Raw genomic sequence first — 230686 nt, 5'->3', positions numbered from 1 at the left:
TCTATAACTTCACCGCAATACGGGCAGCTAATTGATTCCTCAGTTAATTGGTTCATCTAACACCGGGTAAATTACATCATCAATGAATTAACCTTAATCAACACGGTTAAACTTTTCAACTGCGTTTTTAGTGGAATACATAGTATTAAAATATAAATTAGACACTTTTGACCAAAACCAAATTTGTTAGATAAAAATATGAAATACCTTTTGTACTTGATAGGTCTAATTAAACGTATAGTTAAATTAATTATAAAGGTGGATATTTTTATGAAAAAAACACTCTCATTAACGTTAGCGTCTACCCTCGTTTTATTTAGCACACTCTCTTACGCAGAAGAGACAAAAAAAGCAGTGCTTGCAGGTGGTTGCTTTTGGTGTATGGAATCAGACTTTGAGAAACTTGAAGGCGTAACCGACGTAATATCTGGCTTTACGGGGGGTAAAATTAAAAACCCTACATATAATGGTAATCATAAAGGACACTATGAAGCGGTTAAAATTACCTATAAACCTAGCATTGTAAGCTATCAAGACATACTCAATCATTATTGGGTTAATATTGACCCTTTTGATCCGAAAGGCCAATTTTGCGACAAAGGCCCCAGTTATCGCAGTGCTATATTTGTTGCTAATGAAGAAGAACGTAAATTAGCAGAGCAATCCAAACAAAGTGTTATTAAAGAGTTTCCTAGTCAAACCGTTGTTACGCCAATTTTAAATACAACGGTGTTCTACCCTATCAAAGGAAAAGAAAGTTACCATCAAGATTACTACAAAAATAATCCTATCCGTTATAACACTTATCGCTGGCGATGCGGACGAGACAGTCGCCTAGAAGATATTTGGGGCGACAGAGTTACGCATTAAAATTAAAGGCTGCATTTAATGCAGCCTTTTTAACGCTTAAAAAGGCATTAAACGATGCTATTATTAATTTTTTATTAATACTGTTTATTTTATTGTCCAGTTTATTAATATTTAACTCTACAATAAACTTAACTCCTAGATTGTTAAACCTGTATTAAATAACTGGAGTTACATCGTATGAAAACCAAACAATTACAATTAGCCCGTGCTCTAGATTTACCAACACGCCAAGAAATGTTAAACCGTGATCACTCGGTACAGCAGTTTTGGGCAAGCAACGACGACCTAATTTCAGACGCGTGGAAAGAATGGGAAGCAAGCGAAGTTGACGCGTCTACCTTTACGCTAGACGATTCGTTACTCGATAAAAATTTACGCGAAGCCATACAACAAGCATGGGAAAATCCATCTAAAGAGCATTTAGTAAAAGTGCTTTTAGAGGAAGTGGCACCTGATGTGTTTCAGTTTCAATTTTTTGATCCTGAGCGCCTAACCGTTTTACGTGGCTACCTTGATCAAGTATGGGACTCTAACATCCCAATGCGCCCACCGTACGGTATTGTATTAAACCGCCGCGGCGTTATGCTCGATAAACGATCAGAAGGCTATTTAGCAGCCCCTAGTTTTCAAACATTTTATAACGAAATGCTAAACACCTATATGCGCCCTATAGCGCGTTTATTATTTCCTGAAATTACAGGTTACGACACGCAAACATTTGGTTTTTCTATTTACTACGACCCAAGTACAGATGCGTCTATTCGCCCACATACTGATGCATCAGCGGTAACGTTAAATATTAATTTAAATTTACCGGGTGAGGAGTTTATCGGTTCTGAGCTTGATTTTTACGACCTAGTTACAGGTAAAGTAACTCAACTTAGTTTTAAGCCAGGTATCGCGATGATCCACAGAGGAAGTGTGGCACATGCTGCTAAACCCATAACGAGTGGCGATAGAACCAACTTTGTACTGTGGTTGTTTGGCGACCGCGGGCGTTTACCAGCTCAAGGCGCACAACGCCCAGTAATAGATGCTACAAAGCGCTGGACTACGCCAGTAACAACACCCGATGGCTACGCACCATTTTAAATACCCCTGTATAAAACTGATATCAATCAGCCCATTAAAGCTAATTAATAATTAGTTTAATGGGCTTTTTACTTGTTGCTTTACACGTTAATAACTATCTTTTAAACATTAATAGTTAATTTATTGCAGTAGAAATGACGTTAAACAGCATTTTAATAGCCGCATTGTTATTATCACCCATCGTTAATGCATCAATCACTGAGCAAACGCTCGTAGTAGGTTTTGGTGAAAAACTTCCCCCTTTCGTATTCCCTGATTCAAATAGTGGTCTAACAGTAGATATTATTACAGCGGCTTTAACACCTTTAGGCTACACAATTGAGTCTCGATATTATCCTTACACTCGGCGTGTAAAAGAGTATAAAAAAGGAAATATCGATGTAGTAGCAGATATTAATTTAAATACTGCAAACGGAAACATCCTAAAAGGTTATTTATCATATGCGTCTTATACATACGAAAATCTTGCTTTTGCTTTAAGTAAAAACAACTTTAAATTGAGTGAAATAGCCGATTTGAAAAATTATAGTCTATTGTCATGGCCAAGTGCTGCCATTCACTTAGGAGATGAGTATGCAAATATGGCTAAAGCTAATCCATTGTATAACGAAATACACGACCAATCGCTTCAAGTTAAATTTTTGTACTTAGACAAGGTAGATGTTATACAAATGGATAAACAAAGCTTTGACTACTTTAGCGCAAATATAAAAGATATTGATACAACACAAAAAATTGATAGGTTCCCTTTATTTGGAAAAAGCCCTAATGGATATTTATTTAAGTCTAAAAAAGTACGCAATGACTTTAATTTACAACTGCAAAAACTCAAAGAATCCGGCAAGTACAAGCAAATTTTTGATGGATACTTAAAATAATTAATTTAAAAACAAATAGGCTGCCTATATAAGCAGCCTATTTTTTTATATCGTTTTAATGGATACGTTTAAAACTTATAGGATGCAGAAAACTTAACGTTTCTTGGTGTACCAGGTTGTACCCATGCATCGGCAAACGAGTTTGTGTAATACGTTTCATCAAACAGGTTATTTACCTCAGCCGTAATTCCAATCGCGTCTGTTACATCGTAATTTACAAAAGCACGGGCTGTTGTGTAGCTTGGTAACTCAAAGTCGGTACCAAAAAAGCCGTTACGCTTGCCCACATGTAATAAACCACCACCAAACTTAATGGCTTTACCGTATAGAACTGTTGATTGTACTAATTGTAAGCTAAGCTGTTGCTCTGGCACGTTTAATAGTGACGCGCCCGCTTCTACTGTGTAACCAAAGTTGGCATCAAAAAATGAGTTTTCGATTGTTGCATCAACGTACGCATACGACGCCCAAACTTCAAGCGTATCGGTAAGCTCACCCGTTAGGTCTATCTCTATCCCTTTACTTTGTGCTTCACCAATGGCTGCAAAAGTAAACGCTGTTGCATCGTCTACAACAAGCATATTGTCTTGCTCTACTTTAAACACGGCAACAGTACCAAATAAGGCACCATCGTTTAATGTAAATTTAACACCAACCTCTGCAGATGTAGATTGGTTTGGCTCAAAACCTTCGCCATTGGCATCGGCACCCGAAAGCGGACGGAAGTTCTCACCGTAAGCACCATAAACAGATACATAATCGCTTGCTTCATAAACTACACCAAACTGCGGGCTCACGCGTGACTCAGTTTGTTTAGTTTTGATGTTAGCTAAGCGGTTATTTAAGCGCTGCTCGTAATCATCAAAACGTGCACCAATACGTATATCTAACTTATCGGTTAGGCTTATTTGATCTTGAATGAATACCCCTACCGACTCTTGAATCTCTACGCGGTCAGTATTTGATGTTGGCGTTGGTAATTCATACGCGCCGTAAACAGGGTTAAATACATTAATGTATTGATCGCCACGTACACGTAAAATGACTTGGTCGTTTTCAAATTTATCGGCATCAACACCCATAATTAAACGGTGCTCAAACCCGCCAAGCTCAAGATTACCACTTAACTCAGTTCTAAATACTTGGTATTTCGCATCAAAGTCGCGGTAGCGTCTAAAGCGATTTACTTCGCCATCAATTACGCCACCAAAACCGGTTTCGGTTGCAAAGCCTTCCATAGAGGTATCACGGTAGTTTGCACCAAATAAAATGCTCCAGTTATCATCAAAGTCATGAATATACTCTAACTGGTGCCCTAGTACATCGGCTTCAATTGGGCCATCGCCCGGCTCACCTAAAAAGCGGCTTTCAGGTATAAGGCCAAGCTCGCCATCTATGGCTAATACACCTCTATCAAACGGTACTTCTTGGTCGCTATATTCAAGCTCGTATATTAGTTGGCTGTTATTATTAATATTCCACACGATTGACGGGCTAAAGCCTTGTTTAGTGGTTTCTATCGTATCTCTAAAGCTTTCGGCGTCTTCATAAAAACCAACCAGTCTAATTGCTACGTCGTCGTTAAGCGCTGTGGTGTAATCAACATCGGCGCGGTAAGTATCAAAACTACCTACAGAGAGCTTAATTTCACCTGCGGTATCAAACGTTGGGCGTTTAGTAACTAAGTTTACTGTGCCACCTGGTTCACCACGGCCAAATAAAGCCGCTCGCGGACCTTTTAAAACCTCTACCGACTCAATACCCGACAAATCACGTGAGCCACCAAAGCCACGTCCTGCATTAAAGCCATTTACTAAGTAATTACTTGGCAGGTTTTCATCGCCTACAAAGCCACGCAACGAAAAGCTATTCCACAGCCCACCAAAGTTGTTTTGGCGTGCAACCGAGGCTGATAAATCAAGCGCTTGATCAAGACTTACTGCGCCTGCGTTTTCAAGGGCTTCTAAATCAATTTTAAGCTCTGACTGAGGTGTTTCTAAAGGGCTAAAGTTACCTTGATAAGCCTGGCGAGATGCAACAACGGTTACTTTTTCAATTGCGTCATCCTTTACGCTTTTACTTAGCTGGTTTTGCTCAGCGGCCATAACGTGGCTGCTAAATAAGCTTACTAAGCAAGTACTTAAATAGGTGAGCTTAAGCCCTTTTGTATTGGTTTTCATTGTGAACCTTGTGAGTAATGTAAGTATTTTATAGTTATGTAGTAATTTTAATAGCGCTAAACAGGTACGTTTAGCGCTGTATTCTTAGTTGCTGCTTTGCGTGGTGTTTTCAAAGCGTGGCATGCTTTCAAGGGCAGCTTTAGTTGGGTCGCCTTTGTAAAATAACCACGGGTAATAAAACTCGCGTAATTGTTGATGATAATCTCTAATTTGCTGCTCATAAGCATACGCGGCAATTGAATCGGTATTGGCTGCACGGGTTAAGCTGCGCTGCAATAACAGCGGTGGCGAAACCCAAGATACAAAACCGGCTAACTCGTATTTTTTAGCGGCTGCGTCGCGATAGGCCTTTGAAAGCTCTGCCGCTTTTAAATCGCCCATTTGTTGAAATGCGTAATACCACTTCCATTCAAATTCGCTTTTCATATCAATATATGGTGCAAGCGCTGGGTACTCTTTAATGAAAGGCTGCAAAGTGGCAGATTTTGGTAAATCCCACGCATCATTTACGGCCTCGCGTTGAGTAAGCATAATGTCGCCACCTTTAGGCGAATGCACTGACTTGTTTATAGCAAGGTCGCCTAAAATAGGAATAATAAAAGCAAACAACACCCACAAACCAATTAAGCTAGAGGCAACACGTGGCGCACTGGTTGCATTTTTACCCCACCACACGCTTAGTGCAGTCCAAAATGCAAGGTAGGCAATACAGAGCAGCGATACATACGCCACTTCATACGCGCTTGCCCCAGCTATAAATCCGCCTACAAAAACTGGCAGCATTAAACACACTATTATTGCTACAAACCTTACGGTTATACGAGCGCCCCACAAAGCAAAGTAAGACTTAGCTGTAGTGACTAATAAATCGTGCCTACCGCTGGTACGCTCGCTTGCAAATAAATCATGAAACAACAAAATAATAACCAGTGGCGCTAGCGCACTAATTACAAACACAAAATCTATTTTGCCGGCTTGAGCCAGCTCAGCATTTTGTGCATCGCTTTCGTAAATTTGCCCCTCAAGCGCTAATAAATTAATGCGGTGTTTCCACGGGAATATATCGCGCTCGCCTAAAGCAGCAAATGCCAGGTTAGATGGCTGCGAGTACGTTAAATGAAAGCTGTAATAAGCCAACATGCCTGCATCGCTTTGCTTTTTCTGTACTTTGGCGCGGTCGCTTTGATCTGATGCTTTTAAGCGCTCTATTGTTTGCTGCTGTGCGCTTACTTCGCTTAACCCGCTGTAAATAGCAAAACCCGATAAAACAAGGCTACACAGTAGTAATACCACTACGTATTTTTGGCGCAGTAAAAAGCCCCATTCACGCATAAGTTGTGTAATTAAATAGCTCATAACAAACGTTTTCCTACAAATTTAATACCGCCCACAAGTACTACAATCCACAGTAATAACTGTAAAAACGCAGGTACACTTCTTTGTGCTCGAACATCTGCACTGTCTACATTAAAATTAAAGTCTTGTAGTATTTGCCAGTTTTGGGCGCTTACACGTGCTTTTTTAGTGGCTGAGGCATCAGCATTGCGGTTCATATCATCTATGTAATCAAGCTCTTCAATATGAATTTTGTTAAGCCCTTGCACAAAATCAAAACGCAGCTGTTCGGTTTCACGTAAAAAACGATGATGCGTTTCAATACTTGTACCCACCACAATCATAGAGAGCGAGCGAATAGCCACCATAGGGGATACCCAACCAAAATAACGCGATACCTGCGTTTGCTTAAGTTCACTTTGCATACGTTGCTCAGCAAATTGATTTAGTACTTTGGCTTGTTTAGCCTCTGATTCACTGGCTACTAAACCTCTAAAGTTTACCGGCAGCTCATCAATGCTATTTACGTTGTACTTTTTAAGGAGTGATTGTTTAAATTGCTTAAATGCAGGGTCGTTCGTGTTATGGCCATCGCCTAGTTTTCTAAGCTCGGCTTTAACAGCAAAATCGGTTTCTATTTTACCGGCAGATGGCACAGCCGTTGAGGCCGTAGTACTTGCTACGCGCGGCATAACAATACACAGTAAAATCCATACAAACGCAAGCGCCGTAAAACTACCACTGTTTTTACTAAACACGCTCGATGCGAGTAAAATCAGTAATACCCACACAGTTAAATATAAAGCGTAACCTACAACAAAACTGGCAACTGCTAATAAGCTTTCACCCGCAGATACCGTAAACAAAGCCGATACAGCCAGTGGCGCAATAACCAAGCCCACTACCGAAAGCAGTGCTAAACCTTTACCGGCAATAAGCGTAATACCCGACGTGCCTTGCGCTAATAAGTACGACAGCGTTTGTGATTCACGCTCACGACTAATAGAGCTGTAGCCAATTAATATAAGCAGTAACGGCGCTAATGTTTGCACTATAAAAGCAGGCGTTAAGCTACCTAATTTAGTAAGCGCTGTACCTTGGCGTTGATCGGCAAACATTGCACTATTTTGCCTATGCCCTTCTAAAAATATTGAGTTACCTGTGTATGCGTCAATACCTGGGTCGAGGGTGCTCAGTGGTGAAGGTGTCTTAAAGGCATAGTGCCCATAGTGCACCATTCTGTGTGGGTGACGATCGGGCTGCTCAACAAAACTTTGCTCGGCATTTGATTGAAGTTCATGGCGATCATGGCTTAGTTCAAGCATAGTAATTGCGGTCACCACAACCGATGAAAGCGTAAGCAGTAAGCCAATGGCTAAAACGGTCATTGCTAGTTTTGAGCGAAGCCAATAGCGCCATTCATCTTTGGCAACTATAACCACCTTTGAAAAGTTATTTATACTCATTACGCGCCTCTTTGCGCAAAGGCTGCATGCACTTGTTCGGTATCAATGCGGCCGTTTTCTGGCGCGTCAAATTCGCCCACCAGCTCGCCCGCTCTTAGTAACCCTATACGGTTAGCTACTTGGCAGGCTCCGTATACATCATGCGTAACCATTAAAATAGTGGCACCCGTTAATGCAAGCTCACGCACCAAATGGTTAAACTCATCTATGGCAACAGGGTCAAGGCCCGATGTAGGTTCATCAAGGAAAAATATCGGGGCTTCACGTAAAATAGCCAAAGCAATTGCGGTTTTTTGCCTCATGCCTTTAGAATACGTTTGCATAGGACGCTCCCATGCAGCTTGTTGCAGCGCTACACGGTTAAACGCGGCATTAATTTGCTCATCTGTTTTATTAATATCAGCAAGTGATAAAAAGTATTTTACGTTTTCGCGTGCTGTTAAATGCGGGTATAACGTTGCAGACTCAGGTAAGTACGCCGTTTTAGTACGAACAGAGTCAAGTGCTTTGCTCACCTCTTTACCCGCTACTTTTACCGACCCTTGCGTTGGTTTATTAAAACCTAGTAACGTTTTTAACGTGGTTGATTTACCCGCACCGTTACCGCCAAGTAGTGCATAAATTTCGCCTGAGCCCACAGTAAAATTTAAGTTTTTTAAAATGGCGTTATTTTTAATACTAAAACTTAGCGAGTCCACTTCAATAATGGCTTCACCTTTATTTTTATGAGTACTATTTAATAAAGAATTGCTATTATTTTCAGTTGGTTGAGGTTTTATCTGTGATGTTTTATTAATTGCAGTAGGTGTTGTCACATTCACACTCTATTTAAGAAATATTCAATGCGAAGAATGTTATACTATAACAACCATTAATTGCAACAATATAACATTGTATTTTTAATCAATATTTCATGCAGCTGAGCGTGTAAAATAATATGGCACTGAAAGGGTGATCACAGTCCGTCAACCCTAGCATTCTGGCGAGTTGGTAATTTAAGATATTGTGCTATCTTTTTATTATGTTTAATTAAATAAATACCGGATAACATGCGGATCATAGGCTTCATTATCATCGTATTAATGGCAATATCTGCAACTGATAGAAGCTATGCAAATGACATTGATGTTCAATTTAGCGGATTTGCATCTTTTGCCCTTAGTTACACTGACGACTCAGATATTGGCTTTGCATCTAATTATTCAAATGTAAACAAGTCTGGTTTTTCAGCTACGCGTGATTCAATTTTAGGTGGCCAGGCAAATATATATTTGTCAAATAACTGGGATTCTGTAGTTCAAATAGTGATACAAGATCATGCCTTCAAAAGCTTTGATAATTTTTTAGAACTTGCATTTGTACGTTACCGGCCATCACGTAACTGGGCCATCCGCGCAGGTAGGTTAAACAGCGACCTTTACTTACTCTCTGAGTACCCTTACGTTGGATACGCTTACTTGTGGGTGCGCCCGCCTCATTCGTATTACTCGTTTGCAAACATTGCAGGTAATTTTGATGGAATAGACGTTGAATACAGTAAAGCCATTAACGATGGCTTCTTACGCTTAAAACTCGCTTATGGTGGCTCTACAGCAAAAATAAAGGCCTATAATGACGATTTTTTTATTGATTTTGATAACTTAACAACCCTTAGTGCAACATACTCTTTAGATGCATGGACAATGCGTTTTTCATTATCAAGGTCCGGTTTTGGCGATTGCAAACTAACCGCATTGGATGAGTTTATATCTTCACTAGACTCTGTGCCGCAAAGTATATGGCCACAAGCGCAAACAATATCGAACAAATTTAATACCGAGGGAAATAGTATAAGGTACGCTGCATTTGGGCTTACTTACGATTATGATAATTGGCTTATTCAATCTGAAATGGGTATTTCAGAGTCCGATTGGATAATTGCACCATCAGTACTCAACAGTTACATTAGCGCAGGTTACCGAGTAAACAATGCAATATTTTACACTAGCTTTTCTGCAGCAAAAAACCGCCAAAATGTAATTAAAGTAATTGACCCTGTTTTTTCACCCGGTACACCCGAACAAATATCAAGACCAATACAACAACTTGCTCTAGCTGCTCAAGCTTCAATTAAGATTCCCTATGTACATCAGCATTCGATAAACATAGGTGTAAAATGGCAACTATCAGAGCGATTAGCTCTAAAAGCTCAACTAGATCGCTTTGATATAAAACCAGTTGGTGCGGGATTATGGAGCTTAAGTAATCCTGCAGATGTCGATAAAGGTCACAAAGTACATGTACTCAGCTTAAATGCTAGCATGGTTTTTTAGTTATGATAATCGCTCGTAACCTTTGCTTTAATTTAATACTTTCCATGTTTCTGCTAGTTGTTAGCATGTATGCTGAATCTACTGAATCTACTGAATCTACTGAATCTACTGAATTTGTTGTAGTGGTAAACAAAAATAATACTATTAATGCCTTATCGAAACGAGAAGTAATAGATATTTATATGGGCCGATATTCAACTTTCCCTGATGGTGAAATATCAAAGCCACTCGATCTGCCCGCGAAATCAGCATTCAAAAACGATTTTTACTTAAAATTGGTTAATAAAGATGAGCAGCAAATAAATGCGTATTGGGCCAGGTTATTATTTTCGGGCAGAGGAAAGCCCCCCACACCATCAGCCTCTTTGGAAGATGCATTAAAAACAATTGCATCATCGCAATATGCAATTGGCTATATCCCCTTGTCGCACGTTACAGATACAGTAAAAGTGGTATACACGTTTGATTAAAATTATTAGCCAAAAACTCTACTTACGAGTCGCTTTATCTATTGCCTTAGTTGCTATTGTTGTATCAATAGTGTCGTCAATGCTGTCGTATTACTCAGACCTTAAAGAAAAGAAAAACACCAACTATCTACTTGTCCAGCAGTTAGCCCATACCGTTGAAAAAGCAGCGACTATAGCTGCTTATCTAAACGATCAGGAATTAAGCCAAGAAATAATTAATGGCTTGCTAAGTAACGATATTGTGCAAGGCGCAAGCATAGAGGGTAAATCAAACACAAAAGGAGAAATGGAATTATTTGTTGCAAATGGAACTATTAATAAACAAAAAGAAGCAGTATTAGTTAAGCTTGTTCACCCTTTTCTAGATGACACTTTTATAGGCGTTTTATCAATATACCCCGACGATAAATTTATACAGCAACAAGCACAAGCCGCACTAAAAAAAGAATTCATATTAATGCTAATACAATCTATCGTCATTGCTTTTTTTGTGTCGCTTGTTGTACAAAGGTGGCTTACGAAACCTATTCAAAACCTTACTGATAGCTTTGCTAAAATTAATCCATCTAAACCTGAAACCCTTAAAATGTTAAGCTTTAAACAGGGTAAACGAGATGAAATAAGTCGATTAACACAAAATATAAATGCTTTAATGCACGAGCTGCATTTAACTATTAGCAATGAACAAACCCTACGAAAAAAAACACAAGAACTGGAAGCAAAATTTAGACTTATATTTGAACAAGCCAGTGCTGGCATTTGTTTACTGAATGATAAAAATACTATCACTACCTTTAACCCTGCGTTTAAACATTACTTTACCCTACCCGGTGAAGAAAAGTTATCAACCTTGCACTTCCCTGAATTATTAAATAACGTTGAAAAATTACAAAGTCTACTGTTAGATATTCGCAGTGATATAAATCCACCTCAAACAACATTAGATGTTAAATGTAAAATAGGCTACAAAACGGTTTGGTTTCACTGCTTATTTGTAAGGTTAACAGACCAAAGACAAAACAACCGAAGTCCCCATCAAGAACAATTAGTAGAAGTGATTTTACATGACGTGACCGAACGAGCAGAACGTGAATTTCAAACCCAATTTGAAGCCGATCACGATCCACTCACTGACCTATTTAATCGCCGTGCCGGCGAAAAGCGCCTAAAAAAAGCACTGCGTGAATGCGCTAAACACGGCCAACATCTTGTGCTTATGATGATTGATTTAGACAAATTTAAACCCATTAATGATACCTATGGTCACGAAGCCGGTGATAAAGTATTAATAGAGATAGCAAACCGCTTTAAAAAGCGATTTAATAACAATACTGACATATGTATCCGCCTAGGCGGTGACGAATTCATTATTGCGCAGCAAATTAATACTTACGATAAAACCGCAACACAGAACCAAGCCATAGCTCTTATCGATGAGCTACAGCAGGACATTAGTATTTCTCAAACTAAAAAATGCGCAGTAGGAGCAAGCATAGGTATTGCAGTGGCCCCTAACGATGGCAATGAACTAGTTGAATTAATGTTCAACGCAGATCAAATGCTCTACCAGGTAAAAGAAACAGGCCGCGGAAATGTTGCCTTTTATGACGAGTTAAAAAAATAAGATCCTCTTAAGTATATTGAATAATTAAGTTTTCAATTGCTAAAATGCAAACCTATTTTCCTATCAAGATATACAATGGCAAACTTCAATACTCATCTAAATACTGCTGTTATCATCACCGGCTTAAGCTCAGCCACATTATTATCTGCAGATCACATTGATTTAAACGGCGCACTTTGGTTGTGGTTTTTAGGCTCCATTGGCGGCTTATTACCAGACATAGACTCTGATAACTCCACATCACTCGATACTATTTTTAACTTATTTGCGCTAAGTACTGTATTAATAGTAATGCATTACATTACCACAGAGCTAACTATTCAAATTAGTTTTGTCGAGTTAATTGTAGTGCCTTTGTTAGTGTATGGATTTATGAAATATATTGTCAGGCCCATTTTTGAATGGATCACAGTACATAGAGGCAGTTGCCACTCTTTATTATTTATACTGCTTTGCGCGTTGTTAACAACTCAAGTAACATGGCAATTGAATGACCAATCAACCCTTTATTCGGCAACTTTTGCCTGGTTAACAGGTGGGTTTATTTTACTCGGCGGCTTCATTCATTTATTGCTTGATGAAATTTACAGCGTAGATTTAAGTAATGTGGAAATAAAACGGTCATTTGGATCGGCTCTAAAAGTGGCTGAATTTGATAATAAATTAATTACATTGGCTTCGATTATAGCTATTACATGTTTAATCTATGTTGCCCCTCCTACAGCGCAAACTATATCGGCCTTGAGTGACTGGTCTCATTTTAGGCTTTTATCTAGTTAGTTTAGTATTAGGGCAGTTTGCAATGTTACTAACTTTAACTAGTTATAACATTGCTAAATTAGTTGCCACTATTTGATACAAAATATTTTTATAATTTTAAACGAAATTATTAAATAGTTTCACCTGTCTTATACCTGCAAGTTCGAAAGCTTTTGCATCATTTAAAGCGTCAAATATAAATTATAAGAGGTCCTTAATGGAATTTACGAATAAACGCACCACCCTAATTGCAGCATCTTTATTGTTGGCGTTAGCGATAACACAGGCTATTTTTACAGCGCTTTATAGTGGCGGAATTAGCTTTTCAAGGCAGTATGCATGGGGTCTAGAAGCGGTGCTGTTCACAGTACTTGTTGCATTTTCAGGTGCAGCTATGCTGCAAGCAAAAAAATCTCAACTAGGCTGGTCGGCAATCACATTTAGCGCTGTTCTTAACATAATACAAGTAAGTATTGGCCTAACTTTATTTTCAACATTTGGAAAAGTAGCGGGCGCAGTAGAAGGCGCACAACCATTAATTGGTGGTGTAGTGTCTTTATCATTCATGATTTACTACGCAGCTAAATTATTATTAGGCTTAGCAGCCCTTGTATTTGGCCTATCTTTTATTGCTAAAGGTGGCAAAGCCATTGGTAGCCTTACAGCCCTTGCAGGCGGTGTTGCAATGCTTGCCAATGCTATATTAATTATTTTTGGCCGTGATGGATTTCTACCATCAGGCGTTGCTGGTGCTTCAGGCATGGTTGCAACATTACTTTTATCAATATGCTTAATAAGCCTTTACCGCAAAGCAGACTAAGGCCTAATACCTTACAAGCAAGGTATATAATTTATAGGTTATAAACATCGGCTAATATTTTATATGGGCCGATGTTTTACATTTGACCCATTCGCCCAACGTATTCCAAATTGTTTATCTCTAAACCTATTTATCCAATTGACTAAAAAAATATAACTGCATTCATGTTTATTTAAATCGCCTGTAAAAGAGACCCTGAATCTATTAAATAAAATATAAACGTAAACAAAGCTATATTTCTGTAGGCTTTAAATTGGTAGCACTATTTATTATTTATAACATTGCTTTTTTACCCACCTCATTAGTATGCTAAAGTGCCAATACAAGCTAAATTTAATTATTTAGCATCCCCTACTTCGCTAATAGATTAATAATAAAGAGAAAAAATGACAAAATCTAACACCGGTGTTGTTGTATTAAGTGCCGTAAGAACAGCAATTGGCAGCTTTGGCGGAACCCTTAAAAACTTTACCCCTGCAGAGCTTGGTACGCTTTGCGCTAAAGAAGCCATTAAAAGAGCACATATTCCCTTAAACCAAATAGGTTCATCCGTGATTGGTAAGGTAATACACAATGGCCCAAAAGATGCCTACCTATCTCGTGTTATCGGCTTAAATGCCGGGCTACCTATCAGCAGCCATGCAGTTACACTTAATCGCTTATGTGGGTCAGGCCTAGAGGCAATAATACAAGCAGCACAACAAATTCAATTAGGTGATGTGGATGCAGCCCTTGCTGGTGGTTCAGAAAGTATGAGCACATCAGCTTATACACTTCAAAGTAACCGCTGGGGACAAAAAGTGGGCAACAGCGTAATGTTAGACGAGCTTACAACAACATTACAAGATCCGTGGGATAACAATCCTATGGGGATCACCGCAGAAAATGTCGCAGAAAAATATAAAATCAGCCGCGAAGAACAAGATAATTACGCAGCGCAAAGTCACGTTAAAGCAGCTAAAGCAATTGAAAAAGGTCTTTTTAAGTCTCAAATAGTGCCAATCGAAATTAAATCGCGTAAAGGGAGCCAAATATTTGATACAGATGAACATGTTCGTGCAGACACATCAACTGACAAACTTGCCACACTTAAGCCCTACTTTAAAGAAAATGGCACAGTAACAGCTGCTTCATCTTCAGGTATAAACGATGGCGCAGCTATGCTTGTACTTATGTCTGAACAAAAAGCCCACGAACAAGGGCTTCAACCTATTGGACGACTTATTGGCTATTCTCGTGCTGGTGTTGAACCCTCATTAATGGGAACTGGACCTATTCCAGCTGTACAGCAAGTATTTGAAAAAACGGGCTTAACAATCGACGACATTGATATAATTGAGTCTAATGAGGCCTTTGCAGCGCAAGCCTTATGCGTAGCGAACGAGTTAAACTTTCCTTCGCATAAATTAAATCCGAATGGCGGCGCCATTGCCTTAGGCCACCCGGTTGGCGCAACAGGCGCTATTTTATCAACAAAATGCTTATACGAACTAAAACGCATTAACGGTAAATATGGGCTAGTTACTATGTGTATTGGCGGCGGACAAGGCATAGCAGCCATTTTTGAAGCGATTTAATTTTAGGCCTCGTTAGTTCAATAAAAAGCTGTATTCACATAGAGCAAAAGACACTTTGCTTTGAGAGGAATTAAAAACGTGTAAGGCTATATGTTTCGCGAACTTCCTCTTGAGTCTTTATTTGCGAAAATTAATTATTTAAAAACTCTTTAAACAGAAAAATAAGAGCTACCTCATCTTATAGTTTAACTATTATCGTTGGCAAAACTCGGTTTATAAACCGTGTTTACAAGTTAACTTTCTTACCCCCAAAAAAGCACCACCAAATGATATTAAAAATAAAACCGGTAAAAACAGTAATGTATTGTTGTTACCAATGTTTATAGCTGGGCTGCCAATAACTGCCAGCGTATTAATTAGTAGCAATATTAAACTTGATTGAAGGTAGCCTTTGTACCCTATAGCCCCTGCAAACAACAACATAAAAAATGAACCTAAAATCGCAGGCGTAAATGGTGCAACGGCGAGTAACATGCAAACGAATGAAAATATAACAGCACATCCAATTATTATTTTAAACATAATAACCTCAATGATAAGTGGCGTTTAATCCAAGTAATTAAAAGAGGATTAAACCAAATTAACTTTGCCGGGTCTGCTTAACATCCGCAATTTCTAATGTTAACGAACTCATGTTGTAAAAAAGCGTATTTTGGCTTCTTTTATTGTGGTTAAAAATATAGAAAATGCACAAATTCCACCAGCCATAAACACAATTTGAAAGCTAGATAACGAAGAAAGGCTATATTGAGGCGAATACACATACTCCCCTAATAATTGTGCAAAAGTCGCTACACCTAAAATTATTAATAATGGGCACACAACTAGCGTAAACCAAAACCAAATACGTTTAATGTCTTTCATAAAAATTTCCTTTGTATTCCTTTAAATTTAACTTAAAAATAAATTAGCTTGTAGGCTGTCTGTATTTTAAAAGGCTACTCGTTTTTGAGCACGAACAAAGTCTCTAACTTATTAATATACAATAAGCAGTAATAACAATAGCTTTAAAAAAATCTTAATATGTGTTCCTTACTAAGCTTTTATTAGGTCCCTAAACATTTACATGTACTCTGTTTTTAACAACCCAAAGCATTTAAGATCGTGAAATTGTTTTTTCCAATAGCCACTTTGGCGCCTTATACCCTCTTCTTTAAAACCTACTTTTAATAATACCGCCTCAGACGCGGCATTACCTAAAACAGTATCGGCTTGTATTCGGTGTATGCTACACGGTAATTTACCTTCAAAAGCTGTTTTTACAATACAATTTACTGCGTCTGTTACATACCCTTTCCCCCAATAATCGGGGTGTAAATCATAACCAATAACAGCACTTTGCATTTTGGCATTCCATGAGTTAAACCCACAAGTACCAATCAGTTTATTAGATTTTTTTAACCGAATAGCCCAGCGTATTCCTAAATTTTCATTAAAACGATCATTAAATAACGTGATTAAATTGCTCGCTTGGGTTAATTCAGTCATTGCTTCTAAATCGTAATATTTTATAACAGACTGGTTTGAAAAAAGCTCAAACAGGGCCATAGAATCTGCTGCTGTGACTTGGTCAAGCACAATGCGTGAGGTGTTTAATATTGGAAAATCCATTTCATTCCTATTCAATGCTTATAATTGTGCGTTTGTTAATACAAACCTAAATTTGAATTCGTAATATGCCAAAATACACACAAACACAGCTTCTAATATAATAAACATAACGCCAATTAAACTTGCTGTTTGTACATAATATAAAGCAATAAAAATGCATATACATACCCATACCGCGTTAGCTATTGCCAATACAGTGATTGTGTAAACAGGCTTAGTGACTAAAAAAGCAAGGGTTAAAGCGTAAATCCCATAGATAACATTGGCACTGGCAAGTAAAATTACAATATTTACAGGTAGATTATATAAAACCGAAACCCACTCTAATAAAGCAAATAACAATACACCCACGCTAAAACCAGCCGCGCCATCTACATGTAATATGTTTATAGCTACACCCTCTATTTAGTAGTTAACGACGAGTAATCAAACATAAGCTAAAGCACATACTATTATATCTAGCAGTAAACTTTATATAATCACTAAGCCTTTAACTTATACAGTAAGTTTAAGTTTCACATTCATTAAAAAAACAACCTCAATGCAAAACCAAATGCGCATAGCAATACACCTGAGAACATAATCCATTGCTGTACTTTGGGAATACCTATAGTTGGTGTTTCTTTTGATTTAAAAATATCAGCAAAAGGTAAGAAAAATATTTTCGGCATTAACGCTAAACTAAGCAGCATTAAAAATGCCCCAATACTCATTAATAAATCTTGTGCTTTAAATTCGATAATCCAAAAATCGTAAATACCGCTAATTAATAATAAAAAAGCAAAACTAACACACAACGTGAACGCTACTTTTTCTCTCGTAGATGAATTACTCATAAAAATCCTTTTTACATAAAACTATAATCAATAAACTAAATGACTTACGGTAATAAAACCAACTTTAATTTGTAACTATTTATTAGTTAATATTAATATTTGGCTTAAAGCAAATGACTCATTTGCTCTTTTTTGGCTGGCTTACATTTATTGTAAACAGAATGACGTGATTTGCTTTCCTGTATTTGTTTTGAAGAGTGCGTGTCTAAAAGAATATAAAAAGTCGTACTCGTTCTAATTAAGTAAATTTTGAAAATCATTAGCACAATTATAGTTTTTACTATGCTTAGCGAGTTCCAGCATTTCCTCGTTAAAAATACGTGAATAAGCTATGGCGTGTTTTTCCAGCTCAATTTGTGCAGAACAATTACTGCTGTCTGCACCAACCCACAAAACATCCCATCTAGTTTTCAATATAATACATGCTGTCATTTGAATATGCTCAAACCCAGGGCGAGCAGGAACTAAACCATTAGCGATGGCGATAAAAGACACTCCTTTAGTCTCAAAACTTTGTTTTGCATCAATCTCTGCACTTTCAGTAATAAAGTCATTACGTAGGTGTTCAAAAGAGCAATCATCTGCAAAAAAAGAAGGGGGAAAAAGAAAAATAAAAAGTATAACTATCTTCATGGGACCCCTTAATAATTACCGCACTAAAACGGGTGAGGAACATTGTCCTGCTCTAATGATTGTTATATGCCAATTAGCACAATTGGTTCTTCGTTATCCATGAGCAAGTTTAGTTCTTCGATTTTCCAGATACCTGCAGATTTGTACATTACAACATATGCGAGTCCTGATTTTTCATTACCTATTATTTTGATAGCAAAATTTGCTTCACCCTTAACTCCACTATCGGAAATTTCAAATCCATTTGCGTAATCAAATGAAAAACCTGGGGATTTACCAAAGTTAGCTTGAACAATAGGATTAGTAGAAAGTTTACTTACTGCCATCTTGAATGCGCGGCTGTCAGTAAAGTTAACTATTACGGAAGCCATTATTATTGTAAATATGATGATAAAAGCACAAAAGAACATTACTCGTTTATGGAATTTACTTTTACTATTCCACCATGCGAATCCTACATCAATAAATGACATTTAACTCTATACTCCCTTGGCACATAAAGGCCCAATATCCCGACGAAACGAGCTCAGAGAATTGAGGTCGGAATAATTGGATTGTTATGTGATTACAATTTAAAGCCCAGTGCTTTTATTTTTAGACTTAAACAGACCTTTACCAGTTAATAGCGACAAATAAACACCCACGACAATTATCATTAACATTGAGCCAATAAAAAGCTCTCTTTGAATTACAAAAGTAACTGCAATTACAGAGGCTATAAATAACATAAAAGTGGATGAGATATTCTTCTTAGTAATATAACTCGCATTTTTAATTGTAAATAATTTCATTATTAAACTCCTTTTTAGTTTTCAGCAAAAATCACATTACGTTGCTTAATAATTCCACTAAACAACTTTAATGTAAACAGGTAATTACGTAGGCTTTAAAACACCCGTTATTAAAATCCACCAAAACGACTTTTAATAATGTTATGGGATAAAACACAAGAACTGTGTAAATACACAGTACCGGTAAATATTTCATTCCTCGGTTATAAAACACTCAACTCACTGCCTGGTAATTTAGCTAAGTGGTTTTAATTTTTGCCGCTGTTTATTATGATGAGCTTACACCCTGCCTTTTTAAATCCATTAAGGTTTTTTCAGTCATTTTATTAAGGATTAGCGTATGACTCACTATAACGAATCTCCAGAGCAAATTGCACAAGCCACCGAGGGCTATGTGATGCAGCAAACTATGTTGCGTATTAAAGATCCAAAACCGTCGCTTGCATTTTATGAAAACGTACTGGGCATGAAACTATTAGGAAAATACGACTTTCCTGATATGGAGTTTACTTTGTACTTTTTAGGCTACGAGCAAGACATGCCAAAGGGCGATGATAAAGAAAAAACACAATGGGTGTTTCGACGCCCTGCGCTGATTGAGCTTACCCATAACTGGGGTACTGAAAACGACGACAGCTTTACCGGTTATCACAGTGGTAATGAGGACCCAAAAGGCTTTGGCCATATTGGGATTAGCGTACCCGATGTATACGCTGCCTGTGAGCGCTTTGCTAAATACGATGTAGAGTTTGTTAAAAAGCCAGATGGTGGTTCAATGAAAGGTCTTGCCTTTATTAAAGACCCTGACGGTTACTGGATTGAAATACTCTCGCCGGAGGGTATTACTGACATTATTCAATCGCAATAAAAAACATTAAACATAAAAAAGCCTGCAAATGCAGGCTTTTTGTTTACAAGTACTGTGAAAATCTTGAATTTTTTAACGACGTAGAGCGTCTATACGCGAGTCAAGCGGCGGGTGAGATGAGAACAGCTCAGCCATGCTTTTACCACCCGCAATACCAAATGCCATCATTGAACCTTGCAATTGTGAAGGATGGTTTTGCTTTAACCTTTCTAGAGCTGAACGCATTTTATCTGCACCAACTAATTTAGCAGCACCGCTGTCGGCTGCAAATTCACGCTGTCTGCTGTAATGCGCTACAACTATACTTGCCAACACACCAAACAGGACTTGGAATAACATATCGAACAAAATGTAGGTCCAGCTTATTCCGCCCTCTTCTTCATCGCCATTAAGAAAATTATCTACAATATTTGCCAACACTTTTGCAGCAAATATAACAAAGGTATTTACCACACCTTGAATAAGCGTAAGCGTTACCATATCGCCACTAGCAATATGTGACACCTCATGAGCAAGCACTGCTTCGGCTTGATCTTGGGTCATACTTTGCATTAAGCCTGTACTTACAGCAACTAGTGAATTGTTTTTACTTGGGCCTGTTGCAAATGCATTCATTTCAGGGCTGTCGTAAATTGCCACTTCAGGCATTGCAATGCCAGCTTTTTTAGCTTGTACTGCCACCGTGTTTACAAGCCATTGTTCGGTTTGGTTACTTGGTTGAGTAATAACCTGCGCACCCGTTGATTTTTTAGCAATCCATTTAGACATATAAAGTGAAATAAACGACCCACCAAAACCAAATACGGCCGCAATAAGTAATATACCACCTAGGCTACGATGACTTAAGCCTAGCGCGCTCATTATAATTGAAAGCACCACACCTAATACCAACATAACCGCAAGGTTAGTTAATAAAAACAAAAATACACGTTTCATTCGCGTTCTCCAAAAATAACATTTATTGCTGAGCGATTTACTAAAATTTGATCGGCTGTAAGCAACACTATCGCAATGACACACTATGTCATTGCGATAGTGTTATTCTGTGACAAACTATGTCACAGCGCAAGTACTATTTATGGATTTATTGATAAATTTTCAAGAAGTGTTTTATAAATTTGTAATTTTGGTGTTTGTTCGCTGTACGGGCTAATAGCAAGAATGGGAAACGGTAAGCGTGCCTTTAAACTATCAAGGTTTGCTTGGTATTCATCCATGTGTTCATCAACTTGGTTGGCTATCCAACCTATACAGTTAATACCTAAGCTTTGTATGTGTGCTGCGGTTAAAAGTGCATGATTTAAGCAGCCCAACTTCATACCAACCACTAATATAACCGGTAGTTTCTCAGCTTTTACCCAATCGTATAAATACTCGGTATTATTTATAGGCAAAGCCCAACCACCAGCACCTTCTGTAAGCAGGTAGTCAGCGCCTTGCTGTTTTACCGTTTTATAGGCCGCAGTAAGTTTGTTTACATTAATAGTTACACCCGCCTGCTCTGCGGCTATGTGGGGGGCTATGGGTGGTGCAAAAGTAAAGGGGTTTACCACGTCATACTTTGCGCTTACTGTTGCACTTTCCATTAGCATAAGTGCATCAGCATTAACAAGTTGGTCAAACGCCATTTCAGACCCAGCAGCTAGTGGTTTATACCCTATTGCCTTTTTTTTATGTTGAGCAAGCAGTTTTAACAATAAACTGGTTACATGTGTTTTTCCCGCATCGGTGTCGGTACCAGTAATAAAAAATTCTTTCATAGCTTTGCCTTGTAACAAACGATATTTACGCTTTAGTTAATGATAACAATACTACATGATAAGAAACACAGGCTTTTTGCTTTATTAGCGGATACGCTGCACACGCCGTTTTAAGCGCCGATTTTGTTAATAACCCTGGGCGTGTTTTTCCTGTATTCTGAGTGGTAGCGCCAATTGCTTTTATTGAGCGAATTGCTTGCAGCGGTGTCGAGTATTTATCTGTATAGATCATACTTATAGTGTTTGTAACATTAAAACCAGAACTTTGGACCGATTGGTTTATATAATCAACCGAATTAAATGTATTAATATGGCTGTGGCTATCAACCGCAGCAAACGCTGTTTTTATTTCGTTTAGTGAGCCTTCAACTACAGTGCTAATAAAAGCTTGCCCGCCCGGTTTTAATACCTCATAAAGTGACTTTAAAAGCATGTTAAAGTTAGCTGACCATTGCACCGCAAAGTTACTAAAAATAATATCTACACTGTTTGATTGTAATGGTAAATTGTCCATATCTGCGCATACTTTGTAATCGCCTTTATTACAACTATTGAGCATATTAAAACTTAAATCCATGTAAAGCACATTACCGTAAAGGCTTTTAAGCTGATGAGTGTTTACAAGTGGGCCTGCACCTAAATCAACGCACACCTTATTTTTATTACATGCTGAAGGCGTTATTAATTTGAACAAATCATCCGCTGCTTTTTTTTGAACATGTGCATGCGTATTGTAATCACCCGCCGCTTTTGAAAAGTTAACCTGTGCTCCTTTTTTAAGTGCTGGGTTAAACCTTTTTAAATGGCACAGTGTTGCGGGCTTTGTAACCGGCTTACTATCAAGTGCATGGGCTATCATAATAGTGCCTCGGCTAAATGTTTAACTAGATAAGTAATATCATCAAAGGTGTGCGCTGCCGTTAACGTCACTCTTAAACGTGCAGTATTGTAAGCAACCGTAGGTGGGCGAATCGCGGTTAGCCAAATTCCTTGCTGCTTGAGTTTATTAGCCGCTTTTAATGTTTGCTCTGCACACCCTAATACAATAGGTTGAATAGCCGTATCGGATTCCATTACTGCTATGTTGTGCTGTTGTGCAAGGTGCTTAAAAGTAGCAATGTTTTTATTTAACATTGCTCGTTGTGTGTTAGCTTTTTTAATGTGCCTTAAGCGCACTAATGTATTATCTGCCAATAATGGCGACATAGCCGTTGAGTATGTGTAATCGCGGTTATATTGCAGCATGTAGTCTATAAATGCGTGTGAACCCAATACACACGCGCCACTACTAGCAACAGCTTTACCAAATGTGATGACGAGTATGTCGGGTAAAATATCGCCAATAAATGTTTCGCAACTACCCAGCCCTGTATTACCTAACGCGCCAAAGCCATGTGCGTCGTCTATCATCAGCCATGCATTGTTTTTTTTTGCAAGGCGCAGTAGGTCTTTGATAGGGGCCGTATCGCCTTCCATCGAAAAAACACCTTCGCTAATAATTAACTTATTTTGTGCTTTTGACTTTTCGAGCCGAGATCGTAAGTGATTTAAATCGTTGTGGTTAAACCGTATTAAAGCTGCATTTGAATGAAGTGCCCCATCTATTAAGCTAGCGTGGTTTAACTTATCTTGAAAAATAGCGCTGTTTTGCGCTGCTGCTTTATCCTGAAACAACGCTTTAATTACACTGCTATTAGCACTAAACCCAGAATTAAACAGCAACCCAGCTTGATAACCTAACTGAGTGCATAAGTACTGCTCTAACGCTTGTTGCTGTAATTGATACCCTGTTACTAATGCAGAGCTATGGCTACCTAACGTATTAATATTTTCGCTCTCAATAGTTAAATCACCAAAGCCCAAGTAATCATTACTGGCAAAATTTAGGTAGGTTTTATCATTTACCATAATGGTTCGTGCTGTGGCGCTTTGTACCACGTGGCGTTTGCGTAAAAGCAATTGCTCTGCCCGTTCATTAAGGTGTGTGCTAATAAATTCAAATGGCATGAGTAACGCTTAATTAGGCTTCGTAAAATAATTCAGACGTTGCTTTATCTGCAACTTGTGATGAAAGCGACGCTGCTACAGCTTCATCTGAATAATCTTCACGCGTTTCTGGGTTCATTCCTAGCTTTTTAATTAGGTTCATATCGGCATCCGCTTCTGGATTTTCGGTGGTAAGCAGCTTGTCGCCATAAAATATAGAGTTAGCACCTGCAAAAAAACACATTGATTGCATTTGCTCGTTCATGGCGTTACGCCCTGCCGACAAACGTACATAGCTGTGTGGCATCATTATTCGTGCAGTAGCAATAGTGCGTATAAACTCAAAATGGTCTAAATCGTCAACGTTTTCAAGTGGGGTACCTTTTACTTTAACTAGCATATTAATAGGTACACTTTCTGGCTGTTGTGGCAAGTTAGCCAATTGCATAAGTAACCCATAACGGTCGGCTGCTTGCTCGCCCATACCGACTATACCGCCTGAACATACTTTCATACCGGCATCGCGTACATGATCTATGGTGTTTAATCGATCTTCAAAGGTACGGGTTGATATAATTTGCTCGTAGTATTCAGGTGATGTATCTAGATTATGGTTGTAGTAATCTAAACCTGCACTGCTGAGTTCGTGTGCTTTTTCGTTTGTGAGTTTGCCTAGCGTCATGCAGGTTTCAAGGCCAAGCTCTTTTACTTCTTTTACCATTTTCGAAATGTAAGGCATGTCTCTGTCTTTTGGATCTGACCATGCAGCGCCCATACAAAAACGTGTTGCGCCTTTTTGTTTAGCTAAACGCGCTTGCTCTACTACTTTTTCTACTTCAATAAGTCGCTCGCGCTCTAGATCGGTTTTATAGTGCCCTGACTGTGGGCAATACTTGCAATCTTCTGGGCATGCCCCAGTTTTAATTGATAACAGGGTAGAAATTTGCACTTCATTTGGGTTGAAGTTAGCACGGTGAACCGACGCCGCCTTAAAAAGTAAATCGTTAAACGGCATTTCAAATAATGCTTTAACTTCGCTATGGGTCCAATTGTGGCGAACAGGTGCAAGTTCCATAATTCTCTCTTTATTTTTTTCATATCGGTGATGTTGGATTAGTCTAAAACTTCAAGTACCATTGTCAACGAAGCCCACCCAGTTAAAGTTTACATATGAACAATAAACACTCAATTGATTTAAATTTTGATCGTGAACACATTTGGCATCCATACACATCAATGACAAAGCCTATTCCCGTTTATCCTGTAACCCATGCTAAACACAATATAATTTACCTCGAAACAGGCGAGCAACTTATAGATGGCATGGCATCGTGGTGGAGCGCTATTCATGGTTACAACCACCCTGCTATTAACAAAGCAATGGTTAATCAAATTAATCACATGAGCCACATTATGTTTGGAGGTATCACACATTCAAGTGCAGTTGAGCTGTGTAAAAAACTTGTAGATATCACCCCCTCAAGCTTAACTAAAGTATTTTTAGCTGACAGTGGCTCAGTAAGTGTTGAAGTAGCGATTAAAATGGCTCTGCAATACTGGTTAAGCCAAGGTATTAAAACAAAACAAAAATTAATGACTCCTTATAAGGGTTATCATGGCGATACGTTTGCTGCAATGAGCGTATGCGATCCTGTGAACTCTATGCATAGCCTATATAAAGGTTTTTTGCCTGAGCACGTATTTGTACCAGCCCCTACCAGTAAGTTTTCAAGCACTTTTGAGCAAAGTGAAGCGCTTGAACTTGAACAGTATTTTAAAAATAACCACCAACACGTAGCTGCTTTTATTATTGAACCCATTGTACAAAATGCGGGAGGTATGAATTTTTATCATCCCGATTATTTAGCCTGCGTAAGGCAGCTATGCAATCAATATAATGTACTTTTAATTTGCGACGAAATAGCCACAGGCTTTGGCCGTACGGGTAAGTTATTTGCGGTTGAACACGCTAATATCCAACCCGATATTTTATGTATAGGTAAAGCACTTACCGGTGGCTCAATGACTTTATCGGCAACACTTACGAGCGATAAAATTGCCACAGGCATTAGTGAAGGTGAAGCCGGAGTTTTGATGCACGGACCTACCTTTATGGGTAATCCGCTAGCATGCGCAGCTGCATGTGCCAGCATAGACTTATTACTTGAGCAAAACTGGCAACAACGCGTAAAAAAAATAAATAATCAACTTCAGCAATTACACAAATGTATGGAGCTTGAAGACGTTGCTGATGTAAGAGTGCTCGGCGCGATAGGTGTTGTAGAGCTTAATAAAGAGGTTAGTAATATCGATGTTGCGACTATTCAGGCCTTTTTTGTAAAACAAGGTGTATGGATCCGCCCTTTCGGTAAACTAATTTACCTTATGCCACCGTATATAAGTGACGAAAACAGCATTAAAACGCTTTGCGATGCAATTTATAGTGCAATTAAAGGCAAACATTACGCTAAAGCATAGTGATTTTTTAAAGTTTAATTGTGGTATTAATTAGTTAGTAGCTTCATTAATTTTAAGCAAAAAGCGGTTTTAACTTGATATAGATCATTTGTATTAATTAAATTCGTCCTCATGCCTTCAAATACGTGTTTAGCGGTTTTAGTATATTGCTCTTCGTAATATTTACGGATATGATAATACCTATCATTTACAATTACCCTTTTGGACTTCTTTCATGAACTTATTTTTTAAACCAGCCAAAACATTAGGTGCCTCTTTATTAATAGCGTCTGCGTTTATTGCGCAACCTGTACTTGCTAACGGCCCTATTGGTGAACATGTAAATCACCTTCAAGCTAACCTTAAAAGTTATAACGAAGAAGTTGAGTGGATGGTAGGCAAAGTAGACACACTTGTTAGCACCTACGAAAATAAAGGCGCTAAGGCCGTAAATACCGACGATTTAATTGAATATTGGGAATCTGTAAAATTTCACAGTGCAATTGAAACTAATCTAGTGCCTGTTTATGCCTCTATTTGGCAGGGTTTGTACGGTGTAAAAATGGCAATTGACGGTGGTAAAACAGCCGCTGAGGTTCGTGTGCAACAAACCGCAATGAATAATGCTTTATGGCAAGGTTTAGGTGCTGTTAAATTAGCAGCTAAATTTCAACAAAAAGGCTTGTTAGAGTCTGTTACAGCTACAGCAAGTGAAGAAATGACGCAAAGTGCAACAATAGACGAAATAAAGCACAAACTAGACCGCGTCATCGCAAAACTTGCTGAGCGCCTTCAAGACGAAGCCACTGAAATTGTTCACGATACTTACCTACACTTATTCGAAGGCGTTGAAGGAACACTCATAGAGCAAGATGCAAATTTAGTCGAGGCACTTGAAAAAGATTTTAACGTAACGCTTCCAAAAGCAATCGCAGATAACAAAAGTGTTGATGAAGTACGCGATGTAGTTACCAGCATGCAAACAAAATTAGACCGCGCCAAACGTTTAATTGAAAAAGCAGAAAAAAACCGTAAGGACGTTTTTTAGTGGAACGCAGAACCTTTATACAAGGGTTAGCAGCATTAGGGGTAATTGGCTCATTGCCATTACCTTTATCGCAAGCTTTTGCTAATACAGTAACCAACCCTGTCTCGGTTGACGATTTACCTAAACTTAAAGGTGATTTAACCTTATATTTAGGCCGAGGTGAAGGTGGTTTATACGAAAACGTATTACAAGCTATCCAAAAAAATAACCCTGATTTTAATTTAGCTATTCGCCGTGGACCAACAGCTGCACTTGCCAACACAATTGTTGCAGAAGCCAAAGCGGGTGTTAAGCGTGCTGATTTATTTTGGGCTGTGGACTCAGGTGCAATTGGTTTAGTGACCGATGCAGGCCTTGCAAAACCACTGCCAGACGATTTATCGGCTCAACTGCAGCCGCAATTTAAATATAAAGACTGGGCGCCAGTAACGGGACGTATTCGTACATTGCCTTTTAATACGTCGCGTTTAACTAAAGAGCAAATTCCAACCAGCATTATGGAAATTGCTGACAGCGACTTGAGTATTGGTTGGGCCCCTGCTTATGCGTCTTTTCAATCGTTTGTTACAGCAATGCGTATTTTACAAGGCGATGATAAAACGGCTAAATGGCTCAAAAAAGTTAAAAAACGTGCAAAAACATACGCAGGTGAATTAGGCGTTGTAATGGGTGTGGAACGGGGTGAAGTTGATATTGGCTTTGCTAATCATTATTACACTTTACGTTTAAAATCAGGCAAGCCGGATGCAAATCTTGATTTAGCCTTTACCCAAAACGATGCAGGCTGTTTAGTAAACGCCTCGGGTATATTAACGCTTAACAGTGACCCGCTTGCAACTAACTTTATGCGCTATTTACTCAGCAAAGAAGTACAAGGCTATTTAGCACGTGAAGCCTACGAAATTCCCCTTGTAAACGGTATTGCTCAGCCTGATGGTTTACCTTCGCTTTCGAGTGTTTCACCACCTAAAATTGATTTAACACAGCTTGCAGATTTGCGACCCACTATTGACTTAATGCGCAGCAACGGCGTTTTATAATGCGATTACCCCCATCTTACCCAATGGCGCTGCTCGCAGCGCTCATTACGCTTACCCCTATTTGTATATTAATGGTACTTGCTAGTGACTCAAGTTCCTATTTTGATAGCCATAATTTAACCATATTAGGTAATACACTGGCTTTAATGGGCTTAACTGTTTTAGGCTCAATTTTAATTGGCGTACCACTTGCGTTTATAAGCGCCTATGTACACTTACCATTTAAAAAAGCATGGCTTGTATTATTTGCCGCTCCCCTTGCTATACCCAGTTATATTGGTGCGTTTACGCTTTATGCTGCATTTGGCCCTGGGGGTGAAATAAATAATTTACTCGGATTTGAAACACCGTCTATGTATGGGCTATCCGGCGCTGCAATAGTTATGACCCTGTATACATTTCCATTTGTGATGATGACTACCCGATCATCTTTACTCAGTTTAGACGCCAGTATGGTAAACGCAGCTCGCACATTGGGTATGTCGATGACGCAAAGTGTATTCAAAGTTATTCTACCCCGCGTGGTAAATGGTATTGCTGCTGGGTCGTTATTAGTAGCACTTTATACTTTATCTGACTTTGGCACCCCAGCCATGATGAGACTTGATACATTCACCCGTGTTATTTATGTTGAATACAATGCGTTTGAACTGGGTCGCGCAGCGATGCTGTCGCTTCAGTTAATGGTTATTGTTGGCTTTTTATTACTTATAGAGTCTCAAATAAAAACAGCGAGTGAGCGTCATGGCCGCCCCCTTATTTTATTCCCAAGTAAGCTTCAATTAAGTGCGTTATTTACTCTGTTCGCCCCTGTGCTGCTGCTAGCAATCGGCTTACCTTTGGCAATATTTTTTATATGGCTTGCACGAGATGGCTTAAGTAATTTTGATTTTACCATTGCGTGGCATTCTACCTATGCGTCTGCACTTGCTGCTATTGTTGCAGTAATAGTAGCGGTCCCTGTTGCGCACGCGGCTCTCAGTGGCAAAGCAGGCAGAATTATGGAGCGCGTTACTTACTTTGGCTTTGGCATACCCGGTATTGTAATGGGCACAGCGCTGGTTTATGGCGGGTTGCAATTACCATTTTTGTATCAAACTTTGGGGTTACTTATTATTGCCTACATGCTACGTTTTTTGCCTCTCGCGGTCGGTTCAATTCGTACTAGCACCGAACATTTAGATCCTAGCTTGGTAAAATCTGCGCGAGTGCTTGGTGCAAGCCCGCGCGAAGCCTTTACACGTATTACTTTGCCTTTAACCATGCGTGGTATCGTCGCTGGTGGTGCATTGGTGTTTTTAGAGTCAATGCGTGAACTTGAAGCCACTTTATTGCTAGGCCCTACTGGGTTTGAAACCCTGTCTACTTATTTATGGCGTGTTTACGAAGCTGGCTATTTTGGCCGTGCCGCTATACCTGGGCTTTTATTAGTGGTGATCTCTGCTTGTGGTTTAGCTATTATGATGTCTGGCGAAAAACGTAACCAGTTTGAACATTAAGGATTTGAAGTAAATGCTATCTGTAAGTCAGTTGTCTATAGATTATGGCAGTAATCGCGTTGTGAGCGATTTGAATTTAACGCTTGGTGAAAACGAAATCCTAATGCTTGTTGGCCCCACAGGTTGCGGTAAAAGTACAATATTACAAGCACTCGCAGGCTTAATACCTATTTCTGAAGGTGAAATAAACGCAGATAAATGGCGTGCAACCCCTAATAAATCAGTGCCTCCTGAGAAGCGAAGTGTCGGTATGGTTTTTCAAGATTTTGCGTTATTTCCGCATTTAACGGTTGAGCAAAATATTTGTTTTAAATTAAAAGATCACAGCGTGGCAGATCATTGGATTAACCTACTTGGTCTTGAAGAGTTTAGGGCTAAGAAACCTGCGACCCTGTCTGGTGGTCAAAAGCAACGTGTTGCATTAGCACGTACTCTTGCTCATCAGCCTGACTTTGTATTACTTGATGAGCCGCTATCGAATCTAGATGCCGCGTTAAAAGACATGCTGCGTTGGGATATCCGAAACGCACTAAAAAATGCAGGTGTACCTGCTATTTGGGTTACCCACGACCAAGAAGAGGCACTATCGGTTGGGGATCGTGTTGGTGTTTTAAAAGGTGGGCAAATACAACAAATTGACACTCCCGAAAAATGCTTTAGCACCCCAGAAAACCGCTTTGTTGCACGTTTTTTAGGTGAAGCTAGCTTTATAAAAGGTACATTAAATAACGGCCAAGCACTTACCGATATTGGTAATGTGCCCGCGCATGGTGTTGACTGTACTCAAGGCAATGTTGATGTATTGCTTCGCCCCGACGATGTTTTATTAGTACAAAGCAGTATAGGTAATAATGGTGAGGTTATTTGGGTCCGCTTTGAAGGCGGTAGTCGATTATGCGCAATAAAACTTGCCTGTGGTACAGTAGTTACTAGCCGCGTGAGTCATGAACTGGTTGTACACCCTGGTGACAACGTACATGTTTCGCTAAGTACCTCTCATCCACTGGCTGCATTTAGAAACTAGCACATTAAATATTTTACTTTAGAGGAAACCATGAACGGACCAAATCCAAATAACCCATCTCCAATGCAAAGGTTTCCTCAAGTAGGTTATTTAAAAAATTTTATTACGTCGCCTAATATAGAAGTCGGTGATTATACGTATTACGACGACCCTGATGGGCCTGAACACTTCGAAAAAAACGTACTTTATCATTTCGATTTTATTGGTGACAAACTTATTATTGGGAAGTTTTGCGCCATAGCAAAAGATGTAACGTTTATAATGAATGGGGCTAATCATCAAAGTGCTGGTTTTTCTACCTACCCATTTTTTATATTTGGTAACGGATGGGAAAAGTCTGCACCTCAACCAGGTGACTTACCATTTAAAGGAAATACAGAAATTGGCAATGATGTGTGGATTGGCTATAACGCCACTATTATGCCAGGGGTAAAAATAGGAAGTGGTGCAATCATTGCCAGTAAATCGGTAGTGACCTACGATGTGCCTGCTTATGCTGTCGTTGGTGGTAATCCAGCAAAAATAATCAAACAGCGTTTTGACGATAAAACGATTGATGCACTGCTATCTATTGCATGGTGGGATTGGAGCAATGACAAAATCACTGCTCATTTAGATGCTATAACTCAAAATAATTTAGACTTACTGTCTAAACTATAACACTACCATTCAAACATATACGCCATTTTACTTATGGTTTTAAGCGGCACGTTATGCGAATTGCGTTTAGCGTATAAGTGCTGCATGGATTTATCTTTTACTTCACCCACTATCACTTCTTTAACTTGGTAACCTAATGCAACAGCTGCTTGAGTGTATGCAACAAACTCCCATTTTTTTATATTGGTGTTGTCTACAATCACGAGCGGAATATCTTGTGCGAGCGCTTGTATAAAACGCGCTAAATTTAAATTATGGTATTGCGGTAATTTAAATTTATCAAAATGATATTCGCCCTGCTCATTTAAAAAATAATCGTCTGTTGAGCAAATTAAGTATTGGCTTTCATCTGCAGTCGCTAATTCGTCTGCTAAATTTTGTGCATAATACGACTTACCGCTTCCAGGTAGTCCACGTAAAATAAAAACTTGTTTCATAGCATCCATTTCTAAAGTAATGGTCAGTATTGAGTAATCAAAGAATATATAATGCCACAAAATCGCTAAATTTCAGAGAAGCAAATTACAAACTTAGTCATTTGTGCCTAAAAATCGACTAAAAATAAACCGCATTGATAAAAACTTATAAAGAGTTGCCCGCAATAGTTTTTTTATTTTACTTTACTAGGTAAGATACAGGGTTCTAGTACAGCACCATCTATCAATAAATTATGGTTTATATACTGTACATATTTAAATAAATAAAGTTAGGCAACTTATATCATTGGAGTGAAGATGAGCCATTTAGCGATTTCAGAGCTATTAAAAGGCAATGTTGCGGTAGACAGCCAAGTAACAATTAAAGGCTGGATCCGTACTCGCCGCGATTCAAAAGCAGGAATATCATTTTTAGCCGTTCATGACGGTTCGTGTTTTGATCCTATTCAAGCGGTAGTTCCTAATTCACTAAATAATTATGATGAAGTTACTAGCTTAACAGCCGGTTGTTCTGTATCGGTTACTGGTGTTTTAGTTCAATCTGCGGGCAAAGGCCAATCGTTTGAAATTCAAGCGAATACGGTCACTGTATTAGGTTGGGTAGAAAACCCAGATTCATACCCAATGTCGGCAAAACGCCACAGCATTGAATACTTACGTGAACACGCTCACCTTCGCCCACGTACTAACATGATTGGTGCAGTAACACGTGTACGTAACTGTTTAGCACAAGCCATTCACCGTTTTTATCACGAGCAAGGGTACTACTGGATCAGCACACCTATTATCACAGCAAGTGACTGTGAAGGCGCTGGCGAAATGTTCCGTGTATCTACACTTGATATGCAAAACTTACCGCGTACAGATAAAGGCGATGTTGATTACAGTGAAGACTTTTTTGGAAAAGAAGCATTCTTAACTGTATCTGGCCAGTTAAACGGCGAAACTTACGCGTCTGCAATGTCAAAAATTTATACGTTTGGCCCTACTTTCCGTGCAGAAAACTCAAATACTTCACGTCACTTGGCTGAGTTTTGGATGGTTGAACCTGAAGTAGCGTTTGCAGATTTAGAAGATATTGCAAAGCTTGCTGAAAACATGCTTAAGTACGTATTTAAAGCGGTACTTGAAGAGCGCCGTGACGACATGGAGTTTTTTGCTCAACGTATCGAAAAAACTGCTATTAGCCGTTTAGAAGAATTTGTTGAAAAAGACTTTGCACAAGTTGATTACACAGACGCAGTAGAAATTCTTAAAAACTGCGGTAAGAAATTTGAGTTTGATGTTGAATGGGGTGTAGATTTACAGTCTGAGCACGAACGTTACCTAGCAGAAGAACACTTTAAAGCACCGGTAGTAATTAAAAACTACCCACGTGATATTAAAGCATTTTACATGCGCCAAAACGAAGACGGCAAAACCGTTGCTGCTATGGACGTAGTTGCACCGGGTATTGGTGAAATCATTGGTGGTTCTCAACGTGAAGAGCGCCTTGACGTACTTGATGCGCGCCTTGAAGAAATGGGCTTAAACAAAGAAGATTACAGCTGGTACCGCGACCTACGTAAATACGGTAGTGTGCCACATTCAGGCTTTGGTTTAGGTTTTGAACGCTTAGTTGCTTATGTAACAGGTATGGGTAATGTACGTGACGTAATCGCCTTCCCTCGAACGAAAGGCAGCGCAACTTACTAAACAATTACTTAGTAAATTGTTTACATATCAAAAACCAGCCAATTGGCTGGTTTTTTTGTGGCTAAAACTTAGCGTATAAAAAAAGCCGCAGCACCCATCAGGCACCACGGCTTTCAACCAGAATAAGGTTTAATAAATAGTTATAGTGCGCTTTCTAATTGCGGTAACACATCAAATAAATCGGCTACGAGTCCGTAATCTGCAACTTGAAAAATAGGTGCATCGGGGTCTTTGTTAATTGCAACAATCACTTTTGAGTCTTTCATACCCGCTAAGTGTTGAATGGCACCGCTAATACCCACTGCGATGTATAAGTTAGGCGCTACAATTTTACCCGTTTGCCCTACTTGCATATCATTAGGAACAAAGCCTGCGTCTACCGCAGCGCGCGATGCACCAATAGCGGCACCTAGTTTATCGGCAATGCCATTTAATAACGCAAAATTTTCGCCATTTTGCATACCACGACCGCCAGATATAACCACCTCAGCAGCGGTAAGTTCTGGGCGCTCTGACTCAGTTTGCTCAACGCTTACAAACGTACTTAACTGTGAGTCCGATACTGTATCTAAAGTATTAATACTTACAACGGCTTGCTCGCCTTGTAAATCAAAACTACTTGCGCGTACGGTAATCACCTTTTTAGCATCAAGTGATTTTACAGTCGCAATAGCGTTACCGGCATAAATTGGGCGTTTAAACGTATCAGCATCTATTACATCAATAATTTCAGATATTTGTGCTACATCTAAAAGGGCCGCAACACGTGGCATAAAATTTTTGCCTGTGGTAGTTGCACTTGCCACAATATGACTGTAGTTGTCAGTTAACGACATAACTAAATCGGTCATGCTTTCTGCTAGTTGGTGTGCATAAGCTGCATTATCTGCAACAAGCACACTCGAAACGCCTTCTATACTTGAAATAGTCTCGCTCATATTGGCGATGTTTTCACCGGCCACTAATACATCAACAGGAAAACCCATTTGAATAGCCGCATTAATTGTTTTTGAGGTTTCTGGTTTTAAGGCACCGTTGTCGTGCTCTGCAATTACAAGTGTTTTCATTTAAATCACCTTTGCCTCTGTTTTTAATTTTTCTACAAGTTGTGCAACGTCTTCTACAATAATGCCACCACTACGTTTAGCCGGTTCTTCTACGCTAACAAGCTGAATACGAGGTGTTAAATCTACACCTAAAGAGTCTGCAGCTATTACAGCAAGCGGCTTGCGTTTTGCTTTCATAATATTGGGTAGTGATGCATAACGTGGTTCGTTCAAACGTAAATCTGTAGTGATAATGGCTGGCAATGAAAGCGCGACCGTTTGCAAACCGCCGTCTACTTCACGCGTAACATTTACTTTTCCATCAGCGACGACCACTTTAGACGCAAACGTACCTTGCCCACGATTAGTTAATGCTGCAAGCATTTGACCCGTTTGGTTATTGTCTGAATCAATCGACTGCTTTCCTAAAATAACAAGCTCTGGCGCTTCTTGCTCAACAATTTTTGCGAGTAATTTTGCAATGTGTAATGACTCTAATTTTTCATCGGTTTCGATGTGGATTGCTTTATCTGCACCCAGTGCAAGCGCTGTGCGTAGTTGTTCTTGCGATGTTTTAGCGCCAATAGTAACAGCTACAACTTCAGTGGCTGTACCGGCTTCTTTTAAGCGAATAGCTTCTTCAATTGCAATTTCACAAAATGGGTTCATCGCCATTTTAACGTTCGTTAAATCTACATCGCTGTTGTCACTTTTGACACGCGCTTTTACGTTGTAATCAATAACGCGTTTTATTGGTACAAGAACTTTCATAGGAACTCCATAATTATTTAAACCTACAACCTAACGTGTACGTCAACCTATTTATTTTATGAAATCAGACTACTTCCTGTTGACGTAAACGTCAACCTAAAATAACCTTTAACTATTCACAGCCTGTAACGAAAAATTGGCATTGTAATAAATAGGCTGAATACCTTATTCAAATACTGAGGCAGTATTGAGTGAGTCCGTCATAAATAAAGAGGTTATTATGGTCGAACGTGAAACCATGGAATTTGATGTAGTTGTTGTAGGCGCTGGACCTGCGGGACTTGCTAGTGCAATAAAACTCGCACAACTTGCACAAGAAAAACAACAAGAGTGCATGATTTGTGTTGTAGAAAAAGGCTCAGAAGTTGGCGCGCATGTTCTATCGGGCGCTGTATTTGAAACAAAAGCGTTAGATGAATTACTACCAAATTGGCAAGAGCAAGGTGCGCCAGTAACTACGAAAGTTACAAATGATGAAATTTATTGGTTTAATAACGAAGAAAAAGCAACATCAATCCCCCACTTTGCTACGCCTAAAACATTTCATAATAATGGTAACTATATTGTTTCAATGGGTAACGTATGCCGCTGGCTTGCAGAGCAAGCTGAAAGTTTAGACGTAGAAATATTTCCAGGTTTTAGCGCACATTCACTTATTATTGAAGACGACACGGTAAAAGGTATTGTTACGGGTGACATGGGTGTTGATAAAGAGGGTAATGAAAAAGATGGTTACATGCCAGGCATGGAGCTAAGAGCTAAATATACTATTTTTGCTGAGGGCTGCCGAGGCCATTTAGGCAAACAACTTATAAACCAGTTTGCACTTGATGCTGACTCATCTCCTCAACATTATGGCTTAGGCTTTAAAGAAATATGGCAAGTAAATGAGTCTAAGCATCAACAAGGTAAAGTAGTTCATGGCACAGGTTGGCCGTTAAGTGGTGATACCAGCGGTGGTGCATTTATGTATCATAGCGAAAATAATCAGGTCGTTGTTGGCTTAATTGTTGATTTAAATTACACAAACCCGCATTTAAGCCCGTTTGATGAATTCCAGCGAATGAAACATCATCCTGTTTTTAAACACGTACTTGAAGGCGGTGAGCGTATTGCTTATGGCGCGCGTGCTATTGCAAAAGGTGGATTACACTCTTTACCTAAAATGCATTTTCCTGGCGGATTATTAGTAGGCTGTGATGCAGGCACATTAAATTTTGCAAAAATTAAGGGAAATCACACAGCAATGAAATCGGGCATGATAGCCGCTGAAGTCATTTTTGAAGCATTAGAAAATGAACAAGCTAATACTGATTTAGTAAATTACCACACGCAGTTTGAACAATCTTGGGCTTATAAAGAGCTTTATCAGTCTCGTAATTTTGGTCCGGTGATGCATAAGCTAGGTAAATTTTTAGGGGGTGCATATAACACGCTCGATCAAAATGTATTCAACGGTGCGTTACCATTTACCTTTAAAGATGATGTACCAGATTACTCTACGCTGGTTGATGCTAACATTGCTGAAAAAATAGCTTACCCTAAGCCTGATGGTTCACTTAGTTTTGATAAACTTTCAAGTGTGTTTTTATCAAACACTAACCATGAAGAGTCTCAACCTTGTCACCTAAAACTTAAAAACACAGCAATACCAATAAAAGTTAATCTTGTGAAATTTGATGAACCTGCGCAGCGCTATTGCCCAGCAGGTGTTTATGAGGTGCAAGAAATAGAAGGTAACAACGAGTTTGTAATAAATGCACAAAACTGTGTTCACTGTAAAACCTGTGACATTAAAGATCCGAGCCAAAACATCACGTGGGTTACCCCAGAGGGCGCCGGCGGCCCTAATTACCCCAATATGTAATATCTTTTACATATAAATTATAAACATATCCTAAATTGCAGGGGCTTCGGCCCCTTTTTTGCGCTATGCTGATTGTATAATTAATAAAAAGAGTAAAGCTTATGCCGTCGTCAAATGTTGTTTTTCGTTTTTTAGCAGAACCTACCGACGTTAATTTTGGTGGGAAGGTGCATGGTGGTGTGGTTATGAAGTGGATTGACCAAGCTGGCTATGCCTGTGCTGCAGGCTGGAGTGGTCATTATTGTGTAACCGTATCGGTGGCAGGTGTTAAATTTAGACGCCCTATTCTGGTTGGTCAAATAGTAGAAGTGGAAGCTAAAATTGCACATACTGGTAAAACAAGTATGCAAATATTTATACAAGTTCGGTGTGGCGACCCTAAAACGCAGAACATGGTTGAAACAAATCACTGTGTAATAAGCTTTGTTGCCATGGATGAAACAGGTTACCCCGTTGCAGTGCCAGAGTTTAAAGCGGTCACCAATGAAGATGTAAAATTAGAAAACTACGCAATTAAAATGAAAGAAATTGCGATTGAAACCGAAAATTTACTTCATCAAGTGTAATTACGCATTAGCTAATTTTTGTACTGTAAAAATCACCTAATGCTTTGTAAAAAATACAATTTATTTAAAATCGCTAAATCTTAGCAGTTAGCGATTTGTTTAATAAAAAACCTAAACAACCCAAATAACTAATCCAAAAATACTAGTTCAGCTGTTTTAGTAATCAATTTAATCATTGGCATGTTCACTGCAAATAAGTAATTGAAGTTTGAACAATCAAACCATTTTATTTTTTAAAGGAGCTATTTAATGATTAAATCACTTTCACTTTCAGCACTAGCGCTAGCAACACTTGGTTTTAACTCTGCGGCGCAGGCAGATATTTCCGATTTTGATTCTCCACGTATTTATACCGGTATAGGTTACGGACAGTACTCTTTTGAGTTTGAAGACAGTGAAAACGATACTGATTTTGATGATGACGCACAAATGCTCAAAGGATATGTTGGTACGCAATTTAATGAATATTTAAGTGTAGAGCTGGCTTATCAAAACTTTGATGAAGTTAGCGATATTGATAGCAAAGCTGAAATTGACGGCGTGTCATTGGCCGCGCGATTAGGTATCCCATTAACTGAGAGCTTTTCGGTTTATGCCAAAGGTGGTTGGTTAGAATGGGATGCAGATATAAAACAAGAACTCCCTGTTGGAAGCGTATCTACTTCACAAGACGGCGGTGACGCATTTTATGGTGCTGGTTTAGAATTTGCTTTTTCTAGCAATGTGCAAATGCGTTTGGAGTACGAGCGTTATAAACTAGACGACGATATTGATCCTGATATGGATGTAGCATCAGTGTCACTGCAATACATGTTTTAAACTATAAACAGGTTGTTTAACAAAGGTAAGCTTAGGCTTACCTTTTTCTGTTTTATATAAACCACTCAGTCCAAAAGCCTTTTTAAACCAATCAGTCTAATTAAATAAATTGCTATGCTGTGATGCGATGGTCTGCAAATAAAGGTAGAATGCCCGCCTATTCTATTTGTACTTGAGTGACATGAGCGACTTCAACATTTCGGCCGTTGGCCATATACAATCTCCTTATAAACAAAAGTTTGCCATACCAAGACAACCTCGTTTAGTACCTGAAGCCAAAGCAAAACTTATTTTTGCGCCTGATTTTAACCGCGAAGAATTTGTACGCGGTATTGATGAATTTACCCACATTTGGTTATTGTTTCGCTTTCATGAAACCGCAGATAAAGGCTACTCGGCCATGGTGCGCCCTCCTCGCTTAGGCGGTAATGAACGCAAAGGTGTATTTGCTACTCGTGCTACTTTTAGACCAAATGCCATTGGTATGAGTGCAGTGAAGCTTGAGGGTATAGAATATAAAAATGGCCAACTCAGTTTATTACTTGCCGGAATAGACCTGCTTGATGGCACGCCCATCATTGATATAAAACCCTACTTGCCTTATTCAGATGCTATGCTTGACGCAAGTGCTGGCTTTGCAGATACACGCCCAGAAACACAAATGAGTGTAGAGTTTACCCCCGAGGTGACTTTATTCATTGAGCAGCAAACTCAATACCCTGATTTATTAAACTTTATTAGTAATGTTTTAAAACAAGATCCACGCCCTGCTTACAAAAAACAAAAAGACGGCGAGCAGAGCTATGGAATGACATTGTATGATTACAATATACGCTGGCAAGTTAATGGCGAGCACAACCTAGTAACAAGTATAGAAAAAAGCTAAATAACTCACTTAGCGCTTTTGTGTAAAAGCAACCGCTGGTAAACTTAAGCTCTATTAAAAGAACATATTACTCTATTTCGGAAAAATAATGCGTACCAGTCAATATATACTCGCAACACTTAAAGAAACGCCTTCAGATGCTGAAATTGTATCGCATCAGTTAATGCTTAGAGCCGGTATGATCCGTCGCGTCGCTTCGGGTTTATACACTTGGTTACCCTCTGGTTTACGCGTTTTGCGTAAAGTTGAAAACATTGTTCGTGAAGAAATGGACAAAGCAGGCGCAATAGAAATGCTGATGCCTGTGATACAGCCTGCTGATTTATGGGAAGAGTCAGGCCGTTGGAGCGAGTTTGGTCCAGAGCTAATGCGCTTTACAGACCGTCATAATCGTGAATTTGCACTTGGTCCAACACATGAAGAAGTAATCACCGATTTTGTTCGCAAAGAAGTGAATAGCTATAAACAGTTACCACTTACTTTATATCAAGTACAAACTAAAGTACGTGACGAACGACGCCCTCGTTTTGGTGTTATGCGCGCCCGTGAATTCACCATGAAAGACGCTTATTCATTTCATTTGAGTGAAGAATGTTTAAATAATACGTATCAAGCAATGCACAAAGCATACTGTAATATTTTCGAACGTTTAGGCCTAAATTATCGCCCAGTAATTGCCGATACAGGCTCTATTGGTGGTAGCGTGTCTCATGAATTCCATGTTTTAGCCGAATCAGGTGAAGACGCTATCGCATTTAGCGATGGTAGTGATTACGCCGCTAATATTGAAAAAGCCGAAGCCCTTGCCCCAACAGAGCCTCGTGCTGATGCTACAAAAGAATTAAAAGCGTTCCCGACTCCAGATGCTAAAACAATTGAAGAGCTTAAAAAGCATTACGGTGTTAAACCACACCGTAGTGTTAAAACGTTAATCGTTTATGGTGCCCCAGATGAAAACGAACAACGTGGTTTAGTTGCCCTTGTTATTCGTGGCGATCACGAATTAAACGAATTGAAAGCGGAAAAGCACCCTCTCGTTGACTCACCGCTTGAAATGGCAAAAGAAGCAGACATCATTGCTGCAATCGGCGCAAAACCTGGCTCACTAGGTCCTGTAGGATTAACAATGCCAATTATTGTTGACCGCACAGCCAACGTAATGGCTGACTTTGTAGCCGGTGCTAATAAAGACGACGAACACTTTAGCGGCATAAACTGGGACCGTGATGTAACTAACTACGACGTTGCTGATATTCGTAACATTGTAGAAGGCGATCCTAGCCCTTGCGGCCAAGGCAAATTACAAATTAAACGTGGTGTTGAAGTAGGACATATATTCCAACTTGGCACAAAATACTCAGAAGCCATGAAAGCAGGCGTATTAAACGAAGATGGCAAAAACCAAGTAATGACCATGGGTTGTTACGGTGTAGGTGTATCGCGTATTGTGGCTGCTGCTATTGAGCAAAACAACGATAAATACGGTATTATTTGGCCACAATCTATTGCGCCGTTCGACCTTGCTATTGTACCAATGAACATGCACAAGTCGCATCGCATTCCAGATATTGCAAACAGCCTTTACCAAGGTTTAAAAGATGCAGGTGTGGATGTGTTATTTGACGATAGAAAAGAGCGCCCTGGTGTCATGTTTAATGATATGGAGCTTGTAGGTGTGCCTTTCACACTTGTAATTGGCGAACGTAACCTAGACGAAAATAAAGTAGAACTTAAAAATCGTCGCACAGGTGAAAAGCTAATGATTGACATAGATACCGCTATTGAAAGCATTAAAGCAGCTATGCAAGCCTAAACACTTATTCGTTATTCAATAACGTGGATGCAAAAACCGCTTTTTTAAGCGGTTTTTTTATGCCTAAATTTTGTGTCATATAGCTTTACTAAAAATGTCGTATCACTGTCATTTTTTCTCTCTAAAGTAATTTATAGCTAACAAAACTAACGAGGGACAATATGAAAAGTGCTGAACAAAAGGCTAAATACCCTGCTATATGGATATCAGATGTTCACCTAGGCTATAAAGATTGCAGAGCTGATTATTTACTCGATTTTCTAAGCGCTGTTGAGACGGACGTTTTATATTTAGTTGGCGACATTATTGATTTATGGTCTATGAAGCGCCAATTTTATTGGCACCCCTCTCACTATCAAGTACTTAATTGCATTCAACAAAAAGCGGCCAACGGAACACGCGTAATTTATATACCAGGAAACCATGACGAAACCTTTAGAAACTATATAAATCAAACCCTGTTTGGCATAGAGGTCCACCAGCAGTATATTCATGTAACTCAAGCCGATAAACGCTTTTTGCTCGTTCACGGCGATGACTTTGATAGCGCAACTCGTTATAACAAAATTATTAGCATTGCAGGCGATGCGGGCTACGATTTGCTTTTATTTTTAAATCGTTGGAGCAATAAAATAAGAAAGTTGTTTGGGGGTAATTACTGGTCGTTAGCGTCGTGGATAAAAGCACGAGTTCATAAGGCACGCGAAGCAATAAATGCATTTGAAGACGCAGCTATTCATGAGGCAAAAAAACAAAAAGTAGATGGGATTATTTGTGGGCATATACACCACCCTAAAATAAAAGTGTGCGACGGCATAGTGTATTGTAACGACGGCGATTGGATAGAAAACTGCACCGCCTTAGTGGAACAAGCCGATGGAAAAATAGAACTGCTTCACTGGTCAGATACACACACAGTTTTAGACAGCGCCGACATATCTAACATTTCATCGCCACTAATGAGTAATGACGATGCGAAACCTAAAAAGTCGGCAGCCTAATTGCTGACTTTAAACCAAGTCATAAATTTTAATCCTTGTTGACGGTCTTAAACAAAAAAGCATCACTTAAGTGATGCTTTTTAAAGATGAGTAGCACACTATCTAAATAGTACATCTTCTCGGTTAAACCATTTAACACAAAATGCGAGTAGCGCACCTGCAATAAGAGCGGTTGCTAAAAATATGAGCCCTACAAACGTGTAATCTACAGTGCCTTTAATTATGTCTTTAATGGCTAATGCAACGTTGGTTACCGGAATAAACGCGGTTTTAGCAGTCAATTCCATATTTGGCATTATTGAAATAATAATAGGGAAAAACACCCCCATACTTAAAGGAGCCATGTAGTTTTGTGCTTCTTTAAACGTACGCGCATAAATAGATATAGCTAACGCTAAAGAAGAAAATATGGCAGCCAATGGCAGTAATAATACAAAAATCATCAGCAAATCGGTAACCGCCAAAGTACTAAATGCCGTTTTTATAAAGTCTAAGTCTGCGAACGCCAGTGCAACAGCAACCCAACACCCCATACTCACAACCGTAATAGTGGTTGATGCAATAGAGGTGGTCAGTAATGTTATAAATTTACCTAATACCAGCTCTGTGCGTGTTATGGGTGTAAGTAAGAGTGTTTCTAGTGTGCCGCGCTCTTTTTCACCGGCCCCTAAGTCAATTGCAGGATATGTAGCGCCCATTAACACCAATGGAATAAGTAAATATGGTAAAAAGCCACCTATTTTTTCACCTAAGTTTTCACGTTTATCGGCCGTATCTACTTTAACAACTTCAATAGGGGTAAGGATAGCTTTGTGCGCAGACTCTTCTATCCCAAAGCTTTTTAATTTTTTGGCTTGCAATACGTCGCTGTATTCTTGAGCTAGTTCTTTGACCCGATCAAATAAAAAATTTATTGATTTTGCGTCGTTAAATACCACTTCCCATTTGCTTTGTTCACCACTGTCGAGTGTATCTTCTGCGTTACTTGGCAAATAAATACCCATATCTATATCGCCGGCAGTAACACCTGCTTTGAGCTCTTCTATTGTATTAAAGGTTTTACTGCCCTTATAAAGTTCAAAGCTTTTGTGGTAAAACACTTTGTTGGTAAATTCTGGTGCGTATTCACCATTAATAATTACGTAAGTATTAACTTTTTGGTCAGCTTCAAGTGCCGCTTGCGAACTAATAAAAGCCATAACGGCAAAAATTATTGGGAAAATAAGTACTGGCAGCGCCACAACAAACATAAGCGTTTTTTTGTCGCGAAGGAGCTCTTTTAATTCCTTTTTATATACTTCAAACATTATGCTTCTCCGTTAATATGTTCATAAACGCTTGGTTTAACTCTTCACTGTTTCCGGCTTGTTTAAACTCTTCAACTGTGCCATCAAAGCAGCTTATGCCTTCGTTAATTACCGCTACACGGTCACATAACAATGCGACTTCATCTAAATGATGGGTAGAAAAAATAACCGGTGTGCCTTGTGCTTTTAAACCTTTGATAAATTCGATCACAGTTTGTGTGGTCATGATATCAAGGCCTGTTGTAGGCTCATCGAGCACAACTACTTTTGGGCGATGTACAACTGCACGGGCTATATTTGCTTTTTGCTTCATACCTGTTGATAAATTTTCAGCGCGTTTATCTATAAATTTATGCATATCAAGTAATGTGAAAAGCTCGTCACAACGTGATGCTATATCGCTTTTTTTCATCCCGTGAAGTTTTGCAAAGTACTCTATGTTTTCTTTAACGGTCAGACGACCATACAAGCCAGTAGAGCCTGATAAAAACCCAATCGACTTTCGCCCTAAAAGAGGTTTTTTAACAATGTCGTTGCCAGCAATTGTAATAGAGCCTTCATCAGGCTTTAAGGCTGTTGAGATCATTCTTAAGGTGGTTGTTTTACCTGCGCCATTTGGGCCTAACAACCCTAATACTTCGCCTTCAGCGCAGCGAAAACTGACATCTCGTACTGAATGAAAGTAGTCTTTATCTTCACGCGGGTCGATATCGTCTACTTTATTTTTTTTATGGTCTTTCGTCAGCTTAAAACGTTTTTTAAGCCCGGCAACTTCTATCATGCGCATGTCCTTCGTTTGGGTCTAAAGTAATCCGTATTATTGTAAAATGTGTCGTTTTTATTATCTTCATGCCAGCCAGGCACACCTAATAATGGTAAAGGCGAAAGGTGTGAGTTATCGGCTAAGCAATGTTCTATTTTAATCTTCTCATAAAGTACTTGATCAAGGTACTGGTATTGCATTGCTAAATCTTTACAAAATATTTCGTCGGGCACATTTATAAATAATGCTTTTCCTGTGAGCCCTATATAAGGGCGAGTCAACATTTCGTAATTGGCATGACCAAACATAAAAGCCTGAATTGACTCTCCCCACTCATGGCGGTGCTCTACAAATGCTTTGTGCCATTGATGATCACGCAGCCAGGTTTGCCATTTACTGTCACTAATGGCAAGTACAACACCACATTCATCAAATAGTGTGAGTGCGTTTCTGTGTTTGGTACGCTTAGTTAAACCATATTCGGCAATGTCCTGAACATGCCGATGATTTATAAGTGATTTTGTTTTAGGAAATAAGCACCAAATAAAACCACCGAATAGATCGTGCCAATTTTCTATCCGTGTGGGTACTTCACCCGTTTCAAAAATTACTTGTTCGTAATAGCGCTCAGCAAAGTCTATTTGTGCATCGTCAACAAACTGTATCGGTAAATTATTCTCGTTCGTTGCATTTAAATAAGGAGTAAACCATTTTGGTGAAGGCCATTGAGTTTGCTCATTAAGTTTAAACAAGCTGTTTAGGTGATTAAATGCACCCGTTTTTAGGCAATTGGGTTGCCATTGTTCAGGAGGAGTAAAACGCTTCATTATTATAAATTTCTAACTTGTATAGGCCTTTAATTTTGTAACAGTTTACCGCAAAAGCTAGCCCTACTTAATAGAAGTTAATATACTTATTTAATCTTAAAACAATAATCGAGTTAATATGAAACGCAATTTATCTCTCACACTTCTTGCCAGCGCTGTTTTAGCTGGCTGTGCAGCAACAAGCATAACTCCTTCAGATGTAACTAATGGCTATAACAGTATTAAAGCCGATGAGTTAGCAAAACACATAAAAGTATTGGCATCTGACGAATTTGGTGGCCGAGCGCCTTCGTCACCTGGCGAAAAGCTAACATTAGATTATTTAACAACCCAATTTAAAGCATTGGGTTTTGAGCCTGGCAATGGTGATAGCTTTTTACAAGAAGTCCCCCTTGTATCACTAGAAGCTGATTCAAACATGGTTTTATCAATTGGTGGCAAAGATTACCAATACAAAAAAGACATGGTTATGGGCAGTAGCCGCATTAGTGAAAAAGAAGGCATTGAAAACTCTGAGCTCGTATTTGTAGGCTACGGCGTTAATGCACCAGAGTATAACTGGAACGACTACGAAGGAATTGATGTTAAAGGTAAAACTGTGGTCATGCTTGTGAACGATCCTGGTTTTGCAACTAAAGATCCTGCTTTATTTACTGGCGACGCAATGACTTATTACGGTCGTTGGACCTACAAATATGAAGAGGCAAGTCGCCAAGGTGCTGCAGGCGCTATTATTATTCACGAAACAGCGCCCGCTTCGTATCCTTGGTCGGTTGTTGAAAATTCGTGGAGTGGCGAGCAATTTGGTTTTCAAAAAGAAAACAACAATATGGACCGTGTTGCTGTAGAAGGCTGGGTTACTAGTGATGTGGCTAAAGAGCTTTTCAGTAAAGCTGGTTTAGATTTCGATACCGTTAAAGAAAATGCCGCAAAAGGTGCTTATCATGTCGATATGGGTGATTTAACCGCCTCTGTTAATGTGACTAATACAATCAAAACGTCAGTGTCTTACAACTTTATTGCGACATTACCGGGCAGCGAATCGCCAGACGAACATGTAGTATATTCAGCGCATTGGGATCACTTAGGCACAGATACAAGCCGCAAAGGTGACCAAATTTATAACGGTGCTCACGATAACGCAACGGGTACTGCAGGCTTAATAGAAGTTGCAGAGGCATTTACTAAATTGCCAAAGCACCCTAGCCGCTCAATGACATTTTTAGCAGTAACCGCTGAAGAGCAAGGGTTACTTGGCTCTAAGTATTACGCCGCAAACCCTGTTATTGCAGCTAACAAGACGGTTGCTAATATCAACATGGATAGCTTAAATTTATTAGGCAAAGTAAAAGATATGAGTGTGGTAGGCATTGGTAAATCTCAAATGGATGAGTTTTTAGCTAATGCAGCAAAAGATCAAGGTAGAACTTTATCAGGCGATCCTAAACCATCGTCGGGTGGTTATTACCGTTCTGATCATTTTGCGTTTGCCAATATGGGCATACCTGCAATGTACGCTGGTGGTGGTACTCAAGCAGCGGATGAAGAAACAGCCAATTATCGCAAGCGAATGAGCTTAGTATTACGCGGTTGTTACCACCAGCCTTGTGACCGTTACCGCGATGAGTGGGATTTATCGGGTGCTGTTCAAGACTTACAATTATTTTATAAAGTAGGTTTTGATATTTCTGAGCAAGAGCAATGGCCTACTTGGAATGCAAATTCAGAATTTCAACGCAAATAGCCTAGAATTTAATATCGAAAATCTCAATGTGAGTAATCGATTTAAACACAATTAAATGATATTGATTATCATTTACTAAAATTATACAGTGTTACCCTGTTTTTTAATTTGGTAACACTGTATGAACTCAATTACACAAATAGGACTAATTACGCCCGCTTCACAACGCTTTGTTAGCCAAAATAAACGCTTATTACTCCCTCTTTTTTTGTTGGTATGCTTTGCTGTGCCATCACTTCGTGATATTGCAGTTACCGCACTAAGCGACGCGTTTTTTCAAGTCAGTGTATTTGTTGCTGCTACGTTACTGATTTATTACTACGCTATTGAGCGTTTACCTCAGTTGGAGCTTAGTTATCTAAGTGCCAAGTCACCGGCTTTAGAGGTCTTTTTTGCGGCTTTACTAGGTGCCTTACCCGGCTGCGGGGGCGCTATAATAGTGGTTACACAATTTACCAAAGGCCAAGCAAGCTTTGGTGCTATTGTTGCCGTACTGACAGCAACAATGGGCGATGCTGCATTTTTACTTTTAGCTACACGCCCTACTGAGGGAGCTGTAATAATGACTATAGGATTAGTTGTTGGAACTATATGTGGTGCTTTTGTAAATACAGTTCATAAACACGACTTTTTACGCCCTTCTTTAAAAGAACAAACGCACCAAGTTAAAATATTGCCTACCCGCATTATTAGAGTCAGTAAACCTGTTTGGATGTTAGCGATTTTTCCAAGTTTAATTATCGCGTTTTTAATCGCATTTAACGTGGACTTTAACCAATTTGGAGAGTACACAAACACTGGAATACATTTATTTGGTGCGGGCATGGCTCTATTTATCGTAACGGTATGGGCTTACTCGTCTAAGGGCGAAACATATAAGCAAATTACCAGTGAAGAGGATAAATGCAATCCACCCTCTAAAGTAATTAAAGTGCTCCAAGACACACACTTTGTGACTGCATGGGTAGTGGCGTCGTTTATGTTATTTGAAATACTCGTGAATGTAGCCGGACTTGATTTAAAAACATGGTTTGCCCACTACGCTTATTTAGCACCGCTGATTGCTGTGATCATTGGTTTTTTACCCGGTTGTGGACCGCAAATAATAGCGACTTTATATACCGCACTTCCTGCACTCGGAGTTGGCTATGGCTTGTATTTTATTTCGTATTGAATTTTAGACATAAAAAAGCTCAGTGAACACTGAGCTTTTTTAGGTTAAAACTTTACTTTATACAGCAGCAGGTTCTGCTGCTAACTCTTTTGGATTAGGACCAAAATCGTTTTCGCCTTCATGCGAGTCTTGTGCAAGGAATACAATTAAAACAATCCAACCAATAATTGGCACTAACCAAAGAAGCTGCCACCAGCCTGAGCGGCCTGTGTCGTGTAAACGACGTGCGCCAGCGCTTAATTGAGGGATCAATAAAGCCAAGCTATATATTGTGCTTACAAACATCGTGTTTGTAATACCATCTACAACACTTGTTAATAGTGAAAAAATAATATTAATTAGCATAAACATCCAAAATGCTTTGCGGCGATTACGTCCTGAAAAATCTGCGTAGCTACGCAGTGCGTTCATATAATGTTCCATAATATTTCCTTAGTGTTATTTTTTATATTCCCTAACGGGGTCTTTAAATTACTTATTAGTAACATTTGTATCTTAATTAAAAACGGTTTGCTTTAAAACAAAAAACCAGCAAATTGCTGGTTATTTATTAGGGCGTGTTGACCTTTGCGGATTGAAATTTGTTCAATCTAGGGTCGATTAAATCGCGGCGCGAGGTTTGTAACCTAGTGGGCTAAGTAAAAACCGAGTGACAAAGAGTTTATCGCCCCTAGGCAGAACCCGAAGGGCAGCGCATGTTTGGCATTTATGCTGCGTTATCGCCTATTTATGGGGAATAACAACACTTCATAGGCTCTGCCTTGCCTAAAAACCAAACATACTGCTGCAAATTCAACCATCAAAGATCAACACGCCCTAGGTTTAAACAATTATATTTTTAACTCATTGCCATCATCATTGCCGATGGATTTTCTAAGTACGATTTCCATAGGTTATTAAAGCGAGCAATTGTTCCGCCATCAATAACACGGTGATCACCAGACCAACTGACTTGCATAATGGCCTTACTTACAACATGACCGTTTTCATCAAAGCGGGGGAGATATTGCAACTTACCTAGCGCAACAATAGCTACTTCTGGTTTATTAATAATTGGTGTGGCAATTGTGCCGCCAATTGCACCAATATTCGAAATGCTAATTGTACCGCCTTTTAAGTCTTCAGGTAGTACTCGCCCTTCGCGAGCAGACTCAGTAAGCCGGGTAAGTTCATTAGCCACATCAACAATATTTTTACTTTGGCACGACTTAATATTAGGCACCAATAAGCCAATTTTAGAATCGACTGCTATACCAATATTATGATCGTCAAAATAAGTAAGCTCAGAACAATCTTCATTTACTTTAGAATTAAGAACCGGGAATTCTTTCATCGCAAGCGACAGTGCTTTAACAAAGAAAGGCATCATAGTGAGCTTAACGCCTTGTGCTTTGTATTGCTCTTTCATTGAAGCTCTTAGGGCAATGAGGTCTGTTAAATCTATTTCATCACAAAATGTAAAATGTGGAATGGTTGAAACAGAAGCAACCATTTGTTTTGCCATCGCCGCTTTTATGCCTTTAATTGGCTCTACACGCACGCCACAGCTCTGCGTATTAGTTTGTGTGTTGGCTACATTGCTATTAAGCGGTGATGTATCAATACTGTTAGGTACTTCACCTTTAATAAACTCTTCTATATCTTGTTTATAGATACGTCCATTTTTACCACTACCCGGCACTTGTGTTAAATCAACATCAAGCTCACGTGCTTTACGTCTAACAGCCGGTGATGCAACGGCTTTTGTGTTAACCACTTTTGCTGTTTGATTAACTTTTACTGGTGCTGCTTGCTCTGCTGCATTTGTTTGCGCTTTTACTACGGCTTGATTTACATCTATGTTTTGTTTAGGTGCACTTCCAGCAATAGTCATTTGAAACAGTGGGCTATGTACTTTAGCTATTTCGCCTTTCTGATAATACAGCTTTTGTACGGTACCGGTGTACTTGGCCGGTATTTGCACAAGGGCTTTATCAGTCATTACATCACAAACAGCTTGATCTTCTTCAATTTCATCGCCTTCGGCGACTAACCAGTCGACTATTTCGCACTCAACAATCCCTTCGCCAATATCTGGTAAAATAAAATCTTCTAATTGTTCAGCTGTATTGTTGTTTTGGGGTGCACTGTTATGCTCTTGCGTTTCAACGTCAGCCGCTTCGCCTGCTACATCCATTGCAAACAAGGGTGCATGCACTTTAGCTATTTCGCCTTTTTGATGGTAGAGCTTTGTAATTACTCCATCGTGCACAGCAGGTATTTGTACTAGGGCTTTATCGGTCATCACGTCACAGATGGGTTGATCTTCACAAACGCTATCACCTTCTTTTACTAGCCATTCAACCACTTCGCACTCAACAATGCCTTCACCAATATCGGGTAATATAAAATCTTTAGCCATGGGACCCCCTAAAAATCCATTGATTGTTTAATTGCAGCTAATACTTTGAGTGCATCAGGCACGTACTCTTTCTCAAGCGCCAGTGGGTAAGGTGTATCTAAACCACACACACGTAAAATAGGTGATTCTAAATGGAGGAAACACGCTTGTTGAATTGAGGCAGCAATTTCTGCACCAAATCCATTTGTAATAGGTGCTTCATGGCTTATTACTAAACGGCCTGTTTTAGTGACTGATTTAGCAATTGTGTCTATATCCCACGGCAAAATACTACGTAAATCTATAACCTCACAATGTATGCCTTGCTCACTTGCTTGTTTTGCAGCATCTTCAATAATTTCCATTTGAGCGCCCCAAGCAAGCACTGTAATGTCATTACCTTCTTGTACGACTTCAGCTTTACCTAACTCTATTGAATAATCTTCTTCAGGTACTTCACCCGTCGATGCGCGGTACAAACGTTTGGGCTCAAAAAATATAACAGGATTGTCATCTTTAATACTTGCACGCAGTAAGCCTTTAGCTTGATATGGGTTACGTGGCACCACTATTTTTAAACCTGGCGTATGTGCAAAGTAAGCTTCTGGTGATTGCGAATGATATAAACCACCAGCAATACCACCACCATATGGTGTACGTACAGTTAAGTTACCTACATTAAACTCATTACCACTACGGTATCTGAATTTTGCTGATTCATTTATTATTTGGTCAAAGGCCGGGAATATATAATCTGCAAATTGAATTTCAGCTAACGCGGGTGCACCAAATGCCGCTAAACCATTTGCAAAACCTAAAATACCTTGCTCAGTTAAAGGCGTATTAAATACACGGTGTATTCCGTATTTTTCTTGTAAACCTGAGGTCGCTCTAAATACACCACCAAAATACCCAACATCTTCGCCAAATATACACGCTTGCGGGTGTTCATTCATGGTTATATCTAGAGCAGAATTAATTGCATGTAGCATGTTCATTTTAGCCATTACTTAATTCTCCCTGCAGTAACTGGGTAAGCATCTGGGTGCTTTTGTATATGTTCTTTTAGTTCATTGTATTGACGAACAAGTGAAGGGATTGGCGTATCGTAAACATCTGATACTAATTCTTCTAAAGCAGGCTTTTGCACTACTTCTGCACGCTTTAATGCCGCTAATATATCTTCACGTATAGACTCTTTTGCTTTTAAATCGTCTTCTTCGTTGAGCCATTGCTGTTTTACTAGCCACTTTTTAAATTTTTCTATTGGGCATGTTTTGTAATTAGCCTCTTCGTCTTTTGAACGGTAACCACTTGGGTCATCAGAAGTAGAGTGAGCGCCTAAGCGGTAAGCTATTGATTCAATTAAAACAGGTTCGCCTTGTGTTGAGGCAATTTCACGTGCTTTTTGCGTTGCCGCAAACACAGCAAGTGCGTCTGTGCCATCGACCCTAATTGTTTTAATGCCATAACCCACACCACGTGAAGCAATACCATCACCTTTAAATTGCTCATCTGCCGGGGTCGAAATCGCATAGCCGTTATTACGTGCAAAAAATATTACGGGTGCTTTATGCACTGCAGCCATGTTTAATCCTGCATGAAAGTCACCTTCAGATGCAGCGCCTTCGCCAAAGTAACAAATAGTAACGTTATCAATAGTGCTTGCAAGCTCGCCTGTTTTCGCATCTATATGCTTTACTTTTTGTCCATATGCATACCCTGTAGCTTGTGGTATTTGTGTGCCAAGAGGAGAAGAAATAGTCATATAGTTTAATTCGTTCGAACCATAATGAATTGGCATTTGACGACCTTTGCCTAAATCTAATTCATTTGAAAACATTTGGTTCATAAATTGGTCTAGCGTAAAACCACGGTAATGCAGTGCAGCTTGCTCACGATATTGCGCCATTATCATGTCTTCTTGGTCAAGCGCAGCAGCGGATGCCGTAACGGCAGCTTCTTCACCTAAACATTGCATGTAAAAGCTTACTCGGCCTTGGCGCTGAGCACCTTGCATACGTTCATCTAATAAACGTATAAAACGCATAGTCTCATAAAGTTTAATTGCGGTATGTTTTGAAATAGCGGGTGCTGTCGCACTTGGGTGAATGTCGCCATCCTCAGTTAAAATACTAAGGGTTGGAATATTAAGCGCATTGCCGTCAATAAATTCTAGCGCATGGTTAATATTCAGCGATACGTTATTTGGATTACTCATAACCTACCTTCTGTTGTTGTCAGTAACATAGTGCCCCTTTTACATTATTATTATGGGTGATCATTGCTGAATAAACTTTGCAATATCTGCACTATATTTAATTAAAGCTGCCAACACTTTACGTTAACGTAAAGTGTTATTCAACAAATCTGTGACGAAACAAAAGTAAATATTGGTTAAATAAGTGGCAAGTTAACAATACAGCTACTTAAATTATTAGTAATCAGTTAGTTAACTTGCAGGACAAAGAGGTCTAATGAGTTGAATTATACAAAGTTACTGTCTATAGCCATTGGAACAACGGTGAGTAATGCACGTTGCCCTAAGGCTACTTTTGCATTTGGGAATATGATTGCTTCTCCTTCAACGTCCGCATAATAAGGAGTATTACCATCGGTTGCGAGCAGTTCTCCTTTTGCAAAGCCAGTAAAGTTCTCTGCATCATCAGAAAATGGAAAACTAAAATCCTCTTGAGTACGATTAATTGTACGGTGAACAGCGAACAGCTCAAAGTCGCTTGCATTAAATTGTGGGTATTCAACTTCTTTTTGACTAATTAATGCAGTTAACGTTTGTTTTGTTTTTTCAAAACGTGTCATATCGTTTTGGCCAAATGGTTTTACTTGCCCAAGCTCAACTGTAAACGAATCTGCACCATGAACAAAGGATGAGTAATAACTAAACGTTGTCGCTGGCGACTTCATCATTAATACAGTATTTACACCACAACTTAGTAAAAATTGTAGCTGTGATTTTTTCCATGGTTTACCGTGCAAAAATGGATACACAGCAAATTTTTCATTTTTTGAACCACGAATAGCCGTGTGCAAATCGTAATGACTGCGCTCACTGCCCTTTTCCCCTCTGGCAAAAAAGTCAGTTACGTAGCGTTCAAGTTTTGCCGCTCGAACGCGCTCGTCATTCATTTCAACACCATCAACCGTGTGGTGTCCATTAAATAAACGATTAAGATTTTCTTCAACAAAGCGCAAACCAATATTAATTGATTTAGGGTTACCGTATATAAAAAGGACTCGCTGATTGAGCTCAAGGTTTTGGGAAATAATTTGCTTTATTAGCTCATCACAAATTTCAATAGGCGCCGTTTCGTTACCGTGTACAGCACTTGATAACACAATATCTTTTGAGGTAGTAACCGCTGGCTGAAACTCAATAACCCCAGTATCGTGTACATTAACTTGGGTTCCATTGTTGAGCGTAAACTGGCTCGGTGCTAGGTGCCATTCATTATCTCGGCTAATGGTTAGAAAATCACCGGTTGATTGCAATAAATTTAAATAATCGGGTGTGGCTGACATAATAAAAGCCCTTTATAGTGTGAGAGATACAAAAAAACGGCTGAATAATTCAGCCGTTTTTAAATAGTTTAAGCAGGTTTAGCTAATAACTGAATCAACTAATTGTTTAGCTTCTTTTTCTAAAAGAGCTAAATGTGCATCGCCTTTAAATGATTCTAGGTATATTTTATAAATATCTTCAGTACCTGATGGGCGAGCAGCAAACCAGCCATTTTCTGTAACAACTTTTAAGCCGCCAATCGCTGCATTGTTACCAGGAGCATGAGTTAATTTTTGTAAAATAGGCTCTCCAGCTAACGTTTCGGCTTTCACGTCGTCTGCACTTAAAGCTTTTAAACGCGATTTTTGTGCACTACTTGCTGGCGCATCTAGACGCTTATAAAGTGGCGATCCGAATTCTTGTTCGAGCTCTTTATAAAGCGCTGATGGTGTTTTACCCGTTACTGCAAGTATTTCAGCTGCAAGTAAACCCATAATAAAGCCGTCTTTGTCAGTACACCATACGCTGCCATCGAAGCGTAAAAACGCAGCGCCTGCACTTTCTTCGCCACCAAAAGCAAGATTACCTTTGTTTAGGCCTTCAACAAACCATTTAAAGCCTACCGGTACTTCTTTTACCTTTCGCTCAGTACGCGCAACAACACGATCAATCATCGAACTCGAAACAAGCGTTTTACCAATCTCTACGCTACTATTCCACTCGCGGTGGTTTAATAGGTAATCAATAGCAACAGCTAAAAAATGATTCGGATTCATTAGGCCATCGGGTGTAACAATGCCGTGACGGTCGTAATCAGGGTCGTTACCAATCGCTATATCAAAATCGTCTTTTAATTTAATTAAATTAGCCATCGAGTAAGGCGATGAACAATCCATACGTATTTTGCCATCTTTATCAAGTGGCATAAATGCAAAACGCGGATCAACACTGTCGTTTACTACGGTTAGATCTAAATTATATTTTTGCGCAATAACTGGCCAAAAATTTATACCTGAACCACCTAATGGATCAATGCCTATTTTAACGCCCGCATCACTAATTGCTTTTAAGTTAACGATATTCTCTAAATCGTTAATATACGGAGTCATTAAATCTTCGTAGCGGATAAACCCTGAGCGAGAAGCTTTAGCGAATGGGAAAAGCTCAACCTCGACTAAATCTTCAAGTAATAACTTGTTAGCCCTGTCTTCAATCCAGTTAGTTACGTCTGTATCAGCAGGCCCCCCGTTAGGTGGGTTATATTTAAAGCCGCCATCTTCAGGAGGGTTATGTGAAGGCGTAACAACAATGCCATCTGCAAGCTCATTAGGATTGCGTTTATTGTGACAAACAATTGCATGGCTAATAACAGGAGTTGGAGTAAAGTCGCCATCTTGCTGAGTAATTACTTGCACTTCGTTAGCGACAAGCACTTCTATAGCAGAGTTAAAAGCAGCTTCACTAAGCGCATGAGTATCTTTACCTAAAAATAATGGCCCAAAAATATCGTTTTGTTTACGGTAATCACAAATGGCTTGTGTAATTGCTAAAATATGGGATTCATTAAATTTTACATCATAAGAGCAGCCGCGGTGTCCAGATGTACCAAAGGCAACGCCATGCTCTGGGTTTTGCTCTAAGTCTGGCTCATTTAAATAATAAGCCGAAACTAATTTAGGAACATTAACAAGTGCTGATTGTGGAGCAGTTTTGCCTGCGCCTGAGTGAATAGCCATTATATTTCCTTACAGGTAATCGCGAATTTTTTCAGCTTGCTCTGCACTGTAACCTAGGCAAAGAGCTACTTCATGAAGCATCATTTTTTTACGTGTTGTATTAGAGTTAGTCATCACCCAATATTCACTGTCGGTGATATTTTTAGGGTTCATGCTACTTCCACTATTTACTAAATCTTCTTTGCTCGTTGCGAAATAAACACGGTCACGGCCTTTAATATCCAACACAGCAGAAAAATCAGATTTATGAGTGCGATAAAAAGCACTTAAAATAAATAAGAAGCGACCCACCACGCCTTTTTGCATTGCTAGTTCTTCTTTATTTAATACATTAAAAACGTTAGCATTTTTTTGCTTCACTGGTGTGACAGTTTTTGTAACTTCAGCTTCTGCTACAGCGTGCTTTAATTCTGGCGCAGTAAATGGCGCAGGTGTAGTTGTTGTTTGTTGATTTTGTGTTATTTCTACGTCAGCGGTTAATTGTTTTTCGCCGCTCATGTTTAATAAACGACGCAAAATTGTGGATGCACTTTCACCAATACTTTGCGTGTTGCTGGCAATGTATTGATATAACTCGTCGTCTATGTCGATTTGTTTCATGGTCTTCCTGTCATTACGGGTCACATTTTTTTCTCACGCCTGATTATACCCAATCCAATAATAAATGCGAGTTACAACAAGCACTCGCAGGCATTTCGAAAATCTATAACTAGTTAGGTAAATTTTTAGTCAATCAATTTCTCTAATTTTCGAATATCATTTAATAAAATGGTTAATTAGACACTATTTTTTGCTTTTTTAAGTATTGCTCGGCAAACTAAGGCGAAATTTTTAGGAGCAACGTATGCAGCTAAATTATAAGCAACTGGGACAAGGTCCTGATGTTATTTTAATACATGGACTATTTGGTTCATTAGAAAACCTGAACGTAATTGCTAAGCCGTTAAGTGAGCATTTTACAGTTACCAATGTAGATTTGCGAAACCATGGCCTCTCCCCTCACAGTGATGAGATGAGTTATCCTGCTATGGCAAAAGACATTGTTGAGTTACTTCGACACTTGAATATAAAAAAAGCACATATAATTGGTCATTCTATGGGTGGCAAGGTTGCTATGGAGCTTGCATTAACTCAACCCGAGTTAATTGAAAAATTAATTGTGCTTGATATAGCACCCGTTACCTACCCACCGCGGCATACTAAAATATTGCAGGCGCTTAACGCAGTTGCATCTGAGCATATAGAAGACAGAAAGCATGCTGATGATTTAATGCAGCCTTATGTTGACGAACTTGGCGTTCGTCAGTTTTTATTAAAAAGCCTAGCTAAAAATGAAGCAGGAAAATTGACGTGGCGATTCAACTTACCTGTTCTAGATAAGAAATATTCAAACATACTCTCAAACGTTAATGAAAACAATTCTTGTTTGTGCGATGCTCTTTTTATCAAAGGTAACGATTCAGATTATATTTTACCCGAGTACCGCACTGCAATTGTCACGCGTTTCAAGAATACGAAAGCAAAAATCATTCACGGTGCTGGTCATTGGTTACATGCGCAAAAACCTATAGCTGTAAATAAGGCAATAAGTGACTTTTTAATTCAAAATTAAAGTAATTTTAATCGCTTGTTTTTGATTGCACGTACTAAATATATGAATATTTTTGTGCTATAGTACGCGCCGTTTAATTTAAAGGTTATACGTTGATGGTCAGTCAGTTAATTAACGAATTTGATACCCTAGGGTTGTATTTTGGCTTAGCCGGTATTTTGATATTCATCGGCTTGGCAATTAAAGACGTACTTAAAAGTGGTAATGTGCCTAAGTTTGGTCGCTATATAGTATGGACTGTACTCTTTTTAGGCTGTTCAGGCTTTATTGCTAAAGGACTTATTCAAGTATTTTGGCAAGGCGCAGGTGTAGGTTAGGCATGGCGAAGTCAGAAACAGATAGAACAACACTCGATTTATTTGAATACGAAAAGCGTCCAGGCCGACCTAAGACCAATCCTCTTTCGCGGGATATGCAGTTAAAGGTTAATAAACGTAATCAAATAAAAAGAGACAAAGCACGTGGTTTAAAACGTGTTGAATTTAAAGTTTCATCGCAGTTGTATCAAGCGTTAAGTGATATGGCAGATGCACAAAATATTAGCCGCAGTGCGCTGATTGAAACGATTTTACAAGAAAGATTGGCTATTGATACATAAAAGGTTATAAATCCATGGCAAGTGTAGGCATTTTTTTCGGAAGTGACACAGGTAACACAGAACACGTAGCAAAAATGATCCAAAAAGAATTGGGTAAAAAGCTTGTGGCTGTGCATGATATTGCAAAAAGCTCTAAAGAAGAGATTGCAGATTTTGATTTAATCTTATTTGGTATTCCAACGTGGTACTACGGCGAAGCACAATGTGATTGGGATGATTTTTTCCCAGAGCTTGAAGAAGTGGACTTTGAAGGCAAACTTGTTGCTATTTTTGGTTGTGGTGATCAAGAAGATTATGCTGAATACTTCTTAGACGCTATGGGCATGATCAACGATATTGTTACTGAACGTGGTGCTATTGTTGTAGGTCACTGGCCTACTGAAGGCTACGATTTCGAAGCCTCAAAAGGTATGGCAGACGATAATCACTTTGTCGGTTTAGGTATTGATGAAGATCGTCAACCAGAACTCACAGAGCAACGCGTAAAAGCATGGTCTGCTCAAGTATTTGATGAAATGTGTTTAAGCGAGCTTGCTGACTAATCCATCCGATATACCGCTAACTGTTTAAATAGTTATCAAACAGTTAGCGTTTTCTTTATTTACTGCAATATAAATCATTTCTTCTTTGCACTTGAGGCCTAGGCACGTTATCCTATTTGTTGCTTATGTATCGTGAGCATCTTTGCAAGATGTCTAGTATAACCAAATAAAATTGAGACAGATTTAATGACTGATCATAACTTGGAACTTAAAAAAGCCGGTTTAAAAGTGACTTTACCGCGTATTAAAATTTTAGAGATTTTACAGTCTCCAGATAACCAACACATCAGTGCTGAAGATGTTTACAAAATTCTTTTGGATTTAGGTGAAGAAATTGGCCTTGCAACTGTATATCGCGTACTCAACCAATTTGATGATGCAGGCATTGTAAGCCGTCATCACTTTGAAGGCGGGAAATCAGTATTTGAATTATCGGGCAGTACTCACCACGATCACTTAGTATGTTTAAAGTGCGGAAAAGTTGTTGAGTTTGAAGATGAGATGATTGAACGTCGCCAGCTTGAAATAGCTCAAGAAAACGGTATTACTTTAACAAACCACTCTTTATACCTTTACGGAGAGTGTGATGATAAAGCTGCATGTAAAGCGTTTAGTGATGCAAATAGTTAGTATATCCTAGCTATAAAAAAACCTGCTATTTGCAGGTTTTTTTGTGCCTATTATTTAAAGTATTACTACACCCACAAGTGAGCGGGCGTAGTAAAAATAAGCTTATTGTGTTTTAGACCATGAGTCACGAAGACCTACTGTTTGGTTAAACACAACATTTTCTGACTTAGAATCTCTTGAAAAGTAACCGGTACGTTCAAACTGAAACCCCTGCTCTGCTTGTGAATTAGCAAGCGAAGGCTCAAGTTTAGCATTAGTCAAAACAACTAATGATTCTGGATTTAATGTTGTTTCAAACTCATCAGCTGCTGCTGGGTTTGGCACATTAAATAAACGATCGTACAAACGAACTTCAGCTGAAATAGCCTCAGAAGCTGATACCCAATGAATAACGCCTTTAACTTTACGACCATCACTTGGGTTTTTGCCTAGTGTTTCATTATCATAAGTACAATAAATAGTGGTTATTTCACCGTTTTCGTCTTTTTCTACACGATTAGCTTTAATAACATAAGCGCCACGTAAACGAACCTCTTTATCGAGCACTAAACGTTTAAACTTATTATTTGCTTGCTCTTTAAAGTCTTCTCGTTCAATGAATATTTCACGCGTAAATGGCACATCGCGGCGACCCATTTCTTCCTTATTAGGATGATTAGCCACCGATAACGTTTCTGTGGTGTCTGCATCGTAGTTTTCGATGATCACTTTAACCGGATCCAGTACAGCCATCGCGCGAGGAGCATTTTCATTTAAGTCATCACGAATACACGCTTCTAGCATACCCATTTCAACCATATTCTCTTGCTTTGTAACCCCTATTCGTAAACAAAATTCACGAATTGAAGCCGGTGTATAACCACGGCGACGTAAACCTGCAATCGTAGGCATACGTGGATCATCCCAACCTTCGACGTAGTTATTTACAACAAGGTCATTTAACTTACGTTTAGACATAATTGTGTATTCAAGATTTAAACGAGAAAACTCAATTTGCTGTGGATGACATTCAATGCTGATGTTATCAAGTACCCAGTCGTATAAACGGCGATTATCTTGGAACTCTAATGTACATAGTGAGTGCGTAATACCCTCGATTGCATCAGAAATACAATGCGTGAAATCGTACATTGGGTAAATACACCATTTATCGGCAGTTTGATGGTGATGAGCAAAACGAACACGATAAATAATTGGATCGCGAAGCACCATAAACGAGCTTGCCATATCAATTTTTGCACGAAGAACACATTCGCCTTCTTTGAAACCACCCGCACGCATTTTTTCAAATAATGCTAAGTTTTCTTCAGGAGATGTATCTCTGTATGGGCTATTTTTACCTGGCTCCGTTAAAGTTCCGCGGTATTCACGAGCTTGGTCTGCTGTTAAAAAACAAACATAAGCTAACCCTTTGTTTATAAGCTCAACAGCATAGCCGTATAAAATATCAAAATAATTAGAAGAATACTTTATATCACCATCCCAGTTAAAACCTAACCATTGAACATCTTCTTTTATAGAATTAACGTAGTTAATGTCTTCTTTTTCTGGGTTTGTATCGTCAAATCGTAAGTTACATAAACCGTTATAATCTTTTGCAATACCGAAATTTAAGCAAATTGATTTTGCATGGCCTATGTGTAAAAAACCATTGGGCTCAGGTGGAAAGCGCGTGTGCGTTGCTGCATGCTTTTTACTTGCTAAGTCTTCATCAATTCGGGTTCTAATAAAGTTACTTGGGCGATTCTCAATTTCCGCCATAGGAGTACGATCCTCTAAATATTACTTAATTACAAAACTAATGCATTATTACAAAAACAGTCACTAACATACAGCAATAGATTACGCTTTATCTTACTTATTGATTAACTTTAATTCATCTAATCTGTTTTTAACGAATAAAGTTTGTTTTAGCGCAATATTTAATTCATAGAAGCGCTTTATAGTGCGTCAATACCGTACTTTATAAGGATTAAGAGATGGCTACACTTAACCAGCACCGTGTATATATACCCAGTAATGCACGTGCTAATCATTACTTACTTGCAGAAATTACCCCTAACGATAGTTTTTACTCAAGCTTCAACTCAATAAACTGTTGTTACGAAAGAATAGCACGTCAATTATTTGCAGCATGCGATGAATATGAGCTCCATAATGTGCATATTTTAGCAAACGACAAACTTCCTGTTGTCAGATTCCATGATGAGTCTTATCAGTTAGAAACTAATAAGCAAATGCTCATATTTTATAACCCACGTTATCACGAAGCGCATAAACTCTATTATTCAACGGACACGCAAAGTAAAAAGGTACGCTTACTCTTTTTAGCTACGGGCGAAGATATACGAGCTAACTCCGCTGTATTTCACAAAAAAGTCCAAAAAGTATTAACTGTAATGCAAGAACAATTATTTATTGATCAACCCCAATTTAAAGTGCGTGATCATCAACATTTAACTTACGACTTATTTGCTAAAAATAAAGGAAACAAAGAAACCTACGGCTACAAATTAAGAAGTTTGTACCCAAGGTATCAAAATCGCCAATGTGAAATACCTAAAGAACATGCAGAGATGACATACACGACATTTTCTATCCCTGTATCAAGGGCTATTAAAACTCAATTTCAAACTTTAATTAATAATGGCGATTTTAAACAATTTTATAATTACTTTTTAGATAGCTTCAAACGGTGCTGCGAGCTTAATAAGCTAACATATGGGGCATTAATAGCTAATGGTGCCAAACCTATTGTTAGAAATAGTAAAGTGGATATTAACGAAGGAAACGAAGAGCTTCAAAAGCTGAGCTTTGACATAGACTCAGATAAAACACAGCTAAAGTGCTTTTACGATGAACAAAGATTAGTTGAAACAATTCATTTTGTTATTGCAGCTGCCAATCATAACAAGCAAGAAATTGGTTATGGTAAATTTATGAATCAGGTTGAAAAAACGATTTTTCAACTTTGTGATGAGCTAGATATAAATAAAGAAAGACAAGATCTAACCGTCAGGTTTTTTCAACATATCAGTTACCCGTTTTAATTAAGTGCTCAAAACAAAAAGGCTCGCAAATGCGAGCCTTTTCAAAGATTAAATAAACTGATTACCAGCCTGTTTTCTCTTTAAGTGCTTTACCGATATCAGCAAGTGAACGCACAGTTTGTACGCCAGCAGCTTCTAATGCAGCAAATTTCTCATCTGCAGTACCTTTACCGCCTGCGATGATTGCGCCAGCGTGACCCATACGCTTACCTTCTGGTGCAGTAACACCAGCAATGTAAGATACAACAGGTTTAGTTACGTTAGCCTTGATGTACTCTGCAGCTTCTTCTTCTGCAGTACCACCAATTTCACCAATCATTACGATTGCTTCAGTTTGTGGATCTTTTTCGAACATTTCTAAAACGTCGATAAAGTTAGTACCTGGGATTGGATCACCACCAATACCAACACACGTAGACTGACCAAAACCAGCATCTGTAGTTTGCTTAACCGCTTCGTACGTTAAAGTACCAGAGCGAGAAACAATACCTACTTTACCAGGCTTGTGGATGTGACCAGGCATGATACCAATCTTAGTCTCACCAGGAGTGATAACACCTGGACAGTTAGGACCGATCATACGAGTACCTGTTTGATCTAGTTTAACTTTAACGTCAACCATATCAAGTGTAGGGATACCTTCAGTGATACAAACAATTAGCTCGATGCCAGCATCGATTGCTTCTAAGATTGCATCTTTACAGAAAGGTGCTGGTACGTAGATAACTGAAGCAGTTGCGCCAGTTTCTTGTACTGCATCACGTACTGTGTTGAATACAGGAAGACCAAGGTGCGTTTGACCGCCTTTACCTGGGCTAACACCACCAACCATTTGTGTACCGTACTCAAGCGCTTGCTCTGAGTGGAAAGTACCTTGGCCACCAGTGAAACCCTGACAGATAACTTTTGTATCTTTATTGATTAATACAGACATTATTTGCCCTCCGCAGCAGCAACAACTTTTTCAGCAGCGTCTGTTAATGATTCAGCAGCGATGATGTCTAAGTCAGAGCTCTTAAGAACTTCACGACCTAATTCAGCATTAGTACCTTCTAAACGTACAACTACAGGTACGTTTACGCCAACTTCTTTAACTGCGCCAATGATACCTTCAGCAATCATGTCACAACGAACGATACCGCCAAAGATGTTAACTAAAACAGCTTTAACATTGTCGTCAGAAAGGATGATTTTGAATGCTTCAGAAACACGTTCTTTAGTCGCGCCGCCACCAACATCTAGGAAGTTAGCTGGCTTGCCACCGTGTAGGTTTACGATGTCCATAGTACCCATTGCTAGGCCTGCACCGTTAACCATACAACCTACGTTGCCATCTAGTGCTACGTAGTTAAGCTCAAAGCTTGCTGCATGTGCTTCACGCGCATCTTCTTGAGATGGATCGTGGAACTCACGGATTTTTGGTTGACGGTAAAGTGCATTACCATCGATACCGATTTTGCCGTCAAGACAGTGAAGGTTACCTTCGTCTGTGATTACTAACGGGTTGATTTCAAGTAATGCGAAATCGAAATCGTTAAACATTTTACCAAGACCCATGAAGATCTTAACGAACTGTTTCATTTGTGTTGGGTTAAGACCCAATTTGAAACCAAGTTCACGTGCTTGGTAAGCTTGAGGACCTACTAGTGGATCGATCTCAGCTTTGTGGATAAGTTCTGGTGTTTCTTCAGCAACAGTTTCAATTTCAACACCGCCTTCAGTAGACGCCATGAAAACAACTTTGCGAGAAGCACGATCAACTACTGCACCTAAGTACAATTCGTTGGCGATATCTGTACAGCTTTCTACTAAAATTTTAGCAACTGGCTGACCATTTTCGTCTGTTTGGTAAGTAACTAGGTTTTTACCTAACCAGTTAGCTGCAAACGCTTTAACTTCATCGATAGTTTTAACTAGCTTTACACCGCCAGCTTTACCACGTCCACCTGCGTGAACCTGAGTTTTAACAACCCACATATCACCGCCGATTTTTTCAGCAGCTGCTGCAGCTTCTTCAGGTGTATCGCAAGCGAAACCTTGAGAAACTGGTAAACCATATTCGGCAAAAAGTTGTTTTGCCTGATACTCATGCAAATTCATGATGCTTTATCCAATTTTTTATACTAAAAGAGCTGAATATTTATTCAATAAACAACTATCCCAAATTGCGCACCTAGTATAGTTGCCAAGGCTTAACATGAAAACCCCAGTACGACCAAAGGCGCAAAAAAAAAGCTGTGAATTGTGGTTCACAGCTTATATTTCATACTACTTGATTAAACATCCAGTAATAAGCGAGTTGGATCTTCAAGTAACTCTTTAATAGTTACTAAGAAACCAACAGATTCTTTACCATCTATTTGGCGGTGATCGTAAGAAAGTGCCAAATACATCATAGGAAGAATTTCAACTTTACCATTTACTGCCATTGGACGGTCTTGAATTTTGTGCATTCCCAAAATTGAAGACTGTGGCAAGTTAATGATAGGTGTAGATAGTAATGAACCGAATACACCACCATTTGTAATAGTGAAGTTACCACCTGTCATGTCGTCAAGCGTTAGCTTTCCGTCACGGCCTTTAAGTGCTAATTCACGAATGCCTTTTTCAATTTCAGCAACTGATAACTTATCACAGTCTTTAAGAACTGGTGTTACTAGACCACGAGGTGTAGAAACAGCAATGCTGATATCAAAGTAATTGTGGTAGACAATGTCGTCCCCATCAATTGACGCATTTACATCAGGGAAACGTTTAAGTGCTTCAGTAACTGCTTTCACGTAGAAAGACATAAAGCCTAAGCGAATACCGTGACGTTTTTCGAATACTTCTTGGTACTGCTTGCGAAGGTCCATGATTGGCTTCATGTTAACTTCGTTAAACGTAGTTAACATTGCAGTAGAGTTTTTAGCTTCTAGAAGACGGTTAGCAATCGTTTTACGTAAACGTGTCATAGGAACACGCTTTTGAGTACGATCACCCATTGGCGCAACTGGAGCAGCAGCTTCTACTTTCTTGGCTGATGGTGCCGGTGCTTTCAAGAACGTATCAACGTCTTCTTTAGTTACACGACCATTTTTGCCAGTTCCTTTGATTTTAGAAGCATCTAGTCCTTTTTCAGCAATTAAACGACGAACAGATGGAGTTAATACATCTGAGCTGTCAGTTGAATCTGCAGCAGGAGCCGCCTCTTCTTTAGCAGCAGGAGCTGCAGGTGCACCACCTGCTTTTACTGAACCGATTACTTGCTCACCAAGAACAGTATCACCTTCAGCGTTAATGATGTCGCCCATGATACCGTCTTCTTGAGCTACTACTTCAAGAACAACTTTATCTGTTTCGATATCTACCAGGTTTTGATCGCGCGTTACTGCGTCTCCTGGTTGAACATGCCATGTAGCAATTGTTGCGTCTGCAACTGATTCTGGGAGTACAGGTACTTTGATGTCCACTTCTTTACCTTCTGATGCTGGTGCTGATGGCGCCGATGGCGCGTCTTCTGATTTTTCTGCTTCACTTGAAGATGTGCTTTCGCTTGAAGGCGCTGCATCAGCATCGCCAAGTAAACCCATAACTTGGTCACCAAGTACGGTAGCACCCTCTTCTTGAGAGATTTCTGTAATTACACCGTCATGTTGTGCAACTACTTCTAACACTACTTTGTCTGTCTCAATATCTACTAAGTTCTGATCACGAGTTACCTTGTCGCCAACACTTACATGCCATGTAGCAACGGTAGCATCTGCAACCGACTCAGGAAGAACAGGAACTTTAATTTCTGTGCTCATCGCTTATCCTTTATTTTCTATAGTAAGCGCGTCAGCAACGAGCGCTTGTTGTTCTTTAGTATGTACTGACATGTAACCACACGCTGGTGATGCAGATGCTTTACGCCCAGCGTATTTCAACTTAGCACCTTGTGGAATTGCGTCAACAAAATGGTGTTGAGAACAGTACCATGCACCTTGGTTTTGTGGCTCTTCTTGACACCATACAAAATCAGTAACGTGTTGGTAACGTTCCATAATAGTTTTCATTTCGTCATGTGGGAACGGGTATAATTGCTCTACACGAACGATGGCAATATTATTTTGTTCCAGCTTACGACGCTCTTGTAGTAACTCGTAATAAACTTTACCACTACAGAAAACAACGCGTTCAACGTTCTCAGGTTTAATATCATCAACTTCGTCGATCATATTATGGAATACACCGTTTGAAAGTTCTTCAAGTGATGAAACTGCAAGAGGATGACGTAGTAACGATTTAGGCGTCATAACAATCAATGGACGACGTAGAGGTCTTACTGACTGACGTCGTAACATTGCATATACTTGCGCAGGTGTAGACGGAACACAAACTTGCATGTTGTGATCAGCACAAAGCTGTAAAAAACGCTCCAAACGAGCAGAGCTATGCTCTGGACCTTGGCCTTCATAACCGTGTGGTAACAAAATAGTAAGACCACATAAGCGACCCCACTTTTGCTCACCTGAACTCAAAAATTGGTCAAATACAACTTGCGCACCATTTGCAAAGTCACCAAACTGAGCTTCCCAAAGTACAAGAGAAGTTGGTTCGGCAGTCGCATAACCATACTCAAATGCAACTACTGCTTCTTCAGACAGTACAGAGTCGAAAACTTGGAAAGCGCCTTGATCTTCACTTAAGTGTTGTAAAGGAAGATAAGTCGCACCATCTTTTTGACTGTGAACAACGGCATGTCTATGGAAGAAAGTACCGCGACCAGAATCTTGGCCTGTCATTCTAATGTCAGTGCCTTCGGTTGCGATAGTTGCATAAGCAAGTGTTTCTGCCATTCCCCAATCAAGCGGTTTTTCACCAGTGGCCATTAACTTACGATCATCGTAAATCTTTTTAACGCGCGACTGAGCTTTATATTCTTCAGGGTAGCTCGCTACCTTTTCGCCAAGTTCTTTGAGCTTTTCAACCGAAACACTTGCGTCGTAATCAACATCCCAATCGTGGCCCACGTATTTAGCCCAATCTGAAGAATGAGAGGTTTCTGGTTGAATTTCAGATACAACGCAATTACCGTCATCTAACCCATTACGGTATTCATCGGCAAGTGCTTTAATTTCTTGTTCTGTAAAAGAGCCTTCAGCGATTAGTTGATCTGCATAAATAAGTCGCGGAACTGGGTGTTTTTTGATTTTTTGGTACATCAAAGGCTGAGTAGCATTTGGCTCATCAGCTTCATTGTGGCCATGTCGACGATAACAAACTAAGTCAATAACTACGTCACGCTTAAATTTGTTTCTAAAATCAAGTGCTATTTGTGTAACAAATGCAACCGCTTCAGGATCATCAGAGTTAACGTGGAAAATTGGTGACTGAACCATTTTGGCGATATCAGTACAGTAATCTGTAGAACGAACATCGTCTTGTTTAGAGGTAGTAAAACCAACTTGGTTATTAACAACAATTCGAATACTGCCACCACAACTAAACGCATTAGTTTGAGACAAGTTAAACGTTTCTTGTACTACACCTTGACCTGTTACAGCAGAATCACCATGAATTGTGATCGGTAATGCTTTTATTCCCGTAGTGTCACCTAAACGATCTAAACGAGCGCGTACAGAACCCATAACTACAGGGTTAACTATCTCAAGGTGAGAAGGATTAAAAGCAAGTGCCATATGAACGTTGCCGCCTTTAGTGGCAAAGTCCGATGAATAACCCATGTGGTACTTAACATCACCAGAACTTAATGTATCTTTATGCTTGCCAGCGAATTCATCAAAAAGCTCTGATGGATTTTTACCTAAAACGTTCACTAAAACGTTCAAGCGTCCGCGGTGAGCCATACCAATTACGGCTTCTTGTTGGCCACTTTCACCAGCTCGGTGAATTAGCTCTTTAAGCATAGGTACTAATGCATCCCCACCTTCTAGTGAGAACCGTTTTGCACCAGGGAACTTAGCACCCAAATATTTTTCAAGACCATCAGCTGCAGTTAACCCCTTGAGGATACGTAGCTTTTCTTCTTTTTCGAATTTAGGCCTAGATTGCACAGATTCTAAACGTTGTTGTAACCAACGCTTTTCTTCTGTAGATGTGATGTGCATATACTCTGCACCGATAGAACCACAATATGTAGTTTTAAGTGCTTGGTATAATTCACCTAAAGGCATAGAGTCTGAACCAACTGCAAAAGACCCTACATTAAACTCTCGCTCAAAATCAGCTTCTGACAAGTCGTGGTAATCTAGCTCTAAATCTCGAACACGCTCTCGTTCCCAAATACCTAATGGATCTAGGTTTGCATTTTGGTGTCCACGAAAACGGAAAGCATTAATAAGTTGCAGAACTTTAACCTGTTTAAGGTCACCGCCGCTACCCTCTGCTACCACTACTTCTCTATGCTTGTTTTTTGCAAGCTGTGCAAACTGTGCACGAACTTCTGAATGCTTAACTTCAACATCCACACCATTAACTTTTGGTAATTGTTCGAACACTTCTCGCCATTCATCTGGCACAGAAGTCGCATCATCTAAATACGCTTCATAAAGCTCTTCTACATAAGCAACGTTACCGCCGTTTAAATGTGAAGATTCTAACCATGCCTTCATCACACCTTCGTGCATTTATAAGCCCTTTTCTTTAGCGCAGAAATTAATAGTTATAATAACAAGATGGCTAGTAATGAAAACTAGCCATCTTACGTTTCTATGTAGTTAAACCGAACGGTTTAATAACATAGATTTGATTTGCCCAATCGCTTTGGTCGGATTAAGACCTTTAGGACAAACGCTAACACAGTTCATGATACTGTGACAACGGAACACACTGAACGCATCGTCTAGGTCTGCTAAACGCTCTTCTGTTGCTGTATCTCGGCTATCAGCTAAGAAACGGTAAGCATGAAGAAGGCCTGCTGGACCAATGAACTTGTCTGGATTCCACCAGAACGAAGGACACGATGTTGAACAACATGCACATAAAATACACTCATATAAGCCATCTAATTTATCACGTTCTTCAATAGACTGAAGACGTTCACCTGCAGCAGGTGTGTCATTAATTAGATAAGGTTTAACTTTTTCGTATTGAGTGTAGAACTGACTCATGTCAATAACAAGGTCACGTACCACTGGTAATCCTGGAAGAGGACGAACTACTATTGTACCTTTACCGTTATTTTGTAATGTAGATAAAGGAGTAATACATGCTAAACCATTCTTACCATTCATGTTAACACCGTCAGAACCACACACGCCTTCACGGCATGAACGACGGAATGAAAGTGAAGGATCTTGCTCTTTTAATAATAAAAGTGCATCCAGAACCATCATGTCGTGACCATCGTCAATTTGCAAGGTGTAATCTTGCATACGCGGTGCGTTGTCAACATCTGGATTGTAACGATAAACTGAAAATTGTACTTGTGCCATCGTCTCGCTCCTAGTATGTACGTGCTTTAGGTGGAAATGCTTCACGCGTCTTAGGCGCGTAGTTTACGTCACGCTTACTCATTTCATCCGTAACAGGATTGTATACTGAGTGACATAACCAGTTCGTGTCATCACGATCTGGGAAGTCGAAACGAGAGTGTGCACCACGGCTTTCTGTACGGAAGTTTGCAGCTACTGCTGTTGAGTAAGCTGTTTCCATTAAGTTATCAAGTTCAAGACATTCGATACGCTGCGTGTTGAAGTCTGACGATTTATCGTCAAGACGAGCATGTTGTAAACGCTCGCGAATTTCTTTAAGTTCTTGAAGACCAGTCGCCATTGAATCACCTTCACGGAATACCGAGAAGTTAAGCTGCATACATTGTTGAAGATCTTTCTTAATTTGAACAGGATCTTCACCTTGACCAGCTGTTGAGTTTTCCCAACGGTTATAACGTGCAAGAGACGCTTCTAAGTCTGATTCAGAGGCAGCTTTTGATACTTCAACATCTCTGAGGTATGTACCTAAGAAATTACCTGCAGCACGACCAAACACTACTAAATCAAGTAATGAGTTACCACCAAGACGGTTTGCACCGTGCACAGATACACATGCAATTTCGCCTACAGCAAATAAACCTTCAACTACTTTTTCATCGCCTTGAGCGTTGATTTGAAGCACTTGACCATTCACGTTAGTAGGTACACCACCCATCATATAATGACATGTTGGTATAACTGGAATTGGTTCTTTAGCTGGGTCTACGTGAGCAAATGTTTTTGCAAGGTCACAAACACCAGGAAGGCGTAGGTTAAGTGTCTCTTCACCTAAGTGGTCAAGCTTAAGCTTGATATGAGGACCCCAAGGACCATCACAACCACGGCCTTCACGAATTTCTGTCATCATTGAACGTGCAACAACATCTCGAGAAGCTAAGTCTTTTGCGTTAGGTGCATAACGTTCCATGAAACGCTCGCCATCTTTATTTAAAAGATAACCACCTTCACCACGACAACCTTCAGTTACAAGTGTACCTGCTCCTGCAATACCTGTCGGGTGGAACTGCCACATTTCCATGTCTTGCATAGAAATACCAGCACGTGTAGCCATACCAACACCGTCACCAGTGTTAATGTGAGCATTTGTGGTTGAAGCGTATATACGACCAGCACCACCAGTAGCTAGTACAACCGCCTTTGATTTGAAGTAAGTGATTTCACCTGTTTCAATCTCAATTGCAGTACAACCAACAACATCGCCGTTATCATTTTTAACTAAATCAAGTGCATACCACTCAGAGAATACATTTGTTTTATTTTTAACGTTTTGTTGATAAAGAAGATGTAATAAAGCATGGCCAGTACGGTCAGCTGCTGCTGCAGTACGTGCTGCTTGTTCGCCACCAAAATTCTTTGATTGGCCACCAAAAGGACGCTGGTATACACGGCCATTTTCAAAACGTGAAAATGGTAAACCCATGTTTTCTAATTCAGTAATTGCTTCTGGCCCGGTTTGACACATATACTCGATAGCGTCTTGGTCACCGATAAAATCGGAACCTTTAACGGTATCGTACATATGCCATTCCCAGTTATCTTCGTGTGAATTACCAAGCGCTACTGTAATACCACCTTGAGCGGATACGGTATGTGAACGCGTTGGGAATACTTTCGATATTAATGCACACGTTTTGCCAGATTCAGTAATAGCCAAGGCAGCGCGCATACCTGCACCACCTGCACCGATTACTACGGCGTCAAATTCACGAACAGAATATTTCACTTAAACACCCCATAATACAATTAGACCAATAGCTACGTAAGCAACGGCCATTAGGTTTAGAACAAACCCTAAAAATGCGCGTAACTTTGAGTTTTTAACATAGTCTGTTAAAACCTGCCAAAGGCCAATGCGGGTATGAACCATAATGCATACTAGGGTTACTAGCGTAAACCCTTTCATAGCTAGGTTAGAGAAGAGGCCTGTCCAGGCTTCGAAAGTGACTTCCGGCGTCGCTAAAAAATAGCCGATAATAAAAATAGCATATGCGCTAATTATTAATGCCGTGGTACGTAAAGATACGTAATCTTGTACACCATCACGTTTAAGAGTTGCTTGATTTAAGACCATATCCACACTCCCGCTAATACAGCGAATACAACGCCAAGAGCCATTGCAATTTTAGCGCTTAGGTTACCTGATTCAAGTTCTTCCCAGTGTCCCATATCCATTACCATGTGACGGATACCACCAATAAGGTGATAGCCTAGTACTGAAATAGTGCCCCAAGCTATAAATTTGGCAATGAATCCGTTAAACAGACCCTTGACGAATTCAAAACTTTCAGCTGACGAGAGAGACTCAGACCAAGCCCAAATGACAAACGTTAAAGCAAAAAATAATGCAACACCGGTGACGCGGTGAAAAATTGATGCTTTAGCCGTTGCCGGCATAGATATAGTTGTTAGATCTAGATTTACAGGTCTTTGCTTTTTCACAGTTACTTGCCCATCTTGCTCACATTGGAGCTCATCTACTTGCTTTTCTAAAAACCCACCAAATGTTTCTGGTGGAACTATCAAGATAAACGAATTAAAACATTAAAAGTTCACATTAATGTAAATTTTTTGAATGTAAAAATATCTTTACCCAAATACAATACGGTTTTAAAACCTCCGTTAGTATATATACCCATAAGGCTTTTTACAATTCTTGTTTATTTAGAGATGTTTGCGAATTAGCCAATAGTATAATACATATATGATACAGAATATTTATTATACAAATGTGCATAATGTTTATAAAAATTGACTTTAACCCCCTCTTTCACGTTAAAATGCGTAGATGTGCTTAAAACAGATTTCAGAACTTTAAAAATCTAAAAATCAGAATAGATATCTTAATAGGAGATACATAGCGATGGCAGATAAAAAAGCCACAGTTCATATTGATGGACTTGATCCAATCGAACTTCCAATTTATCAAGGCACTGCTGGCCAAGATGTAATCGACGTACGTACGTTAGGTTCACATGGCCACTTTACCTATGACCCAGGTTTCATGTCGACTGGTTCTTGTGAATCTGCAATCACCTACATTGATGGTGGTAAAGGTGTTTTACTTCACCGCGGTTACCCAATTGAGCAACTTGCTGAAGAATCAGACTATATTGAGCTTTGCTACTTACTTCTTAACGGTGAGTTACCATCTAAAGAGCAATACGATGCATTTGCAGAGAAAATCACTCGCAGCACAATGCTAGATCAAAAAATTGCAAATTTCTTCCAAGGTTTCCGCTTTGATGCACATCCAATGGCAATGCTTTGTGGTGTTGTGGGTGCTCTATCTTCTTTTTATCATGAAGATTTAGATATTACTGATGCTGAACAACGCAAAACAAGTGCTATTAGATTAGTTGCTAAATTACCTACAATTGCTGCAATGGCTTATAAAACAAACATTGGCCAGCCTTTTGTTTACCCACGAAATGACCTAAGCTATGCAGAAAACTTCTTACACATGATGTTCTCTGTTCCAGCTGAAGAGTACAAAGTAAACCCAATTACTGCTAAAGCAATGGACAAAATATTCATGCTTCACGCAGACCACGAACAAAATGCTTCTACATCTACAGTTCGCCTTGCTGGTTCTTCAGGTGCGAACCCATATGCATGTATTTCAGCTGGTATCGCTTCTTTATGGGGCCCTGCTCACGGCGGTGCTAACGAAGCATGTTTAAACATGTTAGAAGAAATTGGCTCAGTTGATCGTATCGATGAATACGTAGCCAAAGCAAAAGATAAGTCAGACCCGTTCCGTCTAATGGGCTTTGGACACCGTGTTTACAAGAACTTTGACCCACGAGCAACAGTAATGCGTCAAACGTGTCACGAAGTATTAGAAGAGCTAAACATTCAAGATCCTCTTCTTGATATTGCAATGAAGCTTGAGCAAATTGCCCTTGAAGACCCATACTTTGTTGAGAAGAAACTATACCCTAACGTAGATTTCTACTCAGGTATTATCTTAAAAGCGATTGGTATTCCAACAAGCATGTTCACTGTAATTTTTGCAATGGCACGTACTGTTGGTTGGATCACTCACTGGGACGAAATGCTTTCTCAGCCTGGTCATAAAATCAGCCGCCCTCGTCAAATGTATACTGGTTACACTGCCCGTGACTACGTATCTACCGACAAGCGCTAATATTATTTAGCTTAAAAAGGCCGCTTTTGCGGCCTTTTTTCTGTTCAATACTTGAGAATTATTATAAACCCATTACAATTTGCGCCTCAAAATGACCATGTTGAAGAGCTATGCCTGCTTTAGAATTTGATATTAATAAAATTAGAAATGACTTTCCTACTTTAAAGCAGCAGATAAATGCTAACCCACTTGTTTATTTAGACTCTGCAGCAACCACTCAAAAACCCCAATCAGTCATAGACGCTATAAATGAATTTTATACTAGCCAAAATGCAAATGTACATCGCGGCCGTCACACATTGAGCGAGCGTGCAACAAGCTTATACGAGCAAGCTCGTGACAAAACAGCCAAGTATTTTAATGTATCAAGTAAAGAAATTGTTTGGACTAAGGGTGCTACAGAGGCAATAAATTTAGTAAATAATGGTTTACGAAGCCGATTTAACCAAAACGATACTATTATTATCTCAGTATTAGAACATCATGCTAACATTGTGCCTTGGCAAGTACTTAGTGAGCAAACAGGCGCAAAATTATTAGCACTCCCAGTTAATGATGATGGAACATTAAATATTAAACAATGCTGTGATTTTATTAAGCAGTCTAAACCTAGTTTGTTTGCAATTACACAAGCATCTAACATGCTTGGTAATATCACAAATTTAAAGCCCCTTATTACTGCTGCAAAAGAAGTAAATTCACTCGTTTTAATAGATGGCGCTCAAGGCGCAATGCATTTAAAGCCTGATTTACATAACTTAAACTGTGATTTTTACGTGTGCTCAAGCCACAAGATGCTTGGCCCCACAGGTTTAGGTGTACTTTATGGCAAATATCAAGAACTTAATTCTTTAGATGTGTATCAAACTGGCGGGGAAATGATAGATAAGGTGTACCTTACGCATAGTACTTATCGCCCTGCACCTGCAAAATTTGAAACAGGTACTCCTAATATTTCTGGCGTATTAGGTTTTTCTGCGGCTTTGGATTATTTAAACGCCTTACAAAACGAACAATTACAAAAGTATGAGCAAAAACTATTTAATTATGCGGCTGAAAAACTGGTAACCATCAAAGGTATTACAATTTACAGCAATCTATCTGACAATATTGGCACTCTAAGTTTTAATTTTAAAGATGAGCATCCTTACGATTTGGCAACATTACTTGACGGTTATGGCGTTGCAGTCAGAGCAGGCCACCATTGTACGCAACCGCTTATGACTCATTTAGGAATAAATGGCACCTTAAGAGCCAGCTTTTGTTTTTACAATACCTATGAAGATGTTGACATATTCATCAACTCACTCAAAGAATGTATCGCCTTATTAGATTAAACGTCGCTTTTATATATTTTATTAGGATAACTCATGACAAATACGTTTAAAAAAACCACTGAGTCAATTGAAAAAGCGTCTTCTTGGCAGCAAAAGTATCGTGAAATAATGCTTTTAGGCAAAACTTTACCCGCTTTACCTGATGCTTTAAAAACAGAAGCTTCACTAGTTCCCGGCTGTGAAAGCAAGGTATGGATGTTTGTTGAATTTGATTTAAAAGAAAATACGTTAGTAGTCATTGGTGATTCAGATACACGTATCGTAAAAGGTTTGCTAGCAATTATTTTATCTTTATATAACGGACTGACACCAGAGCAAGTAGTGAAAATAGATGCGTATGAGGAGTTTGATAAGCTAGGTCTTATTAGCCACTTAAGTACATCACGTGGTAACGGAATTAAAGCCATGGTTGATAGAATCCAAACCATGGCACAGCAAAAAATAAGCTAAGTAGTGCTAAACCTGCAAACGCTGTTTTTTATCTAGGTATTTGCGAATAGCTTTGGCTGCTACAAAAAAGCCGAAACTTCCTGTAATCATCGTTACAGAGCCAAAACCGTTATTGCAATCCATATTCATGCTGCCATCTGCACTTTGCTTTGCATGGCAAACACTACCATCACTCCCTGGATAAACTAATTGCTCTGTTGAGTAAACGCAATCAACATTAAATTTTCGTTTAGGGTTATTACTAAAGTTATACTGTTTACGTAATATGTAGCGCACCTTTGCAAGTAAAGGATCTTGCGTTGTTTTAGCTACATCACCGAATGTAATTTGACTAGGATCGGTTTGACCACCAGCACCACCAGTGGTAATAATAGGCATTTTATTTCGCTTGCAATGGGCAATGAGTGCTGCTTTTTCTTTGACTGCATCAATGCAATCGATTACATAGTCAAAGCCGTGAATGTGCTCTTTAATATTTTCAAGTGTTATAAAGTCATCAATGACATCAATGTTGCATTCTGGATTTATAAGTTCACAACGCGCTTTCATTGCGTCGACTTTAGCATGACCAATCGTTCCAGATAAGGCATGGATTTGACGGTTTACATTGGTCGCACAAATATCATCAAGATCTATGAGCGTTATTCTACCTAAACCGGTGCGCGCAAGCGCCTCAGCTGCCCAACTTCCCACTCCACCAATGCCAACAACACAAAAGTGAGCCTCTTGAAGCCAATCAAATTGCTGATGACCATATAAACGTTTAATGCCACCAAAGCGGATGTCAGTTATTTTTTCACTCATTTACCAGTCCAGTTCCCATGGCGAACGCCATGCTTGAAAATTATCATGTTGTAACAAGGTTAAAAACGCATCACCGTTACTAGGTAAAAGCGTAAATTGTAAGTTCTCACCCTGCCAAGTAAAGCTCAATGCATAAGCATGCAAATATGTTCTATCTGAAGCCGTGCCTGAGTAAGCAATATCACCCAATATTGGGGATCCTATACTTTTTAAGGCAACTCTTAGCTGGTGTGTTTTACCCGAGAAAGGTTTTAAAATAAACGCTCTAAAACCCGCTTTAAAACTAATTGAATAAAAACGGGTAATTGCAGGATTTAAATTAGATGCCAATAGCTTATAGGTACCACGGCGCGACTTGGCCATGTCTCCTTTAACCCAACCTTGCTTTTTTTTAGGTCTAGAGTCTGTAATAGCAAGATAAAACTTATCAATAGTATGCTGTGCGAAAAGCTCAGTAAAAATTGCTGCAGCGCTTTTATTTCTTGCTAAAATAATTAGACCCGAAGTTACTTTATCTAGTCTATGAACTGCGTAAAGTTTCTCATTAAATTGTCGCTCAGCTAGCACAACAAAGCCAGGTCCATCTTCTGAATGAAAGCTGAGTTGTGCTGGTTTTTCGACAACATAAAAATCAGTATGCTCATATACCACGTTTAATATTAAGTTCATTAAAAGGTCACGCGTTTTTATTTTGTAAAAACGCGATTACTTTTGCTAAATCTTCAGCGGTATCAACACCTGCATGCGGAGCTACTTTTGCCTGCTCTATTTTAATACTATAACCGTGATATAAAACACGCAGCTGCTCTAATGACTCTAATAACTCTAAAGGTGAAACACTAAGTGCAATATATTGATTAATAAACCCTGCTCTGTAAGCGTAAATACCCACGTGACGTTGAAATGATGAAAGTTCTAAATCTCTTTTTTCGTCTAACATCGCAAGTCGATCAAACGGAATGCTTGCACGTGAAAAGTACAACGCGTTTTTATTTATATCGCTAACAACCTTGACTGCATTAGGATTAAATATTTCGTCTTTATGTTCAATGGCAACACTTAATGTGGCCATGGGTGCTGATGATTCATTTAGCAACTTAGCTACTTGCAAAACGTTATCGGGAGCTAGTAATGGTTCATCACCTTGAACATTTACAACTATGGTATTGCTATCTAAATTTAATAAAGCAACTACCTCCGCTAAGCGCTCGGTGCCTGACTGGTGATCTTCACGCGTCATTACAACATCATTAGTAAACGTACTAACCTCATCAAATACTTTTTGATGATCGGTTGCAATTATCACTTGGCTTGCACCTGATAAACATGCTTTCTCATAAACATGTTGAATCATAGGTTTACCACAAATGTCTGCTAGCGGTTTTCCTGGTAATCTTGTTGAAGCATAGCGCGCAGGTATAACAACTACGAATTCCACTTTTCAACCTCTTCTAACGATAACTCTCTTGCTTCATTTTCAAGTAATACCGGAATATCATCTTTAACAGGGTATGCAAGTTTTGCAGCAGTGCTAATTAGTTCACTGTTGTCTTTATCAAAACGTAATTTCCCTTTACATACAGGGCATGCAATTATTTCGAGTAATTTAGTATCAAAGGCCATTTAGGATCCCTTTTTCTTTTAATATTAAAGTTAATTTATTTATTACAGCCTGTGTTGGCTTTGCATTTACTGGTAAATAATACCAATTATCTTTGGCAAACTCGCTGCATTTTACGGCGTCTTTTTCGGTCATTAGAATATTGTCGTTACCAAATCGGGTAAAATCTTCGGCTGTGTATGGATGATGATCCCTAAAGTGATTTGAAGATAATAAAGTTATCCCCTGTTTTTTTAAGGTATTTTCAAAACGCTTAGGATTACCTATTGCGCTTACTGCATGGCCATTTTTAATCGATTCACTAATAGGAAAAGAACTTTTTACTGACCTGAGCGCTGCGGGCTCTAATGTGTAGTTATTACTATTCTGCCCTCCGTTTTCAACAATCAAATCAACCGACTTCAAACGTGCAGGTGTTTCTCGTAATGGCCCTGCAGGCATTAGCAACCCATTTCCAAATTGGCGTTCACTATCGACGATACAGCATTCAATAGTGCGTGCCATTTTGTAATGCTGCATACCATCGTCAGAGATAATGATATCTAAATTATAATCACGGGCTAGTAACTCAATATTGCGTTGTCGGTTTGGCCCTATAGCAATTGGGCATTTTAGACGATGAAACAGAAGTTTAGGCTCATCACCCGCCTCAGCAGCTGGCGTATTATCTTTAACAATTAAAGGATAATTACTCGCCTTACCACCATAACCTCGGCTAATGATTCCAACTGACAACCCTTGTTTTGTTAAAAAGTCATAAAGCCATAATACAAATGGTGTTTTACCATTTCCACCCACACTAATGTTACCAACAACAATAATAGGTATGTCGCTTTTAAATTGCTTAAATATTCCAAAACGATACATCTGCTTTCTGGTAATCGAAATTAGCCAAAATAAAGCTGACAATGGCAAAAAAAGTAATGTAATAAGTCCAACTGGTTCATACCAGCTTTTTTCGATTTTATTCACGGTTACTCGCCAAACTGCATTTTACACAACGCTGAATAAGTTCCATCGTTTGAAAGTAAGCTGGTGTGATCGCCACTTTCAATAACACGACCATTATCGATAACGTAAATTTTATCGCTATTTTCAATTGTAGATAATCGATGTGCAATGACAATTGATGTTTTATCTTTCATTAAGTCATCAAGCGCATGTTGAATCAGTTTTTCGGACTCTGTATCTAATGCGGATGTTGCCTCATCTAATATTAAAATAGGGGCATCTTTTAAAATAGCTCTGGCTATAGCGATGCGTTGACGTTGACCACCAGAGAGCATCACTCCGTTTTCACCTACCATCGTATTTAGCTTTTCAGGTAAGTCTTTTACAAACTCCCACACGTGGGCCTGCTTAGCTACCTGTAATAACTCAGCATCTGTAATATCTCGCTGAATTCCATAACATATATTGTTAGCTATAGTGTCGTTAAACAGCACAACCTGTTGCGATACTAGCGCAAATTGGCGTCGCAGATCTGTAAGCTTATAATCATTTAAAGGAATACCATCTAACAGTATTTGACTTGGTAAGTCTAAATCATAGTAACGTGGTAATAAATTAGAAATTGTTGATTTACCTGAACCCGAACGCCCAACTAACGCAATACTTTCGCCGGCTTGAATTGTAAGCGTTAAGTTATTTAATACAGGTTCATCTTTTGTGGGATATTTGAAAGTCACATTTTTGACCTCAATTAAACCTTTGGCTTTTGTTACAGATACTGTGCCTGTATCTTTTTCTATATTTTCGTCAAGTATTAAAAATATACTTTGCGCTGCAGAAATACCGCGCTGCATATCACTATTAACGTTAGCTAACTGTTTTAGCGGACGTAGTAACATCATCATCGATGAAATAAGCACAACAAAGTCGCCTGAGCTAATGCTGTCTATCATTGAGGGCATTGATACCACCCACAAAATAACGGCCATAGCACTCGCTGCAAGTATTTGAATAACTGAAACACTTAATGCCTTTGTAGCATCCATTTTTATACGTTGTTGTCGGTTATGATTGTTAATTTTAGAAAATTGATTAATTTCTCTCTCTTGACCGCCAAAACCATGAATCACTTTATGGCCACTGAGCATTTGCTCTGAGCTTCTTGTTACTTGCCCCATAGCTGATTGTATATTTTTAGAAATATGACGAAAACGCTTAGATACTATTGCAACGATCAGCGCAACTAAAGGAATAATAACTAAAAATATCAGAGATAATTGCCAGCTTGTATAAAACATTACACCAAGCAGAAAGACAACAAATGCCCCTTCTCGCACTACAATCAGTAATGCTTTGGTTATTGCTTGTTGAACTTGTTCTGTATCAAACGTGATTTTAGAAATTAGGTCACCTGTTGAGTTTTTATCGTGAAATGAAACAGGTAGATGTAAAATATGTTCAAATAATTCCTGACGGAGTGAACGAACAACTTGCGAGCCTACATAGCTTAGGCAATAAGATGACATAAAATTAAAAATACCACGACCAATAACCAAAGCTATCACTACAAAAGGAGCGTATTTTAATACTTCGTTATTTCGTTGATTTAAACCTTCATCAATAAAAGGCTTCATTAATTGAATAAATAAAGCATCCATACCGGAATAGCCAATCATGCCAACAATAGCAACTATTGCCACGCTTTTGTAAGCACCTACGTAAGAAATTAAACGCTTGTAAATTTGTGTAGTACTTTGATCCATAATACTCTCTTTATTCAATTACAGACCCTATTGTATCCTTGCTAGAACTAAAACAAAACGTCAATCTTTTATAAACCAGTAGCTTTGATAGTCTCGTGCTGTAATAACAGTCACAGTCTCTTCGTAAAACTCCACCGTAATTTGCCCGTGTTGCCCAGTAACATACTGCAAGGCATTAATGTTTCTATAACGCTCAACAACTTCTGTTTTAGGAAATTGCCACTGCCCTTTGTAAGCACTTGAGTGAATAACAATCTGTGGCATAACTGCAGTAATAAATTTCTTACTTGATGACGTACTACTACCGTGATGAGGGCTAAGTAACACTGTACTTTTTAAACTATCGCTAGAGTTTATCAGTTGCAACTCTCTATTTTTTGAAATATCGCCTGTAAATAGAACGCTGTGCTCTTTATCTGAAACCTTTATTACGCACGATTCATCATTTTCATTACCATACCAGGGAGTTGGGAAACTTTTAATTATTAGCCCAGCCATGTTTACTTCGTTTGGAATACACCCCTTTGAAGGTCCATCAGGGTGAAATTCATTAAATGAAAACTTTAAACCTGCGCCGATAAAATGAGATAAACCACCGGAATGGTCATTATCAAGGTGACTAACTACTGAATGAGTCACTGCAATATTATTTATATCAATAAAAGGTAACAAAATACTTTTAGCACGGCTAAAACGATTAAAGTAACTAGGTCCAAAATCATAAATAAATCCTTTATCATCTTTTTCAATAAGAGCCATAAGACCGTGACCAACATCGAAGACATGTAATTTCCATGTAGGCTTATCAGCAAGTAAATAATCAATATAGAGCATGACTAAAGGTAAAAAAGCGAGCCGCCTATATGGCGAAAAATAAAAAATTAAAAAAGTAAGATAAGCATAAATAATGACACTTAGACCAATAATTCCTATGTTTAGCCAACCAAAACCTGCCGGTAATTTATTTAAACAGGTAAAAATAAAAGCTAAACCGCTATCGATAAAAATAATCACCGTACTAATATCAAATACGGCACTTATAGCCGTTAATAAAAATAAACAAGGCATTAAAATCAATGAAAGAAATGGAATTGCGACTAAGTTTATGACTAACCCAGCAATACTCACGCCATTAAAAAAGTAAAAAGACAGAGGCAGTAAACCAATAAATAGTGCAGCCTGAATAGTAATTAATGCAAAAAGTACCTTTAGCAATGAATTGGTAAAGTGAGGTACATTTTTAATAACTAAAAAAATAACCACGACTGCAAAAAATGAAAAATATAATCCAGGATTAAGGGTATTGAACGGATTAACAACGAGTACAATAACAAACGCAAACAAAATACTGCGCCATCTCATTGGCTGCCTTTGAAAGTAATATAGAAGTAAATAACAGCCAAGCATTATTAGTGCACGAGTCGCTGAAACCAAAAAGTTACTTAAATAGACATAAACAAACGCTGATACAAAACCAATCGCACTGTAAGCAATTGAAAAATTGATCGTTTGATTATTAAACAACTTAACGTGGATAAATACCCACTTTGTAATGAAGAAACCAAAACCGAACACCAACCCAATGTGTAAGCCTGAAATAGCAAGTAAATGGCTTAAACCCAGTGATTGCATCAGCTGCTTATCACTCGGTGTCATTAACCTCTTATCCCCTGTTAATAAAGCATAATAAAGCCAATTTAGTGTTGTATTTTCGTATGTATTTTTAATGAAGCTTTTATAACTTTGAACACTATTTTGTTCTGAAGTGCTTTTGATTTTTAATTCTTTATTAAGAACTTTTCCTTTAAAGAAAATTCGCTGCTTAAATGCATACAGTTCGTTATCAAATACATTAAAGTTCTTATTACTTCTAAATTTTTTTAAATTAACACTTGCCACAAAACGATCATTAGCACGCAATGGGTGATCTAAATTAACGCTTAACATCGCGCTAGGTGCACTCAAATTAGAATAGTATTTTCCATTAATACGCACTAATTTTGCTTTGACATATTGGGGAGTTTTGTTTGAGATGACTTCTTGTATTACAACTTCAACTGGATATGCGTACTTTTCATCATTAATTATGTGCTCAAAGTTATAAAAAATATGATAATGCGCTATAACGATACAAATTCCACAAATAAAGCCTAACAATAAAGACAAAAACGGCTTAAAATAAGCGCCTATTATTACAATGGACACTGTAATAATAATAAATTCGAGAGTTTCGTAATAAAACACGGTTGAAATACAGCCAATTACAAAACCAAGACTGATCCACACTGATGTAAATGGTTGCTTTAAATGGCTAAGAAAACTATCCAAAGATTTTTACCCGATCCGAATAAAATTAGACATCATAAATCGTTAAAAATTTTTGGTAAGCTTTTGCAAGATGCAAATCTTTGGCACTTAAACAGACGTTCTGCTCGAGGAGCCTTTGCAGTTGGTTTATTTTTTGCTTTCATCCCTGTTCCCTTTCAAATGGTTTTAGCCGCAGCGACTGCTATTTTATTTAGAGTTAACTTACCTATCTCAGCAACACTTGTTTGGCTTACTAATCCTTTAACCATGCCACCTATTTTTTATGGGTCTTACCTCGTTGGCACTCTTGTTTTAAATCAACCAGAACAACACTTCGCTTTTGAGCTTAACTGGGCTTGGTTTGAGCAGAGTATCGAAACCATTGGCCCTGCATTCTTAGTTGGCTCGCTTGTATGCGCCTCTATAGCATCAATCATAGGCTATTTTGGCATTGATATTTTATGGCGCCGCTCTGTTGTAAAGGCAAGAGCTGCACGCAAATAATATCGATCCTTTGAATAGTATAGACGAAAAAAAACCCAGCTAGAAAGCTGGGTTTTTTATTCAAAAATATTTAAAAACGAAATACGCGTCGAATACCAATTAATGGTAAAAGAAATAACGCTAACCAAGAGGTACTGGCTGAACTTCTTTCAAAAAATTCGGCCTCTGGCGGTGCGCAATCTTCAATTTCACCATTATCCAGAGGAGTTAATTTAACTGCAACAGCGACAGTTTCAAATTCAATATTACCGTTGATATCAGTCACTATACCACCAAGTGTGTCACGCTTTTCTACTGTTTTGGTGGCTACACCAAACACTTCGTTATTCTCATTAATAATATTAGCTTCAACAACTGTGTATGGGTAATCAGTTTCACCATCTGATTCATAACATGGTAAAAAGTCATTAATGTTAGTTATTTTATCTTCACCAATTTTATAAATAAATGCGGCTTTATCTCGTGAACTGTCCGATCCACCTAATTCACTCTCACCAACAATATAACCTTGATTATTGATATCGTTAGCAGTCGAGTTTGCTGCTAAAAAGAAGTTTGTAGGGTAAACAGTGTTACCAGTAGCGATATCATGATAAAAGAATTTTCTTACCCGAGTGTTTTCAACTATTCGAGTTACATAACCAGCAATAATATTTTCATCATTTATTGCTGAAGAAATCCCTGTCTGATTAGAGTCATTTTCTTGGTCAATATAAGTAACAACTTCGCCATCTTTGAAGTACACAGGCATTGTAACAAATGTATTATCATTATTTTTATAACGTGTATGTGATGAGCCTACTGCAACACCATTTGCATTTACTGCAAAAGCAGTACTGGTAAATGTGTCTTCTTCCACTTCATCTTCATCTGGAGTTAAAGCTAACCCAAGTTCTTCTACAGAAGTAATATTAAGGGAGTCATCCAACTGCCACTTGACAGCTCGCTTGTTAAAAATTCCGCCAAGAAAATTGCTATTTAATAGATTAATACAAGAAGAAACGGGTTCATCTTCGCCATCGCAATTTTCATCAATATCTTCTAATCTTTCAAAGTTAATATCCGTTGACACATTGCCTACAACAATATAACCATTATTAGTTTTAACAATATCATTGGCACGGCTTGTACCCCCGTATTCATTGAACTCAGGAACAAGAGGTACTTCTGTGCCATCAGCACCTATTACAATTCCTCGTTCGATAAAGTCATGAGTAAACCAAGTTTCAGCCTCATCTTCATCCTCTGGTGTGAAAGAAACTTTGTCATAGGGTGCACTCCCCCAACCAACTGAGACTCCGTCTTCGCTCACGGCGTTGTAAACGTTAAAAGTAGAACGAGTTAAACCATCATAGTCTACTGAAGAAATATCAAAAAGAGACTGTTCAACAACTTCATTTTCGTTAAATCTAATACCGGTAAACGAATTTAGTTTTTGATATTCAAAATTAGTCGATAAACCTGATAAAAATCTAACCATAAAGTCATGCGCATCAGGATTAGTCAAAGCTGCATCATTATTCTCTATATCATCAAGTGTAAAAGTAATTACCTTATCACTTAGTTCGAAAATTGAAACTTCTCTGTCGTAAGCACTCTCAATTGTATTATCTGTAAAATCAATATAACTGGTATCTATGGGTAAGTTATATAACTCATTTGCTAAACCAATTATGTGCCCGCTTTCACTTGCATCAGTAACGTAAGAAAATTTTGCATTATCGAGTGTGCCTAATTCACTTAATTGGTATGTTGCACTAATAGCTGATGTACTCAATGTCGCTAAGATACTGGCAGCGAGTAATTTATATTTCATTTTAGTCCTTACTACTGATTCTGTAATTCTTCAAGTTCTTCCCATCGCTCAAAAGCGGCTTCAAGGTCAGACTCAAGTTGTGCTAAATGGTTCAATGCTTTGGTTGTTATGTCACTGTCTTGTTTAAAAAAGTCAGGATCGCCTACCACATTTTGCTGGGCTTCTACGTCAGCTTCAAGTTGCTCCATTTTATTAGGCAACTGCTCTAATTCAAGTTTTAATTTGTAAGAAAGCTTATTCGTTTTAGCGACTGGCTTTGCAGCAGGGGTCGGTTGCTTCTCTACTTTTTTTGCAGCTGGTTGAACAGCTTGTTTTTCTTGTTCTGCTAAATAACTTACATAAGCTTCATAGTCACTATAACCGCCGACTATATCTGTCACTTTTCCGTTACCTTCAAATGCCCATACACTAGAGCATGTATTATCGATAAATTCACGGTCATGGCTTACAATAATAACGGTACCTTGATACTGATTAATAATGTCTTCTAACAGCTCAAGTGTTTCAATGTCTAAATCATTGGTTGGCTCATCCAATACCAGGATATTCGATGGTTTTAAAAATAGCTTAGCAAGTAATAATCGGTTTTTTTCGCCGCCAGATAAGGCCTTAACGGGTGTTCTAGCGCGCGCAGGTGGAAACAAAAAGTCTTGTAAATAACCTAATACATGACGAGAGCGCCCCCCCATCATGACTTCTTGCTTACCTTCTGCAACATTGTCTTGTACTGTTGCTTCTTCGTCTAACTTTTCACGGTATTGATCAAAGTAAGCAAATTCTAGATTAACACCCTGCTTAGTTTCACCGCTGTCAGGTGCTAAGTCACCAAACATTAGTTTTAATAGTGTTGTTTTACCTACACCATTAGGACCGACTAAACCGATACGGTCGCCACGCATAACTAAAGTAGAAAAGTCGCTTACAATCGTTTTCTCTTTAAAAGCATGAGATAAATGCTTAGCTTCAAAAACTAATTTACCTGAGCGGTCTGCGGTTTCAATATTGAAATCTGTTTTACCAACTTGATCAACTCGTTGCTTACGCTCATTACGCAATTGTTTTAATTCACGAACACGGCCTTCATTACGAGTTCTTCGGGCTTTTACGCCCTGACGGATCCACGCTTCCTCTTCAGCTAATCGTTTATCAAAGAGTGCATTTTGACTTTCTTCTACTTTTAAGTCATGCGCTTTTTGTTCTAGATAAGTGGCGTAGTCACCTGGATATGAAATAAGTTTGCCGCGGTCTAAATCCAAAATACGCGTAGCAATTGCACGAATAAACGCACGATCGTGAGATATAAATACAATCCCACCTTTAAAGTCTTTTAAGAACTGCTCTAACCACATCACACTTGTCATATCTAAGTGGTTTGTTGGTTCGTCTAATAGCAACAAGTCTGGCTCACTAACTAATGCACGTGCCAGTGCAACTTTACGTAACCATCCACCTGAAAGCGATTCAAGTTTCGCATCAGGTGTCAGCTCAAGCTTAGTTAACACTAATTGAATACGGCTATCGAAGCGCCAGCCATCAGCGGCTTCTAGCTTATTAGATAAGCGCTCAAGTTTATTTAATAATTGATCGGTACATTCAGTTTGCAGTTCATTACTCACATGGTGATAATCGATAAGTAAATTAGCTATTTCTGGCATACCTTGGGCAACATAATCAAATACGGTACCGCTAGCCCCTTTAGGTGGATCTTGTTCAAGACGAGAGATTTTTAAACCACCGAGCTGGTTTATTTCACCATCATCCAATATGACTTGGCCGTCTAATACTTTTAACAGCGTTGATTTACCTGCGCCGTTACGCCCCACAATACAAACTCGCTCACCACTTTCAATAACAGCATCTGCGTTGTTAAGTAACGCATGTGTACCAAAGGCAAGCTGTGCTTTCGAAATTCTTATTAAATCCATAATTCTACAATGCTCTTAATCTGCCAGTGCTAAAAATATTTGCACTTGTTCTGCAGTAAAAGGCCAAAACAATTGTTGGCCATGTTCATTTTTTAAAACAGGAATACTTACCTGATATTGCGCAATAAGCTGTTTGTCAGTCATTATGTCTGTTAACAATAAACTGCCCTCGCTCATTAATAACGGTGTTATTAATGCGTGGGCTTGTTCACATAAATGACACCCTTCCGTATGGTATAAAGTCCACTTAGCCATGGGTAATTAACCAGCTGTTATGAATTTTTTTATTACGCTTAAAGTCTGGTGAGAGTGTTTTCTCAGAAATATTAACGGCTTTTAAACCTAAACCAATCAATCCAACTTCATCCATAACAAAGCCACGTTTGTTGTTAGAAAAAATCAATGTTCCAGACGGGCTAAGAATTTTTTTAACCCAAGTAAGTAACTTAATGTGATCGCTCTGCACATCAAACGCATCTTTCATTCGCTTTGAATTTGAAAATGTTGGAGGGTCAAGAAAGATTAAATCATATTGCGCAGTCGCATGCTCTAGCCATTTAAGGCAATCTGCTTGCTCAAAACGGTAACGCGTGTTGCTAATATTATTTAAATCAAAATTATCTTGGCCCCATTTTAAATAGGTTTTGGATAAATCAACTGTGGTTATAGCCTTTGCCCCACCAATGGCTGCATGAACTGATGCACTTCCTGTGTAGGCAAATAAATTTAAAAAACGTTTGTCCTTGGCGTTTTCTTGAATGTAGCGACGAACTAAACGATGATCTAAAAATAACCCCGTGTCTAGATAATCAAATAAATTGACTTTAAACTTAGCACCAAACTCTTCAACAACCATCGTTCTATTTTGCTTAGCCATAGGGGTGTATTGCTCTTCACCTTTTTGCTTTTTGCGAACTTTTACGGCTATGTTTTCAGGTGCTATGTTTAGTTGTTGCGCTGTTAAGCTAATGACGTCCTGAAGGCGCTTATCAGACACCTTTTCATCTATTTCTTTCGGTGCCGCGTACTCAAAAATTACAGCGCTGTCGTTATATACATCAACCGCTACATTGTATTCTGGAATATCAGCATCATAAACGCGATACGCGTCAACTTTGTTTTGCTTTAACCAATTTTTAAGGCCTTGTTTATTTTTTTTAAGACGGTTAGCAAACGACATTGAACCTTCATAATTAAGGGCTTTTTTGTCATCAGTCGTCAAGCTAACTTGCTTGTCATCTAGTTGATATAAGTTAAGCTCTACATCTAATGGACCATTTTTAAATTTATAACGTTTTAATTTAACAAGCTTTAAAAGTTTAAATAAACTCTCATCCATGCCCAATAACGCCAGTTTCCAATGGTTAAAATGCTTTTTAAAGCCGACACCTAAATTACGGTGTAAATCAACTAACTCAGCCATAGAGCCAATACGTTCACCATAAGGCAAATTTGAAATAACCACACCTGGTAATTTAGCTACTGCGGTTAACTTTGTTGCGTCGCTTTGCTTAAATTTAATTATGTCATCAAGCTCGGCACGCTTTGCATTATCAATGGCTTTACTTAATACCTGAGCATCGTAGTCGTGGCCTATTAACCAAAGTTTCGGGTCGGTTATATTTGCAAGTAGTTCTTCTTTTAACGCTTTAAATTTTGCCACTCTAAAACTAGGTAAACGCTCAAAAGCAAAGCCTTCACGAAACAAACCTGGCGCTTCATTACGTGCTATACCTGCGGCTTCTATTAAAATAGTACCCGCACCACAACATGGGTCAAACAGAGGTTGTTTAACGTTATCTAGCCATCCGCTGCGTTTAATAATTGCTGCCGCTAAATGCTCTTTTATCGGCGCTTTACCTTGTCCCTGTCGGTACCCACGTTCAGATAGTCTTGGTCCTGAGTAGTCAATATATAAAGAAACACCGTGGCGATTTAAACGTGCAACAACACGAACATTGGCATCCTGTTTATCAACATTAGGGCGTTGCTCATACAAATCATTAAAGTAGTCAACAATAGCATCTTTAATTACTAAACCTGAAAACTGTGTATTCTTTAACGAATCATTAGTACCGTTAAAATCTACAGCAAATGTTTGCGTTGGGCCAAACCATTCTTGCCAAGGTTGAAAACGAGCAAATTTATACAAGCTATCTTTATCATCAACGCCTTCTTTTTCTTCGATAAGCATAAGCACACGCGTTGCAAAACGGCTTGATAAACAAACCTTTTGCGCTAGTAATGAGTCAGCCTCAAAACGAACAGAACCAACAGTTTGCTTAGACACAGCAGCGCCAAGTTCTGTTAACTCATCAACCAATAAATTTTCGATTCCGATAGAAGTAAGTGCGATAAATTGCAAAGTAGTAACCCTTAATAGCTAATTGCGCAGGATTATACCATAGGTTGAGGGACAAACACGCCATAACACATGCTTAATAGCGTAAATTACTTAGGCAGTTTTAAATTTAAGTTGCTGAGTTAAGATAGGATGAACGCGATTATTTAGAATTTTGATAGCTTCAAATTGAGCAAGAGATAAATTTTCGTCTAATTGAAAATTCTCGCTTAAATTTAAGCAAACCGAGGCATCATGACAGTGATCAACAATCAAAAAGTCGCCCGTTTGCGCCTTAGAAACTAATTTAACGACTGCTTCAACACTTGGTTGGCTGCCAGTATATTCATTAAAAAACCAGCTTTTTGCTAGCACAGGTTTTAAATGAAACTTAACCGCTGTAGCATTTAACGCTATTTGACATATTTGTGCACCAGACCAGATTTCAAACCCGTCCAGATAATTATAAACTTGTTCGTAAAATGCAGCATCTTCTAAGCTAAAGTTAGGATTTTTGATAACTAAATCTGTTAACTGCCTTATTTTATAAGGGGTGCAAAGCTGCATTTCATCGTTCAAATCAAGTAATAAACGATTTTTATTAGGACAAGCAATCCACTGCCATTGCTTTGATGCTTGTAACATTTGCTCCTCCTTGTGGGCTATATTAAAAATAGTATCAGTTCAAAGTATAACTGCTTTTGACCATTTTATACATAAATGCTTAGAACATTTATCGAACGATCAAAAGCTTAGATAACTGATCCTTATAAGCCGTTTACGATCGATTTTACCAATTCAGGGCCTTTATAAATAAAACCTGTATAAACCTGTACTAAACTAGCACCCGCATTAAGCTTCTCTTTAGCTGAATTAGCATCATCAATTCCGCCAACACCAATAATAGGTAACTGGCCTTTTGTTAATCGTCTTAATTCACTTACTACTTCTGTAGAGCGTGTTCTTACAGGGTGTCCTGATAAACCACCGGCCTCATCAGCATACTGCTGACCAATCACATCACTTCGTTCTAGTGTAGTATTAGTTGCAATTACCCCGTCAATTTTGTTGTTTAGCAGTGATTCACTTACCTGTTCAATTTGAATAGGATCAAGATCCGGCGCAATTTTAACAAGCATAGGAACTTGCTTATTATGTTTTGAAATTAAATCTAGCTGCTCATTTTTAAGACTTTGCAATAAATCATCAAGTGCAGCACCGTATTGTAAATCTCTCAGGCCGGGTGTGTTTGGTGAAGAAATATTCACGGTAATATAAGAGGCATGCTCAAAAACTTTTCTCATACAGTGTATGTAATCGTCTTTACCTTGCTCATTAGGGGTATCTTTATTTTTACCTATATTAATACCTAATATGCCGTTGTACTTTGCTGCTTTTACATTACTAATTAAATTATCAACACCTTTATTATTAAAACCCATACGATTAATAATAGCGTTTGATTCTGGCAATCTAAATATACGGGGTTTATCGTTACCTGCTTGCGGGCGAGGTGTAACAGTACCCACCTCTATAAAACCAAAACCCATTTGACTAAATGCATCTATGCACTCTGCATTTTTATCTAAACCTGCAGCTAAGCCAACCGGATTTTTAAATTCAAGACCTAAAAAGTTAACGGGCTTATTTGCTACAGATTGCGACCATGCGGCACTCAAAGGCGTATTAGCAAAGCGGCTTAAATTATTAAGAGCAAATTCATGTGCCCACTCCGCATCACGGGTAAACATAAAACGGCGAGCTAAATCGTAAAACATGAATATATTCCTCTTTAAATTACAGACAAAAAAATACCTCAGTCAAGGCTGAGGTATTATATAACATTTTTAATAATTAGCTTATTACTTAGTTAATAAATAATAATGCGCAAAATTATTTTATTTTGCTGGTGTATCACAATTGTGACTCAATAGCATTAGTTCACGCAATGCCACTGAGAACTTGGCAAAATCATGACTTTGCGACGTTTTAAATTCAGCCAGCATTTGCTTCCAACGAGTAAGTAATAATTCCTGCTTATCCATCCACTCATCAATTTGGTAATCAACGTCTTTTTCATCTGCTTCAAAGCTATTTAAAACAACCTGAGCCAATGTTCGTTGCTGCCAATCTAACTCTTCACGATAAGATGAACGGGCCAACGCTTGCCAATGGTTAGCAACAGGTTGGTTAGTTATTTGATCTAAGAACCAATGTAAGCCCATTCTTGCACCAAGCTTAAAGTAAGTATTAGACACCATAGCAATGCCTCTACGCGAATTATTAGCAATTTCTGCTAAGTCCATCACCGAGAACAAGCTAGATAATGAAACGATGCGCTTAGCTATATCTAATGGTACTCCACTATCTGTTAACTTAGTTGCAGCTTCATCTATGCGAGCACTTTCCTTTTCAACAATATAAGTGTTCAAGTTATCACTCAAATCACTAAATGTTGGTGAGAAGTACTCAATACCTTGCTCAATCGTTTGTGATTTATTGCGATGACGCAAGAACCAACGAGTTGCTCTGCGAACAGTTCTACGGAGCTGATAAAGCATTTCTGTTTGTACAGCAGCAGGAATTTTATTATCTAAAGCGCTGATTGATGACCACGTATCACGCATTTCAAAAATTTCACTGGCAATTGAGTAACACATTGCAATTTCTGCTTCGCTTGCACCTGTTTCTTCGTGCATACGAACCATGAAATTTAAGCCCATGTCATTAACAATATTATTAGCAAGTTTAGTCGCTATAATTTCTTTACGAAGTGGGTGATTGTTCATTGCATCATTAAATTTCTCACGTAGTGGACGTGGGAATGATTTAACTAGTAACTGACGATAATATGGATTCTCAGTAATATCATCCGTTACAAGCGAATCTTTTAACACCATTTTAGCGTATGAAACTAACACTGAAAGCTCAGGACGCGTTAGATCTTTGCCTGATGCTGCTCGCTCTGCTAACTCTTCATCACTCGGAATAAACTCTATAGCACGGTCTAATTTGCCATCTTTCTCAAGGGCATGAATAAAGCGAATTTTTTCCTTAAGTGTCGATGTACCACGAGATTGCGTGATTGAAATTGTATGTGTTTGACGATAACAGTCTTTCAATACCAGCTCTGACACTTCATCAGTCATAGAATAAAGCAGTTCATCACGTTGTTTAAGCGTTAAGTCACCTTCAGCAACTAACCCATTAAGTAAAATTTTAATGTTTACTTCATTATCTGAACAAGCAACGCCGCCAACGTTATCAATAAAGTCAGTATTTACGCGTCCGCCTTGTTCAGCAAATTCTATGCGTCCAAGTTGCGTAGCACCTAAGTTACCACCCTCACCTAGCACTTTAGCACCCAATTCTTTACCGTTTATACGTAGCGCGTCGTTTGCACGGTCGCCAACGTCAGCATCGGTCTCTTTTGTGTGCTTGATGTATGTACCAATACCACCATTCCAGAGCAAATCAAACTCCATCATTAATGATGCTTTCATTAACTCGTTAGGTGTCATGCTTGCTTTTTTTGTACCCAGCATTTTTTTCATTTCTGGGCTAAGGGTAATCGATTTTGCAGCTCGAGAGAAAATACCACCGCCGGCTGAAATAAGATCTTTGTTGTAGTCTTCCCACGAAGAACGAGGCATATTAAATAAACGTTCACGCTCTACATACGATTTTGAGGCATCAGGATTAGGGTCTACAAATATATGCATATGGTTAAATGCAACTTGTAAACGAATGTGCTTAGACAGCAACATGCCATTACCAAATACGTCTCCAGCCATATCGCCAATTGCAACTACTGTAAAATCAGTAGTTTGACAGTCAATATCCATCTCACGGAAGTGACGCTTAACAGACTCCCATGCACCTTTAGCGGTTATGCCCATTTTTTTATGGTCGTAACCTACAGAACCACCCGATGCAAAGGCATCACCAAGCCAAAAGTTGTACTCATTTGCAATACCGTTAGCTATATCAGAAAACGTTGCTGTTCCTTTATCAGCAGCCACTACTAAATACGCATCATCTTCATCATGACGAACAACATTACTTGCTGGCACTATTTCACCACGTGCAATATTGTCAGTGATATCTAATAAACCTCTAATAAAGATTTTATAACACTCTTGGCCTTCTTTAATAAAAGCATCGCGCTCTGATGGTAGCTGCTTACATACAAATCCACCTTTAGAGCCAACAGGTACAATTACAGTGTTTTTAACTTGTTGCGCTTTAACTAAGCCCAAAACTTCTGTTCGAAAATCTTCACGACGGTCTGACCAACGTAGTCCACCGCGAGCTACCTTACCAAAGCGTAAATGTACGCCTTCAACACGAGGCGAATAAACAAATATTTCAAAAGCAGGTAACGGTAGCGGTACGTCAGGGATCAAACTAGGCTGTATTTTAAATGATACGTATGATTTAAATTGGTTCTTAGCATCTTTTTGGTAGTAGTTAGTGCGCAGCGTAGCCACAATCATATCTACATATAAACGTATAATGCGGTCATCATCAAGGTTGGCTACGTTTTCAAGCTCAAGGTAAATTTGTGCTATTAACTTGTCCAGTGTTTTAGAGCTCGCAGGGCTCTTAACAGAAAAGCGTTTAGCGAATAAGTTAACGATTTGAGACGCTATATGTGGGTAGTTAGCAAACGTACTTTCAATATATGTTTGAGAAAAAGTAACACCAATTTGGCGCATGTATTTAGCATAAGCACGCAAAATAGAGGCTTCACGACCCGTTAAGCCACCCATTAACACTAAACGGTTGAAACCGTCATTTTCTAGACGGTTATTCCATACATTGGTTAAAGCCGCACGAAAACGAGCAGACACTTTATCAAAATCATCCATCCCTTTACTGTCAATCAGCATAGAGAAATCCATGATCCAATTAATTCGGCCATCACTAGTTTTAACCGAATAAGGTGTTTCACCTATTACACGTAAACCAAAGTTTTCTAGCATTGGCATTACATCTGACAAATGAATTGGCTCATCTTTATGAAATAAGCTCAAGCGCACAATATTAGTATTCGCCTCTTCTTGAGGGCGATAAAAAAGCATCTCAAGTTTATTTTCTTCACTTAATAGCTCAAGTTTTTCAATATCAACTACTGCGGCACTCGGTAACACTTCATCTTTGTATGAACGGGCGAACGCGTTACAATATTTACGATTTAAATCATTTCCACGCGCTTCACCTGCAGACTCTAAAAGCGCAGATTGTAGTTTGTCTTCCCAAGTACGGGCAGCTTCTATTAAATTATTTTCGATGTCTTTCACATTAAATTCGATATTGTTGTCAGTCACACGAACAGTGTAATGAGTACGTGCTAGTGTTGACTCGGAGAAGTAAGTGGTAAATTCGACTTTTTCGTCAGAATTAAATGCATTGCCTAAAATATCTTGAGTTTCCCTGCGCAGGGCTGTGTTGTAGCGCTCGCGAGGAACATAAACCATACAAGAGAAAAAACGACCATAAGCATCTTTTCGCACAAATAAGCGACACATATCACGCTCTTGCACTTGTAATACACCGGTTGCAACTTCAAGTAACTCATTTTCGCGTGCTTGTACTAACTCATCACGCGGGTAGGTTTCTAAAATATTTAATACCGCTTTGTAAGCGTGTGTGCCTTTTGCAAAATCACACATATCCATTATGCGAGTAATTTTGCTTTTTAAAACAGGAACATCAGCAGCACTATTATTATAAAAATTAGATGAAAATAAACCAATAAAACGGTCTTCACCAATAACATTCCCTTCATCATCAAAACGTTTTACACCAACGTAATCAATATAAGCGGGACGATGAACACGAGACTGTGAATTAGTTTTAGTTAATATCAATAAATTACTGCTGCGCGCTTCCTGACGAGCTACCTCAGGTAACTCAGAAAGCAAGCGAGTATGCTCTTCAGTAGAGTTTTTTAACAACCCTAAACTTGTATCCATTTTACCTTTAAGCTGATAATCCCCCTGAACAGGACTTAACTCGTATTCACGATAGCCCATAAGGGTGAAATTATCGCTAACTAGCCAATCTAAAAATTCAACGGTTTCTGCCACTTCACTTTTATTTTTGCCGTGGCGGCGCTTAGGTAGCTCTTTACTTACTTCAATTAGTTTTTTTCTTATTGGCTGCCAGTCTTCAACAGCAACAGACACATCAACAAGTACGGATTCTAATTCTTTTTTGAAAGACTCAATGGCAGACGAATCTGTTTGGCGGTCAATTTCTATGAAAAAAACTGTTTTTGTAGATGTAGATTCTTGCTCTGCTTTTAAATTAGATAAGCCTGAGATTTTAGCGTTGTCATCGCGTTGAATTTTAAGTGGGCTATGAAGTAATAAGTGAGAGGCGATATTTTCACGAGTCATGGCCATACGAACAGAATCAACTAAAAACGGCATATCTTTAGCAATAATTTCTACTATGGTATGTGATGACTGCCAGCCATCTTTTGCCACTTCGGGGTTGAAAACGCGAATAACGGCGTCGTCAGTAGTATTTTTTTCTAGCGAATTCCAAAGGCTGAGTGCAGCACCGTATAAGTCACTGTCGTTTCGATTTGCCAAATCCTCTTTAGACATATTGCTGTACAAGGCTTTGGCGAATTTCTCAACGAGTAACACATTATCAGCGTGAACTTTTTTCTGGATAAGCTTACAGACATTATCTAGGATAACCGAGGCTTGGCCTTCATTTCGTGTCATTGTATGTTCCTTAATCTATTACTGCTCAAGAGCAGGAATTTGTACAGCCATTTATTAGTGTGGAGTCAGATAAATTCTAACCCTTTTACAGCTAATAAACAGCTTTTTCGATGAAAACATTTCAAGCTTTTCAGCTATTTGGTCATCTATTCACAAATTATAGATATAAATGGCCAATAGTGGCCATTTAGGAGCAATATTATTCACATTATTTTTTCTGGTCGGTCCACAGAAGACTTCCAATTGCAGGTAATAACAGCACTGCACCTAACATATTCACTAAAAACATGAAGGTTAGAAGTATTCCCATATCAACTTGGAATTTCAAATCTGAAAAAATCCATGTGCTTACACCAATAGCGAGAGTAATACCGGTAAATAGTACCGCACTACCGCGTTCAATGAGTGCATTACGATAAGCAATCGACAATGGTACATTTTGTTTAAGCTGCCCCATCATCGACGAAAGTATATAAATACCGTAATCCACACCAATACCTACACCTAGGGCAATAACTGGTAAGGTTGATACTGTTAGGCCAATTTCTAGCTGTACCATTAACGCTTGTGCAAGCGTTGATACTATATAAAGCGGTAACACCACAGCAATAGTCGCTTTTACGCTTCTAAAACTCAGTAAGCATAATGCAATAACAGCACCGTATACATATAGCATCATTGGTATTTGAGCCTCAGACACTGACTCGTTTGTAGCGGCCATTACGCCGACAGGACCAGACGCTAATTTAAAGGCAAGCTTTTCTGTCCCTTCTTCATTTGCAAACTGTTTTACGCTTGCAATAACGCGGTCGATAGTCTGCGCTTTGTGATCATCTAAAAAGATAATAACAGGCATCACAGAACAATCACCGTTAAGTAAACCCGTGCTTGTTTCAACACGTGCAGTTGACTGCACTAATGAAGCCGAATTACGCGGCAAGCTCTGCCATTTTAAATTACCTTCGTTGTAACCCGCATTAACAGACTGAGCAACCGAACTTAAACTAACTGCAGATTGAACACCTGCAACATTTTCAACTTTGTATTGAAAACGGCTAATGCGCTCCATTACATCATACTCTGTACATGCTGCTGGGTAAGCTTCAACTATCACTTTTAAAATATCTGACGAAATAGTGTATCTGTCCGATATTAAAAAAGTATCCTGATTATAGCGAGCATCTTGATGAAGTGACGGCGCGCCTGCATGCAAATCACCTATCCGCATTTTATCAGCTTGCCAGTAACCCAAAGCAAATAAAACAAGCGTAAAGCCAATAATGATTTTAGCTACTTTAGGGTCGGTTGCTTTTACCAATAAATCCCTAATTTTATCAAGCATATTTGGCTTGTTAGCATCACCTGATTGAATATGAATGCTATTTTCAAATTGCATGTATGAAGCCCAAACAGGCAATAGAATTAAGTTAGTAAATATAATAACCGCAACACCTAAGCTAGCAGTAATTGCAAGCTCACGGATAATACCTATATCAATCGTCAACAAAGTTAAAAAGCCAACAGTGTCTGATAAAAGAGCAATACCACCTGGAATTAAAAGCGCTCTAAAACTTGATTGACAGCAAACTCGCGTACTTTTCCCTTCGCTTACTTTTTTACCTATCGCGTTTATCATTTGTACGCCATGGCTAACACCAATAGCAAATACTAAAAATGGAACTAATATCGACATTGGATCAAGTCCAAAGCCAAGGCTTGAAAGCAACCCTAACTGCCATGCAACCGCAATGATCGAGCATGCAATGGGTAAGATTGTAAGCTTTAAGCTTCCACAGAACAGCCAAACCATAATAAATGTGAAGGCTATGGCAATTGCAAAAAATAAAACAACGCCTTTAGCCCCTTCTGCAATATCACCAGCCATCTTTGCAAAACCGATAATATGAATACTTACTTTATCGGTACTCAGAGGCTCTCTTAACTCTGATTCGAGCTTTTCTGCAAAGGCTAACGTGTCTAACTTTTCTTGCGTTTGTGGGTCAGTTTCTAATAATTGCGCTGTTACCATTGCACACGAATAGTCGCTTGCAATCATACGACCAACAACTTTTGCTTTTTCTATATTTTCTTTAACAACGGCTAAGCCACGTTCGTTTGCCTTAAAGTTTGCAGGAATAATTGGGCCACCGGCAAAACCATCCTCAACCACTTCGACAAATCGGGCGCTAGGAGCAAATATAGAGTTTACGAGCGGTCTGTTTACACCGGGTATAAAATAAAGCTGATCATGAACAGCTTTTAACTGAGTAAAAAATTCTGGATTGAATATGTTACCACTGTCATCACACACTGAAATTAAAATACTATTCGCACCACCAAACTGCTTTTCATGCTTGGTATACACTTTCATGTATTCGTGATTTAAAGGGATATTTTTGTTAAACGAAGCATCTAGTTGAATGTGCGTGGCTTTGAAAATAAGCAAACAAGTAATAATTGCAAAACTTATAAGCACAACTAAGCGATGTCTAAAAATCGCTTTTTCTATAAAATCTAAAATAGTATGCATTAAGGGGTCAACTCCTTCACTTTAATGCCATCTTCAGTAGCCATTACCAATTTATTATTTTTAATCACACCATCAAGTATCGCTTTACCATCGGCAAGTTGCTCATGAGTTAATAAACCATCCTGTAAGTGAAAAATCACCCCGCTATTTGCTAGCATTAACCACTGTTTGTTATTGTAATTAATAATGCTGTTTACAGTAGCAGCTTTAGTACTTTCAAGGTGAAGCCACTCTTCTTCATCACGCTGCTTGCTGAATACATTACCTCTAAGCCCTGCGACTACTTCTTGAGAATTATCTGAATTAAAAGCGAAGAAAGAACCTGGGTATATTTCTTCAAGACGCAGCCAAGTTTTACCGTTATCTGTGCTTCTCGCTAGTAAGCCCATCTCACCAACAAGCATTAAGCCTTCAGAAGTTTGTTCAATTCGATTAAAATGTGGCAGGATTGATGCTGTTTCGGCCTCGTATCCTTCAGGATCATTGTCTTTTAAGTCGTTTAAATAATCTCTGTCTTCACTGAACAATAGAGAATCTAAAAATCGTTTTTCCCATTGTTTACCACCATCAGTAGTATGGTAAAACATGCCATACGCACCCACGGCAAAGCCTTCTAATTTATCTTTAAATAATATATCTAAACACGGCTTATCTAAAGAAGGCTTAGCCTGTTGTAATTGCCAATTATTACCACCATCAACAGTATTAATAATTGTGGCATCGTGCCCACATGCCCAACCGTTGTTTTCATCACTAAAATCAACAGCGGTTAATAACACTTGCGTAGGCACTAATTCTGCTTGTTGCCACATTTCACCATTTGTACTTTTTATAACTGTGCCATGTTTACCTACAGCAACTAATTCATTGCCTGTATTGATAATGTCAGTTAATAGTGTTTTTTGTGCATTAGGCGCACTAATTGCGTTTTTTGGTGTATCTTGAGCAAAACTCGCACCGCTTATAATCAGGCTGGCACATACCAAATACTTCATAAATTTTAATCGCCTTGAACTGAAAGGAGTGTTTGTCTTTGTAAACGAGGAAAGTTTTTGCGTTTAAAGACAAACGCGATGAGAAAGGAAAAAGGCACCTAACTTAAAATTAGGTGCCTAGTTTTAATTTATCTACCTGCGCGACGTAAGGCGCTAGATGTAAATTCATTATCATTAAATGATTTTGAAAAATCGTACATTTTTTCTTGGTTATCTAAACCAATTGCTAAATAACGACGTGAATTCAAATCATGATAAACTTCTAACGTACTCCACTGAGTGGGTACTTCGTAGTAGTTAAGACCGTAAGCCATTGCTACACGGTAAAGCTGATCACGGTTATCGTAAATGTCTGTTACCGTTACTTGCCAGCTATCTTCATCTATATAAAACACACGTTTTTTATAAATGTGACGCGTATCATCTTTAAGGTTAGCCTCTACTACCCAAACACGGTGCTTTTCATAACGAGTATGCTCAGGATTGATGTGGCCAGGCTTTAAAATGTCATCATACTCTAGCTTGTCACTGTGAAGCTTGTAGCTATTATATGGAACATAAAGCTCTTGCTTACCTTTAAGCGTCCAGTTGTAACGGTTTGGTGAGCCATTGAACATATCAAAGTCATCAGTAGTACGTAAGCTATCTGCTGCAGTACCCGGTGCGTCATAAGCAACGTTTGGTGCACGGCGAACACGACGCTGACCAGAATTATATGTCCATGCTTGGCGTGGCGTTAATATTTGGTCCATTGTTTCATGTACTAGTAATGCAGTACCCGCAAGACGTGCCGGTTGAGTAACACTCTGTTTAAACTTAAACAATATGTTTGAGTCTTGCAGCTCGGCAGGTGTAGCACTTGGATCAGAATATTTAACAAGTAGCTGTTCATCGAAACCAACATAGTTGTAAGAACCTGATGCTGTAGGTGCAGCTTGTCCACCAAAACGTTCGATTGACTCACCTCTAAAACGTAATAAATGGTTCCAAATTGCTTCTAAACCTGTTTTAGGGATGGGAAATGGAATACCAATAGCCGTATTTTTAATTCCGTTTCCGCCTTCAATCAATTCGGCAGTAGGCGCAAACTCTTTAGTTGCATCATAAACAAACTGAGGGTATGAGGCCGAACGGCGTGTCTCATACACTGGCATTTTGAATGTGTCTGGATACGCTTCAAACAAAGCAATTTGGCCTGGGCTCAAGTTAGCTTTATATTTATCGATGTTTGATTTATCAATAGTGAAAAGCACTTTATCACTTGAAAAAGGGTCTAGGTGATGCATGCCAACTTCGTACCCTGCAGGAGCTGCAGTAATACCATTGTTCCATGCTGGAATTGAGCCGTCAGCGTTACCTGCTTTTTCGGCGCCCATTGGCGTTAAATCTTGACCTAAACGCGCTACTTCTTCAGCTGATAGTTTTGCTAAAGTAGCATTACTTGCAAACAAGCTAGCAAAAGCTGCTGCAATGAGGGTAGGTTTTTTAAGCATAATAATGTTACCCCTAAATAGAATATTTTAAATTGAAAGAAACGTAATCGCGGTCTGAGAAGGTGTTTACACCACCACCGCCCCAAAATGAGTTGTAGCTCACGTCAAGTGACCACGCATTTTGGTAGTTAAAGTTCATAGTAGCACCTAATGACTTACGATCTTCAATGAACAAGAACATCGGATCAGGTGTGTTACCATTTACGTCATGTGAAAATACAAAGCGAGGTGAAAAGTTGATACCGTTGTAAAGGTTAAAATAGTCACCCTTAGCAATTAGTCGGTAACCCCACGATGAACCCGTTGCAAACGACTTTTCTTCAGGACCATTTGAAAGACCTAAATGCAACGTTGAGTAATCTGTTGTACCTGGGCCAGTGATAACACCACTTCGACCAGTACCTGACACATTTAAACGCATTTCATCGTAATCTGGCATATCGTGAATTTTAACGGCGCCCACTTCACCTACCACAGCCCAGCTATCAGCACCTAGAGATGGGCCAAATAAATGCGTTGCAGTAAACTGAATTTGTGAGGTATCACGTTCAATATAACCTTTTGCAACTTCACCTGGACCTACAGAACTGATTGCATCACCAATACTCATTTGCGAAATACCGGCAAAATCAGGACGAATACCAGCAACAGCTAGCTGTTCAGGCATTGCTGTGTAAAGTAATTCTACATCATCAATTTGCAGAGGCTCGTCTTGTCTAAAAGCAAATTCACCTGCAAACGCAGTCTCGCCAATAGTCGTATTAAAGCTCACACCATAAAGTTTTATATCTTCAGGGTATTCATTCTCAGCTTTAGAAAATGCAACTAAGTCAGCAACATTATCATCAGTGATTTCTGTTGTAGAAAGCATTGCTAAATCTTGTGCAATGGCAGCTTGAGAAAAATTAGATACACGCCCTGAAATAAGAGGACGACGGCTGTGGTAATTTACGTGGTAAAGCGCAATTTCAGTGTCATTCCACTCGGGTAAAAATATGCCTAATCGTAAACCATATTGACCACCATCATCTGGTTCAGTTTTACCGTTACTACCTTTACCTTTAAGTGCAACCTTGGTTGGGTGCGCTAGGTACATATTAGCTAGTAGAGCTTGGCCTTCTGCACTTGTAGGATCAATACCCTGAGCCGCAGCTACTTGAGCATAGGTTGCAGTTAAGTTATTTAAACTTTCAGTTAAAAATGCAACATCTATATCAGGGTTAGACGTAAAGCCTAGCTGAACGTTTTGTTGGTAACCATTTTCTGCTGCAAAGTCATTGGTAGAAAAATAAGTACCTGCAGCTGGCAAGCGAGTCTCATGCCATTGGTACTGATAAAAACCTTCTAGGGTGATGTTATCAGTAATACCCAATGATGCCCAAAGCATACCAACAGGAATAAATGCTTCTTTAAGCTCAGCGCCTGGCGCTTTCAATCTATCGATATCTACAGGGTTAACATTTATACCATGAGATATAAGCGTGCTTTCACCCCAGTTAACAACTTGTTGACCAAGACGAACTGAAAGTGGGTTTTTGCCGTCGTTTAAATCAAAGTCAGCCCACACAAACGCATCTAATAAGCGAATATCTGCACAGCTTTGTTCTTTTGTATCTTCATCATCACATGGATCTACGCTTTGACCTGATGTAGGGTTTGCATAGGCAAAGTCACCATCCATCAAAGCAAAGTCATAAAAGTACATAAAACGAGTAAATAGACCGTAGTTATCTTTGTTTATTGAAAGGTCATGTGTTCCCTTTAACAGTTTGGAAAATGAATCACCGCTGTCAAAGTTAAGATTACCTGCGTCACCATTATTTGAATACGATCCAGGCTGTGCCCAAACATCTTGTGAAGAATAAATAGTATTTAAGGCTGGGTTGTAACCAGTCCAATCAAAAGCAGGGTTATTACTTTTACCTATTAAGCTAAAGTCTCTATCTTCTACGCGAATACTTTGGCCGTAAGAAAAAGTTGAATCGAAGGTTATATCAAACCCTCCGGCGTCGAATGTTACAGCCTGTGAACTTGCTGTAGTTAAAGCTAAACTAGCGGCTGCTAAACCTATAGCGATTTTGTTTTTAACAAAAAGCGATCTTCTTATCATTGTGGTTCCCCCCTGTCGCGGGTCATATTGTGTGATCAAGTTATTGTTTTTAGTGTAATCGTAACGATAGAAGCGAATTGTATAAATTACAAATAGTCGCATTCAATCTGTCATATATATAGTGTGTCAGCTGACGTTTACGTATTGGTAAGACGTCATACCAGATAATTTATACACGTTATTTAACAATAGAACAAATTGAAATTAACAAAAAGACAATATTTTTATGGTTTTATAACATAAAAATAGCGCTCTAAGCCACTCGTTCAATACGAATAAATTTATTTTCAGGGGTGAGTAACATTCTAAAACGCCCTCTGACACCTAAACTTGTAACAAACGGTCTTAAATGATCGGCAGAAAACCGAATTGACTTCCCACCCTCTTCAACCACTTGCACAGAACTATATCGACCGTGGTAGTAATCCATACAGTCGTTATAGCTCAATCTTAAATTAAAGTAATATTCAAGCATTTAATTAAGCGCTTTTTCAACCTTCTCGAATAAGTCGTCACTTAGTCCATCTAAATTAGATAAACGTTCTAATTGCGTTCTCATAAGTGCTGAACGTGTTTTATCATAACGTTTCCAAGACATAAACGGTGTTAGCATTCTTGACGCATTTTGTGGATTTATTGCATTCAGCTTAACAAGTAAATCACCAAGCAATTCATATCCTTGCCCGTCAGCACGGTGAAATTGCTGAGTGTTAAAGTAGCTAAAACTCCCCACTAAAGCACGGACTCTATTGGGATTGGAAAAATCAAAACTTGGGTGCTCGTATAATGACTTAATATTAATAATAGCATCTTCACCTGTTTGCATTGCTTGAAGCGCAAACCATTTATCCATAACAAGTACATCATGTCGCCATTGACTATCAAAGTGCGACAATAGGTCATCACAAAGTGGATGAGAAGCTTTTACCACCGCGCTAAGTGCGCCCAACACATTGGTCATATTTGACGAGCTAGCGGCTAGTTTAATAAATTTATCTGTTTGTGTGCTTGGCATCTTTGCAAGATAATGCAGGCATATTTGCTGTAGTGCCCGCACAGCAACCGCTTCGGCATTTATGCTACCATCGTCATGTAATGAACCAAAACATGCGATAAGCTCATCATTAAGGCTTGTGGCAATTTGTATTTCGAACTGTGCTACAACACGAATAATTTCATCAACAGGAATAATTTCAAATTCTGCGGCTAAAGTGTCAAAGCTAGGTAATTTTAATAACTCAGCAATTAACGCTAAATCGCCTTGTTTTGAAACAATTAAAACACGCAAGGCTTCAATTATCTCGTCACTTAATTGAAATTGTGTATCTGAGTTAAATGCTTCTTTTACCGCTTTTATAAACAATTGTTGCTGTGCATCCCAACGTGAAAAATCACTTCGTGCAAAACGCATAATATGCAAAAGCTCAAGCTCAGTTGTTTGTTGAGTTAGGATACACGGAGCAGAAAAGTCTTCTAACAACACAGCAACGGGTTTGCAAGTCACATTCTCAAAAGTATAACTCTGCTTTTTATCAGTAACATCAAGCACATTACTAACTTTTAAACCTTTGTACTGTAATTCGATACTATTGCCAGATTCGTCCAACAACTCTATGGCAAACGGGATGTGCAACGGTTTGTTATCGGGCTGATTAATCGGTGCATTTTGCTCTATTGTTAGTGTGTAGGTATTTGCGGCACTATCGTAATGTTCTACAGCATTTAAGCGAGGCGTACCCGCCTGACTATACCAACGCTTAAATTGCTCTAAATTAACACCCGATGCGTCACTCATAGCACTGACAAAGTCGTCACACGTAACTGCTTGACCGTCATGGCGTTTAAAGTAAAGCGCCATCCCTTTTTGAAAGTTAACCTCACCAAGCAAGGTATGCATCATTCTTATTACTTCAGCACCCTTGTCGTATACTGTTACGGTATAAAAGTTATTCATTTCAATAACTTTTTCAGGTCGAATAGGATGTGCCATAGGCCCTGCGTCTTCACTGAACTGATGCGTACGCATCACCTTAACAGCATCAATGCGGTTGAGTGCACGCGATCCAAGATCACTACTAAATTCTTGGTCTCTAAATACAGTTAGCCCCTCTTTAAGTGATAACTGAAACCAATCTCTGCACGTAACACGATTACCAGTCCAATTGTGAAAGTATTCATGACCAACTATGGACTCAATAGTATGGTAATCTTTATCCGTTGCTGTTTCTTGATTGGCCAAAACACATTTACTGTTAAATATATTTAAGCCTTTGTTTTCCATTGCACCCATATTAAAGAAATCTACGGCTACAATCATGTATATATCAAGGTCATATTCTAAATTAAAACGCTCCTCATCCCATTGCATAGATTTTTTAAGTGATTGCATCGCATGCGGTGTTTTAGGCAAATTACCCTTATCTACAAATAATGCTAAATCAATTTTTCGGCCACTTTTAGTTGTATAGGTATCGTTTAATACATCAAAATCACCAGCAACTAATGCAAATAAATAGCTTGGTTTTTTAAATGGGTCTTGCCATTTAGAAAAATGACGGCCGTCAGGTGTCTCACCTTTGTCAATTTGGTTACCATTAGACAATAAATGCGTGTATCTTGAATCAGCAATAATAGTTACATCAAACGTTGACAACACATCAGGACGATCCATGTAATATGTTATCTTTCTGAAGCCCTGCGCCTCACACTGTGTACAATACGCTCCACCAGATAAGTAAAGACCTTCTAAAGATGTATTTGTCTCAGGAGATATCTCAGTCACAATACGTAATTTACAACGCTCTGGTAAGTTATTAATAATTAGCTGCTCATCAACAACGCTATAATCTGTTATCTCAATCGCATCTATCGATAAGGACGTTAAACGTAAATTTATGCCATCTAGAATCAGAGGTGATTGATTATCACCAACACGCGTTAACGTCAGTACGCTTGTTACCGTTGTATTTGTAGGCTGAAGATCAAACGTTAAGTCTGTGTGGTCTATTAAAAAATTTGGTGCTTTATAGTCTTTGAGATATTGAGCTTGAGGGGTTTTTGAGTCGGTCATGATTACTCCAAAAAAAGCGCCTCTATATGAAGAGGCGCTACTAAATTTAGGCTGATTGTTTCGGCTTAATACGTAAAATTTTAATACCGAGATACGCATATATAACAGCTAAAACGGGATTAATTAAGTTAAAGAAAGCGTAAAGTGCGTAATCGAAAGGGTTTATTAAAAGTACACTTTGCATGAAAGCACCACATGTATTCCAAGGAATAAGTGGACTGGTAATCGTACCGCCATCTTCTAAGGTACGAGATAAATTAACTGGCTTTAAACCGCGCTTTTCATATTCATCTTTAAACATACGTCCAGGAACCACAATAGCAATATATTGATCGGCTGCAATGAGGTTAGTACCAATACACGTCGCAATTGTCGAGGCAATTAAAGACCCTGTACTTTTCGCTATTTTTAAAATACTTTTTACAAAAATGTCTAACAAGCCTGTTTTTTCCATAATAGCGCCAAACATAAGCGCAGTCATAATTAACCACGTCGTTGTTAACATTCCCGCCATACCACCACCGCTAAGTAGTGAGTCCATTTTGTCATCACCGGTATCGATGCTAAAACCGTCAAAAAATGTCGTCCATACTAATTTGAAATACCCAACCACTTCGCCCTGAGAAGTATCAATTTGAGAACCAATTAAGTCAGACTGAAATAGCATAGCCCAAACAGCACCAACCACAGCACCAATAGAAATAGCAGGAAAAGCAGGCATTTTTTTAATTGCTAGCACTAAGAGCACAATTAAAGGAATGAGCATCTCAAAACCAATATTGAAGTTTTGCTCCAAAATTAGCGTAATTTCGTCTAAACGCCCAGCCTCATTAGAAGCCGTTGCGTTAAAGCCCATAAATATAAATATAATAAGCGCAATCACAAAGCTAGGAACTGTTGTCCATAGCATATGCTGAATATGTTCAAATAAGTCAGAGCCAACCACTGCGGGCGCTAAGTTAGTTGTTTCAGAGAGTGGGCTTAGTTTGTCACCAAAATACGCACCAGATATAACAGCACCAGCTGTAACTGTCTGATCTAAACCAAGACCCGTAGCAACACCTAATAAAGCAACACCAATTGTAGCTGCAGTGGTCCACGAGCTACCGATGCTCATAGCCACAATGCCACAAATTAAACAACTTGCTGCATAAAACCAACTAGGGTTAATTACTTGCAGGCCATAATATATTAGCGTTGGTACTGTGCCCGATAACAACCAAGTACCTATCAAAGCACCTACCATTAATAAGATGAGTATAGCGCCAAGAGACAGCGTTATACCCTCAATCATAGCTTGCTCAAGCTTTCTCCACGTGTAGCCGTTTTTTAGGCCAATTAGAGCAGCTGCGAAGGTTGCAAATAAAAGTGCAATTTGGTTTGGTCCAGATGACGAGTTGTCACCAAATAAGTAAACCGCAGCCCCTAACAAACAAATTAAAACTGAAATAGGAATTAATGCATCAAGAAATGAGGCGGGTTTTACTGGTTTATCATCCAATGGGTTCAAAGTTGAGACTCCTACACACATACAGCGTGTTTAATTATTATTTTTAGCACTTAGTGCGTATTAACTGAGCATTTCTAAGCCGGCTCAATTTTTAATAGTTAGAGATTATAACAATTTAGGCTGTGATAGGTAGCAAAAAAGGCGCACAAGCGCCTTTTTTGTAGTGGTAAAACCAGTTTTTACTTTTTGGCGATGCGACCAAAGTTAATGTAGTCCTGAGTAATTAAAGCCGCTTCTTCAAGAAACGGGTCAAGCTCATCAATTACATCAGGTACATCATCTAGGTTTTCAACCGGATCTTTACCTAATCGTTTCAAGCGCTCATTTGTACGAACTAATGCACGCGCTTCACCTTCTTCTTTTTCTTTAATACGCGTAGCTTCAACTAAAGAAATCGTTTTACGATCTTTTTCTTCGTTGTACAACGCTATATCATCAAACACGTAGCCGAACTCAGGCTCAGATTTAATACGATCTTTATGTTGCTTTTCCAGGTAAGGAATAACTGGAGTTAAATTTCCTAACTTTTTATATTTTGCTTTAACAATGCTATCCCAAGGAAGTGCATTATCTTGTTTACTTTCACCCCACTCGGCAGGATCTATAGCCGATGGAAATGAAATGTCAGGAATAACACCTTTGTGCTGAGTACTGCCGCCATTAATACGGTAAAATTTAGCTATGGTGTATTGCACGCTACCTAATGGGTTATCGTAAAGATCATACGCTCTTGCAAGACCTTTATGTTGCTGCACAGTGCCTTTACCAAATGTTTGTTCGCCAATAATAACAGCGCGACCATAATCTTGCATTGCAGCGGCAAAAATCTCAGATGCAGACGCACTGTAACGATCAACTAAAACCGTTAATGGCCCGTCGTAATAAGTAACTCCATCACGATCTCTTTGCTCTTCAATTCGGTTATTTAGAGTATGTATTTGTACAACAGGACCTTGATCGAAAAATAAGCCAGAAAGCTGGGTCGCTTCGTATAACGAACCACCACCATTTTGACGTAAGTCGATAATAATACCGTCTACTTTAGCCTCTTTTAATTTAGCTAACTCAACTTTTACGTCTTTAGACAAATTATTGTAAAAACCTGGGATTTCAATAACCCCAATCTTACTTGATAAATCAGAATATTTAGCTTCGAACACTTCTGACTTTGCAGCTCTGTCTTCAAGACGGATTTTGTCACGAGTAATTTCGACCACTTTAGGTGTGCCGTGAGCATCTGCACCTTTCAAATATTGTAAACGTACTTTAGTGCCTTTAGGGCCTTTTATTAAATCTACAACATCGTCTAAACGCCAGCCAATCACATCGGTAAAATCTTCACCGTCTTGTGCTACGCCAATAATACGGTCATCTGCTTTAATTTGTTCGGTTTTGTCTGCGGGACCACCTGGTACAAGACTACGAATTACGGTGTAATCTTCGTCAGGAGTTAGTACAGCGCCAATGCCTTCAAGTTCTAGGTCCATATCCATTTTAAATTGTTCAGCGCGTCTTGGTGATAAGTAAGACGTATGCGCCTCAATCGTGCGAGCTAAAGAATTTAAAACAATTTGAAATGCATCTTCTGAGTTAGATTGAACTAGACGCTTTTCAGCGTTTTTGTATCGCTTGGTAAGAACCTCTTTGATTCCTTCCCAATCTTTACCAGTCATTTTTAATCGCAGTGCATCGTACTTAACACGCTCTCGCCAGATCTCGTCTAGCTCTGCTTGCGATGTTGGCCACGTTGCATCTTCACGATCAAAAAAGTATTCATCTTGTTTTTCGAACGTCATTTCGTTTTCTAATAAAGAAAGTGAATATTCGTAACGTTCAAAACGGCGCTTTAGGCTTAAATTAAAAATATCAAACGTAAAGCCTAGCTTGCCGGTAGTTAAAGCGTTGTCAAAGCTATCGCGATATTGCTCAAAGGATGCAATATCACTGGCTAAAAAAACGCTTTTATTAAAATCAAGGGATTCGATGTAACGATCGTACACTTTACTAGAAAGTTCATCGTTAAATCGAACCGGGATATAGTGTGAACGAGTAAATAAGCTTGCCACGCGCTTACTGGCAGTGCCATGTTGACTTTCTTGCTTGAGTAGAGGTAAATCATCAATGGTGACAGGCTCTACAGCAGCAAATAATGAACCTGAAAACAGGGCTGCAACTACCGGAATGAGCGTAAACTTTTTACTCATACAAACTCCTTAATTTATGTACAACTTAAACAGTGTATAAGCTGTCTGCTTTGGTTTTAACTTGCATACCAGTCACTAATTCAACATGAACGTCGTCTTTATTTACTTCAGTGATTACTGCATTTACAAGTGCTTGGCCTAGTTTAACTTTAACCTTGTTATTAACCTTGACCTCTGTTGCTGGTAAAGGTTCAATTTTACCTGAACGTTTAGCGGGTGCAGATTTAGTTGCTTTGCTAGCTGACGCATTTTTATCAGCGCCCTTGTTTGCATGTGCAGGCTTCTTCTTAAAGTTTTTAGAATCTGAGTCTTGACGTGGACGCTGTTGTTTCTTGCGCTTCGCCATTTTTGCACGGCTTTCTTCTAGTGCTTTTTGAGCATGATCAATATGCTCTTGCTCAACTTTTTCACCTTCATTGCCATCAAGGTCAATACGAAACTCCGACTTTGTCACAGCTTCTAAATAACGCCAGTTAGACGTGTATTTTCTTAATGCTTGACGTACTTGAGTCTTACTTACTTTTTCAGACCCTTCAATACGCTCAGCAATATCTTTAAAAATACCGACTTTAAGCGGTTTAATGCCGTCTTTTTGTTTAAAACATTGTGGAAATTCTTGGTACAAGAACTCCAATACTTCATTAATATCTTTTAGCTTGTTTGTGGTTTCCATTTTAGAACCTATTTTTCACATCTTTTCATCAAGGGACGAATCAACATAGTGCATAACCCAGTCGACCAGTTCTTCGAAATCGGCTTCAAGTACAGCCATATCACCTCGAAGGTGTTCCCAAATACCATTTATTATTTCATCGATTGATTCACAATCTAAATCATCTGGGAGTTTGTCCCAAGCAATGTGAATCAAATCATTGAGCGTTTCCGCTACATGTTCTTCTTCGCCTTCCCAGTCGCCTACATCTTGTAAAGCAAATAGGTAGTCTTGAACATTTAGCAAATCTTTCATTACAAGCTAGCCTCAAAGCATTTAACCAATGCTTCTAATCCCGCTTTGTCATCAGTGTCAAATCTAGAAATACTAGGACTATCAATATCTAGCACTGCAAATATTTTACCATGTTTCATGATAGGTACAACAATCTCAGAGTTTGATGCCGCGTCGCAGGCAATGTGCCCGTCGAATGCATGAACATCTTCAATTAGTTGTGTTTGCAACGTAGCCGCAGCAGTCCCACATACACCCTTTCCTACTGGAATACGAATACATGCTGGATTACCCTGAAATGGGCCTAGTACTAATTCTGACGGCGAATCAATAAAGTAAAAGCCCGCCCAATTTACATCATCTAAAGAGGTAAATAACAGCGCGCTTATATTTGCCATATTAGCAATTACATTCGACTCACCGGCAATCAGCGATTCAGTTTGTTTAACTAATGACTGGTAAAAATCGTGCTTTTGCATACCAAACTACTTCTTATTAAACATACAGTAGTTAAAGGTACTCTTTGTGGTGAAAAATTGGAACCTTTTGCAGGTAAAAAAAAGGAATTTCCGTAGTTTAAGTACGCCCTTGGTTAATAAAAAAGCGATTATGATTTTGAAGTTTTACGAAGACCAAATAAAAACAGCCCTGCCGCTATTGCTGACATAACACTATTTATTAAAAATATTTCGCCTGTGGAGGCACTTAAAAGAAAGCTAAAAATAGCACCACCAAGTAAACCAAGCGTTAAAACACCGGAATAGTTTACTTTTGAATATTTAAACATTAATAAATAGCCTGGGACAACAAATGCAGCCATTGTTAAGCCAACAATATGCGCATTAGATATGGCCGTCATCAATAATGAAAAAAATATAGAGACAAATTCACCTTGTAGCGTTATTGAATAATAAATACCTAATAGGCTACCCACAATCACAGGAGAAAGTAATGAAAGCGCAACGCTTTTTGCTAATTGGTGTTTCATTTAATAATCCTTAACAACACACTTAAACTCTATTTATAAGCATGCACCAAGAACCCAAAGTTAGAAACAGAGACTATGGTCGTAAATTACGAACAAAAATAAAACACATTAAACTACAAACGACCTACCGTTTTCGGCTAATAATTTTAATAAAGGTAAAGTTATTGCTTTTGAGTAACAAGACAGGTGATTCATTTTCAGATGTTAAACAGGAGAGTTATTTGATGTCATCAGCTTCATGCTTAATTTTAAAATTGATCAAACATGAATGCCAATTGCAATTGATAGTCAAATTCAAAAAACAAAAAAGCCCGCTAGATTGCGGGCTTTAATATAATGGTGGAGAGATAGGGATTTGAACCCTAGATAGGCTACAAACCTATGCCGGTTTTCAAGACCGGTGCATTCGACCACTCTGCCATCTCTCCTAAAGTGCTATAAACTACAAGTAAGAGTGTACTCATAGTTATTGTAATAAGTGGTGGAGAGATAGGGATTTGAACCCTAGATAGGCTACAAACCTATGCCGGTTTTCAAGACCGGTGCATTCGACCACTCTGCCATCTCTCCGCACGGCCTGCATAATAGGGAAACCCGTTGGCTTTGTGAAGCTTTTTTTTAAAAAAATTGCTTAAGTGCTTAAAAAACAATTAATTTGTTCAAAGATAAAACAAAAACTTTCTTTTTGGTGGTTAAATGAACTTTAATTAAAAAATTAATGTCTATTGATCCACAAAGGTTTGCCCAAACATATAAGAGTTGGTAATCTAATTTTAGTTAAATTATCGAAACACACGTTTCACTTAAAGGAGCTCTACAATGGCGTTTAATCAATCGTACAATACCGCTAAACCGGTAATGTCTACCATTGAAACAAACAAGGTACTTAAAAACACCTACTTTTTACTTGCGATGACACTTGCATTTAGTGCAGTGACTGCCGGTATCTCAATGGCACTACAATTACCTTACTTTATGGGAATTGTGTTCACACTGGTTTCGTTTGGTTTATTATTTGTTGTAAACAAAAAAGCTGACACCGCATCTGGTGTATTTTGGGTATTTGCTTTCACAGGTTTAATGGGGGCTGGTTTAGGTCCAATGTTAAACCATTACGCTGCCATGCCTAATGGCCCAATGCTTATAATGCAAGCTCTTGGTTCAACAGCACTTATTTTCTTTGGTCTATCTGCATATGCGCTCAACACCAAAAAAGACTTCTCTTTTATGGGCGGCTTTTTAACGGTTGGCCTAATTGTGGTTATTGTTGCAAGCATTGTTAACATATTCATCGGTAGTTCTTTAATGTTTATGGTGCTTAACGCTGCGGTTGTATTAATTATGTCTGGCTTAATTTTATTTGATACAAGCCGCATTATTAACGGCGGTGAGACTAACTACATTCGCGCTACGGTATCTTTATACTTAAACGTTTATAATCTATTTACCTCTTTACTGCACCTACTTGGCGCAAGTGATGACTAATTAAATAGTTCTGTTAAAATAGCCCCTTTATTGGGGCTTTTTTATTGGAATTGTTTTGGCACGATTTGTTCTTTCATTACACACACCACCATCAGATCACGACACCAGCCAACGCATAATTAAGTTTGCTAATGCGTGTTTATCTCAAGGGCACACCATAGACGCAATATTTTTGTATCAGCAAGGCGTTTATCATGCATCAACACATTTTGACTTAGCCTCTGACGAGCTTCAAATTAGCGCATTATGGCAGACGCTATCAAGTCAAAATATTAATCTTATGCTGTGTGTAACCGCGGCAGAAAAAAGAGGCTTAGATACGTCAAACACAGGCGTATTTTCTGTTGCAGGTTTAGCGGAGTTTGCAATGCTTGTAAGCGACGCTGATAAGTGGGTGCAATTTAAATGATTAATGTATTAGTAATGAGTCAAAGTAGCCCATTTGATGATCTTAACCTGCGAGATGCCCTCGATATGACGTTAATTTTTGCAGCTGTCGATCAAAACATAAGCTGGTTATTTAGTGGCCCCGCTGTTTTAGCATTAAAAAAGAATCAAACCCCTTCCACCATAGGTATTAAAGATTTTTTTAAAAACATAAAAACGCTAGAAATTTATGACGTAGAAAACATCTATGTATGTGAAAAATCGCTCCTTGATTATGGCCTAAGTAAAACTGATTTACTCATAGACGCGCACGCGGTTACATTTGGTGAACAACAAACACTTATCAAAAAACAACATCACGTGGTGACCTTATGAGCACACTACATATTTTTTCAAAACCATTAAATTACTATTCTGCTAACCAGCTAGAAAACTTAATTTGTGCTGATGACCGTATATTGCTTTTAGGTGACGCATGCTTTGCTAATAAACAATTTAAACAATTTTCAGACACCCTCTTAGTACTTGAAGAGGACGCACTCGTTCGTGCAATTAAGCTATCAAATAACGACACTGCCATTAACTATGACGAGTTTGTGTCTCTTACTTTAACCTCTACGCAATTAATTACTTGGTAACCCATGCTTGAATTTAACCAACAAACAATAGACACAGATAAACAAGGTTATTTACTCGACCATACACAATGGTCTAAGCAACTAGCCCCCATTATTGCAGAGCAAGAAAACATATCGCTTAGCGAACAACACTGGGAAGTGATTAACTTCGTCCGCGAATTTTATCTTGAATACAACACAAGTCCAGCCATCCGCATGCTAGTAAAAGCCATGGCCAAAGCACTCGGAGAAGATAAAGGTAATAGTATTTACCTTTATAAATTGTTTCCAAGAGGCCCAGCTAAACAAGCCACAAAAATTGCTGGATTACCAAAACCAGCAAGGTGTATTTAATGAGAAGTAAATCGAGTAACAAGCAACCCCCCGCTTCCTCAACCAAGCGTAATACGGGTCGCACGTATTCTAGAAGTGCAATTAAAAAGCCTACAAACAAAAGAGAAATAAAACCTCAAATAGACGCTAAAGACAAAAAAATTGTACTTTTTAACAAGCCATTTGATGTGCTTTGTCAATTTACAGACGATGCAGACAGAAAGACGCTAGCTGAATTTATTCCTATCAAGGATGTATATGCTGCAGGACGGTTAGACCGCGATAGCGAAGGTTTATTGCTGCTCACAAACTGCGGGAAACTACAAAATACATTAACAGCACCTAATAAAAAAACCAATAAAACGTACTGGGTTCAAGTAGAAGGTGAGCCTTCGACTGAGTCAATACAAGCTTTGTGTAAAGGCGTTGAGCTTAAAGATGGGCTCACACTGCCTGCTAATGTAAAAATGATAGAAGAGCCTAACATTTGGCAACGAACTCCCCCTGTACGTGAACGAAAGTCTATACCTACCTCATGGCTCAGTATTACCATCAATGAGGGTAAAAATAGACAAGTTCGCCGAATGACAGCTCACATTGGCCATCCTACTCTTAGGCTAATTCGTTACAGCATAGGTAATTACACTTTAGACGACATTAATACTGGTGAATATAAAATCATTAAAGGTAGCATTAATGCATAAACCAAATGTAACAGTAGCCGCAATAGTTAAAAACCATAACGAATACTTATTAGTAAAAGAACGCGATAAATTTACTAAGCAAATTTGCTATAATCAACCGGCTGGTCATTTAGAAAAGAACGAAACACTAGCTCAAGCAGCAAGCCGCGAATTATATGAAGAAACAGGTTTATCGCTCACCCCTACAGGCTTTTTAGGTGTTTATAACTTGTACGCTGACAACGGCGTTCATTACCTAAGGTTTTGTTTTTTATTTGATGCTAGTGGCACCAACCAACAACTCAACCCTATTGATGATGATATTATAAGTGCCCATTGGTTTAACCTAGAGAAAGTTAAATCTTTACCACTGCGAAGTCCGCTCGTTCAAAAGTGCATTGATGACGCGGTGACGCGTCCGCTATTAAGCTTAGATACTATTTACAACTAATAAAAAATTAAGGCATATTCATGGTGTGTTTTAAAGTTTACTCTGCCTAGAGGGATTACTTAGTGACGTGGGGTGCGTAATTGCTCCAGCCTATTCTTCTGACTTGCATCCATGTAAGGATAAGTAAACATAGAGCAAAACTTTCACGCCATCGCTACCCCCTCACCTAAACCTTTGTAATAAAAATTTAATCTAACTTTCAGAGTGTAATGCAATACAGTTTCGGCCTTGGTCTTTTGCATAATACAGTGCGTTGTCGGCTCCTTTAACAAAGCTTACCTTATCGTCTTGGGAACTAGCCGTTGAGTTAACGCCCATGCTCACTGACAAAAAGCCACTGTAGGTATCCTCATGCACAATTGCTAAAGCTTCAACGGCCTTTTGTATTTGCTCAGCAATAAATAATGCACCTTCCTTATCAGTATCTGGGAGCAATACAACAAACTCTTCGCCACCATATCTGGCAACAAAGTCTTCAGGACGATTTACTGTCGATGCAATAGTTTGAGCCACTTCATATAAGCAAGAATCCCCAGCCAAATGTCCGTAACGGTCGTTAAACTGTTTAAAAAAATCAACATCAATAATTATTAACGATATTGCCCCTTCACACTCCTTAGCTTTATCAAATTCATGAGCCAGTTTTTCATCAAATCGACGCCTGTTGGCAATTTTGGTTAATGAGTCCAAAAACGCCATATCCCTTAAAATATCCTCAGCCTCTATTCGCTCGGTTGCATCTTTAAATACGGCTAAAAATTCTTCGCCTATCTTTATGCCCGATACCTCCATAACCACTTGAGTGCCATCACTACGTGCAACTGTGTAGTTATTGGCAGGTATATCGTCATTACTACTTTTCGCTTTTTTTAAAGCTTCAGACCATAAATTTTGAGCTTGCACTCTGTAGTGCGGATCTGGGTAGGCCTTTTTCCACCATGCATGTAGGTTAGGCACATCCTCAACAGTATAACCAAACACATCTACAAACCGTTGGTTTACTCTAAGAATATCACCGGTTTTGCTACACACATTACACACTGGCATAGGGAGCACTGAAAATAATTTAGCATAGTGACTTATCTCATGTTTTCGCATTGGGTTTAAGGTACTGCGTGATAAAAAGCTCATCGGCATTTCTTTACTTTCAGCGCTCAATTGTTCATGCATTTGTAAAGCAAAATACCATTCTAGCCACCAGTGTTCTAATTTATCTAAAAGCTTCATTTCGAGGCTAAGCACTTCTGTAGTGTTTTTAATTAAATTAAACAAATCACTGATTTGGTGATGGGATTGAGCTTGCTGAGCATGCTTGAGTTTTATTAGTTCATAAAAAAGATGGTAGGCTGACTTTTTTAATTCTTGCAGGTTTATGATTAAAAGCTTATTCGAAATGAGATTTACTTGGTGTTTGTTTTGTTCTACAAACGATCTAATTTTATTAATTTTGTATGCGTGATTCATATATTCATTCCATTGATTATATTTTACAGCTTATTGAATGGGCTAACCCATCAAACTTTATTATTAATGAGTGTATATATACTCTAATCACTTTTAAAGAACTTATTATTAATTTTTAACATATGGCTCGTATTTTGTTCTGTACGTTAAGCGTAGAATTAGAATCAACTTTTATCAAAAAAATGTTATGTAAGCGCCTTAGGTATCTTAGCTATTTATTATATTAATAAATTACTCACTAATTGTAAGGTTTGCCTTGTTAGTCTCTTTAAGCGCAAACAAAATACATGCTATAATCGCGGCCTTTCCAAGTTAACAGTAATCTGTATAAGCGAAATTATTCATGAGCGAAAATAGTCACATTAAAGTCATCGTTGGTATGTCCGGCGGTGTTGATTCTTCAGTATCTGCATATTTGTTACAACAACAAGGCTACCAAGTAGAAGGCCTGTTTATGAAGAACTGGGAAGAAGACGACAATGACGAGTACTGTGCCGCTGCAGAAGACCTGAAAGATGCGCAAGCAGTGTGTGACAAGTTAGGTATCGAACTTCATACTGTTAACTTTGCAGCTGAATATTGGGATAACGTATTTGAATACTTTTTAGAAGAGTACAAAGCAGGCCGCACGCCTAACCCCGATATTATGTGTAATAAGGAAATCAAATTTAAAGCCTTCTTGGAATTTGCTGCACAAGCACTCGGAGCTGACTTTATTGCGACAGGCCATTATGTGCGTCGTGAGCTTCGGGACGACAAATATGTGATGTGCCGTGGTTTAGATAACAACAAAGACCAGAGTTACTTTTTATACACGTTAAGTCATGAACACATTGCTCAAACGCTTTTCCCTGTAGGCGATATCGCCAAGCCAGAAGTGCGCCGTATTGCTGAAGAGCAAGATTTAATCACACATGATAAAAAAGACAGCACTGGTATTTGTTTTATTGGTGAACGTAAGTTTAAAGACTTTTTACAAAAGTTTTTACCTGCACAACCAGGTGTTATTGAAGACACTGAAGGTAATAACGTTGGCGAGCACGAAGGCTTAATGTACCACACACTTGGCCAACGAAAAGGCTTACTAATTGGCGGTATGAAAGAAGGCTCAGGCGAACCTTGGTACGTTGTAGACAAAGATGTCGAGCGTAACGTACTTATTGTTGGCCAGGGTAAAGACCACCCTCGCCTATATAGTAATGGTTTAAACGCTAACCAACTTCACTGGGTAGACCGTGTAGGTCCAAAAGGAACAACGCGTTGCACAGTTAAAACACGTTACCGTCAAGAAGATATAAACTGTACTTTGCTTGTTGGTGATGACGGTATGGCCCGTGTGTTATTTGATGAACCTCAAAAAGCGGTTACACCAGGTCAGTCTGCAGTATTTTATGCGCAAGAAGTTTGTTTAGGCGGCGGTATTATTGACTCGGTGATCAAGTAATGAATGAACACCAAGTTATGGCGCTTGCCGCTATGTGCCAAGCCGCTAAACAAGTACAAAAAATAGCGCAATACGGCAGTAACAATGAACACGATTTAGACATATTACTTTCTAGTATTGTACAAACATCGCCAGCATCACCAGAAGATGTATATCAAGGCACTCACAATTTACGAGATGGCTACAAAACGCTGATGGAACAGCTATCAGCGGGCGCTCAGAAAGACGTTGAGATTGTAAAATACGTGGGTGGCTTAATGCAGCTTGAGCGAGCACTTAGCGCAAACGACAAAAGCTTAAACGAATTAGGTAAACGTATTGATGATATTCATCGTCGTTTAGACCATTTTGCTATAACCGATGACACCGTTGTTGCCGGTTTGGCAGATATATACTCGTCGGTGCTAAGCCCCCTTGGGCACCGAATACAGGTTTATGGTAAACCCGAGTTATTAAAACAGCAACTCACTCAAAATAAAATCCGCGCATTACTACTTGCCGGCATCAGAAGTGCAGTATTGTGGCGACAAATGGGCGGTAAACGCCGTCATTTTTTCTTTGCAAAAAGAAAAATAATCGCCATTGCTAAAGCAAAAATTTAATTATCGTTCAAACAAAAATTTAGGAGTTATTATGGAGCTTTCAGCGTTAACGGCTATCTCGCCAGTTGATGGTCGCTACGGCAGCAAAACCACTGAACTACGCAGTATTTTCAGCGAATTTGGATTAATTAAATACCGTGTAATTGTTGAAGTGCGTTGGTTGCAAGCGTTAGCTGCAGCAAGCGACATTAAAGAAGTGCCCGCATTTAGCGACCAAGCAAATGCACTTTTAAACGCTATTGTTGATAACTTCAGTGAAGCCGACGCGCAGCGCGTTAAGGATATTGAACGAACAACTAACCACGACGTTAAAGCTGTTGAATACCTTTTAAAGGAAAAAGTAGCTGATAACGCAGAGCTACATGCTATTAACGAATTTATTCACTTTGCATGTACCTCAGAAGACATTAACAACCTATCACATGGTTTAATGTTAACTGAAGCACGTGACAGCGTATTATTGCCATACTGTGACCAATTACTTAACGCCATCAAAGAAAAAGCAATTGAGTACAAAGCAGTGCCAATGATGACTCGTACGCACGGACAACCTGCTACACCATCAACTATGGGTAAAGAGTTTGCAAACGTATACATGCGTTTAAAGCGTCAACGCGATCAAATTGCGCAAGTAGAAATGCTTGGTAAAGTAAATGGCGCTGTTGGTAACTATAATGCTCACCTTAGCGCTTATCCAGATTACGACTGGCATACTCATGCAGATAAGTTTGTATCTAGCCTAGGTTTAACATTGAACCCGTTTACCACACAAATTGAACCACATGACTACATTGCAGAATTATTTGATGCAATTGCACGTTTTAATACTATTTTGCTTGATTTTGACCGTGATGTTTGGGGTTACATTGCCCTTAACCACTTTAAGCAAAAAACCATTGCTGGCGAAATTGGCTCATCAACTATGCCACACAAAGTTAACCCTATTGATTTTGAAAACTCAGAAGGTAACTTAGGTTTAGCAAATGCAATTTTTTCACACCTTGCACAAAAACTGCCTGTATCGCGCTGGCAGCGTGACCTTACCGATTCGACAGTGCTACGTAACCTTGGTGTGGGTATGGGTTATGCGCTTATTGCATATCAATCAACGCTTAAAGGTGTTAGCAAGCTTGAAGTTAACGAACCACGTTTACTTGAAGAGCTAGACCAGAACTGGGAATTGCTCGCAGAGCCTATTCAAACAGTTATGCGTAAATACGGCATTGAAAAGCCATACGAAAAACTTAAAGATTTAACCCGTGGAAAGCGCGTAAACCAAGAAATAATGGCTGACTTCATCGATGGTTTAGACCTTCCAGAAGATGCTAAAGTAGAAATGAAAAAACTAACACCGGCTAATTACATTGGCCGTGCAGTTGAATTTATTGATGATTTAGTTTAACTATTAATCACCACTATCAAAAAGCGAAAGGGTTATCCTTTCGCTTTTTTTGTATAAAAAGCAAAGCAATTACCGGCAGGCAAACGTATGTATCAATTAAAAATAAACGATTTATCTGAACAAGAATTTTTAACCCACTTTTGGCAAAAAAAACCACTTTTGATCAAACAAGGGTTTAGTCACTTTGAAGATCCACTTGATGCAAACGAACTTGCTGGCTTAGCAATGGAAGATTCTATTGAATCGCGTATTGTTACAAATCACAATAACGACTGGCAAACCAATCAAGGGCCATTCGAGGACTTTGATTTACTCACAGAGGAAAATTCAACGTTATTAGTGCAAGCAGTCGACCACTGGCATCCAGAGGCAGCCCAGCTGCTAGAACCGTTCAGATTTATCCCTAACTGGCGCATTGACGATTTAATGATCAGCTTTTCTACCCCTAATGGTGGTGTTGGCCCGCATTTAGATCAATACGATGTTTTCATTATTCAAGGTGAAGGAAAGCGTCATTGGCGAGTTGGCCTACCCGACCCAACTCTTAAGCAATTTGCTCAAAATAAAAAATTATTGCAAGTTGAAGCCTTTGAAGCAGTCATAGACTGCATTTTAGAGCCCGGTGATATTTTATATATTCCACCAGGCTGCCCGCATGAAGGCTACGCGGTTGAAAATGCACTTAATTACTCTGTTGGATTTAGAGCACCAAATCAGCAAGATTTACTATCAAGCTTTGCCGATCATGTTATTGACACTGAAAGCGGTCAAAAACGCTACACAGACCACAACTTAGTTACAAGAGCCTCAAAAGGTGAACTTACAAATAATGAAGCTGGGAAGGTTAAGCATCTTATCGCCTCAATGCTAGAAGATGATGCTCTATTCAAGCAATGGCTTGGCAAAACTTTAAGCCAACCCAAACATGAAATGGACTTGGCACCAGTAGAACCTGCTTTTTCCCAAGAGCAAATAGCAAACGAATTGGCAGAGCCAGATACTATTTTTGAACGTGTAGGTGGAACACGAGCAATTTATCAGCAGTGTGAAAATGAGCTTTTAGTAAGTATTAATGGTGATAATTTCACTCTTCCTATCGGGGACATAGCAGCAGTAAAATTACTAACGGACGAAACCGAGTTTAATACAAATGAGTTAGCTAACGCTCAAAATAGTCTAGTTTTTGTTCAAATGTTTACTATACTTGTTAATGAAGGCATTTGGTTTAACGCAAACCAAGAGTAACAAGTAGGAGGCAATTGTGGGTTATCGTATAAACAAAGTTGAATGGGATCGACAAAAAAATGAGTTACAACAAATAAGGGAGCGTGTATTTGTTTACGAATTACATATCCCTAAACGCGTTGAATTCGATAACCTCGATAAATTAGCTTTGCATGTGCTTGTTACAGACGACAGCTTTTGTCCCGTCGCAACAGCCCGCCTGTGTAATGACGGCTTAATTGGACGCTTAGCTGTACTGCCTGATCACAGAAACCGAAATGTTTACTGCTCGTTACTTAATTATATTTTTGACATAGCAGTAGAACAAGGTATTGAATCAATTAGCGTTAATTGTGTTCTACACGAAGTTGAACGATTTAAACGTAACGGCTTTATAAAACAGGGTAATGTGTTTATGGAGGCAGGTATACCTAGGCAAAGAATGAAATGCCCGGTTAGGTATGCTGATACAGCACCTTTCACACTAGTTCATTAATTAAGTTGTAAGGGTAATCAAAAATTGATTACCCTTTTCGGATTATTTTGTTTCGTGAGCCCACAGTTTATCGTTATCGTATAACTCGTAAAGACCATGTGCTCTTTTCACCAATAGATTAGCAAAGTCTGCCTGCGTTTTATCGCGTGTGCCCGCACTCATTATCTGGTCTGCTTTTAACTGCCATTGCAATGAAAAATAACGCATGGCATCACGCGCATCTGACGCTGCACCCACTTCAGCATGGTCTGTTGGTAATTGCCCTGTAACAACCCAATACGTTTTTCCGTTTTGCGCTTTAAATTTCCACATGGCGCAAATAGGGGCTAAAAAGCGGCTGTCTTGCTCAACTACAGATTTAGGCATAATGCCTTTTTCTGCTAAATACTTTTGTGCTGTTTGAAAACATCCACGTTGCCATGCAACACGTTGTTGCTCAGCTAGTGCTTGCTCTTCAGGTGTTAATTGTTTTTGTTGTTGTTCCATTGTAATGACCTTATTACTTCTTTTTAAACACTGTAAGGTCTTAGTAAATAAGGTGCAAGCATAAAACAGGCTGCTTGCACTTTAAAAACTCTGACTGCTTTGTTTTTATACAAATTGCTATTTTATATTATGGTCAAACGAACCAACATCCCCAGGGAACACAACGGGCGACTCAAAACCATCATGACTAACAGATGAAATACCAAAGTAATAATTGTCTATTACTACATTCTCAAGTGTGAAATCAGAAACATTACCAACGTATTTACTAAACTGCCATTGCGGCTCGCTTGTGTAACGCCAATATATTTTATAACCGGCAATTGTGTCATCGTTACTTTTTTGCCACGAAAACGAAGTACTAGCCTTTACTGCGCCAGTAATTTTAACGTCTTTAGGAGGGGCTGGAGCCCAAGCCATAGATGCCATAGTTACCGCATTGAGTGACGTTAGTTTAGCTGCATAATCAAAATCAACCCCGTCAATCGTATCGCCATATGTAATGCCATTTTCTGTTCGTAGGTCTTGGTGTTGACGATCATAATGCTCGTTTGTTTCCATTATGCGCACTGCTGCAAACCCAGCATCGTTAAATGGACGATGGTGCCCGCCTCGTGCAAACCTGTCTAGCCTGTAAACAAGCATTGTATCAAGGTTGGGGATGTACCTATCTGCAACAGTGTCAATATAACGGGCTAAATTTCTACTTGCAGAATCAACCTCACCACCCGTAAATCGACGAGTACGAGCCTGTGCTTTTGTTTCAACAACACGTGTACCCTCTGAAAAAATACGTGCGGTTGTATTGTCGGTCACTCCATTTATACCGGTAATATTGCCAATCATGTCATTATTTAAAACACCATGTACTTGCCAGTTATTCTTTTGAGCGTGCGCGGTTAAAATTTTACCACCAAATAACCCCTGCTCTTCCCCTGATAACGCAGCGTAAACCACAGAGCCATTAAATTTATATTTACTCAGTACGCGTGCCGCTTCAATAACACCAGCAACACCCGATGCATTATCATTAGCGCCAGGAGAGTCACTAGTAAAATCCATTACATCGCTTACACGTGAGTCTATATCACCCGACATCATCACCATTCTATTTGGTTCAGTACTGCCGCGCTGAATAGCAACAATATTTACCACCTCAACAGGATCAGGTATGCGTTTTTCGCCTGAAATAGTGTCTGATACCTCAATAACCTCTAAGCAACCACCACATTGTGCGGATATTTTTTCAAACTCAGCTTTAATCCAACGTCGAGCAGCACCAATACCTCGAGTGTCAGATTTAGTCTCTGAAAGTGTATGGCGTGTACCAAAGTCCACCAGCGTTTGAATATCGCTGCCAATTCGCTCTGCTGACACACTTGCCGCAATATCATGCAGATTTTGTTGATCTTTATATTGCATATCAGCCGCAATAACGCCACTTGATGCTGAGCAAGCAAACGCAAGCATGCTTAGCTTTAATAATTTAATTGATGGTTTAAGCATTTATGTAGCTCCTTATTTTTATTGGTTTACAATTACCTATGTATTTGTATATCGCAATTAATTTGAGGTAGATACGAAAATAAGCACGCTAAAGCGCAGAAAAGAATTGTACTAATTCGAGTTCAATATAAAAATAGTTACCAAAGTTATAAAGTAAGGTATCAGACCAAATATCCAAAGTTTTAACCCAAGCGTGTAATGCCTAAGTACTGTTGTATTCAACCTTGCACGAACTCTGCTTTTATAATCCACAGCGTTACCCAACGCTAAATGCATACCCCCTAAAATTAACGCTAAATAAAGTGTACTGAACACGATTAAATTATTTCTAACGGAATCAGTAAGTAATTTTACATAATCAAAACAAAAGAAAAGAGCAAATAAACCAATATAAATAGATAGCACCATACCGATTAGGACACTCGCCTTGTACCCCGTTTGCTTATTATTTGGGTCAACTTTTTTCAACCATTGAGCACACACAAAATGTAAAGCGCAAATAAACGATCTCATCTTCTACCCTAGAATTAATGAGTAAGTTGGATATTGTTATAACCTATAAAACGGTCATGTAACCCCACACTTAATAACACTGCCGCAGAAAACATAAACAAAAGTATAAACACCACACAGTTAACGGCTGCTCTTGTTTGCACGCTAGTAGAAAAAAAATGTAAACATAAAGCCAAAACAACAGTGAATATTGCAAACTTGTTGAATACAAAATAGCTGGGTATTTCAAATGCCCACAATGACGTTTCATTTATAAATTGCCTGTAACCATAAAATACAAAGGCAATAGCACCAACTAAAGCAACGGTGAAAGTAATTAGCGTGATGTCTAAAGCCATATTTTTATAAATAAGCAAATAACCGAGTCGAATTGAGTAAATAAAAATAGCCAGCCAAATTAACAGCACAGGGCCTAAAATTAATCCCATTTTTCTCTCCTTGAATATCTTAAATGATTTAATTTAAACCAAAATACTACACGGTAAAGCAAATCAATAAACTTATAACCAAATAACTTAAGTAAACTTTTTATTTTCGTGCCAAACTAAGAAACTTAGACTCTGGATAATAGAGCGATCCCAAGCATCTATTGCCCGTAAATTCGCCTTGTTTTTATTAAAAGTCCCAGACTAGTAAAATTTAATTATCATCATGATTTAACACGTTAGTAAATAACTTAATCAGAGTTCCGGTTAAGTAGTCAATTTAAAAAGTAAGAGTATGCGCCAGTTAAAAAATGAAACGTTAAAATGTAACCTTGTACAATTTAAGCAAACCACGCTTGGTCCTATCTATGTTTATGAAAACGCGCAATACCGTTGGTTAACACTTGACGAAAAACGTGAACAAGATGCTGTTATTCAGGGCGTAATGAGCAAAAGCAACGCAGAGCAAGTTTTGGTACCTGTAAATCAGAGCATGATCCTGTTTTTATTAAAACCGGTAACCAATCTTAAAATGCTAAATTTAGGGTTGGGAACCGCGGGCGTAGAGCGAGTTATCTATTATCTATTCAATAAAACAAAATTTTTAAATACTCTACACACCTTTAACACCGTTGAAATTAACCCTGATGTGGTTGAAATTGCACAAACACATTTTTATTTGCCAAAACCACACTCTGTATTTTTACAGTCAGCAGAGCAATTTATTCAGCAATGTAAAATTAAATACGATGTGATCACCATCGACATATTCAGTGGAGAGTACCACCAACCATTTTTAAACAGCGCTCTTTTTTGGCAAAACATGACGCGCTGTTGCAATTCAAGCAGTCAAATAACACTCAACTTAAACCCTAAAACAGGTCAAGAGTTACAGCTGTTGTTGGCCTTGTTAAGAAAGTACTTTAAAGCAATCGCACTTGTTGAATTTAATGAGTATAAAAACATTGTTATTGTTTTAAGCCCTAGCTCACTAAAACACATTAGCGTCGACAATATTCAAGATTCTGACGTTTTTAAACATCTTGCTCCCAATTTATATCAAGATATTAATCATATTTACCACATTGAATCTTTTTAATTAGCGACCGGGTTCATGCTTTTCATAGCAAGGCAAACTGGTTTCTAACTGTTCCCAATTCGCTTTTGATGTAACAAAATTATGAGATATAGGTTTTTCTGCAATATCTGAATCCAGTAAACCTAATCGAATACGAATACGGCTTTTATCACTGGTATTTTCGCTATAAATAGGCGAACCACAGCAGGCACAAAAATACCGTGCTCTACCGGGTTTAAACGCGTATCCACTTAATGAGTCTTGCCCTTGAGTGATTAAAAACTCATCAGCGTTTACAAAACCATTTGTAGCAAACGCTGTTCCGCTATTTTTTCTACACAAAGAACAGTGACAGTGAATAATACTGGTAATATTGCCTGTAATTTTCACATTTACTTTTCCACACAAACAAGAGCCTAAATACATAACACTTCCTTATTAATTTCAAAAATAAGCACAGGCGTATGTTAACTATAAAGTTATTTGATATGAATAAGTTTTAGTTATTTACTGAGCGCGACTACAAAATTTATATAGCTTTTGCTTAAACTTAAGCGCGTTAAATTTTTTTGGTTTACAATAAATCAGTTATTGGTTATAAATAAACCGTAATTTGGTAATGTGCAACTTAAGTCATTCAACAAAAAATTATTACCAATAACCATTTTTTCCTGTTTATGCTAGCAATAACAATTAAATAAAGAGCAAACAATGCGCCATAAAAACGTTCTTCTGCCAATGTGGTTAATCACGTTAGTAGCATGCAGCCAAAATCACCAACATCCTTCCACAAATCAATGGCTGTTAATCGATAATTTTGAAACGCAAACGCTAACATGGCAAAAAGCTGATACAGACAATCAAACCAATCCATACATAGCCAACCCACAAGTGACAAAAATTTCACAAGAGGCTGAATCCTCAAATCATTACTTATTAAAAAAACCAGCCGCCGAAGGCATTATTGGTAATCGAAAAGCACTCAGTTTTACTAAGCTACCAAAAGTAGTTGAAGTGGGAGAAACTTATACATTTTTTACGCGCATAAATGTAGAAGCGTTTCCTAACAATCACGCTTTTGGCTTAAGTAACTTACAACCCAATGAAATTAAAAAGCATGGTTACAATGCGTTTGAACCTACCTTACGTGTAACAGACAAAGCCGAGTCGAATGGATTTAAAAACGATGGCGCTTTAATGGTCAAAACAGATAAAGGTTACAGCAACATTCAAAACTACAACGCCGCCCAATCAGCAAAGCCCCTTAACACAAATCAATGGTACAGCATCTGGTATGTAGTGAATAACGCGCCAACAAAAATGCAAGGCCAACAATATAATGTGTATGTTCAAGGCGGTGAGTTTTCAACGCAGACACTCGTGTATAAAAATGCAAAATTTAGAATGAAGCGTGAACAACCACTTATTTACTTTTTAGCAAACGCAAATACTGGTCCGGCTAAAAAGCCCTATGGTAACGGCGGTTTAAAATACGACGACTTATATATGAGCCGAGGCATCAACCTTTCAAACCCTGTTAGATAAAAAACCTGTATAAGTAATAACTAACCTGAATTTTAGATATAGAATCTCTCAACTAAAGCTCATGTTAGTTAATACAAAACTGCATTTAAAAATACTTAAATGGTATGATACTTCACATTATTTGCTATTTAAGTTTTTAAAATGTATCGACTCTTTGAAAGAATGACCAACGCATTTCCTGAGGAAAAACCCACTCAGCCGCCTTCTACTTTATTTGCGTTTTGCCGCCATTACACTAAGGGTATGGAGCTCTCGTTAGTGCTTATGTCGATAAGTGCTGCGCTGTTAGCTATTTTAGAAGTATCGTTGTTTAGTTATATGGGCCAATTAGTTGATTGGCTAAGTACTCATACACCACAAACCCTATTTGTAGAGCAAAAAACTGAACTGATAAAAATGGCTGTTATGCTGTTAGTCGTTTTGCCTATTGTGGTGTTTTTTCATGCCGCTATTTTGCATCAAGCCTTATTAGGTAATTACCCTATGTCGATTCGCTGGTCAGCGCATCGGTATTTACTTCGCCAAAGTGTAAGTTTTTACCAAAATGAATTTGCAGGGCGTATTGCTACCAAAGTAATGCAAACGTCTTTAGCTGTTCGCGAGGCGGTAATGAAACTGCTTGATGTACTTATGTACATAGTGGTTTATTTTGGCGCTATGGTGTTTTTAGTGGCTGAAGCTGACTGGCGCTTGATGATCCCTTTGCTTGTATGGCTTGCCTTGTATGCTTCAATACAGGTTTACTTTGTGCCTAAACTTAAAAAAATTGCCAGCTCACAAGCCGATGCGCGATCAGAAATGACGGGCCGTATTGTTGATAGCTACACTAACATTTCAACTATTAAACTTTTTTCGTACACACAACGCGAAGAGCAGTACGCTAAGCAAAGCATGGATGTATTTTTACAACCCGTGTATAAACAAATGCGCTTAGTGACCAGCCTTAACTTTGCTATTAATACGCTTAACTATTTGTTGGTATTTAGTGTTGCCGCATTATCGCTTTATTTATGGTCTATGAGTGCAATTAGTGCTGGCGCTATAGCCGTTGCAGTTAGTTTATCGCTTAGGTTAAACGGTATGGCGCAGTGGATCATGTGGGAAATAAGCAGCCTGTTTGAAAATATTGGCACCGCCACCGATGGTATGAAAACATTATCAAACCCAATAAAAGTAGACGATAAACCAAACGCAAACACCCTTGAAGTAACCCAAGGCAGTATTGAGTTTAAAGATATACATTTTAATTATGGCAAAGCCGCCAACGAAACTAACCGTGGCCCGGTAATGAATGGGTTAAATCTTAATATTAAACCCGGTGAAAAAATAGGTTTAGTTGGCCGCTCTGGCGCGGGTAAATCAACGCTTGTTAACCTACTACTGCGCTTTTACGATACCGACTCTGGCACAATTAAGATTGACGGGCAAAATATTACTGACGTAAGCCAAGAAAGTCTTCGCCGCTATATTGCTATGGTAACGCAAGACACTTCCCTGCTTCACCGCTCTGTTAAAGATAATATTTTATACGGTCGCCCCGACGCGACCGAGGCAGAAATGTTAAACGCCGCAAAACAAGCTAAAGCGCTCGATTTTATTAGCGATTTAGAAGACTCAAAAGGCAATAAAGGGTTTGATGCACAAGTTGGCGAACGTGGTGTAACTTTATCGGGCGGTCAACGCCAACGTATTGCCATTGCACGTGTGTTACTTAAAAATGCCCCTATTCTTATTTTAGACGAAGCGACCAGTGCACTTGATTCAGAAGTTGAAGCGGCTATTCAAGCAAGCCTTGATGATTTAATGACAGGAAAAACGGTTATCGCAATCGCACATAGGCTTTCAACCATTGCACAAATGGATAGGTTGATTGTACTCGATAATGGTGGCGTCGTTGAGCAAGGCTCACACGATGAACTCATTGCACAAGGGGGCATATATGCAGGCCTTTGGGCTCATCAAACAGGTGGATTTATTGGGGTAGAATAACACTCAATACAAAAAACCGACGTAGTAGTACTAACACTAAAACGTCGGTTTTTATTTATTAAGCTACTAAACGAAAACCTATTAGTACCAACATCACAATGTTGGCAATAAAGCTAATTAAAAAGAAATACGTACGCGGGCTTGGGTTTTTCTCTGTTGCAATCACATAGTATAAAATCATGTGAATTAAACGGGCAACGACATACACCCAAACACACATTGCAAAAATTGCGCTTTGGTAATTAATTACAAATGCAAATAACACTGTGCCTATAAATAATGCGCTGTTTTCTAATGTATTTTGAAACGTACGGTGCGCTCTAAATATAAAGCTATCGTGCGATAAATCGTCGCTAATTTTACCCGGCACTGCACCGGGCTCCTTGGCCTTGCTAAAGGTCGCAACACCCCACTGCACCACCAGCATAATTAAGTAAAAATAAAATCCCAAATAAGAAGATAAAGACACGTCATTCATTGTTAAATCCTTTATTTTAAAACTAAGTAATTAAAGCTGCATTACTTTTGCAAAATAAATACCAAATAAAAACTCTATATATTCAGTAGCTTGTAATATATTAAAAATAACTTTTGTAATAACTACATATTACTAAGTGCCATTTTACAATGGCTTTTTAAGTTCTGAGGTTTAAAGTAATACACACAACGCCATGGTCAGTGGTTAAGTCGTCTCGCTCATATTCGGGGTTAATTAAATGCCTGTCGTACGTATTATGGTTACTTACTTCAAAAAAACTATCATCGTAGCTTGGGTCAAACTCGCACGACAGTAAAATATAATCAAGCACTGAGCTGCTTGTACCAAAGTAGTGAGTTGCTTTACGCATTAGTGGTGCTGTTTGAGCAGTGTTTTCACCATCACTGTTATTTGCTTGCTGAGCATCATCAGCAGTAATTACTAGTTTTTCAAATAATGCCCACGAGTCATACAAACAGTACTTAGCTAGGTAGGCTTTGGCATCCATTGCGGGTGCAAACCTTAATGTATTGGTTAACAGGTGGTTAAGTACACCATCAGCAAGGTCGTTGTTAAAATCGCCCATTAGTACCATGGGGTTTTGAGTCACTTCTCGTCGGGTGATCATTTGTATCATAAGTAAAGTCGCTTCGCTGCCGCGTTGAATTGTTGAGCCCCAACTCCCTGCTACATTCGCTTTTAAAATATCGACAATGTTTTGCTCGGCTGTGACCGCTTTATTGTGTTCGTCTACCTCAAGCATGCCCCGCTTAGATTTAAAGTGTACAACATAGCAATCTGTATCTCCTAAGTGAGGTAACGTAACTGTGGCCCTGAGTACCTTACGACTAAATGAAAACGCCTGTGTTAAACCAAGTGAGCATGCTAGTTCCTCATCATGCTCTACGGCTATTACATCAACAATCGGGTATTTAGAGGCAATACCAACAACAGGGTGCTTAAAAATAAAATCATCTATAACATGGGGTTTATCAACTACAGCAAAATGGTTATAACCTTGGTTCAGCATTAATTCTTTAAGTGACTCAATACTAAATATTTCCTGAAAACCAATTACATCGGGCTGCTGCTCGTTTATGTATTCGGTGATCCAGCGTTGTTTTCTTGCCCATTGCTCAGCGGTGTATATACGTTCAAATTCGTAATAGGCGTTAGGTGGTTCAAGGTAGTTAAACAGATTAAAGGTAGCTATTTTAAGCTCGGTATTATTAATTACAGGCTCTGTGGGCAAGTTGACTGGGTCGTCGTTTATTTTATTTGGGTTATTGATAACTAAACACCTACATTTAATACTGCAACGATTATAACGCAGGAAGGCCATATGTATAAGTCGTGAATTATTCTCATCTATAAATTTACTCCGTTTTTTTACGTTATACTCTTTGCCTAATTTATTAAATGTATTAGGTTTTATGAACTATTCACACTTTGGCAGCAAATTTACTCAACCCAATGGCATTACACAGCTAATGGAAGATCTGGGTAATGCTAAAAACAGTAATAACCCTAATTTAGTGATGCTTGGCGGAGGCAACCCCGCCTCTGTGCCACAAGTAAACACAGCGTTCATTAACGAGCTAAATCATTTAGTAAAAAATAATAAAATAGCGCAAATAATGGGCCTTTACGATGGCCCAACGGGTAACGATGAGTTTAGAGCAGCCCTTGCCAATCAGTTAACACAAGAATATGCGTGGAATTTAACAGCGAGCAATATTGCATTAGGAAATGGTAGCCAAGCTAACTTTTTTATTTTATTTAACCTATTTGCAGGCAAAATGGCTGATGGCAGCCATAAAAAAGTACTTTTTCCACTTGCGCCAGAATACGTAGGCTATGCCGACCAAGGTTTAACTGACGATATGTTTGTGGCCATTAAACCCGAAATAGAAATACTAAATACACCAAACGGCTCTAAACAGTTTAAATATTTAATTGATTTTGATGCGGTTAAGGCTGTACTTGCCAACGACAACAGCATAAGCGCATTATGTGTGTCGCGCCCTACCAACCCAACGGGTAACGTAATCACCGACGATGAAGTTCATCAACTAGACTTACTCGCAAAGCAATACACTATCCCCCTTATCATTGATAACGCCTATGGCGACCCATTCCCTGGCTGTATTTATACCGATGCAAACCTAACCTGGAACTCAAACATTATATTATGTATGTCACTTTCAAAACTGGGCTTGCCAGGCCTGCGCACCGGTATAGTGGTTGCCAATAACGAGATTGTTAAAGCAATTAGCCGCGTTAATGGCGCTATGGTGTTATCACCTAATAGTTTTGGGCCAAGCTTAGTCACTCGCTTAATCAAAGATAATGAACTACTGCCTCTGTGTAAAAATACCATTTTGCCTTTTTATAAAAATAAAGCACAGGTCGCTGTTAGCCTATTTGATGAAATATTTGATGACTTACCTGTTTATTTACATAAGGTAGAAGGCGCATTTTTTATGTGGCTATGGTTTAAAGATTCAAAAATAACCAGCGAACAGCTTTACCAAAAACTTAAAAAACAAGATGTGTATATAATTCCTGGCCACAACTTTTTTATAGGTATTGAAGATAGCTGGGAGCACAAACATCAATGCGTGCGTATTAATTACGCCACCGATGAAGCAACGCTCAAAAAAGGCCTAGAAGCAATTAAAGCACTCATAATGTAAATATTCATACAGTGTCATTATAAGTTTAATTGATGGCCTCATACTCGTTTAAAGTTTATGCAAACGCGTTCTATCCCCTTTAAATTTATATATAAATTGGTATCCTACTCGACCTTTTTTAGCATATGCTTACATAAAAGCACCCGTAAATAAGCGTCTATAGCTGCACCGTATTTATTTTAAGTGACGGCAATACACAACAGGCATCGCGTATAATTATTGGTTTTAAACGTTAGGTGTAACTTTAAATAGCAACATGCAATAACACTATTAAGGTAAATTATGCGATTAGGTCCAGGATTACTCGTCACTGCTGCCTTCATTGGGCCAGGTACAATCACCACAGCCAGTGTGGCAGGCGCAAACTTTGGTTTTACGCTTATTTGGACATTACTATTTTCAGTTATTGCCACTATATTACTGCAATCAATGGCGGCACGCCTTGGCGTTGCAACAGGCCAAGACTTAGCGCAAGCACTTAGGGCACATATTCAAAGCCCGCTATTTAAATCGTTAGCCATATTTTTAGTGATCAGCGCCATAGGTGTTGGTAGTGCAGCATACGAAGCGGGTAATTTAAGTGGTGCGAGTATGGGATTAATTGGCATATTTCCAAACGTTAATCCACAGATATGGACCCCTCTAATTGCTTTTTTAAGTGCCGGGTTACTTTATAGCGGCAAACATAAAGTGGTAGAAAACGCACTTATAGTATTAGTGATTTTAATGAGCTTGGTGTTTATATCTACATTGATCATGGCTTCACCATCACTGGGTGATATATTGTCAGGCTTTACGCCAAGCTTGCCTGAAGGCTCAATAACAACTGTTTTAGCGTTGGTTGGTACAACCATAGTGCCGTACAACCTATTTTTGCACTCTGGTGTTTTAGCAGCTAAGCACGACAGCAAAAGTGACTTACAAAAAGTAATTAAGCAAACCAATGTTGATACTGGCCTTTCAATTACTTTGGGCGGTGTAATCACATTAGCTATTTTATCTACCGCGTCGGTCGCTTTTTATGGAACAAACGCAGGGCAAATTAGCGCAGCAAACATGGCAGTACAACTAGAGCCCTTGCTCGGTGATGCAGCCCATTACTTTTTTGCTATAGGGTTGTTTGCCGCAGGTTTAACTAGCGCAATAACCGCGCCGCTTGCTGGGGCTTATGCCGTTTGTGGTATGTTAGGTTGGTCAAATGATATGGCAAGCACTCGATTTAAAAGCGTTGCTATTATCATCTTATTATTTGGTGCTGCGGTAGCGTCTCTTGGGTTAGACCCTGTCGCGGTTATAATATTTGCCCAAGCGGCTAATGGTTTATTACTTCCTGTTATCACTATTTACTTAGTGTGGTTAGTAAATCAAAAATCGGTCATGGGAAAATTTACCAACTCGTTTATTTTAAACCTAGTTACTCTACCTGTGTTAATGCTTATTTTTGGCTTAAGTAGTTACAAACTCATTGGTTTAATTTTTTAATAAAGTATAAAAAGCGTTTTAAAAAGCCGCTGTTTACATTAAACAGCGGCTTTTGCTAAGTAACTAACCTTAAAAAACACTTAGTTTAACTTTGTGTTTTCAACTACTTTAATTAGTTGTGCAAACGCGTAACCGCCAACAGCGCCTGCAACCAATTGTAAATAAAAGCCCCACCCTCTTGCGCCAGCGATAATGGTTATATTCATAATAGACTCAATCGCAATGAGCGCCATCGCAAAAGCGGCTATACCCGCTATAACAAACAGCCCAGTACTATGTGCTTTTAATTTTTTATTAATAAACCAAGTCACTAAAAAAGCAATAGTGAGTGCAAGGGCAATAATAGCGCCATACGTAGGAAGTAACCCAAACCAATCGTCGAGTGTTAAATTAACACGGTCAGCAAACCCTACCACTACACCTACATTAACTAATTGATTGACAACGTATTGGCTATGAAACAAGCTAGCAAGCGTAAACGTTAGTAACCAAGCAACTAAAAATGAAGGGAGTATGCGTGTTAAAAACAACATGGTTATCTCAATTTAAACTAAATAATTTTTTATACAGTAGCAAAGGCTTGCGCGGTAAACAATGCATCTCGCTTTTTATACTATTCGCACTCTTCTCATTTAACGTCAATGCAAACAATGCATTACCTAAAAAACAATATACAACGCAAACACTCGCTACACAGCTAAACTCGCCTTGGAGTATGGTGCAACTGCCCGATGGTACATGGTTAATAACCGAACGCGACGGCCACGTAGTGGTTACTAAAAATAACGAGCAAAGTAGAGTAAAATTACCACTTGAAGGTTTATACGTTGCAGGTCAAGGTGGTTTACTTGATATAGTACTCACGCCTAATTTTGCTAAGTCCAAAGAAGTTATTTTTACCTACGCCCAAGGCAATCTTGATGCAAACAGGCTCGTAATAGCTAAAGCTACCTTCAACGGTGCACGTTTTACAACGCCAACTATCATTTACAACGTAGCCACAGATAAAGACACACCACAACATTACTCTGGTCGCGCCCTTATTCTCCCTGATAACACTTTACTGTTTTCAAGTGGCGATGGTTTTGACTACCGAGAGCAAGCACAAGTAGTAACCAGCCAGCTTGGCAAAACACTGCGCATTACAGCAAATGGCAAAACACCCAAAAATAATCCTTTTATTGACCACAAAAACTCAACAGCTCATGCAGTGTATTCATATGGGCACCGTAACCTTCAAGGTTTAGTGTACGACTATGACACGCAACAAATTGTAAGCCACGAACATGGCCCCGCAGGTGGCGACGAGCTAAATTATTTAACGGCTGGAAATAATTACGGTTGGCCAGTCATTACAAACGGTGACGATTACTCGCAAGCGCGCATATCTCCATTTAGAGACTACCCGGGCATGCAAAAACCAAGCGTAGATTGGACGCCATCAATCGCTCCATCGGGTATGGCGTATTATGGCTCTAAACACGCCGCATTCCCTTCGCTTCAAAAACATGTGCTCATTACCACGCTTGTAGATAAAAAACTCTACAGCGTTAATTTAGCGAATGGTAAATTCACCCAGTCGCATGTATTTCCAGAAGCAACAGGACGATTAAGAGATGTATTTGTAACTTCGCAAGGTAATGTAGCCATATTAACCGATGGAAAAAATGCTAAGCTGATGTTATTTAAAGCCAATTAATTTATAGAGAAATGTTAGAGGCGCTTTGCTCTAGAATTAAGGAGCGCCTTTGAGTAAGCCGCTATTATCAATCAAAATCAGACAATGGCTCTCTAATTGTCAGTGTATTAGTACCAAAATCTAATATGGCTTGGTATTTTCTAAAAAATGGCGAGCCTAATAACCCATGTATTGAATTGCCACCACCAGCGGCTTGAACATGGTCTAGGTCTAGTGATACAAACTGTGTACTTTTATACAATTGGCCTGCCAGTTTAAATTTTACAACGTCTATTAAGCCCATTTCGTGTTCGGCTGTACCTAAACCTGCGGCATTTTCTTCGCTTAGTGCCTCTTGTATTCCAAGCTTTTTAATACATGCTCTATCTAAAACAGATGCACCCGCCGCTGTATCTAAAATTAAACATACTGTATGCCCATTTATTTTAGCCTGAATAATTTGATGGCCTGTTTCTGTTACTTCAAATTTCAAACTTGTAGTTGAATGACTTTATTCGATAAAGAGCTTTATTCACAAAGAGAGTAAGAGACGCTGCGCTTTGGGAGGATCATAGCGGCTTAAATTAAGCCACTATGAAGAATTTAAGTTCTGATGTCTGAAGTCAAGATTTGACCCCATTTAGTTTCAGATACTTGGATATAAAACCACTGTAATTTAGAAAGTTGATTACTAAGATCTCGTAAACACAAAGATACGGCTTTCTCGGCTGTTTTAGATGAACTTTTGACCAAGGCATTAGATGGAAGGTGAATTACACTCCCAATAAAATTTCCTGATTTTTCCTCGACACCTATTTCTAACACTGAACTTTCCTGTACTGCTAACACCAAACTAAGGGGCAATTACTCGTTGGCGAAAATGGCGGAGCCGCCAACGAGTAATTGTCCCAGTGAGCGGAGCGAACGATCTTTAGTGCTTTGTTATGTGGCATTGTTTCTACTTCCTCTGTTTTTAAAGAGCAGTACCATTATATAAGTGAATGCAGACAAACCCCAAAAAGGAATAACGATGTTCAATGCGCCTTTGACTTGGCCAAAACATTCGTATATCGGTCCTGAAAGTTCGCCAATAAGTAAGATTGGAAAAGGCACAAGTGAAGCTGCCCCACACGCGAAAAAAGTTGGGGAAAACAAAAAAGCAATGAAAAAAGTTCGGACAAAGAGCCGTCTGGTATTCTTGAAGCTTGTGGAATATTTCCATATAAATCGAATTACAAACGTGCAAATAATTCCATACACAAGTAACACCATTAAGTACGTCAGAATCGGCGCTAATTCTTCCATATTAATCAACGGATATTCTCCCTGCCACATAACGCCCCATTAAGAGGCTTTTAATTGTTGGTTAAAATGTGTAGCGAAGCGGAACCTAACCAACTGTTAAAAGTCCTGCTTGAATGGCTTGTTATGTTTTTTTAGCCAAAATAATTGCTGTTTGTTTACTTAAAATTCCAGCAACAATTTTCATCAACTTCTTACCTCGGCCACGCTCATCATCTTTACTTTTTTGAATAAAACATACCTTTACTTGAAATTTAGTAATGGACTCGTCTGCTGACAATTGTATTACATTAGATTCAAGTTTATTCCCCCATCCATTCTCATTCTCATACTCATTTGGATAGAGAATATTTAGATTATTGATAAGCCAATCTAGAGAAGCTTTTGCTATTTCCTCGCCAATTTTTTTATTAAACTTAGGATGAGATATATTTGCACACTGTTTATATCTTAGCTCTTGAGCATCAACAAACAGCGATAAAAATAATATAAATAAACAAATTACCCTCATAGTTCCCCAAAAACATAACGCCTAATTAACAGGCTAAAAATTGTGGGCTAAACTTGAGCGAAGCGAAAAAGCCCGCTGTTTTTAGTCCTTGTTGAATTACTTGTTATATTTACTAAAAAAGATACTCGATTTTACCCTTAAAGTAATCAACACCTAAAACTACACACTGTTTAGACAAAGAAACTTCTATACTTTTTTCGTAGTAGCTACCGCCATTCTGCATGTGAGCAATTTTTTTGTAACCAAGAATAGTCTTATATGTGTAGCGCCAAGTATCTTTACCTTTATATTTTCCAAACGTCGGCGAGTAATTAGAAAAACCTTTATTTTTAAATTCAGCATAATGTTCTGGAAATTGAGAATTTATAGCTTCTCCAGCTATTTTTTTGGCCTCAATATTATTGCAGTCCAAGTTATGATGGCCATCCATATCAGTTTTTATAAAATATTCATCATCCCACGGTTCTTCAGGTAAAGTTGAGCAACCTTGAATAAATAGAATTATTGAAATAATTAAAATTTGAATATATTGCATAGTTCGAAGTAAATATAACAATTTTGTCTACGACATTTGTCGTTTTATAAACCGACAAATGTCCATAAATTACAATGCATTTATCTTAACCATCAAATAAACACCTGTAAACAATTAGTTAACTGAAAATTATTTTTAATCAGTGCGAAAATACACCGAAATGGTTGAGATCAGTAATATTGGACAAAACAATATGCACTGTCTATATATACAGTTAAATTTTGCTAGAGATTCATATCATGAAATCACCTTTTTTAACTATGATAGCCGAACAAATGTATCTAAAGCGTTATGCTAAAAGTACCATTAAAGCGTATTTATACTGGATAGCTTCGTTTATTCGTTTTAACTCTATGAGGCACCCAACAACGATGGGAGATAATGAGGTCGAACTTTTTTTAAATCATTTAGTCAACCAACAAAATGTTGCTCCTAATACTCAAGCACAAGCCTTAAATGCGTTGAGCTTTTTATTTAAAGAAGTGATTAAAAAGCCACTCTCATTATCATTAGGTTTTATTAAGAGCAAACGAGCAACTAAACTACCGATAGTTTTAACGCAGCAGGAAATAAATAATTTTTTTAAAGTGTGCTCTGCGAAGCATTATTTACCCTGTGGACTACTTTATGGCAGTGGTATGCGATTAATGGAGGTACTGCGTTTACGAGTACACGATATTGACTTTGACTATAACTGCATTCGAATTTGGGATGGCAAAGGAGGTAAAAATCGTGTTGTGACGCTTGCAGTAGAGCTCATACCGCAATTACGTTCTCAAATACAATTAGTTGATAGTTACCTGCAATTAGATCTGAAAAACCCTTTATATAGCGGCGCTTACATGCCGCATTTGTTACGTAAAAAATATCCAAACCATAACAGACAATTAGGTTGGCAATATTTATTTTCATCACATAAATTAAGCATTGATCCTGAGAGTAAGCAGCTGAGGCGTCATCATATTGATGAAAAGCAATTACAACGCGCTGTTAAACAGGCTGCTGACGATGCAAAAATTAGGAAACACGTTACACCACATACCTTACGCCATTCATTTGCAACGCACCTATTGCAAAGTGGCGCTGATATTCGTACGGTTCAGGCACAATTAGGCCATAGTGATGTGCGAACAACCCAAATATATACTCATGTTTTACAGCAAGGAGCCAATGGTGTTGTAAGCCCATTTTCGAGATTATAAAACCAGCAAAAGTTTTTAATTGTGTGTCACGCGTTAAAGTACGCCTTATACAAAATAGCGCCGATAATGTATGAAGCCGATCCTTACACAATGAATTTCACTGCGAATTAATATCTCAGCTTTTACCTTTAACCTCGAACCTTTTCCCTTTAACCTTTTACCCACAAAAAAGCCGCTGTTCGTTTAAAACAGCGGCTTTTCTACTTAAAACTTAGAGCTTATAGCTAAAAACTAATAGCTAGTACTTTAAGCTTTACCAATCACTTCAAGTCCACCCATGTATGGGCGTAATACTTCTGGTACGACTACTGAACCGTCAGCTTGTTGGTAGTTTTCTAGTATGGCAACTAGTGTACGGCCAACGGCTAAACCTGAGCCATTTAGTGTATGTAGTAACTCTGGCTTTTTAGCACCTTCACGGCGAAAACGAGCTTGCATACGGCGCGCTTGGAAATCGACCATATTTGAACAAGACGAAATTTCGCGGTAGGTATCTTGCGCCGGTAACCATACTTCTAAGTCGTATGTTTTAGCTGCGCCAAAGCCCATGTCGCCCATACATAAAATTACTTTACGGTATGGTAGTTCTAATGCTTGTAAAATTTGCTCTGCGTGGCCTGTTAGCTCTTCAAGCGCTTGCATTGAATCTTCTGGTTTAACTAGTTGTACTAGTTCAACTTTATCAAACTGGTGCTGGCGAATTAAACCACGTGTATCGCGACCGTAGCTGCCCGCTTCACTTCTAAAACATGGTGTGTGCGCAGTTAAGCGAATCGGTAAATCACTTTCGTCGTAAATTTCGTCGCGTGCGCTGTTAGTCAACGGTACTTCTGCTGTAGGGATTAAGCTAAAGCCAGCTTGTTGTTCACCGTCGTCGTTTACTAGGCCTAATGTATGGAATAAGTCGCCTGCAAACTTAGGTAATTGGCTTGTGCCGTATAGGCTTGCGCTGTTTACTAAGTACGGTACATACATTTCTGTATAGCCGTTTGTGTCTGTGTGGGTGTCTAACATGTATTGCGTTAGTGCACGGTGCATACGTGCTACTTGGCCGCGCATTACTGTAAAACGTGCGCCACTAATTTTAACGCCCATTTCAAAATCTAGGCCGTTTAGGTCTTGCCCTACATCTACGTGATCTTTTACTTCAAAGTCGTACTTTTTAGGCGTGCCCCAGGTAAGTATTTCAACGTTGTCGTCTTCATCAGCGCCTTCTGGTACTGATTCGTCTGGTAAATTTGGAATTGCTAAAGCAATGTCGTTAATCGCGTTGAGTACTTCGTCTTGCGCTTTTTTAGTTGCGTCTAATTCGCTGCCTAAATTTGCCACTGCGTCTAATAGCGGCTGTGCGTCTTCGCCTTTCGCTTTTGCTTGGCCAATGGCTTTAGCACTGGCGTTACGTTGACTTTGAAGCTCTTGCGTTTTTACTTGTAATGTTTTGCGTTGCTCTTCAAGTTCTGTCACTTTTGCAACATCAAGCTCGTAGCCACGAGCCGCTAAGCGTGCTGCAGTTTGCTCAACGTCTTGTCGTAAATATTTAGAATCTAACATGTTAGTTTTTTAACCTTTTTGCATTACCAGCTGAAGGCCCAGCCAAGCCATAAAAATACAGACCATCACATTTAAGATGATATTGAGGGCCATTTTAATAAAGTGACCTTGTTGTAACAACAACAACGAGTCCATTGAGAATGTTGAAAAGGTGGTTAATGCACCTAAAAAGCCAATACCGATAAGGGTTTTAGCGGGGCTTACAGTGATAATTTGTTTATCTATCAAACCGTATAAAACGCCCATTAACAATGAACCCAGAATATTAACCGCCAACGTACCAAAAGGGAATCCCCTACCAAGGAGTTTTAGCATGGTTTCGCTAATAAAAAATCGTAAACAAGCCCCTGAGGCACCGCCAAGGGCGATCATCATATAAAGTTTAATCATTTTCGTATCGTTTAAGTGGGCTTTGCGCATCGCGCTCTTTTAGGTAATCGAGTTTTTGTTTAATTTTTTGCTCAAGGCCGCGATCGCTTGGTAGGTAATATTCTTTGCCGTCCATTTCTTGTGGTAAGTATTTTTCACCGGCGGCAAAGGCGCCCTCTTCGTTATGCGCATAACGGTACTCGGCGCCATAACCTAAGTCTTTCATTAAGTTGGTTGGTGCATTGCGTAAATGCTCAGGCACTGGGTAACTTGGCTCATTTTTGGCATCAGCTTTTGCTTGATTAAACGCCATATAAACCGCATTACTTTTGGGTGCGCTGGCTAAATACAATGTGGCTTGTGCAATGGCGCGTTCGCCCTCACTTGGGCCTACACGCTGAAATATATCCCAAGCGTTTAACGCTACTTCCATTGCCCGTGGGTCTGCGTTACCTATGTCTTCTGTGGCAATGGCAAGTAAACGTCTTGCTACATAAAGTGGGTCGCCACCACCGGCTAAAATACGGCAATACCAATACAGCGCACCATCGGGTGAACTGCCTCGTACCGATTTATGAAAAGCCGAGATTAAATCGTAAAATTCATCGCCGCCTTTATCGTATTTAGCCAAATGCGTAGGCAGTACTTGGCTAAGTACGTGCTCATCTACGTTGTATGTGCCGTTATGCTCGGTGGTTAAATCAACCGCTTGCTCAAGTAGGTTTAATACTTTACGGGCATCGCCCCCACTTGCTTGGCACAGTGCCTGTTTGGCGTTATTAGCAATAACTATGTTTTTTTGGTTTAGTTGCTCATCTTGCTTAAGTGCGCGCTCTATCACTGTGTATAAGTCGGTATCAGCAAGCGACTTTAAAACATACACGCGGGCACGCGATAAAATCGCATTATTAAGTGCAAATGAAGGATTTTCGGTTGTTGCGCCTACAAATATAAACGTGCCGTCTTCTATGTGAGGTAAAAATGCATCTTGCTGCGATTTATTAAAACGGTGTACTTCATCCACAAACATTAAGGTGCGTTGCCCGCGGCTTTGTAGGTTATCGTGTGCTTGCGTTACGCTGTCGCGAATATCTTTTACGCCTGCGGTCACAGCCGACATTTGTATAAGCTCGGCATCGGCGTGGTTTGCAATAATTTGCGCCAAGGTTGTTTTGCCCACCCCAGGCGGCCCCCACAAAATTAAGCTGTGGCAGCGCCCTGCAAAAATAGCTTGATGCAAAGGTTTGTCGCTACTTAGTAAATGCTGCTGACCTATGTATTCATCAAGCGTTGTTGGGCGCATTCGCGCCGCAAGTGGGCGTACGTCGGGTCCAAAGTTAAAGCCTAAATTATTCACCGTGGCTTTGATCGTCTATTTCAACACCTTCTGGCGGTGTAAATTCAAATACTGTGGCATCAAGCTCGGTGTTTACTTTAGCATCGTTAAAAGTGAACGATGAAAGTTGGCCCGAGTTATCTGTCACTACTAATGTTGCAAGGCCTGCTTGGTTATCCACAAATGTAATATCTAACTGCTCTACTTGGCTTTCTACGCCTTTATTTGGCGTAACACTATAGCCAGACTCTGTTGCTTGAACACTGTATTTTTCCCATTGTGCAGGGTCTTTTGAGGTAAGTAATACAAACGGCGTTGAGTCTATTAAGCTGTGAGTATTCATTATGGTTACTTGCTCAGCAAAACTGTCGAAGTAATAGGTTTTATCACCATTAGATACAAATAAGGTGTCGTCTGGGTTGGTTTGTTCCCAGCGTATCATCATAGGTTGTTTAAGGGCGATTGTACCCTCGCCTTGCATTACGGCTTGGCCTTCTTTGTCTGTTACTTTTTGTGCAAACTGCGCTTTAAAGCTTTTAAGTGTTGCCAGTTTGTCTTGCAGTGCTTGGCTGTCGTCTGCAAAACTCGGTGCGGCAATTAAGCCACTTAATACTAATAATAAACTGTTTAATTTTTTCATTGGTTTGCTCCATTAGGTACTAATACATCGCGAGCACCATTATGACCTGGTGAACTTACGATACCTGATGTTTCCATTTGTTCTACTAAGCGTGCTGCACGGTTATAGCCTACGCGTAACTTACGTTGTACAGATGAAACCGATACCTTGCCTGTCTCAATTACAAATGCGACCGCTTCGTCGTAAAGTGGGTCTGACTCTTCATCTGCACTTTCACTTGCTTCACCGGGTAGTAAAATATCTTCAGTGGCATCGCCATTAAGAATTTCATCTATGTAATTAGGTTTAGCACGCGCTTTCCAATCGTTAACGACTGCGTGTACTTCGTGGTCATCTACAAATGCGCCATGCACACGCTCTGGCACGCTTGTGCCTGGCGGTAAATAAAGCATGTCACCCATACCTAGTAAGTTTTCGGCTCCTTGCTGGTCAAGTATGGTGCGCGAATCTATTTTACTTGATACCTGAAACGCCATACGCGTTGGTATATTGGCTTTAATTAAACCTGTAATTACATCAACCGATGGACGCTGAGTGGCAAGTACTAAGTGAATCCCTGCTGCACGTGCTTTTTGCGCTATACGTGCAATAAGTTCTTCTACTTTTTTACCAACAATCATCATCATGTCGGCAAACTCATCAATTACCACAACAATGCTTGGTAGTTTTTCAAGCTCGTCGGGGCCGTCCTTCATACCGTCTGTGTCTTTAAAAAGTGGGTCCATAATGGGGTAGCCCGCTTCTTTGGCATCAAGTACTTTTTGGTTGTAACCTTTTAAATTACGCACACCCAACGCTGACATCAATTTATAACGACGTTCCATTTCACCTACACACCAACGCAGCGCGTTAGCCGCTTCTTTCATGTCGGTAACAACTTCACATAATAAATGCGGTATCCCCTCGTAAACCGAAAGTTCAAGCATTTTAGGGTCAATCATGATCATACGTACATCATCTGGGCCCGATTTATACAGTAAGCTTAATATCATTACATTAACGCCCACTGACTTACCCGAGCCCGTTGTACCAGCTACCAATAAATGTGGCATTTTACCTAAATCGGCACACACAGGTTGCCCTGCAATGTCTTTACCTAATACCATGGTAAGCGGTGATGGATTTTGCTCAAATTTAGGCGCATTTATTACTTCAGACAAGCGTACTATTTCACGATGTTTGTTAGGCAGCTCTATGCCTATGTAAGTTTTACCCGGAATAACTTCAACAACACGTACACTAATAGCTGAAAGCGAGCGGGCTAAATCTTTTGATAAACCGGTAATTTTAGACACCTTTATTCCCGGCGCTAAATCAAGCTCAAATCGCGTTACAACAGGCCCAGGATATACACCAACTACTGTAGCTTGTACGTTAAAGTCGAGAAGTTTTGTCTCTACAAGGCGTGATACAACATCGAGCTCTTCTTGCGAAATTGGGTTTTTAGCTTTATCGGGTCTGTCGAGTAAATCAAGCGACGGTAATGGGCCTGGTAGCGGTTCTTGATCAAGCAGTTGTTCAAACTTTTCTTTTGCTGTTGGTGGTGGCTGATACGCAGGTTTTGCTTTAGGCATAGGCCTTGCTGGCGATACCACTGTTGTTACTGGTTTTTCAGGTTCTACAACTTGGCTTTGATCAAGCGCGTTTAGTGCCGCTGCCGTATCCATTGGTTCATCATCTATTGCACTAAAGCCAATTTCTTGATCGAGTATATCGTCAAGCTCATCAAATGGGCTGTAGTCGTCACTGATTTGTGGCTCTGCAAAAGGTGTTTGCGGTTTATTAATGGCTTTTTGAGGTGCGTTGTTTTTCGCCTCTACTGGCGCTTCAAGCTGCTCTGTGAGATCGTCGTTAAACTGAGCATCTGCATTGTCATTATTTGTGTTTGCAGCAATTCGTTCTCTGTTTATCCAACCTTTTATGTACGAAGTAATAAAGCGATACAACCTAACCATTAAATCGCCTAGGTAATCTACAAAATCAACCCACGACACGCCCGTTAAAAGGGTTAATCCTGCAAAAAAGAAGCACAATAGCAAAATGGATGTGCCGGTAAAATTAAACGCCGGCATCATGGCAGTCGCAATGACATCTCCCACTACCCCGCCTGATGAAAAATTATAAATATCGTCGAAGTTAATACTGCTAATTGCCGTAGCAGAGGTCACAAACAGAGCTAGGCCTATAATGCGAAGAGCTAATGTTGTGTAATCAAGCTGTAAAATACGGTGCGGCTGTTTAAATAATAAATAGCCGAATAACTGAATTGCCGCCGGAACTAAATACGCAAGCCATCCAAAAGTAAGCAGCAGTATATCGGCAACCCACGCACCGGCTGTGCCTGTAATATTTTTTACGTTTCTAAATTCGCCGGTTTGTGACCACGAAGGATCTGCCGGATCAAAACTGATTAAGGCACATAAAATAAATATTGCAGCAAAGGTACTGATAATCAGCCCTGTTTCTAATAGTCTTTGCACACCGTTTAGGCGCATAACTTCCTATCCCTCTTATTATTCTATTTATTACACTTCAACAGCAGTCAAATACCTTAGCAGGAAATGCAATTTGATGCACTTTATCTTAATGTGTATGGCCTGATTATGAACACGTTTTTATAAATTTGAGTCTGTCTACCTTTAACAGTTAAACTTATGCAATGTAAGGGCGAATAATTACGCCGTCTTCACCTTTTACTTCTTCCATAACTACATAGGTGCGACTTTCACTCACGTTTGGCAATTTTAAAAGAATGTCTCCTAATACACCACGGTATTCTGACATATCATTAACACGCGTTTTAAGTAAGAAATCAAAATTACCCGACACTAGGTGACATTCTATTATCTCTTCGTGCTTTTTCACGGCTGCACTAAACTCGTCAAATACGTCTGGCGAGGTTTTGGTAATCGTAACTTCTACATACACCGATAACCCCTGCCCTAACTTAGCCGGATCGACCACCGCTTTGTATCCGAGTATGTAACCTTCTCGCTCAAGCTTTTTTACGCGCTCTAGGCAGGGCGTGGCGCTCAGGCCAACTCGTCGGGCCAGTTCAACATTTGAAAGACGCCCATCATGTTGTAATTCCATCAAAATTTTACGGTCTATTCTGTCTAATAACTGATGCATAAGGCTCACTAGTTTTTTATTCTGTTTATTTTTATTTTTTAGATAATAACACTAGCTTGGCATTTAAAAAAGGTGAGACACACTGGCTTGTCATGAATATAATAGTGAAAAATTTCAATCCGTTCTTAATAAGGCAAATGTTATGATTATTGGTGTACCTAAAGAAATCAAAAACCATGAATACCGCGTAGGTATGGTTCCTGCTAGTGTTCGTGAATTAGTTAATCACGGCCACCAAGTGGTTGTAGAAACGAATGCAGGTATGGGTATTGGTTTTACAGATGAAGATTACACCCAAGCAGGTGCAGACATTTTAGCAACTGCGGCTGACGTTTTTGCAAACGCAGACATGATTGTAAAAGTAAAAGAACCACAAGCAGTTGAACGTGCAATGCTTCGTGAAGACCAAATTCTTTTCACTTACCTTCACCTTGCACCGGATCTTCCACAAACTGAAGACCTTGTTAAGAGCAAAGCGATTTGTATTGCTTATGAAACAGTAACTGACTCTCGTGGTGGTTTACCACTTTTAGCGCCAATGAGTGAAGTAGCTGGCCGTATGTCTATCCAAGCCGGTGCACAAGCCCTTGAAAAATCTAACCACGGTCGTGGTATGTTACTAGGCGGCGTACCGGGTGTTGAGCCAGCTAAAGTTGTTGTTATCGGCGGCGGCATGGTTGGTCGTAGCGCAGCACAAATGGCTGTAGGCCTAGGTGCTGATGTTGTAGTACTTGACCGTAACATTGATGTACTACGTGCACTAGACGCGCAATTTGGTAATAAAGTTAAAGCTATTTACTCAACGGCTGATGCACTTGAAAAACATGTACTAGAAGCAGACCTAGTAATTGGTGGCGTACTAATCCCTGGCGCTGCTGCTCCTAAGCTTGTAACAGCAGAGCACATCAAAGCAATGAAGCCTGGCGCTGCTATTGTTGACGTTGCTATTGACCAAGGCGGTTGTATTGCAACATCTAAAGCTACCACACACGCTGATCCTACTTTCATCGTTGATGAAGTTGTTCACTACTGTGTTGCTAACATGCCGGGTGCTGTTCCTCGTACGTCTACATTTGCACTTAACAATGCAACATTGCCGTTTATCATTAACCTTGCAAACAAAGGTTACAAAAAGGCATTGCTAGACGACGCTAACTTCCTAAAAGGCTTAAATGTAATTAAAGGCCAAGTAACGTACAAAGAAGTTGCTGAAGCATTTAACATGGATTACGTTGACCCACGTACAGCGGTTGAAAACGCTTAATTAAGCGTTTGTACCAATAAAAAAAGCAGCTATAAAGCTGCTTTTTTTTATGTCTAATTTAAATTCAATCTAAATAAACCGTTTAATAATAAAGTCTACTTTTACCCGTTTTGCTTGGCCAAGTAACTTTTTAACTGGCTGAGGGTAATCTTCCATGGTTTCTAAATCGTCTGGCCCTGTTAGTCGGCGACAGTGCTTAAGAATTTCATGCTTTTCGTTATCAATTGCTTGCATAATAGTTTGCTCAGGATCTTCAATTAATATCCCGTTTTCTATGTCTAAGCCCCATGCTCGTGGGTTTAGGTTATGCCCACTCAATAAATGCTTTGATCTATCTGCACATATTCCTTTTAAATGGAAAGAGTTATTGTCGTGTTTCCAAAGGTATACATTTAAGTTACCGTTATCTATATGGCGTTTTTGTGTTTTAACAAATTTATGCAAAATAGTTTCGTATAAATAAGGCAACGCTCCAATTTTACTAAACGGCTCACTAGGTGGCATATAAAAATCATTAGCGGTTTTATCACCCACAACAATTGTAATATGTTTGCCTTGTTTCAAAAGCCTGCGTAACGAACGCATAAGCGGCGCAGGAAAATTGAAGTACGGTGTATAAAGTACCAGTTCGCGTTCAGTTGTATCAAAAAGCGCTTTGATCATACGATTAAGTTCGTTATGACGACGCCCAAGCCCTAAAAACAAGCGAATATTTAACGCATTATTGCTTGCTTGCTCAGCCGACTTATAACTTGCTGCTTTTAGATCACGCATTAATTGCTTTTGTTCAAGTTTAAAGTCAATTAATCGCTTGAGCGGACGCGTGTCGATACGAGGCACTGCCACTGAACTCAATAGCTTTGATTCAATAAAGTCTATTACAGAGTCACACAGGCCTTTTTGCGTAATTAAAAAGTAACGGTCAAGCCTGTAGCGGTCACTGTGCTGTAAATACACATTATTTAAGCTAGCACCGCTGTAAAGCAACGTGTCGTCTATTACAAAACCTTTTAGGTGTAATACACCAAACAGCTCTTTCGCTTTTACCGGTACACCAAATACTTGTACATTTGATTTAAATTTTTCTAGATAGTCACAGTATAAACTTGCGTTCCCGTCTGATTTCTCAGCACCAATAAGCCCACGCTGGGCACGATGAAAATCGACCAGTACTTTTACTTCAAGTGCAGGGTTGGCTAAAGACGCATTGTGTAATGCCTCTAAAACTTCGCGGCCTGCTTCATCATCTTGCAAATAAAGCGCAGTAATATAAATGCGCTTTTTTGCGTTAGCGATTAAATTAAGTAATTGTGTGCGGTAATCTTGCGCATTGGTTAAGACGTTAACGTCTTTTGAAGTCAACCCAAATGCGGGTTTTTCCTGCCAAAATAACATAGTTGCCTATTCATTTAGGTCACATAATCTATCAGTGACAAATCAAAATTAGGTAAAACATAACAAAAAAAATCAAAGTGGTCATGAATTAACGACGTTTTGTTGCTTGTTAGTCTATTTATTGAGCTAGTTTATCCTACAAAGCGTAAAAGTATGTTTGTTTAGTACATAAAAATGAACAGGTTTTCGATTTACTAAAAAAAATAATCTCAGATTTTGTTTACTTCTGCCTTGTTTTTCTTAGAATCGAGCGCATTAATGACCGTATAGAATCGTTTAGGAAAATATCATGACTGAAGCAAAACATAGTAAGCTACTAATTTTAGGCTCTGGCCCAGCTGGTTACACGGCGGCAGTGTATGCAGCCCGTGCAAATTTAAACCCTGTTTTAATTACAGGTATGCAACAAGGTGGTCAATTAACTACGACCACTGAAGTTGAAAACTGGCCGGGTGATGCACACGGTTTAACAGGCCCTGCACTTATGGACCGCATGAAAGAGCATGCTGAGCGCTTTGAAACCGAAATTGTGTTTGACCACATAAATAAAGTTGATGTTTCTAAACGCCCTTTCACACTAACTGGCGATCAAGGTACATACACATGTGATGCACTTATTATTGCTACAGGCGCATCTGCAAAATACTTAGGCTTAGAGTCTGAAACAAACTTCCAAGGTCGTGGTGTATCGGCGTGTGCAACATGTGATGGCTTTTTCTATAAAGGCCAAAAAGTAGCAGTAGTTGGTGGTGGTAATACCGCAGTTGAAGAAGCACTATACTTATCTAACATTGCTGATGAAGTCCATGTAATTCACCGTCGTGATAGCTTCCGTAGTGAAAAAATTCTTGCTGATCGTCTTACTGAAAAAGCGGCAAACGGCAACGTGGTAATGCACTACAATCGTACACTAGACGAAGTTTTGGGCGACCAAATGGGTGTAACAGGCATTCGCATTAAAGATGTTGCATCTGATGCTACTGAAGATTTAGATTTGGCGGGTGTATTTATAGCAATTGGCCACAAACCAAACACAGATATGTTTGAAGGCCAGCTAGAAATGAAAGACGGCTACCTAGTTGTTGAGTCAGGTCTTAACGGTAACGCAACGCAAACAAGCGTACCAGGTGTTTTTGCTGCAGGTGACGTGTCTGACCATATTTACCGCCAAGCGATTACATCTGCTGGAACAGGCTGTATGGCTGCCCTTGATGCAGAGCGCTATTTAGACAACCTATAACGTTTATTTTTCACAAAAGGGGCTGAGCAATCAGCCCCTTTTTTTACGCCTAAAATATAGTTACACTTTTAAAACAAATTATAAAAAGTAAACACGTTATGACAAACCAGCTATACCAACTAAGTGATACAGATATAGCATTTCCCAATCCAGAATATGCATTAGTTTCTCCAGACGGCCTACTAGCTGTGGGTGGTGACTTGAGCCTACCTCGCCTTTGCAATGCTTATAGTAATGGTATATTTCCTTGGTTTAGCGATAACGAACCCATTATGTGGTGGTCACCAAGTGAGCGTGGCATTGTGGAGTTAAATGAGTTTCATGTTAGTAAAAGTTTACGTAAACACTTAAAAAAATACCCCGTAACAGTGACAGTTAATAACGCCTTTGTTGAAGTTATTGAAGCATGCCGTGACCAACGCATTGATACCGATGGTACTTGGATCACTACTGATATGCTTAGTGCTTACATAAATGCTCATCATGCAGGCGTAGCGCATAGCTTAGAGGTGTGGCGCAACGGAGAGCTTGCAGGTGGACTGTATGGAATTATGCAAAATGGTGTGTTTTGTGGCGAATCGATGTTTCATCATCAAACTAATTGTTCTAAATTAGCTATGTGGGCGCTGGTGAATTGGTTAAAAAACCATGACGCTCATTTTATTGATTGCCAACTCGAAAACCCATATTTGATGAGTTTGGGAGCAAAAGTTATTCCTCGAACTGATTTTTTAGCTAAACTTAATACTGCACTTACCTATAAAGTTAATCCTACTATGTGGGAACCACAGGAACTTATTGCAATCTATGAATGAAAACCTAACAGCCCGTGTTGGTTTAAGCCAAGAATTTGCGTGTAGTTATCTGCCCAACAGGCGCGAGCAACTATTAGTCATATTAGATCCCACTTATTATTGCTCAGAAAAGTTCGAATCTTTGTTAGCAGTCGGCTTTAGGCGCAGTGGTAACCAAATATACCGCCCTCACTGCCCCGTTTGCAGTGCATGTAACTCTGTTCGTGTTTTAGCGCAAGAATTTATGCCATCAAAATCACAAAAACGTAAACTAAACAAAGCAAAAACACAGTTTACGGTCACTTACTCTACTCGCGAACGATCAGAGTATTATCCGCTGTACAGTAAATATATAACTATGCGCCATCAAGACGGCAGCATGTACCCACCGCAGCCTGAACAATTTCAAAGCTTTTTATTTTGCAGTTGGCTTGAAATTACGTTTATCGAACTTTGGCATCAAGACACTTTAGTAGGTGTAGCTGTAACCGATTGTATGGACAACGCTATTTCTGCTATTTACACGTTTTTTGACCCTGACTTTGAGCACTATAGCCTAGGGTCAATTATGATATTAGAGCAGCTAAAATTTGCTAAAGCGCAAAATAAACAATTTGTGTATTTGGGCTATCAAATTGATGAGTGCACCAAAATGAAGTATAAAACTCAGTTTTTACCCGCACAAAAACAGCTTAATGATGAGTGGGTGGCTATTTAATTTGCAAATATAGCCCCTGCGCCTTTACTTATTGGTGTATTTTGGGCAAAATCTGCAGCGTTTAACTATTAAAGAGGTGTTACGCTAAACATGGCGAAAGAAGACGTAATCGAAATGCAAGGGACTGTCCTTGATACTTTACCAAATACAATGTTCCGAGTTGAGCTAGAAAATGGTCACGTAGTTGTGGCTCATATTTCAGGTAAAATGCGCAAAAACTATATCCGTATTTTAACCGGCGATAAAGTAACGGTAGAAATGACTCCTTACGATTTATCGAAAGGTCGTATCGTATTCCGTGCTCGCTAAGTAAGTGCGTAAACGAGATTTAGTTTTTGGCTAGTGTACAACTAGCTTTAAGCGTTTATTAAATGTAATTGATGGACTTTGACTAGCAATTACATTTAATAAACAAAAAACCCAGCTTTTGCTGGGTTTTTTGTTGCCTAAAATAAAATTGGCTCGGTATTACAAGCGAGCCATTTAGGGCCTTATACCGTTTATGCTGGTGTTAAATTACTCTCGTAATCAAAACGGATTTTCTTGTCTTTTACCGACACCTTCACTGTGCCGCCATCAGCCAACTTACCAAACAGTATTTCGTTTGCGAGTGGCTTTTTGAGCTCTTCTTGAATAACACGCGCCATTGGGCGTGCACCCATCGCTTTATCGTAGCCTTTTTCAGCTAACCATTCACGTGCCTTAGAGGTCAATTCAAAATTAACCGACTTCTTATCAAGCTGTGCCTGCAGTTCAACAATAAATTTATCAACCACCAACAAAATAACTTCACGTTCAAGATGGTTAAACCAAATAATGTTATCTAAGCGGTTTCTAAACTCTGGTGAAAATGTTTTGTTAATTTCACCCATTGCATCGTGTGTATGATCCTGCTCACTAAAGCCAATTGACTTGCGAGTTGTTTCTTGCACGCCGGCATTAGTGGTCATTACCAGCACAACATTTCTAAAGTCAGCTTTACGGCCATTGTTGTCGGTTAATGTACCGTGATCCATTACCTGCAATAAAATGTTGTAAATATCTGGATGCGCTTTTTCAATCTCATCGAGTAAAACCACCGCATGAGGGTTCTTAATAACAGCCTCGGTTAGCAAACCGCCCTGCTCAAAACCAACATAACCTGGCGGTGCACCAATTAAGCGGCTAATTGCATGACGCTCAACATATTCCGACATATCAAAACGAATAAACTCAACACCCATGCATTTTGCAAGCTGCTTAGTTACCTCTGTTTTACCAACACCGGTTGGACCAGCGAATAAGAAAGAACCCACTGGTTTTTCTTCACTTGTTAGCCCTGAACGTGACAAACGGATTGCCGATGTAAGTGCATCAATTGACTGATCTTGACCAAACACCAACATTTTAAGATTACGATCAATATTTTTAAGCGTTTCTTTGTCCGATGACGATACATTTTGTGGTGGAATGCGCGCCATTTTGGATATGATCATTTCAATGTCTGATACACCAATGGTTTTTTTACGTTTAGAGCTTGGCTGCAAACGCTGGTTTGCACCGGCTTCATCTATTACGTCAATGGCTTTATCAGGTAAGTGACGCTCGTTAATGTACTTAGCACTCAGCTCAGCCGCAGCTTTTAACGCTTTTTGTGTGTAACGAATACCATGGTGTTCTTCATAACGATCTTTCAGGCCATTCAAAATTTTAGTGGTATCGGCAACACTTGGCTCAAGTACATCAATTTTTTGAAAACGACGAACTAATGCACGGTCTTTTTCAAAAATATTTTTATACTCGTTGTAAGTTGTTGACCCCATACAACGGAGCTTACCACTTGAAAGTAATGGCTTAAGCAAGTTAGACGCATCCATAACGCCACCTGATGCAGCGCCTGCCCCAATGATGGTATGTATTTCATCAATAAATAAAATAGAGCCTGGTTTTGCTTGTAGCTCTTTTAATAAACTTTTAAAACGTTTTTCAAAATCGCCACGGTATTTTGTACCAGCAAGTAATGCACCCATGTCTAACGAGTAAACTACTGCATCTGCAATCACTTCAGGAACTTGCTCGTTAACAATACGATAAGCTAACCCTTCAGCAATTGCTGTTTTACCCACTCCCGCTTCACCTACAAGCAATGGGTTATTCTTTTTACGACGACACAACACTTGTACCGCACGTTCAACTTCACTGTCACGGCCAATCAATGGATCAATATTACCATCGCGTGCTTGCGCATTTAAGTTTGTAGTGAAGCTGTCTAGCTTGCTGACCTCTTCATTTTGAACTTCTTGCACTTCTTCGTTTATGTCGTCCGTATCGTCGCCTAAACCATCATCGGTTTTTGAAATCCCATGAGAAATAAAATTAACAATGTCTAAGCGCGAAACATCATTTTTCTTTAGCAGATAAACGGCTTGGCTTTCTTGCTCAGAAAAAATAGCAACCAACACATTTACGCCGGTAACTTCGTTTTTACCTGATGATTGAACATGAAACACCGCACGCTGTAGTACTCGTTGAAAACCAAGCGTAGGTTGTGTTTCACGCTCTTCTTCTAAATCGGGGATAACCGGTGTTGTTTCATCAATAAATTCAAGCAATTCGTATTTTAAGCCTGAAATGTTAACACCACACGCATTTAGCGCTTCTGAAGCAGAAGGGTTATCTAATAGCGCAAGTAAAAGGTGCTCGACAGTCATAAACTCATGACGGCGAGTGCGCGCTTCACGAAACGCGGCATTTAATGTAAGTTCTAAGTCTTTGTTTAGCATTGGCAACCCCTTACTGAGATAATAATGTATACCACAACAAACAGGTGTGTGATCACCCTAGTTGGTATTTATTCCTGCTCACAACTACAAAGCAGCGGATGCTCGTTATCACGCGAGTAGCGGTTAACTTGTTCAACTTTGGTATAAGCTACATCAGCGCTGTAAACGCCACAAATGCCTTTACCTTTTTCGTGAACTTGAAGCATCACGTCGGTTGCTCTATCGCTATCCATATTAAAAAACGTCGTTAAAACTTCTATTACAAAGTCCATCGGCGTGTAATCGTCATTATTTAAAACAACTTTGTATTTTCGCGGCGGCTGTAGCTTTTGCTTTTCACTGTCGCGAACTGTATCGATAACACCTGAATCTTTCATACCACTCATAATTAAATATAGTCTTGTCTTAGGAACTCAAGCAAACTTGAATAAAAAATAAATAAAATGTTAAAAAATAGCTCAAAAAGCTTGACTGATTGATTAAATAAACTACAGTCAAACATAGATTGATTAATCCTTAATCAGTCTAGCAAATAATATGGTTTAGAATAACTAAATTAGTCAACTTATTGAAGGATGTAGAAGTATGGCTTGTGGTAAAGTTAAATGGTTTAACAATGCTAAAGGTTTTGGTTTCATCGTTGAAGACGGCTGCGAGAATGATATTTTCGCCCATTACTCTACAATTGTAATGGACGGTTATAAAACGCTTAAAGCTGGACAAGATGTAACATTCGAATTAGAACAAGGCCCCAAGGGCTTGCACGCTAAAAATATTGCCTTAGACGGCGACATTTTAGAGTGACGGTTGTTTTATTCGACTAAAGCGAGCGACCTATTAGGCTCCTCGCTTAATTCCTCACACTTCTATTTACCCACACCGATATAAATTGTTTCTTTTTCTTTATTTTCAACCCTAATCCTTGATTTTATTTCATATACCCCAATATTCTAAGAGTTAACCGTTTAACTGCTTGTGAGCAGGCTCAAACTCTAGCCCTTTGTATTCAAGCTTGTTACACTCTTGATGCTAAAAATTTACGCAAAACATAGCAATTAGCTCAACTTGCTGAGCACATAAAATATACTAGTCTAAAGGCTAATTTATTTTTATTATATTTTTAGCTATAAATATGACCACAGTTCGTCAGGTGTGACTATTCTGCTTTAACTGTAAAGCTACACGAGTACCAACACCTAACAAACTATTCATTATCTGAACGTATATATTAAAACACTATGATATGTACTCTCTCAGCTTTAATGATTTCTTTGCATTGTTGAATAAGGCCAATTGGCCGACTATCTAGGAATGATGATGACATCAAAAATTATCTATACAAAAACGGACGAAGCTCCGGCACTAGCAACTTACTCGTTGCTACCGATCATCCAAGCATATACAAATGCAGCAGGTGTTGAAGTTGAAACTCGCGATATCTCATTAGCAGGTCGTGTAATTGCTAGCTTCCCTGATTATTTAACAGAAGAACAACGTATTGGTGATGCACTTGCTGAACTAGGTGAGCTTGCAAAAACACCTGAAGCTAATATCATCAAACTTCCAAACATTAGTGCTTCAGTTCCACAGTTACGCGCTGTGATAAAAGAGCTTCAAGCAAAAGGCTATGCCCTTCCAGATTACCCTGTTGAGCCTAAAAACGACGAAGAAAAAGCAATTCAAGCTGCATACGACAAAGTTAAAGGTAGTGCGGTAAACCCTGTATTACGTGAAGGTAACTCTGACCGCCGTGCACCTGGCTCTGTAAAAGAGTACGCACGCAATAACCCACATTCAATGGGCGCGTGGAGCAAAGACTCTGCCTCTTACGTTGCAAGCATGAGCGAAGGCGATTTCTTTGGTTCAGAGCAATCAACAACTATCGAAGAAGCAACTGACGTACGCATCGAGCATGTTGCTACAAACGGTGATACAACTGTTCTTAAACAAAGCACACCACTACTAGCTGGTGAAGTAATTGATGCTTCTCGCATAAGTGCTGCTAAGCTACAGGCTTTTTTAGCTGCTGAAATTGATGCTGCTAAAGAAAAAGGCGTTTTATTCTCGCTTCACATGAAAGCGACAATGATGAAAGTGTCTGACCCAATCATATTTGGTCACGCTGTTAAAGTATTCTATAAAGACGTATTTGCAAAACACGGTGAGCTTTTTGAAGAGCTAGGTGTTGATGTTAATAACGGTTTAGGCGATGTTTACTCTAAAATTCAAACGTTAGATGACGCTAAACGCGCTGAAATTGAAGCCGATATTCAAGCTGTATATGCTGACCGCCCTGCTATTGCTATGGTTGATTCTGACCGTGGTATCACAAACTTACACGTGCCAAGTGATGTGATCATTGATGCATCTATGCCTGCTGCAATTCGTTCAAGCGGTCAAATGTGGAACAATGACGGTAAATTACAAGACACAAGTTTTGTAATTCCTGATCGTTGTTACTCTGGCGTTTATCAAGCAACTATTGATTTTTGTAAAGAGCACGGTGCGTTTGATCCAACGACAATGGGTAGCGTTCCAAACGTTGGCCTTATGGCTCAAAAAGCAGAAGAATACGGTTCACACGACAAGACGTTCGAAGCAAAAGCAGCGGGTACTATTCGTGTAGTTGATACAGCAGGTAATACGCTACTTGAGCACAGTGTTGAGCAAGGCGATATCTGGCGTATGTGTCAGGTTAAAGATGCACCAATCCAAGATTGGGTTAAACTTGCTGTTAACCGTGCACGTGCTACTGGCGTTCCTGCTATTTTTTGGTTAGACGAAAATCGTGCACACGATGCTCAGCTAATCAAAAAAGTAAATAAATACCTACCAGATCACGACACAGCTGGCCTAGATATTCAAATTTTAGCCCCACTTGAAGCCACTTTATTCTCTTTAGGTCGCATTAAAGAAGGTAAAGATACTATTTCTGTAACAGGTAACGTACTGCGTGATTACCTAACAGATTTGTTCCCAATTTTAGAGCTGGGCACAAGTGCTAAAATGCTTTCAATTGTTCCACTTATGAACGGTGGTGGCTTATTTGAAACTGGCGCAGGTGGTTCTGCACCTAAGCACGTTCAGCAGTTTGAAAAAGAAAACCACTTACGTTGGGATTCTTTAGGTGAGTTTTTAGCACTTGCAGCATCACTAGAGCATTTAAGTGTAACTACAGGTAACAACAAGGCTCAAGTACTTGCAGATACGCTTGATAAAGCGACGGGTACTTTCCTTGCTGAAAACAAATCGCCTTCACGTAAAGTTAAAGAAATCGATAACCGTGGTTCTCATTTCTTCTTATCTTTATTTTGGGCTCAAGAACTTGCTAAGCAAAATGATGATAGCGAACTTAAAGCACAGTTCACTCAAATTGCGAGCGATTTAGAGGCAAATAAAGACGCGATCGTAAACGAATTAAACGATGCTCAAGGCCCAGCAGTTGAACTAGGTGGTTACTTCCAGCCTAACGACGCAGCCGCTTTTGAAGCAATGCGTCCAAGCACTACATTTAACGATATCCTTGCTAAATTAGTGTAATAAATAGTAAAAATAAAACCGCTTACCTTTAAAAGTAAGCGGTTTTTTTACGCCTATGAAAAAGGCCGCTTAATGCAACCTTTTAAAGTTAATATCAACTCGCTTAATGAAATCCCAATTGTCGGGTTGATATAACGCTTACTATTTACTTAGTGTAAGCTCTTGGCATGTTTGAATCAGTAGTATAACGGTCACGTAATTTATCTTGGCGAGACTGTGTAGACACCTCAGTGCCATTAATAAACATACGACTTACGTTACTGCTTATTTCAAACGGATCGTTAGTCCACATCACTACATCAGCGGCTTTACCCACCTCAATACTGCCCGCATTAATACCGAATACGTCAGCAACATTTGATGTAACAGCTTTCAGTGCACCTTGTTGGCTCATGCCATAAGATACAGCGTTACCTGCGTCATAGCGAAGCTGATAAATATTGTGACTTGCATCTCCACCAACCGTTAAAAGTACTTTAACACCGGCTTTTTCAAGTAAACCTGCATTATTTAAATTAGCGTGTAAAGAATCGAAGCTTCCTGGTAAGTTGTCCATAGCGCTAATAATTACTGGGATATTAGCTTTAGCAATATGCTCTTTAACAACAACAGCATCCTGTGCTCCACTTAGTACTAAGTTAACACCAAATTGCTCTTTCACTTTAATAAGCTCAATAATATCAGCAGCACGCGATACGCTTATAACCAATGGCATGTCGCCAGAAAGTACTTTAGCCATTACTTTGTCTTCAGTACTTGGTTTATCGTCGTCTTTTTTATCTTTTTTGCTCAATTTAGTTTGATGGGCATCTAGCTTATTAATTAATGTTTGCAGTGTAAAAGCGCGCGAGCCTTTTCTTCGCTCACCTAAATGCACAACTAACGCTGCTTGTTTTTGAACGTCACTTTCAAGGCTGCCACTTAAATCAACCACACTAGCCAAACCTGCAAAAATACTATCGCCGCCATAAGGGGTAATTACATCTCGTGTAACGCCGCCTTTACGTGCATAAGGTATTAAGCTTGAATGTGCGTTATATGCAAGGCTCACATCAAAATCTATACCCGCTTTGTCGTCACCCGCATCGCGAGAGCCTGCAACCGCACCCACTTCAACTAAACCAAGTTGGTTATTGCTTGCAATGAATCCAGGGGTAACAATTTTACCATTGGCATCAATAATTTCATCAGCACTTACTTCTGCCGGGTTAATAGCTGTAATTTTACCGTTATCCATAACAATGCTTGCGCCTTTTAATACGCCTTGCTCTGTTGATGTATGGATAGTTGCATTAATAATAGCCAATGACTGTGCATTTACAGCACCAGAGGCTAGTAATCCGGCAGCAACCAGAGATAGCGAAAACGAACGTGATAAATTTTTCATTCTGGGTGCTCCTTATTTTTGACCTAACATAAAATCACTGGTTGCCTGATAAGTGCTATCGTTTCTATCATAAACTTTTGCACCATCAACAAAAACTTGCTCAGCTTTTGCGTAAACGCTAAACGGGCTTTGGTTCCAAATAACCACATCGCCTTGTTTACCTGCCTCTAGCGAGCCTGTTTTATCGTCAATACCTAATGATTTTGCTGCGTTAGTGGTGATCCACTTAATTGCATGCTCTTCTGAGATATCAAAGCCATTTTCATTAGCACGGTACATTACTTTAGCCGCTTCTTGGTTTAAGCGTTGAATGGTTGTGTCTGAATCTGAGTGAACAACGGCACACGAGTTTTTAACCGCATCAACAATGGCAACGTTTTCTTGAACCATGTCGTAGGCTTCCATTTTAAAGCCCCACCAGTCTGGCCACAATGCAGCACACGAGCCATTATCAGCTAACAAATCTGCAATTTTGTATGCCTCAATACCGTGATGGAACGTACCCGCGTGGTAATTAAATTCTTTAGAAAGGTCAATCATCATCGCCATTTCTTCGGCTTTGTAACAGTGATTGTGGATCATTACTTCGCCTTCAAGAACGCCGCGTAATGTATCGTACTTTATATCGCGATTCGGGGCTTCAGGGTTTTTACCTTCTGCGTATTCTGCATCGTACTTATCCCATGCTCGCTTATATTCTTGCGCGCCAATCCACGCAGTGCGGTAACCAGCCATATTACCCATACGTGTTGAAGGCAATACACCTTTACGACCATATACGCGTTTTGGGTTTTCACCACATGCCATTTTTAATCCATACGGTGCATCAGGAAATTTCATTCCTTGCATTGTATGCGCAGGCACGTTTTTAAGTGTTACACCACGTCCGCCAAATAAATTAGCAGAGCCGGGTAAAATTTGTAACGAGGTAATACCGCCTTCGCGCGCACGGTTAAATCCTGGATCTTGCGGCCAAACAGAGTGCTCTACCCACACTTCGGCCGTATTTGGGCTGGTCATTTCGTTACCATCTTGATGTGATTCTACCGATGGGTTTGGATAGGCACCCAAATGTGAATGAACATCAATAATACCTGGTGTTACCCATTTACCTTGTGCATCAATAGTTGTGTCTGCTTTTACAGCTAAGTCTTTACCTACTTGCTGTACTTTACCATCGACCAATAGTACATCAGCGTCATCTAGGCGTTCGCCAGTCCCTGTAAGAACAGTCGCGTTTGTGATGAGTGTGCTTGTTGCAGAGATTGGCGTGTAAGTACTTGGGTATGGGTTTTTGTTAATAGTAATCTTATCATCTTGCGGGCCATTTTCTTGGCAGCCTACAAGTGCAGCGGCTAAGCCAACTGCTAATAAAGAGGGAGCAAATTTATTCATGTTGTTGGGTTCTCCTGTTTTTTTAATACTTTAGCGAAAGCTTGGGCATAAAGCTAAAAAAACAGGTGAAAACGCGGTAAATTAAGATGAATTTACGTGATTATTTTTTTATATAATTGTTATATAGCTTTTCTAGTGCGCCCTCTGTGGTGAGTGACGGATCTTTGCTGATAAAATGTTTGACCGTGCGGGTTACAAAATCTGAATTTTGCTTATGTAACTTAGAAAAATCTTTAATAAGAGTATTACCATCTTTAGCCGCTGTTACCTTGTCGTGGCGATGACGGTACTGACTAAGGGCTTTGTTAAAATCGCCGTTGTAGTCTTCAACTAAAATTTTATAAAAGTCACTTTTTTGCACATTTAAAGAGGTAATGCAGAAATTCAGTGCGTCTTTAAAATCGGTAAAAACGTTACCTTCTACATCAAACTCTTTGGTTTTTTCGCGCACTGTGACACGTGCCTCTTCAGTGGCGTAACTAAAACCTGTAAATGCCAATCGCTCTGCGGCTTCTTTTCCTAATTTCATACCGGCCTGAATACTATGAGCAAACTCATCACTCATGTCACTTAATTCGTTTTCTTCCCACATATTATAGACACGCAGTGCTTTGGCGTATTTATTAGACAGCTTTTTTTTAATTTTGGTAAAGCGCTCGTCAATAGTCATTAGTCGTTCGTTATGTAATAACGCATAACATTCATAACAAGCAGGAATTGAAATAAAGTCGGCATCCTCGCCTAAATCAATAATACTTTGCAGCATATGAAGAGGCGGACAATGATCGCGTTCAGTTGCTTCGCAGCCACAATAAAAACACTGATTAAAATGTTGTTGTTCGCAGGCATAGGCTTGTTGATAATAACTGGCTAACGCTTTACTCACTGTTTATCCTAAAAATCTACACATCAATTTATGGGGCGATAATACCAGCCTAAAAAAATATGTCAGTATCAATAAATTATTTTTATGAAAGTGTGTCAAAAAACACACTTAAAATATGCTTTTTCATGAGCCTATAAGTAAGTGTGTACATTAAACATACTTGCTTACAGCTTGTTGCGTTTGGTTAACAGCTTTTTTAATTAATTAGTTTAATAATTAGCTTGCAACCGCAAACAACGAGGAAAAGTAAAATGAATACATTTAAAACAGCATTATGTACAACACTTGTAATTGGTAGTGCAGCATTAGCAGCACCTGTATCAGCAACACAATTTGTAGCAGCCGACTCAACGCCAGGCACAAAAATTTGTATGGCTGTTGCGTCTAATAGAGCATATGTACTTCGCAAAACACAGCAGTCATTGAACGTTAAAAAAAGCATTATTAACAATAAACTAACGTGTAATAACTTACCTATGGGTGATTTTGTAGCGCGTTATAATTTAGATAAAAGTGCTAATTACTTAAATATTGAAAGCAGTACTCGCACTTCAATTAAAGATTTAGCAAAGGTGTCGTCAACTGAAATCATTGTTATTTCGTCTCCGCAATAACATGCTTAAACGTTATAGCTAAGCAGGCATAACTATAACCTGCTTAGTTTTATTATTAATTTTATTGCTTAAAGAACACCCGCAATTAAACCAAATAAACCGCCAAATACTCCGCCCCAAACAACTAACCAACCTAAGTGCTCGCGTATCATTGTTTGAATAATTTCTTTCACCATTTTAGGGGTTAATTCATCAAGGCGTTCATCAACAAGTTTAAGTACTGTGCTGTGCAACCCTTGAGCACTATTTCCTTGTGAAAGCGTTTGCGTTACTAACGCTTTAAAGTTCTCTGTTTGAGAAATTTGTGCCAACGAAAGTTGCATTTTTTCAATAAATTTTTCACGCATTGGCTCTATTGCAGCAGTGCCTCCAAACATACCCAGCATGCTACCAAATTGCGATTGCTCTATAACCTCGAGTAAATTATCGAAAGCTGGATTTAAATCAACATTACTAATGATCGGTTCAAAGTCGATATTAGGCTGCGCCTTGTTAATTAAATTATTAATTTTTTGTTCGGAGAAAAACTCAGTGAGTATTAGGTTTCGTATAGCAACTTTAAAACTCTCAAACTTGAGCGCAATAACACCAGACCCATATAAAAACGGCACCTTTTCAAATAGCATATGAATAGCCAATAAATTGGTCACTGCGCCAGAAAGTGCAAATAACCCCACCGACAAAACTACTGGCTGATCAAATATCAATCCTGCAGCTACACAAATACTTGCTAGTAAATTGGTTATAAAACTTTTGTTCATTTTTACTCCATTACAGTTAGCGTCACTTTGTGCGACACATTCGCTAATTTTACAACGTTTAGTTTGTTAAATTAATCCCTTTTTGCCATAGTTTAAGTGTCTGTATAAAATACGAGCAACTATTATGTGGAAAGCAATTAACGAGCACATTAGCCAAGCTACAAATACTGACTTTAAACACACACAAAAGCGACAACTGCAAAGCACAACAACCGATAAATATTTTCATATAAGCAATGGCACACAAAGCTACTTTGTTAAAATTGCGCTCAAAAGCGAGCTTGAGCGATTAGAAAGTGAATCAAGGGGCTTACAGATGCTTGCTAATAATAGTTATTTTAGTGTTCCAACTTGCATTACATCAGGTGCTAACATTGAATTTTCATTTATCGTACTTTCGTGGTTAGAGCTTGATGAGCAGCCCTATTGCCAATGGCAAAAAATGGGCTCTCAACTAGCGCAAATGCACCAAAAGCATGACCAGGCAATGTTTGGCTTTGATATAGATAATCACTTAGCTACCACCGTTCAACCAAATCGTTGGCACAAAAAGTGGGATGTGTTTTTTGCCGAAGAACGCATAGGATGGCAATTACAACTATTAGCCGAAAAAGGCATTAAATTTGCCAAACCCGAGCACATAATTAATGAAGTTAAAGCACAACTACATAGTCATGTTGTGAGCCCATCTTTGTTACATGGTGATTTTTGGCGAGGCAACTTGGGCTTTTTAAAAGGAGTACCGACCGTATTCAATCCCGCTTGTTATTATGGTGATCGGGAAGTGGATATAGCAATGAGCGAGCTATTGGCGCCACTACCCGACGAATTTTATGTTGCCTATAATAAGCAATACCCCCTTCAACCAAGCTATCAAAAACGTAAACATATTTACCAACTATACCCTATTTTAAATCATGCAAATATTTTTGCTGGACACTATCTTACTGAAGCTAAACAACATATCGATAAGCTAATGCAATAAGTGTAAATAAACTGTCATAACACGCTAAACAGACTATATTTAAAGGGTTCTAAGGAGTTCAGTTTTACGTCATTAAGCCGTGGTTAGAATAAAAACATTCCAAGCTCTGCTTAAGTTATTTGTATTTGGAGTGATTATGAAAGACTTTTTATCACAACGTATTAGCTGCCCGTTTTGCGGACACCACATTCATTTGGATTTAGATGCCAGCATGGGCGATCAGGACTATATTGAAGACTGCACTGCCTGTTGCAACCCAATCCATTTAAATATGCACATAGACCATGCACACAATAAATTAGAGCTACACGTAGACAGTGACGACGAACAAATTTTTTAATTTTGATGACGCAGGTAGTTTTCTACGGTGTTAACAATAGTGTAAGTTTGCTGATCGACCTCTATATTTAGCTCATCACCCACTTGCGCTTTACCTAAGTTTGTAATTGCTAATGTTTCTGGAATTAAATGCAACCAAAAGCCCTGATCGTCAATCTCGCCTACTGTTAAACTAGCACCATTAATGGCAACAAAGCCTTTGTACAATACATATTTTTGCCACTTTACCGGTAAACTTACCTGAATTTTGCAGTTGCTTTGAGTATTAATTACTTGATTTATTTTAGCCGAACAGTGAATGTGTCCCGATACAATATGCCCACCCAGTTCGGTGCCAAAAGTAACAGAGCGCTCGTAATTTACTAAACTGCCCAGCTCAAGAAGCCCTAGATTAGTTAATTGAAGTGTTTCGTCAATCACGTCAAAGTGAACTTGCGCGACTACATCTTGGTTACTTAGCTCAACTTTTACTACTGTTAAACAACACCCATTAATCGCAATACTGGCTCCTAAATCTAGGTGTTTTACGTAGTCATCGCTCACCGACACCACTAAACGTAACACACCCTCATTATGGGTTTTAGACACCACAGTAGCTTGAGTTTGTACTATACCTGTAAACATAAAATCTCGTTAAGTTATGACAAAGTAATAGTTTAACGTATCGAATTATAAAATCATTCACTCCTTAGATTTTTATTTCAAAGACAATAGATTACAATTACAGCCTTACTCATTAAATAGCTGTTTTTATGACCTTTTGTAATTGGGAAGCTAAGCGTTTACTTTCTCTCGCGCTGCCTGTTTTTTTAGCACAAGTTACCCTTATATTAATGTCGGTGGTCGACACCATAATGGCAGGTCAGGTCAGCCCTACCGACCTAGCTGCGCTTTCTATTGCTACTGGTATTTGGAACCCACTACTTTTAGCGTTGCAAGGTATTTTGTTAGCATTAACTGGCATAATTGCACAATTTGCCGGCGCCAATGACAAAAAAGGCATAAGCCACTATTTTCAACAAGCTTTATATTTAACCGTTTTACTGTGTATTACAGGCTTTAGTATTGCCTACTTGGCCAACATTATTATATTACAGCTAGATACAAGCCCGGCTATTGCGAGCCTCGCTTTCGACTATATTCAATTTGTTAAATGGGGAGTGTTTGGATTTTTATTTTTTACAACCTACCGAAACATGACCGAAGGCATGGGCATGACAAAACCGGCCTTTTATATTAGCTTACTCGGATTAGCCGTTAATATTCCTGCTAACTACATTTTCATAAATGGTTTATTTGGCCTTCCCGCCTATGGCGGAGCTGGCTGTGGTATAGCAACAGCTATTGTTCTAACAGTAATGGCATTAGCACAGGTCACTTATTGCCAAATGAGTAAAAAGATAGATGCCAAAGGGCTGCTCACACCGTTTGAAAAACCAAATATAACGACTATCGCCACTATTACAAAATTAGGTATTCCTATCTCTTTGGCTACCTTTTTTGAAGTAACACTTTTTGCATGTATTCCACTCTTTATTGCCCATTTAGGAGCGGTTGCTGTATCAGGCCATCAAATTGCAGCAAGTGTTACCGCGTTACTGTTTATGATGCCGCTAAGCCTCTCTATTGCCATTAGCATTCGAATTGGTAACTTGTATGGCCAGAATAAGTTCGATCAGTTAAAAATAGCCGTATCGACAAGTTATCTACTGGCTATATTAATCGCACTGTTCTTAGCGTTTATAACATTTATAGGTCGTGATGTGATAAGCCAGCTATACACAGACAGCCCTGCGGTTATTGCCCTTGCGACCTCAATTATGATTTTAGCCTGTATTTATCAACTACCCGATGCCTTGCAAGTTGCAGCAAATGGCATTTTAAGAGGATTAAAACACACAGCCCCTATTTCTTACATCACGTTTATTTCGTATTGGTTAATCGGCTTTAGCTTAGGCTACGTATTGGCAAGAACAGATATAATTGTGCCGGCAATGGGGCCGCACGGATTTTGGATTGGTATAATTGTCGGGCTCACCGTTGCAGCCATTTTGTTAATGATAACCGTTAGTAAGCGCTTTAAACATGAACCATTTATTAGCCAACAAGCTTAATTTAAATAACATAAAGCAGTTAGTATTAGTATGCGTGCTACTAATATTAACCGTTACTATGCTAAGTGCTTGCACAGAGGCCCCTAGCAATACAAACAATACCTACATAGAACGCCTTGAAAATATAACCGACAACAAATCAGAAGACCTCCCAGCGCTTAATTCACTCAAATTAAACCCGTTAACCGAACTCAACAACAATAAAATAACACTGGGTATAGTTGAGCTTGCCGGGATCAGCAGCTGCAATTTAAATGTGGTGATAAGTGAGCACAATAACCAACTGGGTAAAACAGCAACCGCTGCAGGGCGTTTAAAATATCAAATAGACTTTATTCAACACGCCAACAGCTGCTTAGCCTCGCTCGATGAATCCTCAGTAACGTATAAAAAAATACATGAAGCAAAAAATCAAAAACAAGCTGATTTACTACATTACTTTAATGCAGCCCTAATAGAGGAACCAGAGCTTAACCGCACGTGGTCACTAACCGCTTCAGAATTAAGTAAAGAACCCGCAGGCTTTAGCGACACAATTGAGGCTATGCGTAAACTGACTGCTATTAAAGCGCAATTAGCTCAGGCTCAATTTGCCGAAATAAACACAGATGCAATTTACCAAGCACTCGAAACGCTTAATAAATATAGGTTTAATCAATCATTAATTAAATCTGTCAGGCAACAAATAAGGCTAAATAAAATCGCCACGGGGTTGGTGCATAACATCAATTTAAGCACCCTATGTCCAGTGGGTAAAAACAAAGATAAAGCTAAAATAATGAATAATATATTTCAAAAGTACTATCTTTCACAAATTCAGCCTTACCAAGCACAACTCATTGGTTTTCTTGAAGTGCTTCAGCCTTTATTAAATCAACTGTGGTACCAAGAACGTGTAACAACTAATGAAATTAATCAGCTGATTAAAGCAAACTCAAATACCAATTTATTAAATCAATTGAAAAGCTCAGCTAAACAGCATGTTATTTGGTGGCAAGAGTTTTATAAAACGTGTGAAATCAGCCCAATATGAATAAAAAAACGGCAAATAAACCTAAAAACACGAAACGTGCTTGATTCACCAACCGCCACGCTATATATTAGCGGCCGTTGTTAAGCAATTAACACTTACTTAAATATAGTAATACGACTGTAGCTCAGTTGGTTAGAGCACTACCTTGACATGGTAGGGGTCGGTGGTTCGAATCCACTCAGTCGTACCAATATTAATCAGATGTATAATTGAAGGAAAGAGCACTACCTACTCTTGACCACCCGGTCCAAGGGTCAGTGACTCAAATCCATTCAGTCGTACCAATATTAATGAAATGTATAATTGAAGGAAAGAGCACTACCTACTCTTGACCACCCGGTCCAAGGGTCAGTAACTCAAATTCACTCAGTCGTACCAAATTTATTCTGATTTATTGAATAAGTTATATTTAAGAACCTCAAATTGTACGACTGTAGCTCAGTTGGTTAGAGCACTACCTTGACATGGTAGGGGTCGGTGGTTCGAATCCACTCAGTCGTACCAATTCAAAAAATATAAACTCAAGAAAATCTTCTCCCTACTTTTATAGCGCTTTCCTTGGGTCAATAAATAGAATCAACTGAGTTGTGCAAATTAAAACTTATAAAGTTGCTAGTCAGAGAGCGCACCAAGTACATACACAAGTGGCGCATTCCAATTAATCGCAACCTCGTTAGTTGAAAAGCTACACCAATCGTCAACGTATGATTTTGCTGGCTCATTGAATAAGTAGTTACAATTATCTTGTTGTCCTGAATGAGGGCCACCTACAAGCATTCCTGGTACAGGTGCAACAACATTATCACTGTGTGAAATTCGATGATGTGGATACAAAGGTGTTTTAGTGCCAAACCCAGTAACAAAAGAGTACCCCGTAGGGTTTCGCCCTAATACATAATCGACAAGTCCATGAGCTGCATTTTTATAATCGTTATTTTTATTTATCTGAGCGGCTTGTAGCAAAACCATCGCTTTATTTAACGCGGCTGAGTTACTCCCCCATACAAAGTCTGATTTTTGCATAGCAACATTGTATGGACTGCTTTTATGTTGGTTTAAATATATATCAGCTAAGTCATTTTGCTTTATTTTAAGGGCTTCGTATTCTTGTTTAGACAATAAGTCCTTTGCTTTAAACAGCAAACTACTCAAAGAAAGGTACGATACATTTCGCCACGCTGGAGCCACGTAATCAATATTTATCTCTTTATAAATAGTGTAAAAGTTTTTATTTTTAGTGGTTATAAATAACTCTGCAGCGGCCCAAGCAAATTCATCCTTTAAATAATGATCTCCATATTCACCGCTTTTAATATCACTTGGTTGCTCATAATATTGTGTTTGGTTTAAAAGCGCCCAACGCCATGCTTTTACGGCTGCATTTGAATATTGCTTACTCTTATTGGGGTAGTAAGGTTCAATCACCCGGCTAGCCATGGAAAGCGTAGCTGCAAAATTAAGGCTTGCTGCTGTTGATTTCCCTATTATTAAGCGTGGGCGTTGATCTTCATGTGGCATTTCATTCCCTGGCCATTCACGAGTTGTTAGCTTATGATATACACCCCCATCATCGCTTTGCATAGTGATCAGCCATTCAAGATTCCATAGGGCTTCGTTTATAATATCAGGAACGTTATCTTCAGATTCAGGTATGTTTAGGGTTTGTTTTTTATAAACATCAGGGTAATGTTCAAACGCTGCAAGCAGTGTATAAGTGCTAATACCTGAGTTAACAACATACTTGCCATAGTCGCCTGCATCATACCATCCTTTTTGTGAGTCTATTCGTTTGCCTTTGTACCTAGGCTCAGCAGAGGGATGATAGCCAATAATGTCATCTTTATGACCCATTGGTCTTGCATAAATTCCCGCGAACTTCTCTTCAATAGGAGTACTAGAGCGGTTCAAATAATAATATCTTAAAGCGGCTTTACTAAGTGAATCATAAACATCATCACTAATTCGAAATAATGAAGAATCTGCAACACCCTTTACACGCAAAAAATAGTGACCCGACGTGACAACTTCAGAAAAATCGGCAAGCTTGTGACCATCATTGCCAGAAAGAGTCCATATTTTAGCTGCGCTCAACTGAGCGGTATAAACCACCTTGTTCGTTTTCGCATTAATTACATCAAATTGCGAAGCTGTTACGTTCGGTATTGCAGCAATTTTTTCACTTTTATTTAAGTAGCCTAATTGATTAATTGCAATTTGCTGATTTGAGGATAACTTACTTAATTTACTAGGATTTTTTTTTACTAATACCGAGCAAGAGGTCAGAGCAAGCACATTCAGTAGCAGTAACGATAAAATAATATGTTTCATATGACCCTTTCATATAAATAATGTCGAAGCAAAAAATAGAGCACTTGCTATTGAGTTATAATAAGTGCTCTTGTTTATTATTCACTGCACTTTAAAGTGGCCATTTTTTGTGCATTGGGTTCAAATTGAACATTAGCAATTCGTATTTTAGCTGCGCCTTCGCTTGTTAACACAAAGGGGGCACTCGAGCGTTCAAACTCCACTCCACTTTTAGCAAAGCATAATAAATCTATAGAAACGGTATTCCAGGTGTTCAATTTAAACTCTTTTAGCATGGGCGAAATATTCAGCTCTGCGCATTTACCTTTTGCGCATCCCATTTGAACATAAAGTTCATTTCTAGGAGGGGTTTCGACTCTCACATCAAACGTTAGCGCGCTTTTATTGATCAAATATTGAGATAGATCTTCTCGGTACCAGGATGAGCTAATCAGTACAGAAGCATTATTAGCACCACTCCACGTAAATTCTTTTGCATCACCTTGAATATTTTTATCGGCTTCAATCATCGTTAAGCCTTTAATATTTCCTGATGGCGTGTGGATGTCTTTTGTTTGTCCACCCGACTGCAATTGATAATTCCAGTCCCCTTTCGCTCTTCCTTGCATTATTTGATAAGGGGTGTTGACAGGTGTTTCAAAAATAAAGTCATTCTTTGTACTTAATTTATTAAGCATCACATTATCTTTATAGGTTAACCCAAATCCATACGCAAAAAGTGGATCATAGTTTTCATCGTAACGATTTAATACAACTTGTGATGCATATCTAGGCCATGAAAAGGAAAGCTTGCCTTTAAAATCAAATTGAATATTGCCCTCATTATCTTTAAACAAAACATCAGCTACACCAACACCTTCACTACCAGGTAGCCAAGCTGCTACAAACGAATCTGATGCATTGATTTCTCTGTTTACCCATAAAGGTCTGCCCGATAAAAACACTGATACAACTTTTATACCTTGTGATTTCAATGACTCGATTAATTTGGCGTCACGGTGAGAATGAGCCTGATAAGCAATTGATTTTAGATCGCCAATCCACTCTGCATACGGATTTTCACCAAACACAACAATGGCAACATCTGGTTTTACATCAAAACTACCATCAGGGCTTAGCACTGCATTGCCGCCCGCTTTGTTTACCGCTTGCTTTATACCATCAAAAATTGACGTTCCCCCTGGAAAATCAGATTTAACATTACCTTCGCCTGTCCAGTTAATTGTCCAACCACCCGTTTGCTTACTCATATTTTCAGCACCATCACCCGCAATTAATACCTCACTATTTGGGTTAAGTGGTAAAAGGTTATTATTATTTTTCAACAACACTAACGATTCTCTAACTGCTTGCCTAGCAATTGCTTTGTGCTCAGGAGCACCTAATAATTGTTTTTGGTTAGCATATTTACGTGTTGATGGAAGCCCTTTATCGAATAGCCCCGAACGTATTTTAACGCGTAAAATACGTCTAACTGCATCGTCTATACGTTCAACAGGGATAATTCCATCTTTAACCTGCTCTACTGTATTACCTATAAAAGCCTTCCAATCTTCTACAACCATAAACATGTCTAGTCCGGCATTAACAGCCTGCGGACAGCTATCATTGCTACATCCGGGTATTTTACTGTGCGAATTCCAATCACCCACTATAAAACCATCAAAACCAAGTCGCGTTTTCAAAACATCGGTAAGGAGATATTTGCTGCCGTGTAAGCGCAAGCCATTCCACATATTATGCGAGGCCATTATACTTTGCACACCGGCTTTAAGAGCTGGCAAATATGCCGCCGCATGATTTTTAATTAAATCACTTTCACTTTCTTGGTTGTCACCTTGATCAATGCCCTGATAGGTGCCTCCGTCACCGACCCAATGCTTTGCGGTAGAGTAAATATGATCGTCATCTAAAAAGTTAGCTGTGTTTACTTTCCCCTGAAGGCCTTCAATCACCTCTTTAGCATAGCTGGCAACTATTTCAGGGTCTTCAGAATAACTTTCGTAGGTTCTCCCCCATCGATCATCCCTTGCGACGGCAAGTGTTGGGGCAAATGTCCAGTCTATACCTGCAAGTAAAACTTCTTTCGCTGTGGCTTCTCCAATTTTATAAATTAAATCTGGGTTACGTGTTGCACCTAATCCAATGTTATGTGGATATAAAGTAGCACCAATAAATTTGTTATTGCCGTGTACTGCATCAATGCCATATGTAACGGGAATAGCTAAACCGCCTTGTGATGTATCCATTGAGGCTAAATAAAGCTCGTCCATAAAAGACACCCAATCAGATACACTCGCATTACGGTTATTGTGTAAAAATGTTCCACCACCATTCAAAACCGATCCTAAATGATATTTTTTTACATCTTGAGGCGTTACCCAGGTTATTTCTGCTTGTACCATTTGTCCCACTTTTTGTTCTAGTGACATTTGGCTTATTAAATGAGTAATACGTGTTTCCAACTCTGCATTTTTTTTTATTGCTGGTTCAAGAGTTGGCCAAAGTGTTATATCGTTTTTAGCAACTGTGTTAACAGACGCAACGCTCATAAAAGAGCCAAGTAAAAATGAAGAATAAGTTAATTTCATTAATCTAATAACCTGATACTTTGTTAGTGTGGCAAACAGTTTTATAACAAATGCAGCATAATGTCGTTCAAATAGAGGTTTTAAGCGTATAAATGCACGCAATTTACTCTATTTGAACGCCCGGCTATTTCAAATATTAAAGATTATTAGATAACATACAACGACAATGAGAACACACGTGTACCAAACAAAAATTTTAATAAAGGTGTATTAAATTGTGAAAGAAGTACTTTTTAACACTCACGATCTCGCTTTAATTTTTACCATTTTTATATGCTTATCATTTAGTGTATTTTTAGTAACATTAAAAAAGGGTAATAAACTTAGTAACTATTTACTTGCCTGCTTTTTATTAACTCAAGCTGCAATTCCTACGGATAACCTTATTAACTTTGGTGAGGCATTTCGAGCGTTTGCGTTAAGTTTATCACCCAATCTATTTTACACATTTGGATTAGCTTTTTGGTTGGAAGTCCCTTTGCTTCTGCTTTATATCAAATCGTTAGTTAACAAAAATTATCAGCTAAAAAAACACGATTCGCTATTATTCATACCATTCATTTTTTATGCCGCTTATTTCACTGTTGATTGGCTTATGATAGAAAATAGCATCAAATTAAATGTACTTAAAAATGACACAATTGAAACCACAGCATTTATTGACCGAGCTATTTATTTTTTTCGGGAGTGCTTTCGATTTTCAATTAGCGTTTTATGTTTTTTAGAGTTACAAAAATACCAAAAAAACATTAAAAATGAGTTTGCAGAGCTTGAGAGTGTCGACCTAACTTGGCTTAAATTCCTTGTGATTGGTTTTTTAGTTGTGCACCTAAATTCAATATTTGTCTCTTTGGGTATTATTATGTCTTACGAGATAGGTATTCTAGTTGACCATGAATTACTTGGGCTTACAGCTAATTATGCAATTCTTTTATTAATCACAAGCTTAATCTACTTTAGTGCTGGTAATTCAAGAATATTTCAGGGTATTGACGATGAACTAACAGCTGAACAACATAAAGCTCCAGATTCGTTTGAACCCGAAAAAATACAAAAAATCGAAAGCTATTTGCTACAAAATAAGCCTTATTTAAACCATTTACTCACACTTGATAACCTAGCAAGTCAGTTAAGTATGGGAGCAAGAAACTTGTCATCTATAATTAATAGGCACTTTGGTAAAAACTTTTTTGAGTTTATAAATTATTACAGAGTTGAAGAAAGTAAACGGCTGTTACTTTTAGAAGAAAATAAAACAGTGACCATGTTAGACATTATGGATAAAGCAGGATTTAACAGCAAAGCAACTTTCAATACATTTTTTAAAAAACTTGTGGGCGTAACACCCACTCAATTTAGAAAAGAATATTGGGAAAGCCAAAACAAAAATTCGAGTTAAACCCCTAAAGCTAGCGCGTGTAGTTTTTTAAAATATACGCCTCATGATCAGGCATAACATCAGCAGAGCGGCTAATAACCGACTCTATATTTTTAAGCCTACGCTTTATTTCATCTCGGGATAGCCTATCAACCAATGGATGATAGCTTTTAGGTTTAATCCCTTGACCGTGCATAACTGCAAGCCAAGATGTTTCGTTAAATAGCTCGTTATCATGTCTAAAAATACGACCATTTTCACTAAACATCTCTATTTTTTGCTTCAACGAATCAGGCATTTCTATGTTTTTGCAATAACGCCAAAACTCACTGTCATCTCTATTTGTTAGTTTATAATGTAAAATAATAAAATCACGTATACGATGATATTCCGTCTCAGTTTGCTGATTAAATAAATCAATATCACACTGTGTAAAATCTTTACTAGGGAATAATGTCATTAATTTTGCTATCGCCGATTGAATCAAATGCAGACCGGTTGATTCTAACGGTTCTACAAAACCTGCTGATAAACCAATAGCGATACAGTTTTTATTCCAACTCTTTTTGCGCATACCCGTTACCCATTGCAGCTGGTTAATATCTGCTAAAGCTTCAGATTCAATTGTATTTAAAAGTAAAGCGTGTGCTTTATCATCGCCCATAAATTCACTTGAATATACATACCCATTACCTACTCGGTTTTGCAGTGGTATTCGCCACGTCCAACCTGCACTTTGTGCTGTAGACTGAGTATAAGGGTTAAGTAATTTCTTAGATAAACACGGCGTAGCAATCGCTTTATTACACGGTAATAAATGAGTCCAATCCTCGTAGCCAGTTTTAAGGGCCTGCTCAATTAGTAGGCCCTTAAAACCAGAGCAATCGATAAATAAATCACCATCTAATACCGTATTATCATTAAGAACTAACGATTCAATTTCCCCTGAAACTGGGTTTAGGTTTACCTCGTCAACTTTACCCTCAATACGACACACTCCTCTGCTTGTGGCATAATTTCTTAAAAATTTAGCATAAAGTGTTGCGTCAAAATGATAAGCATAATTAATACCTGCTAACGCGCTGTTTTGCTGAGTTGACGGATGCATAAATTTATTTGCATACGCACCAACCGATGCAAGTGAGTAGCTAGATAAGTCGGAAAATTCAGGATCATTTTGCATTTTCAACCAAAAGTGATGAAAAGGCAGTGCCTCCATATTAGTGCCATAATTTCCAAATGGGTGAAAATAACGGTGTCCTTTTTCCTTCCAATCTATAAATTCTATACCTAATTTAAACGTCGCATTAGTAAAACGTATAAACTCAGTTTCATCTATATCAAGTATGGTATTAAATAATTGAATTTGTGGGATTGTAGCTTCACCTACAGATACAGTACCTATGTCTGCAGACTCCACTAAAGTGATTTGACAATTATCGCAGCCAATTACCTTAGCTAATGCAGAGGCGGTCATCCAACCTGCTGAACCACCACCTACAATAACAATCGATTTTATATTATTTGCATCATTCATAATGTTTACCTAAAAAAAATAAAGCACGCGTAATAAAAAAATAACGCGTGCTTTTATTAAGAGGGTTAAAAATTACCTTTCAAAATAATGCTAAACCTACGCTCATTGGCAAACCAAGAGCGAGACACTCGATTGTTATCATTGTCTATTTGCATTGAAGTTCGAGCAACCTCGTTAGTTAGGTTAGTGGCTTGAAGACCTAATTGAAACGATTCAGTGATATTATAAAAGACAGACCCATCAAGTTGGCCTCCTGCCTCATTATAAATGGGAAGCTGCGTTATAACGTCTTTACTTGTTAATAAATATTCAGAACGCCAATTGTATGCCAAACGCGCATTAACACCGTACTTTTCATACATAGCGACTAAATTGATATTATCCTTAGAAAGCCCTTCAAGAGGTAATCCTTCAAATGCCACATTATCGCCTTCTGTTGAGTCAGGTTTATCTGGCGATAGCCCTGCATTTGGCGATCCTTCTTCCTCGATATAGGTATAGTTAAATTGCATACCAATGCCACTAAAGGCACCAGGTAAAAAGTCGTAAAACTGCTGGTAAGCCAGTTCAAACCCTTGCACAGAACCTTCATCACCATTGGTAGCACCGTTTACTTGTACCACCTGTGTTGCGCCATTATTAGTAAATTCTCTATCCACTGAACCATTAATAAAGTAGTTACTCATGTCTTTATAGAAAAATGATGTTGTAAGTGACCCCACTCCCTCAGAAAAATACCATTCAAGCGCTAAATCGTAGTTATACGACTCCATTGGTTTTAAGAATGGATTGCCTGAATTTGCCGTATAACGAGAATAACGAGCATCAGTAATTTGTCGATCATCAGAGCTTTCATCATAAGTAATCACCAAATCTTCCGGTGTTATGCTTACAAAGTTTCTTAAGTTTCCTAAATCAGGTAATGCAATGGCTTCTGAAAAACCAAATCGCAAAATTAAATCGTCTTTTAAATTAAGTTTAACGTTTAAGCTTGGCAAAATATTAGTATATTCACTGCTTGCTGTTTGCTCAGTAAATCCAGCATTACCAAAGGCGGCTTGTTCAGATGGTAAAAAGTTATCGGGATCCGAAGGGTCATTAACGTCACCCACTGTATCTGGAAATGTTAAAAAACCATCAGTTTCATTTTTAATTTTTACATAACGAAGTCCTACATTACCGCTGTAAAACATGCTGCCTAATTCACCCTCAAAATTACCCTTGATGTAAAAAGCATTATTAACTTCAGAGGTTTCATTAATCTCGTTATTTAAAAAGTTACCTATTGTGTCACCGCGGCTTGATAAACGCTGCCAATTTGGCGACAAAGATGCAAACGCTGATTCAGCATTAGCGTAATCTTTAACTAAAGATTCACTAGGAAACAAAAAGGCACCTTCAGATGCTACGTTTAGCACACCACCTCTTGCAAAATTATCAAATGTAATTTGCTCATAGCTATTGTTTAAGCTTGCACCAAGTTCATCACCTTCGGCATCAAACCATGCATTACCATTACCAGCCCATGCTTCTGATAACCACCCCCAATTATAAGTAGACTGGCGTGTTGTTTGGTCGCGTTTAGCATATCGAGCGCCTACTTTAATACTGGTAAAAAAACCGCTATCAAAGGTATATTGAGTGTCAGCAGCAAAAGCGACTTCATCACCTTCATTATCAGAGATATGATCCATAGCACTGCGCCAAAAATAATTATTTGGGTCAGTAAAAAAACCGGCGTCGTCATTATTAGCCGGATCTAGCAATGTGATATCTGGTAAATTATTACCATTTTGTTCTATGCCTACTACAGCTCTTGTTGCTCCCATGATTGAAAAGTCAAAAATTTCAGAAGTGGATTCAACATATTGGGCATCAAAATTAAACGACCATGTATCGTTTGGTCGATATTTGAGATTAAAGCCATAATCGTCAACTAAATTATCTTGATCTCTAAAGCGGGTAACCATGGCATGCTGAGCACCAAACTCGCCAGATGGTTGACGCTCTGCATCATTTCCGCGCCAACCTGCGTTAGATGTGATAAAACCTGACTCAAACAAACCTTGTTCTGTTACTTCAAATTCGGTTCCTTCAAGAGCAACTAAATCGTTGATTACAGCATCATCTGCCATTTCAATCGCATGCTCAGTCCATGCTAATGACGAATCAGAACGTATAAATTGAGCTGTTGCTAGTAACGTTCTGCTTTCGTTTTCAAACTGGAGCGCACCGGCAAAACCTTCCCTTTTTCTATCATCTTCTTTTCTGGTTAAACGTGTTGTTCGCGGAACAAACACTGCCTGTCCATTAACCAGTTCATTTTGTGGCTCGTACCGGCCTATTTGTGCACCGTCTGATTGAGCTTTTAACTCTGAGTTTGAGTAATTGACAAGTACGCCGAGCCTGCCAGAGTCTAAATCAAATATATCGCTGTATAAGCCAGAAAATGACGGCGTTGTTTCGTCTGCAAATTCGCTGTAACTAGCATCTAGTGTAAAAGCAACTACACGCCCTTCTGCATCAAAAGGTTTTCGCGTCACTAGATTCACCGTGCCTGCAATGCCGCCCTCTATCATATCTGCCGACTGATTTTTAAACAGCTCAACAGAACCCATTAATTCAGGTGGAACATCCTGGAAACTTAACCCTCGCCCTGAATCGGCAGTAAACGTATCACGACCGTTAAACTCGCTTCGTGTGTGCGTTAATCCCCTAACAACAACACCGCTTCCCTCAACGCCGTAGTGATCAGGATCGTTTGCAGCAGCAAATCGTTCAATAGAAACACCCGGTAAACGGGTTATTGCCTCAAGGACGCTTCTATCCGGTAGAGACCCAATATCTTTTGCAGATATAGCATCAAGAACGGTTTCAGCTTCACGTTTCATATTCTGTGCATTGATTAAATTTGAACGTGTTCCTTGAACTATTACTACTTCAATATCTTCGTCTTGTTGTTTTTTTTTGTCATCTTCTTGAGCTGCATATAGGTTGCCGGATAAAGACGTTGCAATAATCGCAGATGCAATTACGGACAGCTTAAATGTACTGTTCTGTTTTTTTATCATTCTAATTTCCCTCATTGAAGTTCAAAAAGTACTGATCGTATTTTTTAAATTTCAACCCTTTTAGTGTGTGTGGTTATCATGCAAAACTAGAATCAGATAAATAGCGGGTAAAATCGCCTAACTAACCACAAATACATCTATTTGAACGCCAAAATTAGTTTTTATTTGAACATGACGCTGAGTTTAAATACTGTCATCTTGATATATTAACCATGAAAATCAATAGCTTAAAAAAGAAAGCTTAAAATAAACAATATATTAACAAAATTAACTATTTTTATCTTTAAGAGATGTATAAATTTACGTTAATACGTGTATCTATACGTTCAAATTCATATTTAACTTACACTTAGACGACGTTAATAATTTCCTTTGTTAATTTATTTTTATCACACACAAATTAAGAGTTGATAACAATGGTTAATAAAAATATAAAAAGTCTTTTTGTACTTACAGCATTTGCTGTATTAGTAGGTTGCGATAACGATGAACAATCGATGCAGCCCCCTCCACTGTATTTAAACGAATCAGCCTCTATTGATGAGCGCGTAAACGATTTAGTAACAAGGCTTACATTAGAGGAGAAAGTTGCTCAACTATTTGATAAATCCCCAGCAATTGAGCGCTTAAACATACCAGAATACAATTGGTGGAACGAGGCGCTGCATGGTGTTGCAAGAGCGGGGAAAGCAACAGTTTTCCCGCAAGCAATTGGTCTTGCTGCTACATTTGATGAAGACTTGATGTTAAGAGTTGGTACCGCAATTTCTGATGAAGGCAGAGCTAAACATCATGCTTTTTTAGAAGAAAATAACCGTTCTATGTACACAGGCCTTACCTATTGGTCGCCAAATATTAATATTTTTAGAGATCCACGATGGGGACGCGGACAAGAAACTTACGGTGAAGATCCATACTTAACAACCCGTATTGCAGTTAATTTTATAAATGGTTTGCAAGGCGACAATGCTGAATATTTAAAATCAGTTGCAACACTTAAGCACTATGCAGTACATAGTGGCCCAGAAGTTTCAAGGCATAGCGACGACTATACAGCATCCGAGAAAGACTTAGCTGAAACCTACCTCCCTGCATTCAAAGATGTCATTGCACAAACAAAAGTTGCATCTGTAATGTGTGCTTACAATAGCGTAAATGGCACGCCAGCTTGTGGAAACAACGAGCTTATTCAAAATAAACTAAGGGATGAATTTAATTTTGATGGCTATATTGTATCGGACTGTGGTGCTATTGCAGATTTTTACGATGTAAAGTCACATAACATCGTAAATACTGAGGCTAAAGCAGCTGCAATGGCCCTTAAAACCGGTACTGACTTAAATTGCGGCGATCATCATGGCAATACATACAGTTACTTATCGCAAGCAGTAAAAGAAGGTTTAGTAGAAGAAAAAGATGTTGATAAAGCCTTAAAACGATTGATGTATGCCCGCTTTAAACTTGGCATGTTTGACAATCCCGAAAACGTACCTTATTCAGACACTCCTATAGATATTGTAGGCTCTAATAAACATTTAGCTTTAACACAAGAAGCAGCTCAAAAATCATTAGTACTTTTAAAAAATGAGCAAGTATTACCATTAAAGGGAAATGAAAAAGTAGCCCTTATAGGTCCAAATGCTGATAACGAAGCTATCTTATTAGGCAACTACAATGGTATGCCAATAGTTCCAATAACACCAAAACTAGCACTTGAACAACGTTTGGGTAAAAATAACCTTACATATACTGCAGGCTCAAGTATTACCGGTGAAGTTTATACACATTACCAACCTATTGAAGCAAAACATTTTTTTCATCTAGATCATAATAATCAAATGCAACCGGGATTAATTGCACAATACTATCCTTCAAGTAATTTTGACCGCCAACCTGTAAAGCGTGAAATAGAAAAAAATCTAGATTTTAGCTGGGAGCGCTCCCCTATTGATAACTCTATAGAACAAGAATTTGCTGTAAAATGGACCGGAATCATTAAACCCCAAGAAACTGCTGAGTACCATTTTAAATCAAACAACGTTGATTTCACAATTAATGGTCATAGTGTTAATGGCGCTATAAAACTTGAAAAAAATCAAAGTTACCAGCTAAACGCTGAATCTAAATTTAACCACTTTTGGCATAGTAATGTTATTAATCCAACGGCGAGTCTTACATGGTTGAAAAACCCTCAAAGCCTTACAGAACAGGCATTAAATAATGCCAATGAAGCGGATGTAATTGTATTTGTAGGTGGCATTAGTGCCAATCTTGAAGGTGAAGAAATGCCACTACAAATAGACGGGTTTTCTCATGGAGATCGCACCAATATTAATTTACCTAAAAGCCAACTTAATTTGCTTAAAAAGCTAAAGCAAACAGGGAAACCTATTGTACTTGTAAATATGAGCGGTAGTGCAATGGCATTAAATTGGGAAAATGAAAATATTGACGCAATTATCCAAGGGTTTTACCCAGGTGAAGCAGCCGGAAGTGCGCTAGTAAGCCTACTTTACGGCGAGTATAGCCCATCAGGTAAATTGCCCATTACATTTTACAAGTCTGTATCTGATCTACCTGATTTCAAAGATTATTCAATGAAAAACCGTACCTATAAGTACTATGAAGGTGAGGTACTTTACCCGTTTGGTTTTGGCTTAAGTTATGCTGACTTGAAATACAAAAACACACGTCATTCAATAAGCGCAGACTCAGGAGATTTAAACCTAACAACAACAATTACTAACCAAAGTAGTTTTTCAGCTGACGATGTTGTTCAAGTTTATGTCTCTATGCCTGATGCGCCGATAAAAACACCAAATAAGCAATTAGTGGGCTTTAAACACATTACCCTAAAAAACAAATCGAAAAACGATATTAAATTTACTATTCCTAAAAATAAACTCTCTTATATTAATGAGCAAGGCATTGCCGTTGCCTACAAAGGACGCTTAATTATAACTGTAGGCTCTGGACAGGGTATTAAAATACCAAAAGATAAATTTACAGTGACTAACATTGTTTTATAAAAATAATAAAAATTTAGGAAATATAAAATGGAAAATACAGCAACAAATCCCACACTCAGTGGTGCATCTATTAAATTAGCAAATAATGAAAATGAGAATTTGATACGTATATTTTTTATTGCGTGCGTAGCTGCGATTGGTGGTTTTTTATTTGGCTTTGATAGCGGTGTAATTAATGGCACAGTTGATGGGCTTATAGGTGCTTTTAACTCAGACAATGTAGTAACAGGATTTAATGTAGCAAGTATGCTTTTAGGCTGTGCTATTGGTGCATTAATAGCAGGTAAGAGTGCCGACCATTTTGGTCGTAAAAAGGTATTACTTGCGACCGCTGTTCTTTTTATTATCAGTGCATGGGGTTCAGGCATTGCAGGGGCGTCGGGAGAGTTTATAATTTATCGCTTAATTGGTGGGTTAGCAGTAGGTGCAGCCTCTATAATAACACCTGCTTATATAAGCGAAATTGCCCCAGCACGTTTACGTGGCACGCTTACTTCTATTCAGCAAATTGCTATTATTCTAGGACTATTTTTCTCTTTTTTAAGTAACTATTCATTAGTACAAATATCTGGTAACTCCACCGACGTACTTTGGTTTGGCTTTGATACGTGGCGATGGATGTTTTGGATAGAGCTAGTTCCTGCAACTATGTTCTTAGTCACTTTACTTTTTATTCCAGAAAGCCCGCGTTTTTTAGCAATGAAAAACAAACAACAAGCAGGCTTAAAAACTTTATCACAGTTATTTGGTGCTAAAAATGCCAAGTCAATGTGGGAAGAAATTAGGCAGTCATTAGGTAACAGCGAAAAAACAAAAATAACTAACTTATTTCAGGCAGGTACTTTTAGCCTAAAACCTGTAGTTTATATTTCAATTGGGCTTGCCATATTACAGCAACTAGTCGGTATTAATGTGGTGTTTTATTACGGAGCAGTACTCTGGCAAGCAGTTGGCTTTTCAGAATCAGATGCGCTTTTTATCAATATTATTAGTGGCGTAATCAGCTTGGTAGCCTGTTTCATTACCTTATCGCTTATAGATAAAATAGGCAGAAAGCCATTTTTACTAATTGGATCAATAGGCATGACCTTCTCACTTGTCGGTTTAGTTGTTGCATTTTCTAACGGCACTATAGACCCTCAAGGACAATTACAACTTGGCGACTGGGGCTTTACCGCACTTGTACAGGCCAACTTATATGTATTCTTTTTTAATCTTTCATGGGGTCCAGTAATGTGGGTAATGCTCGGCGAGATATTTCCAAATAACATAAGGGGATTAGGCTTAGGGGTTGCAGGACTTGCTCAATGGCTCGCTAACTTTTTAGTCACCATGACCTTTCCGATACTGCTAGCTGGCGGAGGGCTTGCACTTGCGTATTCACTCTATGCTTTTTTTGCTTTTATATCAGTACTTTTTGTTATTTATTTAGTAACTGAAACCAAAGGAACGAAACTAGAAAACGTATAATTTACCGTCATGAATTATTTAACTTAGGACTACAACCCTTTGCGTCTATTCTGTTAATTGATTAGACGCATTGCCTTCTTTTTGATTGAGCCTCATAAAAAAAGTATTAATACTAACTTTAAGCAACTTTTCTAAATCGCCAACATAACGCTGAATAGTCGCTTATTTAGTTGTTTTTATTGGCTGAGCTTGATTCTCTTTCTATTAATTCAAAATCTAAAATATGCCTTAAGTCTACGCTTTTTACATTGCTTAAATCGTTATACTGACCCGATGCAAGTAAAGTAATCGCAAGCTCAGCCATTTCATTAATGGGCTGTTTTACAGTAGAAATATTTGGCCACACTATGGTTGCAAGTTGCGTGTCATCAAAGCCAACAACCGACAGTTCGCTTGGAATATTAATGCCTTGTTTTTGAGCTATTGAGATCACGGCCGCTGCCATATCATCGTTTGCAGCAAAAATAGCTGTAGGTTTATCATCAAGCGAAAGTAAATTCATTGCCGCTTCCATACCCGATTGATAAGTAAAGCTGCCCTGCTCTATATACTCAGGAGGCGTTATTATTTTATTAGAGCGCAGTGCATCTAAATAACCTTGGTAACGCAAACGGCTTACACCTTGTTTAGTGTCGCCAATAATATGTGCAATTTTGCTATGCCCTTGATTTATTAAATGCTCTGTAACATCAAACGCTGCTTGGTAATCGTCCATGCAAATATAAGGTGATCGATTTAATTTTGTATCTGGCGTTATTCTTACAAATGGTACTTGTGCTTTAGTAAGCACATCTAAAACCTGTTCGTTGTCGCACATAGGAGGCAGTAAAATCATGCCATCAACCTGTGTAACATCAATAAGTTGTTTTACCGATTCAATTGTTTTGTCAATATCGCTATGCGCTTCGTCAACAACAAGGTGGTAGCCCAATGCGCGGCATTTTTTAAGCGCAGCCAATAAAAACTGGCTTATGTAAGAGTCACTTGGGTTATCGTACAACAGTCCTAAAAAGAATGACTTAGTGCTAGCAAGGCGCCTAGCTGACACATTAGGTCTGTAGTTCAATTGCTCAACAACCGCCATTACTTTTTCGCGGGTTTTGTCGCTTACTTTTTTGTCTTGGTTGAGCACGCGCGAAACCGTCATCATTGATACGCCCGCCTTTTCAGCTACATCTTGTATTCTTGCTCTTTTAAGGTCGGCCATTTCTTATTACCTACTCACAATCAATCGGTTATTATAATTAACTTTAATTTTTTATTATACATAATGGCGAAGTCTAATATTGTTTGCATTGTGTTTTAAATAATTACTATTAATACAGAATCAAAATAAAAACAGATGTTAGCGCCAACAAAGTCAGTAAAAATACAACAAATACCTTTTCATTAACACACTTAAAAATAAACCCGAACAGCATATTACATTTAATTTTGAATAAATTAATAGCCTTTTGCTCTAGCCCCTTGAAAATATAATGAGTTTAGATCGTCTTTAGCCAATAATTTAAATTTATTCCCTTAATTTATTTTTTGACTTCTGAAATTCATCACTACTAACTATGTAACAAATTTAAATGTTGATTATAAAGCATACTTTAAAAACTAGCTTGACTTAACAATATAAAATCAACTATGTTAGCGCTAACACTAAAACAACATTTAAGTACATCAATTATGTTCCTTGGTATCGATTTAGGCACTTCAGGTGTAAAAGTAATTATTTTAGACGAGCAAGATCAATTGCTTGCTCAAGCAAGTGGATCTTTGAGCGTTTCACGCCCTGCACCACTTTTTTCTGAGCAAAACCCTACAGATTGGTGGCTTGCAACATGTAGTGCAATTGAGGAGCTTAAAAATACTCACCCTGCATTACTAAAATTGGTAAAGGCTGTGGGTCTATCTGGGCAAATGCATGGCGCTACGCTTCTTGATAAAAACAATAATATTATTCGCCCCGCCATTTTATGGAACGACGGGCGCAGTGCCGCACAATGTGTAGAGCTTGAAAAACGCGAACCTAATTCTCGTAATATTACCGGCAACATAGCAATGCCGGGTTTTACTGCGCCTAAATTGGTGTGGTTAAAAGAGCTTGAACCAGAAAACTTCGCAAAAGTTGCCAAAGTATTATTACCAAAAGACTACCTACGCTTTTTAATGACCGGTGATTTTGCATCAGATATGTCTGACTCAGCAGGCACACTGTGGCTAGACGTAGAAAAAAGAGTATGGTCTCAAAAAATGCTCAGTGCTTGCGACTTAACAGAGCAACACATGCCTACCCTATATGAGGGCACACAAATTACAGGCAAATTAACAGCCCAAGTTGCTGAAGAATGGGGAATGAAGCAAGTACCCGTTGTTGCAGGCGGTGGCGATAATGCCGCAGGCGCTGCCGGTGTTGGCGTAGTAAAACCTAAACAAGCGTTTTTATCGTTAGGAACGTCGGGCGTTTACTTTGTTGCCAACGAAAAATACCTACCCAACCCTGAAGGTGCTGTACATACTTTTTGTCATTGTATTGAAAACACCTGGCACCAAATGTCAGTGGTATTAAGCGCAGCAAGCTGTTTAACCTGGGCTACTCAATTAACTGGTTTTGAAAACGAAGGTGCCTTGCTCGAACAAGTAAGCAAATGCGATTTTAGCAAACCAAGCTCTGTAATATTTTTGCCTTATATAACTGGCGAACGTACACCGCACAATAATCCAGATGCCAAAGGCGTTTTTTTTGGTTTAGACAGTGATACCGATGCAGCAGCCCTTGGCCGTGCAGTACTGGAGGGCGTTGCTTTTGCCTTTGCCGATGGACAACAAGTACTGCTTGATGCTGGTGCGCAAATTGACGATGTAACCGTCATTGGTGGTGGTGCTAAAAGCCCACTGTGGGGAAAAATCATCGCAAGTGTACTTAATCGTCCCCTTATTTACCGAGAAGGCTCAGAAGTTGGTCCCGCATTTGGCGCTGCAAGACTTGCCCGAATAGCAGTAACACAACTCCCAGCACAACAAGTGTGTGTTAACGGCAAAGTAACGCAAATCATTAAGCCAGATCCAATCATGCAAGACTTTTACGCACAGCAATACACGACATACAAAGCACTTTACCACAGCCTAAAAACATACTTTTAATACACGATTATAAGATTAATGGAGCACATCATGAGTGAGCAATTTTTTAAAAACGTAGAAAAAATTAAATTTGAGGGTGAAAACTCTAAAAACCCATTTGCATTTCGTTACTACGACGAAAATAAAGTCGTTCTTGGTAAAACAATGAAAGAGCACCTTCGTTTTGCAGCGTGTTATTGGCATAATTTTTGTTCTACAGGGTTTGATATTTTTGGTGAAGGTACGTTTGACCGTCCTTGGATCCAACCTGTCGGTAACCAATTAGAACTTGCGGAACAAAAAGTAAAAGTAGCCTTTGAATTTTTCGAAAAGCTAGGCGTTCCCTACTTTTGTTTTCATGATGTTGATATTGCCCCTGAGGGTAAAACACTTCAAGAAAGTCACGATAACGTAACGCACATAGCAAACATTATCGAAAAAGAAATGCTGCGTACAGGTGTAAAATTACTGTGGGGTACTGCTAACTTATTCTCAAACAAACGTTTTTGTGCAGGTGGTGCAACAAACCCTAATCCTAATACGTATGCATATGCAGCAGCGCAAGTTAAACATGCAATGGAAATTACACATCGTTTAGGCGGTGAAAACTACGTACTTTGGGGCGGCCGTGAAGGTTACGATACACTACTAAATACAGACCTTGCACAAGAAAGCGAACAGTACGCACGCTTTTTAAAAATGGTGGTAGAGCATAAGAAAAAAATTGGCTTTAAAGGCACATTATTAATTGAGCCAAAACCACAAGAGCCAACTAAACATCAGTACGATTACGATACAGCAACAGTGGCAGGCTTTTTACATAAGCATGGCTTACAAAACGAAATTAAAGTAAACATTGAAGCGAACCACGCAACACTTGCAGGTCATAGCTTTCATCACGAAATTGCGGTTGCTTGCGCAGAAGGCATTATGGGTAGTATTGATGCTAACCGTGGCGATATGCAAAACGGATGGGATACAGACCAATTCCCTAACGATGTAGCCGAATGCACACTTGTCGTTTATGAAATCTTAAAGAACGGTGGTTTTACAACAGGTGGCTTTAACTTTGATACTAAGCTTCGTCGCCAATCATGTGAGCGTGATGACTTATTCATCGGTCACATTGGCGGTATGGATACAATGGCTAAAGCATTACTCAATGCAGCAGCAATGATTGAAGGTGGCGAGCTGTCTGACTTTGTTGAAAAACGTTACGCTGGCTGGAAAGAAGAGCTAGGTCAAAGCATTCTTAATGGTGAGCAATCACTTGAGAGCCTTTCAGCCTTAGTGCATCAACAAAATATCAACCCAGAGCAGGTATCAGGACGCCAAGAACTGCTTGAGAATATTGTTAACCGTTACCTATAATGACATAGCCTCGGTTTTAAAACCGAGGCAAACTTTATTAAGAACCAATCACACAGATCAGAAATGTTCACAATAGTTATTGAGACGGGCGTTTTTCAGCCGCCAAAAACCCTAACCTGTTGATAAAAATTAAATTTTGGTTGTTCATATAATCTAAAAAATTACGTTATTATAAATGCACAATTGCAAAATCACCAAAATACACACAGTAACGTTGAGGTTTTTTGCTATAGATTACTTTAGATTTGAAAAAGGAGCTTTGGTTATAAAATACTGAAAATAGCCCATGAACAGATATGTACGTTATCAGGCGGCAGCAAAGCATTGAGTGAGAGCATAAATCATCGTTTAATGTTTATAAGCTAATAAATAAAAACCGCATACATATTTAACTTCACCAAACTAAAGCAATAATCAAACTGCTGTAAGGATAAACAGCCAAAGAAGCTCATCAAACTTTCAAACGTGAGATAATTACTTCTTATTTAAGCCTTTCCCAGTTGCAGCCCAGTATATGCCACCAAAAATATGTTCGGTCAAAAACTCACTGTTATAAACCGCGCTTGTATGCCCAAGAGCCGTATAAAATGAGCGGCCACCGTCATAGTTTTGGTACCACGAAATTGGATGAAATGCCCCCATACCTTTACCTATTTTATTATTGCCCCAGTCAACATGTGGATTATAACTTTGCTCATCTACCGTTAGTAAATAGTTTAATTTACTCAGTTCTGGACCAAATTCGTACCATTCGTCAGTCCATAACATTTGCTGTGGCATATGATTTAAACCAATAAAGCTAGTATTGGCCACTTTACTTAAAACTGCAGTTTGAATAACTGGGTGAATACTAAAAGAGCGCCCTACTAACCTTTGATACCACGGCCAATCGTACTCAGTATCAGACGCACTATGAACTCCAACAAACCCCTTTCCAGATTTTATAAATTGCTCAAATGCTTTTTGCTCTTGAGTGTTTAAAATATCGCCCGTGGTTAGTAAAAAGATCACGACATCAACATTAGCTAAATATTTGTCATTAAAATAATGACTTTCTTCGTGCCAAACTAAATTAAAATGATGTTTGTTAGCTAAACCTTCAATTGCTTTAACGGCGTTAGTTTTAGACTTATGATGCCACCCTTCGTTTTTTGTGAATAAAAGGACATTAAATTGTTTCTTAGGCAACGTTTCAAATCCTACCCCATAGCTTTTGGTTGTAGTTAAGATGAGTATAACTGGTATAACAAGGGCTGAAATAAAAACTCTGAAAAAGGCAAAAAACATAATATTCCTTATAAATTTATTAGCAAACAGCAAGTTAATAATTAAATAGTGGGTTGGGCTAAAGCTAAAAATACAAATCATCGTAAACTATAAAATTTAACTTATCCTAAGTTCTATTTTTTATAGTGTCTACACATCAATTACGTTATTTCAACGTGGAAATACCCCTTTTAAAGCAGCTTCGAGTTCTTGAAATTTAATTGGTTTAGTAAGCACCTTATTCATTCCCACCTTAAAACAGGATGCTTTATTGTCTTTTTCTGCATTAGCGGTTAATGCGTAAATTGGTACATCGCTGACTAATTCATCTCTTATATATTCTGCTGCTGTTAAACCATCCATTTCAGGCATCATGATATCCATTAATACTAAATCAAACTTTTTACGCGAAAATAAGTCAATCGCTTCACGCCCATGATTAGCAAGCGTAACTTTATGATTTAGCTTTTCTAAATACGCCTTAATAAGGACTTGATTTGTTTTGTTATCCTCAGCGACTAAAATAGCCAGTGCCGATTGTGTATAAATTACATTATCAACAATATCGCTTGTGTGGGCCTCTTCAAATGGAATAGAAATAGTAAACGTACTACCTAAGCCAAGCTGGGTATCTACTGTTATGTCTCCTCCCATTATGCCCAATAAATTTTTTGAAATACTTAACCCTAAACCAACCCCTTCACTTTTGCGGTTTATGCTGTCATTCACTTGGCTAAATGGCTTAAAAATTAAATCTAAATGCTTTTTAGCTATACCAATACCCGAGTCTTTCACTTCAAAAACGAGCTGCTCATTTTGTAAAACTACATTTAAATTTATTTGACCATGTGTTGTGTACTTAAACGCGTTACTCATTATGTTAAATAATACTTGTCCTAATCGGTACTGATCTCCAACAACGTATTGTGGGATGCTTTCATCGATATGCGTTGTAAAAAGAATATCATCTGACTTTTCAATAATATTAAACTGCCCTACTATATTTTCAGTTAGTAGCTTTATATCAAATGGTTTTTTTAGACATGAAACCGTGCCTGATTCGATTTTTGAAAAATCGAGCACATCAGTTATTAGACCATATAAGATCTCAGTGCTAGAGTTAGCATAATTAACAAGTTGCTGTTGCTCGGGGCTAAGCTCTGTATCAAGTAGTAACTCAATCATACCCATAACGGCATGAATAGGTGTTCTAATTTCATGAGACATCACACTCAAAAATTTAGATTTTGTTTGGCTTGCTTCTTCTGCCTTTAAGGTTTGTGCCTGAAGTTCAAACTCGCGCTGTTTAGAAGTAGTAATATTTTTTGCAAGCCCCATGTAACCCAAAAAGTGTCCTAACTTATTATAAAGAGGTTTACCGCTTAATATGACCCAAAAATTTTTATCGGCTTCAATCTCAAATTCAAAATTATGAAAATCGTCACGGTCATCAATTAGCTGGTTAAATTGCTGCCATTTTTCTGTATTTTGCTTTTCATTATCTGTAATGATGTGTTCAATTTTATGACCAATAAAAAGCTGATCGTACACATTCCCTATAGTTTCAATATTATTAATACTTTCAAATACCATTAGCGGGTTTAATCGCCAAAACCACTCTGACCCATACTCTTTAAATAGGCTAGAGAGTGTCGTAAATTTATGTATAAGCGATAAAGCTTTGTCCGTTTGTTTAGCTAACTTAATTTGACTTATTAACGTAAAAAACGCCTGCTGCAACAATATTTTTATTGTGTCTGAATTAACAAGTTGTTCGCACTGCTGCGCATCTACATTTGTAAAAATAAATATGCCTTTATCAAATTGTGTGTTCACACTAAACAATAAAGAATTTTTTAGTTTTAATGTTTGAATTGAATATAAAATCGAAAACTCGAGCTCTTCAATTTGTTGAGGGTATTGGCATATAACATAACCGTGCTCAGCTGTTTGTGTAAACAAAGAACACTCAGACCACATTTTGTCACTAAACTGGTCATTCGTGGTCGCTATTGTCTCGTAATACCTATATTTGTAACTATTGATGATTATACAGTCAGTATATTTAAGCCTTGACTCAAATACCGATCTCAACAGATTCAACAAATCAGCGCCGTACTCACAATTAGCTAAATCTATTAAATGTTTTTGTAATTCAGATACACACAGATGTTCTGTTTTATTCACACTCATTTTCCTCATCAATATGCATCGCGTTTTGCAAAAGGGAAATTTTAAACGGGCCTTGCTCAATTAAATATAGATTAAAAAACAATATAAATCATCATGTTAATTGTTATAAAACTTTTGGAATAATAAATGCAGCTTACATGTGAAATAAATAAAAATACAAAGGCTCAAAAATGAAAATAGTGTGTATTGGTGGCGGACACGGATTAGCTCAGGTTTTAAGCGCAATTAAGCCAATGAGTAGTAATATAACCGCTATTGTCGCAACCACTGACAATGGTGGTAGCACAGGTAAAATTAGAGCTTCACAAGAAACCATTGCGCTTGGAGATATACGCCGTTGCTGCTTGCAGCTTGCAGGTAAAAAATCTACGTTCAACGCAATTTACGAACATAGATTTACACAAGGGCAACTTGCTGATCATTGTTTAGGTAATTTAACACTACTTGGTTTAATGGAGCTGACCGGATCTGCAACCAAAGCCATTGCGCATTTTAATATTATGCTTGGCAATACAGAAACCGTTTTACCCATGACAGAAGTACCCACTGACCTTGTTGCTGAATTAAATAACAGTGAAAAAGTAATGGGCGAATGTGAAATTGATTCACTGACTTCTTTACCTAAAAGTGTATCACTATCAAAAAATGTTCCTGCAGGTCCCGGCTGTGTAAAAGCAATTTTAGAAGCCGACTTAATTATTATTGGCCCAGGCAGCATTATCACAAGTATTTTACCCGCATTTTTAGTTAATGATATAGCGGCAGCTATTCAAAAAACATCGGCGTGTCGTATTTTTATTGAAAACTCAAAAGAAGAAAAAAGCGTAATGAAAAACACCCAAACCGCTGGTGTGGATTGGCTTGCAGAGCAACTAGGATTTAAGTTGTACGACTTGAGCATTCCGCCTTCTGCAATTGAAGAAATATTACAGGGCAGCAAAAACATCATTAAGAACAGGGCTCATTTGCATGACATAGATGAGCTAAACAATGTGTTTTCTGGATTACTAAAAATGCCCATTCAATTGAGTAATCATTTTTAAATATTTTGGATAATGGATTCTAGCTGTTTAAACGTCTCTGCGCTTTGCTCATCAGCTATTTTTAACAAACTGTTGAGCTCCTCAGCGCTATGCTCAATTTTTACAATGGACTCGATTGAAGTACACGTGTCTCCAAGACCCGAAGCGCCAAAACTGTAAGCGCTGCTTTTAAGACTATGCGCGCTAATTTCAATTTCACTGAGGTTTTGTGTATTGGTCAAAATATCAATTGTTTTTTTAGATTCGTTTATAAACGTTTTTAGCAGCTCTACTGCTAACTCGTTGCCTACATCACTTTTGAGCTGTTCAATTGTTGAGTAATTAATCATATATATCTTTTGGGGTCAGTTATGGATTACAACGTTGTTTTATTTGTCGACTCTTCGATGCTCGGTGGTATAGAAACACACCTAGTTGAACTTTCAAAGCTTCTTACTCAAAACCGCATTAGCAATAACATTATGTTTTATGAGGATCATAAAAATCAAGCATTTTATGCTCTGCTTAATAAAGAAAATATAAGGTATGAATTTTTAAAAGGAAACTTAAGCAGCTTACTTAAAAAGTTAAAAACGTTTGACTCAAAAACGGTTGTTCACACCCACGGCTACAAAGCAGGAATATTTGGCCGTTTAGCATGTAAAGTAACAAAGCATCGCTGCATTAGTACCTATCATGCTGGCGAAGCGGGTACCGGTAAGTTAAAAATTTACAATAAGCTAGATAAATTACTTTCTCCATTATCGACCAATTTTGCCGTATCAGAGCAAATAAAAGCATCATTAAGAAACGCCACTTTGCTCGAAAACTTCATCGCAATAAACTCTTCTAACAGTCACTTTAATCGGTGTGATAATAAAACCTTAAATATTGGTTTTGTGGGGCGACTATCTTTTGAAAAAGGACCGGATATATTTTGTAGATTAGCTGAAAACATGCAGCAAGATTTAGACATTAAGTTTCATATTTTTGGAGATGGCCCATTAAAAGGTGAGGTACCGAACTTACGCAATCTTCAGTATCATGGCCTTGTTGAACGTAATGATATATGGAGCAAAATTGATGTGTTGCTCATTTGCTCTAGAGAAGAAGGACTTCCCATGGCATTGCTTGAGGCTATTTCTGAGCAAAAGTTTATAATTAGCAGTGCTGTTGGTGCAATTCCTAGTATTATCAAACACGATGAAACAGGTTTTTTAATGTTAGAAGCTAATGCACAGCACTGCCAATATCAGGTCGAAAAGCTGCTTTTACTTCCTGAAGAACAGACTAAAAGAATTATCAATAACGCGTATAACATCCTTGAGGAGCGATTTTCGGGAAAACAACAATTTTTGCTCTTGCAAAAAGCTTACACAGGTACATAAAGTTACTCGAGCTCTTCCCAGCTTTTAATTTTTCTGTAAAGTGTAGAAGGGCTGACATCGAGCAGTGATGCAGCCTTAGGCACATTCGACACGCATATTTTTATAACGTGCTCAATGTATTCTTTTTCTGCAAGCCATAGGGGTTTAACTTCGCTTTGTGATGTTGCCATATCAAAGGCGGGGGTTTCAGTACTTACTGGCTGCTCGCTGATAATTGGCGTGTGTTGCGCCTGCGTTTTTGAACTGACCGGTAATGCGGGGATCATATCGGTATCAATATATTGTTCAGGATGAAGTACCAATACATTACGGATCACATTTTCGAGCTGCCTTACATTGCCTGGCCAACTGTACTGCATAAGCAACTGTTTTACGCCTTCTGAAATACTTTTATAAGGATGATTTTCTTCTAACGCTAATTTTACAAATAAGGCTTCGGCAATTTCAATAATATCTGTTCCGCGCGCTCTTAGAGGTGGCAGCTCGATAGGAATAACATGGAGTCGGTAATATAAATCTTCTCTAAAACGGCCGTTTTCAACTTCAATAAGCGGGTCTTTATTAGTTGCACAAACAAATCTAACATCAACTTTTACTTCTTTTTCACTACCCACTTGCTGGTAGCTCCCTGTTTGAATAAATCGCAGAAGTTTACTTTGCAAATTTATGTCCATCTCACACAATTCATCTAAAAACAGCGTCCCGCCGTTAGCCTGCCCTGCAGCACCTACTCTATTAGCAATGGCGCCAGTAAACGCCCCTTTTAAATGCCCAAAAATTTCACTTTCAATTAAATCCTTTGGTATTGCTGCACAATTTAAGGCTACAAAAGGCTTATTCGCTCTATTAGACGCTTGATGAACAGCTCGTGCGCACAACTCTTTACCCGTGCCACTTTCACCTGTTATAAAAACAGTGGCCTTACTGGCAGACGCCGAACTTATAATTTGATAAACAGACTGCATTTGCTTTGAGCTGCCAATCAAATCAAAGTACTTTCCGTTTTCGTATTTATTTTTGTATTGTGTAACGGTTTGCTTTAAGTTTTTAATTTTAAGCGCGTTGTTAACCGTTATTCTGAAGCGGTCTGCTTCTATTGGTTTTTCTAAAAAGTCACTCGCGCCTAGTTTTATTGCCTGAATAGCCATTTCTTTTGTTGCATGACCAGTTAATACAACAACTTGAGGCGAGTTATCGGGTTCTAATGTCGCTAAAATATCAAGCCCATTCATATCAGGCAGCATAACATCAAGTACAATTAAATCGGGGTGAACCTTATTAATTATATCCATGGCCGTTTGGCCATCACTTGCCACAAGTGTATTAACACCCGTTGGTAATAAGTAGGATTGGTACATCATTGCTAAAGACTGCGTATCTTCAACGATTAGAACTGTAGGTGGCATAAAGTCGTCTCAGTTGGCAAGTTGCCATAAATTCAAACAGATAGAATATATGCCTTTAATATAGCTATAAAGTGTCAAGTAATGCAAACTCAGTTAATTATAATTAATGAGGCGTCGTCAATTTCTTTAGAAAGGGTAACTTGTGAGTTTTTCCACAAGCAATGTGCAAACTCTTCAGACGTTTTACAATCTTGAGGAATAATTTTAGTTAGTTCACCTATCTCATCTTTATCGGTGAAACGATTTTCAGTCCAGCCATCGGTGTACAACAAAATATGTTCAACATCGTCAAGCCCTGCTTCGTATAGTGTGTAGTTATGCTCTTTTGACAGGCCCAACAGTGGTCCTGTGCCTGTCAATTGGTGTACTTTGCCATTATTGAGTATTACAACTGGCGGCGGGTGCCCGGCATTTAACCAAAATAGTTTATTGTTCTCAATAAAACAAATAACAAGCGTGACTAAACTAGACTTACAAAGTTGCTGCTTATACAAAGCGTTATTAAGCGCCGCTAACATATTTTGATAAGGCAAACCGGTGGCCAAAAAACCACTTATGAACCCTTTAATTGCAAAACTTTCTTTAAGCGCTTGCAAACCATGCCCCATCATATCGCCAAGCACAAATGCACTGCATTCATCGTTAATGGGCATAAAAAAGTCACCACCGTTTCCCAAGCTAATAGACCCAAAAAGATGCGCGCTTTTATCATTTTGTAAATGAATTTTAGACGGTGTAGATTCAAATGTTGTTTGATACGATAAGTAAGCAAAACGGTGTGTTACTCGTTCAATGCTCTGCAGCAATTTATTTTTTTTAACTGGCTTAATTAAATAGTCATCTACACCTAACCGATTAATTTTACTTATTACCTCTTCGCTATCGTCACCTGTTAGCATAACAACCGATAACTGTGACTTTAAATTTGACTGGTTGAGCTTTTCTAAAAGTGGCTCACACGTTCCATTTTTTAGCTTGTGGTCAAGCAGCAATATTCGTGCATCGGCAGTTAAAATTGCTTGCCAGCCGGCTTCAATACTTTCGCAAGGAACAACTTGAAAGTGATCTTTTAAATAGGCGCTCATAAGTGCGAGCTGGGTAACATCATCGTCAACGTATATAACGGTGGGTCGTTTATCTATGTGCTCTAGTGGGAAAGTAAAATAGTTTTTACCTTTATCTGATACGTACTCGGCCTCTTTGAAGTAGTGGCGAATCAGTTCAACTCCCATACCACCTTCAACCAGAGTACCTGAGCCTAGTTTCCACTGAGAGTTATTTTTTTCAAATAAATTGTAAGGCGTAAGCTCGTCAATAAATGTGAGTGTATAACCATCGTTATCCGCTTGGCTTATGCGCAAAAAAATATGCTGTTCTGATCCCTCGTTGTGCCTTATCAAATTAGTTAAATATTCAGTTGCAACTAAACCCGCAGCATCTACTTCATCTTTTTTTACGTTAAGTGCTCTTAAAACATGTTTAAGAACCAATCTGATCTCGCTAAGCGTTGGCCAAAGCAATTCAAAACGTCTTTCAAATAAAATATCCATATTTCCCTCAATGGTGTTCGAACAACCACCTTTGTTTATTAATTTTCGACTTAAGGTTGTTACATAATTTAGGCCATTTGTTTTTATGCTTATTTAAAACACTAATAATACGCTCCCCCAGTGGAGCAAAGTTATGTTGGCTTATTAGTAATTTAATATTGCTATGACCGGCTTGCTTTAGCTCTTTTATACCTTTGCATAATGACTCCTCGTCATTTACACCAAGTGCCACTGCTACAAAGGTTAATTCACTGCACAAACTTAGTGAATGAAGCGGTACATTGTTTCTGTTTAGTTTTAATGCCGGCGACATATCTATTAAAATATAGTCATACTCTTGTTTTAAGCGAGCAATCGCGTCATTTAACACATGCTTGTTTTTAGCTGGCTCAATGGCTGTTAAATGTTTAATTGTAAGCAAATTTACCTCTTGGTAATTTGTAACACCTAATTGGCACGAAATATCATCAAAGCGCCACGGGCTGCACGCATCGGGTAACTTATCGTCTGAGTTAAATGTATTAATTGGGTTTAAATCAATGATAAGCACCGACTTATTTTGGCTTTGTAAGCGTTTTGCAACGCTCACACATGCGGTAGACGCCCCCTCAGACCCACATAAAGATATAAACGTTACGCACCTCGCATCGTTATCAATCATGGTATTACATATCACTTCTAACTCATGATATTGACTTGGTATTAATTTCATAAGCCCACCACTAGCGCAAGTATGGTAATTACATCCAGGAAATTTTCTTTAAACTGGCTTAATAAATCTTGCCCTTTATCAGGAACATATAAGGTATCCCCTGCTCTGAGGACTGGAATATTTGCTGAGTTTGGCGATTTAATAAAGGCTTCTAAATCAAACACTCTTGATTGCTCTTTACAACAAGAATGATTAACCACAACTATTTTATCAATGAGTGCAGAGTTTGAAGGGCCGCCGGCCTCAGCTAATACATCTAAAATGCTCATTGTGTCGTCAAAGTTATATCTACCAGGCTTTTGCACCGCCCCCATAATGCGTACTACGCGTTCTTTAGGTGTGCGTAGCCAGTCTTTATTTTTTTCTGGAACAAAAATAGTGTCTCCTGGTAATACATTAGGAAATAATGTTTCGTCACCGGTTTCAAAGTACATCGCTAAATCTAACTTACTCACTTTAGCTCTATTACCGTTTCTGTGAGTTACTCTAATATTACGAATATCTGCAGTCCCTGTTGGGCCATCAGCAGCCGCTAAAATATCGATAAAATGCATGTTTTCGTTGAACGAATAACGCCCAGGTGAACCAACCTGCCCCATAATATAAATAGACTTGCTTGACTCTTGACGTATCCACTGCGATTTATTATCAGCAGGGTCAACGGGGAGTTCCTCTACAATGACAGTGTCTCCGGCCACTAGGTTTGGCAATGGTGTTTCACCGTCTGTTATGGTGTATTTTTCAAGGTCGAAACGCTGGGTTACATCACCGTTTCTAAGTATTTTTATATCGTTGATATTAGCGCCTTTGGTAGGTCCGCCCGCGTGTGCTAATAAATCGGTAAAGTCCATTTCATCACTCCACTCATACCTGCCCGGAGAAGTAATAGCACCAATTATTTTAATGGCGCGTTTGGTCGGAATTTTAAGCCAGCTTTTTTCATTGACGTCTGTTTTTTCTGGAACAAAAATAACATCGCCTGGGTTTAAGTCGGGCACTTTTGTGGTTACCATGCCTTCACTGTAGCCTTGTAAATCAAATAAAATGCTTTCCCCTTCTGGCGTTAGTATTTTTATATGGCGGGTTTCAGCAAATCGAGTTGGGCCACCAGCATTCGCTAAAATATCCAAAAAGTTAGTACTGTCTGCTGCTTCATAAGCACCTGGTTTTTGAACCTCACCCATAATATAAACGGTACGAGAAGTCGTGTTTACATCATCAACCATAATGGGCACATAGACTGTCGAACCCGGCTGCAATAACTGCATAGTGCTACCTGATGGTTTATCTAAATACGCTTTTAAATCAAAGATAACCGGCGATTTATCTACAATCACCCTAATTTTGGTAACATCGGCATAACGCGTAACGCCTTCAGCGCGCATAAGTGCATCTAAAATAGTCATTTCTTCTTTGTATGAAAAACTTCCCGGGTTATGTACTTCGCCTAAAATGGTCACTGCATTACCATCGTTGGCATCTCCAGTTGCACTGAGTGTTTGGGCATCAAAGTCTATTTGCACATTACCCAGTAACGGTGAAACGGGCACAAATACGGTATCTTGGCTTTTAAGCGCAGGTAATAAGCTAATATTTCCCGAATCTAGATACGCTTTGTAATCAAACTCAATAATTTCTTCGCCACGTCTTATTTGCAATCTATCTAGCTGAGCACCTGGCCTTAAACCGTCTGCTTTCGAAATCACCATTTGGATATTACCATCTGCAGGAATGCTCACTTGCGATGGCGTATTAACGTAGCCCATAACATTAATAAAAATATCTCTGCTACGTATCTCTACATAAAAGTCATCCATTGCTACAAATAAGCCACCTAACACTGGAGTAAGCTCTAGCTCAACTTGTGATATAGTTTTGTTAGCTACAACAAATTGCCCAACCTCGGGCAAATTAATTTGCCCTTTGTTGTCAACTTCAAAGGTTTTATCAAAATCGACTTCTCCAGGAATATACAAAAATAATTTATTGCCTACCTGCACCGTATCGTCATCAGCGTTAGTCGCTGCGAAAGCATGAAACGAAAAAATTAATAATGCGATTGTTAGTAAATATCTCATAACCTACTCCTGCTTACTTTTAATAATTTTGGTCCAACTCACTAACGATTTAGCTTTATTGTCCTGTAAATTATTGGTGTTGGCGTCAAGTACTATGGCCTCTACGCGGCGGTCTGAATGACGCACTGAGTCGGTTTGTGGCTCATCGCTGTAAGGTTTTAAGCTGCCCTGAGTAAGCGTTGTAATACTTTGCACTGGCACACCATAAACCACTAACCAATGCTTAACCGTTTCAGCGCGTTTTAAAGCAAGTTCATAGTTGCTGGCCATTTCTCCCATCGAGTCGGTATGACCGACTAGCAATATAGAAATGCTTTCAAGCTCTTTAACTAAATCAGCTGCTTGAGCAAGCCTGACTGCGTATTTAGGTGTGATCTCAAACGCCTTGAACGCAAATTGATTATCACTATTGAGTAAATCAGTAATTTGCTTTTTAACGCTAAATAAAGCAGGTTTCTCTTCTTTGACCACCGCACATTGAGTTAACTTTTGTACAGTATCAAAATGCTGCGTTAACTGGTTAAGCCCATGATAATGAATAAGTAAGTCGTGCTCTGCATCTTCCCACATTTGAGCTGCAATAAGTCTGCGAATACGGTTTTCGTATATTTGTGCTTTTAACAATTGTGCTGGCATACAGGCTTTAATGTCTTGAGACTTTAACAGCTCAAGCTTTAGCACTAAGTGTTCAAATTCACTGCGAACCACCTCTTCGGGCTGTGTGTAATTTAAATCTTTTTGCTCATCATCTAACGGGTAGTTTTGGTACTTTTCTGCCCAACCTCCTTGTCCCTCATCAGGCCAAGAAGCACACCCACTTAAAAATAAAGTAATGATAATAAAAATGTGTGCTTTCATATCCCTCTCCTTAAACTGTTAGATTGAATCAATAAATGGAATTGTTTTATCTACTCTTAACAAGTTCATTAACTTGAAAGGCTGACCCGTCACATTAAGTAAAGAAAGTTGATGGTTTTTCTTTTCAATTCGTTTGTATAAAAACACAATTGCGCCAATACCAGACGAATCTATAAACTCTGTTTTAGAAAAATCTAAAATAATAAAATTAGTGTCTGTTCCCACTAACCCTTCAAATTCATCTTTAAATCCGTCTACGGTAAAGCCTGAAAAATCAGCAGGAAGCGAAATTACGGTTTGTTCTTGTGAATTGGCTAAATTAGTCATGGTAGTTACCTATTAATGAGTAAAGTTCTCTATTACTAATACAAGAAATGAACCAACTTTAAATCACTGATAATTAATAGGTTTTAATGGGAAGTATATAGCTGAAAGGGATGTTAGAGCATAATGCAATTAAGACTGAAACATCCTATTGCATTATGCAATGCATGATTACTGGCCTTTACCAGTAAAAATAACAACAAGGGTTTTAAATAGTATGGTCAATTCCATGTAACACCAGCTACGAGGTGATGACGTACTTAGCATATAGGCATAATCCCAGCCTATTTTGTTTCTTGCATCATCAATGCTTTCATCGTAACCATTCATTACTTGTGCAAGCCCTGAAATGCCGGGTTTTATGCCATAAGTGCGTTGTGAAAAATAAGGAATATCTTTTTCTAGTTTTGAATAAAATACGGGGCGTTCTGGGCGCGGCCCAATCAATGACATATCCCCTACTAACACATTCCACAGCTGCGGTAATTCATCTAGCCGTGTTTTACGAATAAACCTACCCACTGGCGTTATTCTAGGATCGTCCTTAGATGCCCATACTGCACCGCTTTTCACTTCAGCATCTACAACCATAGATCGAAATTTAAGCACATTAAACAATGCAACAAAGCTGTCACTGCTCTCACCCACTCTTAGCTGATTAAATAACACAGGCCCGCGTGAAGTTAGCTTTATTGTTAGTGCAACTATTAACATAACAGGCGACAACACAATTAAACCTAAAGCGGAGCCAATTATATCAATACCGCGTTTAACACACTTAATGGTACCGTTTTGTTCGCTATTGCCTTTATGCACACGCTGCCAGTGGCTTTTGTAATCGCCTTTTTCATATTTAATAATGCCCCATAACGCTAAAAAATAGGCATTAAGAATATAGTTAACCTTATCTACAACAGGTATTTTAGCCGTGATATTAAAAACCCTTTTAGTCAGTTCAATACCATGAAGTAACGCAATAGCTCCACAACCTAACTTTGCCAGCATAACATTTGAAAACAGCGCCATTGAAAAAAGCAAAATATAAATTAAAGCCAGCAATAACGGCATAATACCGCGTAGTACTTTGTGCGAAATAAAGTTAAAACTCACCCAGCCCAACTTAGGGTTAAAAAGCGTTAACAGCACCTTTATTTGCTGCCAATTACCTGCGCCTAACCTTACGCGTCTTGCATAGTCGTGACTTTGTTCATCACACTCTCTTTCAACAATATTAATGTTTTTATCTACAATTGCTTTACCGCCATTTTTTAATGCGTTCATTGATAAAATAAAGTCATCGTTAATGGCACTTTCATCCAGTAAATCTGTGTACTGTGAACGAATGGCAAACATCGCACCTGGCACACCAATCACCGCCCCTAAAGATGACTCCATACTTTTAACGTTGTTTTGATATTGCCAGTAATGCTTTTGCTCTTGTGTGGCTTGTTCATCTAAAACATACACCCCGGTAATAACATTAATTTTTTTATCTTTAAAATCAGCATCAATATTAGTCAGTACATCAATACTCAATAACGCGCTTACATCAGTAAACAATAAAACATCGTAATTCGTTTTGGTTAGCTTAATTAATTCGTTAATACCATGTGCCTTTCCACGATTATGCTTATTAAAGTGCAAATGGCACTCAACGTGTTGTGTTGCTAAATGAGCCTGGGCAAGCATCGCTTCTTCGTATGTTTTGTCTGTACAACCATCAAGGTACACATGAATCGCAAACATATCTGTGTTGTAAAGCATGGCGCCCAAATTATGAAGTTTTTCTTTAATGTGATCTTGCTCATTGTAGGCACAAATCAAAATACCAAAATGAGTGGTTGCTTTGGTATTCTTTGCACTAATTAATCGCTGACGCTTACCATGACTAAATAACTTTAAAAGTGCTAAATAGCCCACATGGTGGTATATAACTAACACAATTAACACCGCTAATATTATTAATAAATAAGTCATTATATTTTCCTCACGATGTAATACCGTTGTAAAAGTGGTCGTACTCTGCACTCATTTTTGTAGCACTTGCGATTGAAAATACGTGCTGACGAATACACTCTCCATGTTTTATATAAATGGCTTCAATCAGCGCTTTTTTGAGCCCAACCTCATCACCAGGCTTTACGAGTACACCTTGCTCGCTGGTTAGTACCTCTTTAATTCCGCCTACATCGGTGGCAACAATGCTTTTTCCGCACGCCATTGATTCCAAAATAGATAGCGGTAACCCTTCACGCTGCGAATACAGACACATCACATTAATTGCTGAATAAAATAGCGGCATATTTTGTACATTACCTAAAAAATAAACGCGATCTTTAATGCCAAGCTTTGTGGCATAATTCACCAATTCAGCATGTAAGCTACCATTACCAGCAAATACAAGTTCTGTATAAATGGGCAATGAATTAAGAATTCTTAATAATGCAAAATGCCCTTTACCTGGCTCTAACCGTGCTGAACAGCCAATTAAGTTAATATCTTGCGGTAAATGCAGTTCCTTACGGGCTTTTGATTCATCCCCGCAAACAAATTTTTTAAAATCAATACCATTGAGTATTGTTTTATCGGTTTGAATAGCTGTTTCGTTATAAAAATCGTTAGCGACTACCTGCGCATCAGCAACCCAACTAATCTTTGTCAATTTGTTAAGCACTTTAGTAATTAAACGCTGCTTAAAACTTTTTAAATACCACGCATCATGAATAGTCGATACATGCTTTACGCGTCTATTGCGTATACATGCCATACTTGCATAAAGCATTGGCCCTATGTGATGGCTGTGTATTACATCAATATTGAACTTTTTAATAACCTCGGTCAGTTTACTTACCGTATTCATATCAAATTTTGCAGGCTTATTTAGACAAATTAACCGCCCTTCAAACGACGCTAATTGTGGCCAACCTTCAACAGCCTCGTCCAACGTTCCTTCAAGTGATACAACCACACTTGAGTCTGCAAATTGACTTTTTTGCATTAGCGTGACGGCCATTTTTTCAAGGCCACCTATTTTAAAGTGCTGAACTAGATGTAAAACGTTCATATTATTTCCCCTGTTCAATAGAGTTAATCGCTGAGCTAAACACCAAATCTACAGGTGTATTTTTAACAATAGGTAAAATGGTAACTACCTCTAAAGAAGATAGTTTTTCTATGGTTTGAATATCTTTTAAGTGGCTGTCAAATAAGGTCGCTACAAACACAATTGTGCTACTTGTAAACACACCTAAAATAATACCCACAATAATGGATGCGACTAACGACGTATTAATTGGCTGCGTTGGACTGTAGGCGCGTTCAATGGTTTTTACTTTATCTGGCCCTTCGTACTTAACCAATTTGCCTGTCACTTTTGCCATTTCATAACGGCTTAACATATCTTTATAAAGCGATTGTTTAACATCGTAATCTCGCTCTAGTTTTCTTAACTGCTTTTCTACATCACTGGTTACTAATAGCCTTTCACCAACGAGTTTTACTTGTTGCTCTAGCATGTCGTACTCTTGTTGGTGTTGAGCTACTTCATTTTTGGCCTCTTCTAATTTTAGAATTTGCGAAACCAGAACACTGCTTTCATTGTCTTTACCACTAGGCAGTGTGTTTGCCATTTGCCATAGCTGTTCAATATTGGTGGGGTCTAAGTCTTCTGCGCTCTCTAATAGTGATTGCTGGCGATTACGTATACTTTGTAGCTCTCGTTTTTTTGAAGTAACCTTACTGTGTTTTTCGGTATAACGTGTTTTTAAAAAGCTTAACTCTGACTCCGCAACAATAATTTTTTCTTCAATACGCCCTAAAATTGGGTTTGCTTGGCCCATTTTAGTAGCCAGTGCTTTTAATTTTGCTTGCGCACCCGACAGTACAATTGTTTTTTGTTGTTGATCGCTCAATAATTTATCAAACGTTTGACGGTTACTGTGCAGCACAGCCGGCAAGGTATTGCTGTTTGTTGATTTAAAGGCAGCAAGTGCCTCTTCAGATAATTCAAGCTCATCACGAATGCTGTTCAGCTGCTGATAAAAAAACTGCTCAGAGCTATCAAGCGATGCTCGGGTGGGCGCAAGTAAACGTTCTATAAACTTCTCGACTACTTTTTCAAGCACCAGTTTCATTTTACTTTGCTCATGCCATATAAAATTAACCCGTACCAGCTCATCCCCTACCAACGACAAAGACAATGCCTGAGATAACTCTTGGTGAATTTTTTCTATTTGCGAAGGCGTCGCATTTTCTGGCACTAATTGCGTTTCTTTTGCTACTGCAATAAGTACCTTCCTGCTTATAACGAGTGTACGAAGTGCTGCCATCCGATTAGATAAATCAAATGAAAAAGATAAATCATCAAGATACGGGTTAAGTAATGCTGACTCCTCTATTAAAATAGTGGCATGATTGATATATTTTTTTTGTGCAGTCACTGTGAGCAATATAATGACAAAAGGCACCACTAAAAGTGGGATCACAAATAACTTTGCACGTGTGTATACAGCGTACAAGGTTAAGTAAAGTAATCGTTTTATTTGCTCTCTAACTAACATAATCCCTACCTATCTATTTGCATATTGCTATGCGAAATGTGGCGTTTGTTTGCAAATTAATAATTTAAACTGCAAATATCGCGCTATACATAAGGTGTTGCACAGGGTGCGCCAACTGTTGTGAATTTAATAAAAATAAGCAGTTTATTAGCGGGGATCAGGCTTTTGAGACTCAGCTCTCAAAGGCCTAATTAAATGACATGTTAGAGGGTTTTGGTTTAAAAAATCACGCTACACAGCGTGATTTAAAATAGATAAGTCTTGTTGCACTTTTAGCGCTTTTGACTCCCAACTGTGGCTCTTTGCTAATTGTTGTTGCGATAATTTTAGGGTGCTGCGCTCAATGGTGTTTAAACTAACGGCTTCATCAATTTTATTAATAAATTGATCATGCGTTTTGCCAATAAAAATTTCTGATTGGTATTGTTTTACTGCGGGAAAATCGGTAGCAACAATAGGCTTTCCTGCCGCTAAATATTCTTTAAGCTTTAATGGGTCACACGCTCTAATTTGCTCGTTATTAACAAACGGTAAAACAGACACGTTCCAATGTGTGGAAAAACTCGCTAACCGAGCATGCTCAATTGCAGGAATGTGCGTTACATTTTTAAATTGCAACAACTGTGCAGTAGGCCCCACAATATCGCCAACAAGCACTAACTGATAACTGGGTCGCTGCGCGACTAACGCAGTGAGTAATGCAATATCTAACCACGCATTGATGCTGCCATAGAAACCAATAATGGGGCCATTTAAGTGGTTTATCTCTGGTGCAATTTCACTTTTAGAAGTGAACAAATCGTAACTAACACCATGGCTTAACATTTTTGTTTTGTGCTTAGGCATTTTGTTCATTAAAAACGCACTGATGACATAAATTAAATCAGCGTTTCGTATCAAGCTATTTTCACAAGGGGCAACAAGTGACGCATCAACGCCGGCCAATGCACTAAAATCGTCACCGCAGTAATAAATTAACCTATCGCGTTTTTGTTTTGTAATTAAATATTCGGCTGTGGGCACGCTTAACCAGTAAGTAACAGGCTCATCATCAATATTTTTAAAGTATTGAGAATACACCCACTTATTAAAACGTTTTACTAATGCGTTGTCATGCCAAGGCAATACGGGGAGCTTATAAACATGTAATGTTTCTGGCGTTTCAATGCTTGCGCTAGTTGTGTCGCTAAATAATTGTTTTAATTTATTAAATACACGTTTTAAATCGTTTAATTTAAGGCTTGGCTTTCGCATACCAATTGAATTGACCCAATGTACTTCATGATGTTTAGCCAGTTCAGCAAATAAGTGCTGTGTGCTGCTCGGGTGGCTTGCCCAATCCTCTGCAAAAACAACAAATCTCATATTATGATTCCTTTATGTATTTAACTACTTTCGCTGGATTGCCCGCAGCAATACTAAAGGCGGGTATGTTTTTAGTCACAACACTACCTGCGCCAATAATCGCCCCTTCACCTATGGTAACGCCCCCAAGCACGGTTACTCCGGTGCCAAGCCATGCCCCGCGCTTTATAATAATATCGCCAATTTGGTTTTCATCATCACTTTGCCCCTGGGCTCTTCGTTCACAATCAACCGGGTGTCCAGGAAAACCCGCTAAAAATACACGTCCTGCTAACCTAACGTCGTCTTCAAGGGTTATGGTACGTCCTACCGAAAACGCATTTTGCCAACCAATATCAACATTGTTACCAATGGTTAAAGTGGGTGTTGTTTGCCCTCCTACCCGCCCGCAAAAGGTAGAAATACCCGACATTCTCACGTTGTCTTTACACACAACATTAAGCTCACCCAGCACTTGCGGCATACCTGAATATAAATAAAGCTGTTTTTTACTGCCTTTAATTTGGCTTTTGAAAAGGGGCGTAAAATAAGTGATACGTAAAAATTCATGTATAAATTGTTTTAAAAATTGATGAACAAAATAAAGCGATGAATGAAAAAACGGGATAACAATCATTTGTGGATTGCGAATCGTTTTTGCAAATTGAAAAAGTGATTTTGCAAAAGGATGAGGGCTACATTTAAGCCAATGTTTAACGTGTATGATCATAGTTTTACTCCTTATTGCTCTCAACAGTGATTTTTTCGAGTGCGATTGTTAGCGCTAAAATAATGTAAAGCGGCCAAGTAAAAGCTTGTGTTAGGAAAGTACCTGCAACCATAAAGCCTATTAAACCTGCTTTTAATGCATTTGCATTAACTGCAACTTGGTCGTTAGGGTTAAGTGCATTGATGCAATACACGCGTGATAGGCTGCGATATATACTGGCAATTAATAATACAAATATACCTATACCTACAAAGCCTGTTTCGCCTAACACCTGAAACCATGTACTGTGTACTGCATGATTCTTGCCATCCCAATGCGGACTGTAAAAATAATAATTTACGTAAAAGTTATCGACTCCCACACCCGTTAGCGGGTTAGAAAGCGCCATATTAATTGCCGCTTGCCATGCATATATTCGACCCATTGCAGACGCATCAACCCCGTCTTCTGCTGCGCCTCCACTTTGCCTATCACCAATGCCTGCAAACACCATCATTGCTAGCATGGCAACGGCTGCACACATTCCTACTACAATTGGGTTTTTTACTTTTTGATACAAAAAGAAACTTAAAATAGCAGCAATACCCAGTAGGCCACCTCGGCTCTGTGTGGCTATTACGCCAGAAATAGCTAACAACAATCCTACGGCTGCAAATAGACGACGATATTTATTCGCACTTTTATCAAATAACTCTGCAGCCAAAAAAGACACCGGAAACATCAACACTAACGATAGATCGTTAGGGTCTCCTAATTGCGAGCGGTACTCACGAGAAATAGTGACACGCGTGCCCTCAACCAAGCCAATACCATTCATTTTGTTACTTAGTGCAACCAACGCCACCGAAATACCCGAAATCATTATGCCCATTCGTACTAAACTAAAATGCGAAAATCGGGTTAACCACCAGCTAATGGCAAATACCATAATGAAAACCTTCACTAGCACACCGGTCCAATACTCTATGGCCATACCTTTGTTAGAGGCACTAAATACGCAAACGGTGAGCCAAACAAACCAAATTACAAACACCAAGTGTGTTGAACTCCAATGAGGCTTTAACGATTTTGAAATGAATAAATGCCATGCAATAGCCAGTAATGAAGCTAAGGCCAACATTTTAGGAATTTTAAGGGGCATTAATACAACAAAGACTTCATGTAGCCTAAAGTAGCTAAACAGTATAAAAAGAATAATAAATACCGTGCTTATTTTCACGGCTAAAAACCCTGCAAAAGGTAACAATAATAAAGCAAAGGCTGCAATGGGACCAAAGCGCATGTAAAGCATTAATGTTAATGTCATTACAAATAAGCCGTTGATCATCAGACAATATTTTTTATACCAACTAATCATACACTTTACCCCGCATTGTTTGCTGGGTCAGTGCTAAAATTACGTGTTTGTATTTATAAAACAAAGCAATTAAAAAGCAGATAAAAACAATGCATTGAATAAGCTCAAAATAGGCAGTTTGTGTAATGCTTAAAAAGTATATTAAAGAAAAACACACCCAGCTGGGCAGCAAACGCGTAACACTAAACGCTAAACTTTCTAATTGTTGACTAATAACAATAAGTAAACTGGTTTTAATTAACTGCGCAATGCAAAGTGCAACCACTACGCCGTATACGTTATATCGAGGAACTAAAACGGCTAACAAAGCCAGCACAGCGAATGCGCTAACTGCATTAACCACAGTAACAAACGCACCATTGTAATGGATGTAACACCCTATATTAAGTAAATCACTATGATGCTTAATAACCACAATAAAAATAAGGCTTGGTAACAACCAAGTATGCAACTGATAATTTTGTGGTAACACTAAACTAAAAATAGACGGGGTGATAATAAGCATTAACGCGCAAAGTAAAATGGCCGAATCTAAACACAGCGTGCACAACTCGACATAACGTTCTCGGTTTTTAGCCAATTCATCAAAACGACGTGAGAACCACCACATTCTAATAGGTTCAAAAGCGAACGAGGTCATAACGGCAAACTGTAAAGCGACATAATATTGAGCCAGTTTTTCTTTGCCCTCACTGGCAACTATAAACCAATTTTCGGCCCCATTATTTGCATACACAAATAAAGACGAGGTAACAATACTGATTAAAAAAAGTCCGTTTTTATAACTTATTTTCCATGAAATATGTTTAAAGCTGATACCCAGCGGCTTCAATACCAAAACTAGAGCAATACATAATACTAAAGCGCTCGACACCACACCCGATGCCATTACCCCAGTAACACCATGGCCTAAATAAAGTAAACCAACGGTTAGAAGTGTTTGCCCCATACCTTGAAGCACAGCCAAAATACAAAATTGCTTTGCCATTTCGTAATATCTAAAATAACAAAATAAAATAGAAAGTAGAGACGAGAGCGCTAAGTTAATAGCTAACAATTTAATATCTAGTGTATTTAGTGTTACCGGTAATAACGCGCTTAAATAATCAATACAGTAAAAAACCAAGCACACAAATACACCACTAACAATGGCACACACCAGTAATGCATCTCTGAATAAGGCACGTTTATGTTGTGGGTTGTTCATTTGTTGCTTGAACAATAAATCGGGTAAACCTAAACACAATAACAACGACATAACTGCCGAAATAGACACCAAAAAATTTAGCTCACCAAACTCTGCCTGACTTAAAATACGCGTAGTTATAGGTAATAAAGCAAACCCTAATACTTTAAGAAATAAAGTGGATATACCAAAGTATGCAATTTGCTTAATCCCATTCATAGCAGCACCTATATCCCTTGAACCCAATGAGATAACTTTTTGGCTTGCGAATTTGCATTAAAGCGTTTTGTCGCTAACCTTTTTGCATTTAGCCCTTTTTCGTAGCGCTGGTAAGGCGTTAGTGCACAAAAGTCATTAAGCATTTGCTCAATACCAGTAATACTTGAAGGCGCACATTTAGCGCCAACATCGTCATTTACAATTTCTTTTGCCCCCATTAGCTCAGTAGTTAAAACAGGTATACCGCTGGCCATGGCTTCTTTAAGTACAACCGGCCCCGTGTCGCGATCGCCATTTTTAGACACGCAAAACGGCGCAATTAAAGCCGAATAATTGCTGGTGTTTATTGCTAACCACTGTGGACTTTTCGAGCCTAAAAAGTTGACCTCATTCGTAATGCCTAGCTGTTCGCAAAAATATTTTAGGTCATTTAGTAAAGGGCCATCGCCTACTATATCTAGTGTGATTGAATGTTTTTTGCTAATTTTTTTGATTGCCGGAAGTAAAAATTGCAACCCCTTTTTTTCAATTAACCGACCAACAAAAATAAGGTTAACCGATTCTGTTAATCGATTTGGTTTATTATTAAACAAGCTCAAATCAATACCACAATGCAGTAGCTGTATTTTTCCTGCGCTGTATTTACTCAGTTTTACAGCCATGTCTTTACATACCGCAACTGAAAAGTCGCACAACGATAATTTAAGCTTTAAATCATCATCATTCACATAAACATCGTGACCGTGGCCAATGGATGACACACTCACGCCAGCTATTTTGCTAGCGATAATGGAGTAAGCCAGTGGTGCATGCATAAAATGACAATGGATATGAGAGATTTTTTTTGCACGAATGATTTCAGCAATATTTAACCCGTAGCCCATTAAAGACATGGCCGAAATAGACTTAAAACGACTTGCAATAACACCGCCTTTTACTGCCATTAGTGGGCTTTTGAGTAGTGTGTTAACTGCCGATGGTGTTGATTTTTTAATAACAATCACCTGCACATTTTTATTTAAATGAACACAGTAATTTAAATTTTCAAACGTCAGTACGGTCACTCTATGCCCTGCATTCACCAGCGCGTTAATTTCAGTTACAACAAACGTTTCTGAAGGTATGTGGAAGCTAGGGACAACGATACCAATATGTTTCATAGTTAAAACTCCTAATAAACTTAACGGTTACATCGCAAAATCTGTGCCCGGCATAAAACGCTAAAAACCCCCTATAAAAAGTCAATTTGCGAAGGCTTATCGCAATTTGCAAATCATAAAACAAAAAACAGCCCGCAAATGCCTATTAATGGTTGGCGCTTATCTTGCGTAGTTAACGTTAATGAAAAACACAAAAGGTGAGTACTATGAGTATTCAGGTAAGCGTTATTATTCCTAACTTTAACTGTAAGCAGTATTTGGCAAAGGCTATTTCAAGTGTTGTTAGGCAGCATAATATTGAGTGTGAAATACTTATTATTGATGATGGGTCAACTGATGGAAGCGTTGAATGGTTAAATAAGTTACAACAATCACTTCCTAATATGCGCGTTATAAAGCAGCAAAACTGCGGGGTTGTTAGTGTCAGAAATAAAGCCATTGAACTTGCCAAAGGCGACTATATTGCTTTTTTAGATGCTGACGATTACTGGACTGAAGATAAATTATTTAACCAGGTTACCTACATGCAAAATAATCGTGATTGTGTGCTGAGCTTTACCAATTACATGCATGTTAATGAGCAGTACGAACCCATTATTGATTGTTTTTCCTATTGGCCTGAGTTTACAAAATTTATTAATTGGAACACTGAGGGTTACCAAAACCTTAAATCACCAATGGATTTACTGCTGTTTGCAAACGTTATAGGTACCTCGTCTGTTGTGGTGAAAAAATCAGCCATTTGTTATGTAGGTAAGTTTGATCAATCACTCAATAGCGCAAGCGATTGGGATTGTTGGCTTAAGCTAGCACGTATTGGTAATGTGGCTTTTTCGAATCAGGTATCAATGGGCTATTTAATGAGAGCAGGCTCTATTACTGCCAACAGACAAAACCGTTTAACTGCGATGCAAATAATAATAGATCGCTGTAAAAACGATATTGGCGTGGTTTCTCGGTTTAAAGCCAAAGCCAGAATGCTCGAATGTTATAGCGAATACTACCGAGAAATAGGTTATAAGTTTAAAGCTTTTTGCTTAGCCACTGCTGCATTTTTATTGTTTCCCCATAGGCGAAATCTTCAACACTTAGTACATGACATAAAACAGTCTATTAAATAAATTTAAAATACATGTAAAACACTAAGGTTAAAAAGGCGCTTATTATATTGAGCGCCTTTTATTTTAGACTTATTTTATAGCTTAACATTTTGTGATCACTGCCTTTAAAGTCCGTGACCACTAGGCTTTGTAATAAAACTTGTTCGCTCATTACACAGTGATCTATAGGTAAGCCAGTCAAAATAGAGTGCCCTTTTTTAAAAGGCATAAAGCTTGAGTATCGATGTTGCCCAAAGCAGGTTTGAGCTTGCTGCCACTCAAAATATGAAGACCAAGGTACTACATTTAAATCCCCGGCGACGAGCCATGCGCCCTTTTCATTTTGTGTTGAAAGCTTTAATGCCGCCAATAGCGTATTTCTATTTTGCCAATGACGTTTAGAGCGTGGTGAAGGCGGGTGCGCAATAAACGTAGTCAACACCGTATTACCCACCATAAACTTAAGTTTTAAATACCCTAACTTGTCGCCATCTAATTTAACTTGTTGCTTATAAACCATAGGTATTCGCGATAAAACAACCATACCATAGGGTATTCCCTCAACCTCCTCATAACCAAACATATCGGTAGTGGTTATAAATTGAGTTAACAGGTGGCGATTTTTATCACTAAATTCCTGTAAAATAAGCACATCCCAATTTTCATCACGCAAACTCAGTAAATGTGTTGAAAGGTATTTATTACTATAATTAACATTAATTTGCTTGATTGATAAAGCCTCTGAATTAACAGGCGATGTTACGGGAAAAGACACCAAAATAGGGCCTAGCCCCAGCGCGCAAAGTAGGATCACCACTGCAGATAATTTGTACAGCTTTAACAACATAAGTGCGCCCCCGCACATAAACGCCGCAATTAACATCTGTATTCGTAAAGATGAAAATACATCGGCATAAAAGCTAGTTAAGGGATTAAACGCGAGTAAGATAAATACGACTGCTGCACATATAAAAATAATCCGCAAAACTAAATAGTGCGGATTATTACTTTCTGGGATATTTGACATTACTTTTTAAACCTAGCCATTTTAATAACTATTATCTGATAACAAACTGTTGTTGTGCTTGAGCAGGTTCGTACTGCCAAGTGAATAAAAGCGGTTCGGTCGACTCATCGTAAAACCAAATTTCAGCAATCAGTTCAATATCTTGATTGCTTAACACTAATTGCGTATCGAGAGCGGTATTACTAAGAGGCCCTCTGTAAATACAGTTGTTATAATCTGCTCGTTGAGATGCCACCTTTTTTTGGCACACATTTAAGTAGGCTCTTACATCGCCCATCCCTAGGTCAACATCAACATCAAGTGAATACTTAGTAGATAAATTAAATTCGTTATCAACTGTGATTGCGTTAATCCCTGTTGGATTATTTGCTGGAGTAGAGGTAGAAGATACCGTCGCGACTGCTGGTGCTTTTGTCTCTTCTGAACCACCGCCGCCACATGCTGTTAACCCTATTGATAGTGATAAAATTAATAGTGTTTTTTTCATTACTGTTCCCCTCTTACAACAACATTACTAATACTGTAATCGTTAAACCACGTTGGCTTTTGTTTACCCGATGATTGAGCAAAGTCAGCAAAACTACCGTAAGCGTCGGTTATGTCTACCCCTTCAAGGGGATGCAGCCATTGCATACCGACCTCCATTGCCCACGGTAAACCGTTTTCGTTAAGAAAATACAAGCCATTGCTTTGTACGCTGGCATCATCTGCGTTTGTAACGCTGTAAAGTGATGTATCAAACGCTTCAGTTGGTGCCTGGTTTTTAATGTGTACTTCCCATCCTCGGGCGTTTTTACCGACTAAAAAATCACCGTGGTAAAAGCCATTAGTTGCAAAAATAAACGGGTCAAGTAGCGTACCGGGAGATGCACTTTTCGCTTTTGGTTCTTTTAAAGGAATGCTCATGCTAAAGGTAACTTTTACGTTTTCATCGCAATTATCTTCTGTTCTAAAGTAACTACAGCCCGACTCTTTTGAAACGTGAGCCCAAGTATCTTGCATGAAAATGAGGATAGCTTCGTTTCTACCTGCCTCCAAAGGACTCGCTGTTTGCGGTTGCCCGTCAATAATAAAGCTAATTGCATCTTCATCGACTTCGTCTCGTAAAATAGTGTGAGTGGTATTATTGACAGTTTCTTTTAATCTCACAGCAAAGCCATTATGGTATGTGGCTCCAATACCAATTAGTTGACCATCAATTTTATAGCCAACCACATTACTCCCTTCCATAAGCTGTGTGGTTCTGTAATTGAGCACTAGATCATTAAAGTCGTAATCACCTGCAAACGGCCATCTATCCTCAAAAGCAAGGGTTACCCAATCATTTTCGCCAGGGTAAACAGCGCTTGCATAAGTGGTAATTTCGTAATCTTCTACTTCGCCGCCCAGCACACCGCCTGTTGCCGTGATAAGCGACGCCTCTGTGCCATCGGTGACTCTGAATCGAGCCCATGTTTGGCCCGCTTTGGTGTTACTTGGCACCGTGATTAAAATGCTGTTATCGCCTTCATTTATGGCGCGTTTAGTTACCATTCTTTCGTCTTCAGTAAAACGGCCATTTTGGTCCCAATCAAACCACGCATATAAAAAGCCAGAAGTAGACGCGTTAACAATAATTTGCGAGTCTTGTCCTGCTGAAATCGCCGTTACAAAGCTTACGCCATCGTCTGAATCATCAATAGGAGACAGTAGTAAATCGGCATTGGTATTAATGTTTTCACCATCCACCGAGCTTCCTAAATAAATTAAATCTGAGCCGGTACTATCAGGGTCAAATAAATGCCTTGCACCACTTTGCTCAAGGCTTGTGTTGTAAGGTGCTGGCGCGTCACCAAAATCAATTGAGCTATCAGTTACTTTTACTTCGGCAATGGCACAGCGCGCACCGTCGTTTTGACTTGATTTAGGCCCCGATGTAAACACATTTGCCACCGGGGTGTAGCCAACGACTGGGCTAACACTTAAATCAACTTTATGAATTTTACCGCTTTTATTGTTACTAAAATAAAACTGGCCCTTCACATCAAAATAAGCCGCGCCAAATGCGCCAGTATCATCGCCTACATCAACTTGAGTAATTAACGTATGGGTATTTGCTGCAATATCTATTTCGTATAAATTGCCATTTGGCTCAACCGCATATAAAAGGTTACTAGCTGGGTGAAAGGCAAAGTCATAAATAGACAATTTCCAAGTGTTTGTATTGGTTAATAAACTTGCCGTAATAGATGCATCTAAGTCACCATCTAAATTAATACCATATAGGCCAAAGTTAGGATGATAAACATAATAGGTAGCTCGTTGGTCATTGCCCTCACCTACAACTTGTATATCACCGACGTAAAAATTAGTGGCAGGTAAACCTTGTACGTTTAGCCGCTTCATTTCGTAGTTGCTGCCAAGCTGCACTACGCTACCAGGCGTTTGCTTACTGTAACCGTACATGTATTGATCTTTATAATTAAAACCAACTGCGTTAACGCTGTTAGTATTTAATTCGTTAGCGAACGTTAGCTGCGATGCTAAAACGGTAGGTTTAGCTGAAACTAAATCTATTCCGTATAGTTGCGCGTTAGCATCTTGCATTAAAAATGCCTGGCTAGGGCAGGACTCGAATGGTTGACTGAGCACAGCGCATGGAAATATAACTAAGCATGCTGTTGCAAGTTTATTTAGTTTCATAATTTAGCCCTTAAAAAGTTAAGTAATTAAACTGTTGCAGGGTCTATTCCAAAACTTAACTTTATGAATTTATTATAAATAAAATAAATTCAGTATAATCCTAATGCAGTTTGCAATTGACAAGTTTGCATTTTGCAAAATGTGAGAGAATACACTCGCATGTTTACTTACAATTTAAGTATTATTTTTTACCAATAACTATGCTTTACTATTATTGGTTTACGCTAATTAGCTGAGCTTTTGATTAAGGCGGAAAAATGAGCATTGTTACAGATATATTTTTATGGCTTTTAATTGAAACAGCCTTCGGTTTCTTGTTTTATGCAACAGGTTGTATGCTCTTAAAAGTTACAACGTTTGGAAGCTATAAAATGGAATTTAAAGATTATGCTAGTTTTAAACAAAGGAAATCCAAAAAAGTAGTGCCGCTTATTGCGCTAGGCGTTGGCTTCTATATAACTATGATTACCCTGCTCGCTTTCATTAATAGTTAACTACATAGCTAAAAAACACGTTAGCGCTTATCACTGGTTAAATGGATGTTGCACGCAACACACCCATATGAGTATCTCCCACAATTTAACAAAACAATGGGGATAACTCTCACTCATTTTCAAAACATTAAATATATTTTTTACTGCACTAATTAGTACTAACCTTGCACCTAAAGTGTTCGTTTTTAAATCTCTAAATCCTAAAAGCACATTAATATCACTATTAATCAACTACTTAAACTTATGGCTAGGTTATTGCTTTATTGAACACTAAGCACGTTAATTAACGGCATACATATTGGTTGAAAAAGCAACCAGAGGCAAAGAGGCCCGTACACAATTGTATTTAATTACAATCGTGACGGGCTTTTTTGTGTGTAAAATTTAAACCGTCACTGAAGGAATGCCTAATGCAAACCGCGCAAAAAATACTAATAATTGGCAATGGTATGGTCGGACATCATTTTGTAGAAAAAATGCGCCAAAGCGATGCTAACGCAAACATCACTGTTTTGTGTGGTGAAGCAAATCTAGCTTACGACCGTGTTTATTTATCAAGCGTATTTGATGGTAAAACAGCAAACGATTTAGCCCTAACAACTTTAGAAAATTATCAACAACTCAATATTAATGTATTCACTAACCAATGGGTTGAAGGCATAGATAGAGTAAACAAAGTTGTTAATACTCAAACAGGCGATCAATACCCGTACGATAAGCTTGTACTTGCTACGGGCTCGTTCCCGTTTGTGCCGCCGATTAAGGGAAACGATCAACCACATTGTTTAGTTTATCGCACCCTAGAGGATTTAGAGCAAATAAAAGCCAGTGCCGCAGCCAGTAAAAGTGGTGTAGTTATTGGTGGTGGTTTATTAGGACTTGAAGCCGCGAACGCCATTAAACAATTAGGACTTGATACACATGTTGTTGAATTTGCGCCGCAGCTTATGGCTGTCCAGCTAGACGAGCAAGGCGGCACGCTATTAAAAAATAAAATAGAAAAATTGGGTGTGACTGTTCATACATCAAAAGCGACCAGCGAAATAGTTAAAGGTGAAACTGGCCGGTTTAGATTAAATTTTTCAGACGACACTTTTTTAGAAACCGACTTAATTTTATTCTCTGCCGGTATTCGTCCTTATGATCAGCTAGGTAAAGTGGCTGATCTAGAGCTTGGGGAGCGTGGCGGTATAGTCATCAATAACCAGTGCCAAACATCAGACCCTGATATTTTGGCTATTGGCGAATGTGCCCTATGGGACAAAAAGTTATTTGGCTTAGTGGCGCCGGGTTACAACATGGCTCGCGTTGCAGCAAGCCAGCTAAGTGGCGGCGAGCTTGAGTTTTTAGGTGCAGATATGAGCACTAAATTAAAACTACTAGGTGTAGAAGTAGGATCTATTGGTGATGCACATGCAAAAACGTCCAACTGCAAAGAGCTCATTTATCAAGATCCAATTAGAGATTGCTACAAAAAAATTATTTTAAATGAAACTGGCGATAAGCTTTTAGGCGCTGTCCTTGTTGGCGATACCAGTGATTACGATACGCTACTTCAATACATGTTAAACGACATGGACTTACCAGAGCACCCTGAATGTTTAATTTTACCAGATAGCGCCGGCGCCCCTTCTCTTGCGGGCAGCGCCCTACCCGATACAGCCACTATTTGTTCGTGTCATAACGTGAGTAAAGGCGACATTGTGGGAGCTATTGATGGTGGCTCATGCGATTTAGCCTCAGTTAAATCATGCACCAAAGCTGCCAGCGGTTGCGGTGGTTGTGCAGCGTTACTTAAATCGGTAGTTGACGACGAACTGGCAAGTCGAGGCGTTGAAGTAAATAATCACCTCTGTGAGCACTTCGCGTATTCGCGTCAAGAATTACTCCATGTGGTTAAAGTAGAAAGCATCAAAACCTTTGATGATTTAATAGCTAAACATGGCAGCGGCCATGGCTGTGAAATATGTAAACCCGCAGTGGCCTCTATTTTAGCCTCAACATGGAACGATTTTATCCTAGAGCCAACACATGTAGGTCTTCAAGATACAAACGACACCTTCCTTGCCAATATGCAAAAAGACGGCTCTTACTCTGTTGTACCGCGTATTGCTGGTGGTGAAATTACACCCGACAAACTCATTGTCATCGGTCAAGTAGCTAAAGACTTTAATCTTTATTGTAAAGTGACTGGCGGACAACGCATCGATTTATTTGGTGCACGATTAGAAGAACTGCCTGTTATTTGGGAAAGACTCATTGAAGCTGGCTTTGAGACAGGTCATGCTTATGGTAAATCTCTGAGAACGGTTAAGTCCTGCGTAGGAAGTACATGGTGTCGTTATGGCGTACAAGACAGTGTAGGTCATGCCATAGATATCGAAAACCGTTATAAAGGATTGCGCTCTCCTCATAAAATTAAAATGGCAGTGTCAGGTTGTACCCGCGAATGTGCTGAAGCACAAAGTAAAGACATTGGTATCATAGCAACTGAAAATGGCTGGAACTTATACGTGTGTGGTAACGGTGGCATGCGCCCTCGCCATGCTGACTTATTTGCTACCGACTTAGATACAACCACACTTATAAAATACATTGACCGTGTATTGATGTTTTACATAAAAACCGCCGACAAGTTACAGCGTACTTCAGTATGGATGGAGAACTTAGAGGGCGGCCTTGATTATCTCAAAAGTGTAGTGATTAACGACAGTTTAGGTATTTGCCAAGAGCTTGAAGAACAAATGGATTTGGTAGCGAATACATACGCATGTGAGTGGAAAAAAACAGTAGACAATCCAGAAGCAACAAAACGCTTTCGCCAATTTGTTAATAGCCCACAAACCGATGACAACATTTTGTTTGTGCAAGAACGTAATCAAATTCGCCCAGCCACAGACGCTGAAAAACGCGAACAACAGATAACTCAAAACCGTATTGCGGTAACAGAAATACAAGAGGAGCAAGCTGATGTCTTGGCATAATATTGGAACAACCGATTGCCTTGTTGCTAACAGCGGCGTATGCGCACTAGTTAAAAACCAACAAGTGGCTATTTTTTACCTACCACAAAATGAATGCCCTTTATTCGCAGTCGGTAACTATGATCCTATCGGTAAAGCTAATGTGTTATCGCGCGGAATTATTGGCTCTTTCAGTAATAAATTTGTTGTGGCTTCACCTTTATATAAACAGCATTTCTGTTTAAAAACAGGCCAATGTCTTGAAGATGAGTCAATTCAAGTCCCCGTGTTTGATATTAAAATTGAAGACGGCAACGTATTTATAAACGCTGAGCCTAAAGCAATAGCAGCTGCAGCTTAGAGGAATAATTATGAGTGTGCTCTCTTATTTTTCGGGTGTTGAAAACATCTGGTTAAACAAGGTAATTAACAAGCTAACCAATGGGGTTAAGTTTACCGACAAAAAGGCTAAAAATGGCCATGTTTATATTATTGGTGCGGGCCCAGGCGATGCCGAGCTAATTACTGTTAAAGCTCAGCGATTAATTCAATCTGCCGATATTATTTTGTATGACTGGCTAGTAAGTGAAGATTTATTAAGCACATTACCTAAAAAAGCACAGCGAGTATTCGTAGGTAAACGCGCTGGTAAACACTCTATGTCGCAAGCGAATATTTGTGATCTTTTAGTTAAGTATGCTCAACAAGGGTTAAATGTAGTGCGCTTAAAAGGCGGCGACCCGAGCATTTTTGCTCGTATAAATGAAGAAGCTGACGCGCTAACACACAATAATATTAGTTTTGCAATTGTTCCTGGTGTGACAACCGCTTGCGCTGCATCGGCATATACAGGTATTCCCTTAACTGCTCGTGATGTAGCTCGCAGTGTAACTTTTTTAACCGCTCAATTTGCCGATCCTAAAAAGTTACCTAATTGGCAAAATTACACATTTATGCAAGGTAAAAACAACCCAACACTTGTTGTTTACATGGGGCTGAGTAGGCTTAACGAATTATGTAAAGGCTTAAAATCAGTAGGTTGGCCCGACAATACTTCTATTGCCTTAATAGAAAATGCAACAACAACTAACCAAAAAATAATAACAGGGTCTATTAACGATATATCGAATAATGAATCAGTAGCTACGTTAATGGGGCCAACGCTCATTATCATTGGTGAAGTAGTTAATCATACAATGAATATTGACCCAGCGCTTTTAGTGCAACATGTTAACGCTTAACGCACTATCCGAGCTTATTCTTCCCCAGGAATAAGCGCGTTTTTTTAATACCGGTACACCGTGTGGCAAAACTCTTTTTTAATGCACCAAAAAGGGGCTTTTCGTGTTGCTAAAATAAATCTGTTTTTACTTTATTAGTTTAAAGTAATACACAAGCAGCTGTTTTAAATTGATTTTAATTTGAATAATAAAATCTTTACATATATGGAATAGAGGTTGCACTTCATAAACAAAAAAGTGCGGAAATAACTCCATGCAAACAGCAAACCCTCTCACAAAACAATTTTTACTTGCGGCTAAATATCAAGAAATAGACGCGCTAAAACAATTACAAAATAGCTGTGCGTCGTTAACAAAATTAGGCGACTTTGTTCATCAATTGCAAAAAGAACGTGCTATGAGCAATATATTTTTAGCATCTAAAAGCCTACAATTTAATTGCGAGCTTAAAGAGCAAATAACGGTAACGCAAACGACCCAACGTTATTTTTATGACTCTTTAAAAACAACTTTTATTACCGACACCTCCTTAAATGGTCATTCGCGGCTGTATAATTTAATTTCTCATAGCTTGCAATCACTCGACGCATTACCCTCGCTTCGTTATCAAATAGCGAATCAAAACATTACACCCGTTCATGCTACCCAGTCATTTACAAACCTAATTGCCGGCTTGTTAAATATAATTTTAGAAGCAGCCGATGGTGCAAACGATCCGCAAGTTATTCGCCTTTTAGTGGCTTATTTTAACTTTATGCAAGGCAAAGAGTATGCAGGACAAGAGCGTGCCTGTGGCGCTCAAGCCTTTGCCGAAAGTAAGTTTTCATGTGAACAAAAACAGCAACTTGCTCATTTTATGCAAGAACAAGAAAACCGTTTTTCCTTCTTTAGTGAATACGCCGACAATCATTTATTAAAATGTTACTCATCACTTATAGAGCACCCGGTTAATAAACAAGTTGATCAACTAAGAAGCCTGCTACAAAAACTAGACGACCAAAATGCACAACCTTTATCTCAGTTAAGTGAAGTGTGGTATGAGGTAACGACTACTCGCATCGATATAATGCATAAAATTGAGCAAAATATTAGCGACCATTTAATTGATAGCGCAGCGATGCGGATTGCTGGCGCTCAACGAAAGCTTAACTCAAACAAGCAAATATTAAGCTCACTAGAACAAGAGTATATTCCTGTTTCAGATGGACAACTCGCTCTTAAAATAGGTGAGCCTTCAAATTCGGCGGTAAGTAAGCTGAGTAGTAATAAAACAATGTACGATTTAATACTCGAGCAAGCACAACATATAAAACAAATAAACCAAGCTTTATTAGATGCCAAACAGCTAATAAGCGAACAAAAAGTCATTCATCAAGCTAAATATATTTTAATAGAACAGTTAAAAATAAGTGAAGAGCACGCTCATAAACAGCTTCAAAAACAGGCAATGGAATCGCATAGTTCACTGTATGCAGTGGCTAAAAAAATAATTGAATTGAGTGAGTGTGAGTAAAAATAAAAGGCTAATGAGCCAAACACGCATAGCCACCTTTTAATTTTAAAATAAATTATTGGTGAAGTTCTAATGAAAGCTTCTTTTTAATTTTAGTTTGCCACTCAAGTGCAAGCTCGGGGAGTTCAAGTGCTGCTAATAATACGCTTTCATAATCTGGGTATTGTTTATCAAAAAACGCCTGAAACAACGTTTTAACCGAAATGTTGTGTTTGGCTTTATGTTCAATAGTCACGGCATCGCCCGTTTTAGCCATCCCTTGCTCAAGCACTCTAAAATAAACACCCGTGTGGTAATACTGAGTAAACAGTTTTAGGCTTTGTTTATTATTAAGTGCAATGGCAAGCTTAAAGCACGGCACTCGCGGCTGGCTTACTTCAAGTAGTGCTGTACCTACACGAATACGATCGCCTATATGAATATTTTTCTCATCAAGCTCTAAAATTGTAAAGTTTTCGCCAAAGGAACCGACTGCTAAATCATCATTATTAAGGGTGCGTTTCCAGTAATCATAATGATTGTGCGAAAACGCATAAACCGCCTTATCAATACCGCCGTGATTAACTAAATCGGCTTGCTCATCACCTATTATATTTAGTTTTTCAATAACAACCGGCTCATTGGTTGGCGTTTTAAAAATACCGGTTTTGACCTCTTTGCCTTTATGCACAACCGTTTTTATTTTAGAGATATTGGTAGAGATTATATGCATTTACTTAATTGCATCCTGTTCGATACTTTGCCATTTATCCAGTGCTTGCTTGTCGCTCTGTTTAAACTCGACCCAATTTGATGAGTCTTTAAAATGCTCTTTTTTCCAAAACGTGGCGTGGTTTTTTAAGTAATCCATTATGAATTGTGCGCCTTCAAACGCGGCTTGGCGGTGGCGGGAGGTTACGCCAACAAATACAATTTGCTCACCAAGGGCTAAATAACCGACTCGATGAATAATGCTTATGCGGGCAAGTTGCCAGCGTGTTTGGGCTTGCTCGGCTATCGATTGCAGTAGTTGCTCAGTCATACCTGGGTAGTGTTCAAGCTCAAGGGCGATTACGTTATCGCTGCTGCTAAATTCTCGCACAAGCCCTGTAAACGTCACTACGGCACCATCACTTTTGTTATTACTGCAAAGTGCGTCATGTTGCTCGCCTACTGAAAAATCCTGCGTTTGTACGTTAATGCTTATACTCATTAGCCACCTGTCACTGGTGGGAAAAAAGCAAGTTCATCCCCTGCTTTTACAAGCTCGTCGCTTGATGACATAGTTTGATTAAGCGCACACAATACATCACGCTCTTCAAGCCATGCCTGCCAATGTGGATTTTGCTCAACCAGCATGTGTTTAAACGCTTTAATGCTAAGGGTATGCGCTATATCAACGGTTAACTTGTCGCACTTTAGCCGCTCTTTTAGTTGGCCAAAAAACAGTACGATAACATGCCCTGCAGCTGCATTCGTATTATTTAAATTAGTCTCGCTGCCAGCTGCCATGCTTGCCCCCTGCTTTTTGCGTTACACGCATACCGTGTATTTCCATAAGCGGATCGGCGGCTTTACACATATCAAATAATGTTAGGGTCGCCACAGATACAGCGGTGAGTGCTTCCATTTCAACGCCCGTTTTACCCGCCAATTTACAGTAGCTAGTGACTTTAATTTGGCTATGTGCTTCATCAAGCTCAAAATCAACAGCTACTTTACTCAGTGCCAGCGGGTGACAAAGCGGAATTAAATCGGCGCACTTTTTAGCGCCCTGAATACCCGCAATTCGGGCTACGCCTAGCACGTCACCTTTTTTATTTTGATTAAGCAACACTTGCTCAAAAGCCTGTTTGCTCATTTTAATGTAGGCCTCGGCGGATGCATCGCGCAGAGTGACCTCTTTTAACGATACATCAACCATGTTTGCTTGGCCATTTTCGTCTACGTGGCTCAGCATATTATTGCTCTCGCGATTCGCATTTTTTACCAATAGTAATATGCGGGGCAAAGTTACATGGCTTATGCATTGAGTCTAACTGATCTTTTATAATACCTGTCCAGGCTGTTTTACATGCACCCGTAGAGCCTGGCATACAAAAAATAACGGTGTTATTGGCAAGGCCTGCCAACGCACGCGATTGAATAGTTGAGTTACCAATTTCGCCGTACGAAATATGTCTAAATAGCTCTCCAAATCCATCTACGCTTTTATCAAACAACGGGGCAAATGCCTCTGGTGTTGAGTCGCGCTCGGTAAAGCCCGTACCACCGGTTACTAAAATAGCGTGAATGGTGTCATCGGCAATCCATTGCGATGCAACTGCTCGCATTTGGTAAACATCATCTTTAACTATGTCTTTATCAGCTAAGTGATGGCCTGCTTCAGTAAGGGCTTTAATTAAATAATGGCCTGACGTATCCGTAATTTCATCGCGTGTATCGCTTACTGTCATTACGGCAATGTTTAATGCGATTTGTGACTCAGTTGTGTGGCTCATAGGGTTCTTCTCAGTAAATTAGGTTTGTGTTGGTCAAATTGCTCGTTAACAGCTTTAAATTGCGCCGGTGTGTTGGTATTAATAAGTGCGTGCGCTTTATTACATTTTAGCGTTTGCACACCAATACTACGGGTAAACTGTTTAATTGATTTATGACTATTTGCGTTTATGAGTAATTGTTTTAAATGACGTTTAACGCTTTGGGTGTTACGAATATACAGGGGTAACGGTTCATTTTCAAAGTGCCACGCATGTATTTGTGACTGATTTGTTTGAAAGTGGGGGTTATCGCTTGCTGCAGATACAATTTGCGATAATAACGTGCAAGTAAGTAATGGCATATCAACAGCGCTTACAAGTATATCTTGCTCTGTCGCCATTAAAGTTGAATAAATCCCGCCAAGCGGGCCAGAACCTGGGTATATATCTGCTATGTATTGCGCAGTAGCACTTTGTACATTACGGCTTATAAGTACATCACTTGCTCCTGCTGCTGTTAATAACTCACATGCATTTTGCAGTAAGGTTTTATTTTTTAAAATGAGAATTGCTTTATCGCTGCCCATTCTTGATGATTGCCCACCAGCGAGTACAACGCCCGTAAACACGGCTTTATTGCTCATTTTAGCCGCCCAACATAGCTAAATGGGTTGTGGCGCCCGTTAAGCGCTTATCAAGCTCATGGCTAATAGTTTTATTGCCCATTGCTGCTTGAATTGCGTTTACAGTGGCTGGCGTATCTTGCGAATTTAAATGCGGGCGTAAGTCTATTCCCTGCTCGGCAAACAAGCACAAATGTAATTTGCCTAATGACGATACTCTTAATCGGTTACAGCTTTTACAAAAATCTTTACTATAGGGCATAATTAAGCCAATGCGACCCTCAAAATCGGGATGACAAAACTCCTCTGCAGGGCCATTTAATTTACCTCTCACTACCTGTAACCAACCTTGTGCTAAAAGCTGCGTTTTAACACTTTGCCCGCTTAAATGGTTTTGTTCAAAAAAGGTGGCACCATTACCTGTTTCCATTAATTCAATAAAGCGTACCGTTACTTTTTTATGTTTTACCCAGTCTAAAAAATCATTTAATTGGTTTTTATTAAATTGCTTAGCCAGCACTGCATTTATTTTTATATCTTTTATGCCCAGCTCAATCGCCCGGTCTATCCCTTTTAAAATATGGGTTAGCTTGTCGTGTCCTGTAATTAATTTAAACATGCTCGGGTTTAAGCTATCTATACTAATGTTTAGCGCACCTAGGCCAGCACTGTAAAACTCATCTATTTTATTAAATAAGTTAAATCCATTGGTTGTTATGGCGACTTTTTCTATACCTGGGGTGTTTTTACATTGCTTTATAATGTCGGTTACGTCACTGCGTAAACACGGCTCACCGCCCGTAATACGCACTTTTTTTGTGCCTAATTGCGCAAATGCATTTACTAAGGTGTTTATTTCGTTTTTATTTAAAAAGTTTCGCGGGGTATCGCACTGATACCCGTTTGGTAAACAATAGGTGCAACTAAAGTTACACACATCGGTAATTGAGAGGCGCAAATAGTTAAACTGCCGACCAAATTGATCATTAAGCATATGCTTCCTTGGTGTTTATGTTATTTGTCTAAATAGCACTTTAAATGACAACCGCAACATCAATACTGTTAGCGTTTTTTGTACCATGTTGCTTTATTAATTGGCTTAACTGGGTTTTACACGACCCACAGTTAGTGCCGCATTTTAATTTAGACCCCAATTTTTCTACTGTATTTTCACCACATTTAATGGCGTTTATAATGGGCTGTTCACGTACTTTAAAGCAACTACATACTTGCGCGCCTTGGGTAAATTCTTCATCGGGCATGGCATACAACAATGACTGTAATTGGCTAAAGGTTATTAAAGGCTCTGCAAATAAATGATTTATCCACTCAAGTGATATGTCTTTTTGAGCTAACGAAACAACCGCAACAAACACTAACTGCTCGTTTTGAATACATTGAATATGCATGGCTTTTACACTGCCCATTGCCGACCACTGCCCTTGTAACCCTGTCAGTGTTTGGCAATAATAAAGCAAATCATTTTGCGGCTCATTCAGCGCTAACTGGTAGTTAACACAATTACTTGCGTTAACTTTAAGCCAAAAATCACCGGTTATTTTAAGCTCTGTTTTGCTAAAAATTTGCATGTACTGAGCAAACTGCGCTTTAGATAAATCAACAGCACCATGCTTACACTCAGGCTGGCCCGATATAGGGTCAACAACCGATTGATAGAGCCCACTTACCGTTGCGGATGAGGCAAATTGCTTGTTCCAGTGAATAGGCATAAAACATTCGCCTTTACGCACAGCATCCGTCACTTTTGCATGAGCCGTAACCTGCCCAGTTTTAGCATTGGCGGTTATTAAGTCGTTTGCTTTTATGTTTAATTTGCTGGCATCTATGGGGTTTATTTCAATATATGGGCGCGTTATATGAGTAGAAAGGGCTGTACTTTTCCCGGTACGACTCATTGTATGCCACTGATCGCGTATTCGCCCTGAATTCATTACAAAGGGGTAATCGCTTGACGTTTGTTGCACAGGAAGTTTGGGCGTTATAGGTATAAAGCGGGCTTTTTTATCCGCGGTGCTAAATTGTTTATTAGCAAAAACCTGCCCGTTTTTATTTGGCTCATTTTTTAGTACCGGCCACATAACGGGTTTTAAGTTATCGTATTGCTGCTGCGAAAGCCCTACTAAAGCTGATAAATTTAATAGCCTATCACCATTATTTTCAAAATCAGTCAGTTGTGCCCATTCTTCAAAAATGCCACTTGGGTCTGTAAAATCAAATCCTTCAAAGCCCATTTTTTTGGCAACTAAGCACATTATTTGCCAATCGTTTTTAGCTCCTGAGAAAGGCTCAACTAGCGGGCGTTGCCTTGATATTCTGCGCTCTGAGTTAGTCACTGTGCCATTTTTTTCGCCCCATCCGGTTGATGGAAACGCCACATTAGCAAATTTTAGCGTATCACTTTTGGCAATACAGTCAGACACAACCACCAGCTCACATTGCTCAAGTGCATGTTGTATTGCTGCGTTATTAGGTAGGCTTACCATTGGATTGGTTGCCATTACCCAAATAGCTTTTATTTTTCCTTTGGCGATTTCATCAAACATATCAATCGCATTACACCCTGCTTTTTTAGCTATTGTTGGTGATTGCCAAAAACGCTGCACTAACTGTTGATGCGCGTCGTTTTCAATGTCTAAATGTGCTGCTAATTGATTTGCCAAGCCCCCTACTTCACGCCCACCCATAGCATTAGGCTGCCCAGTTATAGAAAATGGACCACATCCAGGTTTTAACAATTTACCAGACGCTAAATGCGCATTTATAATGGCATTACACTTATCAACCCCTGAACTTGATTGGTTAATACCCATTGAATAAAAACTAATGGCGGTTGGGCTTTGTGCAAATAAGGCGTAAAAGTCACTGACTAGCTGCGCATCAATATCACAAAAGTCACTTACTGCTTTAATACTCCACTTTTTAGCCTCTACAAGCGCTGTTTCAAAGCCATTTGTATGCGCGTTTATAAATTGTGTATCTAAATAGTTATGTTCACTTAAATAATTAAGTAAGCCGTTATAAAGTGCTGCGTCGCTGCCTGGTTTTATATTTAAAAAGGTATCGGCAAGTTCGGCTGTATCAGTTTTTCGTGGGTCGATAACCACTATTTTCATGTTTGGATTAAGCTTTTTTGCGCGCTCCATACGTTGATAAAGCACCGGATGTGTCCACGCTGCATTTGAGCCAATTAAAATAAGTAGCTCAGTTTGCTCTAAATCGTCGTAGGTACATGGTACTACGTCCTCACCAAACGCACGTTTATAACCGGCAACCGCCGATGACATACACAGCCTTGAGTTTGTATCTATATTGCCTGAGCCTATGTAGCCTTTCATTAATTTATTGGCAACGTAGTAATCTTCAGTGAGTAACTGCCCCGATACATAAAACGCAACCGATTCCGGCCCATGCTCTTTAATAATGGCGTTAAATCTATTAGCAACGTAATCAGTTGCCGTATCCCAGCTAGCGGGTTCGTTATCAATAAGGGGCGAGGTTAAGCGGTTATCACTGCCGGTGGTGTCAAGCAAATGTGTGCCTTTAACACATAAACGGCCAAAATTAGCGGGGTGCTCGCGCGTGCCTTCAAGTTTTGTTGGGGTATTATTTAATAATGAAATATCAACCCCGCACCCTACACCACAATAAGCACAAGTAGTTTGTTTAAGCAAAGGCGTGTTTGAACAAGTGTTTAAAGTTTCCATACTGCTCTCTTATTGTGAGTGTTAAGCGCTCTGTGAGACTGGCTCATCTACTGACGTTAACGTGGCTATTTTATTATTAAGTGCACTGCTAATAACGCTTTGTACTAATTTTTCACAGCCTCCACACCCCGTACTTGCTTTAGTAGCTTGCTGCACTTTATTTAAATCGCTACAACCTTGCATAACAGCGTGTTCAATGGTCTGTTTTGTAACCTTGTGGCACGCACAAATAATGGCATCTTGTGGCAAATCATCAGCGCTTAGCTCGCCCGTGTCACCTGCAAGCGGCATTATTAAAGACTCTGCGGGCACACTAAGCTCTATACTATTTAAGTGATACTGCAATAAATTATCGTAATCACTGGTATCGCCAACCAGTACAGCACCTATGAGCTTATTGCCTTGCTCATTAGTGACTACTTTTTTGTAAATACCGCTTAGTTGATCTTCAAAGTAATAGCTAATTGCGCCTTCACTGCGGGCGTGGGCATCACCAATTGAGCCCACTTCAACACCCATTAATTTAAGCTTGGTGCTCATATCGGCACCGCTAAATTCATCAGTATTGTTTGAATAGTTGCTTAAAGGTGTGTTTGAAGCTGTACTTGAAGAAAGCTGCTTTAAAACATGCCCCGCAGCTACTTTTGCCATAGCGTAGCCCGGTGCTACAAGGCCAAAAATAAAGTTATTCCAAAGGGCGCATTCGCCTATAGCGTATATGTTTTTATCACTCGTTTGGCAATGGTTGTTTATTACGATGCCACCACGCTCACCTATTTCTAAATTAAACTCGCGAGCTAAATTATCGTATGGGCGAATACCGGCCGAAAATACTATCATGTCGGTTTCTAGGGTTTGACCACCCTTAAAGCACATTTTATAACGGCTGTTTTCACCCTCTATAATTTGCTCTGTCGCCACTGAGGTATGCACTTTAAC

The 230686-nt window shown here is 38.9% G+C and carries 204 protein-coding genes and 4 tRNA genes (2 of these 208 running past the window's edge); 81 read left to right on the top strand and 127 right to left on the bottom strand.

Annotation, left to right across the window (positions count from 1 at the left end):
• Positions 1-56: the 5' portion of a CPXCG motif-containing cysteine-rich protein gene (locus AC27JL_RS09310; RefSeq protein WP_008133045.1), read on the bottom strand. The gene continues 139 nt to the left of window position 1, outside the view; 56 of the gene's 195 nt are visible here — the first part of the coding sequence; the start codon lies at positions 54-56; its stop codon lies beyond the left edge, outside the window.
• A 214-nt stretch (positions 57-270) separates the two neighbouring features.
• Between AC27JL_RS09310 and msrA the strand changes: the two genes are divergently transcribed.
• The 3 genes from msrA to AC27JL_RS09295 all read left to right on the top strand — a co-directional run bounded on the left by msrA (position 271) and on the right by AC27JL_RS09295 (position 2840).
• The gene (gene msrA, locus AC27JL_RS09305; protein ID WP_487195463.1) at positions 271-870 is read left to right on the top strand and encodes a peptide-methionine (S)-S-oxide reductase MsrA; all 600 of its coding nucleotides are present in this window, start codon (positions 271-273) and stop codon (positions 868-870) included.
• Between the two features lie 177 nt (positions 871-1047).
• Positions 1048-1962 carry a 2OG-Fe(II) oxygenase family protein gene (locus AC27JL_RS09300; RefSeq protein WP_487195462.1) on the top strand — a complete coding sequence of 305 codons (915 nt, stop codon included), beginning with the start codon at positions 1048-1050 and terminating at the stop codon, positions 1960-1962.
• 134 nt (positions 1963-2096) lie between these two features.
• Positions 2097-2840 carry a substrate-binding periplasmic protein gene (locus AC27JL_RS09295; protein ID WP_487195461.1) on the top strand — a complete coding sequence of 248 codons (744 nt, stop codon included), beginning with the start codon at positions 2097-2099 and terminating at the stop codon, positions 2838-2840.
• A 68-nt stretch (positions 2841-2908) separates the two neighbouring features.
• Here AC27JL_RS09295 and AC27JL_RS09290 read toward each other — a convergent pair whose 3' ends face one another.
• The 4 genes from AC27JL_RS09290 to AC27JL_RS09275 form a co-directional block, all read right to left on the bottom strand.
• A complete protein-coding gene (locus AC27JL_RS09290; protein WP_487195460.1) occupies positions 2909-5020 on the bottom strand; it encodes a TonB-dependent siderophore receptor in 2112 nt (703 codons plus the stop codon).
• A gap of 84 nt (positions 5021-5104) precedes the next feature.
• Positions 5105-6376 (bottom strand): DUF3526 domain-containing protein, encoded by a 1272-nt coding sequence (locus AC27JL_RS09285; protein ID WP_487195459.1) that lies wholly within the window; start codon positions 6374-6376, stop codon positions 5105-5107.
• Positions 6373-7821, bottom strand: coding sequence for an ABC transporter permease (locus AC27JL_RS09280; protein WP_487195458.1), 1449 nt, complete (start codon positions 7819-7821; stop codon positions 6373-6375). Before AC27JL_RS09280 ends, AC27JL_RS09285 begins: the two co-directional genes overlap by 4 nt.
• Complete coding sequence (locus tag AC27JL_RS09275) at positions 7821-8636, bottom strand: ABC transporter ATP-binding protein (protein ID WP_008133055.1); 816 nt, start codon at positions 8634-8636, stop codon at positions 7821-7823. The genes AC27JL_RS09280 and AC27JL_RS09275 overlap by 1 nt, the downstream gene beginning before the upstream one ends.
• A 234-nt stretch (positions 8637-8870) precedes the next feature.
• Here AC27JL_RS09275 and AC27JL_RS09270 point away from each other — a divergent pair, with 234 nt between their 5' ends.
• From AC27JL_RS09270 to bktB, 6 genes are all read left to right on the top strand, one after another.
• Positions 8871-10133: a hypothetical protein gene (locus tag AC27JL_RS09270; protein WP_487195457.1), complete on the top strand. Its 1263-nt coding sequence runs from the start codon at positions 8871-8873 to the stop codon at positions 10131-10133.
• 2 nt (positions 10134-10135) lie between these two features.
• Positions 10136-10603: a type 2 periplasmic-binding domain-containing protein gene (locus AC27JL_RS09265; protein ID WP_487195456.1), complete on the top strand. Its 468-nt coding sequence runs from the start codon at positions 10136-10138 to the stop codon at positions 10601-10603.
• Positions 10596-12227 (top strand): sensor domain-containing diguanylate cyclase, encoded by a 1632-nt coding sequence (locus AC27JL_RS09260; RefSeq protein WP_008133063.1) that lies wholly within the window; start codon positions 10596-10598, stop codon positions 12225-12227. Before AC27JL_RS09265 ends, AC27JL_RS09260 begins: the two co-directional genes overlap by 8 nt.
• 75 nt (positions 12228-12302) lie before the next feature.
• A complete protein-coding gene (locus AC27JL_RS09255) occupies positions 12303-13007 on the top strand; it encodes a metal-dependent hydrolase (RefSeq protein ID WP_243530503.1) in 705 nt (234 codons plus the stop codon).
• A 196-nt stretch (positions 13008-13203) separates the two neighbouring features.
• A complete protein-coding gene (locus tag AC27JL_RS09250; RefSeq protein WP_008133067.1) occupies positions 13204-13806 on the top strand; it encodes a hypothetical protein in 603 nt (200 codons plus the stop codon).
• Positions 13807-14192: 386 nt separating this feature from the next.
• A complete protein-coding gene (gene bktB, locus AC27JL_RS09245) occupies positions 14193-15383 on the top strand; it encodes a beta-ketothiolase BktB (RefSeq protein ID WP_008133069.1) in 1191 nt (396 codons plus the stop codon).
• Positions 15384-15596: 213 nt separating this feature from the next.
• Here bktB and AC27JL_RS09240 read toward each other — a convergent pair whose 3' ends face one another.
• From AC27JL_RS09240 to AC27JL_RS09205, 8 genes are all read right to left on the bottom strand, one after another.
• Positions 15597-15905: a DUF6419 family natural product biosynthesis protein gene (locus tag AC27JL_RS09240; protein ID WP_138740966.1), complete on the bottom strand. Its 309-nt coding sequence runs from the start codon at positions 15903-15905 to the stop codon at positions 15597-15599.
• 108 nt (positions 15906-16013) lie between these two features.
• Positions 16014-16247, bottom strand: coding sequence for a hypothetical protein (locus AC27JL_RS09235; protein ID WP_008133075.1), 234 nt, complete (start codon positions 16245-16247; stop codon positions 16014-16016).
• Positions 16248-16445: 198 nt separating this feature from the next.
• Positions 16446-16994, bottom strand: coding sequence for a GNAT family N-acetyltransferase (locus AC27JL_RS09230; protein ID WP_008133077.1), 549 nt, complete (start codon positions 16992-16994; stop codon positions 16446-16448).
• 18 nt (positions 16995-17012) lie between these two features.
• Positions 17013-17345, bottom strand: coding sequence for a hypothetical protein (locus AC27JL_RS09225; protein WP_138740967.1), 333 nt, complete (start codon positions 17343-17345; stop codon positions 17013-17015).
• A gap of 173 nt (positions 17346-17518) precedes the next feature.
• A complete protein-coding gene (locus AC27JL_RS09220; RefSeq protein ID WP_058428868.1) occupies positions 17519-17830 on the bottom strand; it encodes a hypothetical protein in 312 nt (103 codons plus the stop codon).
• Between the two features lie 234 nt (positions 17831-18064).
• Positions 18065-18463 carry a hypothetical protein gene (locus AC27JL_RS09215; protein WP_138740968.1) on the bottom strand — a complete coding sequence of 133 codons (399 nt, stop codon included), beginning with the start codon at positions 18461-18463 and terminating at the stop codon, positions 18065-18067.
• 62 nt (positions 18464-18525) lie between these two features.
• Positions 18526-18936 (bottom strand): cytochrome c oxidase assembly factor Coa1 family protein, encoded by a 411-nt coding sequence (locus AC27JL_RS09210; protein WP_487195455.1) that lies wholly within the window; start codon positions 18934-18936, stop codon positions 18526-18528.
• Between the two features lie 99 nt (positions 18937-19035).
• On the bottom strand, positions 19036-19254 hold the full coding sequence (locus tag AC27JL_RS09205; protein WP_487195454.1) for a hypothetical protein: 219 nt from the start codon (positions 19252-19254) through the stop codon (positions 19036-19038).
• Positions 19255-19594: 340 nt separating this feature from the next.
• On the opposite strand from AC27JL_RS09205, the gene gloA reads away from it, so the two are divergent.
• A complete protein-coding gene (gene gloA / locus AC27JL_RS09200; protein ID WP_487195453.1) occupies positions 19595-20122 on the top strand; it encodes a lactoylglutathione lyase in 528 nt (175 codons plus the stop codon).
• 72 nt (positions 20123-20194) lie between these two features.
• On the opposite strand, the gene htpX is transcribed toward gloA, so the two are convergent.
• The 5 genes from htpX to bioB form a co-directional block, all read right to left on the bottom strand.
• Positions 20195-21058, bottom strand: coding sequence for a protease HtpX (gene htpX / locus AC27JL_RS09195; protein ID WP_487195452.1), 864 nt, complete (start codon positions 21056-21058; stop codon positions 20195-20197).
• Between the two features lie 140 nt (positions 21059-21198).
• On the bottom strand, positions 21199-21882 hold the full coding sequence (gene bioD, locus AC27JL_RS09190; RefSeq protein WP_006792997.1) for a dethiobiotin synthase: 684 nt from the start codon (positions 21880-21882) through the stop codon (positions 21199-21201).
• A gap of 25 nt (positions 21883-21907) precedes the next feature.
• On the bottom strand, positions 21908-22741 hold the full coding sequence (locus tag AC27JL_RS09185; RefSeq protein ID WP_487195451.1) for a methyltransferase domain-containing protein: 834 nt from the start codon (positions 22739-22741) through the stop codon (positions 21908-21910).
• The gene (locus tag AC27JL_RS09180) at positions 22738-23889 is read right to left on the bottom strand and encodes an aminotransferase class I/II-fold pyridoxal phosphate-dependent enzyme (protein WP_487195450.1); all 1152 of its coding nucleotides are present in this window, start codon (positions 23887-23889) and stop codon (positions 22738-22740) included. Before AC27JL_RS09180 ends, AC27JL_RS09185 begins: the two co-directional genes overlap by 4 nt.
• A gap of 13 nt (positions 23890-23902) precedes the next feature.
• Positions 23903-24943, bottom strand: coding sequence for a biotin synthase BioB (bioB, locus tag AC27JL_RS09175; protein WP_006793000.1), 1041 nt, complete (start codon positions 24941-24943; stop codon positions 23903-23905).
• Positions 24944-25038: 95 nt separating this feature from the next.
• On the opposite strand from bioB, the gene bioA reads away from it, so the two are divergent.
• From bioA to AC27JL_RS09145, 6 genes are all read left to right on the top strand, one after another.
• Complete coding sequence (gene bioA / locus AC27JL_RS09170) at positions 25039-26346, top strand: adenosylmethionine--8-amino-7-oxononanoate transaminase (protein ID WP_487195449.1); 1308 nt, start codon at positions 25039-25041, stop codon at positions 26344-26346.
• A gap of 214 nt (positions 26347-26560) precedes the next feature.
• A complete protein-coding gene (locus AC27JL_RS09165) occupies positions 26561-27373 on the top strand; it encodes a hypothetical protein (protein WP_487195448.1) in 813 nt (270 codons plus the stop codon).
• A complete protein-coding gene (locus AC27JL_RS09160; RefSeq protein WP_487195447.1) occupies positions 27373-28413 on the top strand; it encodes an extracellular solute-binding protein in 1041 nt (346 codons plus the stop codon). The genes AC27JL_RS09165 and AC27JL_RS09160 overlap by 1 nt, the downstream gene beginning before the upstream one ends.
• Positions 28413-29912, top strand: a complete 1500-nt coding sequence (locus AC27JL_RS09155; RefSeq protein WP_010556462.1) for an ABC transporter permease — start codon at positions 28413-28415, stop codon at positions 29910-29912. Before AC27JL_RS09160 ends, AC27JL_RS09155 begins: the two co-directional genes overlap by 1 nt.
• A gap of 13 nt (positions 29913-29925) precedes the next feature.
• Positions 29926-30936: an ABC transporter ATP-binding protein gene (locus AC27JL_RS09150; RefSeq protein WP_277054451.1), complete on the top strand. Its 1011-nt coding sequence runs from the start codon at positions 29926-29928 to the stop codon at positions 30934-30936.
• 30 nt (positions 30937-30966) lie between these two features.
• A complete protein-coding gene (locus AC27JL_RS09145; RefSeq protein ID WP_487195446.1) occupies positions 30967-31596 on the top strand; it encodes a Vat family streptogramin A O-acetyltransferase in 630 nt (209 codons plus the stop codon).
• A gap of 2 nt (positions 31597-31598) precedes the next feature.
• Here the strand turns inward: AC27JL_RS09145 and AC27JL_RS09140 are convergent, their stop codons facing one another.
• Positions 31599-32033 carry an ATP-binding protein gene (locus AC27JL_RS09140; protein WP_008131176.1) on the bottom strand — a complete coding sequence of 145 codons (435 nt, stop codon included), beginning with the start codon at positions 32031-32033 and terminating at the stop codon, positions 31599-31601.
• A gap of 297 nt (positions 32034-32330) precedes the next feature.
• Here AC27JL_RS09140 and asnS point away from each other — a divergent pair, with 297 nt between their 5' ends.
• Entirely contained in the window at positions 32331-33728 is a 1398-nt protein-coding gene (asnS, locus tag AC27JL_RS09135) for an asparagine--tRNA ligase (RefSeq protein WP_006793019.1), read from the top strand.
• A 140-nt stretch (positions 33729-33868) separates the two neighbouring features.
• On the opposite strand, the gene AC27JL_RS09130 is transcribed toward asnS, so the two are convergent.
• Both AC27JL_RS09130 and AC27JL_RS09125 read right to left on the bottom strand, forming a co-directional pair.
• The gene (locus AC27JL_RS09130; protein WP_277054453.1) at positions 33869-34795 is read right to left on the bottom strand and encodes an electron transfer flavoprotein subunit alpha/FixB family protein; all 927 of its coding nucleotides are present in this window, start codon (positions 34793-34795) and stop codon (positions 33869-33871) included.
• Positions 34796-35545: an electron transfer flavoprotein subunit beta/FixA family protein gene (locus tag AC27JL_RS09125; RefSeq protein WP_277054454.1), complete on the bottom strand. Its 750-nt coding sequence runs from the start codon at positions 35543-35545 to the stop codon at positions 34796-34798.
• Between the two features lie 220 nt (positions 35546-35765).
• Here AC27JL_RS09125 and AC27JL_RS09120 point away from each other — a divergent pair, with 220 nt between their 5' ends.
• The 6 genes from AC27JL_RS09120 to AC27JL_RS09095 all read left to right on the top strand — a co-directional run bounded on the left by AC27JL_RS09120 (position 35766) and on the right by AC27JL_RS09095 (position 42497).
• Positions 35766-37412: an electron transfer flavoprotein-ubiquinone oxidoreductase gene (locus tag AC27JL_RS09120; protein ID WP_487195445.1), complete on the top strand. Its 1647-nt coding sequence runs from the start codon at positions 35766-35768 to the stop codon at positions 37410-37412.
• 101 nt (positions 37413-37513) lie between these two features.
• A complete protein-coding gene (locus AC27JL_RS09115) occupies positions 37514-37978 on the top strand; it encodes an acyl-CoA thioesterase (protein WP_008131184.1) in 465 nt (154 codons plus the stop codon).
• A 249-nt stretch (positions 37979-38227) separates the two neighbouring features.
• Positions 38228-38797 (top strand): outer membrane beta-barrel protein, encoded by a 570-nt coding sequence (locus AC27JL_RS09110; protein WP_008131186.1) that lies wholly within the window; start codon positions 38228-38230, stop codon positions 38795-38797.
• Positions 38798-38978: 181 nt separating this feature from the next.
• Positions 38979-39683 carry a tRNA (N6-threonylcarbamoyladenosine(37)-N6)-methyltransferase TrmO gene (tsaA, locus tag AC27JL_RS09105; protein ID WP_487195444.1) on the top strand — a complete coding sequence of 235 codons (705 nt, stop codon included), beginning with the start codon at positions 38979-38981 and terminating at the stop codon, positions 39681-39683.
• A gap of 88 nt (positions 39684-39771) precedes the next feature.
• Positions 39772-41496: a proline--tRNA ligase gene (locus tag AC27JL_RS09100; RefSeq protein ID WP_487195443.1), complete on the top strand. Its 1725-nt coding sequence runs from the start codon at positions 39772-39774 to the stop codon at positions 41494-41496.
• Between the two features lie 161 nt (positions 41497-41657).
• Entirely contained in the window at positions 41658-42497 is an 840-nt protein-coding gene (locus AC27JL_RS09095; protein ID WP_277054458.1) for a UDP-2,3-diacylglucosamine diphosphatase, read from the top strand.
• 98 nt (positions 42498-42595) lie between these two features.
• Here the strand turns inward: AC27JL_RS09095 and AC27JL_RS09090 are convergent, their stop codons facing one another.
• Genes AC27JL_RS09090 through AC27JL_RS09080 form a run of 3 tightly spaced genes read right to left on the bottom strand, consistent with a single transcriptional unit; the run spans position 42596 to position 45394 of the window.
• A complete protein-coding gene (locus AC27JL_RS09090) occupies positions 42596-43804 on the bottom strand; it encodes an ABC transporter permease (RefSeq protein WP_277054459.1) in 1209 nt (402 codons plus the stop codon).
• A complete protein-coding gene (locus tag AC27JL_RS09085) occupies positions 43797-44585 on the bottom strand; it encodes an ABC transporter ATP-binding protein (RefSeq protein ID WP_008131198.1) in 789 nt (262 codons plus the stop codon). The genes AC27JL_RS09090 and AC27JL_RS09085 overlap by 8 nt, the downstream gene beginning before the upstream one ends.
• Positions 44582-45394 carry a DUF3025 domain-containing protein gene (locus tag AC27JL_RS09080; protein ID WP_277054460.1) on the bottom strand — a complete coding sequence of 271 codons (813 nt, stop codon included), beginning with the start codon at positions 45392-45394 and terminating at the stop codon, positions 44582-44584. Before AC27JL_RS09080 ends, AC27JL_RS09085 begins: the two co-directional genes overlap by 4 nt.
• A gap of 118 nt (positions 45395-45512) precedes the next feature.
• Between AC27JL_RS09080 and AC27JL_RS09075 the strand changes: the two genes are divergently transcribed.
• Both AC27JL_RS09075 and AC27JL_RS09070 read left to right on the top strand, forming a co-directional pair.
• Positions 45513-47138, top strand: a complete 1626-nt coding sequence (locus tag AC27JL_RS09075) for a M28 family metallopeptidase (protein ID WP_277054461.1) — start codon at positions 45513-45515, stop codon at positions 47136-47138.
• 121 nt (positions 47139-47259) lie between these two features.
• The gene (locus AC27JL_RS09070; RefSeq protein WP_487195442.1) at positions 47260-48312 is read left to right on the top strand and encodes a putative manganese transporter; all 1053 of its coding nucleotides are present in this window, start codon (positions 47260-47262) and stop codon (positions 48310-48312) included.
• A gap of 57 nt (positions 48313-48369) precedes the next feature.
• Here the strand turns inward: AC27JL_RS09070 and AC27JL_RS09065 are convergent, their stop codons facing one another.
• From AC27JL_RS09065 to seqA, 7 genes are all read right to left on the bottom strand, one after another.
• Positions 48370-48735: a DUF805 domain-containing protein gene (locus tag AC27JL_RS09065; RefSeq protein ID WP_039037067.1), complete on the bottom strand. Its 366-nt coding sequence runs from the start codon at positions 48733-48735 to the stop codon at positions 48370-48372.
• 415 nt (positions 48736-49150) lie between these two features.
• Positions 49151-50713: a dihydrolipoyllysine-residue acetyltransferase gene (locus AC27JL_RS09060; protein ID WP_487195441.1), complete on the bottom strand. Its 1563-nt coding sequence runs from the start codon at positions 50711-50713 to the stop codon at positions 49151-49153.
• 8 nt (positions 50714-50721) lie between these two features.
• Positions 50722-51699 carry an alpha-ketoacid dehydrogenase subunit beta gene (locus AC27JL_RS09055; protein WP_487195440.1) on the bottom strand — a complete coding sequence of 326 codons (978 nt, stop codon included), beginning with the start codon at positions 51697-51699 and terminating at the stop codon, positions 50722-50724.
• Positions 51699-52913: a thiamine pyrophosphate-dependent dehydrogenase E1 component subunit alpha gene (locus AC27JL_RS09050; RefSeq protein ID WP_008127397.1), complete on the bottom strand. Its 1215-nt coding sequence runs from the start codon at positions 52911-52913 to the stop codon at positions 51699-51701. The genes AC27JL_RS09055 and AC27JL_RS09050 overlap by 1 nt, the downstream gene beginning before the upstream one ends.
• 266 nt (positions 52914-53179) lie before the next feature.
• Complete coding sequence (gene astE / locus AC27JL_RS09045) at positions 53180-54232, bottom strand: succinylglutamate desuccinylase (RefSeq protein ID WP_487195439.1); 1053 nt, start codon at positions 54230-54232, stop codon at positions 53180-53182.
• A gap of 78 nt (positions 54233-54310) precedes the next feature.
• The gene (gene pgm / locus AC27JL_RS09040) at positions 54311-55948 is read right to left on the bottom strand and encodes a phosphoglucomutase (alpha-D-glucose-1,6-bisphosphate-dependent) (protein ID WP_487195438.1); all 1638 of its coding nucleotides are present in this window, start codon (positions 55946-55948) and stop codon (positions 54311-54313) included.
• A 9-nt stretch (positions 55949-55957) separates the two neighbouring features.
• Entirely contained in the window at positions 55958-56548 is a 591-nt protein-coding gene (gene seqA, locus AC27JL_RS09035; RefSeq protein WP_487195437.1) for a replication initiation negative regulator SeqA, read from the bottom strand.
• Between the two features lie 244 nt (positions 56549-56792).
• Here seqA and AC27JL_RS09030 point away from each other — a divergent pair, with 244 nt between their 5' ends.
• From AC27JL_RS09030 to fur, 5 genes are all read left to right on the top strand, one after another.
• Positions 56793-57560 (top strand): alpha/beta fold hydrolase, encoded by a 768-nt coding sequence (locus tag AC27JL_RS09030; RefSeq protein WP_277054466.1) that lies wholly within the window; start codon positions 56793-56795, stop codon positions 57558-57560.
• A 95-nt stretch (positions 57561-57655) separates the two neighbouring features.
• The gene (locus AC27JL_RS09025) at positions 57656-57877 is read left to right on the top strand and encodes a DUF2788 domain-containing protein (RefSeq protein ID WP_006793041.1); all 222 of its coding nucleotides are present in this window, start codon (positions 57656-57658) and stop codon (positions 57875-57877) included.
• Positions 57878-57879: 2 nt separating this feature from the next.
• Positions 57880-58158 carry a LexA regulated protein gene (gene ybfE, locus AC27JL_RS09020; protein WP_002962928.1) on the top strand — a complete coding sequence of 93 codons (279 nt, stop codon included), beginning with the start codon at positions 57880-57882 and terminating at the stop codon, positions 58156-58158.
• 14 nt (positions 58159-58172) lie between these two features.
• Positions 58173-58700 carry a flavodoxin FldA gene (gene fldA / locus AC27JL_RS09015; RefSeq protein WP_039037073.1) on the top strand — a complete coding sequence of 176 codons (528 nt, stop codon included), beginning with the start codon at positions 58173-58175 and terminating at the stop codon, positions 58698-58700.
• A gap of 186 nt (positions 58701-58886) precedes the next feature.
• Complete coding sequence (gene fur, locus AC27JL_RS09010) at positions 58887-59330, top strand: ferric iron uptake transcriptional regulator (RefSeq protein WP_006794887.1); 444 nt, start codon at positions 58887-58889, stop codon at positions 59328-59330.
• 102 nt (positions 59331-59432) lie between these two features.
• On the opposite strand, the gene glnS is transcribed toward fur, so the two are convergent.
• On the bottom strand, positions 59433-61091 hold the full coding sequence (glnS, locus tag AC27JL_RS09005) for a glutamine--tRNA ligase (RefSeq protein WP_277054467.1): 1659 nt from the start codon (positions 61089-61091) through the stop codon (positions 59433-59435).
• A gap of 218 nt (positions 61092-61309) precedes the next feature.
• Between glnS and AC27JL_RS09000 the strand changes: the two genes are divergently transcribed.
• Complete coding sequence (locus tag AC27JL_RS09000; RefSeq protein WP_277054468.1) at positions 61310-62380, top strand: DUF3083 family protein; 1071 nt, start codon at positions 61310-61312, stop codon at positions 62378-62380.
• A gap of 61 nt (positions 62381-62441) precedes the next feature.
• Here the strand turns inward: AC27JL_RS09000 and sucD are convergent, their stop codons facing one another.
• The 8 genes from sucD to sdhC all read right to left on the bottom strand — a co-directional run bounded on the left by sucD (position 62442) and on the right by sdhC (position 72297).
• On the bottom strand, positions 62442-63314 hold the full coding sequence (sucD, locus tag AC27JL_RS08995) for a succinate--CoA ligase subunit alpha (protein WP_008127375.1): 873 nt from the start codon (positions 63312-63314) through the stop codon (positions 62442-62444).
• Complete coding sequence (gene sucC, locus AC27JL_RS08990) at positions 63314-64480, bottom strand: ADP-forming succinate--CoA ligase subunit beta (RefSeq protein ID WP_006794719.1); 1167 nt, start codon at positions 64478-64480, stop codon at positions 63314-63316. Before sucC ends, sucD begins: the two co-directional genes overlap by 1 nt.
• 176 nt (positions 64481-64656) lie before the next feature.
• Positions 64657-66168, bottom strand: coding sequence for a 2-oxoglutarate dehydrogenase complex dihydrolipoyllysine-residue succinyltransferase (gene odhB, locus AC27JL_RS08985; RefSeq protein WP_277054469.1), 1512 nt, complete (start codon positions 66166-66168; stop codon positions 64657-64659).
• A gap of 3 nt (positions 66169-66171) precedes the next feature.
• Positions 66172-68991, bottom strand: coding sequence for a 2-oxoglutarate dehydrogenase E1 component (gene sucA, locus AC27JL_RS08980; RefSeq protein ID WP_277054470.1), 2820 nt, complete (start codon positions 68989-68991; stop codon positions 66172-66174).
• 90 nt (positions 68992-69081) lie between these two features.
• Complete coding sequence (locus AC27JL_RS08975; protein ID WP_006794722.1) at positions 69082-69798, bottom strand: succinate dehydrogenase iron-sulfur subunit; 717 nt, start codon at positions 69796-69798, stop codon at positions 69082-69084.
• A 10-nt stretch (positions 69799-69808) separates the two neighbouring features.
• Positions 69809-71581: a succinate dehydrogenase flavoprotein subunit gene (sdhA, locus tag AC27JL_RS08970; protein WP_006794723.1), complete on the bottom strand. Its 1773-nt coding sequence runs from the start codon at positions 71579-71581 to the stop codon at positions 69809-69811.
• Complete coding sequence (gene sdhD, locus AC27JL_RS08965; protein WP_006794724.1) at positions 71582-71929, bottom strand: succinate dehydrogenase, hydrophobic membrane anchor protein; 348 nt, start codon at positions 71927-71929, stop codon at positions 71582-71584. It lies immediately after the preceding gene.
• On the bottom strand, positions 71920-72297 hold the full coding sequence (gene sdhC, locus AC27JL_RS08960; RefSeq protein ID WP_074210168.1) for a succinate dehydrogenase, cytochrome b556 subunit: 378 nt from the start codon (positions 72295-72297) through the stop codon (positions 71920-71922). The genes sdhD and sdhC overlap by 10 nt, the downstream gene beginning before the upstream one ends.
• 421 nt (positions 72298-72718) lie before the next feature.
• On the opposite strand from sdhC, the gene AC27JL_RS08955 reads away from it, so the two are divergent.
• From AC27JL_RS08955 to AC27JL_RS08945, 3 genes are all read left to right on the top strand, one after another.
• Positions 72719-74005 (top strand): citrate synthase, encoded by a 1287-nt coding sequence (locus tag AC27JL_RS08955; protein ID WP_006794726.1) that lies wholly within the window; start codon positions 72719-72721, stop codon positions 74003-74005.
• A 110-nt stretch (positions 74006-74115) separates the two neighbouring features.
• Complete coding sequence (locus AC27JL_RS08950) at positions 74116-75342, top strand: SufS family cysteine desulfurase (protein WP_277054472.1); 1227 nt, start codon at positions 74116-74118, stop codon at positions 75340-75342.
• A 33-nt stretch (positions 75343-75375) separates the two neighbouring features.
• A complete protein-coding gene (locus tag AC27JL_RS08945) occupies positions 75376-75792 on the top strand; it encodes a SufE family protein (protein WP_006794728.1) in 417 nt (138 codons plus the stop codon).
• A 6-nt stretch (positions 75793-75798) separates the two neighbouring features.
• Here AC27JL_RS08945 and tcdA read toward each other — a convergent pair whose 3' ends face one another.
• From tcdA to AC27JL_RS08910, 7 genes are read right to left on the bottom strand one after another with little or no spacing between them, the layout of a single operon-like run.
• On the bottom strand, positions 75799-76596 hold the full coding sequence (gene tcdA, locus AC27JL_RS08940) for a tRNA cyclic N6-threonylcarbamoyladenosine(37) synthase TcdA (protein WP_006794729.1): 798 nt from the start codon (positions 76594-76596) through the stop codon (positions 75799-75801).
• The gene (locus AC27JL_RS08935; RefSeq protein ID WP_487195436.1) at positions 76597-77265 is read right to left on the bottom strand and encodes a TIGR01621 family pseudouridine synthase; all 669 of its coding nucleotides are present in this window, start codon (positions 77263-77265) and stop codon (positions 76597-76599) included.
• Between the two features lie 7 nt (positions 77266-77272).
• Entirely contained in the window at positions 77273-78034 is a 762-nt protein-coding gene (gene kdsB, locus AC27JL_RS08930; RefSeq protein WP_487195435.1) for a 3-deoxy-manno-octulosonate cytidylyltransferase, read from the bottom strand.
• Complete coding sequence (locus AC27JL_RS08925; protein WP_487195434.1) at positions 78022-78219, bottom strand: Trm112 family protein; 198 nt, start codon at positions 78217-78219, stop codon at positions 78022-78024. Before AC27JL_RS08925 ends, kdsB begins: the two co-directional genes overlap by 13 nt.
• The gene (gene lpxK / locus AC27JL_RS08920; RefSeq protein WP_487195433.1) at positions 78209-79189 is read right to left on the bottom strand and encodes a tetraacyldisaccharide 4'-kinase; all 981 of its coding nucleotides are present in this window, start codon (positions 79187-79189) and stop codon (positions 78209-78211) included. The genes AC27JL_RS08925 and lpxK overlap by 11 nt, the downstream gene beginning before the upstream one ends.
• A 2-nt stretch (positions 79190-79191) precedes the next feature.
• Entirely contained in the window at positions 79192-80931 is a 1740-nt protein-coding gene (gene msbA / locus AC27JL_RS08915; protein ID WP_243530607.1) for a lipid A export permease/ATP-binding protein MsbA, read from the bottom strand.
• Between the two features lie 60 nt (positions 80932-80991).
• Positions 80992-83259 (bottom strand): DNA internalization-related competence protein ComEC/Rec2, encoded by a 2268-nt coding sequence (locus AC27JL_RS08910; protein ID WP_487195432.1) that lies wholly within the window; start codon positions 83257-83259, stop codon positions 80992-80994.
• On the opposite strand from AC27JL_RS08910, the gene AC27JL_RS08905 reads away from it, so the two are divergent.
• Entirely contained in the window at positions 83239-83742 is a 504-nt protein-coding gene (locus tag AC27JL_RS08905; protein ID WP_006792805.1) for a DUF2062 domain-containing protein, read from the top strand. The two genes, AC27JL_RS08910 and AC27JL_RS08905, sit on opposite strands and share 21 nt — an antisense overlap.
• A gap of 70 nt (positions 83743-83812) precedes the next feature.
• Here AC27JL_RS08905 and AC27JL_RS08900 read toward each other — a convergent pair whose 3' ends face one another.
• The 21 genes from AC27JL_RS08900 to AC27JL_RS08800 form a co-directional block, all read right to left on the bottom strand.
• Positions 83813-85558: a DUF3466 family protein gene (locus AC27JL_RS08900; protein ID WP_487195431.1), complete on the bottom strand. Its 1746-nt coding sequence runs from the start codon at positions 85556-85558 to the stop codon at positions 83813-83815.
• 11 nt (positions 85559-85569) lie between these two features.
• The gene (gene uup / locus AC27JL_RS08895; protein WP_487195430.1) at positions 85570-87483 is read right to left on the bottom strand and encodes an ATP-binding cassette ATPase Uup; all 1914 of its coding nucleotides are present in this window, start codon (positions 87481-87483) and stop codon (positions 85570-85572) included.
• A 15-nt stretch (positions 87484-87498) separates the two neighbouring features.
• On the bottom strand, positions 87499-87738 hold the full coding sequence (locus tag AC27JL_RS08890) for a glutaredoxin family protein (protein WP_006792808.1): 240 nt from the start codon (positions 87736-87738) through the stop codon (positions 87499-87501).
• Positions 87731-89848, bottom strand: a complete 2118-nt coding sequence (gene rlmKL / locus AC27JL_RS08885; protein ID WP_487195429.1) for a bifunctional 23S rRNA (guanine(2069)-N(7))-methyltransferase RlmK/23S rRNA (guanine(2445)-N(2))-methyltransferase RlmL — start codon at positions 89846-89848, stop codon at positions 87731-87733. Before rlmKL ends, AC27JL_RS08890 begins: the two co-directional genes overlap by 8 nt.
• Positions 89849-89938: 90 nt before the next feature.
• Positions 89939-90469 carry a cell division protein ZapC gene (locus AC27JL_RS08880; protein ID WP_271481224.1) on the bottom strand — a complete coding sequence of 177 codons (531 nt, stop codon included), beginning with the start codon at positions 90467-90469 and terminating at the stop codon, positions 89939-89941.
• A gap of 122 nt (positions 90470-90591) precedes the next feature.
• Complete coding sequence (gene pyrD, locus AC27JL_RS08875) at positions 90592-91602, bottom strand: quinone-dependent dihydroorotate dehydrogenase (protein ID WP_487195428.1); 1011 nt, start codon at positions 91600-91602, stop codon at positions 90592-90594.
• Positions 91603-91722: 120 nt separating this feature from the next.
• Positions 91723-96564, bottom strand: a complete 4842-nt coding sequence (locus tag AC27JL_RS08870; protein ID WP_487195427.1) for an NAD-glutamate dehydrogenase — start codon at positions 96562-96564, stop codon at positions 91723-91725.
• Positions 96565-96772: 208 nt separating this feature from the next.
• Complete coding sequence (locus tag AC27JL_RS08865; RefSeq protein ID WP_006792813.1) at positions 96773-99094, bottom strand: efflux RND transporter permease subunit; 2322 nt, start codon at positions 99092-99094, stop codon at positions 96773-96775.
• Complete coding sequence (locus AC27JL_RS08860) at positions 99094-100089, bottom strand: WD40/YVTN/BNR-like repeat-containing protein (protein WP_006792814.1); 996 nt, start codon at positions 100087-100089, stop codon at positions 99094-99096. Before AC27JL_RS08860 ends, AC27JL_RS08865 begins: the two co-directional genes overlap by 1 nt.
• A 128-nt stretch (positions 100090-100217) precedes the next feature.
• Positions 100218-101582: a DUF1329 domain-containing protein gene (locus AC27JL_RS08855; protein WP_010556417.1), complete on the bottom strand. Its 1365-nt coding sequence runs from the start codon at positions 101580-101582 to the stop codon at positions 100218-100220.
• A 13-nt stretch (positions 101583-101595) separates the two neighbouring features.
• A complete protein-coding gene (locus AC27JL_RS08850; protein ID WP_058428826.1) occupies positions 101596-103692 on the bottom strand; it encodes a DUF1302 domain-containing protein in 2097 nt (698 codons plus the stop codon).
• A 253-nt stretch (positions 103693-103945) separates the two neighbouring features.
• The gene (locus tag AC27JL_RS08845; protein WP_008127316.1) at positions 103946-104167 is read right to left on the bottom strand and encodes a DUF2835 domain-containing protein; all 222 of its coding nucleotides are present in this window, start codon (positions 104165-104167) and stop codon (positions 103946-103948) included.
• Complete coding sequence (gene pepN / locus AC27JL_RS08840; protein WP_487195426.1) at positions 104168-106762, bottom strand: aminopeptidase N; 2595 nt, start codon at positions 106760-106762, stop codon at positions 104168-104170.
• Between the two features lie 46 nt (positions 106763-106808).
• Positions 106809-108272, bottom strand: coding sequence for a Na+/H+ antiporter NhaC (gene nhaC, locus AC27JL_RS08835; RefSeq protein ID WP_487195425.1), 1464 nt, complete (start codon positions 108270-108272; stop codon positions 106809-106811).
• Positions 108273-108451: 179 nt separating this feature from the next.
• Complete coding sequence (gene prc / locus AC27JL_RS08830; protein ID WP_006792820.1) at positions 108452-110476, bottom strand: carboxy terminal-processing peptidase; 2025 nt, start codon at positions 110474-110476, stop codon at positions 108452-108454.
• 25 nt (positions 110477-110501) lie between these two features.
• Complete coding sequence (gene proQ / locus AC27JL_RS08825) at positions 110502-111149, bottom strand: RNA chaperone ProQ (protein ID WP_006792821.1); 648 nt, start codon at positions 111147-111149, stop codon at positions 110502-110504.
• A 15-nt stretch (positions 111150-111164) separates the two neighbouring features.
• Positions 111165-111443 (bottom strand): hypothetical protein, encoded by a 279-nt coding sequence (locus tag AC27JL_RS08820; RefSeq protein WP_487195424.1) that lies wholly within the window; start codon positions 111441-111443, stop codon positions 111165-111167.
• On the bottom strand, positions 111443-111901 hold the full coding sequence (locus AC27JL_RS08815; protein ID WP_010556413.1) for a GAF domain-containing protein: 459 nt from the start codon (positions 111899-111901) through the stop codon (positions 111443-111445). Before AC27JL_RS08815 ends, AC27JL_RS08820 begins: the two co-directional genes overlap by 1 nt.
• A gap of 128 nt (positions 111902-112029) precedes the next feature.
• The gene (locus tag AC27JL_RS08810; protein ID WP_008127308.1) at positions 112030-112410 is read right to left on the bottom strand and encodes a hypothetical protein; all 381 of its coding nucleotides are present in this window, start codon (positions 112408-112410) and stop codon (positions 112030-112032) included.
• Positions 112411-112747: 337 nt separating this feature from the next.
• A tRNA-Ser gene (locus tag AC27JL_RS08805) sits at positions 112748-112838 on the bottom strand.
• A gap of 51 nt (positions 112839-112889) precedes the next feature.
• Positions 112890-112980: transfer RNA gene (locus AC27JL_RS08800), tRNA-Ser, on the bottom strand.
• A 249-nt stretch (positions 112981-113229) separates the two neighbouring features.
• Here AC27JL_RS08800 and AC27JL_RS08795 point away from each other — a divergent pair.
• From AC27JL_RS08795 to AC27JL_RS08765, 7 genes are read left to right on the top strand one after another with little or no spacing between them, the layout of a single operon-like run.
• Complete coding sequence (locus tag AC27JL_RS08795) at positions 113230-113895, top strand: Bax inhibitor-1/YccA family protein (RefSeq protein WP_006792828.1); 666 nt, start codon at positions 113230-113232, stop codon at positions 113893-113895.
• Positions 113896-113950: 55 nt separating this feature from the next.
• Positions 113951-114304, top strand: a complete 354-nt coding sequence (gene tusD, locus AC27JL_RS08790) for a sulfurtransferase complex subunit TusD (RefSeq protein ID WP_286891071.1) — start codon at positions 113951-113953, stop codon at positions 114302-114304.
• Positions 114301-114657, top strand: coding sequence for a sulfurtransferase complex subunit TusC (gene tusC / locus AC27JL_RS08785; RefSeq protein WP_010556412.1), 357 nt, complete (start codon positions 114301-114303; stop codon positions 114655-114657). The genes tusD and tusC overlap by 4 nt, the downstream gene beginning before the upstream one ends.
• Positions 114654-114920 carry a DsrH/TusB family sulfur relay protein gene (locus AC27JL_RS08780; protein WP_487195423.1) on the top strand — a complete coding sequence of 89 codons (267 nt, stop codon included), beginning with the start codon at positions 114654-114656 and terminating at the stop codon, positions 114918-114920. The genes tusC and AC27JL_RS08780 overlap by 4 nt, the downstream gene beginning before the upstream one ends.
• 3 nt (positions 114921-114923) lie before the next feature.
• A complete protein-coding gene (locus AC27JL_RS08775; RefSeq protein WP_487195422.1) occupies positions 114924-115253 on the top strand; it encodes a TusE/DsrC/DsvC family sulfur relay protein in 330 nt (109 codons plus the stop codon).
• A complete protein-coding gene (locus AC27JL_RS08770) occupies positions 115253-115936 on the top strand; it encodes a pseudouridine synthase (protein ID WP_006792833.1) in 684 nt (227 codons plus the stop codon). Before AC27JL_RS08775 ends, AC27JL_RS08770 begins: the two co-directional genes overlap by 1 nt.
• A complete protein-coding gene (locus AC27JL_RS08765; protein ID WP_424072581.1) occupies positions 115929-116366 on the top strand; it encodes an NUDIX domain-containing protein in 438 nt (145 codons plus the stop codon). Before AC27JL_RS08770 ends, AC27JL_RS08765 begins: the two co-directional genes overlap by 8 nt.
• 192 nt (positions 116367-116558) lie before the next feature.
• Here AC27JL_RS08765 and AC27JL_RS08760 read toward each other — a convergent pair whose 3' ends face one another.
• Positions 116559-117830 carry a sensor domain-containing diguanylate cyclase gene (locus tag AC27JL_RS08760; protein ID WP_276756491.1) on the bottom strand — a complete coding sequence of 424 codons (1272 nt, stop codon included), beginning with the start codon at positions 117828-117830 and terminating at the stop codon, positions 116559-116561.
• A 343-nt stretch (positions 117831-118173) separates the two neighbouring features.
• Between AC27JL_RS08760 and mnmA the strand changes: the two genes are divergently transcribed.
• The 5 genes from mnmA to AC27JL_RS08735 all read left to right on the top strand — a co-directional run bounded on the left by mnmA (position 118174) and on the right by AC27JL_RS08735 (position 122998).
• On the top strand, positions 118174-119274 hold the full coding sequence (gene mnmA / locus AC27JL_RS08755) for a tRNA 2-thiouridine(34) synthase MnmA (RefSeq protein WP_006792837.1): 1101 nt from the start codon (positions 118174-118176) through the stop codon (positions 119272-119274).
• Positions 119274-119876: a high frequency lysogenization protein HflD gene (gene hflD / locus AC27JL_RS08750; protein WP_006792838.1), complete on the top strand. Its 603-nt coding sequence runs from the start codon at positions 119274-119276 to the stop codon at positions 119874-119876. Before mnmA ends, hflD begins: the two co-directional genes overlap by 1 nt.
• A 31-nt stretch (positions 119877-119907) precedes the next feature.
• On the top strand, positions 119908-121278 hold the full coding sequence (gene purB, locus AC27JL_RS08745; protein WP_487195421.1) for an adenylosuccinate lyase: 1371 nt from the start codon (positions 119908-119910) through the stop codon (positions 121276-121278).
• Between the two features lie 87 nt (positions 121279-121365).
• Positions 121366-122523 (top strand): ribosomal protein uL16 3-hydroxylase, encoded by a 1158-nt coding sequence (locus AC27JL_RS08740; protein WP_487195420.1) that lies wholly within the window; start codon positions 121366-121368, stop codon positions 122521-122523.
• A gap of 16 nt (positions 122524-122539) precedes the next feature.
• Positions 122540-122998, top strand: coding sequence for a GNAT family N-acetyltransferase (locus AC27JL_RS08735; protein WP_487195419.1), 459 nt, complete (start codon positions 122540-122542; stop codon positions 122996-122998).
• Positions 122999-123040: 42 nt separating this feature from the next.
• On the opposite strand, the gene AC27JL_RS08730 is transcribed toward AC27JL_RS08735, so the two are convergent.
• From AC27JL_RS08730 to AC27JL_RS08720, 3 genes are all read right to left on the bottom strand, one after another.
• Positions 123041-123484, bottom strand: a complete 444-nt coding sequence (locus AC27JL_RS08730; protein ID WP_487195418.1) for a DUF4826 family protein — start codon at positions 123482-123484, stop codon at positions 123041-123043.
• A 117-nt stretch (positions 123485-123601) separates the two neighbouring features.
• Positions 123602-124990 (bottom strand): M28 family peptidase, encoded by a 1389-nt coding sequence (locus tag AC27JL_RS08725; RefSeq protein ID WP_341219757.1) that lies wholly within the window; start codon positions 124988-124990, stop codon positions 123602-123604.
• A gap of 527 nt (positions 124991-125517) precedes the next feature.
• Entirely contained in the window at positions 125518-125931 is a 414-nt protein-coding gene (locus AC27JL_RS08720; RefSeq protein ID WP_487195417.1) for a hypothetical protein, read from the bottom strand.
• Between the two features lie 292 nt (positions 125932-126223).
• Between AC27JL_RS08720 and AC27JL_RS08715 the strand changes: the two genes are divergently transcribed.
• A complete protein-coding gene (locus tag AC27JL_RS08715; protein ID WP_487195416.1) occupies positions 126224-127027 on the top strand; it encodes a polyamine aminopropyltransferase in 804 nt (267 codons plus the stop codon).
• Here AC27JL_RS08715 and AC27JL_RS08710 read toward each other — a convergent pair whose 3' ends face one another.
• The gene (locus AC27JL_RS08710; protein ID WP_487195415.1) at positions 127028-127432 is read right to left on the bottom strand and encodes a GFA family protein; all 405 of its coding nucleotides are present in this window, start codon (positions 127430-127432) and stop codon (positions 127028-127030) included. It abuts the gene before it with no gap.
• Between the two features lie 285 nt (positions 127433-127717).
• Here AC27JL_RS08710 and AC27JL_RS08705 point away from each other — a divergent pair, with 285 nt between their 5' ends.
• Both AC27JL_RS08705 and AC27JL_RS08700 read left to right on the top strand, forming a co-directional pair.
• Positions 127718-128551 carry a hypothetical protein gene (locus AC27JL_RS08705; RefSeq protein ID WP_487195414.1) on the top strand — a complete coding sequence of 278 codons (834 nt, stop codon included), beginning with the start codon at positions 127718-127720 and terminating at the stop codon, positions 128549-128551.
• A gap of 141 nt (positions 128552-128692) precedes the next feature.
• The gene (locus AC27JL_RS08700) at positions 128693-130540 is read left to right on the top strand and encodes an ABC transporter ATP-binding protein (protein WP_248519758.1); all 1848 of its coding nucleotides are present in this window, start codon (positions 128693-128695) and stop codon (positions 130538-130540) included.
• Between the two features lie 58 nt (positions 130541-130598).
• On the opposite strand, the gene AC27JL_RS08695 is transcribed toward AC27JL_RS08700, so the two are convergent.
• Both AC27JL_RS08695 and AC27JL_RS08690 read right to left on the bottom strand, forming a co-directional pair.
• Complete coding sequence (locus AC27JL_RS08695) at positions 130599-131018, bottom strand: MAPEG family protein (RefSeq protein ID WP_487195413.1); 420 nt, start codon at positions 131016-131018, stop codon at positions 130599-130601.
• A gap of 157 nt (positions 131019-131175) precedes the next feature.
• The gene (locus AC27JL_RS08690; protein WP_410900654.1) at positions 131176-132216 is read right to left on the bottom strand and encodes an endonuclease/exonuclease/phosphatase family protein; all 1041 of its coding nucleotides are present in this window, start codon (positions 132214-132216) and stop codon (positions 131176-131178) included.
• Positions 132217-132451: 235 nt separating this feature from the next.
• On the opposite strand from AC27JL_RS08690, the gene AC27JL_RS08685 reads away from it, so the two are divergent.
• Both AC27JL_RS08685 and AC27JL_RS08680 read left to right on the top strand, forming a co-directional pair.
• Positions 132452-133714, top strand: a complete 1263-nt coding sequence (locus AC27JL_RS08685; RefSeq protein WP_487195412.1) for a valine--pyruvate transaminase — start codon at positions 132452-132454, stop codon at positions 133712-133714.
• Positions 133715-133996: 282 nt separating this feature from the next.
• Positions 133997-135196: an Nramp family divalent metal transporter gene (locus AC27JL_RS08680; protein ID WP_487195411.1), complete on the top strand. Its 1200-nt coding sequence runs from the start codon at positions 133997-133999 to the stop codon at positions 135194-135196.
• Positions 135197-135276: 80 nt separating this feature from the next.
• On the opposite strand, the gene AC27JL_RS08675 is transcribed toward AC27JL_RS08680, so the two are convergent.
• Positions 135277-135729, bottom strand: a complete 453-nt coding sequence (locus AC27JL_RS08675; protein WP_487195410.1) for a hypothetical protein — start codon at positions 135727-135729, stop codon at positions 135277-135279.
• Here AC27JL_RS08675 and AC27JL_RS08670 point away from each other — a divergent pair.
• Positions 135714-136895: a PQQ-dependent sugar dehydrogenase gene (locus AC27JL_RS08670; RefSeq protein WP_487195409.1), complete on the top strand. Its 1182-nt coding sequence runs from the start codon at positions 135714-135716 to the stop codon at positions 136893-136895. The two genes, AC27JL_RS08675 and AC27JL_RS08670, sit on opposite strands and share 16 nt — an antisense overlap.
• A gap of 67 nt (positions 136896-136962) precedes the next feature.
• Here AC27JL_RS08670 and AC27JL_RS08665 read toward each other — a convergent pair whose 3' ends face one another.
• The 3 genes from AC27JL_RS08665 to AC27JL_RS08655 all read right to left on the bottom strand — a co-directional run bounded on the left by AC27JL_RS08665 (position 136963) and on the right by AC27JL_RS08655 (position 139222).
• Entirely contained in the window at positions 136963-137367 is a 405-nt protein-coding gene (locus AC27JL_RS08665; RefSeq protein ID WP_487195408.1) for an aspartyl protease family protein, read from the bottom strand.
• Between the two features lie 933 nt (positions 137368-138300).
• Complete coding sequence (locus AC27JL_RS08660; protein WP_487195407.1) at positions 138301-138687, bottom strand: hypothetical protein; 387 nt, start codon at positions 138685-138687, stop codon at positions 138301-138303.
• Positions 138688-138799: 112 nt separating this feature from the next.
• Positions 138800-139222 (bottom strand): hypothetical protein, encoded by a 423-nt coding sequence (locus tag AC27JL_RS08655; protein ID WP_487195406.1) that lies wholly within the window; start codon positions 139220-139222, stop codon positions 138800-138802.
• 239 nt (positions 139223-139461) lie between these two features.
• Here AC27JL_RS08655 and AC27JL_RS08650 point away from each other — a divergent pair, with 239 nt between their 5' ends.
• Positions 139462-140424, top strand: coding sequence for an integron integrase (locus AC27JL_RS08650; RefSeq protein ID WP_010556385.1), 963 nt, complete (start codon positions 139462-139464; stop codon positions 140422-140424).
• 246 nt (positions 140425-140670) lie between these two features.
• On the opposite strand, the gene serS is transcribed toward AC27JL_RS08650, so the two are convergent.
• The 6 genes from serS to lrp form a co-directional block, all read right to left on the bottom strand.
• Positions 140671-141975, bottom strand: coding sequence for a serine--tRNA ligase (serS, locus tag AC27JL_RS08645; RefSeq protein ID WP_008127231.1), 1305 nt, complete (start codon positions 141973-141975; stop codon positions 140671-140673).
• 9 nt (positions 141976-141984) lie between these two features.
• A complete protein-coding gene (crcB, locus tag AC27JL_RS08640) occupies positions 141985-142365 on the bottom strand; it encodes a fluoride efflux transporter CrcB (protein ID WP_010556384.1) in 381 nt (126 codons plus the stop codon).
• Entirely contained in the window at positions 142358-143701 is a 1344-nt protein-coding gene (locus AC27JL_RS08635; protein WP_487195405.1) for a replication-associated recombination protein A, read from the bottom strand. Before AC27JL_RS08635 ends, crcB begins: the two co-directional genes overlap by 8 nt.
• A complete protein-coding gene (lolA, locus tag AC27JL_RS08630) occupies positions 143694-144320 on the bottom strand; it encodes an outer membrane lipoprotein periplasmic chaperone LolA (protein ID WP_010556382.1) in 627 nt (208 codons plus the stop codon). The genes AC27JL_RS08635 and lolA overlap by 8 nt, the downstream gene beginning before the upstream one ends.
• Positions 144317-146815 (bottom strand): DNA translocase FtsK, encoded by a 2499-nt coding sequence (locus tag AC27JL_RS08625; protein WP_487195404.1) that lies wholly within the window; start codon positions 146813-146815, stop codon positions 144317-144319. The genes lolA and AC27JL_RS08625 overlap by 4 nt, the downstream gene beginning before the upstream one ends.
• A gap of 157 nt (positions 146816-146972) precedes the next feature.
• On the bottom strand, positions 146973-147452 hold the full coding sequence (gene lrp / locus AC27JL_RS08620) for a leucine-responsive transcriptional regulator Lrp (protein ID WP_006792871.1): 480 nt from the start codon (positions 147450-147452) through the stop codon (positions 146973-146975).
• A gap of 142 nt (positions 147453-147594) precedes the next feature.
• Between lrp and ald the strand changes: the two genes are divergently transcribed.
• Positions 147595-148716, top strand: a complete 1122-nt coding sequence (gene ald, locus AC27JL_RS08615) for an alanine dehydrogenase (protein WP_006792872.1) — start codon at positions 147595-147597, stop codon at positions 148714-148716.
• Between the two features lie 69 nt (positions 148717-148785).
• On the opposite strand, the gene pssA is transcribed toward ald, so the two are convergent.
• Positions 148786-150111 carry a CDP-diacylglycerol--serine O-phosphatidyltransferase gene (pssA, locus tag AC27JL_RS08610; RefSeq protein ID WP_058428805.1) on the bottom strand — a complete coding sequence of 442 codons (1326 nt, stop codon included), beginning with the start codon at positions 150109-150111 and terminating at the stop codon, positions 148786-148788.
• A gap of 289 nt (positions 150112-150400) precedes the next feature.
• Between pssA and trxB the strand changes: the two genes are divergently transcribed.
• The 4 genes from trxB (at position 150401) to infA (ending at position 153172) form a co-directional block, all read left to right on the top strand.
• Positions 150401-151351 (top strand): thioredoxin-disulfide reductase, encoded by a 951-nt coding sequence (trxB, locus tag AC27JL_RS08605; RefSeq protein WP_006792874.1) that lies wholly within the window; start codon positions 150401-150403, stop codon positions 151349-151351.
• 98 nt (positions 151352-151449) lie between these two features.
• A complete protein-coding gene (gene aat, locus AC27JL_RS08600) occupies positions 151450-152166 on the top strand; it encodes a leucyl/phenylalanyl-tRNA--protein transferase (RefSeq protein WP_487195403.1) in 717 nt (238 codons plus the stop codon).
• Entirely contained in the window at positions 152159-152863 is a 705-nt protein-coding gene (locus AC27JL_RS08595; protein WP_410900612.1) for an arginyltransferase, read from the top strand. The genes aat and AC27JL_RS08595 overlap by 8 nt, the downstream gene beginning before the upstream one ends.
• 90 nt (positions 152864-152953) lie before the next feature.
• Complete coding sequence (infA, locus tag AC27JL_RS08590; RefSeq protein WP_002962494.1) at positions 152954-153172, top strand: translation initiation factor IF-1; 219 nt, start codon at positions 152954-152956, stop codon at positions 153170-153172.
• A gap of 191 nt (positions 153173-153363) precedes the next feature.
• Here infA and clpA read toward each other — a convergent pair whose 3' ends face one another.
• On the bottom strand, positions 153364-155625 hold the full coding sequence (gene clpA, locus AC27JL_RS08585) for an ATP-dependent Clp protease ATP-binding subunit ClpA (protein ID WP_487195402.1): 2262 nt from the start codon (positions 155623-155625) through the stop codon (positions 153364-153366).
• A gap of 68 nt (positions 155626-155693) precedes the next feature.
• Entirely contained in the window at positions 155694-156002 is a 309-nt protein-coding gene (gene clpS, locus AC27JL_RS08580) for an ATP-dependent Clp protease adapter ClpS (RefSeq protein WP_021032429.1), read from the bottom strand.
• A gap of 208 nt (positions 156003-156210) precedes the next feature.
• Here clpS and cspD point away from each other — a divergent pair, with 208 nt between their 5' ends.
• Both cspD and AC27JL_RS08570 read left to right on the top strand, forming a co-directional pair.
• The gene (cspD, locus tag AC27JL_RS08575) at positions 156211-156429 is read left to right on the top strand and encodes a cold shock domain-containing protein CspD (protein WP_006792879.1); all 219 of its coding nucleotides are present in this window, start codon (positions 156211-156213) and stop codon (positions 156427-156429) included.
• Between the two features lie 513 nt (positions 156430-156942).
• A complete protein-coding gene (locus tag AC27JL_RS08570) occupies positions 156943-159165 on the top strand; it encodes an NADP-dependent isocitrate dehydrogenase (protein ID WP_010556375.1) in 2223 nt (740 codons plus the stop codon).
• A 145-nt stretch (positions 159166-159310) separates the two neighbouring features.
• Here AC27JL_RS08570 and AC27JL_RS08565 read toward each other — a convergent pair whose 3' ends face one another.
• From AC27JL_RS08565 to AC27JL_RS08555, 3 genes are all read right to left on the bottom strand, one after another.
• On the bottom strand, positions 159311-160552 hold the full coding sequence (locus AC27JL_RS08565) for an amidohydrolase family protein (protein ID WP_243530728.1): 1242 nt from the start codon (positions 160550-160552) through the stop codon (positions 159311-159313).
• A 12-nt stretch (positions 160553-160564) separates the two neighbouring features.
• Positions 160565-161947, bottom strand: coding sequence for an amidohydrolase (locus AC27JL_RS08560; protein ID WP_487195401.1), 1383 nt, complete (start codon positions 161945-161947; stop codon positions 160565-160567).
• A 100-nt stretch (positions 161948-162047) separates the two neighbouring features.
• Positions 162048-162833: a hypothetical protein gene (locus AC27JL_RS08555; RefSeq protein ID WP_010556372.1), complete on the bottom strand. Its 786-nt coding sequence runs from the start codon at positions 162831-162833 to the stop codon at positions 162048-162050.
• A gap of 251 nt (positions 162834-163084) precedes the next feature.
• On the opposite strand from AC27JL_RS08555, the gene AC27JL_RS08550 reads away from it, so the two are divergent.
• A complete protein-coding gene (locus AC27JL_RS08550; RefSeq protein ID WP_487195400.1) occupies positions 163085-163447 on the top strand; it encodes a DUF3718 domain-containing protein in 363 nt (120 codons plus the stop codon).
• Positions 163448-163515: 68 nt separating this feature from the next.
• Here AC27JL_RS08550 and AC27JL_RS08545 read toward each other — a convergent pair whose 3' ends face one another.
• Positions 163516-164208 carry a DUF445 domain-containing protein gene (locus AC27JL_RS08545; RefSeq protein WP_487195399.1) on the bottom strand — a complete coding sequence of 231 codons (693 nt, stop codon included), beginning with the start codon at positions 164206-164208 and terminating at the stop codon, positions 163516-163518.
• A 124-nt stretch (positions 164209-164332) separates the two neighbouring features.
• On the opposite strand from AC27JL_RS08545, the gene AC27JL_RS08540 reads away from it, so the two are divergent.
• Both AC27JL_RS08540 and AC27JL_RS08535 read left to right on the top strand, forming a co-directional pair.
• Positions 164333-165193, top strand: coding sequence for a fructosamine kinase family protein (locus AC27JL_RS08540; protein ID WP_487195398.1), 861 nt, complete (start codon positions 164333-164335; stop codon positions 165191-165193).
• Between the two features lie 136 nt (positions 165194-165329).
• Complete coding sequence (locus AC27JL_RS08535; RefSeq protein ID WP_006792887.1) at positions 165330-165533, top strand: CPXCG motif-containing cysteine-rich protein; 204 nt, start codon at positions 165330-165332, stop codon at positions 165531-165533.
• On the opposite strand, the gene AC27JL_RS08530 is transcribed toward AC27JL_RS08535, so the two are convergent.
• Positions 165530-166156, bottom strand: coding sequence for a riboflavin synthase subunit alpha (locus tag AC27JL_RS08530; RefSeq protein ID WP_487195397.1), 627 nt, complete (start codon positions 166154-166156; stop codon positions 165530-165532). The two genes, AC27JL_RS08535 and AC27JL_RS08530, sit on opposite strands and share 4 nt — an antisense overlap.
• A gap of 128 nt (positions 166157-166284) precedes the next feature.
• Between AC27JL_RS08530 and AC27JL_RS08525 the strand changes: the two genes are divergently transcribed.
• From AC27JL_RS08525 to AC27JL_RS08510, 4 genes are all read left to right on the top strand, one after another.
• Positions 166285-167646, top strand: a complete 1362-nt coding sequence (locus AC27JL_RS08525) for an MATE family efflux transporter (RefSeq protein WP_010556367.1) — start codon at positions 166285-166287, stop codon at positions 167644-167646.
• The gene (locus tag AC27JL_RS08520) at positions 167618-168679 is read left to right on the top strand and encodes a DUF3080 family protein (RefSeq protein ID WP_487195396.1); all 1062 of its coding nucleotides are present in this window, start codon (positions 167618-167620) and stop codon (positions 168677-168679) included. The genes AC27JL_RS08525 and AC27JL_RS08520 overlap by 29 nt, the downstream gene beginning before the upstream one ends.
• Positions 168680-168792: 113 nt before the next feature.
• Positions 168793-168869: transfer RNA gene (locus AC27JL_RS08515), tRNA-Val, on the top strand.
• A 237-nt stretch (positions 168870-169106) separates the two neighbouring features.
• Positions 169107-169183 (top strand) — tRNA-Val (locus tag AC27JL_RS08510).
• A 108-nt stretch (positions 169184-169291) separates the two neighbouring features.
• Here the strand turns inward: AC27JL_RS08510 and AC27JL_RS08505 are convergent.
• Together AC27JL_RS08505 and AC27JL_RS08500 are read right to left on the bottom strand one after the other, a co-directional pair.
• The gene (locus AC27JL_RS08505; RefSeq protein WP_487195395.1) at positions 169292-171007 is read right to left on the bottom strand and encodes a glycoside hydrolase family 9 protein; all 1716 of its coding nucleotides are present in this window, start codon (positions 171005-171007) and stop codon (positions 169292-169294) included.
• Between the two features lie 77 nt (positions 171008-171084).
• The gene (locus AC27JL_RS08500) at positions 171085-173598 is read right to left on the bottom strand and encodes a glycoside hydrolase family 3 protein (RefSeq protein WP_487195394.1); all 2514 of its coding nucleotides are present in this window, start codon (positions 173596-173598) and stop codon (positions 171085-171087) included.
• Between the two features lie 217 nt (positions 173599-173815).
• Between AC27JL_RS08500 and AC27JL_RS08495 the strand changes: the two genes are divergently transcribed.
• Entirely contained in the window at positions 173816-174997 is a 1182-nt protein-coding gene (locus AC27JL_RS08495; protein WP_487195393.1) for an AraC family transcriptional regulator, read from the top strand.
• Positions 174998-175007: 10 nt separating this feature from the next.
• Here AC27JL_RS08495 and AC27JL_RS08490 read toward each other — a convergent pair whose 3' ends face one another.
• Both AC27JL_RS08490 and AC27JL_RS08485 read right to left on the bottom strand, forming a co-directional pair.
• Positions 175008-176513 carry a tryptophan halogenase family protein gene (locus tag AC27JL_RS08490; RefSeq protein ID WP_487195392.1) on the bottom strand — a complete coding sequence of 502 codons (1506 nt, stop codon included), beginning with the start codon at positions 176511-176513 and terminating at the stop codon, positions 175008-175010.
• Positions 176514-176578: 65 nt separating this feature from the next.
• Complete coding sequence (locus AC27JL_RS08485; protein ID WP_487195391.1) at positions 176579-179584, bottom strand: TonB-dependent receptor; 3006 nt, start codon at positions 179582-179584, stop codon at positions 176579-176581.
• 416 nt (positions 179585-180000) lie between these two features.
• Here AC27JL_RS08485 and AC27JL_RS08480 point away from each other — a divergent pair, with 416 nt between their 5' ends.
• Together AC27JL_RS08480 and AC27JL_RS08475 are read left to right on the top strand one after the other, a co-directional pair.
• Positions 180001-182613, top strand: a complete 2613-nt coding sequence (locus tag AC27JL_RS08480; RefSeq protein ID WP_487195390.1) for a glycoside hydrolase family 3 C-terminal domain-containing protein — start codon at positions 180001-180003, stop codon at positions 182611-182613.
• A gap of 27 nt (positions 182614-182640) precedes the next feature.
• Entirely contained in the window at positions 182641-184083 is a 1443-nt protein-coding gene (locus AC27JL_RS08475; protein ID WP_487195389.1) for a sugar porter family MFS transporter, read from the top strand.
• A 166-nt stretch (positions 184084-184249) separates the two neighbouring features.
• Here the strand turns inward: AC27JL_RS08475 and AC27JL_RS08470 are convergent, their stop codons facing one another.
• A complete protein-coding gene (locus AC27JL_RS08470; protein WP_243530769.1) occupies positions 184250-185290 on the bottom strand; it encodes a LacI family DNA-binding transcriptional regulator in 1041 nt (346 codons plus the stop codon).
• 470 nt (positions 185291-185760) lie between these two features.
• Here AC27JL_RS08470 and xylB point away from each other — a divergent pair, with 470 nt between their 5' ends.
• Positions 185761-187218: a xylulokinase gene (xylB, locus tag AC27JL_RS08465; RefSeq protein ID WP_487195388.1), complete on the top strand. Its 1458-nt coding sequence runs from the start codon at positions 185761-185763 to the stop codon at positions 187216-187218.
• 30 nt (positions 187219-187248) lie between these two features.
• On the top strand, positions 187249-188568 hold the full coding sequence (gene xylA / locus AC27JL_RS08460) for a xylose isomerase (RefSeq protein ID WP_487195387.1): 1320 nt from the start codon (positions 187249-187251) through the stop codon (positions 188566-188568).
• 474 nt (positions 188569-189042) lie between these two features.
• Here the strand turns inward: xylA and AC27JL_RS08455 are convergent, their stop codons facing one another.
• Together AC27JL_RS08455 and AC27JL_RS08450 are read right to left on the bottom strand one after the other, a co-directional pair.
• Positions 189043-189855: a ThuA domain-containing protein gene (locus AC27JL_RS08455; RefSeq protein WP_487195386.1), complete on the bottom strand. Its 813-nt coding sequence runs from the start codon at positions 189853-189855 to the stop codon at positions 189043-189045.
• A 150-nt stretch (positions 189856-190005) separates the two neighbouring features.
• The gene (locus tag AC27JL_RS08450) at positions 190006-192021 is read right to left on the bottom strand and encodes a response regulator (protein ID WP_487195385.1); all 2016 of its coding nucleotides are present in this window, start codon (positions 192019-192021) and stop codon (positions 190006-190008) included.
• 176 nt (positions 192022-192197) lie between these two features.
• On the opposite strand from AC27JL_RS08450, the gene AC27JL_RS08445 reads away from it, so the two are divergent.
• Positions 192198-193070, top strand: a complete 873-nt coding sequence (locus AC27JL_RS08445; RefSeq protein WP_487195384.1) for a gluconeogenesis factor YvcK family protein — start codon at positions 192198-192200, stop codon at positions 193068-193070.
• Here AC27JL_RS08445 and AC27JL_RS08440 read toward each other — a convergent pair.
• Positions 193067-193399 (bottom strand): Hpt domain-containing protein, encoded by a 333-nt coding sequence (locus tag AC27JL_RS08440; protein ID WP_487195383.1) that lies wholly within the window; start codon positions 193397-193399, stop codon positions 193067-193069. The genes AC27JL_RS08445 and AC27JL_RS08440 overlap by 4 nt on opposite strands.
• 21 nt (positions 193400-193420) lie before the next feature.
• On the opposite strand from AC27JL_RS08440, the gene AC27JL_RS08435 reads away from it, so the two are divergent.
• A complete protein-coding gene (locus AC27JL_RS08435; protein WP_010556351.1) occupies positions 193421-194437 on the top strand; it encodes a glycosyltransferase family 4 protein in 1017 nt (338 codons plus the stop codon).
• A gap of 2 nt (positions 194438-194439) precedes the next feature.
• Here the strand turns inward: AC27JL_RS08435 and AC27JL_RS08430 are convergent, their stop codons facing one another.
• From AC27JL_RS08430 to AC27JL_RS08365, 14 genes are all read right to left on the bottom strand, one after another.
• Entirely contained in the window at positions 194440-195843 is a 1404-nt protein-coding gene (locus AC27JL_RS08430) for a sigma-54-dependent transcriptional regulator (protein ID WP_487195382.1), read from the bottom strand.
• Between the two features lie 89 nt (positions 195844-195932).
• A complete protein-coding gene (locus AC27JL_RS08425) occupies positions 195933-197393 on the bottom strand; it encodes a SpoIIE family protein phosphatase (RefSeq protein ID WP_277054524.1) in 1461 nt (486 codons plus the stop codon).
• Between the two features lie 7 nt (positions 197394-197400).
• On the bottom strand, positions 197401-198105 hold the full coding sequence (locus tag AC27JL_RS08420; protein WP_487195381.1) for a capsular biosynthesis protein: 705 nt from the start codon (positions 198103-198105) through the stop codon (positions 197401-197403).
• Positions 198102-200183, bottom strand: coding sequence for an SLBB domain-containing protein (locus AC27JL_RS08415; RefSeq protein ID WP_487195380.1), 2082 nt, complete (start codon positions 200181-200183; stop codon positions 198102-198104). Before AC27JL_RS08415 ends, AC27JL_RS08420 begins: the two co-directional genes overlap by 4 nt.
• A 3-nt stretch (positions 200184-200186) precedes the next feature.
• A complete protein-coding gene (locus AC27JL_RS08410; RefSeq protein ID WP_487195379.1) occupies positions 200187-201041 on the bottom strand; it encodes an OmpA family protein in 855 nt (284 codons plus the stop codon).
• Positions 201042-201059: 18 nt separating this feature from the next.
• A complete protein-coding gene (locus AC27JL_RS08405) occupies positions 201060-201368 on the bottom strand; it encodes an STAS domain-containing protein (protein WP_006792900.1) in 309 nt (102 codons plus the stop codon).
• 168 nt (positions 201369-201536) lie between these two features.
• Positions 201537-203342, bottom strand: a complete 1806-nt coding sequence (locus AC27JL_RS08400; RefSeq protein WP_487195378.1) for a sugar transferase — start codon at positions 203340-203342, stop codon at positions 201537-201539.
• 10 nt (positions 203343-203352) lie between these two features.
• Positions 203353-204429, bottom strand: coding sequence for a glycosyltransferase (locus AC27JL_RS08395; RefSeq protein ID WP_487195377.1), 1077 nt, complete (start codon positions 204427-204429; stop codon positions 203353-203355).
• 1 nt (position 204430) lies between these two features.
• Positions 204431-205924: a GumC family protein gene (locus AC27JL_RS08390; protein WP_487195376.1), complete on the bottom strand. Its 1494-nt coding sequence runs from the start codon at positions 205922-205924 to the stop codon at positions 204431-204433.
• A 231-nt stretch (positions 205925-206155) separates the two neighbouring features.
• Positions 206156-207289: a glycosyltransferase gene (locus AC27JL_RS08385; RefSeq protein ID WP_487195375.1), complete on the bottom strand. Its 1134-nt coding sequence runs from the start codon at positions 207287-207289 to the stop codon at positions 206156-206158.
• A gap of 1 nt (position 207290) precedes the next feature.
• On the bottom strand, positions 207291-207998 hold the full coding sequence (locus AC27JL_RS08380) for an acyltransferase (protein WP_487195374.1): 708 nt from the start codon (positions 207996-207998) through the stop codon (positions 207291-207293).
• A gap of 4 nt (positions 207999-208002) precedes the next feature.
• Positions 208003-209355: an O-antigen ligase family protein gene (locus tag AC27JL_RS08375; protein WP_487195373.1), complete on the bottom strand. Its 1353-nt coding sequence runs from the start codon at positions 209353-209355 to the stop codon at positions 208003-208005.
• Entirely contained in the window at positions 209348-210760 is a 1413-nt protein-coding gene (locus AC27JL_RS08370) for a lipopolysaccharide biosynthesis protein (RefSeq protein ID WP_487195372.1), read from the bottom strand. The genes AC27JL_RS08375 and AC27JL_RS08370 overlap by 8 nt, the downstream gene beginning before the upstream one ends.
• A gap of 8 nt (positions 210761-210768) precedes the next feature.
• On the bottom strand, positions 210769-211920 hold the full coding sequence (locus tag AC27JL_RS08365) for a glycosyltransferase (RefSeq protein WP_487195371.1): 1152 nt from the start codon (positions 211918-211920) through the stop codon (positions 210769-210771).
• 206 nt (positions 211921-212126) lie between these two features.
• Here AC27JL_RS08365 and AC27JL_RS08360 point away from each other — a divergent pair, with 206 nt between their 5' ends.
• On the top strand, positions 212127-213041 hold the full coding sequence (locus tag AC27JL_RS08360; protein WP_010556337.1) for a glycosyltransferase family 2 protein: 915 nt from the start codon (positions 212127-212129) through the stop codon (positions 213039-213041).
• Between the two features lie 58 nt (positions 213042-213099).
• Here AC27JL_RS08360 and AC27JL_RS08355 read toward each other — a convergent pair whose 3' ends face one another.
• From AC27JL_RS08355 to AC27JL_RS08345, 3 genes are read right to left on the bottom strand one after another with little or no spacing between them, the layout of a single operon-like run.
• A complete protein-coding gene (locus AC27JL_RS08355) occupies positions 213100-214047 on the bottom strand; it encodes an endonuclease/exonuclease/phosphatase family protein (RefSeq protein WP_487195370.1) in 948 nt (315 codons plus the stop codon).
• Positions 214048-214078: 31 nt separating this feature from the next.
• Positions 214079-214534 carry a hypothetical protein gene (locus AC27JL_RS08350; protein WP_487195369.1) on the bottom strand — a complete coding sequence of 152 codons (456 nt, stop codon included), beginning with the start codon at positions 214532-214534 and terminating at the stop codon, positions 214079-214081.
• Positions 214534-216729 carry an LruC domain-containing protein gene (locus AC27JL_RS08345; RefSeq protein ID WP_487195368.1) on the bottom strand — a complete coding sequence of 732 codons (2196 nt, stop codon included), beginning with the start codon at positions 216727-216729 and terminating at the stop codon, positions 214534-214536. Before AC27JL_RS08345 ends, AC27JL_RS08350 begins: the two co-directional genes overlap by 1 nt.
• A gap of 257 nt (positions 216730-216986) precedes the next feature.
• Between AC27JL_RS08345 and AC27JL_RS08340 the strand changes: the two genes are divergently transcribed.
• The 5 genes from AC27JL_RS08340 (at position 216987) to AC27JL_RS08320 (ending at position 222940) form a co-directional block, all read left to right on the top strand.
• Positions 216987-217223: a hypothetical protein gene (locus AC27JL_RS08340; protein WP_487195367.1), complete on the top strand. Its 237-nt coding sequence runs from the start codon at positions 216987-216989 to the stop codon at positions 217221-217223.
• A gap of 410 nt (positions 217224-217633) precedes the next feature.
• Positions 217634-220207, top strand: coding sequence for a nitrite reductase large subunit NirB (nirB, locus tag AC27JL_RS08335; protein ID WP_487195366.1), 2574 nt, complete (start codon positions 217634-217636; stop codon positions 220205-220207).
• Complete coding sequence (nirD, locus tag AC27JL_RS08330) at positions 220194-220547, top strand: nitrite reductase small subunit NirD (RefSeq protein ID WP_039037162.1); 354 nt, start codon at positions 220194-220196, stop codon at positions 220545-220547. The genes nirB and nirD overlap by 14 nt, the downstream gene beginning before the upstream one ends.
• A 10-nt stretch (positions 220548-220557) precedes the next feature.
• Positions 220558-221427, top strand: coding sequence for a uroporphyrinogen-III C-methyltransferase (gene cobA, locus AC27JL_RS08325; protein WP_487195365.1), 870 nt, complete (start codon positions 220558-220560; stop codon positions 221425-221427).
• Positions 221428-221680: 253 nt separating this feature from the next.
• On the top strand, positions 221681-222940 hold the full coding sequence (locus AC27JL_RS08320) for a nitrate- and nitrite sensing domain-containing protein (protein ID WP_008131277.1): 1260 nt from the start codon (positions 221681-221683) through the stop codon (positions 222938-222940).
• A 55-nt stretch (positions 222941-222995) separates the two neighbouring features.
• Here the strand turns inward: AC27JL_RS08320 and AC27JL_RS08315 are convergent, their stop codons facing one another.
• The 9 genes in view from AC27JL_RS08315 to AC27JL_RS08275 are tightly spaced (at most 40 nt apart) and all read right to left on the bottom strand, a layout consistent with a single transcriptional unit that may run on beyond the window.
• Positions 222996-223652 carry an MOSC domain-containing protein gene (locus AC27JL_RS08315; RefSeq protein ID WP_487195364.1) on the bottom strand — a complete coding sequence of 219 codons (657 nt, stop codon included), beginning with the start codon at positions 223650-223652 and terminating at the stop codon, positions 222996-222998.
• A complete protein-coding gene (moaE, locus tag AC27JL_RS08310; protein ID WP_487195363.1) occupies positions 223653-224132 on the bottom strand; it encodes a molybdopterin synthase catalytic subunit MoaE in 480 nt (159 codons plus the stop codon).
• Positions 224132-224431, bottom strand: a complete 300-nt coding sequence (locus AC27JL_RS08305; protein ID WP_006794370.1) for a MoaD/ThiS family protein — start codon at positions 224429-224431, stop codon at positions 224132-224134. Before AC27JL_RS08305 ends, moaE begins: the two co-directional genes overlap by 1 nt.
• Positions 224409-224879 (bottom strand): cyclic pyranopterin monophosphate synthase MoaC, encoded by a 471-nt coding sequence (gene moaC / locus AC27JL_RS08300; protein WP_006794371.1) that lies wholly within the window; start codon positions 224877-224879, stop codon positions 224409-224411. The genes AC27JL_RS08305 and moaC overlap by 23 nt, the downstream gene beginning before the upstream one ends.
• 1 nt (position 224880) lies before the next feature.
• Entirely contained in the window at positions 224881-225420 is a 540-nt protein-coding gene (gene moaB, locus AC27JL_RS08295) for a molybdenum cofactor biosynthesis protein B (protein ID WP_004587753.1), read from the bottom strand.
• The gene (locus AC27JL_RS08290; protein WP_487195362.1) at positions 225417-226043 is read right to left on the bottom strand and encodes a molybdenum cofactor guanylyltransferase; all 627 of its coding nucleotides are present in this window, start codon (positions 226041-226043) and stop codon (positions 225417-225419) included. The genes moaB and AC27JL_RS08290 overlap by 4 nt, the downstream gene beginning before the upstream one ends.
• Position 226044: 1 nt before the next feature.
• On the bottom strand, positions 226045-227016 hold the full coding sequence (gene moaA / locus AC27JL_RS08285; RefSeq protein WP_487195361.1) for a GTP 3',8-cyclase MoaA: 972 nt from the start codon (positions 227014-227016) through the stop codon (positions 226045-226047).
• Between the two features lie 40 nt (positions 227017-227056).
• Entirely contained in the window at positions 227057-229747 is a 2691-nt protein-coding gene (locus AC27JL_RS08280; RefSeq protein ID WP_487195360.1) for a nitrate reductase, read from the bottom strand.
• A 21-nt stretch (positions 229748-229768) separates the two neighbouring features.
• Positions 229769-230686 carry the 3' portion of an FAD-dependent oxidoreductase gene (locus tag AC27JL_RS08275; RefSeq protein WP_487195359.1) on the bottom strand. 609 nt of this gene lie beyond the right edge of the window, so only the last 918 of its 1527 coding nucleotides appear in the window; its start codon lies beyond the right edge, outside the window; its stop codon occupies positions 229769-229771.

Source organism: Pseudoalteromonas sp. 4NS20-0020 (genome assembly GCF_057554385.1).
Note: the sequence above shows the minus strand (reverse complement) of the source record. Positions and strands in the feature narration are given on the sequence as shown.

Excerpts from the sequence above, each read along its gene's own strand:
- msrA (WP_487195463.1), top strand. The coding sequence starts at position 271 with ATGAAAAAAACACTCTCATTAACGTTAGCGTCTACCCTCGTTTTATTT.
- AC27JL_RS09300 (WP_487195462.1), top strand. The coding sequence starts at position 1,048 with ATGAAAACCAAACAATTACAATTAGCCCGTGCTCTAGATTTACCAACA.
- AC27JL_RS09295 (WP_487195461.1), top strand. The coding sequence starts at position 2,097 with ATGACGTTAAACAGCATTTTAATAGCCGCATTGTTATTATCACCCATC.
- AC27JL_RS09290 (WP_487195460.1), bottom strand. The coding sequence starts at position 5,020 with ATGAAAACCAATACAAAAGGGCTTAAGCTCACCTATTTAAGTACTTGC.
- AC27JL_RS09285 (WP_487195459.1), bottom strand. The coding sequence starts at position 6,376 with ATGAGCTATTTAATTACACAACTTATGCGTGAATGGGGCTTTTTACTG.
- AC27JL_RS09280 (WP_487195458.1), bottom strand. The coding sequence starts at position 7,821 with ATGAGTATAAATAACTTTTCAAAGGTGGTTATAGTTGCCAAAGATGAA.
- AC27JL_RS09270 (WP_487195457.1), top strand. The coding sequence starts at position 8,871 with ATGCGGATCATAGGCTTCATTATCATCGTATTAATGGCAATATCTGCA.
- AC27JL_RS09265 (WP_487195456.1), top strand. The coding sequence starts at position 10,136 with ATGATAATCGCTCGTAACCTTTGCTTTAATTTAATACTTTCCATGTTT.
- AC27JL_RS09255 (WP_243530503.1), top strand. The coding sequence starts at position 12,303 with ATGGCAAACTTCAATACTCATCTAAATACTGCTGTTATCATCACCGGC.
- AC27JL_RS09250 (WP_008133067.1), top strand. The coding sequence starts at position 13,204 with ATGGAATTTACGAATAAACGCACCACCCTAATTGCAGCATCTTTATTG.
- bktB (WP_008133069.1), top strand. The coding sequence starts at position 14,193 with ATGACAAAATCTAACACCGGTGTTGTTGTATTAAGTGCCGTAAGAACA.
- AC27JL_RS09240 (WP_138740966.1), bottom strand. The coding sequence starts at position 15,905 with ATGTTTAAAATAATAATTGGATGTGCTGTTATATTTTCATTCGTTTGC.
- AC27JL_RS09235 (WP_008133075.1), bottom strand. The coding sequence starts at position 16,247 with ATGAAAGACATTAAACGTATTTGGTTTTGGTTTACGCTAGTTGTGTGC.
- AC27JL_RS09230 (WP_008133077.1), bottom strand. The coding sequence starts at position 16,994 with ATGGATTTTCCAATATTAAACACCTCACGCATTGTGCTTGACCAAGTC.
- AC27JL_RS09220 (WP_058428868.1), bottom strand. The coding sequence starts at position 17,830 with ATGAGTAATTCATCTACGAGAGAAAAAGTAGCGTTCACGTTGTGTGTT.
- AC27JL_RS09215 (WP_138740968.1), bottom strand. The coding sequence starts at position 18,463 with ATGAAGATAGTTATACTTTTTATTTTTCTTTTTCCCCCTTCTTTTTTT.
- AC27JL_RS09210 (WP_487195455.1), bottom strand. The coding sequence starts at position 18,936 with ATGTCATTTATTGATGTAGGATTCGCATGGTGGAATAGTAAAAGTAAA.
- AC27JL_RS09205 (WP_487195454.1), bottom strand. The coding sequence starts at position 19,254 with ATGAAATTATTTACAATTAAAAATGCGAGTTATATTACTAAGAAGAAT.
- gloA (WP_487195453.1), top strand. The coding sequence starts at position 19,595 with ATGACTCACTATAACGAATCTCCAGAGCAAATTGCACAAGCCACCGAG.
- htpX (WP_487195452.1), bottom strand. The coding sequence starts at position 21,058 with ATGAAACGTGTATTTTTGTTTTTATTAACTAACCTTGCGGTTATGTTG.
- bioD (WP_006792997.1), bottom strand. The coding sequence starts at position 21,882 with ATGAAAGAATTTTTTATTACTGGTACCGACACCGATGCGGGAAAAACA.
- AC27JL_RS09185 (WP_487195451.1), bottom strand. The coding sequence starts at position 22,741 with ATGATAGCCCATGCACTTGATAGTAAGCCGGTTACAAAGCCCGCAACA.
- AC27JL_RS09180 (WP_487195450.1), bottom strand. The coding sequence starts at position 23,889 with ATGCCATTTGAATTTATTAGCACACACCTTAATGAACGGGCAGAGCAA.
- bioB (WP_006793000.1), bottom strand. The coding sequence starts at position 24,943 with ATGGAACTTGCACCTGTTCGCCACAATTGGACCCATAGCGAAGTTAAA.
- bioA (WP_487195449.1), top strand. The coding sequence starts at position 25,039 with ATGAACAATAAACACTCAATTGATTTAAATTTTGATCGTGAACACATT.
- AC27JL_RS09165 (WP_487195448.1), top strand. The coding sequence starts at position 26,561 with ATGAACTTATTTTTTAAACCAGCCAAAACATTAGGTGCCTCTTTATTA.
- AC27JL_RS09155 (WP_010556462.1), top strand. The coding sequence starts at position 28,413 with ATGCGATTACCCCCATCTTACCCAATGGCGCTGCTCGCAGCGCTCATT.
- AC27JL_RS09150 (WP_277054451.1), top strand. The coding sequence starts at position 29,926 with ATGCTATCTGTAAGTCAGTTGTCTATAGATTATGGCAGTAATCGCGTT.
- AC27JL_RS09145 (WP_487195446.1), top strand. The coding sequence starts at position 30,967 with ATGAACGGACCAAATCCAAATAACCCATCTCCAATGCAAAGGTTTCCT.
- AC27JL_RS09140 (WP_008131176.1), bottom strand. The coding sequence starts at position 32,033 with ATGAAACAAGTTTTTATTTTACGTGGACTACCTGGAAGCGGTAAGTCG.
- asnS (WP_006793019.1), top strand. The coding sequence starts at position 32,331 with ATGAGCCATTTAGCGATTTCAGAGCTATTAAAAGGCAATGTTGCGGTA.
- AC27JL_RS09130 (WP_277054453.1), bottom strand. The coding sequence starts at position 34,795 with ATGAAAACACTTGTAATTGCAGAGCACGACAACGGTGCCTTAAAACCA.
- AC27JL_RS09125 (WP_277054454.1), bottom strand. The coding sequence starts at position 35,545 with ATGAAAGTTCTTGTACCAATAAAACGCGTTATTGATTACAACGTAAAA.
- AC27JL_RS09120 (WP_487195445.1), top strand. The coding sequence starts at position 35,766 with ATGGTCGAACGTGAAACCATGGAATTTGATGTAGTTGTTGTAGGCGCT.
- AC27JL_RS09115 (WP_008131184.1), top strand. The coding sequence starts at position 37,514 with ATGCCGTCGTCAAATGTTGTTTTTCGTTTTTTAGCAGAACCTACCGAC.
- AC27JL_RS09110 (WP_008131186.1), top strand. The coding sequence starts at position 38,228 with ATGATTAAATCACTTTCACTTTCAGCACTAGCGCTAGCAACACTTGGT.
- tsaA (WP_487195444.1), top strand. The coding sequence starts at position 38,979 with ATGAGCGACTTCAACATTTCGGCCGTTGGCCATATACAATCTCCTTAT.
- AC27JL_RS09100 (WP_487195443.1), top strand. The coding sequence starts at position 39,772 with ATGCGTACCAGTCAATATATACTCGCAACACTTAAAGAAACGCCTTCA.
- AC27JL_RS09095 (WP_277054458.1), top strand. The coding sequence starts at position 41,658 with ATGAAAAGTGCTGAACAAAAGGCTAAATACCCTGCTATATGGATATCA.
- AC27JL_RS09090 (WP_277054459.1), bottom strand. The coding sequence starts at position 43,804 with ATGTTTGAAGTATATAAAAAGGAATTAAAAGAGCTCCTTCGCGACAAA.
- AC27JL_RS09085 (WP_008131198.1), bottom strand. The coding sequence starts at position 44,585 with ATGATAGAAGTTGCCGGGCTTAAAAAACGTTTTAAGCTGACGAAAGAC.
- AC27JL_RS09080 (WP_277054460.1), bottom strand. The coding sequence starts at position 45,394 with ATGAAGCGTTTTACTCCTCCTGAACAATGGCAACCCAATTGCCTAAAA.
- AC27JL_RS09075 (WP_277054461.1), top strand. The coding sequence starts at position 45,513 with ATGAAACGCAATTTATCTCTCACACTTCTTGCCAGCGCTGTTTTAGCT.
- AC27JL_RS09070 (WP_487195442.1), top strand. The coding sequence starts at position 47,260 with ATGAACTCAATTACACAAATAGGACTAATTACGCCCGCTTCACAACGC.
- AC27JL_RS09065 (WP_039037067.1), bottom strand. The coding sequence starts at position 48,735 with ATGGAACATTATATGAACGCACTGCGTAGCTACGCAGATTTTTCAGGA.
- AC27JL_RS09060 (WP_487195441.1), bottom strand. The coding sequence starts at position 50,713 with ATGGCTAAAGATTTTATATTACCCGATATTGGTGAAGGCATTGTTGAG.
- AC27JL_RS09055 (WP_487195440.1), bottom strand. The coding sequence starts at position 51,699 with ATGGCTAAAATGAACATGCTACATGCAATTAATTCTGCTCTAGATATA.
- AC27JL_RS09050 (WP_008127397.1), bottom strand. The coding sequence starts at position 52,913 with ATGAGTAATCCAAATAACGTATCGCTGAATATTAACCATGCGCTAGAA.
- astE (WP_487195439.1), bottom strand. The coding sequence starts at position 54,232 with ATGTCAGCCACACCCGATTATTTAAATTTATTGCAATCAACCGGTGAT.
- pgm (WP_487195438.1), bottom strand. The coding sequence starts at position 55,948 with ATGGCTATTCACTCAGGCGCAGGCAAAACTGCTCCACAATCAGCACTT.
- seqA (WP_487195437.1), bottom strand. The coding sequence starts at position 56,548 with ATGAAACAAATCGACATAGACGACGAGTTATATCAATACATTGCCAGC.
- AC27JL_RS09030 (WP_277054466.1), top strand. The coding sequence starts at position 56,793 with ATGCAGCTAAATTATAAGCAACTGGGACAAGGTCCTGATGTTATTTTA.
- AC27JL_RS09025 (WP_006793041.1), top strand. The coding sequence starts at position 57,656 with ATGGTCAGTCAGTTAATTAACGAATTTGATACCCTAGGGTTGTATTTT.
- ybfE (WP_002962928.1), top strand. The coding sequence starts at position 57,880 with ATGGCGAAGTCAGAAACAGATAGAACAACACTCGATTTATTTGAATAC.
- fldA (WP_039037073.1), top strand. The coding sequence starts at position 58,173 with ATGGCAAGTGTAGGCATTTTTTTCGGAAGTGACACAGGTAACACAGAA.
- fur (WP_006794887.1), top strand. The coding sequence starts at position 58,887 with ATGACTGATCATAACTTGGAACTTAAAAAAGCCGGTTTAAAAGTGACT.
- glnS (WP_277054467.1), bottom strand. The coding sequence starts at position 61,091 with ATGGCGGAAATTGAGAATCGCCCAAGTAACTTTATTAGAACCCGAATT.
- AC27JL_RS09000 (WP_277054468.1), top strand. The coding sequence starts at position 61,310 with ATGGCTACACTTAACCAGCACCGTGTATATATACCCAGTAATGCACGT.
- sucD (WP_008127375.1), bottom strand. The coding sequence starts at position 63,314 with ATGTCTGTATTAATCAATAAAGATACAAAAGTTATCTGTCAGGGTTTC.
- sucC (WP_006794719.1), bottom strand. The coding sequence starts at position 64,480 with ATGAATTTGCATGAGTATCAGGCAAAACAACTTTTTGCCGAATATGGT.
- odhB (WP_277054469.1), bottom strand. The coding sequence starts at position 66,168 with ATGAGCACAGAAATTAAAGTTCCTGTTCTTCCTGAGTCGGTTGCAGAT.
- sucA (WP_277054470.1), bottom strand. The coding sequence starts at position 68,991 with ATGCACGAAGGTGTGATGAAGGCATGGTTAGAATCTTCACATTTAAAC.
- AC27JL_RS08975 (WP_006794722.1), bottom strand. The coding sequence starts at position 69,798 with ATGGCACAAGTACAATTTTCAGTTTATCGTTACAATCCAGATGTTGAC.
- sdhD (WP_006794724.1), bottom strand. The coding sequence starts at position 71,929 with ATGGTCTTAAATCAAGCAACTCTTAAACGTGATGGTGTACAAGATTAC.
- AC27JL_RS08955 (WP_006794726.1), top strand. The coding sequence starts at position 72,719 with ATGGCAGATAAAAAAGCCACAGTTCATATTGATGGACTTGATCCAATC.
- AC27JL_RS08950 (WP_277054472.1), top strand. The coding sequence starts at position 74,116 with ATGCCTGCTTTAGAATTTGATATTAATAAAATTAGAAATGACTTTCCT.
- AC27JL_RS08945 (WP_006794728.1), top strand. The coding sequence starts at position 75,376 with ATGACAAATACGTTTAAAAAAACCACTGAGTCAATTGAAAAAGCGTCT.
- tcdA (WP_006794729.1), bottom strand. The coding sequence starts at position 76,596 with ATGAGTGAAAAAATAACTGACATCCGCTTTGGTGGCATTAAACGTTTA.
- AC27JL_RS08935 (WP_487195436.1), bottom strand. The coding sequence starts at position 77,265 with ATGAACTTAATATTAAACGTGGTATATGAGCATACTGATTTTTATGTT.
- AC27JL_RS08925 (WP_487195434.1), bottom strand. The coding sequence starts at position 78,219 with ATGGCCTTTGATACTAAATTACTCGAAATAATTGCATGCCCTGTATGT.
- msbA (WP_243530607.1), bottom strand. The coding sequence starts at position 80,931 with ATGGATCAAAGTACTACACAAATTTACAAGCGTTTAATTTCTTACGTA.
- AC27JL_RS08905 (WP_006792805.1), top strand. The coding sequence starts at position 83,239 with ATGGCTAAGAAAACTATCCAAAGATTTTTACCCGATCCGAATAAAATT.
- AC27JL_RS08900 (WP_487195431.1), bottom strand. The coding sequence starts at position 85,558 with ATGAAATATAAATTACTCGCTGCCAGTATCTTAGCGACATTGAGTACA.
- uup (WP_487195430.1), bottom strand. The coding sequence starts at position 87,483 with ATGGATTTAATAAGAATTTCGAAAGCACAGCTTGCCTTTGGTACACAT.
- AC27JL_RS08890 (WP_006792808.1), bottom strand. The coding sequence starts at position 87,738 with ATGGCTAAGTGGACTTTATACCATACGGAAGGGTGTCATTTATGTGAA.
- AC27JL_RS08880 (WP_271481224.1), bottom strand. The coding sequence starts at position 90,469 with ATGTTACAAGCATCAAAGCAATGGCAGTGGATTGCTTGTCCTAATAAA.
- pyrD (WP_487195428.1), bottom strand. The coding sequence starts at position 91,602 with ATGTTTTACGATTTAGCTCGCCGTTTTATGTTTACCCGTGATGCGGAG.
- AC27JL_RS08870 (WP_487195427.1), bottom strand. The coding sequence starts at position 96,564 with ATGACACGAAATGAAGGCCAAGCCTCGGTTATCCTAGATAATGTCTGT.
- AC27JL_RS08865 (WP_006792813.1), bottom strand. The coding sequence starts at position 99,094 with ATGCATACTATTTTAGATTTTATAGAAAAAGCGATTTTTAGACATCGC.
- AC27JL_RS08860 (WP_006792814.1), bottom strand. The coding sequence starts at position 100,089 with ATGAAGTATTTGGTATGTGCCAGCCTGATTATAAGCGGTGCGAGTTTT.
- AC27JL_RS08855 (WP_010556417.1), bottom strand. The coding sequence starts at position 101,582 with ATGCTTAAAAAACCTACCCTCATTGCAGCAGCTTTTGCTAGCTTGTTT.
- AC27JL_RS08850 (WP_058428826.1), bottom strand. The coding sequence starts at position 103,692 with ATGATAAGAAGATCGCTTTTTGTTAAAAACAAAATCGCTATAGGTTTA.
- AC27JL_RS08845 (WP_008127316.1), bottom strand. The coding sequence starts at position 104,167 with ATGCTTGAATATTACTTTAATTTAAGATTGAGCTATAACGACTGTATG.
- pepN (WP_487195426.1), bottom strand. The coding sequence starts at position 106,762 with ATGACCGACTCAAAAACCCCTCAAGCTCAATATCTCAAAGACTATAAA.
- prc (WP_006792820.1), bottom strand. The coding sequence starts at position 110,476 with ATGAGTAAAAAGTTTACGCTCATTCCGGTAGTTGCAGCCCTGTTTTCA.
- proQ (WP_006792821.1), bottom strand. The coding sequence starts at position 111,149 with ATGGAAACCACAAACAAGCTAAAAGATATTAATGAAGTATTGGAGTTC.
- AC27JL_RS08820 (WP_487195424.1), bottom strand. The coding sequence starts at position 111,443 with ATGAAAGATTTGCTAAATGTTCAAGACTACCTATTTGCTTTACAAGAT.
- AC27JL_RS08815 (WP_010556413.1), bottom strand. The coding sequence starts at position 111,901 with ATGCAAAAGCACGATTTTTACCAGTCATTAGTTAAACAAACTGAATCG.
- AC27JL_RS08810 (WP_008127308.1), bottom strand. The coding sequence starts at position 112,410 with ATGAAACACCAATTAGCAAAAAGCGTTGCGCTTTCATTACTTTCTCCT.
- AC27JL_RS08795 (WP_006792828.1), top strand. The coding sequence starts at position 113,230 with ATGGCGTTTAATCAATCGTACAATACCGCTAAACCGGTAATGTCTACC.
- tusC (WP_010556412.1), top strand. The coding sequence starts at position 114,301 with ATGATTAATGTATTAGTAATGAGTCAAAGTAGCCCATTTGATGATCTT.
- AC27JL_RS08780 (WP_487195423.1), top strand. The coding sequence starts at position 114,654 with ATGAGCACACTACATATTTTTTCAAAACCATTAAATTACTATTCTGCT.
- AC27JL_RS08775 (WP_487195422.1), top strand. The coding sequence starts at position 114,924 with ATGCTTGAATTTAACCAACAAACAATAGACACAGATAAACAAGGTTAT.
- AC27JL_RS08770 (WP_006792833.1), top strand. The coding sequence starts at position 115,253 with ATGAGAAGTAAATCGAGTAACAAGCAACCCCCCGCTTCCTCAACCAAG.
- AC27JL_RS08765 (WP_424072581.1), top strand. The coding sequence starts at position 115,929 with ATGCATAAACCAAATGTAACAGTAGCCGCAATAGTTAAAAACCATAAC.
- AC27JL_RS08760 (WP_276756491.1), bottom strand. The coding sequence starts at position 117,830 with ATGAATCACGCATACAAAATTAATAAAATTAGATCGTTTGTAGAACAA.
- mnmA (WP_006792837.1), top strand. The coding sequence starts at position 118,174 with ATGAGCGAAAATAGTCACATTAAAGTCATCGTTGGTATGTCCGGCGGT.
- hflD (WP_006792838.1), top strand. The coding sequence starts at position 119,274 with ATGAATGAACACCAAGTTATGGCGCTTGCCGCTATGTGCCAAGCCGCT.
- purB (WP_487195421.1), top strand. The coding sequence starts at position 119,908 with ATGGAGCTTTCAGCGTTAACGGCTATCTCGCCAGTTGATGGTCGCTAC.
- AC27JL_RS08740 (WP_487195420.1), top strand. The coding sequence starts at position 121,366 with ATGTATCAATTAAAAATAAACGATTTATCTGAACAAGAATTTTTAACC.
- AC27JL_RS08730 (WP_487195418.1), bottom strand. The coding sequence starts at position 123,484 with ATGGAACAACAACAAAAACAATTAACACCTGAAGAGCAAGCACTAGCT.
- AC27JL_RS08725 (WP_341219757.1), bottom strand. The coding sequence starts at position 124,990 with ATGCTTAAACCATCAATTAAATTATTAAAGCTAAGCATGCTTGCGTTT.
- AC27JL_RS08720 (WP_487195417.1), bottom strand. The coding sequence starts at position 125,931 with ATGGGATTAATTTTAGGCCCTGTGCTGTTAATTTGGCTGGCTATTTTT.
- AC27JL_RS08715 (WP_487195416.1), top strand. The coding sequence starts at position 126,224 with ATGCGCCAGTTAAAAAATGAAACGTTAAAATGTAACCTTGTACAATTT.
- AC27JL_RS08710 (WP_487195415.1), bottom strand. The coding sequence starts at position 127,432 with ATGTATTTAGGCTCTTGTTTGTGTGGAAAAGTAAATGTGAAAATTACA.
- AC27JL_RS08705 (WP_487195414.1), top strand. The coding sequence starts at position 127,718 with ATGCGCCATAAAAACGTTCTTCTGCCAATGTGGTTAATCACGTTAGTA.
- AC27JL_RS08700 (WP_248519758.1), top strand. The coding sequence starts at position 128,693 with ATGTATCGACTCTTTGAAAGAATGACCAACGCATTTCCTGAGGAAAAA.
- AC27JL_RS08695 (WP_487195413.1), bottom strand. The coding sequence starts at position 131,018 with ATGAATGACGTGTCTTTATCTTCTTATTTGGGATTTTATTTTTACTTA.
- AC27JL_RS08685 (WP_487195412.1), top strand. The coding sequence starts at position 132,452 with ATGAACTATTCACACTTTGGCAGCAAATTTACTCAACCCAATGGCATT.
- AC27JL_RS08680 (WP_487195411.1), top strand. The coding sequence starts at position 133,997 with ATGCGATTAGGTCCAGGATTACTCGTCACTGCTGCCTTCATTGGGCCA.
- AC27JL_RS08675 (WP_487195410.1), bottom strand. The coding sequence starts at position 135,729 with ATGTTGTTTTTAACACGCATACTCCCTTCATTTTTAGTTGCTTGGTTA.
- AC27JL_RS08660 (WP_487195407.1), bottom strand. The coding sequence starts at position 138,687 with ATGAGGGTAATTTGTTTATTTATATTATTTTTATCGCTGTTTGTTGAT.
- AC27JL_RS08655 (WP_487195406.1), bottom strand. The coding sequence starts at position 139,222 with ATGCAATATATTCAAATTTTAATTATTTCAATAATTCTATTTATTCAA.
- AC27JL_RS08650 (WP_010556385.1), top strand. The coding sequence starts at position 139,462 with ATGAAATCACCTTTTTTAACTATGATAGCCGAACAAATGTATCTAAAG.
- serS (WP_008127231.1), bottom strand. The coding sequence starts at position 141,975 with ATGTTAGATTCTAAATATTTACGACAAGACGTTGAGCAAACTGCAGCA.
- crcB (WP_010556384.1), bottom strand. The coding sequence starts at position 142,365 with ATGATTAAACTTTATATGATGATCGCCCTTGGCGGTGCCTCAGGGGCT.
- lolA (WP_010556382.1), bottom strand. The coding sequence starts at position 144,320 with ATGAAAAAATTAAACAGTTTATTATTAGTATTAAGTGGCTTAATTGCC.
- AC27JL_RS08625 (WP_487195404.1), bottom strand. The coding sequence starts at position 146,815 with ATGCGCCTAAACGGTGTGCAAAGACTATTAGAAACAGGGCTGATTATC.
- lrp (WP_006792871.1), bottom strand. The coding sequence starts at position 147,452 with ATGCATCAGTTATTAGACAGAATAGACCGTAAAATTTTGATGGAATTA.
- ald (WP_006792872.1), top strand. The coding sequence starts at position 147,595 with ATGATTATTGGTGTACCTAAAGAAATCAAAAACCATGAATACCGCGTA.
- pssA (WP_058428805.1), bottom strand. The coding sequence starts at position 150,111 with ATGTTATTTTGGCAGGAAAAACCCGCATTTGGGTTGACTTCAAAAGAC.
- trxB (WP_006792874.1), top strand. The coding sequence starts at position 150,401 with ATGACTGAAGCAAAACATAGTAAGCTACTAATTTTAGGCTCTGGCCCA.
- aat (WP_487195403.1), top strand. The coding sequence starts at position 151,450 with ATGACAAACCAGCTATACCAACTAAGTGATACAGATATAGCATTTCCC.
- AC27JL_RS08595 (WP_410900612.1), top strand. The coding sequence starts at position 152,159 with ATGAATGAAAACCTAACAGCCCGTGTTGGTTTAAGCCAAGAATTTGCG.
- infA (WP_002962494.1), top strand. The coding sequence starts at position 152,954 with ATGGCGAAAGAAGACGTAATCGAAATGCAAGGGACTGTCCTTGATACT.
- clpA (WP_487195402.1), bottom strand. The coding sequence starts at position 155,625 with ATGCTAAACAAAGACTTAGAACTTACATTAAATGCCGCGTTTCGTGAA.
- clpS (WP_021032429.1), bottom strand. The coding sequence starts at position 156,002 with ATGAAAGATTCAGGTGTTATCGATACAGTTCGCGACAGTGAAAAGCAA.
- cspD (WP_006792879.1), top strand. The coding sequence starts at position 156,211 with ATGGCTTGTGGTAAAGTTAAATGGTTTAACAATGCTAAAGGTTTTGGT.
- AC27JL_RS08570 (WP_010556375.1), top strand. The coding sequence starts at position 156,943 with ATGACATCAAAAATTATCTATACAAAAACGGACGAAGCTCCGGCACTA.
- AC27JL_RS08565 (WP_243530728.1), bottom strand. The coding sequence starts at position 160,552 with ATGAAAAATTTATCACGTTCGTTTTCGCTATCTCTGGTTGCTGCCGGA.
- AC27JL_RS08560 (WP_487195401.1), bottom strand. The coding sequence starts at position 161,947 with ATGAATAAATTTGCTCCCTCTTTATTAGCAGTTGGCTTAGCCGCTGCA.
- AC27JL_RS08550 (WP_487195400.1), top strand. The coding sequence starts at position 163,085 with ATGAATACATTTAAAACAGCATTATGTACAACACTTGTAATTGGTAGT.
- AC27JL_RS08545 (WP_487195399.1), bottom strand. The coding sequence starts at position 164,208 with ATGAACAAAAGTTTTATAACCAATTTACTAGCAAGTATTTGTGTAGCT.
- AC27JL_RS08540 (WP_487195398.1), top strand. The coding sequence starts at position 164,333 with ATGTGGAAAGCAATTAACGAGCACATTAGCCAAGCTACAAATACTGAC.
- AC27JL_RS08535 (WP_006792887.1), top strand. The coding sequence starts at position 165,330 with ATGAAAGACTTTTTATCACAACGTATTAGCTGCCCGTTTTGCGGACAC.
- AC27JL_RS08530 (WP_487195397.1), bottom strand. The coding sequence starts at position 166,156 with ATGTTTACAGGTATAGTACAAACTCAAGCTACTGTGGTGTCTAAAACC.
- AC27JL_RS08525 (WP_010556367.1), top strand. The coding sequence starts at position 166,285 with ATGACCTTTTGTAATTGGGAAGCTAAGCGTTTACTTTCTCTCGCGCTG.
- AC27JL_RS08520 (WP_487195396.1), top strand. The coding sequence starts at position 167,618 with ATGAACCATTTATTAGCCAACAAGCTTAATTTAAATAACATAAAGCAG.
- AC27JL_RS08505 (WP_487195395.1), bottom strand. The coding sequence starts at position 171,007 with ATGAAACATATTATTTTATCGTTACTGCTACTGAATGTGCTTGCTCTG.
- AC27JL_RS08500 (WP_487195394.1), bottom strand. The coding sequence starts at position 173,598 with ATGAAATTAACTTATTCTTCATTTTTACTTGGCTCTTTTATGAGCGTT.
- AC27JL_RS08490 (WP_487195392.1), bottom strand. The coding sequence starts at position 176,513 with ATGAATGATGCAAATAATATAAAATCGATTGTTATTGTAGGTGGTGGT.
- AC27JL_RS08485 (WP_487195391.1), bottom strand. The coding sequence starts at position 179,584 with ATGATAAAAAAACAGAACAGTACATTTAAGCTGTCCGTAATTGCATCT.
- AC27JL_RS08480 (WP_487195390.1), top strand. The coding sequence starts at position 180,001 with ATGGTTAATAAAAATATAAAAAGTCTTTTTGTACTTACAGCATTTGCT.
- AC27JL_RS08475 (WP_487195389.1), top strand. The coding sequence starts at position 182,641 with ATGGAAAATACAGCAACAAATCCCACACTCAGTGGTGCATCTATTAAA.
- AC27JL_RS08470 (WP_243530769.1), bottom strand. The coding sequence starts at position 185,290 with ATGGCCGACCTTAAAAGAGCAAGAATACAAGATGTAGCTGAAAAGGCG.
- xylB (WP_487195388.1), top strand. The coding sequence starts at position 185,761 with ATGTTCCTTGGTATCGATTTAGGCACTTCAGGTGTAAAAGTAATTATT.
- xylA (WP_487195387.1), top strand. The coding sequence starts at position 187,249 with ATGAGTGAGCAATTTTTTAAAAACGTAGAAAAAATTAAATTTGAGGGT.
- AC27JL_RS08455 (WP_487195386.1), bottom strand. The coding sequence starts at position 189,855 with ATGTTTTTTGCCTTTTTCAGAGTTTTTATTTCAGCCCTTGTTATACCA.
- AC27JL_RS08445 (WP_487195384.1), top strand. The coding sequence starts at position 192,198 with ATGAAAATAGTGTGTATTGGTGGCGGACACGGATTAGCTCAGGTTTTA.
- AC27JL_RS08440 (WP_487195383.1), bottom strand. The coding sequence starts at position 193,399 with ATGATTAATTACTCAACAATTGAACAGCTCAAAAGTGATGTAGGCAAC.
- AC27JL_RS08435 (WP_010556351.1), top strand. The coding sequence starts at position 193,421 with ATGGATTACAACGTTGTTTTATTTGTCGACTCTTCGATGCTCGGTGGT.
- AC27JL_RS08430 (WP_487195382.1), bottom strand. The coding sequence starts at position 195,843 with ATGCCACCTACAGTTCTAATCGTTGAAGATACGCAGTCTTTAGCAATG.
- AC27JL_RS08425 (WP_277054524.1), bottom strand. The coding sequence starts at position 197,393 with ATGGATATTTTATTTGAAAGACGTTTTGAATTGCTTTGGCCAACGCTT.
- AC27JL_RS08420 (WP_487195381.1), bottom strand. The coding sequence starts at position 198,105 with ATGAAATTAATACCAAGTCAATATCATGAGTTAGAAGTGATATGTAAT.
- AC27JL_RS08415 (WP_487195380.1), bottom strand. The coding sequence starts at position 200,183 with ATGAGATATTTACTAACAATCGCATTATTAATTTTTTCGTTTCATGCT.
- AC27JL_RS08410 (WP_487195379.1), bottom strand. The coding sequence starts at position 201,041 with ATGAAAGCACACATTTTTATTATCATTACTTTATTTTTAAGTGGGTGT.
- AC27JL_RS08405 (WP_006792900.1), bottom strand. The coding sequence starts at position 201,368 with ATGACTAATTTAGCCAATTCACAAGAACAAACCGTAATTTCGCTTCCT.
- AC27JL_RS08400 (WP_487195378.1), bottom strand. The coding sequence starts at position 203,342 with ATGACTTATTTATTAATAATATTAGCGGTGTTAATTGTGTTAGTTATA.
- AC27JL_RS08395 (WP_487195377.1), bottom strand. The coding sequence starts at position 204,429 with ATGAACGTTTTACATCTAGTTCAGCACTTTAAAATAGGTGGCCTTGAA.
- AC27JL_RS08390 (WP_487195376.1), bottom strand. The coding sequence starts at position 205,924 with ATGTTAGTTAGAGAGCAAATAAAACGATTACTTTACTTAACCTTGTAC.
- AC27JL_RS08385 (WP_487195375.1), bottom strand. The coding sequence starts at position 207,289 with ATGAGATTTGTTGTTTTTGCAGAGGATTGGGCAAGCCACCCGAGCAGC.
- AC27JL_RS08380 (WP_487195374.1), bottom strand. The coding sequence starts at position 207,998 with ATGATCATACACGTTAAACATTGGCTTAAATGTAGCCCTCATCCTTTT.
- AC27JL_RS08375 (WP_487195373.1), bottom strand. The coding sequence starts at position 209,355 with ATGATTAGTTGGTATAAAAAATATTGTCTGATGATCAACGGCTTATTT.
- AC27JL_RS08370 (WP_487195372.1), bottom strand. The coding sequence starts at position 210,760 with ATGAATGGGATTAAGCAAATTGCATACTTTGGTATATCCACTTTATTT.
- AC27JL_RS08365 (WP_487195371.1), bottom strand. The coding sequence starts at position 211,920 with ATGAAACATATTGGTATCGTTGTCCCTAGCTTCCACATACCTTCAGAA.
- AC27JL_RS08360 (WP_010556337.1), top strand. The coding sequence starts at position 212,127 with ATGAGTATTCAGGTAAGCGTTATTATTCCTAACTTTAACTGTAAGCAG.
- AC27JL_RS08355 (WP_487195370.1), bottom strand. The coding sequence starts at position 214,047 with ATGTCAAATATCCCAGAAAGTAATAATCCGCACTATTTAGTTTTGCGG.
- AC27JL_RS08350 (WP_487195369.1), bottom strand. The coding sequence starts at position 214,534 with ATGAAAAAAACACTATTAATTTTATCACTATCAATAGGGTTAACAGCA.
- AC27JL_RS08345 (WP_487195368.1), bottom strand. The coding sequence starts at position 216,729 with ATGAAACTAAATAAACTTGCAACAGCATGCTTAGTTATATTTCCATGC.
- AC27JL_RS08340 (WP_487195367.1), top strand. The coding sequence starts at position 216,987 with ATGAGCATTGTTACAGATATATTTTTATGGCTTTTAATTGAAACAGCC.
- nirB (WP_487195366.1), top strand. The coding sequence starts at position 217,634 with ATGCAAACCGCGCAAAAAATACTAATAATTGGCAATGGTATGGTCGGA.
- nirD (WP_039037162.1), top strand. The coding sequence starts at position 220,194 with ATGTCTTGGCATAATATTGGAACAACCGATTGCCTTGTTGCTAACAGC.
- cobA (WP_487195365.1), top strand. The coding sequence starts at position 220,558 with ATGAGTGTGCTCTCTTATTTTTCGGGTGTTGAAAACATCTGGTTAAAC.
- AC27JL_RS08320 (WP_008131277.1), top strand. The coding sequence starts at position 221,681 with ATGCAAACAGCAAACCCTCTCACAAAACAATTTTTACTTGCGGCTAAA.
- AC27JL_RS08315 (WP_487195364.1), bottom strand. The coding sequence starts at position 223,652 with ATGCATATAATCTCTACCAATATCTCTAAAATAAAAACGGTTGTGCAT.
- moaE (WP_487195363.1), bottom strand. The coding sequence starts at position 224,132 with ATGAGTATAAGCATTAACGTACAAACGCAGGATTTTTCAGTAGGCGAG.
- AC27JL_RS08305 (WP_006794370.1), bottom strand. The coding sequence starts at position 224,431 with ATGGCAGCTGGCAGCGAGACTAATTTAAATAATACGAATGCAGCTGCA.
- moaC (WP_006794371.1), bottom strand. The coding sequence starts at position 224,879 with ATGCTGAGCCACGTAGACGAAAATGGCCAAGCAAACATGGTTGATGTA.
- moaB (WP_004587753.1), bottom strand. The coding sequence starts at position 225,420 with ATGAGCCACACAACTGAGTCACAAATCGCATTAAACATTGCCGTAATG.
- AC27JL_RS08290 (WP_487195362.1), bottom strand. The coding sequence starts at position 226,043 with ATGAGCAATAAAGCCGTGTTTACGGGCGTTGTACTCGCTGGTGGGCAA.
- moaA (WP_487195361.1), bottom strand. The coding sequence starts at position 227,016 with ATGCTTAATGATCAATTTGGTCGGCAGTTTAACTATTTGCGCCTCTCA.
- AC27JL_RS08280 (WP_487195360.1), bottom strand. The coding sequence starts at position 229,747 with ATGGAAACTTTAAACACTTGTTCAAACACGCCTTTGCTTAAACAAACT.